This window comes from Paracoccaceae bacterium Fryx2, from assembly GCA_032334235.1.
In the GTDB taxonomy this organism is placed as follows: Bacteria; Pseudomonadota; Alphaproteobacteria; order Rhodobacterales; family Rhodobacteraceae; genus JAVSGI01.
The window spans coordinates 446,174-675,187 of sequence record JAVSGI010000003.1; the positions used below are offsets into that span (position 1 = coordinate 446,174).

197 protein-coding genes, 1 other RNA gene and 1 pseudogene (2 of these 199 only partly in view) are annotated in these 229,014 nt (G+C 68.8%); 92 read left to right on the forward strand and 107 right to left on the reverse strand.

The window, feature by feature from the left end:
• The 14 genes in view from RNZ50_03210 to RNZ50_03275 are tightly spaced (at most 47 nt apart) and all read left to right on the forward strand, a layout consistent with a single transcriptional unit that may run on beyond the window.
• On the forward strand, positions 1-979 hold the 3' portion of the coding sequence (locus tag RNZ50_03210; GenBank protein ID MDT8854055.1) for an ATP-binding protein. 878 nt of this gene lie to the left of the window's left edge; only the last 979 of its 1,857 coding nucleotides appear in the window; its start codon lies off the left edge, out of view; the stop codon is at positions 977-979.
• Entirely contained in the window at positions 979-1,224 is a 246-nt protein-coding gene (locus RNZ50_03215; GenBank protein ID MDT8854056.1) for a hypothetical protein, read from the forward strand. The genes RNZ50_03210 and RNZ50_03215 overlap by 1 nt, the downstream gene beginning before the upstream one ends.
• Positions 1,221-8,606, forward strand: a complete 7,386-nt coding sequence (locus RNZ50_03220; GenBank protein ID MDT8854057.1) for a hypothetical protein — start codon at positions 1,221-1,223, stop codon at positions 8,604-8,606. Before RNZ50_03215 ends, RNZ50_03220 begins: the two co-directional genes overlap by 4 nt.
• 19 nt (positions 8,607-8,625) lie before the next feature.
• Positions 8,626-10,041 carry a DUF4157 domain-containing protein gene (locus tag RNZ50_03225; protein MDT8854058.1) on the forward strand — a complete coding sequence of 472 codons (1,416 nt, stop codon included), beginning with the start codon at positions 8,626-8,628 and terminating at the stop codon, positions 10,039-10,041.
• Positions 10,038-10,688, forward strand: coding sequence for a hypothetical protein (locus RNZ50_03230; GenBank protein ID MDT8854059.1), 651 nt, complete (start codon positions 10,038-10,040; stop codon positions 10,686-10,688). Before RNZ50_03225 ends, RNZ50_03230 begins: the two co-directional genes overlap by 4 nt.
• On the forward strand, positions 10,688-11,020 hold the full coding sequence (locus RNZ50_03235; GenBank protein ID MDT8854060.1) for a hypothetical protein: 333 nt from the start codon (positions 10,688-10,690) through the stop codon (positions 11,018-11,020). The genes RNZ50_03230 and RNZ50_03235 overlap by 1 nt, the downstream gene beginning before the upstream one ends.
• Positions 11,017-12,165 (forward strand): hypothetical protein, encoded by a 1,149-nt coding sequence (locus RNZ50_03240; protein ID MDT8854061.1) that lies wholly within the window; start codon positions 11,017-11,019, stop codon positions 12,163-12,165. The genes RNZ50_03235 and RNZ50_03240 overlap by 4 nt, the downstream gene beginning before the upstream one ends.
• A complete protein-coding gene (locus RNZ50_03245) occupies positions 12,162-12,683 on the forward strand; it encodes a phage baseplate assembly protein V (protein ID MDT8854062.1) in 522 nt (173 codons plus the stop codon). Before RNZ50_03240 ends, RNZ50_03245 begins: the two co-directional genes overlap by 4 nt.
• 14 nt (positions 12,684-12,697) lie before the next feature.
• Entirely contained in the window at positions 12,698-13,036 is a 339-nt protein-coding gene (locus RNZ50_03250; GenBank protein MDT8854063.1) for a hypothetical protein, read from the forward strand.
• Positions 13,033-13,389, forward strand: coding sequence for a GPW/gp25 family protein (locus RNZ50_03255; GenBank protein MDT8854064.1), 357 nt, complete (start codon positions 13,033-13,035; stop codon positions 13,387-13,389). Before RNZ50_03250 ends, RNZ50_03255 begins: the two co-directional genes overlap by 4 nt.
• Complete coding sequence (locus RNZ50_03260) at positions 13,386-15,803, forward strand: putative baseplate assembly protein (GenBank protein MDT8854065.1); 2,418 nt, start codon at positions 13,386-13,388, stop codon at positions 15,801-15,803. Before RNZ50_03255 ends, RNZ50_03260 begins: the two co-directional genes overlap by 4 nt.
• Positions 15,800-18,574 carry a putative baseplate assembly protein gene (locus tag RNZ50_03265; GenBank protein ID MDT8854066.1) on the forward strand — a complete coding sequence of 925 codons (2,775 nt, stop codon included), beginning with the start codon at positions 15,800-15,802 and terminating at the stop codon, positions 18,572-18,574. Before RNZ50_03260 ends, RNZ50_03265 begins: the two co-directional genes overlap by 4 nt.
• On the forward strand, positions 18,571-20,817 hold the full coding sequence (locus RNZ50_03270; protein MDT8854067.1) for a hypothetical protein: 2,247 nt from the start codon (positions 18,571-18,573) through the stop codon (positions 20,815-20,817). The genes RNZ50_03265 and RNZ50_03270 overlap by 4 nt, the downstream gene beginning before the upstream one ends.
• Before the next feature lie 47 nt (positions 20,818-20,864).
• A complete protein-coding gene (locus RNZ50_03275; GenBank protein ID MDT8854068.1) occupies positions 20,865-23,597 on the forward strand; it encodes a DUF6519 domain-containing protein in 2,733 nt (910 codons plus the stop codon).
• A gap of 6 nt (positions 23,598-23,603) precedes the next feature.
• On the opposite strand, the gene RNZ50_03280 is transcribed toward RNZ50_03275, so the two are convergent.
• From RNZ50_03280 to RNZ50_03300, 5 genes are all read right to left on the reverse strand, one after another.
• The gene (locus RNZ50_03280; protein ID MDT8854069.1) at positions 23,604-25,238 is read right to left on the reverse strand and encodes an ABC transporter ATP-binding protein; all 1,635 of its coding nucleotides are present in this window, start codon (positions 25,236-25,238) and stop codon (positions 23,604-23,606) included.
• Positions 25,231-26,049, reverse strand: coding sequence for an ABC transporter permease (locus RNZ50_03285; protein MDT8854070.1), 819 nt, complete (start codon positions 26,047-26,049; stop codon positions 25,231-25,233). Before RNZ50_03285 ends, RNZ50_03280 begins: the two co-directional genes overlap by 8 nt.
• Positions 26,046-27,005 (reverse strand): ABC transporter permease, encoded by a 960-nt coding sequence (locus RNZ50_03290; protein ID MDT8854071.1) that lies wholly within the window; start codon positions 27,003-27,005, stop codon positions 26,046-26,048. The genes RNZ50_03285 and RNZ50_03290 overlap by 4 nt, the downstream gene beginning before the upstream one ends.
• A gap of 5 nt (positions 27,006-27,010) precedes the next feature.
• Entirely contained in the window at positions 27,011-28,597 is a 1,587-nt protein-coding gene (locus tag RNZ50_03295) for an ABC transporter substrate-binding protein (protein MDT8854072.1), read from the reverse strand.
• A 99-nt stretch (positions 28,598-28,696) separates the two neighbouring features.
• Entirely contained in the window at positions 28,697-30,691 is a 1,995-nt protein-coding gene (locus RNZ50_03300) for a CocE/NonD family hydrolase (protein ID MDT8854073.1), read from the reverse strand.
• A gap of 134 nt (positions 30,692-30,825) precedes the next feature.
• Between RNZ50_03300 and betC the strand changes: the two genes are divergently transcribed.
• Positions 30,826-32,334 (forward strand): choline-sulfatase, encoded by a 1,509-nt coding sequence (betC, locus tag RNZ50_03305; protein ID MDT8854074.1) that lies wholly within the window; start codon positions 30,826-30,828, stop codon positions 32,332-32,334.
• Positions 32,335-32,557: 223 nt separating this feature from the next.
• Here the strand turns inward: betC and RNZ50_03310 are convergent, their stop codons facing one another.
• From RNZ50_03310 to RNZ50_03335, 6 genes are all read right to left on the reverse strand, one after another.
• Positions 32,558-34,177 (reverse strand): GMC family oxidoreductase N-terminal domain-containing protein, encoded by a 1,620-nt coding sequence (locus RNZ50_03310; protein MDT8854075.1) that lies wholly within the window; start codon positions 34,175-34,177, stop codon positions 32,558-32,560.
• 85 nt (positions 34,178-34,262) lie between these two features.
• On the reverse strand, positions 34,263-35,051 hold the full coding sequence (locus tag RNZ50_03315) for a carnitinyl-CoA dehydratase (protein ID MDT8854076.1): 789 nt from the start codon (positions 35,049-35,051) through the stop codon (positions 34,263-34,265).
• Complete coding sequence (locus RNZ50_03320) at positions 35,041-37,047, reverse strand: acetate--CoA ligase family protein (protein MDT8854077.1); 2,007 nt, start codon at positions 37,045-37,047, stop codon at positions 35,041-35,043. Before RNZ50_03320 ends, RNZ50_03315 begins: the two co-directional genes overlap by 11 nt.
• Before the next feature lie 236 nt (positions 37,048-37,283).
• On the reverse strand, positions 37,284-38,444 hold the full coding sequence (locus RNZ50_03325) for an acyl-CoA dehydrogenase family protein (GenBank protein ID MDT8854078.1): 1,161 nt from the start codon (positions 38,442-38,444) through the stop codon (positions 37,284-37,286).
• Positions 38,444-39,898, reverse strand: coding sequence for a carnitine 3-dehydrogenase (locus RNZ50_03330; protein ID MDT8854079.1), 1,455 nt, complete (start codon positions 39,896-39,898; stop codon positions 38,444-38,446). Before RNZ50_03330 ends, RNZ50_03325 begins: the two co-directional genes overlap by 1 nt.
• The gene (locus RNZ50_03335) at positions 39,895-40,803 is read right to left on the reverse strand and encodes a 3-keto-5-aminohexanoate cleavage protein (protein MDT8854080.1); all 909 of its coding nucleotides are present in this window, start codon (positions 40,801-40,803) and stop codon (positions 39,895-39,897) included. The genes RNZ50_03330 and RNZ50_03335 overlap by 4 nt, the downstream gene beginning before the upstream one ends.
• Positions 40,804-40,873: 70 nt before the next feature.
• Between RNZ50_03335 and RNZ50_03340 the strand changes: the two genes are divergently transcribed.
• Complete coding sequence (locus tag RNZ50_03340) at positions 40,874-41,845, forward strand: GlxA family transcriptional regulator (protein ID MDT8854081.1); 972 nt, start codon at positions 40,874-40,876, stop codon at positions 41,843-41,845.
• A gap of 82 nt (positions 41,846-41,927) precedes the next feature.
• Here RNZ50_03340 and RNZ50_03345 read toward each other — a convergent pair whose 3' ends face one another.
• The 12 genes from RNZ50_03345 to RNZ50_03400 all read right to left on the reverse strand — a co-directional run bounded on the left by RNZ50_03345 (position 41,928) and on the right by RNZ50_03400 (position 54,399).
• Positions 41,928-43,946, reverse strand: coding sequence for a M3 family metallopeptidase (locus tag RNZ50_03345; GenBank protein MDT8854082.1), 2,019 nt, complete (start codon positions 43,944-43,946; stop codon positions 41,928-41,930).
• A gap of 240 nt (positions 43,947-44,186) precedes the next feature.
• On the reverse strand, positions 44,187-44,984 hold the full coding sequence (locus RNZ50_03350) for an amino acid ABC transporter permease (GenBank protein MDT8854083.1): 798 nt from the start codon (positions 44,982-44,984) through the stop codon (positions 44,187-44,189).
• A gap of 21 nt (positions 44,985-45,005) precedes the next feature.
• On the reverse strand, positions 45,006-45,794 hold the full coding sequence (locus RNZ50_03355; protein MDT8854084.1) for a transporter substrate-binding domain-containing protein: 789 nt from the start codon (positions 45,792-45,794) through the stop codon (positions 45,006-45,008).
• Positions 45,795-45,928: 134 nt separating this feature from the next.
• A complete protein-coding gene (locus RNZ50_03360) occupies positions 45,929-46,972 on the reverse strand; it encodes a HesA/MoeB/ThiF family protein (GenBank protein ID MDT8854085.1) in 1,044 nt (347 codons plus the stop codon).
• 189 nt (positions 46,973-47,161) lie between these two features.
• The gene (gene dut / locus RNZ50_03365) at positions 47,162-47,611 is read right to left on the reverse strand and encodes a dUTP diphosphatase (GenBank protein MDT8854086.1); all 450 of its coding nucleotides are present in this window, start codon (positions 47,609-47,611) and stop codon (positions 47,162-47,164) included.
• Between the two features lie 218 nt (positions 47,612-47,829).
• A complete protein-coding gene (locus RNZ50_03370) occupies positions 47,830-47,991 on the reverse strand; it encodes a hypothetical protein (GenBank protein MDT8854087.1) in 162 nt (53 codons plus the stop codon).
• The gene (locus RNZ50_03375; GenBank protein MDT8854088.1) at positions 47,963-49,045 is read right to left on the reverse strand and encodes a diguanylate cyclase; all 1,083 of its coding nucleotides are present in this window, start codon (positions 49,043-49,045) and stop codon (positions 47,963-47,965) included. Before RNZ50_03375 ends, RNZ50_03370 begins: the two co-directional genes overlap by 29 nt.
• Positions 49,045-49,635 carry a heme NO-binding domain-containing protein gene (locus RNZ50_03380; protein MDT8854089.1) on the reverse strand — a complete coding sequence of 197 codons (591 nt, stop codon included), beginning with the start codon at positions 49,633-49,635 and terminating at the stop codon, positions 49,045-49,047. The genes RNZ50_03375 and RNZ50_03380 overlap by 1 nt, the downstream gene beginning before the upstream one ends.
• Before the next feature lie 62 nt (positions 49,636-49,697).
• Positions 49,698-51,431, reverse strand: coding sequence for a DUF4153 domain-containing protein (locus RNZ50_03385; protein MDT8854090.1), 1,734 nt, complete (start codon positions 51,429-51,431; stop codon positions 49,698-49,700).
• Positions 51,432-51,688: 257 nt separating this feature from the next.
• Positions 51,689-53,245, reverse strand: a complete 1,557-nt coding sequence (locus tag RNZ50_03390; protein ID MDT8854091.1) for a trimethylamine methyltransferase family protein — start codon at positions 53,243-53,245, stop codon at positions 51,689-51,691.
• Positions 53,246-53,357: 112 nt separating this feature from the next.
• On the reverse strand, positions 53,358-54,059 hold the full coding sequence (locus RNZ50_03395) for an HAD family hydrolase (protein MDT8854092.1): 702 nt from the start codon (positions 54,057-54,059) through the stop codon (positions 53,358-53,360).
• A 58-nt stretch (positions 54,060-54,117) separates the two neighbouring features.
• On the reverse strand, positions 54,118-54,399 hold the full coding sequence (locus RNZ50_03400; protein MDT8854093.1) for a DUF3572 domain-containing protein: 282 nt from the start codon (positions 54,397-54,399) through the stop codon (positions 54,118-54,120).
• Positions 54,400-54,544: 145 nt separating this feature from the next.
• Between RNZ50_03400 and RNZ50_03405 the strand changes: the two genes are divergently transcribed.
• Entirely contained in the window at positions 54,545-55,939 is a 1,395-nt protein-coding gene (locus tag RNZ50_03405) for a diguanylate cyclase (GenBank protein MDT8854094.1), read from the forward strand.
• A gap of 300 nt (positions 55,940-56,239) precedes the next feature.
• On the opposite strand, the gene RNZ50_03410 is transcribed toward RNZ50_03405, so the two are convergent.
• From RNZ50_03410 to RNZ50_03425, 4 genes are all read right to left on the reverse strand, one after another.
• On the reverse strand, positions 56,240-56,767 hold the full coding sequence (locus RNZ50_03410) for a periplasmic heavy metal sensor (protein MDT8854095.1): 528 nt from the start codon (positions 56,765-56,767) through the stop codon (positions 56,240-56,242).
• Positions 56,768-56,770: 3 nt separating this feature from the next.
• Positions 56,771-57,145 carry a dihydroorotate dehydrogenase gene (locus RNZ50_03415; protein ID MDT8854096.1) on the reverse strand — a complete coding sequence of 125 codons (375 nt, stop codon included), beginning with the start codon at positions 57,143-57,145 and terminating at the stop codon, positions 56,771-56,773.
• A 1-nt stretch (position 57,146) separates the two neighbouring features.
• A complete protein-coding gene (locus tag RNZ50_03420) occupies positions 57,147-57,743 on the reverse strand; it encodes an RNA polymerase sigma factor (GenBank protein MDT8854097.1) in 597 nt (198 codons plus the stop codon).
• An 80-nt stretch (positions 57,744-57,823) separates the two neighbouring features.
• Positions 57,824-58,348: an EF-hand domain-containing protein gene (locus RNZ50_03425; protein MDT8854098.1), complete on the reverse strand. Its 525-nt coding sequence runs from the start codon at positions 58,346-58,348 to the stop codon at positions 57,824-57,826.
• A gap of 209 nt (positions 58,349-58,557) precedes the next feature.
• On the opposite strand from RNZ50_03425, the gene RNZ50_03430 reads away from it, so the two are divergent.
• A complete protein-coding gene (locus tag RNZ50_03430; GenBank protein MDT8854099.1) occupies positions 58,558-58,950 on the forward strand; it encodes a DUF983 domain-containing protein in 393 nt (130 codons plus the stop codon).
• The gene (locus RNZ50_03435; GenBank protein MDT8854100.1) at positions 58,940-59,611 is read left to right on the forward strand and encodes an NUDIX hydrolase; all 672 of its coding nucleotides are present in this window, start codon (positions 58,940-58,942) and stop codon (positions 59,609-59,611) included. The genes RNZ50_03430 and RNZ50_03435 overlap by 11 nt, the downstream gene beginning before the upstream one ends.
• Here RNZ50_03435 and RNZ50_03440 read toward each other — a convergent pair.
• Positions 59,608-60,501 (reverse strand): DMT family transporter, encoded by an 894-nt coding sequence (locus RNZ50_03440; protein MDT8854101.1) that lies wholly within the window; start codon positions 60,499-60,501, stop codon positions 59,608-59,610. The two genes, RNZ50_03435 and RNZ50_03440, sit on opposite strands and share 4 nt — an antisense overlap.
• 74 nt (positions 60,502-60,575) lie before the next feature.
• Positions 60,576-61,391 carry a fatty acid desaturase gene (locus RNZ50_03445; GenBank protein ID MDT8854102.1) on the reverse strand — a complete coding sequence of 272 codons (816 nt, stop codon included), beginning with the start codon at positions 61,389-61,391 and terminating at the stop codon, positions 60,576-60,578.
• A gap of 177 nt (positions 61,392-61,568) precedes the next feature.
• Here RNZ50_03445 and RNZ50_03450 point away from each other — a divergent pair, with 177 nt between their 5' ends.
• Complete coding sequence (locus RNZ50_03450) at positions 61,569-62,426, forward strand: helix-turn-helix transcriptional regulator (GenBank protein ID MDT8854103.1); 858 nt, start codon at positions 61,569-61,571, stop codon at positions 62,424-62,426.
• Here RNZ50_03450 and RNZ50_03455 read toward each other — a convergent pair whose 3' ends face one another.
• The 3 genes from RNZ50_03455 to RNZ50_03465 all read right to left on the reverse strand — a co-directional run bounded on the left by RNZ50_03455 (position 62,427) and on the right by RNZ50_03465 (position 64,551).
• On the reverse strand, positions 62,427-62,936 hold the full coding sequence (locus RNZ50_03455) for a lipocalin family protein (protein MDT8854104.1): 510 nt from the start codon (positions 62,934-62,936) through the stop codon (positions 62,427-62,429). It lies immediately after the preceding gene.
• Positions 62,924-63,451 (reverse strand): hypothetical protein, encoded by a 528-nt coding sequence (locus RNZ50_03460; GenBank protein MDT8854105.1) that lies wholly within the window; start codon positions 63,449-63,451, stop codon positions 62,924-62,926. The genes RNZ50_03455 and RNZ50_03460 overlap by 13 nt, the downstream gene beginning before the upstream one ends.
• Before the next feature lie 62 nt (positions 63,452-63,513).
• Complete coding sequence (locus RNZ50_03465; GenBank protein ID MDT8854106.1) at positions 63,514-64,551, reverse strand: aldo/keto reductase; 1,038 nt, start codon at positions 64,549-64,551, stop codon at positions 63,514-63,516.
• A 104-nt stretch (positions 64,552-64,655) separates the two neighbouring features.
• On the opposite strand from RNZ50_03465, the gene RNZ50_03470 reads away from it, so the two are divergent.
• From RNZ50_03470 to metG, 3 genes are all read left to right on the forward strand, one after another.
• Positions 64,656-65,264 carry a hypothetical protein gene (locus RNZ50_03470; protein ID MDT8854107.1) on the forward strand — a complete coding sequence of 203 codons (609 nt, stop codon included), beginning with the start codon at positions 64,656-64,658 and terminating at the stop codon, positions 65,262-65,264.
• Between the two features lie 338 nt (positions 65,265-65,602).
• On the forward strand, positions 65,603-66,823 hold the full coding sequence (locus tag RNZ50_03475) for an MFS transporter (protein MDT8854108.1): 1,221 nt from the start codon (positions 65,603-65,605) through the stop codon (positions 66,821-66,823).
• A gap of 162 nt (positions 66,824-66,985) precedes the next feature.
• Positions 66,986-68,704, forward strand: coding sequence for a methionine--tRNA ligase (gene metG, locus RNZ50_03480; protein ID MDT8854109.1), 1,719 nt, complete (start codon positions 66,986-66,988; stop codon positions 68,702-68,704).
• A gap of 121 nt (positions 68,705-68,825) precedes the next feature.
• Here the strand turns inward: metG and RNZ50_03485 are convergent, their stop codons facing one another.
• On the reverse strand, positions 68,826-70,055 hold the full coding sequence (locus RNZ50_03485) for an aminotransferase class V-fold PLP-dependent enzyme (protein MDT8854110.1): 1,230 nt from the start codon (positions 70,053-70,055) through the stop codon (positions 68,826-68,828).
• 228 nt (positions 70,056-70,283) lie between these two features.
• Here RNZ50_03485 and RNZ50_03490 point away from each other — a divergent pair, with 228 nt between their 5' ends.
• The 9 genes from RNZ50_03490 to RNZ50_03530 all read left to right on the forward strand — a co-directional run bounded on the left by RNZ50_03490 (position 70,284) and on the right by RNZ50_03530 (position 79,995).
• Entirely contained in the window at positions 70,284-71,330 is a 1,047-nt protein-coding gene (locus RNZ50_03490; protein MDT8854111.1) for an extracellular solute-binding protein, read from the forward strand.
• Positions 71,331-71,496: 166 nt separating this feature from the next.
• Positions 71,497-71,850, forward strand: a transfer-messenger RNA (tmRNA) gene (ssrA, locus tag RNZ50_03495).
• Positions 71,851-72,122: 272 nt separating this feature from the next.
• Positions 72,123-73,217 (forward strand): transporter substrate-binding protein, encoded by a 1,095-nt coding sequence (locus RNZ50_03500; GenBank protein MDT8854112.1) that lies wholly within the window; start codon positions 72,123-72,125, stop codon positions 73,215-73,217.
• Positions 73,214-73,822 carry an ANTAR domain-containing protein gene (locus RNZ50_03505; GenBank protein ID MDT8854113.1) on the forward strand — a complete coding sequence of 203 codons (609 nt, stop codon included), beginning with the start codon at positions 73,214-73,216 and terminating at the stop codon, positions 73,820-73,822. The genes RNZ50_03500 and RNZ50_03505 overlap by 4 nt, the downstream gene beginning before the upstream one ends.
• Positions 73,800-74,684, forward strand: coding sequence for an ABC transporter permease (locus tag RNZ50_03510; GenBank protein ID MDT8854114.1), 885 nt, complete (start codon positions 73,800-73,802; stop codon positions 74,682-74,684). The genes RNZ50_03505 and RNZ50_03510 overlap by 23 nt, the downstream gene beginning before the upstream one ends.
• A 1-nt stretch (position 74,685) precedes the next feature.
• Positions 74,686-75,606, forward strand: coding sequence for an ABC transporter permease (locus RNZ50_03515; GenBank protein MDT8854115.1), 921 nt, complete (start codon positions 74,686-74,688; stop codon positions 75,604-75,606).
• A gap of 38 nt (positions 75,607-75,644) precedes the next feature.
• Entirely contained in the window at positions 75,645-77,255 is a 1,611-nt protein-coding gene (locus tag RNZ50_03520) for an ABC transporter substrate-binding protein (protein ID MDT8854116.1), read from the forward strand.
• A 2-nt stretch (positions 77,256-77,257) separates the two neighbouring features.
• Positions 77,258-78,217 carry an acetamidase/formamidase family protein gene (locus RNZ50_03525; GenBank protein ID MDT8854117.1) on the forward strand — a complete coding sequence of 320 codons (960 nt, stop codon included), beginning with the start codon at positions 77,258-77,260 and terminating at the stop codon, positions 78,215-78,217.
• Positions 78,214-79,995: an ABC transporter ATP-binding protein gene (locus tag RNZ50_03530; GenBank protein MDT8854118.1), complete on the forward strand. Its 1,782-nt coding sequence runs from the start codon at positions 78,214-78,216 to the stop codon at positions 79,993-79,995. The genes RNZ50_03525 and RNZ50_03530 overlap by 4 nt, the downstream gene beginning before the upstream one ends.
• Before the next feature lie 180 nt (positions 79,996-80,175).
• Here RNZ50_03530 and RNZ50_03535 read toward each other — a convergent pair whose 3' ends face one another.
• From RNZ50_03535 to istA, 3 genes are all read right to left on the reverse strand, one after another.
• Positions 80,176-80,811: a hypothetical protein gene (locus RNZ50_03535; protein MDT8854119.1), complete on the reverse strand. Its 636-nt coding sequence runs from the start codon at positions 80,809-80,811 to the stop codon at positions 80,176-80,178.
• Between the two features lie 125 nt (positions 80,812-80,936).
• Entirely contained in the window at positions 80,937-81,752 is an 816-nt protein-coding gene (gene istB / locus RNZ50_03540) for an IS21-like element helper ATPase IstB (GenBank protein ID MDT8854120.1), read from the reverse strand.
• Positions 81,749-83,257: an IS21 family transposase gene (gene istA, locus RNZ50_03545; GenBank protein ID MDT8854121.1), complete on the reverse strand. Its 1,509-nt coding sequence runs from the start codon at positions 83,255-83,257 to the stop codon at positions 81,749-81,751. The genes istB and istA overlap by 4 nt, the downstream gene beginning before the upstream one ends.
• 867 nt (positions 83,258-84,124) lie before the next feature.
• Between istA and RNZ50_03550 the strand changes: the two genes are divergently transcribed.
• Positions 84,125-85,747, forward strand: a complete 1,623-nt coding sequence (locus tag RNZ50_03550) for a c-type cytochrome (protein MDT8854122.1) — start codon at positions 84,125-84,127, stop codon at positions 85,745-85,747.
• A 26-nt stretch (positions 85,748-85,773) separates the two neighbouring features.
• Positions 85,774-88,242, forward strand: coding sequence for a trimethylamine-N-oxide reductase TorA (torA, locus tag RNZ50_03555; GenBank protein MDT8854123.1), 2,469 nt, complete (start codon positions 85,774-85,776; stop codon positions 88,240-88,242).
• 89 nt (positions 88,243-88,331) lie between these two features.
• On the opposite strand, the gene RNZ50_03560 is transcribed toward torA, so the two are convergent.
• The 4 genes from RNZ50_03560 to RNZ50_03575 form a co-directional block, all read right to left on the reverse strand.
• Positions 88,332-89,216: an MBL fold metallo-hydrolase gene (locus RNZ50_03560; protein MDT8854124.1), complete on the reverse strand. Its 885-nt coding sequence runs from the start codon at positions 89,214-89,216 to the stop codon at positions 88,332-88,334.
• A gap of 155 nt (positions 89,217-89,371) precedes the next feature.
• Positions 89,372-89,725, reverse strand: coding sequence for a DUF5368 domain-containing protein (locus tag RNZ50_03565; GenBank protein MDT8854125.1), 354 nt, complete (start codon positions 89,723-89,725; stop codon positions 89,372-89,374).
• Between the two features lie 10 nt (positions 89,726-89,735).
• Positions 89,736-91,079: an FAD/NAD(P)-binding oxidoreductase gene (locus RNZ50_03570; protein ID MDT8854126.1), complete on the reverse strand. Its 1,344-nt coding sequence runs from the start codon at positions 91,077-91,079 to the stop codon at positions 89,736-89,738.
• 207 nt (positions 91,080-91,286) lie between these two features.
• Positions 91,287-91,958 (reverse strand): SH3 domain-containing protein, encoded by a 672-nt coding sequence (locus RNZ50_03575; protein MDT8854127.1) that lies wholly within the window; start codon positions 91,956-91,958, stop codon positions 91,287-91,289.
• A 323-nt stretch (positions 91,959-92,281) separates the two neighbouring features.
• On the opposite strand from RNZ50_03575, the gene RNZ50_03580 reads away from it, so the two are divergent.
• From RNZ50_03580 to RNZ50_03610, 7 genes are all read left to right on the forward strand, one after another.
• Positions 92,282-92,932, forward strand: a complete 651-nt coding sequence (locus RNZ50_03580) for a DUF1194 domain-containing protein (protein MDT8854128.1) — start codon at positions 92,282-92,284, stop codon at positions 92,930-92,932.
• Between the two features lie 59 nt (positions 92,933-92,991).
• Complete coding sequence (gene chrA / locus RNZ50_03585; GenBank protein MDT8854129.1) at positions 92,992-94,236, forward strand: chromate efflux transporter; 1,245 nt, start codon at positions 92,992-92,994, stop codon at positions 94,234-94,236.
• A 105-nt stretch (positions 94,237-94,341) separates the two neighbouring features.
• Complete coding sequence (locus RNZ50_03590; GenBank protein ID MDT8854130.1) at positions 94,342-94,794, forward strand: ClpXP protease specificity-enhancing factor SspB; 453 nt, start codon at positions 94,342-94,344, stop codon at positions 94,792-94,794.
• A 188-nt stretch (positions 94,795-94,982) separates the two neighbouring features.
• Complete coding sequence (fumC, locus tag RNZ50_03595) at positions 94,983-96,377, forward strand: class II fumarate hydratase (protein MDT8854131.1); 1,395 nt, start codon at positions 94,983-94,985, stop codon at positions 96,375-96,377.
• Positions 96,378-96,380: 3 nt separating this feature from the next.
• Positions 96,381-96,554, forward strand: a complete 174-nt coding sequence (locus tag RNZ50_03600) for a DUF4169 family protein (protein MDT8854132.1) — start codon at positions 96,381-96,383, stop codon at positions 96,552-96,554.
• Positions 96,551-96,766 carry a ribbon-helix-helix domain-containing protein gene (locus RNZ50_03605; GenBank protein ID MDT8854133.1) on the forward strand — a complete coding sequence of 72 codons (216 nt, stop codon included), beginning with the start codon at positions 96,551-96,553 and terminating at the stop codon, positions 96,764-96,766. The genes RNZ50_03600 and RNZ50_03605 overlap by 4 nt, the downstream gene beginning before the upstream one ends.
• A 55-nt stretch (positions 96,767-96,821) precedes the next feature.
• Positions 96,822-97,052 (forward strand): N-(5'-phosphoribosyl)anthranilate isomerase, encoded by a 231-nt coding sequence (locus tag RNZ50_03610; GenBank protein ID MDT8854134.1) that lies wholly within the window; start codon positions 96,822-96,824, stop codon positions 97,050-97,052.
• Positions 97,053-97,087: 35 nt separating this feature from the next.
• Here RNZ50_03610 and RNZ50_03615 read toward each other — a convergent pair whose 3' ends face one another.
• From RNZ50_03615 to RNZ50_03625, 3 genes are read right to left on the reverse strand one after another with little or no spacing between them, the layout of a single operon-like run.
• Positions 97,088-98,455 (reverse strand): cytochrome P450, encoded by a 1,368-nt coding sequence (locus RNZ50_03615; GenBank protein MDT8854135.1) that lies wholly within the window; start codon positions 98,453-98,455, stop codon positions 97,088-97,090.
• On the reverse strand, positions 98,452-99,669 hold the full coding sequence (locus tag RNZ50_03620) for a hypothetical protein (protein MDT8854136.1): 1,218 nt from the start codon (positions 99,667-99,669) through the stop codon (positions 98,452-98,454). Before RNZ50_03620 ends, RNZ50_03615 begins: the two co-directional genes overlap by 4 nt.
• A gap of 59 nt (positions 99,670-99,728) precedes the next feature.
• A complete protein-coding gene (locus tag RNZ50_03625) occupies positions 99,729-100,481 on the reverse strand; it encodes a cytochrome c biogenesis protein CcdA (protein MDT8854137.1) in 753 nt (250 codons plus the stop codon).
• 179 nt (positions 100,482-100,660) lie between these two features.
• Between RNZ50_03625 and RNZ50_03630 the strand changes: the two genes are divergently transcribed.
• Positions 100,661-100,891: a sulfurtransferase TusA family protein gene (locus RNZ50_03630; protein MDT8854138.1), complete on the forward strand. Its 231-nt coding sequence runs from the start codon at positions 100,661-100,663 to the stop codon at positions 100,889-100,891.
• Between the two features lie 243 nt (positions 100,892-101,134).
• On the opposite strand, the gene RNZ50_03635 is transcribed toward RNZ50_03630, so the two are convergent.
• The 6 genes from RNZ50_03635 to RNZ50_03660 all read right to left on the reverse strand — a co-directional run bounded on the left by RNZ50_03635 (position 101,135) and on the right by RNZ50_03660 (position 109,529).
• Entirely contained in the window at positions 101,135-103,813 is a 2,679-nt protein-coding gene (locus tag RNZ50_03635) for a ribonuclease E/G (protein ID MDT8854139.1), read from the reverse strand.
• Positions 103,814-104,311: 498 nt separating this feature from the next.
• On the reverse strand, positions 104,312-105,640 hold the full coding sequence (locus RNZ50_03640) for a sigma-54 dependent transcriptional regulator (protein MDT8854140.1): 1,329 nt from the start codon (positions 105,638-105,640) through the stop codon (positions 104,312-104,314).
• Between the two features lie 7 nt (positions 105,641-105,647).
• Positions 105,648-107,411 carry an ATP-binding protein gene (locus RNZ50_03645; protein ID MDT8854141.1) on the reverse strand — a complete coding sequence of 588 codons (1,764 nt, stop codon included), beginning with the start codon at positions 107,409-107,411 and terminating at the stop codon, positions 105,648-105,650.
• A gap of 57 nt (positions 107,412-107,468) precedes the next feature.
• A complete protein-coding gene (purQ, locus tag RNZ50_03650; protein ID MDT8854142.1) occupies positions 107,469-108,137 on the reverse strand; it encodes a phosphoribosylformylglycinamidine synthase subunit PurQ in 669 nt (222 codons plus the stop codon).
• Between the two features lie 363 nt (positions 108,138-108,500).
• Positions 108,501-108,755 (reverse strand): phosphoribosylformylglycinamidine synthase subunit PurS, encoded by a 255-nt coding sequence (gene purS, locus RNZ50_03655; GenBank protein ID MDT8854143.1) that lies wholly within the window; start codon positions 108,753-108,755, stop codon positions 108,501-108,503.
• A 12-nt stretch (positions 108,756-108,767) separates the two neighbouring features.
• Entirely contained in the window at positions 108,768-109,529 is a 762-nt protein-coding gene (locus RNZ50_03660) for a phosphoribosylaminoimidazolesuccinocarboxamide synthase (protein MDT8854144.1), read from the reverse strand.
• A gap of 218 nt (positions 109,530-109,747) precedes the next feature.
• Here RNZ50_03660 and RNZ50_03665 point away from each other — a divergent pair, with 218 nt between their 5' ends.
• Together RNZ50_03665 and bmt are read left to right on the forward strand one after the other, a co-directional pair.
• Positions 109,748-110,062 carry a DUF1476 domain-containing protein gene (locus RNZ50_03665; GenBank protein ID MDT8854145.1) on the forward strand — a complete coding sequence of 105 codons (315 nt, stop codon included), beginning with the start codon at positions 109,748-109,750 and terminating at the stop codon, positions 110,060-110,062.
• Between the two features lie 252 nt (positions 110,063-110,314).
• Positions 110,315-111,325, forward strand: a complete 1,011-nt coding sequence (bmt, locus tag RNZ50_03670) for a betaine--homocysteine S-methyltransferase (GenBank protein MDT8854146.1) — start codon at positions 110,315-110,317, stop codon at positions 111,323-111,325.
• A 77-nt stretch (positions 111,326-111,402) separates the two neighbouring features.
• Here the strand turns inward: bmt and RNZ50_03675 are convergent, their stop codons facing one another.
• Entirely contained in the window at positions 111,403-112,491 is a 1,089-nt protein-coding gene (locus RNZ50_03675; protein MDT8854147.1) for a PA0069 family radical SAM protein, read from the reverse strand.
• A 155-nt stretch (positions 112,492-112,646) separates the two neighbouring features.
• On the opposite strand from RNZ50_03675, the gene RNZ50_03680 reads away from it, so the two are divergent.
• From RNZ50_03680 to RNZ50_03700, 5 genes are all read left to right on the forward strand, one after another.
• Positions 112,647-113,345, forward strand: a complete 699-nt coding sequence (locus RNZ50_03680) for a B12-binding domain-containing protein (GenBank protein ID MDT8854148.1) — start codon at positions 112,647-112,649, stop codon at positions 113,343-113,345.
• Positions 113,346-113,450: 105 nt separating this feature from the next.
• Positions 113,451-113,633 (forward strand): hypothetical protein, encoded by a 183-nt coding sequence (locus tag RNZ50_03685; GenBank protein ID MDT8854149.1) that lies wholly within the window; start codon positions 113,451-113,453, stop codon positions 113,631-113,633.
• Positions 113,634-113,638: 5 nt separating this feature from the next.
• Complete coding sequence (locus RNZ50_03690; protein MDT8854150.1) at positions 113,639-114,277, forward strand: DUF1638 domain-containing protein; 639 nt, start codon at positions 113,639-113,641, stop codon at positions 114,275-114,277.
• 56 nt (positions 114,278-114,333) lie between these two features.
• On the forward strand, positions 114,334-115,707 hold the full coding sequence (locus RNZ50_03695) for an FAD-linked oxidase C-terminal domain-containing protein (protein ID MDT8854151.1): 1,374 nt from the start codon (positions 114,334-114,336) through the stop codon (positions 115,705-115,707).
• Complete coding sequence (locus tag RNZ50_03700; protein ID MDT8854152.1) at positions 115,704-116,093, forward strand: DUF4440 domain-containing protein; 390 nt, start codon at positions 115,704-115,706, stop codon at positions 116,091-116,093. Before RNZ50_03695 ends, RNZ50_03700 begins: the two co-directional genes overlap by 4 nt.
• Before the next feature lie 78 nt (positions 116,094-116,171).
• Here RNZ50_03700 and RNZ50_03705 read toward each other — a convergent pair whose 3' ends face one another.
• The 14 genes from RNZ50_03705 to ftsW all read right to left on the reverse strand — a co-directional run bounded on the left by RNZ50_03705 (position 116,172) and on the right by ftsW (position 130,493).
• Positions 116,172-116,324 (reverse strand): DUF3563 family protein, encoded by a 153-nt coding sequence (locus RNZ50_03705; protein MDT8854153.1) that lies wholly within the window; start codon positions 116,322-116,324, stop codon positions 116,172-116,174.
• Between the two features lie 88 nt (positions 116,325-116,412).
• Complete coding sequence (recN, locus tag RNZ50_03710) at positions 116,413-118,068, reverse strand: DNA repair protein RecN (GenBank protein ID MDT8854154.1); 1,656 nt, start codon at positions 118,066-118,068, stop codon at positions 116,413-116,415.
• A 43-nt stretch (positions 118,069-118,111) separates the two neighbouring features.
• A complete protein-coding gene (locus tag RNZ50_03715) occupies positions 118,112-118,951 on the reverse strand; it encodes an outer membrane protein assembly factor BamD (protein ID MDT8854155.1) in 840 nt (279 codons plus the stop codon).
• 124 nt (positions 118,952-119,075) lie between these two features.
• Positions 119,076-119,996: a UDP-3-O-acyl-N-acetylglucosamine deacetylase gene (gene lpxC / locus RNZ50_03720; GenBank protein ID MDT8854156.1), complete on the reverse strand. Its 921-nt coding sequence runs from the start codon at positions 119,994-119,996 to the stop codon at positions 119,076-119,078.
• Positions 119,997-120,243: 247 nt separating this feature from the next.
• The gene (gene ftsZ / locus RNZ50_03725; GenBank protein MDT8854157.1) at positions 120,244-121,869 is read right to left on the reverse strand and encodes a cell division protein FtsZ; all 1,626 of its coding nucleotides are present in this window, start codon (positions 121,867-121,869) and stop codon (positions 120,244-120,246) included.
• A gap of 207 nt (positions 121,870-122,076) precedes the next feature.
• Positions 122,077-123,411, reverse strand: a complete 1,335-nt coding sequence (gene ftsA / locus RNZ50_03730) for a cell division protein FtsA (GenBank protein MDT8854158.1) — start codon at positions 123,409-123,411, stop codon at positions 122,077-122,079.
• Positions 123,408-124,292 (reverse strand): cell division protein FtsQ/DivIB, encoded by an 885-nt coding sequence (locus RNZ50_03735; GenBank protein MDT8854159.1) that lies wholly within the window; start codon positions 124,290-124,292, stop codon positions 123,408-123,410. The genes ftsA and RNZ50_03735 overlap by 4 nt, the downstream gene beginning before the upstream one ends.
• Entirely contained in the window at positions 124,280-125,203 is a 924-nt protein-coding gene (locus tag RNZ50_03740) for a D-alanine--D-alanine ligase (GenBank protein ID MDT8854160.1), read from the reverse strand. The genes RNZ50_03735 and RNZ50_03740 overlap by 13 nt, the downstream gene beginning before the upstream one ends.
• A gap of 22 nt (positions 125,204-125,225) precedes the next feature.
• A complete protein-coding gene (gene murB, locus RNZ50_03745; protein ID MDT8854161.1) occupies positions 125,226-126,179 on the reverse strand; it encodes a UDP-N-acetylmuramate dehydrogenase in 954 nt (317 codons plus the stop codon).
• Between the two features lie 100 nt (positions 126,180-126,279).
• Positions 126,280-126,543, reverse strand: coding sequence for a DUF2484 family protein (locus RNZ50_03750; GenBank protein MDT8854162.1), 264 nt, complete (start codon positions 126,541-126,543; stop codon positions 126,280-126,282).
• Positions 126,540-126,791 (reverse strand): DUF2484 family protein, encoded by a 252-nt coding sequence (locus RNZ50_03755; GenBank protein MDT8854163.1) that lies wholly within the window; start codon positions 126,789-126,791, stop codon positions 126,540-126,542. Before RNZ50_03755 ends, RNZ50_03750 begins: the two co-directional genes overlap by 4 nt.
• On the reverse strand, positions 126,788-128,215 hold the full coding sequence (gene murC, locus RNZ50_03760; protein MDT8854164.1) for a UDP-N-acetylmuramate--L-alanine ligase: 1,428 nt from the start codon (positions 128,213-128,215) through the stop codon (positions 126,788-126,790). Before murC ends, RNZ50_03755 begins: the two co-directional genes overlap by 4 nt.
• On the reverse strand, positions 128,212-129,327 hold the full coding sequence (locus RNZ50_03765) for a UDP-N-acetylglucosamine--N-acetylmuramyl-(pentapeptide) pyrophosphoryl-undecaprenol N-acetylglucosamine transferase (GenBank protein ID MDT8854165.1): 1,116 nt from the start codon (positions 129,325-129,327) through the stop codon (positions 128,212-128,214). Before RNZ50_03765 ends, murC begins: the two co-directional genes overlap by 4 nt.
• Complete coding sequence (gene ftsW, locus RNZ50_03770; protein MDT8854166.1) at positions 129,327-130,493, reverse strand: putative lipid II flippase FtsW; 1,167 nt, start codon at positions 130,491-130,493, stop codon at positions 129,327-129,329. The genes RNZ50_03765 and ftsW overlap by 1 nt, the downstream gene beginning before the upstream one ends.
• 469 nt (positions 130,494-130,962) lie before the next feature.
• Between ftsW and RNZ50_03775 the strand changes: the two genes are divergently transcribed.
• The 4 genes and pseudogenes from RNZ50_03775 (at position 130,963) to RNZ50_03790 (ending at position 133,999) form a co-directional block, all read left to right on the forward strand.
• Positions 130,963-131,256: a ribbon-helix-helix domain-containing protein gene (locus RNZ50_03775; protein MDT8854167.1), complete on the forward strand. Its 294-nt coding sequence runs from the start codon at positions 130,963-130,965 to the stop codon at positions 131,254-131,256.
• Positions 131,257-131,367: 111 nt separating this feature from the next.
• Positions 131,368-131,763: a VOC family protein gene (locus RNZ50_03780; GenBank protein MDT8854168.1), complete on the forward strand. Its 396-nt coding sequence runs from the start codon at positions 131,368-131,370 to the stop codon at positions 131,761-131,763.
• 98 nt (positions 131,764-131,861) lie between these two features.
• Positions 131,862-132,416 (forward strand): Twin-arginine translocation pathway signal, encoded by a 555-nt coding sequence (locus tag RNZ50_03785; GenBank protein MDT8854169.1) that lies wholly within the window; start codon positions 131,862-131,864, stop codon positions 132,414-132,416.
• A gap of 13 nt (positions 132,417-132,429) precedes the next feature.
• A pseudogene (locus RNZ50_03790) lies at positions 132,430-133,999 on the forward strand (GMC family oxidoreductase).
• A 34-nt stretch (positions 134,000-134,033) separates the two neighbouring features.
• On the opposite strand, the gene RNZ50_03795 reads toward RNZ50_03790, so the two are convergent.
• Genes RNZ50_03795 through RNZ50_03855 form a run of 13 tightly spaced genes read right to left on the reverse strand, consistent with a single transcriptional unit; the run spans position 134,034 to position 148,377 of the window.
• The gene (locus RNZ50_03795; GenBank protein MDT8854170.1) at positions 134,034-135,389 is read right to left on the reverse strand and encodes a proton-conducting transporter membrane subunit; all 1,356 of its coding nucleotides are present in this window, start codon (positions 135,387-135,389) and stop codon (positions 134,034-134,036) included.
• Positions 135,389-136,858, reverse strand: coding sequence for an NADH-quinone oxidoreductase subunit M (locus RNZ50_03800; GenBank protein MDT8854171.1), 1,470 nt, complete (start codon positions 136,856-136,858; stop codon positions 135,389-135,391). The genes RNZ50_03795 and RNZ50_03800 overlap by 1 nt, the downstream gene beginning before the upstream one ends.
• On the reverse strand, positions 136,837-138,882 hold the full coding sequence (locus tag RNZ50_03805; protein ID MDT8854172.1) for an NADH-quinone oxidoreductase subunit L: 2,046 nt from the start codon (positions 138,880-138,882) through the stop codon (positions 136,837-136,839). Before RNZ50_03805 ends, RNZ50_03800 begins: the two co-directional genes overlap by 22 nt.
• A gap of 1 nt (position 138,883) precedes the next feature.
• Positions 138,884-139,192, reverse strand: a complete 309-nt coding sequence (gene nuoK, locus RNZ50_03810; protein MDT8854173.1) for an NADH-quinone oxidoreductase subunit NuoK — start codon at positions 139,190-139,192, stop codon at positions 138,884-138,886.
• Complete coding sequence (locus tag RNZ50_03815) at positions 139,189-139,701, reverse strand: NADH-quinone oxidoreductase subunit J (GenBank protein ID MDT8854174.1); 513 nt, start codon at positions 139,699-139,701, stop codon at positions 139,189-139,191. The genes nuoK and RNZ50_03815 overlap by 4 nt, the downstream gene beginning before the upstream one ends.
• Entirely contained in the window at positions 139,698-140,216 is a 519-nt protein-coding gene (gene nuoI, locus RNZ50_03820) for an NADH-quinone oxidoreductase subunit NuoI (protein MDT8854175.1), read from the reverse strand. Before nuoI ends, RNZ50_03815 begins: the two co-directional genes overlap by 4 nt.
• Positions 140,213-141,178, reverse strand: a complete 966-nt coding sequence (nuoH, locus tag RNZ50_03825; protein MDT8854176.1) for an NADH-quinone oxidoreductase subunit NuoH — start codon at positions 141,176-141,178, stop codon at positions 140,213-140,215. Before nuoH ends, nuoI begins: the two co-directional genes overlap by 4 nt.
• Entirely contained in the window at positions 141,175-143,775 is a 2,601-nt protein-coding gene (nuoG, locus tag RNZ50_03830) for an NADH-quinone oxidoreductase subunit NuoG (GenBank protein ID MDT8854177.1), read from the reverse strand. The genes nuoH and nuoG overlap by 4 nt, the downstream gene beginning before the upstream one ends.
• Complete coding sequence (locus tag RNZ50_03835; GenBank protein ID MDT8854178.1) at positions 143,772-145,100, reverse strand: NADH-ubiquinone oxidoreductase-F iron-sulfur binding region domain-containing protein; 1,329 nt, start codon at positions 145,098-145,100, stop codon at positions 143,772-143,774. The genes nuoG and RNZ50_03835 overlap by 4 nt, the downstream gene beginning before the upstream one ends.
• Positions 145,097-145,570, reverse strand: coding sequence for an NADH-quinone oxidoreductase subunit NuoE (nuoE, locus tag RNZ50_03840; GenBank protein MDT8854179.1), 474 nt, complete (start codon positions 145,568-145,570; stop codon positions 145,097-145,099). Before nuoE ends, RNZ50_03835 begins: the two co-directional genes overlap by 4 nt.
• Positions 145,567-147,324, reverse strand: a complete 1,758-nt coding sequence (gene nuoC / locus RNZ50_03845; GenBank protein ID MDT8854180.1) for an NADH-quinone oxidoreductase subunit C/D — start codon at positions 147,322-147,324, stop codon at positions 145,567-145,569. The genes nuoE and nuoC overlap by 4 nt, the downstream gene beginning before the upstream one ends.
• Positions 147,324-147,941 carry an NADH-quinone oxidoreductase subunit B family protein gene (locus tag RNZ50_03850; GenBank protein ID MDT8854181.1) on the reverse strand — a complete coding sequence of 206 codons (618 nt, stop codon included), beginning with the start codon at positions 147,939-147,941 and terminating at the stop codon, positions 147,324-147,326. Before RNZ50_03850 ends, nuoC begins: the two co-directional genes overlap by 1 nt.
• 40 nt (positions 147,942-147,981) lie before the next feature.
• Entirely contained in the window at positions 147,982-148,377 is a 396-nt protein-coding gene (locus RNZ50_03855) for an NADH-quinone oxidoreductase subunit A (protein MDT8854182.1), read from the reverse strand.
• Between the two features lie 485 nt (positions 148,378-148,862).
• Between RNZ50_03855 and RNZ50_03860 the strand changes: the two genes are divergently transcribed.
• Positions 148,863-151,106, forward strand: coding sequence for an EAL domain-containing protein (locus RNZ50_03860; protein ID MDT8854183.1), 2,244 nt, complete (start codon positions 148,863-148,865; stop codon positions 151,104-151,106).
• A gap of 42 nt (positions 151,107-151,148) precedes the next feature.
• Here the strand turns inward: RNZ50_03860 and RNZ50_03865 are convergent, their stop codons facing one another.
• Genes RNZ50_03865 through RNZ50_03875 form a run of 3 tightly spaced genes read right to left on the reverse strand, consistent with a single transcriptional unit; the run spans position 151,149 to position 153,602 of the window.
• The gene (locus RNZ50_03865; GenBank protein ID MDT8854184.1) at positions 151,149-151,826 is read right to left on the reverse strand and encodes an SDR family NAD(P)-dependent oxidoreductase; all 678 of its coding nucleotides are present in this window, start codon (positions 151,824-151,826) and stop codon (positions 151,149-151,151) included.
• Positions 151,826-152,515, reverse strand: coding sequence for a hypothetical protein (locus tag RNZ50_03870; GenBank protein ID MDT8854185.1), 690 nt, complete (start codon positions 152,513-152,515; stop codon positions 151,826-151,828). Before RNZ50_03870 ends, RNZ50_03865 begins: the two co-directional genes overlap by 1 nt.
• Positions 152,505-153,602 carry a GSCFA domain-containing protein gene (locus RNZ50_03875; GenBank protein MDT8854186.1) on the reverse strand — a complete coding sequence of 366 codons (1,098 nt, stop codon included), beginning with the start codon at positions 153,600-153,602 and terminating at the stop codon, positions 152,505-152,507. The genes RNZ50_03870 and RNZ50_03875 overlap by 11 nt, the downstream gene beginning before the upstream one ends.
• A gap of 301 nt (positions 153,603-153,903) precedes the next feature.
• Between RNZ50_03875 and RNZ50_03880 the strand changes: the two genes are divergently transcribed.
• Positions 153,904-155,520, forward strand: coding sequence for a 2-isopropylmalate synthase (locus tag RNZ50_03880; protein MDT8854187.1), 1,617 nt, complete (start codon positions 153,904-153,906; stop codon positions 155,518-155,520).
• Positions 155,521-155,629: 109 nt separating this feature from the next.
• Here RNZ50_03880 and RNZ50_03885 read toward each other — a convergent pair whose 3' ends face one another.
• Positions 155,630-156,379, reverse strand: coding sequence for an SDR family oxidoreductase (locus tag RNZ50_03885; protein MDT8854188.1), 750 nt, complete (start codon positions 156,377-156,379; stop codon positions 155,630-155,632).
• A 308-nt stretch (positions 156,380-156,687) separates the two neighbouring features.
• Here RNZ50_03885 and RNZ50_03890 point away from each other — a divergent pair, with 308 nt between their 5' ends.
• The 6 genes from RNZ50_03890 to RNZ50_03915 all read left to right on the forward strand — a co-directional run bounded on the left by RNZ50_03890 (position 156,688) and on the right by RNZ50_03915 (position 164,276).
• Positions 156,688-157,725 (forward strand): rod shape-determining protein, encoded by a 1,038-nt coding sequence (locus tag RNZ50_03890; GenBank protein MDT8854189.1) that lies wholly within the window; start codon positions 156,688-156,690, stop codon positions 157,723-157,725.
• Positions 157,726-157,766: 41 nt separating this feature from the next.
• The gene (mreC, locus tag RNZ50_03895) at positions 157,767-159,227 is read left to right on the forward strand and encodes a rod shape-determining protein MreC (GenBank protein ID MDT8854190.1); all 1,461 of its coding nucleotides are present in this window, start codon (positions 157,767-157,769) and stop codon (positions 159,225-159,227) included.
• On the forward strand, positions 159,224-161,167 hold the full coding sequence (gene mrdA, locus RNZ50_03900; GenBank protein ID MDT8854191.1) for a penicillin-binding protein 2: 1,944 nt from the start codon (positions 159,224-159,226) through the stop codon (positions 161,165-161,167). The genes mreC and mrdA overlap by 4 nt, the downstream gene beginning before the upstream one ends.
• Before the next feature lie 13 nt (positions 161,168-161,180).
• Complete coding sequence (gene rodA, locus RNZ50_03905) at positions 161,181-162,320, forward strand: rod shape-determining protein RodA (protein MDT8854192.1); 1,140 nt, start codon at positions 161,181-161,183, stop codon at positions 162,318-162,320.
• Positions 162,321-162,377: 57 nt separating this feature from the next.
• Complete coding sequence (locus RNZ50_03910) at positions 162,378-163,304, forward strand: glyoxylate/hydroxypyruvate reductase A (protein MDT8854193.1); 927 nt, start codon at positions 162,378-162,380, stop codon at positions 163,302-163,304.
• A gap of 87 nt (positions 163,305-163,391) precedes the next feature.
• The gene (locus RNZ50_03915) at positions 163,392-164,276 is read left to right on the forward strand and encodes a DMT family transporter (protein MDT8854194.1); all 885 of its coding nucleotides are present in this window, start codon (positions 163,392-163,394) and stop codon (positions 164,274-164,276) included.
• Positions 164,277-164,504: 228 nt separating this feature from the next.
• Here RNZ50_03915 and RNZ50_03920 read toward each other — a convergent pair whose 3' ends face one another.
• The gene (locus RNZ50_03920) at positions 164,505-165,344 is read right to left on the reverse strand and encodes a MurR/RpiR family transcriptional regulator (GenBank protein MDT8854195.1); all 840 of its coding nucleotides are present in this window, start codon (positions 165,342-165,344) and stop codon (positions 164,505-164,507) included.
• A gap of 198 nt (positions 165,345-165,542) precedes the next feature.
• On the opposite strand from RNZ50_03920, the gene RNZ50_03925 reads away from it, so the two are divergent.
• The 9 genes from RNZ50_03925 (at position 165,543) to RNZ50_03965 (ending at position 175,687) form a co-directional block, all read left to right on the forward strand.
• Positions 165,543-166,334, forward strand: coding sequence for an N-formylglutamate amidohydrolase (locus RNZ50_03925; protein ID MDT8854196.1), 792 nt, complete (start codon positions 165,543-165,545; stop codon positions 166,332-166,334).
• A gap of 8 nt (positions 166,335-166,342) precedes the next feature.
• Positions 166,343-166,849: a TRAP transporter small permease subunit gene (locus RNZ50_03930; protein MDT8854197.1), complete on the forward strand. Its 507-nt coding sequence runs from the start codon at positions 166,343-166,345 to the stop codon at positions 166,847-166,849.
• Positions 166,849-168,177, forward strand: coding sequence for a TRAP transporter large permease subunit (locus RNZ50_03935; protein MDT8854198.1), 1,329 nt, complete (start codon positions 166,849-166,851; stop codon positions 168,175-168,177). The genes RNZ50_03930 and RNZ50_03935 overlap by 1 nt, the downstream gene beginning before the upstream one ends.
• Before the next feature lie 52 nt (positions 168,178-168,229).
• The gene (locus RNZ50_03940) at positions 168,230-169,270 is read left to right on the forward strand and encodes a TRAP transporter substrate-binding protein (GenBank protein ID MDT8854199.1); all 1,041 of its coding nucleotides are present in this window, start codon (positions 168,230-168,232) and stop codon (positions 169,268-169,270) included.
• 95 nt (positions 169,271-169,365) lie between these two features.
• Positions 169,366-170,733 carry a glutamine synthetase family protein gene (locus tag RNZ50_03945; protein MDT8854200.1) on the forward strand — a complete coding sequence of 456 codons (1,368 nt, stop codon included), beginning with the start codon at positions 169,366-169,368 and terminating at the stop codon, positions 170,731-170,733.
• 48 nt (positions 170,734-170,781) lie between these two features.
• Positions 170,782-172,167: an aldehyde dehydrogenase family protein gene (locus RNZ50_03950; GenBank protein ID MDT8854201.1), complete on the forward strand. Its 1,386-nt coding sequence runs from the start codon at positions 170,782-170,784 to the stop codon at positions 172,165-172,167.
• Positions 172,164-173,318, forward strand: a complete 1,155-nt coding sequence (locus RNZ50_03955) for an iron-containing alcohol dehydrogenase (GenBank protein MDT8854202.1) — start codon at positions 172,164-172,166, stop codon at positions 173,316-173,318. The genes RNZ50_03950 and RNZ50_03955 overlap by 4 nt, the downstream gene beginning before the upstream one ends.
• A 46-nt stretch (positions 173,319-173,364) precedes the next feature.
• Entirely contained in the window at positions 173,365-174,609 is a 1,245-nt protein-coding gene (locus tag RNZ50_03960; GenBank protein MDT8854203.1) for an FAD-binding oxidoreductase, read from the forward strand.
• 76 nt (positions 174,610-174,685) lie between these two features.
• Positions 174,686-175,687 carry an NAD-dependent epimerase/dehydratase family protein gene (locus tag RNZ50_03965; protein ID MDT8854204.1) on the forward strand — a complete coding sequence of 334 codons (1,002 nt, stop codon included), beginning with the start codon at positions 174,686-174,688 and terminating at the stop codon, positions 175,685-175,687.
• 67 nt (positions 175,688-175,754) lie between these two features.
• Here the strand turns inward: RNZ50_03965 and RNZ50_03970 are convergent, their stop codons facing one another.
• The gene (locus RNZ50_03970; protein ID MDT8854205.1) at positions 175,755-176,741 is read right to left on the reverse strand and encodes a D-glycerate dehydrogenase; all 987 of its coding nucleotides are present in this window, start codon (positions 176,739-176,741) and stop codon (positions 175,755-175,757) included.
• 143 nt (positions 176,742-176,884) lie between these two features.
• Between RNZ50_03970 and RNZ50_03975 the strand changes: the two genes are divergently transcribed.
• Both RNZ50_03975 and RNZ50_03980 read left to right on the forward strand, forming a co-directional pair.
• Positions 176,885-177,532: an SH3 domain-containing protein gene (locus RNZ50_03975; GenBank protein MDT8854206.1), complete on the forward strand. Its 648-nt coding sequence runs from the start codon at positions 176,885-176,887 to the stop codon at positions 177,530-177,532.
• Positions 177,533-177,632: 100 nt separating this feature from the next.
• Positions 177,633-177,905 (forward strand): DUF6455 family protein, encoded by a 273-nt coding sequence (locus tag RNZ50_03980; protein ID MDT8854207.1) that lies wholly within the window; start codon positions 177,633-177,635, stop codon positions 177,903-177,905.
• 354 nt (positions 177,906-178,259) lie between these two features.
• Here RNZ50_03980 and RNZ50_03985 read toward each other — a convergent pair whose 3' ends face one another.
• The 5 genes from RNZ50_03985 to RNZ50_04005 form a co-directional block, all read right to left on the reverse strand.
• Positions 178,260-178,820, reverse strand: coding sequence for an isochorismatase family protein (locus tag RNZ50_03985; GenBank protein ID MDT8854208.1), 561 nt, complete (start codon positions 178,818-178,820; stop codon positions 178,260-178,262).
• Between the two features lie 172 nt (positions 178,821-178,992).
• On the reverse strand, positions 178,993-179,763 hold the full coding sequence (locus RNZ50_03990) for an ABC transporter permease (protein ID MDT8854209.1): 771 nt from the start codon (positions 179,761-179,763) through the stop codon (positions 178,993-178,995).
• A complete protein-coding gene (locus RNZ50_03995) occupies positions 179,760-180,512 on the reverse strand; it encodes an ABC transporter permease subunit (protein MDT8854210.1) in 753 nt (250 codons plus the stop codon). Before RNZ50_03995 ends, RNZ50_03990 begins: the two co-directional genes overlap by 4 nt.
• Positions 180,513-180,518: 6 nt before the next feature.
• Entirely contained in the window at positions 180,519-181,289 is a 771-nt protein-coding gene (locus tag RNZ50_04000; GenBank protein MDT8854211.1) for a transporter substrate-binding domain-containing protein, read from the reverse strand.
• Between the two features lie 46 nt (positions 181,290-181,335).
• Positions 181,336-182,181: an ATP-binding cassette domain-containing protein gene (locus RNZ50_04005; GenBank protein ID MDT8854212.1), complete on the reverse strand. Its 846-nt coding sequence runs from the start codon at positions 182,179-182,181 to the stop codon at positions 181,336-181,338.
• A 78-nt stretch (positions 182,182-182,259) separates the two neighbouring features.
• Between RNZ50_04005 and RNZ50_04010 the strand changes: the two genes are divergently transcribed.
• From RNZ50_04010 to RNZ50_04030, 5 genes are all read left to right on the forward strand, one after another.
• Complete coding sequence (locus RNZ50_04010) at positions 182,260-182,943, forward strand: TetR family transcriptional regulator C-terminal domain-containing protein (protein MDT8854213.1); 684 nt, start codon at positions 182,260-182,262, stop codon at positions 182,941-182,943.
• Positions 182,940-184,127, forward strand: coding sequence for a pyridoxal phosphate-dependent aminotransferase (locus RNZ50_04015; GenBank protein MDT8854214.1), 1,188 nt, complete (start codon positions 182,940-182,942; stop codon positions 184,125-184,127). The genes RNZ50_04010 and RNZ50_04015 overlap by 4 nt, the downstream gene beginning before the upstream one ends.
• The gene (locus tag RNZ50_04020) at positions 184,124-185,680 is read left to right on the forward strand and encodes a 5-guanidino-2-oxopentanoate decarboxylase (GenBank protein MDT8854215.1); all 1,557 of its coding nucleotides are present in this window, start codon (positions 184,124-184,126) and stop codon (positions 185,678-185,680) included. The genes RNZ50_04015 and RNZ50_04020 overlap by 4 nt, the downstream gene beginning before the upstream one ends.
• 173 nt (positions 185,681-185,853) lie before the next feature.
• Positions 185,854-187,227 (forward strand): aspartate aminotransferase family protein, encoded by a 1,374-nt coding sequence (locus tag RNZ50_04025; protein ID MDT8854216.1) that lies wholly within the window; start codon positions 185,854-185,856, stop codon positions 187,225-187,227.
• A 7-nt stretch (positions 187,228-187,234) separates the two neighbouring features.
• The gene (locus RNZ50_04030) at positions 187,235-188,629 is read left to right on the forward strand and encodes a glutamine synthetase family protein (GenBank protein ID MDT8854217.1); all 1,395 of its coding nucleotides are present in this window, start codon (positions 187,235-187,237) and stop codon (positions 188,627-188,629) included.
• An 87-nt stretch (positions 188,630-188,716) separates the two neighbouring features.
• Here RNZ50_04030 and RNZ50_04035 read toward each other — a convergent pair whose 3' ends face one another.
• Positions 188,717-189,358, reverse strand: a complete 642-nt coding sequence (locus tag RNZ50_04035) for a response regulator transcription factor (GenBank protein MDT8854218.1) — start codon at positions 189,356-189,358, stop codon at positions 188,717-188,719.
• A gap of 179 nt (positions 189,359-189,537) precedes the next feature.
• Here RNZ50_04035 and RNZ50_04040 point away from each other — a divergent pair, with 179 nt between their 5' ends.
• A complete protein-coding gene (locus RNZ50_04040) occupies positions 189,538-192,165 on the forward strand; it encodes an ATP-binding protein (GenBank protein MDT8854219.1) in 2,628 nt (875 codons plus the stop codon).
• Positions 192,166-192,188: 23 nt separating this feature from the next.
• Here the strand turns inward: RNZ50_04040 and RNZ50_04045 are convergent, their stop codons facing one another.
• Positions 192,189-192,866, reverse strand: a complete 678-nt coding sequence (locus RNZ50_04045) for a DUF1028 domain-containing protein (protein MDT8854220.1) — start codon at positions 192,864-192,866, stop codon at positions 192,189-192,191.
• Positions 192,867-193,279: 413 nt separating this feature from the next.
• Here RNZ50_04045 and RNZ50_04050 point away from each other — a divergent pair, with 413 nt between their 5' ends.
• The gene (locus tag RNZ50_04050) at positions 193,280-194,449 is read left to right on the forward strand and encodes an exo-alpha-sialidase (GenBank protein ID MDT8854221.1); all 1,170 of its coding nucleotides are present in this window, start codon (positions 193,280-193,282) and stop codon (positions 194,447-194,449) included.
• A gap of 16 nt (positions 194,450-194,465) precedes the next feature.
• On the opposite strand, the gene RNZ50_04055 is transcribed toward RNZ50_04050, so the two are convergent.
• Positions 194,466-195,920 carry a 4Fe-4S binding protein gene (locus tag RNZ50_04055; GenBank protein MDT8854222.1) on the reverse strand — a complete coding sequence of 485 codons (1,455 nt, stop codon included), beginning with the start codon at positions 195,918-195,920 and terminating at the stop codon, positions 194,466-194,468.
• Between the two features lie 846 nt (positions 195,921-196,766).
• Between RNZ50_04055 and RNZ50_04060 the strand changes: the two genes are divergently transcribed.
• The gene (locus RNZ50_04060) at positions 196,767-197,993 is read left to right on the forward strand and encodes an NAD(P)/FAD-dependent oxidoreductase (protein ID MDT8854223.1); all 1,227 of its coding nucleotides are present in this window, start codon (positions 196,767-196,769) and stop codon (positions 197,991-197,993) included.
• An 18-nt stretch (positions 197,994-198,011) separates the two neighbouring features.
• Here the strand turns inward: RNZ50_04060 and mnhG are convergent, their stop codons facing one another.
• From mnhG to RNZ50_04090, 6 genes are read right to left on the reverse strand one after another with little or no spacing between them, the layout of a single operon-like run.
• A complete protein-coding gene (mnhG, locus tag RNZ50_04065; GenBank protein ID MDT8854224.1) occupies positions 198,012-198,374 on the reverse strand; it encodes a monovalent cation/H(+) antiporter subunit G in 363 nt (120 codons plus the stop codon).
• Positions 198,371-198,655, reverse strand: coding sequence for a K+/H+ antiporter subunit F (locus RNZ50_04070; GenBank protein ID MDT8854225.1), 285 nt, complete (start codon positions 198,653-198,655; stop codon positions 198,371-198,373). The genes mnhG and RNZ50_04070 overlap by 4 nt, the downstream gene beginning before the upstream one ends.
• Positions 198,652-199,140: a Na+/H+ antiporter subunit E gene (locus RNZ50_04075; protein ID MDT8854226.1), complete on the reverse strand. Its 489-nt coding sequence runs from the start codon at positions 199,138-199,140 to the stop codon at positions 198,652-198,654. Before RNZ50_04075 ends, RNZ50_04070 begins: the two co-directional genes overlap by 4 nt.
• Entirely contained in the window at positions 199,137-200,768 is a 1,632-nt protein-coding gene (locus tag RNZ50_04080) for a monovalent cation/H+ antiporter subunit D (GenBank protein MDT8854227.1), read from the reverse strand. Before RNZ50_04080 ends, RNZ50_04075 begins: the two co-directional genes overlap by 4 nt.
• Before the next feature lie 2 nt (positions 200,769-200,770).
• Positions 200,771-201,115 carry a Na+/H+ antiporter subunit C gene (locus RNZ50_04085; GenBank protein ID MDT8854228.1) on the reverse strand — a complete coding sequence of 115 codons (345 nt, stop codon included), beginning with the start codon at positions 201,113-201,115 and terminating at the stop codon, positions 200,771-200,773.
• Complete coding sequence (locus RNZ50_04090; protein MDT8854229.1) at positions 201,115-204,063, reverse strand: monovalent cation/H+ antiporter subunit A; 2,949 nt, start codon at positions 204,061-204,063, stop codon at positions 201,115-201,117. Before RNZ50_04090 ends, RNZ50_04085 begins: the two co-directional genes overlap by 1 nt.
• A gap of 273 nt (positions 204,064-204,336) precedes the next feature.
• On the opposite strand from RNZ50_04090, the gene RNZ50_04095 reads away from it, so the two are divergent.
• Positions 204,337-205,008, forward strand: coding sequence for a hemolysin III family protein (locus RNZ50_04095; GenBank protein MDT8854230.1), 672 nt, complete (start codon positions 204,337-204,339; stop codon positions 205,006-205,008).
• Positions 205,005-205,439: a DUF1810 domain-containing protein gene (locus RNZ50_04100; protein MDT8854231.1), complete on the forward strand. Its 435-nt coding sequence runs from the start codon at positions 205,005-205,007 to the stop codon at positions 205,437-205,439. Before RNZ50_04095 ends, RNZ50_04100 begins: the two co-directional genes overlap by 4 nt.
• A 5-nt stretch (positions 205,440-205,444) precedes the next feature.
• Here the strand turns inward: RNZ50_04100 and RNZ50_04105 are convergent, their stop codons facing one another.
• From RNZ50_04105 to metH, 6 genes are all read right to left on the reverse strand, one after another.
• Entirely contained in the window at positions 205,445-206,206 is a 762-nt protein-coding gene (locus RNZ50_04105; GenBank protein ID MDT8854232.1) for an ABC transporter permease, read from the reverse strand.
• Positions 206,203-207,129 carry an ABC transporter ATP-binding protein gene (locus RNZ50_04110; GenBank protein ID MDT8854233.1) on the reverse strand — a complete coding sequence of 309 codons (927 nt, stop codon included), beginning with the start codon at positions 207,127-207,129 and terminating at the stop codon, positions 206,203-206,205. Before RNZ50_04110 ends, RNZ50_04105 begins: the two co-directional genes overlap by 4 nt.
• Before the next feature lie 163 nt (positions 207,130-207,292).
• Positions 207,293-209,182, reverse strand: coding sequence for a cytochrome c (locus RNZ50_04115; protein MDT8854234.1), 1,890 nt, complete (start codon positions 209,180-209,182; stop codon positions 207,293-207,295).
• 42 nt (positions 209,183-209,224) lie between these two features.
• Positions 209,225-211,051 (reverse strand): hypothetical protein, encoded by a 1,827-nt coding sequence (locus RNZ50_04120; protein ID MDT8854235.1) that lies wholly within the window; start codon positions 211,049-211,051, stop codon positions 209,225-209,227.
• Between the two features lie 31 nt (positions 211,052-211,082).
• Positions 211,083-212,165, reverse strand: coding sequence for a catalase family protein (locus RNZ50_04125; GenBank protein MDT8854236.1), 1,083 nt, complete (start codon positions 212,163-212,165; stop codon positions 211,083-211,085).
• 238 nt (positions 212,166-212,403) lie between these two features.
• The gene (gene metH / locus RNZ50_04130) at positions 212,404-216,168 is read right to left on the reverse strand and encodes a methionine synthase (protein ID MDT8854237.1); all 3,765 of its coding nucleotides are present in this window, start codon (positions 216,166-216,168) and stop codon (positions 212,404-212,406) included.
• A gap of 283 nt (positions 216,169-216,451) precedes the next feature.
• Here metH and RNZ50_04135 point away from each other — a divergent pair, with 283 nt between their 5' ends.
• A complete protein-coding gene (locus RNZ50_04135) occupies positions 216,452-217,147 on the forward strand; it encodes a Crp/Fnr family transcriptional regulator (protein ID MDT8854238.1) in 696 nt (231 codons plus the stop codon).
• Between the two features lie 7 nt (positions 217,148-217,154).
• Here RNZ50_04135 and RNZ50_04140 read toward each other — a convergent pair whose 3' ends face one another.
• From RNZ50_04140 to RNZ50_04150, 3 genes are all read right to left on the reverse strand, one after another.
• A complete protein-coding gene (locus tag RNZ50_04140; protein MDT8854239.1) occupies positions 217,155-217,421 on the reverse strand; it encodes a DUF6522 family protein in 267 nt (88 codons plus the stop codon).
• Positions 217,422-217,447: 26 nt separating this feature from the next.
• On the reverse strand, positions 217,448-218,635 hold the full coding sequence (locus RNZ50_04145) for an NnrS family protein (GenBank protein ID MDT8854240.1): 1,188 nt from the start codon (positions 218,633-218,635) through the stop codon (positions 217,448-217,450).
• Between the two features lie 81 nt (positions 218,636-218,716).
• Complete coding sequence (locus tag RNZ50_04150) at positions 218,717-218,923, reverse strand: hypothetical protein (protein ID MDT8854241.1); 207 nt, start codon at positions 218,921-218,923, stop codon at positions 218,717-218,719.
• Positions 218,924-219,062: 139 nt separating this feature from the next.
• On the opposite strand from RNZ50_04150, the gene RNZ50_04155 reads away from it, so the two are divergent.
• The 8 genes from RNZ50_04155 (at position 219,063) to RNZ50_04190 (ending at position 226,754) form a co-directional block, all read left to right on the forward strand.
• Positions 219,063-219,515, forward strand: a complete 453-nt coding sequence (locus tag RNZ50_04155; GenBank protein MDT8854242.1) for a cytochrome c — start codon at positions 219,063-219,065, stop codon at positions 219,513-219,515.
• Between the two features lie 9 nt (positions 219,516-219,524).
• Positions 219,525-220,877 (forward strand): cbb3-type cytochrome c oxidase subunit I, encoded by a 1,353-nt coding sequence (locus tag RNZ50_04160; GenBank protein ID MDT8854243.1) that lies wholly within the window; start codon positions 219,525-219,527, stop codon positions 220,875-220,877.
• Positions 220,874-221,695 carry a CbbQ/NirQ/NorQ/GpvN family protein gene (locus RNZ50_04165; protein MDT8854244.1) on the forward strand — a complete coding sequence of 274 codons (822 nt, stop codon included), beginning with the start codon at positions 220,874-220,876 and terminating at the stop codon, positions 221,693-221,695. Before RNZ50_04160 ends, RNZ50_04165 begins: the two co-directional genes overlap by 4 nt.
• Positions 221,696-221,698: 3 nt before the next feature.
• Positions 221,699-223,579, forward strand: a complete 1,881-nt coding sequence (locus tag RNZ50_04170) for a VWA domain-containing protein (protein MDT8854245.1) — start codon at positions 221,699-221,701, stop codon at positions 223,577-223,579.
• A gap of 2 nt (positions 223,580-223,581) precedes the next feature.
• Entirely contained in the window at positions 223,582-223,758 is a 177-nt protein-coding gene (locus tag RNZ50_04175) for a hypothetical protein (protein MDT8854246.1), read from the forward strand.
• On the forward strand, positions 223,755-223,973 hold the full coding sequence (locus RNZ50_04180) for an NnrT protein (protein MDT8854247.1): 219 nt from the start codon (positions 223,755-223,757) through the stop codon (positions 223,971-223,973). Before RNZ50_04175 ends, RNZ50_04180 begins: the two co-directional genes overlap by 4 nt.
• 430 nt (positions 223,974-224,403) lie before the next feature.
• Positions 224,404-225,759, forward strand: coding sequence for a DEAD/DEAH box helicase (locus RNZ50_04185; GenBank protein MDT8854248.1), 1,356 nt, complete (start codon positions 224,404-224,406; stop codon positions 225,757-225,759).
• 407 nt (positions 225,760-226,166) lie between these two features.
• Positions 226,167-226,754 carry a thymidine kinase gene (locus RNZ50_04190; protein ID MDT8854249.1) on the forward strand — a complete coding sequence of 196 codons (588 nt, stop codon included), beginning with the start codon at positions 226,167-226,169 and terminating at the stop codon, positions 226,752-226,754.
• Here the strand turns inward: RNZ50_04190 and RNZ50_04195 are convergent.
• Positions 226,718-227,659 (reverse strand): DMT family transporter, encoded by a 942-nt coding sequence (locus tag RNZ50_04195; protein ID MDT8854250.1) that lies wholly within the window; start codon positions 227,657-227,659, stop codon positions 226,718-226,720. The genes RNZ50_04190 and RNZ50_04195 overlap by 37 nt on opposite strands.
• Positions 227,660-227,739: 80 nt before the next feature.
• Here RNZ50_04195 and RNZ50_04200 point away from each other — a divergent pair, with 80 nt between their 5' ends.
• On the forward strand, positions 227,740-229,014 hold the 5' portion of the coding sequence (locus RNZ50_04200; GenBank protein ID MDT8854251.1) for an AMP-binding protein. The gene runs 360 nt beyond the window's last position; 1,275 of the gene's 1,635 nt are visible here — the first part of the coding sequence; the start codon lies at positions 227,740-227,742; its stop codon lies off the right edge, out of view.

A 229,014-nucleotide genomic window follows, 5' to 3' on the forward strand; every position in this document is an offset into this window, starting at 1 on the left:
GGCGGGCCGCGGCCTGAACGGTGCGCTCGACGCCGTGACCGGGCATTTCTCGCTGGGCTTTTCCGATGTCGAGGAGGCGGCGGCCACCGCCCGGCCGCAGCTTGGCGTCGGCATCGACCCGGCGCAGCGCACCCTATGGGCAGCGGCGCGCGGCGTCGCCCGGCCACGTCTGCGCGACCTTGCGGTGGAAATCGAGACGCGCGGCTCCTGGGCCGACATCGTGCTGCCCGAGCGGGAAAAGACCGCCCTTTCCGCCATCGCGGCCCAGGTGCGCCAGCGCCGCAAGGTCTATGCCGACTGGGGCTTCGCCCGCCCCGGCGACCGCGGGCTGGGGGTCAGCGCGCTGTTTTCCGGCCCCAGCGGTTCGGGCAAGACGCTGGCCGCCGAACTGCTGGCGGCCGAGCTTGACCTCGATCTGTTCCGCATCGACCTCAGCCGGGTGGTCAGCAAATACATCGGCGAGACCGAAAAGAACCTCGCCAGCGTGTTCGATGCCGCCGAGGACGGCGGCGCGATCCTGCTGTTCGACGAGGCCGACGCGCTGTTCGGCAAACGCTCGGAGGTGCGCGACAGCCACGACCGCTATGCCAACATGGAGGTGGCTTACCTTCTGCAACGGATGGAGGCGTATCGCGGCCTCGCGATCCTGACGACCAATTTCCGCGCCGCGCTCGACAAGGCCTTTGCCCGGCGGCTGCGCTTCGTGATCGAGTTCCCCTTCCCCGGCTATGACGAGCGGGTGACGATGTGGCGCAAGGCGTTCCCGGCACGGGCGGCGCTGAACGGGGTGGACCCGGCGCTGCTGGGCCGCCTGTCGGTGACCGGGGGTGCGATCCGCAACATCGCGCTGAACGCTGCCTTCCTTGCGGTCGAGGCCGGGCAGCCGATCGGCATGGCGCATCTGGCGCGTGCCGCCGAACTGGAATGCGACAAGCTCGACAAGAAGATCTCGTCGGCCGAGATGCGGGGGTGGCTGTGATGCGCGCGGTCAGCCTGTCGATCGGCCACCTGCACCTGCACGGCTTTTCCCCCGCCGAGGCGCGGCGGGTCGAGGACCGCTTTCGCGACGAACTGGCCCGGCTGCTGGCCGATGCGGACGGCTTCGCGCAGCTTGCCGCCCGGACAGCGCGTGCCCGGATCGACGGTTCCCCCAGCCCGGAACAGGTCGGGGAACAAGCCGCCCGCGCGCTGGTCGACAGGCTGCGCGAAGGGCCGGGGCCATGACCGCGCCGCTGCGCCAATCTGCGGCCCCCGCCGCCAAGGCAGAGGCCACGCCCGCCCGGCCCGGGCCCGAGCCTGCCGCGACGGTTGCGCTGGGCGTGGCTTTGCTGCCCGCGCCAGAGGCGCTGCGGCAGGCCGGGTTCGACGATCTGGCGCAGGCGCTGGGTCTGCCGCGCGACCGCACGCTGGTGCGGTTCGAGCGGTCGGGGTTCGGGCTTTCGGCCACCACCGGCCGGGTGGAAGGCGGCCGGATCATCCTGCACCCCGACCGTTTCCGGCCCCGCCTGCCGCAGGGGCGCGGGGTGCTGGCGCATGAACTGGCGCATCTGGCGCAGGCCCGGCTGGGCGGTGAGGCCGCCCTCCTGCCCGCCGAATACGAGGCGGTCGAGATCAGCCGCCGCGCCGCCGAAGGCCGGGTGCTGCCCCGTGCGCGCCAGCCGCTTTCCCCCGCCACCGTGCTGCGCGACGACAGTCTCGAAGAACTGGTGGCCGAACGCTACGCCACCGAACTGATCCGCATCCGCAACCTGCTGCGCGGGTGGCTGGGGTTTCTCTGGGTCACCGACGGCGCGATCCGCGAGGCGCTGACCATGGTCGAGGGCCTGCCGTTCGAGGTGGTGCGCGCGATCTTCGGCCACCTGACCCCCGGCCAGCGCGAGACCTTTCTCGACAACGTCTCGCCCGGCCATTTCCCCCGCTTCCGGCGCGAAATCCTCGCCGCCTTCAGCATGACCGAGGCCGCAGTGATCGCGGAGCAGGATGAGGATTTGTTTCGCGGCATGGACTTCCACGGGCTGGAACCGGCCGAGGTGGTGGCGCTGGGCGACATCTTCGACCGGGGCTTTCCGGCGGCGGCGCTGGCGTGGCTCCGGGCCGACCCGGCGCAGGGGCCGCATCTCGGCCGCCTGCTCGACACCGACCTGCGCGACCGGGCCGCGGCCGATTACAACCGCGCGGGGGCCGTCGAACAGGCACGCAGCGATCTGGAAACCAGCCGTGACGCGCGCGCCGCCGCCGCCACCGCCGCCCGCGCCGATGAAACCGGCGCCGCCGCCATCGCGCGCATCACCGCCCTGATGGCCGACCCCGACGACGACGCCCGCATCGCGGCACTCGACACGCTGTCGGGGTTCCTTGGCCGGCTGCAGATTTTCGAGGGCATCGTCGAAGCCTTGCAGGCGCCGACAGCGGCCGGGGGGCTGATCGACACGCTGCTTGACGGTTTCCCCGGCGAGGCGCTGGTGGCCCCGGCAGCCGAAGCCCCGGCCGATGGCGCGCCCACCCATTCGCGGATCGAAACGCTGCTGCGCCTCGCCGCCCTGCGCCCGCCATGGAAGAACGTGGCGCTGGCCGAAGACCTGCTGACCAGCGCCTGGATCTTCAACGTGGTGACCAGCGCCGAGGCGCTGCTGGCGTTCCAACTGGTCAAGGCCCTGCCCGACCAGGTCCGCGCCGGGCTGATGGAGGAAAACGGCGGCCGCTTCGGCACGCGGCTTTACGCCAGCCTGTCGCAGTCGATGCGCGAGTCGGCGGGGTTGAACTTCTACCGCGGCGGCGAGGGGCGGCTCGATCTGGCAGGCATCCAGGCGCAGCTTCTGGATGACCTTCTGTGGTCGCGCGCCGAGATCGGCCGCCTGCAGGGCCTGATCCGCATGGCCGGGGCGGCGGGCGAGCAGGAATGGGTGTTCAACCGCTCGCGCCAGGTCAGCGAGGCCGCGCCCCAGGCCTACGACGACGCGGTGTTTCGGGCGCAGATCGTCGAACCCTTCATGCTCTATGACAGCCGCATCCGCGACGGCGGGCGTCGCACCGCATGGGAACCGGCCTACGGCGACTGGGCGGTCGAGAACGCGTGGGACATGATCGGCCAGTCCTTCGCGGCCATCGGCCACGGCTTTGCCCTGCTGGGCGACAGCCGCGAACCCGGTGCGATGATCGGCAACGCGCTGTTCGGCCGGTCGCTGGGCGGCGAGGGCATCAGCGCGGTGGCCTTGCAGAACCTGATGGGCGGGTCGTTCATGGGCATCCGCTTCGTCAGCCCCGAGGACCGCATCGCCGACCCCGAGCTTGCCGCCGAAGTGGCCGAGGCCTCCGAGGCCGACCGCGGGGTGAACTACATCGACAGCGCCTTCTGGGATACCGACCGGGGCGTGATCGAGATGCGGGCCAACGCGCTGGCCATCGCCGCGATCCGCTACCCGATCGGCGACATGCTGGTATCGACCGGCGCGGGCCGGATCGAGGGCATGGAAATGGCGCTCGGCTACCCGACCCGCGAAACCGGCCCGCGACCCACCACGCTGGACCTGCGGATGGGCACGCTGGAACTGCACGACCTGCTGATCGTGCTGCGCGGCAGCATGTTGGGGGTCAACACCGTGACCCTGACCGGGCTGGAGGTCGATCTTGGCCGCGACGCCATCGCCAACCGCCTGCCCGAGGCCGGGCGCGGGGTCGAACCCTGGGCGGTCAACCCGATCACGCCGATCCTGCGGCTGGTCGGCCTGACGCTGGGCAGCGAGATCACCGACCGCGCGGGCGAGATCGTCACCGCGCTGACCGCCCCCACCCACGCCACGCCGATGATGATCACCGTCGAAGACCTGACCCTGTCGGGCGTGCTGACCAGCGGCGGGCAATACATCGAGTCGGTGGCGGTCCAGCAGGCCCGCATCGGCATTGCGGGCAACCTCGACGACTACTTCGAGATCCTGTGGCAAAGCGTGCGCGCCAACATCCAGCGCAAGGTGCGCCTGATGATCCTGATCCGCAACCTGCCGGAAGGCGAGGAACGCGACGCGATGCAGCAGCGCATCGACCGGATCGCCAGCCGCGTCAGCGCGCTTCAGGCGTTCCGGCGCGAGATTCTGGCGGCGCAAGAGGTGGTGGCGCGGCTCGGCCCCACCCGATCCACGCTCAGCGACGCCGACCGGGCCGCACTGGAAACGGCCGAGGCGTTCCTGGCCCCATTCGCCAACGGCGGCATCACGGTCGATGTCGGCAGGCTGCATGTCGCGGGGATGCGCGGCCGCATCACCACGGGCGAGCTTGCACTGACCGACGTGCACGGGCGCGGCCACGGCTCTGCCGGGCTGCTGGCCTTCCTGACCGACAGCGAGGCGCTGGGGCGGATCATCGACGGCCCGGCCCATGTGCCCGCCACCGTGCCCGAACTGGGCCGCGAGACCGCCGAATTCACCCTGGAACTGAACGACATCACGCTGGAGGAGTTTTCGCTCGGCGCGGGCATCCCGACCGTGGCAGAGGCAGCCGAAGGTTGGGCCAAGGCTGAAGCCGCGCTGGCCGAGCGGCCGTGGGATCCGGCGCTGATCGCGCTGGAGGACGAGGCGCACACCCGCCACACGGCGACCGTGAGCTATCATGCGCTGGCGGCGGCGGGGGTCAGCTACCTGTCGCCCGCTGACGCCGCCGAGCTTGCCCGCCTGCGCGACACCCTGCTGGCCGCCGAGGCGCTCTATGTCCACCATCTGGAGGCACGGCAGGCGACGCTGGGCTTTTCGGCCGGGCGCGGCGCCATCACCTTCGGCGCCGACTGGTTCGAGGCCACCGGGCAGGACGATGTCGAAGGCGCTGCGGGTGCGGCGATCCGGGCCGGGGGCCGCAGCATCCGCCGGGCCGAGGGGCGCGGCGTTTCCCTGTCGGTCGGCGTGACCGGCGGGCTCAGCAGCTGTGCCGACTTCGCCAGGCGGCTCGACAGCATCGGGATCAGCGGCACCTCGCTGCGGCTGGAAGGCATCGCAGACCCCGCCGCCGCCCTTGGCATCGACGTGGCGGAAGCGCAGGGCTTCGATCTTGACCTGTCGGTACGCGCCGGGGTGCTCGACGCCACGGCCGACCGGCTGTCGGCCGAGGGCATCCGGGGGCGGCTGACCCGGCCCTGGCTGACCAGCCAGATCGTGCTGCTGGAAGACAAGCCCCCCACCCGGCGCACGCCCGCCGACGACACCGCACTGGCGGAATTGCGCGAACAGCTCGACATCCTCGACGCGTTCGAGGCCGGTCTGGCCGAAAACGCCGCAGCCCTTGCCGCCGCCAGCACCCAGGCCGAACGGGCGCGGCTTCAGGGCGAACGCGACCTGTCGATTTCGCTTTTCCTGCACTGGGAACAGCGGCTTGGCGCGCGTTCTGCGGTGGTCGAGGGGCTGGATGCCCGCATCTCGGGCCTCGGCAATCTGGCGGAGTCGGACTTCTCGCTCGACCCCGCGCTGGCCTCCGGCATCACGGTGCAGGGCCGGGGCCAGGGCACCGACCGCCCCGACCGCATCTTCTCGCGCGCCGAAATCACCGATGCCCGCTTTGGCGAGGCCAGCGCGGGCCGGATCGAACTGGGCGAAACCGCAGGCCGGATCGTCTATTCCACCAGCGAAATCTTCCTCGACAACATCGGCATCGAAAGCCTGATACTTGACGGGCTGCTGATCACCAGCCGCTCGGCCGTGCCGACCGACGATGGCGGCGGCACCATGGTCAGCCAGATCTTTTCCGACGGCGTGACCACGGCGCAGGGCATCGTGGTCACCGCCCGGTTGGCCTTCGTGCCCACCGAACAGGACGAAGACCAGTACCGGCTGGACCGCGTCACGCTTGAGACCTTTCGCATCGCGCGGCTGGAGGCCGGAAGCCTCGGCTACGGCTCCACCCACCAGCCGCCGACCTACGGGATGCCCGACCCCGAGGGCATCTACACCGCGCAGGATTACACCATCGACGGCGGGGCGCTGCTCGGGGTGCGGGCCGACGGGCTGACGATCACCCTGCCCGCCACCGCCGCCGACGACATGGTGATCAGCGGCACGGTGGGGCTGGAAAGCGTCAGCGGCGCCCGCGCCTCGGCCTTCTTGCAAGACGCGCTGACCGGGGCCGCGACGCTGAACGGCGACCACCTCAGCATCCGGTTTCTGGAAGAAGGCGGCCAGATCATCGACATCGGCGAGCGCACCGAGGGCGACGACGGCAGCGTCAGCTACAGCGGCGGGCTGCGGCTCAGCCAGGGCGAGGTGGCACTGCCGCAGGGCACGGCGGCCTTCTCGACCGGCACCATTCAGGGCCGCATCCGCAATCAGGACGGGGTGACCCGGTTCGAAGGCATCGCGGTGCCTTCCGTCACGTTGCAACGGCTGAACTTCGCGGCGGCGGGCAAGACGCTGCGGGCCGCAAGCCCGGTCAGCCTGACCGGCATCCATGTCGATGCCAGCTATGACCGCACCGACCGCGCCAACCCCCGCCTCACCCTCGACCGGCTGCGCATCGCCAGCATCACCGGCGACGACCTGACCGTGATCTGGCCGCCCTACACGGTGCAGATCCGTCAAGACCCCGCGGTGGTGCGCGCGGCGGAGTCGCGCGGCGAGGTTGCGCCGCCGCCCTTGCAGATCGTGGGGCTGGAGGTGGACGATCTGGCATGGTCCGGGGCGAGCGGGGTCGTGCCCGCACGCGGCGACCGCGCCCATGTCGGCATCGAAAGTCTGCACGGCGCCTTCGATCTGCTGGCCGCCAACATGGATCTTGATGCGGTGGTAGATGCGCAAGATCTGCGCTTCGACTTCCTGCGCGACGGCAGCCAGCAGCTTGAGATCGACGAGGTCGATGCCAGTTTCCGCGGCAAGGCGGCGACGGGGGTCACGGTCGATGTCACCATCGACGATCTGTCCACCGGGCAGATCACCATTGCCGACGGCACACTGACGGTGCCGCACCTGACGGTGCCCACCATCACGCTTGACGCGCTGGATGTGGTGTCGCCCGACCTGCGGTTGTCGATGCCCGGCACGGGCGGGCGCATCACCCTGACCGGCACCGAGGCCAGCGCGATCATCGACCTTGCCGAACCTCCCTCGACCGCACCTTTCGAGCGGCTGACGATCCTCGATCTTGTCGTGCCCACCATCACCATGCGGGGCGTGAGGCTGGTGCTGCCCGACGCGCTGATCGACGAGGACGGCACCAGCCACGACATCACCGTGACCGTGCCCGACAGCGAAACGGCGACGATCACCAACCTTTCCCTGACGCCACAGCCGGGCGATCCGGGCTTCGTGATCGAACCCGACCCGACCGGCGCTGCCAGCCCGAAGATCGACGGCCGGCTTCATGTTGACCGGGCGCAGGGGGCGGCGCTGGGCTTTGCCATCGAAAACCGGCTGCGCGGCAGAACCGACTTCGACGCCGCCAACCTCGATCTCGACTTCATCTCGGCCGCAGGCATCGCCCTGTCGCTGGAAGAGCTGCGGCTGAGCCAGACCACGGCCGATCTTGGCCCCGACGGAGTGGCGGCGGAACACCGGCTGTCGATCACCAGCGCCGCGGGCGGGTCGCTACACTCAGTGGCGCCCGAGGCGGTGATCCGCGGCATCCGGCGCGGCACCGACGGGGCGGTTTCGGTCGATGCCGCGTCGCTGTCGGGGCTGGTTTACGAACGCCCGGGCTGGGGGGTGCGGGTCGATGTCGGCACCGCGCTGCTGCCCGCGCAGGCGGACGGCTCGCCGGGGCTGGAATACGGCGCCGATGGCAGCCTTGTCATCCCCGAACTCGGCATCAGCGATGCCGCCTTCCGGGTGAACGACATCCTGAACGTCGGCGGGGCCGGGGCCACAGGCGCCAGCACCGACCCGCTGCTGGCCGACCTCGATTTCCTCGATGCGCTGCACGGCACCGTAGGCTTCACCATCGGCCACCCCAGCCTGCCGGATTTCGTCAGCGAACGGCTGGACCTACGTCTGGAAAACGGCGTGTTCAACCTTGACCAGATCGAGAACCAGATCAGCGTCGATCACCTGATCGACTTCGATCTGGAAGGCAACCGGCTGGTGCTGAACTTCGACTATGGCAACGCCCTCGGGCCGATCCCGGCAATCATCCCGTATCTGAACAAGGAACTTGCGGCGTTCGACCTGAAGGAACAGGACGAGATAACGGATGCCGAGGCCCGCGAAATCCGCCTCTCCACCATGGTGCAGCGGTTCGAGTCCGGCGCGCCGGGCGGCGGCGAGGTGCCGATCTCGGTGCGCGACATCGAGGCCGTTCTGGAGCTGCGCGAAACCCGGGTGTCGCTGACCGATCACGGCACGATCCTGCTGGGTGGCAACGGGGATCTGGGCGCGCTGGGCATCACGGCGACGGGCGGGCTGCACCCCTCGACCGCTGGCGTGGCGTCGCAGATCAGCCTCGCGGTCGATCAGATCAACGCCTCGGTCGATCCCGACGACCCGCTGACCTTCGGGGGCGCGACGGTCGAGGAGGGCGCGCTGACCATCACCGACATCCGCGACACCACCCTGCATTTCCGCGGCGTGACCGAACCGAACCTGCTGGAAGGCGTGATCGGCGGCGCGGTGATCCGCAACCTGCGCGTGACGGGGCTGTGATGGCACGGGGGGCGGAAACATGACCGGGCGCGAGGGGATGCGGGCCGAACCCCGGCCCGACAGGGGCGGCGATGCCCGCCCGGCCCGGCAGATCCGTGCGGCGGCGGAACACGAGGCGCAGGATGCCGCCCTGCAGTCCGCCCCCCGGCTTGGCCCCGCCCCGCAGGGCCTGCGCGACGACGCCACGCTGGCGGGCTTCGGCCGCGCGCTGCCGCCCGCCCTGCGCATGGCCGAGGAACGCAGGCTCGGGCTCGACCTGTCGGCGGTTCGGCTGCACGACGATGCCGCGGCCGGGGATGCGCTGGCCGACCATGGCGCGCGCGCGCTGGCGCGGGGGCAGGAGATTGCCCTCCTCCCCGCCGATGCCCGCGCCGACACGCCCGACACCGCCCGCCTGCTGCGCCACGAGATCGGCCATGTCGCCCAGCAGTCCCGCCCCGGCGCCGCCCCGATGATCCAGCGCGAGGGGGGCGAAGGCCGCGGCATCGGCCGCAGCCCGCCCGACGCGCCCTTCGTGACCGTGGAGGGCACCGGGGTCGAGGATGACCACGCGCTTTTCGCCCGCGACAGCGCCGACCTGACACCCGCCGCCCGGTCTGCGCTGGCGGCGGCGGCCGAGGGGCGGACGGGCGAGATCGTGGTGCACATCCACGGCTATGCCAGCCTTGAAGGCGACGACACCTACAACCGCAACCTGTCGGCGCACCGGGCGGTGGCGATCCGCGATGCGCTGGCGCCGCTGCTGCCTGAGGGCACCCGGTTCACCCTTTACGCCCATGGCGAGACCGACGCCTTCGGTGAACCGGCCAGAAACCGCCGCGCCGGGGTGGATTTCATCACCCCCGAGGAAGGCGGGCTGACACTCTCGGGCCCGCTGTCGCTGTTCCCGCGTCCCCGGCCATGGGCGCGCCTGCTCGACCCCGGCGCGCTGGTCCTGAACCTCGACCTGCCGGACCTGCAATCGCCGCGCGTGCCGCTGCCCGGCGACCTGACGCCCGCCGACCTTGGCCTGACGCCGGAAGGCGACCCCGGCTACGGCCCCCGCCGCCCGCCGCAGCCGACGAACCTGTGGGTCCAGCCGCCCCCGATCTGGCCGCGCGGCTATGATTTCACCGAGACGGCGCAGGGCTTTGCCATCCGCGGCGTGCCGCTGACTCTTGGCCATGCCGACGACATCTCGACGCATTTCGAATTCTGGCGGCTGCGGTTCTTCCAGCTTGGCCTGCCCGCCGATCTGGCCGACCAGGCGGCGCAGATGGGCACCGACATCATGGTGGGCACCCACCTGTCGAACAACCACCCCTTCCGCCACGAAGAACTTGACCGGCAGTTCGGCACCGAACCGCCGCCCAGTTTCACCATCCTGAACGAAACCCGGATGATGAAGATTTTCGACACCGTAAGCGGCTGGTTCAAGAAGGAGAGTGACAAATGACCGGGTTGACCCGATCGCCCCGCATCCTCAAGGGCGGCCTCGTGCTGATGGACCGCGACAGCGGCGAGATCCTGCGCACCATCGTGCTGCAATACAACCCCGAGATGCTGACCCGCAGCCTGACGATCCGTGGCGCGGGCGACGACAGCGACCCGGTCGAGGCGCTGCGCCTGGCCGGCCCGCCGGTCGAGACCATCAGCCTTGAAGCGGTGCTCGACGCCGCCGACGGGCTTGAAACCCGGGATGCCACGGTGGCGGCGCACGGCGTTGCCGCCGATCTGGCGGCGATCGAAACCGTGCTGTCGCCCACCGTCGCGCAACTCGCGGCACAGGATGCGCTGGCGGGGCGCGGCGCCATCGAGGTGCTGCCCGCCATCAGCCCGCTGGTGCTGTTCGTCTGGGGTGCCAAGCGCATCGTGGCGGTGCGGATCACCGAATGTTCAGTGAAGGAGGAAGCCTTCGACCCCGACCTGAACCCGATCCGCGCCCGGATCACGCTGGGAATGCGGGCGCTGACGGTCAACGACCTGGCCTACGGGTCGCGCGGCGGCGGGGTCAGCCTGGTGCAGCTGCAACTGAAGGAAACCCTGTCGCGCAAGGCGACCGGCGGCGGGCTGGCCGCCCTTGGCGCAGAGGAGAGCTTTTGATGAGCCTCGGAAAATTCGGCCCCTCCAGCCGCTACCTCAACACCCCGATCGCCAGCCGCACCGGGCCGGACGGCCAACCGCTGCGCTACCTGCGCCGCCGCCTGATGCCCGACCCGAAGGCCGAGCCGCTGGGCTTCCACCCCGTCAGCGACGGCGACCGGATCGACCGGATCGCCGCGCGCACGCTGGGCGACCCGCTGCTGTGGTGGCGGCTGGCCGACACCAACCTGGCACTCGACCCGGCCGACCTGACCGCCACGGTCGGGCGCAGCCTGCGCATCGCGGTCGAGGCCGACCCGCCACCGCCGCAACCCGAGGACGGATCGCCATGATCGAGGGCGTGACCCTGCAACTGCTGATCGGCGCCGTGATGGCCGAGCCCGCGCCCCGCGCGGTGATCGAGGCGCTGACGGATGTGCAGGTCACGCTGAACGACACCGGCTCCAGCGGCTTCCAGCTTTCGTTCCAGGCCGGGCGCACCTCGCCCCTGCTGACCGAGCTTTACCCTTCTGCCTATTTCGACCCGCCGCGCCGGGTGATGCTGGTGGTGACGATGAACGGCCGCCAGACCGTGCTGATCGACGGGGTGATCACCCGGCACGAGCTTTCGGTTTCCTCCACCCCCGGGGCCAGCACGCTGACCATCACCGGGTCGGACCTGTCCGAGATGATGAACCGGATCGACTTTTCCGGCCTGCCCTGGCCGATGCCGCCCGAGGCGCGGGTGGCGATCATGGTGGCGAAATACGCCATGTACGGCATCATCCCGATGGTGGTGCCCTCGGTTCTGATCGCGCAGCCCAACCCGCTGGAACGCATCCCCAAGCAGCGCGGCACCGATCTGGCCTATATCCGCAGGCTGGCGGCGCAGGTCGGCTATGTGTTCTACGTCGCCCCCGGCCCGCAGCCGGGGATGAGCCATGCCTACTGGGGCCCGCAGATCAAGGTCGGGGAGGTGCAGCCTGCCCTCAGCGTCAACATCGACGGCGCCAGCAACATCGACGCGCTGACCCTGTCGTTCGACGGGCTGCAGAAATCGGTGTTCATCTTCTACATCCAGGAAGAAAACTCCAAGTTCCCGATCCTGATCCCGGTGCCCGACATCGGCCTGCTGAACCCGCCGCTGGGGCCGCGCCAGCCGGTGCCGCTCAGCTTCACCAACCTCGGCAACCTCGCGCCGCAGGGTGACGACCCCAGTTCGGCCAAGTTCGACATCATGACGGCGGCGATGCGCGGGCTGGCCCAGGCGGCCGAGCGGGCCGACGTGATCTCGGGCTCGGGCAGTCTCGACGTGGCGCGCTATGGCCGGATGCTGAAGCCGCGCGCGCTGGTCGGGGTGCGCGGGTCGGGGCCATCCTACGACGGGGTCTATTATGTGAAATCGGTCACCTCGACCATCCAGCCCGGCAGCTTCAAGCAAAGCTTCCGGCTGACCCGCAACGCATTCGAATCCTTCACCCAGGAGATCCCGGCATGAGCGAGGGCGAGGAACGCCGCTTCCATGGCAAGTTTCGCGGCACGGTGCTGAACAACATCGATCCGATGCAGAAGGGGCGGCTGCTGTTGCAGGTGGCCGATGTCGATGCGCTGCTGCCGACCACCTGGGCGATGCCCTGCTTCCCCTTCGCGGGTCGGCAATGCGGCATGTGGGCCCTGCCGCAGATCGGCGCCGGAGTCTGGGTGGAATTCGAGCAGGGCGACCCCGACTACCCGATCTGGGTCGGGGGCTGGTATGGCAACGCGGGCGAGGTTCCGGCGCTGGCGCTGACCGCCGCCCCCGCCCTGCCCGCCGTGGTGCTGCAAACGCAGGGCCAGACCACCCTGATGCTTTCCGACACGCCCGGCCCGACCGGGGGCATCCTGCTCAAGACGCTGACCGGGGCCTTCATCTCGATCAACGACATCGGCATCACCATCAGCAACGGCAAGGGGGCGATCATCACCATGACCGGCCCGACCGTGACGGTGAACGCCGGTGCGCTGGTCGTGACCTGAGAGGGGGGGACGCGATGCCGGGGCCCATCTTCCACGTCGGCGCGACCGCCATCTGCCCCCACGGCGGGCAGGTCACCACCATTTCCTCCAACGCGCGGGTGCTGGTGTCGGGGATGCCCGCCGCCACCATTGCCGACACCTCGATGGTGGCGGGCTGCGCCTTCCAGCTGCCCGCCGGGCCGACGCCCAGCCCCTGCCTGCGCGTGCAATGGCTGGTGCCTGCGGTGCGGGTCACGGTGATGGGCCAGCCGGTGCTGCTGCAAACCTCGCCCAGCCTGTGCCTCAGCCCGGCGCAACTGCCGCAGGGGCCGGTCAACGTGCTGGTCAATCAGCCAAGGGTGATCGCGACATGACCGACATTGCCTTTCCATTCGACATCGACAGCGGCGGCCAGACCGCCACCGCCGACCCGCGCCGCCACCTGCGCGACCTGATCGAGCAGATCCTCTGCACCACGCCGGGCGAACGGGTGATGCGCCCGACGTTCGGCGCGGGCATCGCGGCGCTGGTCTTCGCGCCTTCGGGCAATGCGCTGGCGGCGGCGCTGGAAACCTCGGTCCATGCCGCGCTGCAACAGGGGCTGGGCGGCCGGGCGCTGATCACCGGCGTCGAGGTCGGCGCCGAGGGCGGCACGCTGCGCGTCGAGGTCCGCTACCGCGGCGGCACCCAGGCCGAAGAGTCGATCACGCTGGAGGTGCAGACATGACGCTGTCTTCCGCCACCCTTGCCCGGCAGCGGGCCGACCGCATCCGCGCGGTGCGCGCGACCGACACGGTGAACGGCATCGACTTCGTCGAGGTTGCCAGCGCCGACCAGCGCACGCTCGATCTGACCTTCGTCCACCCCCTGCCCGGCCAGGCGGGCGAGGTGCCGGCCGGGATGGACCCGCTTGGCCCCGCGCAGATCCGCCTCACGGGCGGGGTGCGGGTGACCGGGATCACCGCCCTTACCGCCACCGCCAACGGGCGCGTGCTGCGGGTGGTGGTCGACCGGGCGGGCGACTTTTCGCCCTACGAACTGGCGCTGGTCGCCGCCCCCGGCAGCGACGCCCCGCCACCCGGCATCGACCCGGTGCTGGCGCGCATCACCGTGAACTTCAAGGTTTCCTGCCCGTCCGATCTCGATTGCCTGCCGGGCAGCGCCACGCCGCCCCCCGCCCCCACCATCCCGATCGACTACCTCGCCCGCGACTGGCCCAGCTTCCGCCGCGCCATGCTCGACCGGATGTCGGCCACCGCCCCCGGCTGGAAGGAACGCAGCCCCGCCGACCTGATGGTGACCCTGGTCGAGGCGCTGGCCTTCGAGGCCGACCGGCTGGCCTACATGCAGGACGCCGTCGCGGCCGAGGCTTACCCCGGCACCGCCCGCCGCCGCACCTCGCTGCGCCGCCACGCGCGGCTGCTGGATTACGAGGTGCACGAAGGCTGCAACGCCCGCACCTGGGTCGCGCTGACCGTGACGCCCGGCAGCGACGCCGACGGCGCGGTGCTGCCCGAAGGCACGATGGTGGCGGCGCTGGGGCGCGACGCCGATCCGGTGGTGACACCCGACGACGCGCCCGAGCGGCTGGGCGGCGCGGTGGTGTTCGAGACCATGGCCGCCATTGCCCTGTCGGCCCCGCGCAGCACGCTGGTGCCCTACGACTGGTCGGGGGCGGTGCCGGTTCTGCCGCAGGGCGCGACGGCCGCCACCTTCCTGCGCCCCGCCGGGCTGGTGCTGGCGCCGGGCGACGTGCTGATCCTTGAGGAAACCGCCGATCCCGAAACCGGCATCGCCGCCCGGCGCGACCTTTCGCGCCGCGCCGCCGTCCGGCTGACCGAGGTGCTGGCGGGCACCGACCCGCTTGATGCCACGCCGATCCTGACGGTGGCCTGGCACCGCGACGACGCGCTGCCCTTCGATCTGACCCTGACCGCCGAGGCGCTGGTGGGCGGGCTGCCCACGGTGGTGGCCACCGCGCAGGGCCTTGGCAACGTGGTGCTGGCCGACGAGGGGCAAAGCCTGCCCGGCACCCCCGGCGTCAGCCTAACGATGCCCGACGGTGCGCGCCCCTTCCGCCCCCGGCTCGACCGCGAGGACATCGTGTTCGCCGTGCCGCACGACCCCGCGCTTGCCCGCGCCGAACCCGCCCGCACCCAGCTTGCACAAGACCCCCGCCGCGCCCTGCCCGCCGTGCTGCTGACCGGGCCGGGCGAGGTCTGGCGGCCGCGCCGCAGCCTGCTGGGCGCCGACCGCTTCGCCCGCGAGTTCGTGGTCGAACCCGAACCGGGGCAGCCCGCCACCCTGCGCTTCGGCGACGACATCGCGGGCCGCGCCCCGTCTGTCGGCACCAGCCTCACGGCGGCGCTGCGGCGGGGCGGCGGGGTGCGCGGCAACCTCGGGGCCGACAGCCTGACCAGCCTCGTCACGCCGCTGGCCGGCATCACCGCCGTGCGCAACCCCCTGCCCGCCAGCGGCGGCACCGCCCCCGAAAGCGCCGAGGAGATCCGCCGCTACGCACCGCAGGCGTTCCGCACCCAGGCCCGCGCCGTCACCCCCGCCGACTGGGTGCAGCAGGCCGAGGCCTTCCCCGGCGTCGCCCGCGCCCGGGTCGACCTGCGCTGGACCGGCAGCTGGTATACCGTCTTCGTCACCATCGACCGCGAGGGCGGCGGGCCGGTGCGCGGCGACCCGGCCTTTGCCGCCGCCCTGCTGGACCACCTCGACCGCTTCCGGGTGGCGGGATACGACCTTGATCTGCGCGACCCGGTCTACCTGCCGCTCGACATCACCCTGCTGGTCTGCCTCGCCCCCGGCTATGTCGCGGGCGACCTGCGCGGGCGGCTGGCCGAGGTGTTCTCGTCCGGCTATCAGCCGGGCGGGCAGCGCGGCCTGTTCCACCCCGACACGCTGACCTTCGGCGACCCGCTGTATCTTTCCCGCGTCTATGCGGCCGCCCTTGGCATCGACGGGGTGGCCAGCGTCCGCGCCACCGTCTTTCACCCCCGCGGCCGCGCGGCGGCAGGCGAGATCGCGGCCGGGGTGGTCCGACCCGGCCCCACCGCCATCCTGCGCTGCGACAGCGACCCCAACCGCCCCGAAAACGGCTTCATCGCCTTCGACGTGAGGGAAACGACATGAGCCTTGACGACGCCCCCGGCTGTGCCCATGGCGGGCGGGCACCCCGCCCCCGCAACCGCCCCGGCCTGACCGAAGTGGCCTACGGCACCGGCACCCAGCCGGAACTGCTGGCGGCGATGCTGGATGCCCTGTCGCGCGACCCCAACCTTTCGCGCCTGACCACCCGCGCCCTGTCCGACCCCGCCATCTCGCTGATCGACGCCTGGGCGATGGTGCTCGACATCCTGTCGTTCTATCAGGCCCGCATCGCCAACGAGGGCTGGCTGCGCACCGCGACCGAGCGCCGGTCGGTGATGGAACTGGCCCGAATGGTCGGCTACGAGCTGAACCCCGGCGTGGCGGCCAGCACATGGCTCGCCTTCACCGTGCAGGCGCAACCGGCGGGGGGCGAGGTCTATCCGATGCCGCGCGGCATGAAGGTGCAGTCGATCCCCGGCCCGGGCGAGACGTCGCAACTGTTTGAAACCTCGGCCGAACTGGCCGCCCGCCCGACGCTGAACGCGCTGCGCCCGCGCCAGACCGCGCCGCAGGTGGTGGGGCGGCGCACCACGTCGCTGTGGCTGGCGGGCACCCAGACCAACCTCGCGCCGGGCGACCCGATCCTGCTGGTGGGGCCGACAAGGGCCGCCGATCCGGGGTCCGAACGCTGGGACATGCGCGTGGTGACCGAAGTGCTGGCCGACCCGGTCGCGGGGCGCACGCGGGTCAGCTGGCGCGACGATCTGGGCCACACCAGCCCGGTTACCGAACCGGCCGAAACGCCCGAAGCCTACGCCTTCGGCCTGCGCGCCAGCCTGTTCGGCCACAACGCCCCCGACTACCGCGTGATGCCCGAAAGCGTGCAGACGGCCTTCCCCCCCTCGCCGGCCGACGACAACGAATGGGACGGTTTCGCGATCGCCAGCCCCACCCAGCGCCGCATTGACCTTGACCGCGACCATGACGCAATCCTGCCGGAAAGCTGGCTCGTGCTGGAACAGGGCGGCCTGCGCGAGCTTTACCGGGTGGAACAGGCCGAAACCGCCGCCAGGGCCGATTTCACCCTGACCGGCCGGGTGACGCGGCTGACGCTCGACACCGACGAAAGCCTGGCCAAGTTCGGCCTGCGCGGCACCGTGGTCCATGCCGTCTCGCGCCCGCTGCCGCGCGCCGAGGCGCCGCTGGAAACCCCGCTGACGGGCGACGCCATCACGCTAGACGGCCCCGGCGACGATCTGGTGCCCGGTCAGTCGCTGATCCTGCGCGGCCGCCTGCTGACGCAGATGCAGGTGGCGCCGCGCGGCCATGTCTTCCGGCAGGGCGCGGGCGAGGTCGCGGCGCTGGACCCGCCGCTGACCTTCCTGCCCGATGGCGGGGTGTCGGAGGTGCTGGCCCCCGCCACCGCCCTGACCGTGCTCGGCCCGCCCGGGATCGACGCGGCGGGCGTCACGATCTGGCCGCTGGCCCACCCCGACGGCCGGGCAGGCACCGTGCGCGGCGCGGCGGGGCGTGACCTGCTGCCGCTGCCGCCCCAGCCGCCGGAAGACGCCTTCGCCCCGCCCGACGAGGCGCTGTATACCAGCGAACACGCCGTGATCCGGCGGATCGACCTGGCCGGGGGGCTTGCCACGCTGGTGCTGGAAACCCCGCTCGCCGGGGTTTACTGGCGCCCCTCGGTCACGCTGAACGGCAATGTCGTGGCCGCGACCCATGGCGCCACGCGGGTCGAACTGACCTCGGCGCTGACGGGCGAGACCTTCACCGAAACGCTGGGCTCGGGCGACGGGGCCCAGGGGATGCAAAGTTTCCGCCTCAGCCAGAAACCCCTGACGCACACCCAGGCCGCCACCCCGTCCGGCGGAAAGTCCAGCCTGACCGTGCGCGTGGACGGGCTGGCCTGGACCGAGGTGCCCACCCTTTACGGCCAGCCCGCCGATGCCCGGGTCTATGCCACCCGGCCGGGGGCGGACGGCCATCGGCGGGTGATGTTTGGCGATGGCCGCTTCGGCGCGCGGCTGCCCGCCGGGCAGGGCAACGTGGTGGCGACCTACCGGATCGGCATCGGCCTTGCCGGGCAGGTGCGCGCCGGGCAGCTGACCCTGCCGCTTGACCAGCCGCTGGGCTTGCGCTCGGTGGTCAACCCTCTGCCCGCCACCGGCGCGCAGGACCCCGAGGCGGTCGAGGATGCCCGCCACAACGCCCCCCTCACCGTGCTGACCCTTGACCGGATCGTCTCGGTCCGCGATTTCGAGGATTTCGCACGCGCCTTCGCGGGCATCGGCATGGCGCAGGCGACGCCGATCTGGTCGGGCGAACGGCAGGTGGTCCACATCACCGCCACCGGGGCCGATGGCGGGGTGCTCGACCCGGACGGCACCACCCTTGCCAATCTGCGCGACGCGATCGACTGCGCCCGCCACGCCGAACGCCCGGTGGTGGTGGCGGGCCATGCCGAACGGCGCTTCGGCCTGACGCTGCGTGCGGCGGTCACGCCGGGGATGCAGCCCGCCCCCGTGCTGGCGGCGCTGCGTGCCGCATTGCTGGCGCGCTACGGCAGCGACGGGCAGGCGTTGGCGCAAGGGGTAGAAGCCAGCCGGGTGATCGCCGAGGCGCAGGGTGTGGCCGGGGTGCTGGCGGTGATCCTCGCCGATCTTGACGGCCAGCCCCCCGCCACCACCACCCGGCTGCTGTCGCGTCGCGCCCGCTGGTCGGCCGCCGACGCCGCCTTCCTGCCGGCCGAACTGCTTCTGATCGACCGCGACCGCCTTGTCATCGAGGAGATCGAGCCATGACCGACCTTGACGCCGCCCGCCGCGACGCGCTTTTCGCCCTGCTGCCCGCCATCCACCGCCAGCGCGACGATGAACGGGCGGGCCTGTCGCCGCCGCCCCCGGGCACCGAGGCGACCGGCCCGCTGCGCGCCCTGCTGGGGGTGCTGGCAACCGAAGGCGGCCGGGTGGAAGATGACATCCGCGCCCTGCTCGACGACTGGTTCATCGAGACCTGCGCCGACTGGGTGGTGCCCTACATCGGCGACCTGCTGGGCGTGCGGGGGCTGCGAGACATTGCCACCCCCGGCTTTTCGCGCCGCGCGCTGGTGGCCAACACCCTGTCCTACCGGCGCGGCAAGGGTGTGGCGCGGGTGATTGAACAACTGGCGCAGGATGCAACCGGCTGGCGCGCGGTGGCGCGCGAGATGTTCCTGCAACTGGGCGGCACCCAGCATGTCAACCACCTGCGCCCCGACGCGCGCACCGCCGACCTGCACCGCAGCGCGGTGTTCGACCCGCCGCAACGCCCCTTCGGCACCATGGCGCACCGCATCGACGTGCGCTCGGTGGCGCTGGGGCGCGGCCGGTTCAACATTCCGCATGTCGCGGTGTTCCTGTGGCGGTTGCAGGCTTATGCGCTGGCGCGGGCCGAACCGGCCCCCGGCGGCCCCTCCGACGGCTTTGTGACGGGCTTGGCCGGAACCGATGCGCCGCTGTTCAACCCACCGCGTTCCGACGCCGGAACCGCCGACCGGTCCGACCTGCGCTCGGTGCCGGGGCCGCTGCGCCGCCGCGCCCTGCATGACGAGCTTGAGGCCCGCCGTCAGGCGCTGGCCGAGGGCCGCCCCCTGCCCCGCCTGTGGTTCGACGAACGGCCCGAGGCGCTGAGCCCGGCGGTCCTGACGCTGGAGCTTGACGGCGTGGCCGTGCCGCCCGAACGGCTGGAGGTCTGCGATCTGGCAAGCTGGCGCCAGCCCGCAGACAGCCGCGACTACACCGTGGCGCAACCCGACGGCAGCACCGTCACCGTGCCCCTGCCGATCGAGGCCGCGATCGACCCGCAGCTTGGCCGCCTGCGCCTTGCCCCGGCGCGGGCGGGCGCCTCGGTGCGGCTGACCCACGCCTACGGCTTTCCCGGCGACATCGGGGCCGGCCCCTACAACCGCCGCGCCGCGCTGGAACCCTTGCTGGCCGAACGCCCGGTCACCTTCGCGGCCGGGGTGGCGCGCGAGGCGCAAAGCCCCTCGGCAGGCACGCATCTGACCCTGGCCGATGCGCTGGCCGCGTGGCGCGCCGAGCCGCCCGGCAGCTTCGGCGTCATCGCGCTGATGGACAGCGGCCGCCACGGCGGCGACCTGACCGGCGCCGACGCGATCACCGTGCCGGAAGGCTCGCGCCTGCTGATCCTGGGCGCAGGCTGGCCCGCCCTGCCCGACCCGGATGGACCGCCCGGCAGCCTGATCCGCCAGCCCGGGGTCATCGAACCGGCCGCGGTCCTGCCCCGCATCCTCGGCGCGGTCGAGGTGCAGGGCACCGCTCCGGCAGGCAGCGAGACGCCGGGCGAGCTGATCCTTGACGGGCTGCTGCTGGAACAGGGGCTGAGCGTGCTTGACGGCCACCTCGGGCGGCTGAGCCTTGATCATCTGACCCTGCGCCCCGGCGGGCCGGGCGTCGGCGTGGCAGCGGGCAACCCCGACCTCGTGCTGACCGCCCACCGCTCCATCCTCGCGGCGCTGGACCTGCCGGTGCCGCTTGCCGGGCTGCGCCTGACCGACTGCATCGTCGATGCCCGCCCCGACGCCATCTCCGCGCCGCAAGCCATGCTGGAAATCTGCGACAGCACGGTGCTGGGCACCACCACCTGCCTCGGGCTGGAGGCGAGCGGGGTGATCTTCGCAGGCCCCGTCACCGTCACGCGGCTGCAGACCGGCTGCGTGCGCTATTCGTCGCTGGGGGCGGGGTCAATCACGCCGCGCCGCTTTCGTTGCCAGCCGCAACTCGCGCTGGAAGGCGCCGCCCCGGCCGAGTTGCCCGCGATCGAGGCCCGCCTGCGCCCGGCCTTCACCGCCGAAACCTTCGGCCAGCCCGGCTATGCCCAGCTTGCCGTGACCTGCGCGCCCGAGATCCTGCGCGGCGGCGAGGACGGCGACGAGATGGGCGCCTGGCGCTTCCTGCACCAGCCCCAGCGCCTGTCGAACCTGCGCAACCTGCTGCCCGACTACCTGCCCTTCGGACTGGAGGCAGGCCTGTTTTTCGAAACCTGATCCCCGCGCCGCACCGGGCCGGGCCAACCCATTGAACGGGGGCCGTGATGAAGACCGATCTTTCCCGCAACACCTTTGATCCCGCCAAGCGCTACTCCTCGGTCCGGCGCAAGCAGGGCGCAATGGACGTGGATGCCGACTGGAACGAGGAAATCGACATCCTCGCCCGGCGCGAGGCCTTGACGGTGGGCGATATCGTCGGCCCGGCCGGTGCCCCCGAAGGGGCCGACGGCTTCCGCCTCGTGGCCACGGCCGCCGGGCTTACCCCGGACGAGGCCGCCCGCCCCGGCAACGCCCCGGTGCCGGGGCCCGTCGCGGGCGACGTGCTGCTGACGGCGGGGCGGGCCTATGTTCAGGGCCTGCTGGTCGAGAACCCCGCGATCACCACGCTGGCCACCCAGCCCGACCTGCCGGGGGCCGGGGTGCTGCCCGGGCCGGGGGTGCATCTGGCCTATCTCGATGTCTGGGAACGCAGCGTGACCAGCCTGGAAGACCCCGCGATCCGCGAGGTGGCCCTTGGCGGCCCCGACACCGCCACCCGCACCCGGCGCGTCTGGCAGGTCCGCACCGTGCGGGTGGGCGACAGTGGCACCGCGCTGACCTGCGGTGACAGCCTTGCCGCCTATGATGCCGCCATCGCCCCGCCCACCGGCCGCCTGGCCGCCCGGGCAGAACCCGACGCCGCAGCCTCGGGCCCCTGCGCCGTGCCGGAGGAGGCGGGCTACCGCAGCCTGGAAAACCAGCTTTACCGGGTCGAATGCCGCCGTGCGGGCAACCGGGCCACCGCGCGCTTCGTGTGGTCGCGCGAGAACGGATCGGTGGTGACGGGCTGGATCGGCCAGAACGGGCCGGAGCTGACGGTCAGCAGCCCGGGGCCGGACCGGGCGCACGGCTTTGCCAACGGCGACTGGGTGGAACTGATCGACGCTGGCCGCGAGCTGCGCGCCGAACCCGGCACGCTGGTGCGGGTGCTGACGGTGCGCGGCGACGTGCTGGTGATCGACCCGGCCACCGCCGACGGGCCGACCGCCTTCGCCCAGTTTCCCGTGCAGCCCCGCATCCGGCGCTGGGATGGCGACGGGGCCTTCGCCGCCAATGGCGACGCCTGGGTGGGGCTGGAACAGGGGGTGCAGGTGCGGTTCGAGGCGGGCACCTTCCGGGTCGGTGACTACTGGATGTTCCCGGCCCGCACCAACACCGCAGATATCGAGTGGCCGCGCGACGGCGGCGGCCTGCCGCTGGCACAGGCCCCGATGGGCATCGCGCACGCCTACGCCCGGCTTGCCCTGCTCGACTTCAACGGGGCCACGGTCACCGCCACCGACTGCCGCGCGCTGTTTCCGCCGCTGACCGGGCTGACCCAGATCGACTATGTCGGCGGCGACGGACAAGAGGCGATGCCCGACCTGACGCAACCCGCAGCGGGCGTCAACCTGCCCGAACCCCTGCAGGTCGCGGTGTCGCGCGGGTCCACCCCGGTCGCGGGGGCGCGGGTGCGCTTTACCGTCACCTCCGGGGGGGGCCGGGTCAACGGCGCCGCCACCAGCGACGTGATCACCGATGCCGCAGGGCTGGCCACCGCGGCGTGGCGGCTGGGCACCGTGGGCCAGGCCCAACGGGCAGAGGCGCGGCTCATCTTCCCGCCGGCCAGCCCGCGCCATGTGCCGGTGCGGTTTTCGGCCGGCTTTTCCACCGCGGCGCAGGTCGCGTTCGACCCCGCCTCCGCCTGCCCCGAACTGGCCGAAGCCCGCACCGTGCAGCGCGCCATCGAGATCCTGTGCCTGAACAGCGGCGGGGCCGAACCGGGCTTCAATATCGTCAAGATGACCTGGGCGGCCAACGGTCAGCCCTACGACCATGACGGCACCATCGACCTCGACACGATGATGGGCGGGCTCATTCTCAGTTGCGACGACATCGTCGATCCGCTCAGCGTGCTGGAACGCCCGGTGGTCTTCGTCTCGGTGCTGGGCCGGTCGGGGTCGGTTGACGCCCGCGCCGCCCTGGGCCGCTACCGCCTGCAAGCCAAGCTGGAGGTCGCGCAGGAAGCGATCATCTGGCGGCCCATGCCTGAAATCGCCGAGTTCACCGGGCGGCTGCTCGAAGGGCTGGAACGCCCGCTGTTCGAACTGACCGTGCGCGGCGGCAACATCCGTGCCGCCAGCCCGGCCGAGGACGGCACGCCGCGCTGGCTCGATGCCGAGGGGCTGGAACACCCCGGCGCCCGCATCCTGCCCACCGGCGACCGGCGCCACGGCGGCACGCTGGTCAGCTGGTTCTGGCTGGGCAGGCAGCCGTCGCCGGGCATCGGCTTTCTTGACGTGGCGCGCGGGCGCGGCGGGCTGCTGACCGGCCGGGTGGTCGAACTGGCCGACGGCAAGGGCATTCCGGGGCTGACGGTGACGACCGACACGCTGACCGGGGGGCCGGGCCGCACCGCCGCCACCGATGCCGACGGGGCGTTCAGCTTCGAGTCGGTCCCCGCCACGGCGCTGGTGCTGCGCACGGTGGCAGACGGGCGGCAGGCCGCCACAACCGTGCCGCCGCAGCGCCTGATCGCCAACCCGTTCCGGCCCACCGATTTCCGCACCGCCACGGTGACAGAGATACCGGGGCTGAACCGGGCGATGCTGGCGCGGCTGGCGCGGGCCAACCTCGACGTGCCCGCCATCGTCGCCAACCTCGACGCGCCAGAGCTTGCCCTGCGGCTGGGGGTCAGCGAGGATGTGGCGGCGGGGGTGCTGACCACTATCCGCGCGGCGGCGGTGCGGCCGGGCTGAGCCCGCTCAGTTCCCCGCGCTTTCCATCCTGCGCGCCGCGATCACGTCTTCCAGCCAGCCCAGCTTCATCTCGGGCACCGAAGACAGCAAGAGGTCGGTGTAATCGTCGAACGGCGGCGCCAGCACGTCGGATTTCTGGCCGTAGCGCACCACCTCGCCGCGATACATCACCGCGATCCGGTCCGCGATGGCGCGCACCGTGGCCAGATCGTGGGTGATGAACAGATAGGCCACCCCCTCCTGCGCCTGCAAGGCCAGCAACAGCTTCAGGATGCCGTCTGCCACCAGCGGGTCAAGCGCGCTGGTCACCTCGTCGCAGATGATCAGCCGGGGCTTGGCCGCCAGCGCGCGCGCGATGCAGACCCGCTGCTTCTGCCCGCCCGAAAGCTCTGCCGGATAGCGGTCGATGTAGCCCTTGCCCATCTCGATCTGCTCCAGCAGATCCTGCACCCGCGCCCGTTTCTCGGCACCCTTCAGCCCGAAATAGAACTCCAGCGGCCGCCCGATGATGGTGCCGACCGTCTGGCGCGGGTTCATCGCCACGTCGGCCATCTGGTAGATCATCTGGACCTCGCGCAGATCGTCCTTGGTGCGCTCTGCCAGCGCGGGCGAAAGGGTGCGCCCGGCAAAGGTGATCCGCCCCTTCGCGGCAGGCAGGAGCCCGGTGATCACCCGCGCCAGCGTCGATTTCCCCGAACCGCTTTCGCCCACCACCGCCAGCGTCTGCCCGGCGGGCAGATCGACGGTCACGTTCTTCAGCACGTCGAAGTTCGTCCCGCGATAGCGCGCCGTGACGTTGGCGACCGACAGCACCGGGGGCGCCTCGGGCTTTTCCTTGTGGTCGATCGAGCGCACCGAAACCAGTGCCTGCGTATACGCCTCGCGCGGAGCCTCGATGATCTGCTGCGTCGTGCCGTATTCCACCATCCGGCCCTGCCGCAGCACCATGATGTGGTCGGACACCTGCGCCACCACCGCAAGGTCGTGCGTGATGTAAAGCGCGGCCACCCCGGTATCGACGATCGCCTCCTTGATCGCGGCCAGCACCTCGATCTGCGTCGTGACATCCAGCGCCGTGGTCGGCTCGTCGAAGATCACCAGATCGGGTTTCGGGCACAGCGCCATCGCCGTCATCACCCGCTGCAACTGCCCGCCCGACACCTGATGCGGATAGCGCCGCCCGATCCTTTCCGGCTGCGGCAGGCCAAGCTTGCCAAACAGCATCACCGCCCGCGCTTCCGCCTCGTCGCGCGACGACAGGCCGTGGGTCAGGGTGGTCTCGATCACCTGCTCCATCAACTGCCGCGCCGGGTTGAAGGCGGCGGCGGCCGATTGCGCCACATAGGTCACCTCGCGCCCGCGCAGTGCCCGCAGCCCCCCGGCCCCGCCCTGCAGGATGTCGCGCCCGTTCAGCCAGACCTGCCCGCCGCTGATCCGCGCCCCGCCGCGCCCGTAGGCCAGCGCCGACAGCCCTATGGTCGATTTTCCCGCCCCGGATTCGCCGATCAGCCCCAGCACCCGGCCCTTTTCCAGCACGAAGGACACGTCATCGACCAGCGTCACCACGCGGGGCGCCTCGCCCGGCGGGTAGGACGTGGCCTCGATCACCAGATTGCGCACGTCGAGAAGCACCTCAGCCACCACGGCCCCCTTTCAGGCTGGTGGTGCGGTTCAGCACCCAGTCAGCCACCAGATTGACCGAGATTGCCAGCGTCGCGATGGCAAAGGCCGGGATCAGCGCGGCGGGGATGCCGTAGACGATCCCCTCCTTGTTCTCCTTCACGATGCCGCCCCAGTCGGCCATTGGCGGCTGCACCCCAAGGCCAAGGAAGCTCAGCGTCGAGATGAACAGCACCATGAAGATGAAGCGCAGCCCCATTTCCGCCACCAGCGGCGACAGGGCGTTGGGCAATATCTCGCGAAAGATGATCCAGCCCTGCCGCTCGCCGCGCAGCCGGGCAGCCTCGACGAAATCCATCACCGTGATGTCCACCGCGACGGCCCGGCTCAGCCGGAACACCCGCGTCGAGTCCAGCAGCCCCATCACCAGGATCAGCACCGGCAGCGTGACCGGCATCACCGAAAGCACCACCAGCGCAAAGATCAGCGACGGGATCGACATCACCAGATCGACCGTGCGCGACAGCACCTGATCGACCCAGCCGCCCCTGACCGCCGCCAGAAACCCCAGCACCGACCCCAGCGCGAAGGACAGCAGCGTGCCCGCCGTGGCGACAAGGATCGTGGTCTGCCCGCCCCAGATCATCCGCGACAAGAGATCCCGCCCGATGCTGTCGGTGCCCAGGGGGTGCGCCCAGCTCCACGGCTCCCAGCTGTCGCCGACAATCTCGGCCATGCCGTAGGGCGCGATCACGCCCGCAAAGATCGCCGACAGGAAATAGGCGGCAGTGAAGATCAGCCCGATCAGCGCGGCCAGCGGGATTCGGCTCATTTCGGGTGCCTGAGTCGCGGATTGGCAAGGATCGACACCACGTCGGCCACGATGTTCAGCCCGATGTAGACGGCGGCGAACACAAGGCCACAGGCCTGCACGACCGGCACGTCGCGCTTGGCGACATGATCGACCAGATACTGCCCCATGCCGGGATAGACGAACACCACCTCGACCACCACGACGCCCACCACCAGATAGGCGAGGTTCAGCATCACCACGTTGACCACCGGCGCCACCGCATTGGGAAAGGCATGGCGCGCGATCACCGCGAAGGGGCGCAGGCCCTTCAGTTCGGCCGTCTCGATATAGGCCGACTGCATCACGTTCAGAATGGCGGCGCGCGTCATCCGCATCATGTGGCCCAAGACCACCAGCACCAGCACCAGAACCGGCAGCGATATGGCGTAAAGCTTCTCGCCAAGGCTCATCCCGTCATAGACGGTCGCGAGCGACGGCAGCAGCCGGAACTTCACCGACAGGAAATACACAAGGATGTAGCCCAGCAGGAACTCGGGCACCGAAACCGTTGCCAGCGTCACCGTCGAAATCACCTTGTCGGGCCAGCGGTCGCGGTAGCGCACCGCGATCAGCCCCAGCAAAATCGCCAGCGGCACCGAGATCACCGCCGCCCAGAAGGCAAGGAACAGCGTGTTGCCCAGCCGCTTGCCCATGGCCTCGGCAATGTCCTGCCCGTTGGTCAGCGCGCGCCCCAGATCGCCCTGCAACACCGCGCCCAGCCAGTTGAAATAGCGCGTCACCGGCGGGTCGTTCAGCCCCAGCTCGGCGCGCAGGTTCGCCAGCGACACCGGCGTGGCCGACTGGCCGAGGATGCTTTGCGCCACGTCGCCCGGCAGGATCTGGGTGCCGACGAAGATCAGCACCGATACCGCGAACAGCAGCACGAGGCCCAGCGCAATGCGCTGGACCACCAGGATCAGGACGGGGTGACCCATCCGGCTCACGCCATCCAGGTCTTGGACGAGGCGTAGCCGCCCATCATCTCGTAGTTGGCGTCCTCGATCCAGCCGGCGATCCCGTCGGAATGGGCGTCGATGAAGTCGTTGAACATCGGGCAGATCGTGCCGCCATCCTCGTGCACGATGGCCGCGATCTTGCCGTAAAGCGCCTTGCGGGCCTCCTCGTCGGTTTCGGACCGCGCCTCAAGGATCAGCGCATCCAGTTCTGGGTTGCTGTATTTCGTGTCGTTCCAGTCGGCGGTGGACATGTAGGCGGTGGACCACATCTGGTCCTGCACCGGCCGCCCGCCCCAGTAGCTGGCGCAGAACGGCTTGACGTTCCACACGTCCGACCAGTAGCCGTCATCGGGCACCCGCTGGATTTCCAGCGGAATCCCGGCCTTGGCCGCCGATTGCTGGAAAAGCGCCGCCGCATCGACTGCGCCCGGAAACGCCGTGTCTGCGACCAGCAGCACGATGGGGCTGTCGTCGTGGCCCGAGGCCTTGTAGTGTTCGGCCGCCTTCTCGACGCTGAACGCGCGCTGCGGCAGGGTCTCGTCGAACAGCGGATAGGCCGCGTTCACCGGGATGTCGTTGCCGATTCCGCCGAAACCGTCGAGGATCTTTTCGACCATCTCCTGCCGGTCGATGGCATGTTTGAGCGCCAGCCGCAGATCCTTGTTGTCGAACGGCGCGGTGTTGGTGTGCATGATGAAGACATAATGCCCGCGCCCCGACACGTTCTTGACCTGCACGCCGGGCGAGCGTGCCAGCAGTTTCGCCACCTTCGGGTCGATCCGGTTGATCATCTGGACCTGCCCCGACTGCAACGCCGAGGTTCGGGCCGTGGCGTCGTTGATCACGAAGATCTCGACGGCGTCATAGTGGCCGCGCGTGGTGTCCCAGTCGTCGGGGTTCTTCTCGAAGGCATAGCGCACGCCCGCCTCGGCGCTGACCAGCCTGTAGGGGCCGGTGCCGATCCCGGCATTGGGGGCATCCACGCCGCCTCCCGGCTGCACGATCAGGTGATAATCCGACAGAAGGTAGGGCAGGTCGGCATTGCCCGCCGACAGGGTGAAGACCACGTTGCCGCCATCGGCCCTGATGTCGGTGATGCCCTGCATGATGCCCAGCGCGCCCGACTTGGAATTGGCGTCGGAATGGCGCCTGAAGGTCGCCACCACGTCATCGACCGTCATCACGCTGCCGTCATGGAACCGCACGCCCTCGCGGATCTTGAAGGTCCAGACCGTGCCATCCTCGTTGGCGCTGGCCGATTCCGCCAGCCGCGGCTCGATCTCGCCATCGGGTGACACGTCGACGATTGTATCGCCCCACTGCCGCCCGACCGAGAACGGCACCGGGCTGTCCGCGAGGCCCGGGTCCATCGTGTCGGTGGTCTCGCCGCCGCCCAGGCCCATCTTCAGCGTGCCGCCCTTTTTCGGCTCTTGCGCGCGTGCGCCCGATGCCAGCAGCGATGTCCCCACCGCCGCCGCAACCCCGAAGGCCACCGTGCGGTTGAGGAAGGCGCGACGGCTGATGCGGCTGGCGTCGATCCGGCTGATCAGCCGGGCAAGATCGTCGGTCATGCAAGTCTCCCTGGTGGTTTTGTTGATTGTTGAGTCAACCATGGCCCAAGGCATGCCGTTTCGGAAACGTTTTTTCGGCTCCGCGCTGTCGTTTTTCACTCAGCAATGGTCGCGCGGAACCTGTTCCTCGAAGGTGCGGGCAAAGACCAGGTTGCCGCCTTCCCAGGCCTCAAGCTCTGCCACAAAGTGGAAGGACTCGGCGGTGGCGTGCATTTCGGCCCGCGCTTCGGTGCGCACCGACCAGTCGCCGCGCGAAAGCCTCTGCCCCCAAAGGCAGACCCCGCTGGCCGACAGCGGGTCATCGGGATGCACCGACCAGCGTTCCTCCATCCGCTCGCACGTGACCAGCCCGTGATCCAGGTTTTCCACCACGTCGCCCTGATCCTCCACCACCAGCGCCATCGCCCCCGTCAGCAGGTCGTGCTCGATCCGCCGCGCGACATGGCCCTTGCGCAGCACGGCATGGCGCCACGGCGGCGCGGTTTCGGGCAGCGGCGGCTCCCACCCCGCCGCCCCGCCTTGATGCACCGGCAATTCCAGCACGCCCGACACCAGCGTCAGCCGCGCCGCCTCGGGGCTGGGCCACAGGAACGGCCAGTAGGTCGTCGAAAGCGCCAGCCGCAGCCGGTGCCCCGGCGCCAGCCGGTAGGCCGTCTGGTCCAGCGTCAGGCTGATTGCCATCTCCTGCCCCACCGGCACCGCGCCCGGTTCCGCCATGCTGTCGCGGTGCGCGAGGTTCAGCATCCCGTGGCTGATCCGCACCGACGCCCCGTCCGGCGCCACATCACAGAGCCGCGCCACCAGCACCGCTTTCGGCCGGTCGCACCGCAGCCGCAGCCGCAGCACCGCCGCCCCCAGCAGCTCGACCGGCCCCTCCTGCACCGCGCCATCGAAACACACCGACAGCGCATCGTCCGCCGCCTGATCGCCCGGCATCTCGGCGTTCAGCCCCATCGGGAAGAACTCGCCCGCGTGCAACCCCAGATGCTGCGGCGTGGCGACCACCACCCCCAGCGCGCCCCCTTCCCCGCCCAGCACGCCCCCCGGCGACAGCGGCCAGACCTGCACCGCCCCCAGCGGGTCGGGCCAGTCCGTCGCCACCCAATGCCCCGCCCGGTGCACCGCACTGGCGTCAGGCGCCTGCGCATGAAGCATGTAAACCCGCATCGCCGGGTCATCCTCCACCCCGTTGTCGATGCCCTTCAGCCAATGGTCCCACCAGCGCAGCGCGACCTGCAGGAACCCGATCTGCGGCCCCGGAAAGGCCGAATGCGGATACTGGTGACCCCAGGGCCCGACGATCCCCTGCACCGGCGCCGCCAGATTGCGCACGAGGTGATCGACCGTGTTCATGTAGTTGTCGGCCCAGCCCCCAACCGAAAGCACCGCCGACCTGATCGCCGGATAGTCCTCGCAGACCGAGCCGTGCCGCCAATAGGCGTCGCGCGCCTGATGCGAGGCCCAGCGCGGCGCCAGAAACGGCTCCGCCTCCAGCCGCGCCAGCCAGTCGGCGCGCCAGTCCGGCCGCAACGCCGGATCGGCCGGGCGCGAGGAATAGGACAGCATCACCGCCCCCCAGCCCAGATTCTCGTTCAGCAGGCACCCGCCCTTGAAATGGATGTCGTCGGCAAAGCGGTCGGTGGTCGAACAGACCGAGATCACCGCCGTCAGCGCCGGCGGCGCCAGCCCCGCCACCTGCAGGCAGTTGAACCCGCCCCAGCTTTTGCCCATCATCCCCACCACCCCCGAACACCAGGGCTGCGCCGCGATCCAGGCGATGACCTCGACGCCGTCCGCCAGTTCCTGCGGCGTGTATTCGTCGGTCAGGATGCCCCCGCTGTCGCCGCAGCCCCGCATGTCGACGCGCAGGCAGGCATAGCCGTGCCCCGCAACATAAGGGTGCATCAGCTCGTCTCGCGGCAGCGTGCCGTCGCGCTTGCGGTAGGGAATGTATTCCAGCACCGCAGGCACCGGGCAGGTGTCTGCATCCGCAGGCATCCAGACCCGCGCCGACAGGCGGCAGCCGTCCGACAGCACGATCCCCATGTCAGGATCCTCGCGCAGGGCATGGGGAAATTCGGTGATGACGGTCATGGGGAACTCCTCGGCGCCGCAGCGCGGGTGGCGCGGTGGCGCGGATGGCTGAAAGCGGTCGCGCCCGGAACAGACGGCGGCCGTGGCCCGCGCGCAGGCTGCCCCGCACCGCCCCGGCGCAAAGGACCGCAACCATGACCCAAGGCCCCAACATCCTGATCCTGATGGTGGATCAGCTGAACGGCACCCTGTTTCCCGATGGCCCGGCCGACTGGCTGCATGCACCCAACCTCAGGGCGCTGGCGGCGCGCTCGGTCCGCTTCGCCAATGCCTATACCGCCAGCCCGCTCTGTGCGCCGGCGCGGGCCAGCTTCATGTCGGGCCAGTTGCCGCAGCGCACGCGGGTCTACGACAACGCCGCCGAGTTCGCCTCCGATATCCCGACCTATGCCCACCACCTGCGCCGCGCGGGCTGGCAGACGGCGCTTTCCGGCAAGATGCACTTCGTCGGCCCCGACCAGATGCACGGCTTTGAACAACGCCTGACCACCGACATCTACCCCGCCGATTTCGGCTGGACCCCCGATTACCGCAAACCCGGCGAGCGGATCGACTGGTGGTATCACAACCTCGGCTCGGTCACCGGCGCGGGCGTGGCCGAAATCACCTACCAGCTGGAATACGACGACGACGTGGCGCATCAGGCAACGCAAAAGCTCTACGACCTGTCGCGCGGCGCCGATGCCCGCCCGTGGTGCCTGACCGTCAGCTTCACCCACCCGCACGACCCCTTCGTGGCCCGGCGCAAATACTGGGATCTCTACGAGAACAGCCCGCACCTCGCCGCCCCCGAGCCGATCGCCTACGAGGATCAGGACCCCCATTCCCGGCGCCTGATGGACGCCTGCGACTTCCGCGCCACCGAGATCACGCCCGAGATGATCGCCCGCGCCCGCCAGGGCTACTTCGCCAACATCAGCTATGTCGATGACAGGATCGGCGAGATTCTCGCCACCCTCGCCGCGACCCGGCAAGAGGCGGTGGTGGTGTTCCTGTCGGACCATGGCGAGATGCTGGGCGAACGCGGGCTGTGGTTCAAGATGAACTTCTTCGAAGGCTCCGCCCGCGTGCCGCTGATGCTCGCCGCCCCCGGACTCAAACCCCGGCGCGAGGATACGCCGGTCTCCACCATCGACCTCTTGCCGACGCTTTGCGACGTGGCAGGAATCTCTATGGCCGAGATCCTGCCCTGGACCGACGGCCAGTCGCTGCTGCCGCTGGCGCAGGGCACCCCCCGCAGCGAACCCGTCGCGATGGAATACGCCGCCGAGGGCTCGGTGACCCCGCTGGTCTGCCTGCGCGACGGCCGCTGGAAATACACCCGCTGCCTGGCCGACCCCGACCTGCTGCACGACCTCGAGACCGACCCCCACGAACGCCAGAACCTCGCCGCCAATCCGGCCCATGCCGACACCCTCGCCCGCCTGCGCACCGCCTCGCTCGCCCGCTGGGACCTGCCGCGCTACGACGCCGCCGTGCGCGAAAGCCAGGCCCGCCGCTGGGTGGTCTACCCTGCCCTGCGCAACGGAAGCTACTACCCGTGGGACTACCAGCCGCTGCAGAAGGCGTCGGAACGCTACATGCGCAACCACATGGACCTGAACGTGCTGGAAGACTCCAAACGCTTCCCGCGCGGCGAATAGCCCCGCATCCTGCACCGCCTTACCCGGCATCACCGGCGGTCTTGGGTATTTTTTCCAAGAAGAAGCCGAAAGAACAGAACTTTCAGGTTCTTCTTGGTCCAAATACCCACTTCCGCACCCGTCGCGCGCACAGGCGCCAACCGCCCCGGAGCGGCGGGCGGCCGCCGGGCCCAAGCCATTCCGGCGGGCTCGATGCCCGGCGGAATGGCGCGCCCTTCCGGGATCAGCGGTGGTCCTCCAGCACAAGCGCCGCCCCCTTCCAGCCCATCAGGATCGCCGGGGCATTGGTGTTGCCCGCAATAAGGTTGGGAAAGGCCGAGGCGTCGATCACCCGCAGCCCCGCCACGCCATGCACCCGCAACCGCGCATCCACCACGGATGACGCGGCCTCGGGCCCCATCCGGCAGGTGCAGGAGGGGTGATACACCGTGCCCGACCGGCGGCGGAAATCGTCGGTCAGGTCCTCGTCGGTCACCACCTGCGGGCCGGGGCGCAGTTCCTCGGCGATCAGCCCCGCCAACGGGGCCTGCGCCGCCAGATGCCGCAGGAATTTCACCGCCGCGAGCATCTCTGCCACATCGGCATCGGTCGAAAATGCATTCGCCACGATTGCCGGATGCTGCAGCGGGTCGGCGCTGCGGATGCGGATGTGCCCCCGGCTGGTCGGCCGGCAGTTCGAAAGCCCCAGCGACAGGCCGGGGAACGGGTCGGGCGTCAGGATCGGCCGCTCTCCCGCTTTTGGAAGCAGGGTGGAAAACGCCTGCATGTAAAGCTGCATGTTCGGGCGCGGCAGGTCCGGGCGGGTGCGGAAGAAACCGCCCGCGTGGTTGATGCTTTTCGCCAGCGGCCCGCCCCCGGCGAAGGCATAGTGCAACCCGGCCCGCAGCTTGCCCCACCACGGGCGCAGTTCGTCGTTGTAGGTCGGCACCGTCATGCGGAACGTGTAGTTGATGCCCTGATGGTCCGAGAGATGGCTCCCGACATTGGCATTGTCGCGCACCACCCCGATCCCCAGCCCCTGCAGCAGCGCCCCCGGCCCGATGCCCGACAGTTGCAGCAGCTGCGGCGAGGTCACCGCCCCCCCGGCCAGGATCACCTCGGCCCCCGCCCGCAGCGTCCTGACCTGCCCCCCCAGCCGGTATTCCACCCCCACGGCACGCGATCCCTCCATCAGAACCCGCGTCACCTGCGCCCCGGTGATCACCCGCAGGTTGGCCCGCTTCATTGCCGGGCGCAGAAAGGCCCGCGCCGCCGAGTTGCGCCGCGCCCCCTTGATGGTCATCTGGTAAAGCCCCGCCCCCTCCTGCTCCGCCCCGTTGAAATCGGGGTTGGGCGGCAGCCCTGCCGCCTCGCAGGCCGCCAGAAAGTCCGGCACCAGCGGGTGCAGCCCGCGACGGTTGGCCGAGACGAACAGCGGCCCGCCCTGCCCGCGCCACGCGTCACCGCCCGCCTCGGTGTCCTCGATGGCGCGATAGGCCTCCAGCACCTCGTCCCAGCCCCAGCCCGGATTGCCCGCCGCCGCCCAGTCGTCGTAATCCGTCCGGTGGCCGCGTATCCACACCATCGCGTTGATCGAGGACGACCCGCCCAAGAGCCGCCCCCTCGGCCAATGGTCGCGCTGCCCCGCCAGACCGGGGTCGGGCTCGGTGCGGTACATCCAGTTCACCGAAGGGTCGTAGAACAGCTTGCCATAGCCCAGCGGCAACTGGACATAGAAGCGCCGGTCGCTGCCGCCCGCCTCCAGCACCGTCACCCGGTGCCGACCCGAGGCGCTCAGCCGGTCGGCCAGCACGCAGCCCGCCGAACCCGCCCCCACGATGATGAAATCCGTCTCTTCGCCCACACCCGACCCCTGCCCTTTCAGGCCAGCCTAACGGGCGGCACGGCGGCGGCGCGGTGAAATGCGACAGATCCTGTCGGTGACGGTGTCAGCGCCCCTTCCATTCCGGCGCGCGCTTCTCGGCGAAGGCCCGCGCGCCTTCCAGTTGATCCTCGCTGGCATAAAGCCGGTCCACCGTTGCCATCTGGCGCTTGGTCACGCGGTTCAGCGCGTCCTGAAAACGCAGGGCCTCGGCCTCGCGCACCACTTCCTTGATCGCGGCATAGACCAGCGGCGGCCCGCTTTCCAGCAGCCGCGCCAGATCCCAGGCCTTCGGCAGCAGGTCGTCCGGCGTGGTGATCTCCTTCAGCAGCCCCCAGTGCCGCGCCTCGTCGGCGTCGAACCAGCGCCCGGTCAGCAGCAGGTCCATCGCGACATGGTAGGGGATGCGCTTGGGCAGCTTGATGCTGGCGGCATCGGCCACCGTGCCCGACCGGATCTCGGGCAGCGCGAAGGTCGCATTTTCCGAAGCAAGGATCAGGTCGCACGAAAGCGCCAGTTCCAGCCCGCCGCCGCAGCAGATGCCGTTGACAGCGGCGATCACCGGCTTGTTGAGGTTCGGCAGTTCCTGCAGCCCGCCAAAGCCGCCCACGCCATAGTCGCCGTCCACCGCGTCGCCATCGGCCGCCGCCTTCAGGTCCCAGCCGGGGCAGAAGAACTTGGTGCCCTCGGCCCGCAGGATGCAGACCTGCAGGCTGTCATCGTCGCGAAAGGCGCGAAAGGTCAGGCCCATGATCCGGCTGGTGGCCAGGTCGATGGCGTTGGCCTTGGGCCGGTTTAGCGTGACCTCCAGAATGGCCCCCTCGCGCCGGGTGCGGATCGGGCCGTCAGTCAGCATCTGCATCGGGTGTCTCCATCATGATCAGGGCATCGACGGCCACGGCGCCCAGCGTGCCGACCATCAGCGGGTTGATTTCGATCTCGGCCAGATCGGGACGCGCCTGCATCAGCAGCCCGAGCCGACAGGCGGCATCGACCACCGCCGCCACATCGGCGCAGCGCCGCCCGCGATAGCCGTCAAGCAGCGGCCAGAGCCGCAGCCGCCGAAGCGCCGCCTCCACCTCCGCCGCAGTGACCGGCAGCACCAGCGTCACCGTATCGGCCAGAAGCTCCGCCGTCACCCCGCCGAAACCCAGCGTCAGCGTCACGCCATAGACCGGGTCGCGGCGCAGGCCCAGCAGCAGCTCCGCCCCCTCCGCCATCTCCTCGGCCAGATAGCCGGTGGCCCCCGGCATGTCGGCCTGCCCCGCCAGATCAGCCAGCCCCAGCCGCACCGCACCGGCCTCGGTCTTGTGGGCGAACCCCATGCCCTTCAGCGCCAGCGGTGGTGCCAGGTCGCGCGCCAGCGGCGCCAGCGCCGCCAGCGTCGGGGCGCTGACCCCGCGCGGCACCGCCACCCCCGCGCCCGCCAGCAGCGCCTTCGCGGAAGCCTCGTCCAGCATCGCCGTGGCCCGCGCCGCCCGCACCGCCAGCGGCCGCCACCCCGGCACCCCGCCCGGCGTCTGCGCCGCGCGCAACGCCCCCAGCGCCGCCTCCAGCCCCATGAGCGGTGCCACGCCGTCGGCCATCATCGCCTCGGCCATGCTCTCGTCGAAATTCTCGGACAGCGACGCCACCGGAAAGGCCGGCCTGCCCGTGGCCTTGCCGGCCGCCACGATGGCGTCAAGGGCAGGCCCGTAAGAGGAAGGGTCGCAGCGGTCGCGCCGTGGCGGGTCGATGACGAATATCCCCGCGTCGTAACCTTCAAGCATCGTGGTGAACACCTCGGTGGTGCGCGGCCCGTCGCCCCAGATGAAGGTGTGATAATCCAGCGGATTGGCAATCGCCACGATCGGCCCCAGCACCGCGCCCAGCCGCGCCCGCTGCGCCTCCGACGGCGGCGGAAACTCCAGCCCGAAGGGCGCCGCCAGATCGGCCACCAGCCCCGCCTCGCCCCCCGAGCACGACAGCGAACAAAGCCGCGTCCCGATCCGCGGCCCGTGAACGTGGAAGATCTTCAGCGTCTCCAGCAGTTCCGGCAGGGTGTCAACCTCCGCCACCCCGGCCTGTCGCAGGAACGCCCGCGACGCCACCCCGCCCCCGGCCAGCGCCGCAGTATGCGAGGCCGCCGCACTGCGCGCGGCCTCGGTCTTGCCCGCCTTGAGGCAGACGATCCCCTTGTCCGCCACCCGCGCCGCCTCGGCCAGCGCCGCCAGCCCCGGCGCATCGTCGATGCCCTCGACATACATCCCCAGCGCCGTCACCCGGTCGTCGGCCAGCAGCGCGCCCGCCAGTTCCGCCAGCCCGACCTGCGCCGCATTGCCGAGACAGGCGACATAGGCCACCGGCAGCCCGCGCGCCTGCATGGTAAGGTTGATCACGATGTTCGACGACTGCGACAGCAGCGCCACCCCCCGCGCCACCCGCCTGCCGCCATGCTGGTCCGGCCAAAGGAGCGCCCCGTCAAGGTAGTTGATCACCCCATAGCAGTTCGGCCCGAGGATCGGCATCCCGCCCGCCGCCGCCACGAGACGCGCCTGCAGGTTCGGCTCGCCCGCCTCGGTCCAGCCCGAGGCAAAACAGATCGCCCCCCCCGCGCCCAGTGCCGCAAGCTCCGCCACCACCTCGACCGTGGCATGGCGGTTGACCCCGACAAACACCGCGTCCGGCACGCCGGGCAGCGCGGCAATCGAAGCGAACGCGGGCAGCCCGCCGACTGTCGCCTTGGCGGGATGCACCGGCCAGACCGGCCCGGCAAAGCCCATCGCCGCGCATTGCTCGATGACGTTTTCGGCCCAGACCGACCCGAGTACGGCGATGGAGCGTGGGCGGAGGAGGCGGGAGAGGTCTCTCATGTCCGGGCTCCGCGCCCTGTGACCTGGCGCCGGGGGCTCTGCCCCCGGACCCCCGGGATATTTTCAAACAGAAGAAAGGCTGGGCGACGCTCTGTCCCCAGCCAAGGGGACAGAGAATCTTCTCCTGTTACGGTCATCGGCGTCCCCGCCTGTACCGTGAGATCAGTCTGGCGAATCAGGATTAACATTTCGTTTCTTCTGTTCAAAAATATCCCCGCCGGAGGCATCAAAAGTTCTCAGGCCCCCAGTGGCCGCAGGAGATCGCGCGCGATGATGTGGCGCTGGATCTCGGACGTGCCGTCCCAAATCCGTTCCACCCGCGCATCGCGCCAGAAACGTTCCAGCGGCAGGTCGTCCATCAGCCCCATGCCGCCGTGCACCTGGATCGCGCGGTCCGTCACCCGCGCCAGCATCTCGGTGGCATAGACCTTGGCAGAGGCGATCTCGCGGTTGGCGGGCAGGCCCTGGTCCAGCCGCCAGGCAGCGGCGAGGGTCAGCCAGTCGGCGGCGTCGATTTCCGTGATGGAGTCGGCCAGCTGGAACCCGACACCCTGGAACCTGCCGATCGGCTGGCCGAACTGCCGCCGCTGTGCTGCATAGTCGAGCATCAGGTCGAACACCCGGCGGGCGCGGCCGACGCTCATCGTGGCGGCGGTGATGCGGGTGGCGTAAAGCCAGTCGTTCATCACGGCAAAGCCGCCGTCGACCTCGCCCAGCACCTGGGCATCGGGCAGGCGGCAGTTGTCGAAGTCGAGGATCATGTTCCTGTAGCCGCGATGGCTGACCGAGCGGTAGCCGTCGCGGATGGTGAAGCCGGGGGTGCCGCGATCCACCAGAAAGGTGGTGATCTTCTTCTTTGGCGCCCCTGCCGTGTCCTCGACCCCGGTCGCCACGAAGACGATCACGAAATCGGCGTGCTCGGCGCCCGAGATGAAATGCTTGGTGCCGTTGATCACCCAGTCGCCGCCGTCGCGCCGCGCCGTGGTCTTCATGCCGCGCACATCTGACCCTGCATCGGGTTCGGTCATCGCCAGCGCGTCCATCCGCTCTCCGCGCACCGCGGGCTTGAGGTAGCGTTCGATCTGTTCGCCCTTGCATGCCATCAGAATGTTCTGCGGGCGCCCGAAGAAATGCGTCAGCGCCATCGAGCCGCGCCCCAACTCGCGTTCGACCAGCGCGAAATCGACATGGCCAAGCCCGGGGCCGCCGACGCTTTCGGGGAAGTTGCAGGCATAGAATCCCAGATCCAGCGTTTTCCGCCTGATCTCGGCGCCAAGCTCGGGCGGCACGAAGCCCTGCTGTTCCACCAGCCGTTCGTGCGGGTAGATCTCGGTTTCGACAAAGCCGCGCACCGTCGCGACTATCATCTCCTGTTCCGCGGTCAGGCCGAAATCCATCAGGCTCTCCCTTGACCGATGGCGCGGCCGGCCGTTTCGGGCAGCGTAAGCGCCTGGTGGGCGGCGGCAATCGGCAGCAGCCGGTCGAGGATCGCGGCCGGGGCGGCGCAGGTCTTGCCCCTGCCCATGTCGACGTGCAGCAGCATCTGTTCCAGCGTCGCCAGCAGCACGCCGCCCCGCGAGATGCGGATGAACACCCGAAGCCGCTTCTCGTCGGCCGCCAGCACCTGCACCGTGCCGGTCAGCGCGTCGCCAACCTTCGCCTCGCCCAGATGCAGGATATGGGTCTCGGCGGTGTAGTAGCTGAAGCCGGTCTTCACATAATCCACATCGGCGCCGATGAAGCGCAGGAAGGCATCGACCGTTTCCGACGAGGCGAACAGGTAGCGGCTTTCGGTCATGTGGCCGTTGTAGTCGATCCAGCCCGGCAGCACCTGCATCCGCGCCATTTCCAGCGGCGCGGCGGTGTCGGGCGCGGGGTCGGCCAGCGCCAGCCTGCGGCGCTCGTCATGCTCGCGCAGCACGCGGCCCGCCCCCCAGTTGCGCTCTTTCAGCACGCGCAGGAAGCCGATCAGGTTGCTGTCGCGGATGCGTTCCAACTCGCGGATGCTGTGATGCCCCGACTGCGCGTCCGACTGCCCTGCGATCAGGTCCACCAGCGCGTCGTTGAACTCGGGCACGTCGGTCAGCCTGGTCCAGGGCCAGGCGAGGCAGGGCCCGAACTGCGCCATGAAATGCTTCATCCCGGCCTCGCCCCCCGCCACGCGGTAGGTCTCGAACAGCCCCATCTGGCCCCAGCGCAGGCCAAAGCCCATGCGGATCGCCTCGTCGATCTCCTCGGTGGTTGCGACGCCGTCCTTCACCAGCCACAGCGCCTCGCGCCACACGGCTTCCAGAAAGCGGTCCGCGATATGGGCGTCGATCTCCTTCCTGACATGCAGGGGAAACATTCCGATCTGGCGCAGGATGTCCTTGGCGCGCTCGATCGCCGCCGGGTCGGAGGCCGCCGAGGGCACCACTTCGGCCAGCGGCAACAGGTAGACCGGGTTGAACGGATGCACGACAAAGATCGTGGCGGGGTTGGCAGCGCCCTCCTGCAACTGCGACGGCTTGAATCCGCTGGTCGATGACCCGATCAGCGTGTAGGGGCAGGATTGCTGGATCTGTGCAAACACCCGATGCTTCAGGTCAAGACGCTCCGATACGGATTCCTGAATATAGTCCGCACCTTCCACTGCTTCCCTGATGCTTTGCGCGAAGTGCAGCGCGCCTTCGGCAGGCATCGGAATGTCCGACAAGGATGGCAGCGCCGCGCGCGCATTCGCCAGCACCTCGCCGATCTTGCGCGCGGCCTCGGGGTCGGGGTCGAACACCGCCACATCCCAGCCGTTCAGCAGGAACCGCGCCGCCCAGCCGCCGCCGATCACGCCGCCGCCAATGATCGCGGCCTTCACAGCGGTGCCCGCTTGTTCAGGTTCAGCTTCGCCCGCACCTCGGCCGGGGTGATCACCCGCGCCCCGAGGCTGGAAATGATCGTCACCGCCTTTTCCACCAGTTGCGCATTGGTCGCCAGCACCCCCTTGTCAAGCCACAGGTTGTCCTCCAGCCCGACCCTCACGTTGCCGCCCGCCAGCACCGCCGCCGCAACATAGGGCATCTGGTTGCGCCCGATGCTGAAGGCCGACCAGTGCCAGTCGGCGGGCACGTTGTTGACCATGGCGAGGAAGGTGTTCAGATCGTCCGGCGCGCCCCACGGCACCCCCATGCAAAGCTGCACCAGCACCGGCGCCGGGATCACGCCCTCCCGCACCAGTTCCCTGGCAAACCACAGGTGCCCGCTGTCGAACGCCTCGACCTCGATCCGCACGCCGGCATCCCGCATCCGCGCGCCCATGTCGCGCAGCATCCCCGGCGTGTTGACCATCACATAATCGGCCTCGTTGAAGTTCATGGTGCCGCAGTCGAGCGTGCAGATCTCGGGCCGGCAGGCCACCACATGCGCCACCCGCTCGGCCGCCCCGGCCATGTCGCTGCGCGGCGACATCCGCCCCATCGCCTCGGTGCCGTCGAACAGCAGGTCGCCCCCCATCCCCGCCGTCAGGTTCAGCACCACGTCGGTCGCACTGTCGCGGATCCGCTCCGTCACCTCCCGATACAAAGCCCCGTCGCGCGACGGCTTCCCGGTCCCGGGGTCGCGCACATGGCAATGCACCACCGCCGCCCCGGCCTTTGCCGCCGCAATCGCGCTTTCGGCAATCTCGGCCGGGCTGCGCGGCACATGCGGGCTGCGGTCTTGGGTGCCCCCCGATCCGGTGATGGCACAGGTGATGAAAACCTCGCGGTTCATGGTCAGCGGCATGGGGCCTCCTTGGTCTGGCCCGAACCTTAGCGGGATTGCACGGCGACGCTTTGCGATTTACGAAGGAAGCATGTCACAAAGCGCAACAATCTTCGCCCCCGCCAGCACGCCCCTGACCATCGCCCTGCTGGTCCTGCCGCAATCCTCGATCCTCGAGGTGGCCTGCACGCTTGACCCGCTGCGCGCCGCCAACCGCCACCTCGGCACCGAGAGCTACCGCTGGTGCGTGGTCTCGCCCGACGGCGCGCCGGTGCCGCTGACCTGCGGCATCGAGCTGCCCTCCACCGGCCCGCTCGCCCGCGCCGAAGGGGCCGATGCGCTGATCGTGATCGCGGGCTATGCCCAGGCCGAGGTCGCCACCCGCCCGCTGATCCGCGACCTGCGCCGAATGGCACCGCGTTTCCGCGCCATCGGCGGCATCGACGCCGGAACATGGGTGCTGGCCCGCGCCGGGCTGCTCGACGGCCACCGCGCCACGGTTCACTGGGAAGACCTCGAAGACCTTGCCGCCGCCCACCCCCGGATCGACGTGCTGCCCGACCGTTTCGTGCTGTCGGGCACGCGCTTCACGGCGGGCGGCGCCGCCCCGGCCGCCGACCTGATGCTGCACCTGATCCGCGCCCGGCACGGCGCGGCCCTCGCCCGCCAGGTCGCGGCCTCGTTCATCACCACCGCCCGCGACGGTGCCGAACCCCAGATCAGCCCCGCCGCCCCCGACACCCGGCTCGACCCCCGCATCGCCCAGGCCGTCGCCCGGATGGAATCGCACCTCGACGCGCCCGAACCCGCCAGCGCCACCGCCCGCGCCGTCGGCCTCTCGCCGCGCCGCCTCGAAACCCTGTTCCGCGCCCAGCTCGGCCTGACCCCCGGCGCCTATGCGCTCGACCTGCGCCTCGCCGCCGCCCGCCGCATGGTCACCGACACCAGCCACCCCCTGGCCGAGGTCGCGCTGCGCTGCGGCTTCTCCTCGCCCGCCACGCTCGGCCGCGCCTTCCGCAACCGCTTCGGCACCGCCCCCGGCCAGCTCCGCCGCCAGCGCTGACCCGCCCCCCAGCTTCTTCTGTTTCCAAATATCCCGGGGGTGGGCCCGGCACGGGCGAGGGGGCAGCGCCCCCTCCCTTCCCTCAGGCCGCGTCCAGCAGCCCCCGCCCCTTCAGCAAAGCCTCCACCCCCGGCATCCGCCCGCGGAACGCGGTATACAAGGCCTCCGCCTCCTGCGACCCGCCCGCCGACAGGATGAACCGCTCCAGCCGCGCCGCCACTTCCGGGTCGAACGGGTCGCCCGCCTCCTCGAAGGCGGCAAAGGCATCCGCGTCCATCACCTCCGACCACATGTAGCTGTAATAGCCCGAGGAATAGCCGTCGCCCGAGAAGATATGCGCGAAATGCGGCGTCGCGTGCCGCATCCGTATCGCGCGCGGCATCCCCAGCCCTTCCAGCACGTCCGCCTGCGCCGCCATCGGGTCGGCCGGGGCCGCCCCTTCGTGAAAGGCCAGATCCACCAGCGCCGACGAGATGAACTCGACGGTGGCAAAGCCCTTGTCATAGGTGCCCGCCGCCAGCAGCCGCTCCCGCATGTCGGCGGGCATCGGCTCCCCGGTCTGCCAGTGCCGCGCGTGCTTCTCCAGCACTTCGGGCACCTCCAGCCAGTGCTCGTAAAGCTGGCTCGGCAGTTCGACGAAATCGCGCGCCACCGACGTGCCCGAGATGAAGCCATAGGTCACATTCGACAGCATCTGGTGCAGCGCATGGCCGAACTCGTGGAACAGCGTCCGCGCGTCGTCATAGGACAGCAGCGCAGGCGCACCCTTGGCGAAATTGCACACGTTCACCACGATGGGCCGCACCTCGCCCCCCAGCTTGCGCTGGCTGCGGATCGCCGAACACCAGGCACCCGAGCGTTTCGAGCCGCGCGCGAAATAGTCCCCGATGAACACCGCAACATGGTCGCCCTTGCGCGTCACCTCCCAGGCCCGCGCATCGGGATGGTAAAGCGGCAGGTCCAGCGCGCGGAATTCCAGCCCGAACAGCCGGTTCGCACAGTCGAACATCGCCCCCAGCATCGCCTCCAGACCCAGATAGGGCTTCAGCGCCGCCTCATCCAGATCATGCTCCGCCCGGCGGCGCTTCTCGGAATAATACCGCCAGTCCCAGGCCTCCAGCGCGCCGTTGACGCCCTCGGCGTGCATCATGTCTTCCAGCACGGCGGCATCGGCCTCGGCCCGCCCCTTGGCCGGCGCCCAGACCCGCATCAGCAGGTCGCGCACCGCCGCCGGGGTCTTGGCCATCTCGGGTTCCAGCTTGTAATCGGCAAAGCTGGCATAACCCAAGAGCGCGGCCCGCTCGGCCCGCAGCGCCAGAATCTCGGCCGCTACGGCCCGGTTGTCGGTGGCATTGCCATTGGCACCCCGCAGCCCCCAGGCCTCATAGGCGCGCTGGCGCAGCTCGCGCCGGGGCGAGAACTGCAGGAACGGCACCATCAGCGAGCGGTTCAGCGTCACCACCGGCCCCGGCTGCCCCCGTTCCGCCCCCGCCGCCCGCGCGGCTTCCACCACGAAATCCGGCAACCCCTCCAGATCGTCCTCGGCCAGCGGCATGAACCAGTCGCGCTCGTCGGCCAGCAGGTTCTGGCTGAACGCCGTCCCCAGCACCGCCAGCCGCGATTTCACCGCCGTCAGCCGCGCGGCCGCCTCCCCTTCCAGCAGCGCGCCCGACCGCACGAACATCTGCCGGTAAAGCGTCAGCACCCGCAGTTGTTCCGGCGCCAGCCCCAGCGCATCGCGCCCCTGCCATAGCGCCTCGATCCGCCCGAACAGCGCGCGGTTGTTGGTCACCTCCGACGCGAAGGCTGACATCTTCGGCGCCAGATCGCGCTGCAACGCCTCGCGCGCCTCGGTGCTGTCGGCCCCTGCAAGGTTGTAGAACACCCCCGACACCCGGTCGAGCAGCCCTTCGGCCAGTTCCAGCGCCGCAATCGTATCGTCAAACCCCGGCGCCTCCGCCGATCCGGCAATCGCCGCGATATTGGCCCGCGCCTCGGCCAGCGCCGCATCGAAGGCCGGGGCAAAATCCCCGTCCCCGATCGCGTCAAACGGCGGCATCCCGAACGGCAGGTCCCAGTCGGACAACAGCGGATTGGTCATGGCAGGTCTCCTTTGCGCCCAAGCTAGGTCCGTCCCCGCCCGGCGTCCAGCCCAACCGCACCCCCCGCGCCGCGCCGGGCGCGCCAAACCCTTGCCAACCGGTTAACAGATTTGACGCATTCGAGCATTTTCAAAGCGTTGCACGCCTTTTCACGCGTGAAACCCGCCCCTGCCCCTTCTTCTGTTCCCAAATATCCCCGGGGGTGCGGGGGCAGGCAGCCCCCGCCGCCGGCCACGCGACTACCCCCGGCCGCCCCGCCGCAGCCGCGCCTCAACCCGCCGCAAGCCCAGCGACAGTGTGACCGTCATCGTGAGATAGATCAGCGCCACCACGTTGTAGGTCTCGAAATAGCGGAAGTTCCCCGCCGCCGTCACCTTCCCAAGCTGGGTGATGTCCGTCACCCCCAGCACCGACACCAGACTGGAATCCTTCACCATCGCCACGAAATCGTTGCCATAGGGCGGCAGGATGGTGCGGAAGGCCTGCGGGAACACGATGTGGCGAAACCGCTGCCAGCGGCCCAGCCCCAGCGCCTCGGCCGCCTCGATCTGTCCCGGATCGACCGACTGCAACCCGGCGCGGAAGATCTCGGCCAGGAACGCGGCATAGGCCAGCGTCAGCGCGATCACCGCCCGCCACAGCAGCGGGAAGTCGCGCGTCGTGACCGGCGGCAGCCCGGTCCAGCCGGTCGCCCAGTTCCAGCCCGCCACCAGCCCAGGGGCCAGCACGAAGGCGACATACAGAAGCAGCACGATGATCGGAATGCCCCGCATCACCTCGACATAGAAGCGCGCCACCTGCCGCAGCACGATGAACCGCGACCCCGCCGCCAGCGCCAGCCCCAGCCCCAGCGCCGAGGCCATCGCATAGGCGACCAGCGTGACGAACACCGTGATCCAGATGCCCTTGGCCAGCGTCGCCAGCACCTGCGCATAAAGCCCGTCGGTCGCCACCCGCCAGAACAGGTAAAGGCCGATCCCGGCCAGCAGGATCAGCCAGTACGGGAAATCCCCGTCCGCGTTGCGCCGTGGCGGCACCGGGTCAGGCCGCCGCCCGCCTCAGCCGCCGATCTTGAAATCGAGGAACCATTTCTTGTCCAGCGCATCCATCGTGCCATCCGCCTTCATCGCGGCAATCGCCGCGTTGACCGGGGCCACCAGATCCGACCCCTTGGGGAAGATGAAGCCGAAATCCTCGGTCCCCAGCTTGTCGCCGACGATCTTCAGCGTGCCGTCCGAGGCCGCGACATAGCCCGCCCCCGCCGTCCCGTCGGTCAGCACCAGATCGACATCGCCCGCCCTGAGCGCCTGCACCCCGGCGCCGAAGGTCTCGAACAGCTTGATGCGCGGGTTGGCCTCGTTGCCGTCCAGCACCTCGTAGACGCCGACATAGAACGGCGTGGTGCCGGGCTGTGCAGCCATCACCAGCGCCTCGTCGGCGCCAAAGCTTTTCGCATCAGTGAAACGGGTCTCGTCGGCCCGCACCAGCATCACCATTTCCGAGCGCATGTAGGCATCCGAGAAATCGACCATCTCCTTGCGGTCGTCGCGGATCGTGATCCCGGTCATGCCAATGTCGTATTGCCCGCCCGACACCGCCGGAATCATCGCGTCCCAGCTGGAGTTTTCATACTTCGCCACGGCATTCAGGCGCTTGGCGACCTCGGCCATCGCGTCGTATTCCCAGCCCACCGCCGCACCCGAGGCATCGACGAACTGAAGCGGCGGATAGGCGTTTTCGGTCACCACGACAATCTCGCGCCCCGCCAGATCGGGCAGGGCCTGGGCAAACGTGGCGGTCGCGGCAAAGGACATGGCAAGCCCGGCAAGGGCGGCAATCGGTTTCATCGGTGAACTCCTGACTCGAGGCGATGCCGGAGTATGGCCGAGGCAGCGGGGGCAGCGCAAGCGGGGGCAAGGGGGTGCCGCGCGCGTTGAGCAGCGGATCGTGCTCCGGCTGGTCAAGCGGTCAACCGGCCCCTTCAACTTGCCCTCACCGCCCCGCACACCGGGCAGTCGTCGCGGCGCCTTGCGGTCATCACCCTTGCGTCGCCGTAAAGCGCATCGAAGATCATCAGGCGGCCGCGCAGGCCCTCGCCCGCGCCGGTGATCGCCTTGACGGCCTCCATCGCCATCATCGCGCCGATGATGCCCGGCAGGGGGGCGGCGACGCCGGCCTCGGCGCAGGTCGGCACCAGGCCGGGGGCCGGCCGTTCGGGGAACACGCACTGGAAGCACGGCCCGCCGCGCGACGGGTCGTAAAGGCCGATCTGCCCTTCCCATTGCGTGATCGCCGCTGAAATCAACGGCTTGCCCACCGCCACCGCGACGCGGTTCGCCAGATAGCGGGTGTCGAAATTGTCGGACCCGTCAAGGATCAGGTCGTAATCGGCAAAAAGGTCGGCGGCAATCGCCTCGGTCAGGCGCCGCCTGTAGGGCCGCACCGTGATGAACGGGTTCAGCGCCAGCATGGCGAATTCGGCCGAGCGGACCTTGTCGGTCCCGATCCTTGCGTCGGTGTGGATGATCTGGCGCTGCAGGTTCGACGACTCGACCACATCGTCGTCGATCACCCCGATAACCCCCACCCCCGAGGCGGCCAGATACAGCAGCGCGGGCGACCCCAGCCCCCCGGCCCCGATCACCAGAACGCGGGCATCCTTCAGCCGCCGCTGACCCGGCCCGCCGATCTCGCGCAGCAGGATGTGGCGGGCGTAGCGGGTCAGCTCGGCCGGGCGGAAGGCACCGGGGGTCAGCGCCGGTTCCGGCACCGCGCGCACCCGGCGCAGCCGCGCCAGACCCGCGCGATAGGCCGCAACCAGCCCCGCCACCCCGGCCAGCACCAGCCAGACCTCGGCCGAACTGCCGGTGGCAAGCCGCAGCGGGGCACCATCGGGCAGCGCCAGATGCAGCGTCACCACCCCGACCCAGACCGCCGCGACCATGCCCGCCCGCAGGCGAAGGGGCGCCCGCAGCAGCGCACCGATGCCCCACAGCATTGCCATCAGGCCCAGAACCAGCAGCATTCAGCCTGCCCCCGTCGCGGCGGGGCCGGGCGGGCGCAGCGGCATCCGGCCGACGCAAGCGGCGCCGGTGGCGCGGGGAAAGGGCATTTCTCGCATCGGGTGCCTTTCGGCCGTCTGGCATGCTGGCTGCAATCCTAGCCCGGCGATGGCGGCCGGTGCCACGGTAAACTGTGTCGGCCCGGCCATTGGTCAAGCGAGGCCGGTCGATCCGAAACCGCCGCTGCCGCGCCCGGTGTCGGACAGGCGGTCCACCTCGACCGCCGGGTAGCGCCGGACATCCGCGATGACGGCCTGCGCGATGCGGTCGCCGTGGCGGATGGTGAACGGCTCGGCGCCCAGATAGTAAAGACCCACCATCACGCCACCCCGGTAATCCTCGTCGATGGTGCCGGGGCTGTTCGGGATCAGGAAGCCGTGGCGCAGCGCCAGACCCGAGCGGGGACGCACCTGCATTTCGGTATCGGGCGGCAGCTCGACGCAGAACCCGGTCGGGATCAGGGTCAGCTGGCCCTGCACGAAGGTGACCGGCCCATCGGGCAGGAAGGCGCGCAGGTCCATGCCCGCCGCCCCGGCCGTGGCATAGGCGGGCAGCGGCAGGTCGGTGTTGCCCGCCACCCGCATGAATCTGATTTCGGACATCCTTGCATCTCCTGATCCGGCAACGGTCGCGCTGCCGGCTGCCTGCCAGGGCGGGACGGTTGCTGCTGCGTAACGTCAGTGAAGCCTTCCGCGCGCCAATTCAAGCCTTGCGCGCGGGGCGCCGGGCCAGACCGCCGTGCAGCCGGGGCCGCGACCCGGCCCGCAGACCCGGCGGCTCGGCCCGGCGTCAGGCAGTTCCGGCCCTGCTGCCTGGATTCCTAAAGGGCTGCGTTGGCGCGGCTGATCAGGTCTTCCAGCCGCACCGGGCCGCACCCCGGGGTGGCGGTGGCAGCGCGCAGGCTGCGGCCGTCAGGCCCGGCGGGGCCGGATCGCGCGCGGCCTGCGGCGGGGTCAGCGACCATCGGTTTCCCGTCGGTCATTGCCCTGCCCTGCGGTGCCGGAGGCGGGCCGCGGCCCTGCCGCAACCGGCTGCGGCCGACCGATCGGCGCGTGCAGTTGCGCCCGCCCGCGCCCGGCATGTTTGGCGGCATAGAGCGCCTGATCGGCATCGTTCAGCATCTGGTCGAGCGCCGGGGTGGCGTAGCTGGTCGAGATCGTCATGCCGATGCTGGCGGAAATCCGGCAGGTCTGGCGTTCAAAGGTCATCGGCGTGCTGAGCTTGGCGATGATGCGCCGCGCGATCGTCTCGATCGGGCCGGGTTCGGTCAGGCCGGGCAGGACGATGACGAATTCGTCGCCCCCCACCCGGGCAACTGTATCGCCCGAACGGGTTTCCTCGCGCAGGATGCGCGCGACGGCACTCAGCACGAAATCGCCTGCGGCGTGGCCCATCGTGTCGTTGACCGCCTTGAAGAAATCGAGGTCGATGTGCATCAGCCCGAAGGCGGTGCGCGCCCCCAGAATCCGCGCCATTGCCAGATCGAGTGCCCGGCGGTTGCGCAACCCGGTCAGCGTGTCGGTCAGCGCCTGTTCCTCGGCCGCGGTCTTGGCGCCCTGCAGGCGCAGGTTCAACTCGCCCAACTCCTCCATCACGGCCGATTTCGCCTCGACCAGATAGAGCAGTTCCACCGCAAGGTCGGTCGCCGCGAAATCGGCATCCGTCAGGGCATGGATGCGCACCGCCTCGACCACCGCGATGCCGAAGGAAAGGTTGAGCACGATGCCCAGCCCGTCGGCCAGTGGCACCGCAAGACCGCGAAACCCCGGCGAAGGCTGGCCGCGCAGCGCCAGATACAGCCGGTCGCCGCTGCGGCTGCGCAACGCGGCGATGTCGGTGATGCCGCCGGGCCGGCGGATCTCGAACAGGTCGAAGACATCGCGGCCGATCAGCCGGGTGTCGGGGCACAGCTTGCGCAGGGTCGGGCCTGCGGCAAAGACATGGCCGGTGGCCGACAGGCACAGATGCATCGGCATCAGCCGGTCGAGTGCCGTGCATTCCAGACGAACCTCGGACTCTCGCGCCCCCCCGTCCATCATGGGCCCGCCCACGCCGCCAGATCGAAACTGCGCCCGGCGGCGAAGCCGGTTTCCAGCAACTGGATCGCGATCACCTCACCCTCGGGCCCGGCCCCCTGATGCTCCAGCAGGACCAGCGCGCCGTAGTCGTCCGCCATGGCACGCAACAGGCCCAGAATGACATGCCCGGCCCCGGCGATCGGCGACCGGCACAGCAGCGAAAAGGCTTCGGGGGCGTGATCGCTGACCTCCAGCACCGGCAGGTCAAGATCGGGCAGCGCCAGCCGCGCACGGCCCGGCAGATCCTCCAGCGAGTGGAGGAAATCGACGAACCCCACCCCCCCGAACCGCAGCAGGCGGCGCAGGCGTTCGGAATTTTCGTGCGATACCAGATAGGTGCCGAGATCTTCCAGCACCGAATCGCGCGGCCGGTCCAGCACCCGGGCCGCCGCCGCGATCACCGCCTCGGTCAGCGCGGGGTCATAGGTCAGCATCGGCTCGAAGCTTTCGAATTCCAGCCCGGCCTCGCGCGTCACGGCAGCCCAGAGGGCGGCACCATAGGTGTCGCGCAGGAAACACTGGATCGACCTGTTGATGAGCCCGTGCATTGCCGCCCCCCGATTCATCGGAATAGTAGGCAGCAGCCGTTAACAAATGACTTAGCCCCGCTTCAGGGCAGCAAGACCAGCGCGCCCGCCTGCAGGCGGCGGAACGGCACCGGCTCCAGCACCGGGGGGGTGGCCTGAAGTGCTGCGATCAGCGCGGCCGTGGTCCCCGGATCGGGCAGCGCACCGGGCAATGCCCCGACCTGAAGGCGCCGCACGCCCCCCTCGTCCGTCGCGAAGCCATGATACTGCACGCTGCCCCCGAAGCTGCGCAACAGCACCATCGCCTCTTCGCCCGCGATGTCGGGCCAGAAATCGCCCACCACCATGACGCAGCCCGGCTGCCCGCCGGGCAGGGCGGTGCGGCACAGGTCCAGCCAGTCGCGCTGCTCGGCAACGGTCAGGGCCGCCAGATAGCGGTCCCGCTCCGCCGTCGCCCCGGGAGGCTGGACCGGCAGCAGGTCACGCAGCAGGTCGCGCACGTCCTGCGCGACACCCATCGGCGCCCCGGGGGCCGGGGCGGCCTCGCTTCCGGCCAGCCGCATCGCCAGCGCCGCATGTTCCGGCAGGACCGCCAGTTCCTCCAGGCGTGCCTGCGCCCGTGCCCCCGGCCGCCCCCAGTCGGCCAGCGCGGCAAGATCCAGCGCATCGGCGCCGCTGCGACCGGATTCGTAGCGCACCACCTGGTTGCGCGCCGAAATCGCCTCGGCATTCAGGATGGGTGACAGCCAGACCGCCGCCACCGCGACCAGCACCAGCGCCATGGTGATGTTGCCCTGCCGGATGCGCTCCATCCAGCCCGGGCCGCGCAGCACCGCCAGCGCATAAAGCACGCCATAGCCGACGCCCAGCCCGGCGGCGATGAAGGCGAACAGGCGGTCCGGCGTGACACCGTACTGATCGGCCCGCAGCCAGACCGCCCAGGCCGCCAGCCCGGCGGGCACCGGCAGCAGCAGCGCCAGCACCTGCGTCGCCCGCGGCATGAAGACCCCGGTCACCGCGTCCTCGTCGCTCTGGTCGATCGCGGTGGAAACCAGCGTCGCCGCCGCCCCTGTCATCGCCAGCAGGATCGTCGCCGCGGAAAGCCGGCCGAGAACGCCCGAAAGCCCCTGCATTGGCAGCGCCACGATGAACAGCACCATCACCGCCAGCACGACCGGCAGCAGCAGGCGCAGGAGGCGCAGCACGAGGAAGGGCGAGACCAGGTCGGAAAGCTCGGTCACCACCGCCAGCCCCAGCCCCAGGCACGCCCCGGTGATCAGCCAGGCCACCAGCGGTTCCCCGAGCAGATCCCCGAACAGCGACACCCCGACCATGTTCAACAGCGCCTCCGACAGCGCCAGCAGCACCCAGACCATGGCCACGAACAGCCAGGCGCTGGCATAGCGCACGACGACGGTCCAGCTCTGGAGGAACAGGACAGGATAGTTGTGCCAGCCCGGCCCCTGCGCCGCGACGATGAAGGGCAAGGGCACCAGCGCAACCACCGCCGACGCGAAAACCGGCAGACCCGAGTCGAACAGCCCGTCGACCGTGTCGAAGCGCAGGCTGGCCAGCACCAGCAGCGCCGCCACTGCCGCGGCCACGGCCAGCGCCCCGGCCGCGGCGCGGCGGATCGGCAGGGGCCCGGCCATCGCCAGCAGCCCGGTGAAGAAACTGGCGGCAAAGGCGGCCAGACCCAGGGCCAGGCGGTCGGGCAGCAGGTGCTGATCGAGCAGCTCCGACAGCAGGAACAGGCTTCCCGCCGCCAGGGCACCCAACAGCGCCATCGCCCCTCGCGCCCTCGTGCCGCTGTCCATCGCCTGCCCTCCGTCCGTTTTGCGGCAAGCTAGCGCGGACGCACGCCAGATGCCAGCCGGGGCGTGCCGCGTCGGCGCCGGCAACCCCGCCGCGCCCGGCAAGGCGCAGGTGCCCAAGAGTTTTCCAGGAAAACTCTTGCAAAATCCTTCAAAGGATTTTGGCGCTTGCCGCACCCCCGGGCGTGCGCGCCCCGCGACGGCGCATCGGGTCGCCGTCGCGGGTCATGCTGCCCGGTGCCACAGACCCCGCCCCCCCTTCAGAAGTCTGTCGGCGCGCCGCCTTCCTGCTTGCGCCTTGCCACGAAGCGGCGCAGGTCTTCGCGGTGGTCGCCGTTCATCGGCGGCTCTTCGAATTCCTCGAGGATGGCCTTGTAGATGCGGTGCGCCCGTTCCGGCGTCCACAGCGCGCCATCCTGCTGCCAGGCCTCGTAGTTGCGCCAGTCGCTGACAAAAGGCGCGTAGAAGGCGGTGGCGTAACGGTCCTGGGTGTGCTGGCAGCCGAAATAGTGCCCGCCGGCGCCAACCTCGCGGATCGCGTCCAGCGCGATGTCGTCATCGGTGGTGGCGAACGTCGCCTCCTCGAAATAGCGCTGGATCATCTGCAGCACCTCGCAGTCCATCACGAACTTCTCGGGGCTGGCGATCAGGCCGCCTTCAAGCCAGCCCGCGGCGTGATAGACCATGTTGGTCCGGCTCTGCACCGCCGCCCAGAGGCTGTTCGAGGTTTCCCACATCGCCTGACCGTCCGGGATGTTGGCGGCACAGACGCCCGACGAGCGCAGCGGCAGCTTGTAGAACCGCGCAAGTTGCCCGGTCATCTGGGTCGCGCGCATGTATTCCGGCGTGCCGAACGCCGGGGCGCCGGATTTCATGTCGACGTTCGAGGTGAAGGTGCCGATCGCCACCGGGCAGCCCGGATTGATGAATTGCAGCAGCGCGATGGCCGACAGCCCTTCGGCCAGCGACAGCGCCACGGCGCCGGCCATCGTCACCGGCGCCATCGCACCGGCCAGCGTGAAGGGCGTCACGATCACCGGCTGGCCGCGCCGCGCCAGCCGCATCGCGCCATCCAGCATCGGATAGTCGTGTTTCAGCGGCGAGACCGAGTTGATGTTGGTATACATCCGGGGCTTGGCGTCGAACTCGTCATGGCTGAGGCCCCCGGCCAGCCGGGTCATCTCCATCACGTCCTCGACCCGCTCCGCCCCCAGCGAATAGGCGTGCACCACCTTGTCGGTCAGGGTCAGCTTTTCATAGAGGCAATCGAGGTGGCGCACCGCCGGGTGGATGTCGATCGGTTCCACCGGATAGCCGCCCGCGACGTGGATGCAGTTGAAATACTGCGTCAGCTTCATGAATTCCCTGAACGTCTCGAAATCGCCCGACCGCTTGCCGCGCTCCAGATCCCAGGCGTTGGGCGGGCTGGAGACGTTGACGAACACCATGTGCCTGCCGCCGATGATGATCTCGCGATCAGGGTTGCGCGGGGTGATGGTGAAGCTTTCCGGCACGGTGGCCAACATTTCCATCACGAAAGCCTCGTCCATCCGCACGTTGGTGCCGCTCACCTTGCAGCCCGCGCGTTTCAGGATCGCCACCGCGTCGGGGTTGAGGAACTCGATTCCGATCTCGGACAGGATCCGCATCGCGCCGCGGTGGATCGCCTGCACCCCCTCCATGTCGATCGGTTCGGTCGGCCGGTCGGGGTTGACCGGGATGCGCCACGGCATCTGGTCGATCACCGCGCTGCCCGCGCGCTGCTTGTTGCCGGCACGCCCCCCGGCGCGGCGCTTGCGGGCTGGTTCCTCGGTCATCGCCTGTCCTCCGTCGCGCCGCGCGGGGTGCGGGCTTTTGACGGAAGATGACCGAAAGCCCCGCCCGATGGACACTTTGTTTCCGACGAAAAGGCGTCGTTTTTCGCGCAGGTCAGGCGTCGGCGTGCGAAAGGCTGTCGAGCCAGCCCGCCAGCCCGCCGATATCGGCCAGGATCGCATCGGCATGGGGCGCGAGTTCGGCCGGTTTCGCGATGCCGGTCAGCACCGCCACGGTGTGCATGCCCGCTGCCCGGCCCGCCATCAGGTCATGGCTGCTGTCGCCCACCATCACCACCTCGGCCGGATCGAGGCCCATCATCCGGGCAAAGGCCAGCAGCATCCCCGGTTCAGGCTTGGCGCCATACCCCGAATCCGCCCCGGCGATGAAATCGAACAGTTCGTCGATGCCGTGGCTTTCCAGATGGGTGCGGGCGGGAAGTTCGGTGTCGTTGGTGGCAAGGCCCAGCCGCAGGCCGCGCGCCCTGAGCGCGGTCAGAAGTGGCGCCAGCGGCACCGCCTGCGCCATTTCCGCCCCCGCCGCCAGCAGGTTCATCCGGCGCGCCAGCGTCAGATGCGTCATTCCCGGCAGATGCGGCAGAAGCACGTCGGCAATCTCGTCGGTGGTGGCGGCGATCACCGGGCTGTCGGGGGCAAAGGTGCCGGTGTCGAGGTCGTAGCCCAGCACCTGCCCAAGCGCGCGGGCGTGGCCCTCGTCCCGCGCCATTTCGCGCAGCACGCGCGCGGCCCAGCCGCCCCAACTGCGCCGGAAGTCGAACAGCGTGCCGTCCTTGTCGAAAATCACGCCCCGGATCATGCCCTGCCCCCCTGATTGCGGCGCAGAGTGGCCGCAAGGGCCGGGAAATGCAATCGCATCACGTCCAGTGCATCTCGCCGCCGCCGGGCAGGGCGGCGCGGGCCTCCATCGGTGCCTGATAGGGCAGGCCGCAGGCGTCGCAGAAGGCGATGATCCAGGCATCATCCATCAGCAGGAAGTCGAGCACCGCCCCCAGAAACACCGGATTGCGTGCGCCCGCCGCCAGATCGCCGACCGACGACCCGCTGGCGCCAAGGAACACCGGCAGCAGGTCTTCATTGCCAGACAGCCAGCCCAGTGCCTGCAGGGCGATCGTCTCGGCGCTTTCTTGCCGGTTCATGCTGCGTGTTCCCCGTGTTTTGCCGGTCCGGCACCTGCCGGGCCGGAAGTGCCGACAATTGGATGACAACTGGAAAGGATTTCTTAACCAAATCGCCGCAAAACTGAAGCACAGAAGTTCCCACGTAAAGCGGACATCAGCAACCATGGTCGGCAAGATCCTCATCGTCGATGACGTTGCGACAAATCGCATCGTTTTCAAGGTCAAGCTGGGAGAGGCGTGCTATCAGCCGCTGTTGGCCGGCGACGGTGCGACATGCCTGAAGATGGCGCGGGAAGAGGCGCCGGACCTGATTCTGCTCGACCTGATGCTGCCGGACATGAACGGGATCGACGTGCTGCGCCGCCTGCGCGGCGACGCGGTGACCCGCGACATTCCGGTGGTGGTCTTTTCCGCCAGCCCTGACCCCGAGGCGAAGATGCAGGCGCTGCTGGCCGGTGCCGACGATTTCCTGTGCAAGCCGATCGACGACCAGATCCTGCTTGCCCGGCTGCGCAACCTGCTGCGCGCCCGCGAGGCCGTGGCCGACATGGGGCACCGCGATGCCACGCTGGCGGCGCTGGGGCTGGCCGAAGGGGCGGTGACCTTCGACGGGCCGGGGGTGGTGGCGCTGGTGACCGCGCGGCTGGAAACCGCGCTGCACTGGCGCAAGGGGCTGTCGGGCGTGCTGCATGACCGCCTGCTGGTGATGACCCGGGAAGAGGCGCTGGCCGAAGCCTTTCCGGGGCCGGGCGCCGCGGTGCCGGATGTCTTCGTGATCGAGGCCGATCTCGGCGGCAATGGCGCGGGCCTGCGCCTGATGTCGGACTTGCGGTCGCGCTCGGCCACAAGGCACGCGGCGGTCTGCATCGTGCGCGCCGAGTCTGCCACCGACAACGCGGCGATGGCCTTCGACCTTGGCGCCAACGATCTGGTCGATGCGGGCTTCAACCCGCGCGAACTGGCTATCCGGCTGCGCAGCCTGCTGCGGCGCAAGCGGCTGAACGACCGGCTGCGGGCCTCGGTCCAGGACGGATTGCGCCTGGCGGTGATCGATCCGCTGACCGGCCTTTACAACCGTCGCTATGCCATTCCGCACCTGGCCGCGATTGCCGAGGCGGGAAAGACGGCGGGCAGCGACTTCGCGGTGATGGTGATCGACCTTGACCGCTTCAAGTCGGTGAACGACCGCTTCGGTCATGCGGCCGGCGATACGGTGCTGGTCGAGGTGGCACGACGGCTGTCGGAGAACCTGCGCGCGGGCGACCTGCTGGCACGGATCGGCGGCGAGGAGTTTCTGGTCGCCCTGCCCCGCACCGGCCTGGCCGATGCCAGCACCACGGCCGAACGGCTGTGCCGCGTGGTGCAGGAACGGCCGATCCCGCTGAGCGGGGGGCGGGCGCTGTCGGTGACGGTGTCGATCGGCCTTGCGATCAGCAATCTTGGCCAGTCGCTGCACCTTGAACCGGTGGGCGCCGTGGTCGAGCGTGCCGACCGGGCCCTGCTGGTCGCCAAGGCCGAAGGGCGCAACCAGGTCACCATCAGCCGCACGGCAGCGTGAGCGCCCGGTGCCCGTCGCCCCGCGCACCGCGCCGACTGGCGCAGTGCCGGATGCGCGGCGCAGGGTGACGGCTGCGCAACGGGCGCGGCACGCGGGCCGGGCGGCGCTCGGCGGCAGGGGGCGGCGCGGTGCGGGCGACACGGTGCGGGGTCGGCGGCGCGGCGTCGGCGTCGTGCAATGACCGGGCGGCGCGCGGCGGCAGGGGGCGGCGCGGTGCGGGCGACACGGCGCGGCGCGGTGCTGCGGACACGGCGAGAAACCGGCGGCGTGCGATGACCTGGGGCGGCGCGCGGCGGCCGGTCAGGGGCCGGGCGCCTTGCCCCGGTCATCGGGCTTGCGGTCGGGGCGGCGGTCGAGGCTGGCCTGCAACCGGTCCGCAAACTGGCGGCGGGCGTCTGGTGTCATCGCCAGCAGATGAGCGGCCAGAAGGCCCTGCCCCAGTGTCAGCCGCTGCAGGCTGCGGGCGTTCTGCCGGTCGAGCGCGGCCTGCAGGGCGGCCGGATCGAACGGTTCCCGGCGCAGGGCCGCCAGAACTGCGGCCCATTCGGTGCGCATCTCGGCCCGGGCAGCCCGGAGGCCGGGGGCACGCTCGACGTAGGCGCGCCGCAGCGCATCGCGGTCTTCGGCAGACAGCGCGGCCGTGAAGGGGCCGAAGCCCGGATCGCGCTCGGATGCCGGGCGGTGCCCGCCGGGGCCGCCTTTCAGGAACGCCCCGGCGACCACACCCGCCACGCCGAGATTGACGGCCAGCGAGACCGCCAGCGCCACGCGCAGCCAGCGGCCGGGCGGGGGGACGGGCGTTTCGGCCAGAGGGGGAATGTCTGTCATGGGTCAGCCTTCCGGCAGGATGTCGTCAAGGTCGGGGATCAGCTCGACGATGTCGGTGGTCGTCTCGGACCAGAGCGCGCCGGTCAGCAGCAACACCGGGCCCGCCACCGGCGCGGGCTGGGCGAAACCGATCCAGACCCCGGCAAGGGCCGCGCTGCCCAGACCGGCCACTGCCCCGCCGCCGCCCAGCGCGCCGAGCAGCCTTCTCCAGATGCCCGGCGGCCCGGCGGCCGGGCGCAGCCGCACGGGCAGCGGGTCGCGCTGCCGGGGCTGATGCGCCTCGGCATCCTCCAGCACCCGCGCCAGCAGGGCGGGGCCGGGCTGCACGGGGGTGTTGCGGGCCGCAGCGAAAAGATCGTCCAGATCGGTGCCCTGCATCTCAGTCGCCTTCCTCGTATCCCAGATCGGCCCGCCGCCCCGCAAGCAGCGCGGCCAGTGCCCGTTTTCCCCTTGCGGTCAAACTTTCGACCGCTTCCACTCCGATGTCCATCACCAGCGCGATCTCGGGGTTGGTCAGCCCCTCGATATGGCGCAGCACCACCGCCTGCCGCTGCCGGTCGGGCAGCGCGTCGAGGGCGGCCTGCAGCGCGGTCATCCGGTCGGCCTCGATCAGCGAGGCCACCGCACCGGGGGCCGCATCGGCCACGTCGGGCGCGTCGTCCAGCGTGGCGGTGCCGCGCCTTTGCCGCCCGCGCAGCCGGTCGGTGCACAGGTTGGTCACCACCCGGTAGAGCCAGGTGGAAACCTGCGCCTCGCCGCTGCGCCAGCCCGGCGCCATCCGCCAGAGCCGCAGCATCGCCTCCTGCGCCACGTCCTCGGCCTCGGCCCGGTCTGACAGCAGGCGCGCGGCATAGCCCAGCACCCGTGGCGTCAGCCGCAGGGTAAGGGCGCGTGCGGCCGCGCGATCCCCCCTGGCATAGAGGCCGAGCAACGCCTCGTCCGAGACTTCCGAGAGGGCATCAAGGGGCATGTCCATCGTGCCTCGGGCTTAGCCGCAATACCTGCACCACGCAATTGCCCCGCCCGGACGTGCCCGGACGGGGCGAACCTGTCCGATCAGGGGCGGGGGGCGCCGCCGCGCTTGCCCATGCGGTCCTGCATCCGGGCCTTCATGGCATCGGCCTCGGCTTGCGAGATCGCCCCGTCGCCATCGGTATCGACATGCGCGAAGATCGGCGTCCGGGAGGGGCCGGCCGCCAGTTCGGCGGCGCTCAGCAGGCCGTCGCCGTCGCTGTCCATCCGGGCAACCATGCCCTGGGCACGGGCGGTGGCCATGGCGGTCATCCGTTCAAGTTCCATCGCGGCCAGTTCCTCGACGCTCATCTTGCCATCGCCATTGGCATCGGCCTTGGCGACGCGCGCCGCACGCTCGGCGTTCAGCTCGGCGGGGGTGATCTTGCCGTCCTTGTCGGCATCCAGCATCTCGAAGTTCAGCATCGGCATCGGGCCGTCAGCCGGGCCGCCCATGGGGCCGTCGCCCGCGCCGCGACCATGACCGCGATCCGCCAGGGCGGCCGTCGACAGACCGGCCACGGCAACGGCGGTGATCACGAGCGTGGTGAAGAGGGATTTCTTTTGCATCGTCGTCTCCTATAGTCGGCGGAACGGCCTGTCGTCCTGCCTTGTGAAGGAGAAACGCCGCAGAACGGCGCTTCCGTCGCGGCGTCTGCGATATTTTGCGGCATCGCGATGCAGGACGGCCGCGCACACCCTACCTTTCCCGGGGAAGATGGCTATAATAGATGTATCTTGTGGATAAGATTAACCCTGCCGCCGGAAGCATGAAAGCAATGACCGATCAGAACCTGATACTGGACGATGACCGGCCTATGGGGTCGGCCATGATGCGTGGCTGGCGGCGGCGCTGCCCGAACTGCGGGTCAGGCCCGCTGCTGCGCAGCTATCTGAAAGTGCGCGAAAGCTGCCCGGTGTGCGGCGAGGCGCTGCACCATCAGCGCGCCGACGACGGGCCGGCCTATCTGACCATCCTGATCGTGGGGCACCTGATGGCGCCGCTGATCCTGTGGGGCTTCGTCACCTGGCGGCCCGATCCGCTGCTGCTGGCCACGATCTTTTCGGTGGGCACGGTCGGTCTGTCGCTGTATCTTCTGCCACGGCTGAAGGGGGTGCTGGTCGGCATCCAGTGGGCGCGGCGGATGCATGGCTTCGGGATTGACGACTGACATTCTGGTGCCGCGCGATGCGGCGACCATCATACTGATGCGGCAGGGGCGCGTCGGGGCCGAGGTGCTGATGGGCCAGCGCGGCGCTGCGGCCGCCTTCATGCCGTCGAAATACGTCTTTCCCGGCGGCGCGGTGGATGCGGGCGACGCGGCCGTGCCGCTGGCCGCGCCGCTGGATGCCCTGTGCGCTGCGCGGCTGACCGGGGGCGGGGCAGACGGCGCCGCACTCGCCGCCGCCGCGATCCGCGAACTGTGGGAGGAAACCGGGCTGGCGCTGGGCCGCCCGGGTCGGTGGCCGGGGGATGTGCCCGCGGGCTGGGGCGGGTTTGCCGCGCGCGGGCTGGTGCCTGCCGCATCGGGGCTGCGCTTCGTGTTCCGCGCCATCACCCCGCCGGGGCGCAGCAGGCGGTTCGACGCGCGGTTCTTTCTGGCCGATGCCGCGGGCATCGACGGCGACAGCGCCGATTTCAGCGCCGCTTGCGATGAACTTTCGCATCTGCACTGGATCGGGCTGGCCGAGGCGCGGGCGCTGGACCTGCCCTTCATAACCGAGGTGGTGCTGGCTGAAATCGGCGCCTTGCTGCGCGACGGGCCAAGCCCCGTCGGCGTGCCGTTCTTCGACAATTCCGGCCCCCGCCCGACCTTCCGGCGCATCGTCTAGGCGACGGCGACGATGCCCAGAATGCCCAGGGCCAGCAGCGCCATCCCCGCGATCTCGCGCCCGCGCAGCCGTTCGCGGAACACCAGCACCGAGACGAGGGCCGAAAACACCAGTTCCACCTGCCCCAGACTGCGCACGTAAGCCGCGTTCATCAGCGCGAAGGCCACGAACCAGCCCAGCGACCCCAGCACGCCCGTCAGCCCGACCAGCGCCGTTCGGCGCCAGGCGGCGGCGACGCGGCCGACCTCGCCGGGTTCGCGCCATACCAGCCAGGCACCCAGCAGCAGCGTCTGGAACGTGGTCACCGCCGCCAGCGCCACTGTCGCGCGGAACAGCGCCGAGGGGTCGGCAATCTCCAGCGTCGCCCCGCGGTAGCCGATGGCCGAGAGGCCGAACAGCGCCCCCGCCGTCAGCCCCAGCCCGACGCCGCGGTTGAACAGCCCCGCCCGCCCCCAGCCCTGCGGCGGCCGCGTCAGCAGCAGCACGCCGAGCGTGCCGACCAGTATCGCCCCCCAGCCGGGCAGGGACACCGGCTCGCCCAGCACCAGTGCCGAAAACACCGCCACCAGCACGATCTCGGATTTGGTGAAGGCGATGCCCACGGCGAAACTGCGCTCGGAAAACAGCGCGACGGTGCAGAGCGTGGCCAGGATCTGCGCCACGCCCCCCGCCATCACGAACCCCCAGAAGGCGGCCGTAGGTGGCGCAAGCTCATGCCCGGCCAGCAGCAGCGCGGCAAGGCCGCAGGCCGCCAGAGGTGCCGCGAACAGGAAGCGCGAGAACGTGGCGCCACCGGTGGAAAAGCCCAGCCCCTTCAGCCGCTTTTGCAGCATGAAGCGCAGGGTCTGCACCGCGGCGGCGGCGATGGTGACGGGAATCCACAGGGTCATCGCCCCTGATGCCACGCGCCGCACGGGGCGTCGAGGGCGGCAAGGGGGTATTTAAGCCAAGAAGAAACCGGGGATCAGGGTTCGGAGTAGAGCGGATGCGGCACCGGGTCCTTGGCGCGCAGCAGATACTTGCGGAACACCTCGGCATAGCTGCGGTAGACATAGCCGTCGTTGCGGCGCTGGTAGTGCGCGCGGTTGGCGGCATAGAGCGCGGGCAGCCGATACCACGGCGCATCGGGGTGCATGTGGTGCACGACATGCAGGTTGTTGTTCAGGAACAGGAAGGCCAGCGGGCCGCGGTCCTCGATGATCACGGTGCGGGCGCGCGCCAGATCATGCGCGCGATGTTCGAGGAAGGTGCGGATCTTCAGCAGGCCATGGCCGATCCACGCTGCGGCAAGGTAGGCCCAGCCGGTCATCGGCGCGAGCCAGACCCAGGCCACCACCAGCGCCACGCCGCCCAGATGCAGCAGCCAGTCGCGCCGCACCGCGCGGTCACCGCCGCGCAGCAGGCGCAGTTCGGTGTTCAGCCACAGCGCGTTGCCGATCACCGGCCCCAGCAGCACCCGCCCCGCGAGGGTGTTGTTGAGGCGCAGCAGGGCGCGGGCGGGCCGGGGCAGCCGCGCCCAGACCGCCGGATCGACGTAGTTCGATTCAGGGTCGTCGTAGGGGTCGGTCAGGACCGGGTCGTGGTGGTGCGCGAGGTGGGTGTCGCGGAAGCGGCCGTAAGGAACCGTCAGGTTCAGGCCGGGAAACACCAGCGCCTCGTTCAGCAGGCGCTGCCGGAACGGATGGCCGTGCAGCACCTCGTGTTGCAGCGAGGAGAACTGGGCGATGGCGATCCCGGTCAGCACCACCCCGACAAGGGGCGGGGCAAAGGTGCCAAGCATCCAGATCGCATAGGTCGCCAGCAGCAGGAGCAGGGTCGGAAGTTCGACAGACGGCTGGTTGCGGGGCAAGATGCGTCCTTCGCGGTGATCACGCCCCGGTGATTACCACTTGCGATGCGCCGCCGGTATCGGGAATATCGGCAGCACAAAGGCAACGCTGGTGACTTTGGTGAACACATGTCGGAAATGATCGACAAGCGGGATCGCGCCGCCCTGTTCCGCACCCGCCTGGTCGAGGCGATGGCGGTGCGCGGCCAGACCCGCAGCGGGCTGGCGCGGGCGACGGGGGTGGACCGCTCGACCATCTCGCAGCTTCTGGCTGACGGGAAGCGGTTGCCGAATGCGCAACTGGCCGCCGATTGCGCGCAGGCGCTGGGGATCAGTGCCGACTGGCTGCTGGGGCTGGCCGCCCGGCCGGAACCGCTGGCCGACCTGCTGGCGACCTCGCTTTCCATCACCGAGGCGCCGCGCGCGGTGATCGACGACACCATCTTCGGCTGGCACCGCGAGGCGGCGGGCTACAAGATCCGCCATGTGCCCGCCACCCTGCCCGACATGCTGAAGACCCGCGCCATGGTGGAATGGGAATACGAGCCGCAACTGGGGCGCACCGCCGAACAGGCGTTCGGCGCCTTCGAGGACCGGCTGGGCTGGATGCGGCAGATGCGGTCGGACTACGAGATTGCCCTGCCGCTGCATGAGCTTGCGGCCTTTGCGGGCGGCACAGGCTATTACGCGGGCCTGCCGGCCCCGGTGCGGCTGGAGCAGATCGACCGGCTGCTGATGCTGAACGAGCAGCTTTATCCGACGCTGCGGCTGTATCTGTTCGACGCCAAGCGGCTGTTTTCCGCCCCGGTCACGGTGTTCGGGCCGCTTTTGGCGGTGGTCTATCTGGGGCGCCACTACATCGCCTTCCGCGACGGGGCGCGGGTGGCCAGCATCACCCAGCATTTCGACAGTCTGGTGCGCGAGGCGAGCCACGGCGCGCGCGAGGTCGGCGACCACCTGCGCGCGCTGCGGTCGGGCATCGGCTGATCAGCCGGGCTGGCGCAGCCGTGTCAGGTCATAGCCGTTCCAGTCGAGGATCTCGCGCGCCGCCTGCAGCCGGTCGGGCGGCAGCGGCCCGCCGCGGTTCAGGATGAAGCCGAAGTCGCCCGACGGCGTGCCGATCACCAGAGTGCGGTAACCGTCATCGACCCACAGCACCCAGAGCGGCTGGCCGATCCCGGCCGGGTCGGCCCCGCGCAGCGCCAGCCGCCCCGGCCCTGTGACCACCAGCGGGCCGGAAGCCGCGACCTGCCGCCCGTTCAGGCACAGGGTCAGCGCCAGCGCGCCGGGGGTGAACTCTGCCCCGCCCGGGCGGCAGGCGGGGGCGGCGGGGGCGGCGAAGGCGGCGACCTGATCCCAGCGGCCCTGAAGGCGTTCGGGCTGGAACACCGCGTTGGAATAAAGCTGCGTCCCGGGCTTGCGGAAGCCCTGCTGCGGCGGCGCGGGGGCGGTGCAGGCGGCGATGGCCAGCAGGATCAAGAGCTTCAGTCGATGCATAGGGTGACCCTTTGTCCGTCGGCCTGCAGGATCTCGTTGCAGCCGAACAGTGGTGCGATGGGCGCGCAGGTGCGCGAGCGGGCAAGGCAGACGCCTTCGCAGTCGCCCTGTCTGCTGCAGGACTTGCCGCCGTCGCGGGTCGGGCGGATGCAGGTCTTTGCCCCGCCGCCGCCAGAGACGGCAAAGCGGCCGCCCGTGCGTTCGCAGGCAAGCTGGACGGGCGATTTCGGCGCGGCGGCTTCGGGCGGCGGGTCTGCAGCGGTCTTGTCGGGTGCCGCGGCGCCGGCGGGCGGGGACGCTGCAGGATCGGGTTGCGGGGCTGTCGCCGGTGCGGCCGGGGCCGCTGCGGGACGGGCCTTCGGCTGGGGAATCGCCTGCCCGGGGGCATCGAGCGATGTCACCTCGATCGGCTCGGCGGTTAGCGGCGGGGGCGTGCCGCCGCCCCCCGGCAGCGCAAGCTGGCAGGCGGCCAGCAGCGGCACCACGACAAGCGCGAACAGCAGGAAACGGCGCATCGGTCCCCCTCGGGTCAATCGGGGCGCAGAGGACGCCATCGCCCGCCCCGGTGCAAGCCGTTTCAGTAGGGCGCAGGGTGCAGGCGGTGGGCGGCGGCGATCTCGTCCAGCACCTCGGGCGACAGGGTCAGGTGGGCCGAGGCGAGGTTGCCCAGCAGCTGCCCGGGGTTGGTGGCCCCGATGATCGGAATCACCGGGAAGGGCCGGGTGCGGCAGAAGGCCAGCGCCATCTGGCAGGGGTCGAGCCCGTGGCGGGCGGCAATCCCCAGATACGCGGCCACCGCCGGGAAGACCTGCGGCGTGATCCGCCCACCAAGCCCCGGGGTGCGGGCGCGCCGCGTGCCGTCGGGCGTCACGTCGCCCGCGTATTTTCCCGACAGCAGGCCCGCGGCCAGCGGCGAGAAGGCCAGGAGCGGCATGTTCTCCATCGCGGCCATTTCGGCCCAGTCGCTGTCGAACTGGCGGCAGAGCAGCGAATATTCGTTCTGGATGGTGGCCATGCGCGGCAAGCCGTTCTGGTCGGCCAGCCGCTGCCATTGTGCCGCCCCCCAGACGCTTTCGTTCGACAGCCCGAAGGCGCGCACCTTGCCCTCGTCCACCAGATCCTGCGCCACGTCCAGCACCTCGGCCATGTGGGCAAGGGTGCCGCGCCGGTCGGCCGAAGGGGCATAGGCCCAGAGCTTGCGGAAATGGTAGCTGCCCCGGTTGGGCCAGTGGATCTGGTAAAGGTCGATGTGGTCGGTGCGCAGCCGCCCCAGCGACGCCTCGACCGCGGCGCGGAAGCTGGCGCCGGTGATGCCCGCACCGTCGCGCACCATGGTCTGGCCTTCGCCGGTGATCTTGGTGGCCAGCACGATGCGGTCGCGCCCGCCCTTGGCGATCCACGACCCGATGATCGCCTCGGTGTCGCCCACGGTCTCGGCGCTGACCGGGTTGGTGGGATACATCTCTGCGGTGTCGAGGAAATTCACCCCGTGATCCAGCGCCATGTCGATCTGGGCGTGTGCCTCGGCTTCGGTGTTCTGGGTGCCCCAGGTCATGGTGCCAAGGCACAGCGTCGAGACCTGAAGGCCGGTGCGGCCAAGCGGGATCAGGGTCATGGTGTCTCCTTCGGGGTTGGGGTCAGGGTAGCGGCTGGGGCGGCAATGGCAAGGGGGGCCGGAGAGGGGTTGAGAACATTGCGCGAACATGGCACAGTTTCCCGATGCAGACCCAGCTTCTTGACCGCCATGGGGCAAAGCCCCGCCCGATGCAGCCGCTCCCCGGCGGGCTGGGCCTTGCGCGCGGCCGGGTGCATGAATTCTGCGGCATGGCGCGGCGCACGCTGGCCGCGATGGTGCTGGCCGAAAGCAGCGGCCCGGTGATCTGGATCGGCCCGGGCTGGCAGGCGGAGCGGCTGTTTCCCGACGGGTTGCGCCGGTTTGCCGACCCCGGCCGACTGATCTTTGCCACCGCGCGCCGCCCCGAGGACCTGCTGTGGTCGATGGAGGAGGCGCTGCGCTCGGGTGCCGCCCCGCTGGTGCTGGCCGACCTGACCGCCCCCCCCGGCCTGACGCCGGTGCGCCGCCTGCAACTGGCCTGCGAGGCGGGGGCAGAGGCCGCGCGCCGGGCGGGCCGCCCTGCCCCGCTGGGCCTGATGCTGACGCCGGGGGGCGGCGGGGCGGCGGGGGTCGACAGCCGCTGGGCGCTGGCCCCCGCGCCCGAAGGCGCGTGGCGGCTGGACCGGCTGCGCGCCCGCACCGACCCGCCCGCCAGCTGGCATCTGGCAGAGGATGCCGGGCGGCGGCTGGCGCTGGCGCCGGTGCCTGCCTGACGGCGGGCCGGTGCGGGCCCGGGCGAGCGGGGCCTTGTTCTGGGGGGCTTGTTCCGGGTGGCCTGGTTCATGGGGGCTTGTCCTGGGGGGCCTGGTTCATGGGGGCTTGTCCGGGGGGGCCTTGTTCGCGGGGGGCTTGTTCGCGGGTGGCTTGTTCGCGGGGGGGCTTGCTTGCAAGGAGCCGATTGCAAGGAGGACCTGTCCCCCCTCGGCCCGATGCATCAGCCCGATGCGGCGGCCCTCCGGTTCGCCCGTCCTGTTCCCCGCCCGCCTGAATCGCTCTGGTCCTTGCCACGCGCGCGGGCCATGGTGACCCGGCCGGATCGGTCGGGGATTCCATGCGTCTGCTGATTTCCTTTGCTGCCCTGTTCCTGTCGGTCGTGCTGTTGCAGCTCGGGTCGGGCGGGGTGGCGCCGCTGGACGCCATATCCGGGGCGGCGCTGGATTTCTCCAATGCCGAGATCGGGATGCTGGGCTCGGCGCATTTCCTGGGGTTCTTCATCGGCTGCTGGTGGGCGCCGCGGCTGATGGGCGAGGTCGGCCATTCGCGCGCCTTCGCGGCCTTCACCGCGGCGGGCACCATCGGCATTCTGGCGCACATGCTGATCATCAACCCCTATGCCTGGGGGGTGATGCGCATGGCCTCGGGACTTTGCGTTGCCGGGTGCTACACCATCATCGAGGCCTGGATGCAGGCCAAGGTCACCAACGCCACGCGCGGGCGGGCGATGGCGGTCTACCGGATCGTCGACATCGTCGCCAGCCTTGGCGCGCAATTGATGATCGGCGTGCTGGAACCTGCGTCCTACGTTTCCTACAACCTGCTGGCCCTGCTGTGCTGCGCCGCGCTGTTCCCGCTGACCCTGACGAAGGTCGAGCCGCCCGAGACCCCCGACGCGCCACGCCTGCGGCCGCGGCTGGCGTGGGAACGGTCGCCGCTGGCCGCCGTGGGGGTGGTGGTCTCGGGCATCACCGGGGCGGCGTTCCGCATGGTGGGGCCGGTCTACGGGCTGGAGGTCGGCCTGCGCGCCGACCAGATCGCGCTGTTTCTCGCGGCCTATGTGGTGGGGGGGGCGGTGGCGCAGTTTCCCGCGGGCTGGCTTGCCGACCGTTTCGACCGCCGCTACGTGCTGATCGGCCTTGGCGGCGTGACGATCGCCACCTGCGTCGCCACGATCCTGCTGGCCGGGTCGGGGACGGGTGCGGTGTTCGTCACCGCCGCCCTGTTCGGCTTTGCCACCCTGCCGATCTATTCGGTGGCAACCGCCCATGCCCACGACTTTGCCGAAGGCCGCGAGCGGGTGGAGCTTTCGGCGGCGCTGATGTTCCTTTACGCGGTGGGGGCGATTGCCAGCCCGCTGCTGGCCTCGGTGGTGATCGACGCCTTCGGGCCTTCGGCGATGTTCCTGATGATCGCCGCGTCGAACCTGTTCCTGATGCTGTTCGGTCTCGCGCGGATGGGCGTGCGCCCGACGCGGGCAGCGCGGACGGCCTATACCTATGTGCCGCGCACCTCTTTCCTGATCGGGAGGCTGCTGGGGCGGGGGCGTGACGACTGAAGGTGGCCCCGGCCACGCCGCCGGGGGGTTTTCCACCCCCCGGACCCCCCGGAGGATATTTTGCCAAGGTGAAACCGGGGCGCCGGAGGCGATGCCCTGCATCTGGCACTCTCGGCGGACCTGCGCTAAACGGGGCGCGACAGCAGGACAAGGGGCGCGCGCATGGCACGGATTCTGATCACTTCGGCCATTCCCTACATCAACGGGATCAAGCATCTGGGCAATCTGGTCGGCAGCCAGCTGCCTGCCGATCTTTTCGCGCGCTATTGCCGGGCGCGGGGGCACGAGGTGATGTTCATCTGCGCCACCGACGAGCATGGCACGCCGGCCGAACTGGCCGCCGCCAAGGCGGGCAAGCCGGTCGAGGAGTTCTGTGCCGAAATGCACGCGGTCCAGAAAGAGATCGCCGCAGGGTTCCGCCTGTCGTTCGACCATTTCGGCCGTTCGTCCAGCCTGCGCAACCGGGCCCTGACCCAGCATTTCGCGGGTGCGCTGGCCGACAACGGGCTGATCGAGGAGGTGAGCGAGAAGCAGGTGTTCTCGATCACCGACAACCGCTTTCTGCCCGACCGCTACATCGAGGGCACCTGCCCGAACTGCGGCTATGACAAGGCGCGCGGCGACCAGTGCGAGAACTGCACCAAGCAGCTGGACCCGACCGACCTGATCAACCCGCGCTCGGCGATTTCGGGGTCAACCGACCTTGAGGTGCGCGAGACCAAGCACCTGTTCCTGAAGCAGCGCAGCTTGCGTGCGGAACTGGAGGCGTGGATCGACTCCAAGACCGACTGGCCGATCCTGACGACCTCGATCGCCAGGAAGTGGCTGAACGACGGCGACGGGTTGCAGGACCGCGGCATCACCCGCGACCTGCACTGGGGGGTGCCGGTGATGCGCGGCAGCGAGCCCTGGCCGGGGATGGAGGGCAAGGTGTTCTACGTCTGGTTCGACGCGCCGATCGAATACATCGCCGCCACCGCCGAATGGGCCGATGCGCAGGGCCTGCCCGATGCCGCCTGGCAACGCTGGTGGCGCACCGATCTGGGCGCGGACGACGTGCGCTACGTGCAGTTCATGGGCAAGGACAACGTGCCGTTCCACACCCTGTCGTTCCCCGCCACCATCATGGGGTCGCGCGAGCCGTGGAAGCTGGTCGACTACATCAAGTCGTTCAACTACCTGAACTATGACGGCGGCCAGTTCTCGACCAGCCAGGGGCGCGGCGTGTTCATGGATCAGGCGCTGTCGATCCTGCCCGCCGATTACTGGCGCTGGTGGCTGCTGAGCCACGCCCCCGAGAACAGCGATTCCGAGTTCACCTGGGAGAATTTCCAGACCTCGGTGAACAAGGATCTGGCCGATGTGCTGGGCAACCTCGTCAGCCGGGTGACCAAGTTCGCCCGGGCGAAGTTTGGCGAAACCGTGCCTGCGGGTGGCAGTTTCGGGCCGCGCGAGACGGCGCTTGTGGCCGATCTGCAAGCCCGGCTGGCCGCCTATGAAGACTGCATGACGGCGATGGAGGTGCGCAAGGCCGCGATCGAACTGCGCGCGATCTGGGTGGCGGGCAACGAATACCTGCAGGCGGCCGCCCCCTGGACGGTGGTCAAGACCGACCCCGAGGCGGCGCAGGCCATGGTGCGGCTGGCGCTGAACCTGATCCGGTTCTATGCCGTGATCTCGCGCCCCTTCATTCCCGACGCCAGCGCCACGATGATGCAGGCGATGGGCAGCGACGACTGGACCTGGCCCGCCGACATGGCCAGCGCCCTGTCGGTGCTGCCTGCGGGGCATGAATTCACCGTGCCCGAGGTGATGTTCGCCAAGATCACCGACGAGCAGCGGGTCGACTGGCAGGCGAGGTTTTCGGGCGTTCGGGCCTGATCGGGCGCGGCGAAGGCGGGACCGGCCTTCGCCGGGCGATCGATCCGTTGCCGGTCGGAATTTTCGTAGAAAATTAGCCTTGCTCCCGTGCCCCGAATTTTCGACGAAAATTCGCGCTCCACTACAGCACACGGTCAAGCGCCGCGACCGCCTTCGCCACGTCTTCGGCGCTGGTGTAATGCACGAGGCTCAGCCGCAGCACGCCGCGCGCGAGGTCCACCCCCATCGCCTCCAGCGGGCGCACGGCGTAGAAATCGCCGCCCCAGCAGTCGATGCCTTCCGCCGCCAGCGCCACCGACACAGGTTCCGCCGCGCGGTCCAGCGCCACCGCCACGGTCGGCGCGCGGTCTTCGGCCCGGCGCGGGCCGATCAGCCGCAGGTCGTTGCGCGCCGCGAGATAGTCGAGCAGCGGCTGCACCACCGCCACCTCCTGCGCCCGCATCAGGTCATGCACCCGCGCGGTGCGTTCGACCCCGGTGCCGCCCGCCCCGAAGTGGTGATCATGCAGCGCATCGAAATAATCCGCCATCCCGGCGCAGGCGGCGATCTGGGCATGGTCCGGCCCGGCGGGCGTGAAGCGCTTGTAAAGGCTGCCCGCGTTGAACCAGTGGCCCTGCGCGGGCAGCGCTTCGCCGAAGGCACGGCGGATCACCATGATCCCCTGATGCGGCCCGTAGGTCTTGTAGGCCGAGAACAGATAAACATCCGCCCCCAGCGACGCCACGTCCGGCAACCCGTGCGGGGCATAGCTGACCCCGTCCACCACCGTGCAGGCTCCGGCATCCCGCGCCATGGCGCAGATCGCGGCCACGTCGTTCACTTCGGCCACCACGTTGGAGCAATGCGGGAAACACACCAGCCGCACCTGCCCATCGACCAGCAGCGCGGACAGCGCCTCGGGGTCCAGATGGCCGGTGTCGGGGTCGAGCCGCCATTCGCGCACCTCGACCCCCTCGGCCGCCAGCCGCCGCCAGACGCCGGAATTGGCTTCGTGGTCCTGGTCGGTCACGACGATCGCGCCCTGCCCGGCCAGCCAGCCCCGCACCGCCTGCGCCAGAACGTAGGTGTTGGCACTGGTCGACGGCCCGAAGCTGACCTCGTCGCCCTCTACCCCCATCATCGCCGCGAGCCTTGCCCGCGCCTCGTCCATCTCGGCCCCGCCCGCCGTGGCCGCGGCATAGGGCGCATAGGGCTGCACCTTGCGGTCATGGTAGAAGCGGGTCAGCCGGTCCACCACCTGACGGCAGGGGAAAGACCCGCCCGCATTCTCGAAGAACGCCTGCCCCGCGAAGGCCGGGCTGGAAAAGGCGGGAAACTGGGCGCGGACGAATTCGAGATCAAGCCGGGTCATGCAAGCTCCGTTCGGGGCAGGGAAAGCCCGGTGATCCTAACGCCCCCGCGTGCCGTCGCAACCCCGCGCGGGAATGCCACAAAAAGCATCACATGCCCGCGATGCGGCCTTTCGTCCCGCAACAGGTCTTGAGTCGTTCCGCCGCCTGCCCTACGTTTTCCCGGCGGGCGGCAGACTGCGCGAACGGTCTTCTACGTCCAGAGAAACGTTACCAACACGGGGAACTCCATGACCATTCGCAGATTGCTCCTTGCCGGTGCTTCGCTGGCCCTTGCCCTGCCCGCCCTTGCCGCAGATCCCGACCTGATCGTGTTCGACTGGGCCGGTTTCGAGGATCAGGCCCTGATCGAGTCCTATGTCGCCAAGCACGGCCAGTTGCCGACCTATGCCCTGTATGGCGACGACGACGAGGCTTTCCAGAAGGTCAAGGCCGGCTTCAAGGCCGACGTGGCGCATCCCTGTTCGCAGATGGTGTCGAAATACCGTGACGAGGGGCTGATCGAACCCTGGGACATCTCGCGCATCCCCAATTTCGGTGAAATCGCGCCGCGCCTGCTGGATTCGCCGATCTTCAAGGATGATGCCGGCGTGTGGTACATCCCGACCGATTACGCCTATACCGCCATTGCCTGGAACACCAAGGAGGTGCCCGCCGAAGACGTGGCCTCGCTGCAGGTGTTCCACAACCCGAAATACGCAGGCCGCATCTCGCTGCCCGACAACACGGACGACATCTGGTCGCTGGCGCTGCTGGCCACCGGCGTGTCGGACTGGAGCGCGGTCACCGAAGAACAGTTCCAGGCCGCCGCCGCCTGGCTGCGCGTGGCGCATGAAAACGTGCGCGCCTACTGGGCCGACCCGTCGGAACTGGCTCAGCTGATGGCCACCGGCGAGGTGCAGGTGGCCTGGTCGTGGAACGATTCCATCGCGCTGATGCGCTCCGAAGGCTTCCCGGTCGGTTTCCAGCGCGAGGCTGCGGAAGGGGCCGCGACCTGGTTCTGCGGCTACATCAACTTCAAGAACTCGCCCGGCTCGGAAGACAAGGCCTATGACTTCATCAACGCCTGGCTCGACCACGGCTCGGCCAAGGGGCTGCTGGACGGTTTCGGCTACGCCCATTCCAACGACGTGGCGATGTCCGAAATCCCGGCCGAAGATCTGGTTGCCGCCGACGTGAACCCGATCACCGGCACCCTGCTGTCCCAGACCCCGATCGACAATGCGATGCGCGACCGGATGCTGGAAGAGTTCGAAAAGATCAAGGCGGGCTTCTGATCCGCGAAATGACCGCTCGGCCACCGTGCCGGGCGCCCCTTTCCATTCACCTTGGCACAAATATCCTCGGGGGGAGCCTGCGTCGCAGACGCGGGCGTGGGGGGCAGACAGCCCCCCGCCTGCCCCGCCGCAGACCGGTCGCCCCCGATCCGCCCGAAGAAACCGACCGCTTGTGATCCGCGCCCGCGCGCCCTATATTGATCTTGTCACGGGCAACCGTGACTATGGCGATAAACGCACCCGTAATACACGGATCGGACCCGGGGGCGGTACCCGGCGGCTCCACCAATCACCCCGCGTTGGGGGCGGAGGGGGCCGAAACAGGATCGACGAACGTCTAAAGGGGCCAGCTTTTGCTCGGTGAGGTACCACCGTTATCGGTCCAAAAGTACAGTTGCCAACGACAACCGTGCTCCGATGGCTCTGGCTGCGTAAGCAGTTCGAGGTATCGAAACTTAAGCCCTTGCGCTTAGCAGCGTAAGGCGGGGTTCGCAGGTACCTGGCAACAGAAACCTGCACTTACCCCCCTTTTCGCTACCCGGAAGCCACAGGCTCCGCGGCCCTGTCCTGATCGGTCATCTTCCCCGGCACGCGCGGCCGATGTCCATGCCGGGCACCGATGATCCGGGCAGAAGCCCTCGGGCCGCCCGTCATCGCGAATCTACCCCCTTGACGGGCTGCCCGGCGCGGTTAAAACCTTACCAAACCGCCGAAAGTCCGGCCCGGCAATCAAGCCCTGAACGCAGCATCCCGTTTTGCTGCGTCAGGGCTTTTTGCGTACTGGGGAACAGAGTGAAGCGACGCATCGAAATCGGACTTCTCTACTCGCGGACCGGCAGCTATGCGCTGCTTTCCGAAGCGTGCCGGACCGGGGCGCTGGCCTGCATCGCGATGGTCAACAGCAATCCCGAAAGCGACATCCGTCTGGTTCCCGTGGAGCGCGACCCCGGTGGCAACGTCGATCTCTATGGCCCCTTGTGCGAACAGATCCTGCGGGACACCGATGCGCGCCACGTCGTGGGCTGCGTGACCTCGTGGAGCCGCAAGGAAGTCATCCCGACGCTCGAACGGAACGGGGGAACCCTTTGGTATGCAGTGCCCTATGAGGGGTTCGAGGCGTCGGATCATGTCGTCTACACCCATTCCTGCCCGAACCAGCACCTGCTTCCCTTGCTGGACTGGGCGATGCCGACGCACGGGACGCGCGCATTCCTGATCGGGTCGAACTACATCTGGGGCTGGGAAATGAACCGCCTCGCGCGCGAGACGATCATGGCCGCCGGCGGCACCATACTGGGCGAACGATACCTGCCCATCGGGTTTCGCGACGTGGGACGGATGATCGACGAGGTCCGCGCGACGCGGCCCGATTTCATCCTCAATTCCCTGATCGGGCCGTCTTCCTACGAGTTTCTGGCCGCCTATCGCGAACTCGGCCGGCAAGACCCGCATTTCCGCGCCGACCGCTGCCCCGTGCTGTCGTGCAACCTGACCGAATGCGAGTTTGCGGCGCTTGGCGATGCGGCCGAGGGGCTGGTCGCGGCGGGCCCCTATTTCCAGGGGGTTGACGGCTGGCCGTGGGCCGGGCGCTTTGGCTCGTCGCACGAGGCCGCGGCGTTTGCCGCCGTGCGCGAACTGGCGCGGCTGCTGTCGTCCTGTCCGGGCGCCGAACACAGCAGCCTTGCGCAACTGCTGTCCGTTGATACCGGAACGGGCGGCATCGTCGATCCCGAAACGCATCACACCGTCTTGCCCGTGCTGATCGCCCAGGTGCGGGGCGGGGCGTTCCGGGTCATCCGGGCACTGCCCGGCGTGGCCGGAGACCCCTATCTGAGCCGAGGCCGGGCGGCGCTGCGCCCGGTGCCGCATCTGCGGGTGGTGTCATGAGATCCCCGATCCGCATCCAGAACCTGGGCGGCGCGCGTGCCATCGTGCTGCATCGCCCCCATCCGGTCGTGCAGACGCTGTCGCGGCAACTGGCCGCCATCGGGCTCCACATGATCCAGCTTTGGCCCGAACTGGGCCCCGACAGTCTGGCGGCGGATTTCGTGTTCTTCGATGCGGACATGGGCCATGACGAACAGTTCCCCTGGTCACCGGGGTCTTCGCCCATGCCGATGATCGCGCTGATCGGATCCGAGGCGCCGGGGCGGGTGGAATGGGCATTGCGGGCCGGTGCCCATGCCCAGCTGCTGAAGCCGGTCGGCGATCATGGCGTCTATTCGGCCCTGCTGATCGCGCGTGACGCCTTTGCGGCGCAGCGCGCGCGGGCGGCGGAAATCGCCGATCTGCGGCGCAGGCTCGACGAGCGCCAGACCGTCGTGCGGGCGGTCGTGCTTCTGGCCCTGCGCGGCAAGACCGAAACCGAGGCCTATGCGCAGTTGCGGCAGTTGGCCATGGCCTGGCGCATCAGTTTCGAGGATGCCGCCGCCCGCATCGTGGCGCAATTTGCAGAAGGACAGGACAGCGATGACCGACTTGGCCGCGGCTGACCCCAACCGACCGGCCGGCGCGCTGGCGCGGCTGATGCGGCGCAAGCTGGCCGTGCTGGGGATCGTGCTGATCCTCGTGGTCGTGGTCAGTGCCCTTGCGGCGCCGCTGATCGCCCCCTTTCCCCCCGAGGAACAGCGGTTCGAGGGTCTGACGCTGCAAGGCGCGCCGCTGCCGCCCGGCGGGGACTTCCTGCTGGGGACGGATCTGCTCGGGCGCGACCTTTTTTCCCGCATCCTGTATGGCGCGCGCACGTCGCTGGTGATCGGGGTGGTGGCCAATGGCCTTTCCCTGCTGATCGGGGTGCTTGTGGGCCTTGTCGCGGGGTATTTCCGCGGCTGGATCGGCGCGGTGCTGATGCGGTTCACCGATCTGATGATGGCCTTTCCGGCGCTGCTGCTGGCGATCTGTCTGGCCGCGATCTTCCAGCCGTCGCTGTGGATCGTGGCGCTGGTGATCGCACTGGTCAACTGGGTGCAGACGGCGCGGGTGATCTATACCGAAACCACGTCGCTTGCCGCGCGGGATTTCATCGCCGCCGAGCGCACGCTTGGGGCCGGCACCGCGCGCATCCTGTTCCTGCACATCCTGCCGCATCTGATGCCCACCATCATCGTCTGGGGCACGCTGGGGATTTCAACGACGGTGCTGCTGGAGGCGACGCTGTCGTTCCTCGGGGTCGGCGTGCAGCCTCCGACGCCGAGCTGGGGCAACATCATCTTCGAGAACCAGACCTATTTCCAGTCGGCCCCGTGGCTGGTGTTCATTCCCAGTGCGGCGATCATCCTGCTCGCGCTGGCCTTCAATCTGGTGGGCGACGCGCTGCGCGACGTGCTGGACCCGACCCAGAGAGGACGGTCCTGACATGGCGGCCTATCTGATCCGGCGACTGGTACAGGCGGTGTTCATCCTGCTGGGGGTCAGCTTCATCACCTTCCTGCTGCTGTATGTGCTGCCCGCCGACCCGGTGCGCCAGATCGCCGGGCGGTCCGCCACGGCGGAAACCGTCGCGAACATCCGCCAGCAGCTGGGCCTCGATCAGCCGTTCATCGTGCAATACGGGCGGTTTCTGGCCGGGCTGGTGCAGGGCGATCTGGGCCGCAGCTATCTGCAGAAGACCGAGGTGGCCGAGCTGATCTGGTCGCGCCTGCCTGCCACGCTGCTGCTGATGGCGGGCGGGATCGCGTGCGAGCTGGTGCTGGGGCTGACGATGGGCGTGGCGGCGGCGCTGTGGCGGGGCCGCGCGCCCGACCAGGCGCTGATGATGACCTCTTTCATCACGGTGTCCGCGCCGCAATTCGTGGTCAGCCTGCTGCTGCTCTATGTGTTCGCGGTCAAGCTGGGCTGGTTCCCGATCGGCGGCTATGGCACGGCGGCCCATCTGGTGCTGCCGGCCCTGACGCTGGGTATCCTCGGGTCGGGGTGGTATTCGCGCATGATGCGGTCCTCGATGATCGACGTGATGGGGGCCGATTTCATCCGGACCGCCCGCGCCAAGGGCCTGCCGCGCGCCCGGGTGATCCTGCGCCATGCCCTGCCCAACGCCATCCTGCCGATCATCGCGATGATCGGCATCGACATCGGCATCTTCATGGGCGGCATCGTCGTGGTGGAATCGGTGTTCGGCTGGCCCGGCATCGGTCAACTGGCATGGCAGGCGATCCAGCGCGTCGACATTCCGATCATCATGGGGGTCACGATGGTGTCGGCGCTGGCCATCGTGCTGGGCAACCTGTTGGCCGACATCGTGACCCCGTTCATCGATCCCCGAATCCGGCTGCGCTAGCCGGTCCTACCCAAAAAAACTCAACAGGAGAGACTGACATGACAAAATGGATGACTTCCACCGCGCTTGTGCTGACGCTGGCCCTGCCCGCCGTGGCGCAGGACTACACCCCCGATCCGGCGGCCAAGGCGGGCGGGTCGATCACCATCACCTACAAGGACGACGTGGCGACGCTCGACCCCGCGATCGGCTATGACTGGCAGAACTGGTCGATGATCAAGTCGCTGTTCGACGGGCTGATGGACTATGTGCCCGGCACCACGACCCTGCGCACCGGTCTGGCGGAAAGCTATGAAATATCGCCTGACGGCAAGGTGTTCACCTTCAAGCTGCGCCCCGGCGTCACGTTCCACAACGGCCGCGAGATGACGGCCGAGGATGTGAAATACTCGCTGGACCGGGTGACCGATCCGGCCACCCAATCGCCGGGGGCGGGGTTCTTCGGCGCGATTGCCGGGTTCGAGGCCGCAGGCGACGGCGGGCTGTCGGGGGTCGAGGTGGTGGACCCGCTGACCGTCAGGATCACCCTGTCGCGCCCGGATGCCACGTTCCTGCATGTCATGGCGCTGAACTTTGCCTCTGTCGTGCCGAAAGAGGCGGTGGATGCGGCGGGGGCCGATTTCGGCAAGAAGCCGGTCGGGACGGGTGCTTTCAAGCTGGCGGAATGGACGCTGGGCCAGCGGCTGGTGTTCGAGAAGAACGCCGACTACTGGCGTGCCGGCGTGCCCTATCTGGATCAGGTGCTGTTTGAAGTGGGGCAGGAACCTGTCGTGGCCCTGCTTCGGCTTCAGAACGGCGAGGTTGACGTTCCCGGCGACGGCATTCCGCCCGCCAAGTTCACCGAAGTGATGGGCGACCCGGCGCAGGCGGCGCAGGTGGTGGTCGGCGGGCAGCTGCACACCGGCTACATCACGCTGAACGTCAACACCGCCCCCTTCGACAAGGTCGAGGTGCGCAAGGCGGTCAACATGGCGATCAACAAGGATCGCATCGTGCAGATCATCAACGGCCGCGCGAAACCGGCGACCCAGCCGCTGCCGCCCTCGATGCCGGGCTATACCGAAGGCTACGCGGGATACGCCTATGACGTGGAAGGCGCGAAGAAACTGCTGGCCGACGCCGGCCTCGCAGACGGGTTCGAGACTCAGCTGTTCGTGATGAACACCGACCCGAACCCGCGCATCGCCCAGGCCATCCAGCAGGATCTGGCGGCCATCGGCATCAAGGCCAGCCTGCAGAACCTTGCGCAGGCCAACGTGATCGAGGCCGGCGGCGCAGGCACCGCGCCGATGATCTGGTCGGGCGGCATGGGCTGGATTGCCGACTTCCCCGATCCGTCCAACTTCTACGGCCCGATCCTGGGCTGTGCCGGGGCGGCTGATGGCGGCTGGAACTGGTCGAAGTTCTGTGACGAGGCACTGGACGCCAAGGCAACCGAGGCCGACAGCATGGCAGACCCCGCCAAGGCGGCAGACCGGCTGGCTCTGTGGTCCGAGGTTTACACCGGCGTGATGGAACAGGCCCCGTGGGTGCCGGTGTTCAACGAGGAACGCTACACGATGAAGTCGGCCCGGATGGGCGGCGAAGACGCGCTGTTCGTCGATCCGGTGTCGATCCCGGTCAACTATGACTACGTGTATGTGAAGTAACCATGTGCAAGACCTGCGACTACACCATCCACGCAGCGCAGCATCACTTCGGCTGGGACAACGCGCTTGTCCCGGCCGAACGGGTGGCGCCGGGATCGACGATCCTGTTCAGATGCCATGACTCATCGGCGGGCCAGCTTGGCCCGTCGTCCACCGTCGCAGATGTGGTGGCGCTCGACTTCGGCAGGATCAACCCGACCTCGGGGCCGATCCTTGTCGAGGGTGCGCAACCCGGCGATGCCATCAAGGTGACCATCGACAGCTTTACGCCCCAGCGCCATGACGGGCGTGGCTTTGGCTGGACGGCGAACATTCCCGGCTTCGGGCTGCTGGCCGACCAGTTTCCGGAACCCGCGCTGAAGGTCTGGTCCTATGATGCGGGCCAGATGGGGCCGGCGATGTGGGGGCATGAGGCCGCTGTGCCGCTGAAGCCCTTTGCGGGCACCATCGGCAACGCGCCCGCCGAGCGGGGCCTGCACTCGGTGGTGCCGCCCCGGCGCGTCGGCGGCAACCTCGACATCCGCGATCTGACGGCGGGCGTGGTGTTGTATCTGCCGGTCGAGGTGGACGGCGCGCTGTTCAGCGTGGGCGACACCCACGCGGCGCAGGGCGACGGCGAGGTGTGCGGCACGGCGATCGAATCCCCGATGGATGTTGTTCTGACGCTGGATCTGGTGAAGGGCGCCAACCTGAAGACCCCGCGCTTCACCACGCCCGGCCCGGTGACGCGGCATCTGGATGCCAGGGGCTACGAGGTGACGACCGGAATCGGCCCCGACCTGATGCAGGCCAGCCGCGATGCCGTCGCCAACATGATCGACCTTCTTTGTGCCACGCGCGGCATGGCGGCGGTCGATGCCTACATGCTGGTGTCCACCTGCGGCGACCTGCGCATCTCGGAAATCGTCGACATGCCGAACTGGGTTGTCAGCTTCTACTTCCCGCGCTGCGTCTTCGAATGACGGCAGTTCCGGAACCTGTCTCCGGGGCCGCAACGGCCCCGGAGGTGTTGCGCGTGCAGGGCCTGACCGTTTCCGTGCGGACCGACAGCGGCGACAAGGCGCTGGTGCAGGACCTTTCGTTCACCCTGCGCCGGGGCGAAACCCTGGCCATTGCCGGCGAAAGCGGGTCGGGCAAGTCGATCACGTCGCTGGCCATCATGGGCCTGTTGCCGCCGCCTGCGGTGCGGGTGACGGGCGGGTCGGTGCATCTGGGCGGCACCGACCTTCTGGCCCTGCCCGAGGCGCAGATGCGCGCCCTGCGCGGCGACCGGATCGCGATGATCTTTCAGGAACCGATGACCAGCCTCAACCCGGTGATGACGGTCGGCACCCAGTTGACGGAAGCCATCCGCGCCCATGCCCCCGTGTCACGGGCCGAGGCGCGGGTGCAGGCGCTGGCGGCCCTGACGGCGGTGCGCCTGTCGCAACCCGAACGCAGGCTGACTCAGTTTCCCCATGAACTGTCTGGCGGAATGCGCCAGCGGGTGATGATCGCGATGGCGCTGGCGCTGCGGCCCGAGGTGCTGATCGCGGACGAGCCGACGACCGCGCTGGACGTGACGGTGCAACGCGAGGTGCTGGATCTGCTGCGCGACCTGCAACGCGATCTGGGCACCGCGATCGTCCTGATCACCCATGACATGGGCGTGGTTGCCGAAATGGCCGACCGGGTCATCGTGATGAAGGCGGGCCGGATGGTGGAACAGGCCGCCACCGCCGATCTGTTCGCCCGGCCGCAGGCGCGCTACACTGGGGATCTGCTGGCTGCCGTTCCGCGTCTGGGCCAGGGGGCCGCGCGGCCCCCGGTCGCGGGCGAGCCGGTGGCCCGCCTGCGCGACCTTGTGGTGCGCTTTCCGTTCCGGGCCGGATTTCTGGGCGGCGTCACCCACAACGTTCATGCTGTCGAGCATGTGAGCTTCGACATCCGCCGCGGCGAGACCTTTGCGCTGGTCGGCGAATCCGGCTGCGGGAAATCGACCATCGCCCGGGCCCTTGTCGGGCTGGCCCCCCATCAGGGCCGGATCGAGGTCGCGGGGCAACCGCTGGAGTCGCTCGACCGCGCCGGGTGGAAGGGCCTGCGCCGACGGGTGCAGATCGTGTTCCAGGACCCCATGGCTGCCCTTGATCCCCGGATGCGCGTGGATGCGCTGATCGCGGAACCGCTGGTGATCCACGGGGTCGGCACGGCTGCGGAACAGCGCGCCCGGGTGGCAGACCTGATGCAGCGGGTGGGGCTGTCGGCCGACCAGATGGACCGCTATCCGCACGAGTTTTCGGGCGGCCAGCGCCAGCGCATCTGCATCGCGCGGGCGCTGGCCCTGCAACCCGACCTGATCATCGCGGATGAAAGCGTTTCGGCGCTGGATGTGTCGGTGCAGGCGCGGGTGCTGGACCTGCTGAACGCGCTGCAACGCGAATTCGGCATCGCGTTCCTGTTCATCAGCCACGACATGGCGGTGGTCGAGAACATCTCGGACCGGGTCGCGGTGATGTATCTGGGGCAGATCGTCGAAATGGGCACGCGCGACCAGATCTTCCGCAACCCGCAGCACCCCTATACCCGGCGGCTGATCGAGGCGGTCCCCGTTCCCGACCCGCTTCACCGCGCGGCCCGGTCGGTCAGGATGGCGGGGGAAATCCCCAGCCCGGTCCATCCGGTCGGCAAGAGTCCGGAACGGGTGGACCTTGTCGATATCGGCGAAGGGCATCTGGTGGCTGCGGGGCAACGCCGCGCCTGACGCGGGTGCGCGGTGGGGCAGCTCATCCGTTCATGATCTGCCCCACCGCCCGCCCGGGACAGACGCCCGACGGGTTGTGCGCGTGGAACAGCGGCAGGATCCCCCCCGCCGTGCCGACCGCCATCTGCGGAGGCCCGTCCTTCAGCGCCAGTGGCGGCGTCAGCGTGGTGCGCGGCCCGTTCAGGCCACCAGCGACAGGCGGGGGTCGTCCTGCCAGCGAAGCCACAGGCAGGGCCTCATCTCGTCCGGGCCAAGAAAGGTGCGGGCAGAGAAGGTCGGCACGCGCGCCTCCGGGTCCGCCCTGCCGCCCCATTCGGGCTCCGGCAGGGTCAGGTCGAGACTGCCCGCCCAGACACCCTCCTGCCGCGCGCGCAGGAAGCTGTCGCCGTCATGCTCGATCATCTCGCCGGCCAGACAGCGTTTCAGCAGGGCAGACGCCTCGCCGTCCACCACGCCAAGGAAATCTTGCCCCAGCGGGCAACGGCTGCGCTCGACCAGCCGTTCCAGCGCGTGCTGGCTGAAGTTTGCCCGGTTGATCCAGCTGTGCATCCGCCCCTTGGCGAACTGCACGGCGACCCGGGTGTAGATCAGCGCGTCCTCGGTGAAGATGTCGACGCCGTCAGACCGCGTCACCATCGCGCAGCTGTTGCGCAGCACGACCACCAGCCGGTCGTCGGCAAGCCCAGCCGCAACCACGCTCGGCATCCTGCGCAGCCGCAGCACCGCCCGTTCCGTCGAGCGCCGGTTCGGAGAGACCTGGCGCAGCAGGACAAAGACAGCCGCATGATCGGCCTCGGCGCCCTTTGACCGCGCCATCGCCTGCCGGGCGAAGCCACGTTTCAGGGAATGGCGTGTAGCGCGTCAACCAGCATGTCCGTGACCGTCAACCACGTTGGCCGGTTTTAGGCCGCTGGGTTGGCGTATCTGGAATTGTTTTTCGCTCAGCCTTCTCCTTTGTCCTTGTTGTCGGCGATGGTTGTCGTTGGCGGTCTGCTCAGCGCCTCTTTGTTGGAGGCGGCCGCGCGCTGGCGGAAGCTTTCGGCATTCATCTCCAGGATCGCTGCGTGATGAACCAGCCGGTCGATGGCCGCGACGGTCATCGCCTTGTCCGGGAAGATCTGGTCCCAGCCGCTGAAGGGCTGGTTGGCGGCGATGGCGATGCTGCGGTATTCGTAGCGCCGGGCGATCAGCTCGAAGAGCACGCCTGTCTCGGCCTGATCCTTGTGGGCGTAGGTGATGTCGTCGAGGATGATCAGGTCGAACTTGTCGAGCTTGGCGAGCGCGGCTTCGAGCACCAGATCGCGGCGGGCGGCCTGAAGTCGCTGCACCAGATCGCTGGTGCGGGTATAGAACACGCGGTGTCCCCGCTCGATCAGGGCATGGCCTATCGCGCAGAGAATGTGCGTTTTGCCCGTGCCGGAATTGCCGATGGCGATCAGGTTGCCGCCACCCTCCAGCCAGTCGCCGACCGCCAAGGCCTCGATCCGGGCGCGCGGCAGGGTTGGCAGCGCCTTGAAGTCGAAGGTCGCCAGCGTCTTGCCAGCCGGTAGCTGTGCCTCGTTCATGTGGCGCTGAATGCGGCGCATGTCGCGCTCGGCCAGTTCGTATTCCGCGAGGACAGCCAGAAAGCGGGCAGCGGGCCAGCCTTCGGTGTCGGCACGGGTGGCGATGTCGGCCCAAAGCTTGTGGAAGCTGGGCAGGCGCAGCGCGGTCAGCATGCCTGGCAGCGTGTGGATGTCGATCTCGCGGGAGGTCATGCGCAGGCTCCCAGAAGGGCATCGAAGCTGTCGAGCGAGGGATGGGCGACGGCAACATCTCTCGGCAGCGCCGTTTGCCGCGGGTTCAGGCAGGATGCCAGAGGTCCGGGATCGGGCACCCGGCCCGCGTCCAATTCTGCTGCCAGCAGATGTGCCAGTTCCGCCTCGCAGGCCCGGTCGTGGGCGATGAACAGCAGGTCGACCATGCGGCGGCAGGCGTCGCGGCGGGGCAGATCGCGCTGCAGCACCTTCCAGGCCTCAGCGTATTCGGTTCGCGGGAACAGGCTGTCGCGGTAGATCGAACTCCACAGGGCTTGCGGTTTGCGCCGCAGCGCATGGATGACGTGATGGTAGTTGATGACATGCACGCGATGGCCATCGCCGCGACCTCGCGCCCTTGTATGGCTGACGACCAGGGTGCTGCCGAGAAAGGCCTCAAGGCGATCGTCGTAAAGGTGGACCCGCAAGCGCTGCCCGATCAGCTGCGACGGGGCGCTGTAGAAGATGCTCTTGACCAGAAAGCCGCTGGTGCGGGTGACCGGAACCACGGTCTCTGTAAAGTCGGTGGTGCGCCGGCGCGGCAGGGGCTTCAGATGCGCCCGTTCCACCTGCGTGGCCGCCGCCCGCTGCCGGTTGCGCCGTGCCACCAGAATGTCGATGAAGCGGCGGTAGTCCTCGATGCTGGCGAAGTCGCGGCTGCCGCGCAGGATCAGCGCCTGTTCGATGGCCTTCTTCAGGTGCCGGTTCTGGGACTCCACCGCGCCGTTCTCATGAGCTTCCCCGCGGTTGTTGCGACTGGCCTCCATGCCGTAATGGCCGACGAAGGCATTGTAGCGCGTGGTGATATCCTGGCGCTGGTCAGCCGTCAGGTTGCGGAAAGCGGCCGAGAGGCTGTCGGTGCGATGCTCCTGTGGTGCCCCGCCGAGCGACCAGAGCGCCTGCTGCAGGTTCTCGGCCAGGGCCGTGAAGCTCTCCCCGCCCAGGACCACCCCGACATGCTCCCACCGGCTGTAGACCATGACGAAGTGGTAGAGCAGATGCGGGAATAGCTGGCCCGCGATCGTCACCTCCAGCTCCTCGGCATGAGTGAAGTCGGACTGGGCCATGCGGCCCGGCTCCGGCGTCTGGCGGAAGATGATGTCGCGCTCGGGTCCGTTCAGCGCCCGCCACTGCCGCACCCGCCGTTCCAGGGTGCGCCGGATCCGGTCATCGGGGAAGGCCAGCGGGTGCAGGCCCTGAAGGTGGCGCAGCAGGGTGACGGCCTGCAAGGCGCTGTCCCTCTCCAGCAAGGGAAGGATGTCGCCCTCCCAATAACCCTCGAGGGGATCGGCCACCGTGCGCCCGTGAACGATCTTGCGGTTCGAGGGCAGCGTCGGGTTGGCATCGAACCGTCGGGCCGTGCGCTCGCTGAACCCGGCGCGGGCGGCCGACGTGCGCTGACTGTGATATCGGAGGTCGGACATGTATAATCTCAATTGCTGGTCGTTGATGGGTTTGTAGGCCAACCCGGATCCTCCGTTTGACGGCAGAGGAACCCGGCTTACCAACCCGCAGCGACCAGCACCTTCCCCGAAATCAATCAGGCCGGTGGGGCTGCCCTCCAGACGGGCATGCCCGTCTTCCGTTCAGCCCCACCGGCCAAGGTGGTTGCCGGCACCGGCCAAGATGGTTGTCGCGCAACAATGGCGCAGGGGACGACTGGCGGTGGAAGATGAACCGGTCATGGTCGGGATCCTTTGCAAGGTTTCGTGAACCATCACCTTGCACCGACACCCTGTCAGATCCTGTCACACTGCCGCCGATTGCCGAAAGATGAGACAACCTGCGCGCGTCGGGGGAAAGGTGCGGCCTGCCGATACCCTCGATGTCACTCAAAAGGTTGGTACTCGAAACCGCCGAGGGAGAATCATCTCGACAGACCGCAAGGATCTCAATAGCTTGCAACGGTGTCATTTCCTGTCAGGGTCCGATCATGTCCTTTGCCGATGCCTCGCCGGGCTGCGTGAGATCGAAGAGGGGTTCCGCTTTGACCGCCGCACCGCCCGGCGCTTGACCAAGGCGCTGGAGGACGGCTTTCCGACCAGCGAAGCCGGTTCTGTAACCTGCAACGACGCGCGCAGGATGCCGACGCAGGGACCGCGGACCGGCCGCGGTGGAAATGAGCGGGCTCTGACCCGGCGCAACCGCAGCGTGTCAGAATGGATACCGTGATCTGAATCAATTGGGATCCGCATCAAGTGCGATAGGATTCCCCGCAAGTGGTGCCGTCGGCGCTGCATGGGCGCGTGGACGGCGTGCGATGTCCAGCCTCGAAAAATCGGATGGATGCGCGCCGACGTTCCATTGTTCGTGAATGCCCGGGAAGGAAGACAATGTCAGCAAAACCAGGAGGCCGGTTCAGGACGGCCCGACTGATCGGCGCAACCGTGTTGGTTGCGGGGGTGGCAGGCTTCTTCGTGCTGACCTCGCCGCTGACATGGTCGCTGACGCATCGCGCCCCGGATGTCGCGGATGCCGCAGCACCGGACCTGACGAATGGCCGCACGATGTTCCTCGCGGGGGATTGCGCCACCTGTCACACGACGCCGGGGCAGGACGACCCGCTGCTGCTGGGCGGCGGCCGGACCCTGGCGACGGCGTTCGGCACCTTCCACATGCCCAACATCTCGCCCGATCCGGTGGACGGCATCGGCAACTGGACGCTGGCCGAGTTTACCCGGGCGGTGCGCGAGGGCGTCGGCCCCGGCGGGCCGTTGCCGGACGGGCAGAACCTCTATCCGTCGTTCCCCTACACCTCGTACCAGCATCTGACCGCCAATGACGTGCGCGACATGTTTGCGTATCTGCAGTCCCTGCCGCCCGTCAGCGGCACGGTGCCGGATCACGAGCTGACCTTCCCCTATTCCCTGCGGCGCGGCATCGGGGTCTGGCGGCTGGCCTTTCTCGATGGCAAGCCGCTGCCCCAGGTTGACGACCCGCAGATCGCGCGCGGCCAATACCTTGCCGAAGGGCCGGGCCATTGCGCGGAATGCCATTCGCCGCGGACCTTCATGGGCAACATCGCGCCCGGCCAACGCTATGCCGGCGGCCCGAGTGCCGAGGGTCCGGGCCATGTGCCCAACATCACCCCGCACGATTCCGGCATCGGCTGGTGGTCGGAAAATGCGATCTACCGCTATCTGAAGTTCGGCGTCAGCCCGGTGGGCAAGGTCGCGGGCGGACACATGGCCGAGGTGGTGGAAAACACCGCGCAGATGCCCGACGCCGACCTGCACGCGATTGCCGCCTACATCAGGACGCTTGCGCCGATCGACGCCCCCGCCCCCGGCACGCCGGAGCCGAACCTCACACCGCAACTGGTGATGCTGCCCGAAGGCTTTGGCCGTGTCAGCCCCGCACCGCTGCCAATGTCGGCACCGCGCGACATCGACGCGGCAAAGGAAATCTTCGTCACCCACACCAAGGGCTTCCATCTTGATCGCTTGGCGGTCGGAACCGCAGAGGCGGACGGCAAGTTTCTCGCCGCCGCGGCACTGGCGGTCGAGGACCGGCAGGGCGACCGGATCAGGGTCAGGCTGGACGGCTGGCAGATGGAGGGTGCCGAGACGGTGTTCTACGCCGCGCAGGGCCAGCGCATCCTGCAGGCCGTGCTGGGCGATGCGGCACGGGCCGCCGTGCAGCCGGTTGAAACCGTGGTGGACCCCGACACCGGCCAGACCTGGACCCGGGGCACGCTGACGGCCTGGATCGACGGCACCGACCTGCACACCCGGCTGCCCGAACTCTGGACCTACAGCGCCGATCTGTTCAACACCTCCTGCGCCACCTGCCACGCGCTGCCCGAAGCCGAGCATTTCCTGGCAAACCAGTGGATCGGCAACCTCAACGCCATGAAACGCTTCACCTCGATGAGCGACGACCAGTACCGGCTGCTGCTCGCCTATCTGCAGAACCATTCCAAGGACGTGCGCGGGGGCGAGACTGTTGCCCGCTGATCGTGCCGCCCCATGAAGGAAACGCCATGACCCTGTCGATACCCGCCCGGATGAGCGCACTCTCGCGTCGCCGTTTCCTGCAGACCGCTGCGGCTACCGGCTGTCTGGGCCTCGCGGGTGGACCGATGTTCCCGCGCGCGGCCGCGGCGCAACCCGTGAAGGACGTGATTTCGGGCAGCCACTGGGGCGTGTTCCGGGCGCAGGTTCAGGATGGGCGCGCCGTCGGGTTCACCCCGTGGGAAGGTGACCCGAAACCGTCGCCGCAACTGCCCGGCGTGCTCGATTCGATCTATTCGCCAACCCGGATCAAGTATCCGATGGTGCGCCGCGCCTGGCTGGAACAGGGGCCGGGTGCCGACCCCGACGGGCGCGGCACCGGCGATTTCGTCCGCGTCAGCTGGGAAAAGGCGCTGGACCTGGTGGCCGCAGAACTGGTGCGGGTGCGCGAACAGCATGGTGCCACCGCGATCTTCGGCGGCTCCTACGGCTGGAAGAGCCCCGGCAAGCTGCACAACTGCCGGACCCTGCTTCGCCGGATGCTGAAGCTGAACGGCGGCTTCACCACCTCGTCGGGCGACTATTCCACCGGGGCGGCGCAGGTGATCCTGCCCCATGTCGTCGGCTCGATCGAGGTTTACGAGCAATGCACCTCGTGGCAGAACGTCGCCGCGCATACCGACCTGATGGTTTTCTGGGGGGCAAACCCGCTCAATACCTCGCAGATTTCCTGGCAGGTGGCCGACCACGGCGCTTACCCGGGCATCGACGGGCTGAAAGCCGCCGGGACCAGGGTGATCTGCATCGACCCGGTCCGCACCGAGACCTGCGACGCGCTGGATGGCGAATGGCTGGCGCCGCGGCCGCAGACCGATGTCGCGCTGATGCTGGGGATTGCCCACACGCTTCATGCCGAGGGGCTGCACGATCAGGCGTTCCTTGACAAGTACACCACCGGTTTCGACAGGTTCCTGCCCTATCTTGTCGGTGAAAGCGACGGCGTGCCGAAAACCGCCGACTGGGCCTCGGGCATCTGCGGCCTGCCTGCCGACACGATCCGCGATCTGGCGCGGCGCTTTGCGGGCAACCGGACGATGCTGGCCCTGGGATATTCCACCCAGCGCCAGCACCATGGCGAACAGGCGCCGTGGATGCTGGTCACCCTGGCCGCCATGCTGGGGCAGATCGGCCTGCCGGGCGGGGGCTACGGGCTCAGCTATCACTATGCCAGCGGTGGCGCGCCGACCCATACCTCGCCGGTGCTGCCCGCGATCACCGATACCGCCGGGCAGTCCTCGGGCGGCGGGGCGGAATGGCTTGCGGGGTCCGGCGCCGCCTCGATCCCGGTGTCGCGGCTGGTCGAGACGCTGCTGAACCCCGGCGCGGTGATGGATTTCAACGGCACGCAGATCACCCTGCCACTGATCAAGCTGGCCTACTGGGCGGGCGGCAACCCCTTCGCGCACCATCAGGACCGCAACGAGATGCTGCGCGCCTGGCGCAACCTCGAAACCTTCATCGTGCATGATTTCCAGTGGACGGCCTCGGCCCGCCACGCCGACATCGTGCTGCCGGTGACAACCTCTTACGAGCGCAACGACATCGAGCAGGTCGGTGACTATGCCATGAGCCACATCGTGGCGATGAAGAAGATCATCGAGCCGATGTTCGAGGCTCGATCGGATTTCGACATCCTGGCCGACATCGCCGATCGCTGGGGCAAACGCTACGACTACACCGAGGGCAAGACCGAGATGGAGTGGATCCGCGGCTTCTACGAGGCCGCGAAGATCGAATCCCGCGCCAAGGGCATGGAAATGCCGGTGTTCGACGCCTTCTGGGACAGCAACGAGCCGCTGGCCTTCCCGCTGTCCGACGCAGAGCGCGACTTCGTGCGCCATGCCGGCTTTCGCGCCGACCCGCTGCTGAACGCGCTGGGAACGCCCTCGGGCAAGATCGAGATCTTCTCGCGCAACGTCGAGAAGATGGGCTACGACGACTGCCCGCCGCATCCGACCTGGATGGAACCGATCGAGCGGCTGGGCGGCCCGACTACCCGCTTTCCGCTGCACGTCGCCAGCAACCACCCGATCTACCGGCTGCATTCGCAGCTTTGCGGCACCGAACTGCGCAAGCTTTACGAGGTTTCGGGGCGCGAGCCCTGCTGGATCAACCCGGCCGATGCCGCTGCGCGCGGGCTGGTGGATGGCGACGTGGTGCGGGTGTTCAACGACCGCGGCCAGATCCTTGCCGGGGTGGTGGTGACCGATGTCATCCGCCCCGGCGTGATCCGCATCGACGAGGGCGGCTGGTTCGACCCGGCCGACGCGCGGGTGGAGGGCGCGCTGTGCAAGTATGGCGATGTGAACACCCTGACCACCGGGATCAGCACGTCCCGGCTGTCGCAGGGCAACTGCGGCCATACCGCGATGGCCGAGGTCGAAAAGTTCCGCGATCCGCCCCCTCCGGTCACCGTCTTCATCGAACCCGGGGCCTGACCGCAAGGGGCGACATCAGGGCAGCACGGCGTCCGGTCGCGGACGCGCCGACGGGTCTGCATTCGGTCCGGACAACCGAAGGTGCAAGCCTACCTGGGTTCAAACCAGTCCAGCGGCAACTTCAGGTAGGACCGGCCGTCCGCTTCGGGTTCGGGGACACGGCCGCCGCGGATATTGACCTGCAACGCCGCCAGCATCAGCTCGGGCAATGGCAGCGTCGCGTCGCGGGCATCGCGCAGGGCCTGGAAAGCGGCCCGGTCCGGCGAGTCCTTCAGGTGGATGTTGTGCGCCCTGTGATCGGCCACCGTCGCCATGCACTGTGCCGGGCGTTCGGGCGCGTAGTCGTGACCGACAAAAAGCCGCGTCGTATCGGGAAGGGCCAGAATGCGCTGCAGGCTGTCAAAAAGCTCCGCCGATGATCCGCCGGGAAAATCGGCCCGGCTGGTGCCGCTGTCGGGCATCATCAGGGTGTCATGCACGAAGGCCGCATCCCCCGCGATGTAGGTCACCGAGGCCGGCGTATGGCCGTTGCACAGCATCACGCGCACCGCGATGTGTCCGACATGAAACACCTCTCCGTCGGCAAGAAGGCGGTCCCACTGGCTGCCATCGGTGGGGAAGCCGTCCGGCAGGTGGTAGATCTGCTGCCAGAGCTTCTGCACCTCGGTGACCCGGTCACCGATGGCGGTTTTCGCCCCCAGCCGCTCCGCGAGCCAGGGTGCCGCCGAAAAATGGTCGGCGTGCGGGTGGGTGTCGAGGATCCACTCGACATCGATCCCGGCGGCCGCCACATGGGCCAGCAACGCCTCGGCATTGCTCGTCCCGGTGGCACCCGACACCGGATCGAAGTCCCGGACGGGATCAATGATCGCGCCCTTCATCGTGGCCGGATCGTGGAAGACATACTGCCAGCTTCCGGTGGGTTCATCCCAGAACGCGGCAACGACCGGGTTGGGGGGGTGTGGTGTGGTCATGGCGCTCCTTGTGTGCGGCGGCGTCAACGGTCGGGCCCCGACGGCACCATCCGGCCTGTCGATCCGGTCGTGCCCGCCCAGGCCAGCCCGGGCCCCGCTCTGCCACCCGCAGGGCTGGCGTATCAGCCTGTCCCTGTCCGACGCAACCGTCAGGGTCAGGCGCCGTCCTTGCGCAGGAACAGCGATTGCGCGGTGTAGACCAGAATGGCGGCCCCGATGGCCCCCATCGCGGCCAAGCCCAGCAGCACGATGGCATCGATCGGCCCGCCGATGTCGCGCAGGTGCGAATGGGTCATCGCCTGCACGAACAGCACGGCCGCCACGGCGCCAAAGGGCATCGAAAGCTGCGCCACGAGGAACTTGCGCATCGACATCGACCGGTCGCGCACCAGCACGAAAAGATAGGCCAGCGTGACAATGGCGGCAGCCGCCACCATGGCCCAGAACAGGCCACGGCCGAAGATTTCCTCGAACACCGCAATCAGGGTTCCGAATGTCAGCTCTTTCATGGCGGTCTCCCTATGCCTTGCCGCGCAGCATTGCGTTGTAGGTGGCCTTCAGGGCCACCTCCTTCATCAGCCAACTGATCCACAGCTCCTCCAGCGGGGCGATGAGGCCGGGGAAGGACGGGACGAGGTTGTTGTGGTAGTCGAATTCGACCATCATCGCCTTGCCGACCCGGGTGATCAGCGGGCAGGAGGTATAGCCGTCGTAGACCTCGGTCCCCTCGCGGCCCCCGATGGCCGCGATCAGGTGATCCTCGACCACCGGCACCATCCACTTGACCGATGCCGCCGTCTTGCCCTTGGGCACGCCGGCCACGTCGCCCAGCGCAAATATCTCGGGGTAGCGCAGGTGGCGCAGGGTCTTCATGTCAACCTCGACCCAGCCCTGATCCGTCCATTTGTCGGCCCAGGACAGGCCGGACTGGCGGATCACCTCCGGCGCGCGCTGCGGCGGGATGACGTGCAGATAGTCGTAGGGCAGTTCAACGTCCGCCCGGGTCTCGGCCCGGGTTACGGGATCGACGGTGGTGGTGGCAAAGGTCGCGAGCTTCCGGCCCGGATCGACCGCCTTCAGCACATGGCTGTAATGCGGGATGATCCTGCGCTCCTCGAACAGCATCCGCACCTTTTCCGACACGATCGGCACCGAGAACAGCGCGGCATTGTGCGCGGCATAGTGGATTTCATACCTGCCCGCCCCCGCCCCCCGGCTGGCGATGTCGTCGATCAGGAAGGTGTGCTTCAGCGGCGCTCCGGCGCATTTCATCTCGGTGGCGGGGCGGGTGAACAGGCCGATGCCGCCCTCTTCGGTGAACTTCCGCGCCGCGGCCCAGGTTTTCGCGGCATATTCCGGGCCCGCATACAGCGCGCCGATGCCGTTGGTGCCCACGAGGTCTAGCGAGAAGCCCTCGATCGCGGCGTGATCCAGCACCAGTCCGGGGGCGACGATCAGGAAATCATAGGCGACGGTCTGGCCGCCCGAGGTGCCGACCGTCTTGGCCACCGGGTCGATGGCGGCGGCACTTTCGCTGATGAAGGTGATGCCTTGCGGCAACCAGTCGGTGGTTTTCGACACCGTGTAGGACGCGGGCCGCAACCCGGCGGCCACCAGCGACAGGCCGGGCTGATATAGGTGGGCGGCCCGCGTGTCGATCACGGTGATCACGGCGCCATCCAGCCGGTCAACCAGCCGGTTCACCATCGCGGTGCCCGCAGCCCCGGCCCCGATGATGACGATGCGCGCCCGGGTGGCCACGCGGGCGGCACGGGCGGGCTGTCCAAGGCCGGCAAGGGCCGCACCGGCGAACCCGAGCCCCAGAAACCCGCGGCGGGAAGTGGCAATATCTGTCAGGGTCATATGTTCTCCTCCGGTAAGCCGGTCATCCGGGCCAGCGGTCGAGTCGCTGCCTGTTCCTGACGAGTATACATTCAACTAACAGAATGCATACCCCCCCGAGCGTTGTCCTTCACGGGCAGGTTCTTCGCCCCCGGCATCAGCGGCACGCCTTCCGGCAGGATGGCCGCATCCGGGCCCTTGCCCTTCTGCGGCTTGTCCTGCGGTTGCTCAGCGCGGAGCGATGGAACAGCAGCCCGTGAGCATCCGAGGCTCTCCGCCTCCCTCCAGGATTACCGTCACGTCAAGACCATAGCTGCGGTCCGACATCCCGTCGGAACATGCCGCCGGCACCATGACTGCCGTCATGCGGCGAGAGTCCCCTTGCGCCGACACCGATCGGCGCGGATCGCGGAAGACCCCGGTTGCCAGCACCTGCTCGATCCGCATCACGCTTTCGGGCGCGTCCGGCGTCGAGAACACCACGTTGCCGCCCCTTGGCCGGAACGACCAGAACGGCTCGTTGCCAAGGCAATGCAGCGTTGGCGGCAGGGCTCCGGGGGGCCAGACATCGACCTGGTAGGCAAGATAGCGCAAGGCCGCCCAGCCACTGCGCTCGCCCGTGTTGATCCGCGCCCAGCGCCCGCTTGCGTCATACCCCACGACCTCGATATCGCGGGCGCGGGGCGAAAGCGTGCCGATGACCGGAGCGCCGGCGTCGGGGGCCGCACGGATGTTCAGCACATCGTTTGCCGCGACTCCCGCCACGTCGAACAAGGTGGGCAGGATGTATTCCTGCGTTGCCGCCGCAGGTGAGGCCACGACAAGGACAAGGCCGAGCGCCAGCCCCTTCGCGGCCGCGAGCCATGGAAAGAAGCTGACAGTCGCCGGATCATTTCTCATGGCTTCACCTCGCTTGCCGCTTCCGTGCTGACGTGGTCGCGGCGCGCGTGGCGGCGGCACGTCTGCACCGTGTCAGCATACCGCGAAACAGCATTCCCGCGCGAACTTTCCGGGTGATGCGTGCGCGGCCCCCCCCGAACGCCCGTCGCGGGGCGAACGACCGCGCGACAGGCACCAAGGGGAACACCGAGGGGTCTGCGCCAGCGTCCTGTGCAGCCCGAATGCGGAAAGGATCGAGGTCCGCCATGACGGGTGCCCGATCTCCGGCAATGCCCGCGAAAAATCCCATTGCCCGAACCCGCCGAAGGCCCCACCCTCGGGCCATGCTGCGCGCCCTTGTCCTGTGCCTGTGCCTGACCACGCCCGCCCCGGCCTGCGAGGTGGCGCTGGTGCTGGCGATCGACGTGTCGGGGTCGATCGACGCGGGCGAATATGCGCTGCAGACCGAAGGGCTGGCGCTGGCGCTGACCGACCCGCAGGTGGCCGACGCGCTGCTGAAGGCCGAAGCGGCGCTGGCGGTGGTGCACTGGTCGGGCGTGGGGCGGCAGGCGCTGGTGCAGCCCTGGCGCCGGATGCTTGGCCCCGCCGAGATCACCCGCCTTGCCGCCGCCGCGGCGATCCAGCCGCGCGCCTTCACAGCCTCCGACACCGCGGTGGGCGAGGCGATCGGCTTTGCCGCCGCCCAGTTCGCCGCGGTGCCCGACTGCACCCGCCGGGTGATCGACATTTCCGGCGACGGGCCGGAGAATGCGGGCTTCACCGTCGGCCGCGCCCGGCAGCAGGCGCAGGCGCAGGGCATCGAGATCAACGCCATCGCCATCGAGGATATGGGGCAATCCTCCCCGATCACCGCCTTCTATGCCCGCTGGGCGATCACCCGCAACGGCTTTGTCGTCACCGCGCGCGGCTTGCAGGACTACCGCCGGGCGCTGCGGGCCAAACTGCTGCGGGAACTGGAAAAACCGCTGGGCTAGGCCCCTTGCCCTGTTCCGCAGTCCGACTAAGGTGAACCGTCCCTGCCCCGAAGGATGCCATGCCCGAACCCACGCTGCGCGACCTGACCCGCGCCTTCGCCCGTATCGGCCTGATGTCCTTCGGCGGGCCCGCCGCCCAGATCGCGCTGATGCACCGCGATCTGGTCGACCGTCACAAATGGCTGACCGAGGCCGAGTATCTGCGCGCCCTGTCGGTCTGCATGATGCTGCCCGGCCCCGAGGCGATGCAGGTTGCCATCTGGTCGGGCTGGCGGCTGCACGGCACGGCGGGCGGGCTGATCGCGGGCGGGCTGTTCGTGGCCCCGGGGGCGGCGGTGGTGCTGGCCCTGTCGATGGTTTATGCCACCTTCGGCACCCTGCCGCTGGTGGCCGCCCTGTTCACCGGCGTTCAGGCCGCCGTGCTGGTGGTGGTGTTCGAGGCGCTGCTGCGCCTGTCGCGCCGGGCGCTGCATGGCCGGGGGCCAAAGGTCATCGCGGTGCTGGCCTTCCTTGCCCTGTTCGCGCTGAACCTGCCGTTCCCGGTGGTGATCCTTGCCGCCGGGCTTTGGGGATTCGTGACCGCAAGGGGGCAGACCTCGCCCGCGACCGCAGCGCAGGCAAGCCTTGGCGCCACCGTCCGCACCGCCACCCTCTGGACCGCGCTGTGGCTGGTGCCGCTGGCGCTGCTGCCCGGCGGCATCCTGTCCGAAATCGCGCGGTTCTTCGCAAAGCTGGCCATCCTGACCTTTGGCGGCGCCTATGCGGTGCTGGCCTGGATGGCGCAGGAGGTGGTGCAAGACAAGGGCTGGCTGACCCTGCCGCAGATGATCGACGGGCTGGGGCTGGCCGAAACCACGCCGGGGCCGCTGATTCTGGTGACGGAGTTCGTGGGCTATATGGCGGGGCACGGGGCGGGCGGCCTGTGGCTGGGCCTTGCCGCGGCGGTGGTGACCCTGTGGGCGACCTTCGTGCCGTCCTTCCTGTTCATCTTCACCGCCGCCCCGTGGATCGACCGGCTGGCCCATGCCCCGCGCCTGTCGGGCGCGCTGAATGCCATCTCCGCCGCCGTGGTGGGGGTGATCGCCAACCTGTCGCTGTGGTTCGCGGCGCATGTCCTGTTCCGCGAGGTGGGGCTGTGGCAGGCCGGGCCGCTGCACCTGATCGCCCCCGACCCGGCCAGCCTGTCGCTGCCCGCCCTGCTGCTGGCCCTGCTGGCGGGCGTTCTGATCCTGCGCCGACACTGGCCGCTGCCCGCGGTTCTGGCGCTTTGCGCCGCCCTGTCGGCCATTCCGGCCCTGATCTGACGGCTGATCATGCGGCGCGAAAGCCTGGGCGCAATTTGGACCGCCGCCCCCCTTCCCTTCATGATTGAATCCCCTATGCTGGCCGCATTGCAAAGAGGGTTCGGCATGGCGCGCACGATCGACTACGGAAACCTGATGCATCGCGCGATGCGCGGCCTGATACAGACCGTTCTGACCGACGTGTCGGAGCATGGCCTGCCGGGCGCGCACCACTTCTTCATCACCTTCGACACCACGCATCCCGATGTCGCCATCGCGGATTGGCTGCACGCCCGCTATCCGACCGAAATGACCGTGGTCATCCAGCACTGGTTCGAGAATCTGACCGTCACCGACGAAGGCTTCTCGGTGACGCTCAACTTCGGCAACCAGCCGGAACCGCTGATCATACCGTTCGATGCCGTGCGCACCTTCGTCGATCCTTCGGTGGAATTCGGCCTCAGGTTCGAGACCCACGGCGACGACGAGGATGAAGACGACGACGACGGCCCCGATGGCGGCGAGGACTCGCCGCCGCACGAGGCCGAAGTCGTCAGCCTCGACAAGTTCCGCAAATAGGCCCGGCGGCCGCAAGGCTCGGGTTGGCGTTGCAGCGCACGGCGGGCAGCGCATCCCGGGAAAACCGCCACGGCTCCCATCGGCACCGACGCATTCCAGGCGCGGCGATTGGTATGCGACGGTATGCCAATTGATTTCCCGCCCCGTCCGCCCTATGACGGCGTCGTGATCTCAAGGAGGCTTGCCCGATGACCGCGACCCGCACCGAAACCGACAGCTTCGGCCCGCTGGAGGTTCCCGCCGACAAATTCTGGGGCGCGCAGACCCAGCGTTCGATCCAGAACTTCCCGATCGGCTGGGAAAAGCAGCCCATTGCCATCGTGCGCGCGCTTGGGGTGATCAAGAAGGCCTGTGCGCTGGTCAACATCGACCAGGGCGACATCGCGCCCGACCTGGGCCAGGTGATTGCCGCAGCCGCCACCGAGGTGATCGAGGGCAAGTTCGACGACAACTTCCCGCTGGTGGTGTGGCAGACCGGGTCCGGCACCCAAAGCAACATGAATGCCAACGAGGTGATCTCGAACCGCGCGATCCAGATGCTGGGCGGGGTGATGGGGTCCAAGACCCCGGTCCACCCCAACGACCACGTCAACATGGGGCAAAGCTCGAACGACACCTTCCCCACCGCGATGCATGTCGCCATCGGCATGACGGCGCGCGACGTGCTGCTGCCGGGGCTGAAGAAGCTGCACGCGGCGCTGGTCGACAAGTCGGTCGAGTTCAAGGACATCATCAAGATCGGCCGCACCCACACCCAGGACGCGACACCCCTGACGCTGGGCCAGGAATTCTCGGGCTACGCGCATCAGGTCAGCCAGGGGATCCTGCGCATCCACAAGATCCTGCCCGAGATCTACGAACTGGCGCAGGGCGGCACCGCGGTCGGCACCGGCCTCAATACCCGCGTCGGCTGGGACGCGCGCGTCGCATCGCGCATTGCCGACATCACGGGACTGCCCTTCGTCACCGCCCCGAACAAGTTCGAGGCGCTGGCGGCGCATGACGCCATGGTGATGTTCTCCGGCGCGCTCAAGACCGTGGCGGTCAGCCTGTTCAAGATCGCCAACGACCTGCGCCTGCTCGGCTCCGGCCCGCGCTCGGGTCTGGGCGAGCTGATCCTGCCGGAAAACGAGCCGGGCAGTTCGATCATGCCGGGCAAGGTCAACCCGACCCAGGCCGAGGCGCTGACCATGGTCTGCGCGCAGGTGATGGGCAACGATGCGGCGGTGGGATTCGCCGGAAGCCAGGGGCATTTCGAGCTGAACGTCTACAACCCGATGATGTCCTACAACGTGCTGCAATCCATGCAGCTGCTGGGCGATGCGGCCGGGTCTTTCACCGACAGCATGGTGGTCGGCACCAAGGCCAACCTGCCCCGGATCGAGAAGCTGATGAAGGAAAGCCTGATGCTGGTCACGGCACTGGCCCCCACCATCGGCTACGACGCGGCGACCAAGGTCGCCAAGACCGCGCACAAGAACGGCACGACGCTGCGCGAGGAAGCCATCGCGCTGGGCTATGTCGACGGCGAAACCTTCGACCGCGTGGTGCGCCCCGAAGACATGATCGGCCCGAAGGGCTGATCCATGGCCGGGGTGGTCAACCTCAACAACGCCCGCAAGGACAAGGCCCGCAAGGACAGGCGGGCCCAGGCCGACGCCAACGCCGCGAAATTCGGCCGCAACAGGGCCGAACGCGCGCTGGAGGACGCCCGCGCCGAAAAGGCGCGGCGCGACCTTGACGGGCACCGGACCGAATGACCGCGCGGCCCGTGAAACACTCGCTGACCCTGCGCGGGCACCGCACCTCGGTCTCGCTGGAAGCCGAGTTCTGGCAGGCCTTCCGCGACATCGCGGCCCAGCGGGGAATGCCGCTGAACGCCCTGGCGATCGAGATCGACGAGGCGCGCGACAACGATATCGGGCTGGCCTCGGCGATCCGGGTTTTCGTGCTCGGACATTTTCGCGGTTAACCGGGAATTCACCAGGCGGCGGCACAGTGAGAGCATCAAAAAACCGAGGTGCCCCATGTCAGACCTGCTTGCCGTCATTTCGCCCGAACACTGGCTTCGCCACATCTTTTCCGCCCGCGCGGCCGCCGATGGCGGCATCGTGCGGCGCAGCGTGCAGGATGTCGAACGGTTGCTGGGGCGTGAAGCCTTTGCCCGCGAAGTGAAGCGCCGCGGCTTTCACGCAGTCGAGAATGCGGGCCAGTTCATCATCTTCTGCAACAATGAACCGGTGCGCGTGCTGTGCTGATCGCCAAAATCCTTTCAAGGATTTTGCAAAAGTTTTCAAAAACTTTTGCCCTGGCCCCGCCGCTCGACCCGCAGCCAGATGCCGTCCCTTGCCCGCACCGTCAGATGCGCCACCGGCACCGGGTCGCGGCCCGGCACAAGGTCGAAGCGGAAGGCCCCGGCCAGCATCGCCAGCAGCAGCGGCCCCTCGACCATCGCAAACCCCGCGCCGGTGCAGACCCGCGCCCCGGCCGAGAACGGGATCCAGGCGTCGCGGGCGCAGGCCCGTCCTTCCTCGGTCTGCCAGCGGCCGGGGTCGAAGTCGTCGGGCCGCGCCCAGATGCGTTCGTGCCGGTGCAGGTGCCAGGGGCTGAGCACGATCTGCGCGCCGGGTTCCACCTTGCGGCCCCGCATCTCCTCGGGGCAGGTGTTCTCGCGCACCATCATCGGCACCGGCGGGTAGAGCCGCAGCACCTCGCGGAACACATCGCGGGTGTATTTCAGCCGGTTGACCGCGCTGAAATCGGGGGCATCGCCCAGGGTCGCGGCCTCGGCCGCCACCCTGTCCTGGACCTCGGGGTAGAGCGCCAGCAGGTAAAGCGCCCAGGCGAGGGCCGAGGCGCTGGTTTCGTGCCCGGCCAGAAAGAAGATCGCCACCTGATCGACCATTTCCCCGGTGTCGAACCGTTCGCCGGTTTCGGGATCGGCGGTGGTCATGATCTTGGTGGCAAGGTCGTCCGGGGCGGTGCCTGCGGCAATCTCGGCCGCCCGGCCTTCGGTCAGCCGCGCGATCAGCCCGCGAATGGCCTGCGCGGTCTGGCGCGTGCGCTTGCGGTGGAAGCGCGGCATCCAGCGTGGCAGCGGCAGGAAGGCGGCCAGGTTCAGGATCGGCTGGGTGCGCTGATAGTCGCGGAATTCGCTGAAGGCGGCGCTGGCGACCTCGTTCTCGATCGGAATCGAGAACAGGGTGCGGAAGATCACATCCGCCGCGGCATGGCTCATCTCGGCCTCAAGCTCTACCACGCCTTCGGGGAGGCGCGCCACCGCCGCCTGCCCTGCCGCCAGCATCGCCGGAAAGGTGTCGCGCAGCCGCCCGCCCTCGAAGGCCGGGTCGATGATGCGGCGCTGGCGCTGCCAGACCTCGCCATTGGTCACGAACACCGAATTGCCCAGCAGCGGCTTCAACCCCTCGCGGATGCGGTCGGATTTCGGGAAGTCCCCGGGCCGCTCTTTCAGCACACGGCGAACCAGTGCGGGGTCGTTGCACAGGTAGCTGCGGAAGAACGGCGTGCGGAATTCGGCCATCCAGGCGCGGTAGAGCCGCGCAGGCTGGGCCGACAGGATATCCTGACGGAACAGCCGCAGATAGCGCAGCAGCGAAACACGGTCTGGGCGGGCTGCGGGTTTGGGCGGGATCTGGGTCATACTGCCTTGGTGGTATAGCCTGAAACCGCCCGGTCAATGCGGCTTTTCGACGGGGCGCGCCCGGCATAGCGCATGCCCAGCGTCACCGGCCCCGCCGTGATGCGGAAATAGTCGTAGTCGCCCGGTCGGTCGAAGGCGCAAAGGTATTGGAAATGCAGCCGGAAGAAGCGCCAGCGCAGCGCCTTCCAGCGTTCCGGGCTCAGCGTCTGGGTGAAGGCGGCCGAGACCACCAGCGGCCAAAGCTTGTTCGCGGGTGCCACGCCCGACACCGACACCGGGTCGCAAAGCGCGAAGGCGCAGCCGTCGCCGGGGGCGGTCACATCGACCCAGGTCAGCTCGTGCCGCGCCGAAAGGTAGTGCAGGTCAGCGCGCAGCCGGTCTGCCCGCGGCAGGAAAGACACCATCGGCACCACCTGCCCCAGCGACAGGAATGACAGCGCCGGTCGCGGTTCCGGCAAGCCGCCGCGGATCAGATCGGCCAGAACCGATACCGCGAGATGCGCCCCCGAGGAATGGCCGACCACCAGCACCTCGTCACAGTCACCCCGCATCGCCCCGGCGATGATGGTGCGAAACTCGGCCATCCGCGCCTCCAGTTCCGGTGGGTTGGCCCCGCCGGACTGAGCCGAATAGGCAAAATCATGCATCAGGTAATAGGCGAAGAAGGTGCCATCCTTCTTGCGGAACCAGCGCAGGACAGCCACCGCCAGCACCGCCCCGGCCAGCCATCCCAAAGGCGCCGGCAGCGCCAGCGCCGTCAGCACCGCCAGCCCCCAGCCCGCCACGCAGGCCAGCGCCAGTTGCACCAGCAGCGCCAAGATCGGGTAAAGCGCCGCCAGTATCGGCCCCTTGCGCAGCCGCATCAGCCGGAACAGCGCGCCCGAAACGATGTAGGCCCATGCGGTTCGCAAAAGCTGCATGTAGGTGGCGGCGATGCCCGGGTCCATGCTGTCGCGCACGATGTCGGACCAGACCAGCACCTCGACATCGGCCTCTGCCCGCCCGCCCTCGATCCGGCCCGAGACGTGCCAGCCATAGGGGCCTTTGACCGTCTTCGGGCGCAGGATGATCTCGTATCCCGACACTTCGGACTGCGCCGCCGCCTCGCGCCGGTAAAGCTCGCGGTAGCGGCGCGGGTGGATCGGGTCATAGCCCGGGATATAGAACACGCGGCGGCGGAACGCGGGATCAGGTGGGGTCGTGGGGGTCTGCACGGGGATCCTGTTGGTTGTCGACGCCAGCCTGCACCGGGAAAAGGGCGATTTCGGGGCGGTCAGCCGAGCATGGCAAGACCCGGAAACGTTTCCAGCAGCCAGTAGGAAAAATCTGCAAAGCCCCCCGTCAGCATCAGCAGGCCGATGGTCCAGAGCATCAGTCCCATCACCCGTTCGATCCGTTCCATGTGCCGCGTCATCCAGCCCATCACGCCGGTCAGGCGCGGCAGGAAGGCCGCCACCAGCAGAAACGGAATGCCCAGCCCCATGGCATAGACTGCAAGCAGGGTCGTGCCGCGTGCGATGCTGGATTCGTTGGCGGCCAACGACAGTATCGCGCCAAGTTGCGGGCCGATGCAGGGCGTCCAGCCGAAGGCGAAGGCCAGCCCCAGCACATAGGCGCCGAACGCCGATCCGCCGCGGTCGCCCGCATCGACCCGCACATCGCGCTCCATGAAGCCGATGCGGAATACGCCGACGAAATGCGCGCCGAAGATCATCACCACGATGCCCGAGAGGGTGTTGAACCAGTCGGAATTGGTCAGGAAGAACGCACCGAAGGCCGAGGCGGTGAAGCCAAGGAACAGGAAGACCGTCGACAGGCCCAGCACAAAGAACAGCGCGGGCAGCAGCACCCGGTGGCGCGCGGTGGCACCGCTGCGCATCTCGGTCATGCTGATCCCGCCCATGTAGGCGAGGTAGGGCGGCACGATGGGCAGGACGCAGGGGCTGAGAAACGACAGCACGCCGGCCACCAGGGCCACCAGCATTGCAGGCAGCAGCCCTGCGTCGAACAGATCAATTCCCAGCATCCGTGTCTCCCTGTCGGACCCTGATAGCCGAAGGCGGCGGCGGCGTCACGCGCGGCTGCGTCACAATGGCGTGGACGCGGTGACGCGGTCGCAGGTTGCCGACCCTGGCGGCGCGGGATCGCTTGCGGGGGAGCCTCCGGCGGGGATATTTGGGCAAAGATGAAAGCGCGAGGGGCGGGATGGAGCGGGAGATCGAGGTGGATTGCGAGGGGCTCTTGTGCCCCCTGCCGGTGCTAAGGGCGCGCAAGCGGCTGCTGGCGATGGTGCCGGGGGCCGTGCTGCGGCTGCGGGCGACGGACCCCATGGCTGCGATCGATCTGCCACATTTCTGCGCCGAGGCCGGGCACGCGTTTCTGGGGGCGGAGGCGGACGGGGCGGTGACTGTGTTCCGCATTCGCCGGGGTCCGTAAGGCGCCGGGAGTCCGCATTCGCCGGGGTCCGCAAGGCGCCGGGGTCCGCAAGGCGCCGGGGGTCCGCAAGGCGCCGGGGGTCCGCAAGGCGCCGGGGGTCCGCATTCGCCGGGGTCCGCAAGGCAAGGGGCCGGAAGGCAAGGGGCCGGGGGTCCGCATTCGCCGGGGTCCGCAAGGCAAGGGGCCGGAAGGCAAGGGGCCGGAAGGCAAGGGGCGCCGGGTTTCCCCGGCGCCCCTGTTCCGTCAGCGGCCGAGCGACCACCAGCCCTTGCGCTTGGGCTTGGCATCCTCGGCTTCGGCTTCGACCGGGTCCACGACCGGGCCGGGGGCGGCGGCTGCCACGATTCCCGGATCGGCGGGGAAGCTCGCGGCGGCAGGCATCGCAACCGGCGGTGCCACCTCGGGCACGGGCGCCGCAAGGGGTTCGGCCGCGGCTTCCGGCACCGGAGCCTCCACGGCCTCGGCATCCTTCGGCTTGCGCGTCCGGCTGCGGCTGGAGGTGGATTTCGGCTTGGGCTTGGCCTTTGCGGGGGCTTCTTCTTCCGCCGGGGCGGCTTCGACCGGCTTGGGCTTGGTTTTCGAGGTCGTGGTCCGCGTGCGGGTGGTCTTCTTCTTCGGAGCCTCTTCCGGGGCAGCTTCGACCATGACCGGCTCCGGCAGGGCCGGGGCGGCCACCGTCACCGCCGGTTCGATTGCGGCCTCTTCGACGACATCGTCTTCTTCGTCGTCGCTTTCGTCATCGCCATCTTCGTCGGACAGGGCATCCTGCCCCGCCTCGCCGCCCGCACCGGACCCGCTGCCCTTGCGCCGACGCCGACGCCGCCGCTTCTTCTTGGTCCCGTTGCCATTGCCGTCGCCGGTCCGGCTGCCATCGGCGGCTTCGGACACTTCTGCCTCTTCGGCGTCGGCCTCTTCGGCCTCGTCGATATCGTCCTCGACGAAATCATCATCCGATTCATCGACCGGGGCCCCCATCATCGAGGCATCGCCCGAAATCACCGCGGCCAGGTTTTCCGGCACGATGCGGATCGCGGTCTTGAACTTCTCGATCACGTAGTCGGGGCTGACCAGATGCGGGTCGGCCTCAAGCCGCACCGACATGCCGTAGCGAGCCTCGATCAGCGCGATATGTTCGCGCTTCTGGTTCATGAGGAAGTTGATGACGGCGACCGGGCCCTTCAGCAGCACTTCCTTGCTGCGCTTGCGGGTGCCCTCTTCCTCCAGCGCGCGCAGGATCTGCAGCGCCAGGCTGTCGTCGGACCGGATCAGCCCGGTGCCGTGGCAGTGCGGGCAGGGCTGGGTCGTGCTTTCGAGCATGCCCGGGCGCAGGCGCTGGCGGCTCATCTCCATCAGGCCGAAGCCCGAGATGCGGCCGACCTGGATGCGGGCGCGGTCGGTTTTCAGCTTGTCTTTCAGGCGCTTCTCGACCGCAGCGTTGTTGCGCCGCTCTTCCATGTCGATGAAGTCGATCACGATCAGGCCGGCAAGGTCACGCAGGCGCAACTGGCGGGCCACCTCTTCGGCGGCCTCGAGGTTGGTCTTGAGCGCGGTTTCCTCGATCGAGCCTTCCTTGGTGGCACGGCCCGAGTTCACGTCGATCGCCACCAGCGCCTCGGTGATGCCGATCACGATGTAGCCGCCCGATTTCAGCTGCACGGTCGGGTTGAACATCGCGGCGAGGTAGGTTTCAACCTGATAGCGCGCGAACAGCGGCATGTTCTCGTCATAGCGCATCACCGATTTGGCGTGGCTCGGCATGATCATCCGCATGAAGTCCTTCGCGGTGCGGTAGCCCGCTTCGCCTTCGACCAGCACTTCGTCGATCTCGCGGTTGTAAAGGTCGCGGATCGACCGCTTGATCAGGTTGCCTTCCTCGTAGATCGGCGCGGGGGCGATGCTTTTCAGCGTCAGTTCGCGCACCTGTTCCCACAGGCGCATCAGGTATTCATAGTCGCGCTTGATCTCGGCCTTGGTGCGCTTGGCGCCGGCCGTGCGGATGATCAGGCCGGCGCCTTCCGGCACCTCGATCTCCTGCGCGATTTCCTTCAGCTTCTTGCGGTCGGTCGCCTGGGTGATCTTGCGCGAGATGCCGCCACCACGCGCGGTGTTGGGCATCAGCACGCAATAGCGCCCGGCAAGGCTGAGGTAGGTGGTCAGCGCCGCGCCCTTGTTGCCGCGTTCTTCCTTGACCACCTGCACCAACATGATCTGGCGCACCTTCACGACTTCCTGGATCTTGTATTTCCGCAGGCGCGGCTTGCGCGGGCTGCGGATTTCCTCGGCCACGTCTTCCTCGGCGACCGATTCGATCTCGTCATCGTTCTCGGCGGCGTGATCCATGGCGCGGTAGGGTTTTTCGCCCTCGTCGGCGTCAGCCCCCTCGGGCGCATCGCCCCGGCGGTTGCGGGTGTCGAACAGCGCGTCGGCGCCGGTTTCCTCGCCCAGATCGACCAGGTCCATCCCGGTGATCGCGCCGGTCTGCACCGCGTCTTCGCCGGCCACCGCTTCGGCGCGCGCAGCTTCGGGGCGGCCGTGGTCGCGGCGGCCGTTGTCGGACCGGCTGCCGTCGGACCGCCCGGACTCCGAACGCGGCTTGCGCGAGCGGCGGTTGTCCTCGTCGTCCTCGGCGCGGTTCAGCGCGCGCTCTTCCTCCAGCAGCGCCTTCCGGTCGGCCACGGGAATCTGGTAGTAGTCGGGATGAATCTCAGCAAAGGCCAGGAAGCCGTGGCGGTTTCCGCCGTAGTCGACAAAGGCCGCCTGCAGCGACGGCTCGACCCGGGTTACCTTGGCAAGGTAGATGTTGCCTGCCAGTTGCCGCTTGTTGACGGTCTCGAAATCGAATTCCTCGACCTTGTTTCCATCCACCACCACAACCCGAGTCTCCTCGGCGTGGGTGGCATCGATAAGCATTTTCTTGACCATTGTGTTCCATGGCACCCAGGCAGCCCGACCGGGCAGGGGCGAACCCCTGCGCCGCGGACGAACGGCGTGTGGTGGCTTGTTCGGGCGAGAGGGCGCTGCGGGCAAAGCGTCCAGGTGCCCGCTGGACACCTCTCGCCTGATCCCGTCACTGTTGCGCACTGCATCGCGGTTCTATCCCAGATGCCGCTGCCGACATCCATCTGAAAAGCCCGCATTGTCAAGGACATCACGGGCAAACGTGCGGCCTTTCGGCCAATCGGTCTGCACGAGGCCGCGCTTCGGGCAGGTTGCCCGTTCCGCGCGCCCGGCAGCGAAACTGATGCGCGGGGTCTGGTCTGTCTGACAAAAGACCCGCGTGGTGCGACATTAGGCGCAGGGCGGGGCAAAAGACAATGGGCAATTTCGGCATCGCGTCCGCAACCCAGGGGCGAACCCGCCACCGGATTGGCGGGCCGTGGAATTTTCGTAGAAAATTCGTGGCACGCAGCCCCACCGCAATCAGACGTAATCGGCCCGGCTCAGGCTGTATTTCGCCATCTTCTCGTTCAATGTGCGGCGCGGCAGGCACAGCTCTTCCATCACCGCGACGATCGAGCCCTTGTGCCGCCGCATCGTGTTGTCGATCAGCATCCGCTCGAAGGCTTCGACATAATCCTTCAAGGGCTTGCCTTCGGTGGTCAGCGCAGGCCCCGAGGCCTCGTTGTCGGCCATCAGCAGCGAGGCGATCGAGCCCGAGCCGCGCCGGTTCTGCAGCACCGCCCGTTCCGAGATGTTCACCAGTTGCCGCACATTGCCGGGCCAGGGGGCCTGCAGCAGTTGCGCCGCCTCCTGCGCCGTGACCTGCGGCGCGTCGCAGCCGTATTCCTCGGCAAAGCCTTCCGACATCCGGGTGAACAGCGTCAGGATGTCCTCGCCCCGCGTGCGCAGCGGCGGAAGCAGGATCGTCATCGCCCCCAGCCGGTAGAACAGGTCGGGCCGCAGCACGTCCTCCAGCGTCTTGTCTGGGGCGTGTTCGTTGCAGATCGCGATGATCCGGGTTTCGGGCGGCGTGCCCTGACCCGAGATCAGCGTCAGCAGCCGCGATTGCAGCGGGTGGCTCAGCGCCTCGATGTCCTCAAGGCAGAGCGTGCCGCCCCGCGCCTCCTCGACCAGCGGCAGCGTGCCTTCCTCCGAGGGGCCGAACAGCTTGGCGGCCAATTGGTCTTCCGACCACGCGGCGCAGGAGATGGTGACGAACTTGCGCCCGGCCCGCGGCCCCACCGCATGGAGCGCATGGGCCACCAGCGTCTTGCCGGTGCCGGTTTCGCCGTCGATCAGCACATGGTTGTCGGCCTGACCCAGATCGAGGATATCCTCGCGCAGCCGCTCCATCACCGCCGATCCGCCGATCAGCTTGCGCATCAGCACCGTGCCGTCGGAAAGCTCGCGCCGCAGCGCGCGGTTGTCCAGCGTCAGGCGGCGGGTCTGGGTGGCGCGCTTGGCCAGTTCGGTCATCCGGTCGGGGTTGAACGGCTTTTCCAGAAAATCGTAAGCCCCGATCCGCATCGCCTCCACCGCCATCGGCACGTCGCCATGCCCGGTGATCATGATCACCGGCAGGCCCGAATCCATGCTCATCAGCCGTTTCAGGAAGGCCATGCCATCCATCCCCGGCATCCGGATGTCGCTGACCACGACCCCCGCGAAATCCGCGCCGATCCCGGCCAGCGCCTCTTCCGCCGAAGCATAGGTTTCGGTGTCGAAGCCCGAAAGGGCCAGCCACTGGCTGACCGACTGCCGCATGTCGGCCTCGTCATCGACGATCGCCACCTTCATCGCCCGCGCCATGATGTCCTCATTCCGCTGCTTCAATCTCCTTGCCCAATATGGGAAGCTGCACCTCGAATACAGCCCCCCCGGCCTCGGCATTGCGTGCCGTCAGGCGGCCACCCAGATCCTTCACGATCCCCGACGAGATGGCGAGGCCCAGTCCCACCCCCTCGCCCGGCTTCTTGGTGGTATAGAAAGGCTCGAACAGGTTATCCAGTTCCGCGATGCCGTGACCATTGTCGCGCACGCTCAGCATCGCCGTCTCGCCCTTCGACAGCATGATGTCGATCTGCGGGTTCGGGCTGGTCTTGGTGGCGTCCAGCGCGTTGCGCAGGAGGTTGATGATCACCTGTTCCAGCCGGATGCGGTCGGCCATCACCATCACCGGCTGGCGCGGCAAGGCGCGGGTGATCCGCACCACCCGCAGCTTCAGTTGCGGTTCCATCATCGACAGGGCAGACGAGACGCATGTCCGCACATCCACCGGCTCGAACGCCTCGCCGCCCTTGCGGGCATAGGATTTCAACTGCCGGGTGATCGCGCCCATGCGGTCGATCAGATCGTCGATCCGCTGGAAGGACGACAGCGCCTCCTCCGGCCGCTTGCGCTGGAGCAGCAGCCGGGCGCCGGCCAGATAGGTCTTCATCGCGGCCAGCGGCTGGTTCAGCTCGTGGCTCACCGCCGCCGACATCTCGCCCAGCGCCGCCAGTTTCGAGCTTTGCGCCAGCGTCAGCTCGGCAACCTCCAGATCCTTCTGCACCTTCTCGCGCTCGGCGATCTCGCGTTGCAGCCGGGCGTTCAGCAGCCGCAGTTCGGCGGATTCGCGCTGGAAGGACATGCTTTGCGACCAGGCCTGACGCGACAGCAGATAGAAGGTCATCGCCAGCAGGATGGCAAAGCCCATGATTTCCAGCGCCAGCACCCCGTTCACCCGCTCGCGCACCGAATCATAGGCGGTGAAGGTCACGATGCGCCAGCCGCGGAACGGCACGCGCGCCTCGGTCTTCATCACCGCCTCGCCGCGCACGTAGGCGTCGGGCGGCTCCTGCGCCCAGTCGGCGGTGGCCTGCAGCGCCCGCCGCACCGAGGACGGCGTTTCGGGAACCGCCAGCGCCTCGGCCAGCGGCAAGCCGCGCCAGCGCGGCTCAGTGGACAGGATCACCGTTCCCTCGCTGTCGGTGACCAGCACCACATCCTGCAACCCCGCCCAGGCCCGTTCGTATTTCATCAGGTCGACCGCCACGACGATGACGCCGATGGTGCGGTTCTCGGCCAGCAGGGCGCGGGAATAGGTGAAATCATACCCCCCTGCCTCGCGTCGGGTGGCGGTGAACACGGTGTCCTTCACCCGCTGGGCATCGATGAAATAGGCCGAGGAGCGGTGCCCGGTGCCCAGCAGATTGCGGTTGGTCGCCCCCACCGTGCGCCCGTCGCGGTCCAGCAGCAGGATCGACGCCGCCCCGATCTCGCCCTGAAACGAGATCAGCCGCGCCGAGGTCGACGAGAACTCTCCGGAACTTAGCGCCGAGATCAGCGCCGGGTCGCGCGCCAGCAGGAGCGGCACCACGGAGGTGCGCTGCAACTCCGAAAGCATGTTGCCGGAATAGAGCGCAAGCCGCAGTTCCGCCCGGTTGCGCGTGGTTTCGGTGAAGCGGTCGCTGAGCCAGCGGTTGGTCACCAGCACGACCCCGATGGCAATCAGGATCAGCACCGAAATGATCAGCCTGACCCGCCAGGAAATGCCCTGGGCGGCCTCCGGGCCATCGGAATGAAGGGAAGCATCCTGCATCGTTCAAGCTTACGGCGCGCGAAGGGCGGCCTCAAGCACCGCCGGCCGCCGGCCGGTTCAGGCCAGCGCCATCCCGCCGACCAGGGCGGCAAACAGCGCCGCGCCATCGGTGCCGCCCTGCGCCGGATCGACCACCCGCTCGGGGTGCGGCATCATCCCCAGCACGCGGCGGTTTTCCGACAGCACGCCCGCGATGTCGGCCATCGCCCCGTTCGGGTTCTGCGCATAGGTGAAGGCAATCCGGTCCTCGCCCTGCAGCCGCGCCAGCGTCTCGCCGTCAACGGTGTAATTGCCGTCATGATGCGCCACCGGCACCCGGATGACCTGCCCCGCGCCATAGCCGCAGGTATAGGCGCTGTCGACCGTGGCAACGCGCAGCTCCAGCATCCGGCAGACGAAGGTCAACCCGGCATTGCGCATCAGCGCGCCGGGCAGCAGCCCCATCTCGGTCAGCACCTGAAAGCCGTTGCAGATGCCAAGCACATAGCCGCCGCGCGCCGCGTGTGCCTTCACCGCCGCCCCGACCGGCGACTGTGCCGCAATCGCGCCGCAGCGCAGATAGTCGCCAAACGAAAATCCGCCCGGAATGCCCACCACATCGACGCCCGCGGGCAGCTCGCTGTCCTTGTGCCAGACCCGCACGACCTCTGCCCCCGCCCGCTCGAAGGCCACGGCCAGATCGCGGTCGCAGTTCGACCCCGGAAAGGTGATGACGGCAGCCTTCATGAACGACCCTCCAGCATGACAGGATGCTTTGCTCGTAGCGCAATCGCGCCGGGGCTTCCAGCCCCCTGCCCTTTCACATTGGCACAAATATCCTCGGGGGGGGCTGAGCGAAACGAAGACCTGCTGCGGCAGGTCTTCCGCGAAGCACGCGCGGCCAAGGGCCGCGCGGGGGGGGTCGAAAACCCCCCGTGTCGGCCGCGCCAAGGACGATTCGGGGTATCGGGGCAGCCGGCCGCCCGCATCAGGCACCAGACCGCCCCCACCGCCGCGCCAAAATTCTTCCAAGAATTTTGCAAGAGTTTTGATCAAAACTCTTGGCCCGGCCCGGCCGCCTGCGCCAATCGCCCGGCACTGGTGCCCGGTTCAAGCAATCTCGACGGTGAACTTCTCGATCACGGTGTTCGCCAGCAGCCGGGCGCACATCGCGCGCACCTCGGCCTCGGCGGCGGCGGCATCCGTTGCCGTGAGGTCGACCTCGATCAGCTTGCCCTGCCGCACGCCCTGCACCCCGGCAAAGCCCAGCGTGCCCAGCGCATGGCGCACCGCCTCGCCCTGCGGATCAAGCACCCCGTCCTTCAGCATGACATGGACGCGCGCCTTGAAAACGGAACCGGACATCGGCAGGGCCTTTCAGTTGATCAGCGTGGGCTTGGTGGTATGGGTGACGTTCGAGGGCAGCACGCCCAGACGCCGCGACAGTTCGGTATAGACATCGGCCAGCGGCCCGGGCTCGCGGCTGCCGCCCTCGCGGTCGGGGGTGTCGAGGCCGCGGGTGTCCCACAGCCGGCAACTGTCGGGGCTGATCTCGTCGGCCACGATCAGGCGCATGAAGTCGCCCTCCCATATCCGGCCGACCTCGATGCGGAAATCGGCGAGCCGGATGCCGACGCCCATCATCACGCCCGACAGGAAGTCGTTGACGCGCAGCGCGAGCGCCACCATGTCGTCCAGATCCTGCTGGCTGGCCCAGCCGAAGGCGATGATGTGCTCTTCGGCCACCATCGGATTGCCCAGCTTGTCGTCCTTGTAGTAATATTCGACGATCGGCCGCGGCAGCGCGGTGCCTTCGGGGATGCCCAGCCGGGCGGAGATGTCGCCCGCCGCGAAGTTGCGCACCACGACCTCCAGCGGCATGATCTCGGCCATCCGCACCAGTTGCTCGCGCATGTTGATGCGGCGGATGAAATGCGTGGGCACGCCGATCGAGTTCAGGCCGGACATGAAGAATTCCGACAGGCGGTTGTTCAGCACGCCCTTGCCCTCCACCGTGCCCTTCGGCGCGGTGGCGGTGACAAGACCGTCGTCCTTGAAATACTGGATGAGGGTTCCCGGCTCGGGGCCTTCGTAGAGGATCTTCGCCTTGCCCTCGTAGACCTTCTTTCGACGTGCCATGCCTTCTCCGATCAAATGGCGAAGCGGGGCGGCGCGAGCCTCCCGTTCCTGCCTTGATGGGCCTATACGGCAAGCCGCCGCCTGTCGCAAGGTTGTCGCGGGCGGGCGCTTGCGGCCGCGCGTCTTGTGCTGCCGCGGCGGCGGCAACACGCCCCCTTGCGGCAAGGGGCCGGGAAGGGCATATGGAGCATGAAACCGCCATGATACGGGGAACCGCCATGACCACATTTGACGATCGCGAACGCGCCTTCGAAAGCAAGTTCGCCCATGACGCCGACATGCAGTTCCGCGCCGATGTGCGCCGCAACAAGCTGGTCGGGCTCTGGGCGGCAGAGCTTCTGGGCAAGTCCGGGCAGGACGCCATCGACTATGCCATGACCGTGGTGCAGTCGGATTTCCACGAACCCGGCATCGAGGACGTGGTGCGCAAGGTCGCGGAAGATCTGGGGTCGAAATCCACCCCGGCCGAGATTCGCGCCAAGATGGCGGCCCTGCTGCCGGTCGCCAAGGCGCAACTGATGGACGAGGCCTGAGGCCCGCCGACTTGACCGTTGACATGGGACCGCCTTCGGGCGGTCCTTGCATTTTCGTCTGTTCCCGGCGATGCGGCTATTAGGCCGGACCCGGCAGCGCCCGCGTGGCCGTTTCCTGCGGCCTGCGCCGACAGTTCACGATCATCATGAAGATAATGGGTTTGCCTCTGCCCCGGCACCGTGGCACAGCAGAGCAATGACCGCACGGGCGCCAGCCCTTGCGTGCCCTGACCCGTGCCCGATGAGGACCGCATGACCGACCCGCTTTCCCGCCTGCTTTCCACCCGCCCCTGGCTGATGGCCGACGGCGCGACCGGGACCAACCTGTTCAACATGGGCCTGTCTTCCGGCGACGCGCCGGAATTCTGGAACGCCGACCAGCCCGACAACATCCGCAAGCTTTACAAGTCCGCCGTCGATGCCGGGTCCGACATTTTCCTTACCAACTCGTTCGGCGGCAACGCCAGCCGCCTGAAACTGCACGGCGCACAGGGCCGGGTGCATGAGCTCAACCGCCTTGCCGCCTCGCTGGGGCGCGAGATTGCCGATGCGGCGGGCCGCACCGTGATCGTGGCGGGCTCGGTCGGCCCCACGGGCGAGATCATGATGCCGATGGGCACCCTGACCCACGAAATCGCGGTCGAGATGTTCCACGAACAGGCCGAGGGGCTGAAGGCCGGGGGCGCCGACGTGCTCTGGGTCGAGACGATCTCGGCCCCCGAGGAATACCGCGCTGCGGCCGAGGCCGCCCGCCTTGCCGACATGCCGTGGTGCGGCACCATGAGCTTCGACACCGCCGGGCGGACCATGATGGGCCTGACCTCGGCCGGCATGGTGGACATGGTCGAGAAACTGCCCAACCCGCCGCTGGCCTTCGGGGCGAACTGCGGCGTCGGCGCGTCCGACCTGTTGCGCACCGTGCTGGGCTTCTTTGCCCAGGGCACCGAACGCCCGGTGATCGCCAAGGGGAACGCCGGCATCCCGAAATACAAGGATGGCGCCATCCACTATGACGGCACGCCCGAGTTGATGGCCGATTATGCGGTGCTGGCGCGCGACGCGGGCGTGCGGATCATCGGCGGCTGTTGCGGCACCATGCCCGAACACCTCAAGGCGATGCGTCACGCGCTGGAAACCCGGCCCAAAGGCCAGCGCCCGACCCTGGACACCATATCCGAGGCGATGGGCGGTTTTTCCTCTGCCACCGACGGGACCGGCGACGACGCAGGCGCGCCCAAGCGCGAACGCCGCCGCGGTCGCTGAAACTGCGGGCCGCGCGGCACGATCCGATCTGGCCGAAGGTTTTTCGGCCGGATATGTCCGTGCGCCCCCGGCAGGCTTCAGAACAGGCTCAGCTGATCCCCGGCGCGGGGCGGCGCGCGAAACAGGTCGCAGCGCAAGGGCGCCTGCGCCACCCCCAGCCCCAGCCGCGCCACCGCCTTGTCGAAGCGTTGCGCAATCAGGTCGGCCCACAGGCCCTCGCCCCGCATCCGGGTGCCGAAAGCCGGGTCATAGTCGCGCCCGCCATGCACCTCGCGCACCCGCGCCATGATCTTGGCCGCCCGCCCCGGCATCCGCGCCTCGACCCAGGCGCGGAACATCCCCGCGACCTCCAGCGGCAGGCGCAGCATGATCCAGCTTGCCGCGACCGCCCCGGCATCGCGGGCGGCGGCCAGGATGGACTCCAGCTCGGGGTCGGTCAGGCCGGGGATCACCGGGGCGACCATCACCCGCACCGGGCAGCCCGCGTCGGCCAACTGCCGGATCATTTCCAGCCGCCGGCCGGGGGTGGGGGCGCGCGGGTCGAGCGCGCGGGCAAGACCCGCATCCAGTGTGGTCAGCGACACGCCGACCCGCGCCAGACCCGCCTGCCCCATCGGCCCGAGGATATCCAGATCGCGCAGGACCAGCGCGCCCTTGGTGGTGACGGCCACCGGATGCTGCCAGTCGCGCAAGACCTCCAGCACCTCGCGCATCACGCGGTGTTCGGCCTCGACCGGCTGGTAGGGGTCGGTGTTGGTGCCGATGGCGATCGGGGCCACTTGGTAGCCCTTCGCGCGCAACTCGCCCGCCAGCACCGCGCCGATGCCGGGGCGGGCGATCAGCTTCGTCTCGAAATCCAGCCCCGGCGACAGGTTAAAATATGCGTGGCTCGGCCGGGCATAGCAATACACACAGCCATGCTCGCAGCCGCGATAGGGATTCACCGAACGGTCGAACGGCAGGTCGGGCGAGCGGTTCCAGCTCAGCGCCGAGCGTGGCCGTTCCAGCCGCACCTCGGTGCGGACCAGCCTGTCCTCCTCGACCATGCCCCAGCCGTCGTGATGCGCCTCGCGCGTGGTGGCCTCGAACCGGCCAGCCGCATTGCCCAGCGCGCCGCGTGCGCGCAGCCGCTGCCCCGGCATCACGGTGTTTTCGCTCTGTTCCATTGCCCCATTATGGAACATAAACAGAACGATTTCCAGCGGAAACCGGCCCCGCCGCAGCCGCTGTCGGCTTTCACCCCGGCCATGTCGCTTACCGAAAAGTCCCCGCCCGCCTTTCGCCCCATTCAACATGAGACACATCCCCGCAGGAGCCCGCCATGGCTGACGAAGACGACATCATCCTTGCAGACCTTTCCGATGACGAGCTTGTTCTGCAGATGCATGACGATCTCTACGACGGCCTCAAGGAAGAGATCGAGGAGGCGGTCAACATCCTCATCGCCCGCGGCTGGACGCCCTACGACGTTCTGACCAAGGCACTGGTGGCGGGCATGACCATCGTCGGGGCCGACTTCCGCGACGGCATCCTGTTCGTGCCCGAGGTGCTGCTGGCCGCCAATGCGATGAAGGGCGGCATGTTCATCCTGAAACCGCTACTGGTGGAAACCGGCGCGCCGCGCATGGGCAAGATGGTGATCGGCACCGTCAAGGGCGACATCCACGACATCGGCAAGAACCTCGTCGGCATGATGATGGAGGGGGCGGGGTTCGAGGTGCTCGACCTTGGCATCAACAACTCGGTCGACAAGTATCTCGATGCGCTGGAGCGCGAGCGCCCCGACATCCTCGGCATGTCGGCGCTGCTGACCACGACCATGCCCTACATGAAGGTCGTGATTGACACGCTGAAGGAAAAGGGGATGCGCGAGGATTACATCGTGCTGGTCGGCGGCGCGCCGCTGAACGAGGAATTCGGCCGCGCCATCGGTGCCGACGCCTATTGCCGCGATGCGGCGGTGGCCGTCGAGACCGCCAAGCAGTTCGTCGCCCGCAAGCACAACCAGCTGAGCGCCTGAGATTCAGCCACGGTTCGCACTGTCCCCGGTTTGCGCCGGGGCCATTTGTCATTCGGCCCCTTGGCAAGGTGCCATTCTGGACACATGTCGGGAACAGTTGGCCCAATGATCCGCAGAAAGGTCCGCACCATGCCCGCCAGAGTGTTCGTTTCGATGTTGCTGATCGTGATCGCCGCCGCCGGGCTGACCATCCTTGCCGCTGTCAATCTCGGGGTGCCAATGGCGGCTTTCGGGCTGGTGGCGGTGCTGGCGGCGCTGGGGCTGCGGCTTTGGCTTGACCGCAGATGACGCCCCTGCTGCCCGATGACGACACGCTGACCGAGGCGGGCCTTGACCCCGCAAAGGCAGGCCGCGTGCTGCTGATCGCCTGCGGCGCGCTGGCGCACGAGGTGCTGGCACTGACCCGGATCAACCGCTGGGCTCACCTTGACCTGCAATGCCTGCCCGCCAATCTGCACCTGTGGCCCGACCGGATTCCGGGCGCTGTCGAGGCGGCGGTGGTGAAGCACCGCGCCGCCTACGACCGGGTTTTCGTGGTCTATGCCGATTGCGGCACTGGCGGCCAATTGTTGCAAAAGTGCAAGGATTTGGGCGTCGAGATGGTCGAAGGCCCGCACTGCTATTCGTTTTTTGAAGGCAACGCTGCCTTCGCCACCAAGGCGGAGACCGAGTTCACCGCCTTCTACCTGACCGATTTCCTCGTGCGCCAGTTCGATGCCTTCGTCTGGTGCCCCATGGGCCTCGACCGCCACCCCGAGCTGCGCGACATGTATTTCGGCAACTACACCAAGCTGGTCTATCAGGCACAGACCGACGATGCCGCGCTTGACGCCCGCGCCCGCGACTGCGCGGCGCGGCTGGGGCTGACCTACGAGCGGCGATTCACCGGCTATGGCGATCTGGCGCAGGCGCTGGCCGCCGCTGCGGGCTGACCGGCCTTTCCCTGCCCGCCCCCATGCCCTAGTGTGCGCGAAAAGCGGAGGGCAGGATGCAGATCGAACCGGCACTGGCGGAACTGGAACAGGCGCTGGGCGACCGGCTCAGCCGGGCCAAAGGCATCCTGACGCAACATGGCGCCAGCGAGACCCACATCCACGCGGGCCTGCCCGATGCGGTGGCCTTTCCGACTTCGACCGCCGAGGTCGCGCTGATCGTCTCGGTCTGCGCCAAACATGGCGTGCCGGTCACCGGCTGGGGTGCCGGCACCTCGCTGGAGGGGCACGCGCTGGCGCTGCACGGCGGCGTGACGGTCGATTTCGCCCGCATGGACGCCGTGCTGCACGTCCACCCCGAGGACATGACCGCCACCATCCAGCCCGGCCTGACCCGCGAGCGCCTGAACGAGGAGTTGCGCGCCACCGGCCTGTTCTTCCCGGTCGATCCGGGGGCCAACGCCACGCTGGGCGGCATGGCGGCCACCCGCGCCTCGGGCACCACGGCCGTCAGATATGGCACTATGCGCGACAACGTGCTGGCGCTGGAGGTGGTGCTGGCCGACGGGCAGGTGATCCGCACCGGCACCGCCGCGCCGAAATCCTCGGCCGGGTATGACCTGACGGCGCTGTTCGTCGGGTCGGAGGGCACGCTGGGGCTGATCACCGAACTGACGATCCGCCTGCAGGGCCAGCCAGAGGCGGTGTCGGCCGCGGTCTGCGCCTTTCCCGACATGGGGTCGGCGGTGGACTGCGTCACCGCCACCATCCAGTCGGGGATCCCGATGGCGCGGATCGAGTTTCTCGACGCCGCAGCCGTCGCCGCCTGCAACGCCTATTCCAACACCGACATGGCGCTTGCGCCGCATCTGCTGGTCGAATTCCACGGCTCCCCCGCCGCCGTGGCCGAACAGGCCGAACGCTTTGGCGAGGTCGCGACCGAGATGGGCAGCCAGGGCTTCCAGTGGGCCCGCGCGGCGGAAGACCGCGCCCGGCTGTGGAAGATGCGCCACAGCGCCTATCGCGCCTGCGTCGCCTCGCGCCCCGGCTGCACCGCGCTGGTCACCGATGTCTGCGTGCCGATCTCGCGGCTGGCCGAGGCGGTGGAACAGACGCAGGCCGACATCGCGGCGGGCAGCATCCCCGGCCCGATCCTCGGCCATGTCGGGGACGGCAATTTCCACGCGATCCTGCTGGTGGACCCGGAAAACCCCGCCGACCTGGCCGAAGCCAAGCGGCTGGCGCACCGCATGGCGGAACGCGCGCTGGCGCTGGGCGGCACGGTCACCGGCGAACATGGCATCGGCATGGGCAAGCTCGCCTACATGCAGGCCGAACACGGCGCGGGCTGGGACGTGATGGGCCGCATCAAGGCCGCGCTGGACCCCGCGGGCATCCTGAACCCCGGCAAGCTGGTGCGCCAGCCGTGACCGAGACGCCAGAGGCTTTCAGCCGCAGCTTTGCCCAGCTTTGGGGCGCCCGCGATGCCGCCGGTCTGGCCGCGCTGGCCGCCGCCGATGCCGACATGCTGACGTTGACCGGGGCGTGGTGCGATGGCCGGGCCCGGATCGAGGCGACGCTGAAGGCCGAACTCGCGGGCACCTTCGCGCGCTCGCGGCTGGTGACAGGCAAGATGCGGCTGCGCGACCTGGCGCCGGGCATCGTGGTGGTGCAGCAGCGGTTCGTGCTGTCGGGGCTGGTCGATCCCCTGGGGCGCGACATGGGCCGCGTCGGGGCCTTGCTGACCAGTATTCTGGTGTCGGGAGACGCTGGCTGGCGCGCGGCGAGCCTGCAGTTCAGCCCGGTCGGCGGCTGATCGACACGCGCGCGGGCGCTGTGCCATGCATTTGCTGCATGGCGCCTGGCCCGGCACGAAAGGTCGGATCGGCGTGGATCAGAACGCCTTGCGGAACATTCCGGCGTCGATCTGACGCTCGCGGTATTCCAGATCATACAGGTCGCGTGACCCGTTCAGATAGCGCATCTCGCGTTCCTGAACCGTCGGAACCCGGATTGCCTCGTAAAGTCGCTTCAGTCTTTGCAGCATGGTAAACCTCTATGTTCACCTCCCTGCACCAAAGGTAATGCTGCGTCGCGGCAAGCGCCACCGACAGTGTCAGGACTCCGCCTTGCGCTCAGCGCATGGCTGGCGCGGCCAGCAAGGCCCGCGCCGCCGCCCGCGCGGCCTCGGTGACGGAATCGCCCGACAGCATCCGACCGATTTCCTCGACCCGCGCCGCGGCATCCAGCGGCGTCACGGTCGAGGTGGTCATTTCGCCCTCCACCCGCTTTTCGACCCGCCAGTGATGCGCGCCAAGGGCCGCGACCTGCGGCGAATGCGTAACCACCAGCACCTGCGCCGCGCCCGACAGCGCCTTGAGCCTGCGCCCGACGGCATCGGCGGTGGCACCACCCACGCCGCGGTCGATCTCGTCGAAGATCAGCGTCAGGCCGGGGGTGTCGCCGGTCAGGCAGACCTTCAGCGCCAGCAGGAAGCGCGACAGCTCGCCGCCCGAGGCGATGCGGTTCAGCGGCCCGGCGGGGGCGCCGGGGTTGGTGGCCACGGTAAAGGCCACGGCGTCGCGCCCTTCGGGGCCGGGCTCGGCGGCGGCAATCTCGGTGGTGAAGATCGCGCGTTCCATCTTCAGCGGCCCCAGTTCGCCCGCCATCGCGGCATCGAGCCGCCCCGCCGCCTCGGCCCGCCTTGCCGACAGCGCGGCGGACTGCGCATCGTAGGCGGCCTCTGCCTCGGACACCACGCGCCCCAGCGCCACAAGGTTCTTCGCCCCGCCATCCAGCGCCGCCAGCCGGTCGCGCAGATCCTGCGCAAAGCCGCCCAGATCGTCGGGCAGCACGCCATGCTTGCGCGCCAGCGCCCGGATGGCGAACAGCCGTTCCTCGACGCCCTCAAGCTCCAGCGGGTTGAAATCGAGCGCGGTGAGACAGGCTTCGACCCCCGCCTGCGCCTCGCCCAGTTCGACCATGGCGCGGCCAAGGGCGGCCAGCGGCGCATCCAGCCGGCCCTCGGCCCGGTCGGCCACGCCGTCAAGCCAGCGTTGCGCATCACCCAGCAGCCCCTCGGCCCCCTGATCCGACAGGGCGGCCAGCGCGCGGGCAATGTCGCTGCGGATGCGTTCGGCCCCCTGCATCGACCGGCGGCGCACATCAAGCACCGCCTCCTCGCCCGGCAGCGGATCGAGCTTGTCGAGTTCGGCAACGGCATGGCGCAGGAAATCTTCTTCGGCCTTCACGGCCGCCAGCGCCGCCTCGGCCTCGGCCAGCCGCCGCCGCGCCTGCCCCAGCGCGCTCCACGCAGCCCGGGTCGCGGCCACGTCAACCCCGGCAAAGCTGTCGAGCAGCAGCCGGTGGCCACGCGGATTCAACAGCCCCCGGTCGTCGTGCTGGCCGTGCAGTTCCACCAGCGTGTCCGACAGCGCCCGCAGCACCTCGCCGGACACGCGGCGGTCATTGACCCAGGCGGTCTTGCGGCCATCGGCAAAGTTCACGCGGCGCAGGATCAGGTCGTCCTCGGCGTCGATCCCGGCTTCCTCCAGCACGGCGCGGGCGGCGTGGCCGGGCGGCAGGTCGAACACCGCCACCACCTCGCCCTTGTCGGCACCGCTGCGCACCAGTTCGGCCCGGCCGCGCCAGCCCAGCACGAACCCCAGCGAATCGAGCAGGATCGACTTGCCCGCCCCGGTTTCGCCGGTCAGCACGTTGAGCCCCGGCTGGAAACCAAGGCTCAGCCGGTCGATGATCAGCATGTCGCGGATTTCCAGCGCCCGAAGCATGGTCAGCCCCCGCAGGCCGCGCTTTCAGCCGCCCCTGCCCGGCTCACAGCCACTCGCCGCGGATGACCTGGCGGTAGACATTGCTCAGCCAGTTGTTGCCCTTGGCTTCCATCGCCAGCCCGCGCCCGGTCAGCAGCCTGTAGCTGTCGTCGTAGAACGGGCTGCCCTGATAGTTGTGGCCCAGGATCGCGCCGGCGGTCTGCGCCTCGTCAGTCAGGCCAAGTGCCAGATACGCCTCGACCAGCCGGTGCAGCGCCTCGGCGGTGTGGGTGGTGGTCTGGAAATCCTGCACCACGGTGCGGAAACGGTTGATCGACGCCGTGTAGTTGCCGCGCTTCAGGTAGTAGCGCCCGATTTCCATCTCTTTCGCGGCCAGATGGTCAAAGGCCAGATCGAACTTCAGGATCGCCGACTTGGCATATTCGCTGTCGGGATATTCCTCGATCACCGCGCGCAGGGCCTGCAATGCCTGGAAGGTCAGGCCCTGATCGCGCCCGACCTCGTCGATCTGGTCGTAATAGGACAGGGCGAGCAGGTATTTGGCATAGGCCGCATCCTCGTCACCGGGGTAGAAATCGAGGAAGCGTTGCGCCGCACCGCGGGCCTCTTCGTATTCCTTGGCCTTGTGATAGCTGAAGGCCTGCATGATCAGCGCGCGCTTGGCCCATTCGGAATAGGGGTAAAGACGCTCGACCTCGGAAAAATAGCGGATCGCCTCGTCGGGCTTGGGCCGCGATTCAAGCTCGAACTCGCCGCGCTTGTAGATTTCCTCGGCGGTGTAGCTTTCCAGCGGGGCTTCGACCTCGCCGCCGCCGCATCCTGACAGCACCGCAATGATCAGCGCCGTGCCGAAGAACCGCGCGCCCGACTTTCCGCCTGCCATCTTCCGCCTACCCTATGTCCTGCCTCGCGCCGGGCTGCCGTTCAAGCGGCCGGGGCTCTTTTGCCCTTCGTCCTAGCACAGAAAAATCCGGGGCGCAAAACGCCTTTGCACATCCGGCACCCGATCAGGAAAGTGCCGGGATATCCGAACGGTGCACGCCGACGCCCGGCAGTTTGCAGCCCGTGGTCACGCCGCATTCCACCATGCGATAGGCATCGGGCCGGGCGAACAACGCGCGCAGCAGCCGGTTGGTCAGCGCGTGGCCGGCGCGGATGCCGGTATAGCGCCCCAGAATCGGCGCGCCCGCAAGTGCCAGGTCGCCCAGCGCGTCCAGCATCTTGTGGCGCACGGGTTCATCGGCGTAGCGCAGGCCGCCGGGGCTCAGCACCCGGTCGCCTTCGAACACCACCGCGTTTTCCAGCGTGCCGCCCAGTGCCAGCCCGTTGGCACGCATCGCATCGACATCCTGCTGGCGGCAGAAGGTGCGGCTGTCGCACAATTCGCGCACGAAGGCGCCGTTGGCGAGGCTCAGCGATTTTTCCTGCCGCCCGATTGCCGCATCGGCAAAGTCGATGCGGAAGTCGATTTCCAGCATGTCCGACGGGTCGAGCCGCGCCACCGCCTCGCCGTCGCGCACCTCGACCGGCACCAGGATGCGGATCGCGCGCACCGGCGTGTCCTGTTCCTGCACGCCGCGCGCAAGGAACCCCTGCACGAAGGGCACGGCAGAGCCGTCGAGGATCGGCACTTCCGGCCCGTCGATCTCGATCAGCGCATTGTGGATGCCGCAACCGGCCAGCGCCGCCATCAGATGCTCGATGGTGGACACCGATGCGCCCGACGGGTTGGCGACCAGGGTGCACAGCTTCGACGCCACCACCGCATTCCAGCGCGCCGGGATCATCGCATCCCCGCGCCGGATGTCGGTGCGGCGGAACCAGATCCCGTAATCGGCCGATGCCGGGCGCACCACCATCCGCACGGCCGCACCCGAGTGCAGGCCATGGCCCGTGAAGCTTGCCGCAGATTTCAACGTGCTTTGCACATCAACCCTCGATTTCCTGTCGCCCTGTCATGTTGCCGGGGCGAACGGCCGCTGCGTCACCGTGACCCCGGATCCGCGAATTTGAGTTAAGCATTTGTGGGCAATTGCACAATTCACGCTTTGTAACGGGATGTGACAGGGGACGAATCATCCGGACGAAATGCGGAAACTTACTGCAAGCCATTGAAAACACGCCATGAAAAAGGCCCGGTCACCCGGGCCTTCTGTTGCCGTCACGCGACAGGTTTCAGTTGGCCTGACGGCGCAGGAATGCCGGAATCTCGATGCGTTCCTGATCGGCGCTCAACTCCTGTTCGTCATCATAGCTGGTGACGGGCGGTTGCTGGCGCTGCGGGGCCGGTGTGCGCTCGGCCTGCGGTTCGGCATGGCCCGCCATGCGGTTGATCAGCGACCCGATCCCGAAGCGCGGCTTTTCGGCGGCGGCACGGGGGGCGGGGGCCGGTGCCGCAGCGCGGGGCTGCTGCTGGACCATCGGCTGACGCGCGGCGGGCGACTTGCTGACAGCCGCCTGCAGGCGGGCCATCGCCTCGGGCGAGGGCGCTCCGGCCGCGCGCGGGCGCGGGGCGACGAAAGCCGCCGCATCCGTGTCATGCGCCGAGGCCAGCGGCCGGGCTTGCGGCGCAGGCTGCGGGCGATAGGCGGGGGGCGGCAGATCGGTTGCCTGCTCGTCTTCGGCGTAGTGGTCGTAGCCGCCCTGATCGGCCTCGTCCTCGATCGCGTCGAACAGGCTGGCGGCCGGGGCCTGCGCCGCCGGTTGCGCCATCACCAGCGGTTCGCGGCGAACTTCGGCCTTCGGCTCGGCTTTCGGTTCGGGTGCCGAGAAGGTCGCGGGCAGCGGCGCCTTCATCGAGCGGCGCGCCACCGGGTTGTCGGCACGGCCCTGGCTGGCGTCGATGCCGGTTGCGACGACCGAGACGCGCAGCATCCCTTCCATCGAGGTGTCCAGCGTCGAGCCCACGATGATGTTGGCGTCGGGATCGACCTTCTCGCGGATGATGTTGGCGGCCTCGTCGAGTTCGAACAGCGTCAGGTCATAGCCGCCGGTGATGTTGATCAGCACGCCCTTGGCGCCATGCAGGCTGATCTCGTCGAGCAGCGGGTTGGCGATCGCCTTTTCGGCGGCCTGAACCGCGCGGTCCTCGCCGCTTGCCTCGCCGGTGCCCATCATGGCCTTGCCCATCTCGTCCATCACGGCGCGCACGTCGGCAAAGTCGAGGTTGATCAGGCCGGGGCGCACCATCAGGTCGGTGACGCCCTTGACGCCCTGATACAGCACGTCGTCGGCCATCGCGAAGGCTTCGGTGAAGGTGGTGCGCTCGTTCGCCAGCCGGAACAGGTTCTGGTTGGGGATGATGATCAGCGTATCGACGACCTTCTGCAGGGCTTCGATGCCGTCCTCGGCCTGTTTCATCCGCTTGTTGCCCTCGAACTGGAAGGGCTTGGTCACGACGCCGACCGTCAGCACGCCCAGCTCGCGCGCGGCCTGCGCGATGATCGGGGCAGCACCCGTGCCGGTGCCGCCGCCCATGCCGGCGGTGATGAAGCACATGTGCGCCCCGGCCAGATGGTCGACGATCTCCTCGATGGTTTCCTCGGCGGCGGCGGCGCCCACGGTCGGGCGGGCGCCTGCGCCCAGCCCTTCGGTGACCTTCAGCCCCATCTGGATCTTCGACAGCGCGCGGCTTTGCTGCAGCGCCTGCGCGTCGGTGTTCGCAACCACGAACTCGACGCCCTCAAGGTTCTTGTCGATCATGTTGTTGACGGCATTGCCGCCCGCGCCGCCGACACCGAAAACAGTGATCCGCGGCTTCAGCTCATCACGTTGCGAGGAGATCATCAGATTGAGTGTCATTGCCTGTCCGCCTGTTTCTTGTTGTGCCGCAGCTGCCGGTTCATTGCCGTTGAATGCGCCTGTCCCCGGACCCATTCCGCCAAATTATCCTCGATTCTATCGACACAGGGACCCGAGGTCACGAAAAAAACACGCGTTCCCCACAAAATATGGGGAAGGCCAGGCCGCAATCAGCGGCATTTCGCTTTCGACGCAGGATGTAGCGGTTCACCAGTTGTCCTTGAACCATTTCAGCGCCCTTTTCAGCGACCGCGCCGGATAGCGTTCGGTCGGAATGTCGAAATCCCACCACTCGTCCTGCGGGTGCGCGGCGAAAAGGCACAGCCCCACCGAGCTTGAGAATGCGGGCCCCGTCACGGCCTGCGGCAGGCCCTGCACCCGCAGCGGCCGCCCCAGCCGGACCCGCTGGCCCAGGATGCGCGCGGCCAGCCCGTCAAGCCCCGGAATCTGGCTGGCGCCGCCGGTCAGCACGATCTGCTGGCTGGGCAGGTGGTCGAACCCGGCCACGTCCAGCCGGGCGCGGGCTTCCTCCAGAATCTCCTCGACGCGCGGGCGCATGATGCCGATCAGTTCGGTGCGGCTGACGGTGCGGCGGTCCTTTTCCCAGTCGCCGCTGTCGGCGCCGATCTCGATCATGTCGCGGTCGTCCATGCCGGTGGCATGAACGCCGCCATGCTTGGTCTTGATGCGCTCGGCGGTGGCCAGCGGAACCGACAGGCCCTTGGAAATGTCGGAGGTGACATGGTCGCCGCCCATACGCACAGAGTCGGCAAAGATCATGTGTTTCTTGATGAAGATCGAGATCCCGGTCGAACCGCCGCCAAGGTCGATGCAGGCCGCGCCGAGTTCCTGTTCGTCTTCCACAAGGCTGGAAATGCCCGAGACATAGGCCGACGAGGCAATCCCCGCCAGTTCCAGGTCGCAGCGCTTGATGCAGAACAAGAGGTTCTGGATCACGTCGGCCTCGACCGACAGCAGGTGCATGTCGCAGGCCAGCCGGTTGCCGATCTGGCCGCGCGGATCGCCAAGGCCGGTGCGGTGGTCCAGCGCGAAGTTGACCGGCTGGGCGTGCAGCACCTCGCGCCCCTCGCCGATGTCGGGCACGTCGCAGGCCGACAGCACCCGCGCCACATCCTGTTCGGTCACGACCGAGTCCTGCAGATCCCATTCGCCCGCCAGCCCGTAGCTGCGTGGGTCCGCCCCCGAAAAGCAGGCGATGACGTGATCGACGCGCACGTTCGCCATCTTCTGCGCCGCCTGCACCGCGGTGCGGATCGCGCGTTCGGTTTCGTTCATCACCGCGATTTCGCCAAACCGCACCCCGCGTGACCGGGTGGTGGCCGCCCCGATCACCCGGAAGCTCGACTGCCCGGCCATCGGCCCCACCCCGTCGGCATCGCGCAGCCGGTCGGGGCCGTCAAACCGCAGGATCAGACAGGCGATCTTGGATGACCCCACGTCCAGAATGGCAATCACGCCGCGCTGCATGGCGGCACGGCGCATGTTGCGCATGGCGCGCTGGGATTGATAGAGATCGGTCAAAGGTCGTTCTCCACGGGAATGATGCCGCGCGCGACGCGCAGCTCCTTCAGGGCATAGGGCGACAGTCGCAGCACCGGCCGGTCCTGCAACCGCAGATCGACGGCGGAAATGTCGCGCGCCAGCAGGTCTTCGGCCTGATCCAGCGCCAGCAGGCGTTCCATCGCGCGCACCGGCGCATCGACCGGCAGCAGGATGCGCTGGTTGCGGTCCAGCACCACATCCCAGCGCCGCTCGCCCATCCGCACGAGGCCGCGCACGCGGGGCAGCAGCGGCCCGGCAGCGGCAAAGATCGCCAGGGCCTCGGGCACCGCGCGGTTGGCACCATCGCCCGCGATCAGCGGCAGGTCGCCCCGGTCGGCCCGCGTCAGCACCATCGCCACCCGGCGGCCGTCGGCATCCAGCAGCGTCACCGCCTCGGGCGTGCGCCAGACCATCGCGGGCACACGCTCGGTGATGGTGACCTGCAACACGCCGCCCGGCTTGACCCGCAGATCGGCCGCCGCCACTGCATCCAGCCGCTCGACCGTCGCCCGCGCCGCCTCCAGATCCAGATCGAAAGAGCTTTGCGGCAACGGCAGCGCCAGCGTGCTGCGCACCGCCTCGGCCAGCGGGGCCGAGGCCCCGTCGATCGCCAGCAGGCTGACCATGAACTCCGGGCGGCTTTCCACCGTTTCGCGCAGGTCGGTCACGGTCGAGGTCAGGGCGGCACGGCGGTCGGAATCCGCCAGCCACAGCCCCGCCGCCATCGTCACCACGAAGGCGGGCAGCCCCACCCGCATCAGCGCGCGGAACAGCGGGGTAAGCCACAGCCGCTGCATCCGGTAGGCGGCGCGGCTGGGTGCCGGGTCGCGGCGGGGCGGCGGGGCGCTCAGCGATTGCATGACGCATCCTCCACGATCCAGCGGCACAGGTCCGGGAATGACAGCCCGGCATGGGCTGCCTGTTCAGGCGAAAGCGAGGTCGGCGTCATGCCGGGCTGGGTGTTGATTTCCAGCAGGATCAGCCCCGCCAGCCCGCGCGTCTCGTCCCAGCGGAAATCGGTGCGGCTCAGCCCCCGGCAGCCGATGGCCCGGTGCGCGCGCAGGGCATGGTCGAGACAGGCGTCGGTGACCGCCTGCGGCAGGTCGGCCGGCACCACATGCCGCGACCCGCCCGGCTTGTATTTCGCGTCATAGTCATACCAGCCGCTGGTCACGATGTCGGTGACGCAAAGCGCGCGGTCGCCCATCACCGTCACGGTAAGCTCGCGGCCCGGGGCATAGGCCTCGACCATCACCACCTCGGGCATGTCGTCGGAAAGCTGCGGCGGCGCATTGGCCCCCTCCAGCACCAGATAGACGCCGACCGAGGAGCCTTCGCAGTTGGGCTTGACCACATAGGGGGCGGGCATCACATGCCGCGCCCGCACCTCTGCCGCACATGCCAGACGGCTTTCCACCACCGGCAGCCCGGCCGCGGCAAACGCCGCCTTGGCGCGCGCCTTGTCCATCGCCAGCGCCGAGGCCAGCACGCCCGAATGGGTATAGGGGATCGCCAGCCATTCCAGCAGGCCCTGCACGCAGCCATCCTCGCCCCAGCGGCCATGCAGAGCGTTGAACACCACATCGGGGCGGATGTCAGCCAGACGCGCGGCCAGATCGCGGCCGGCATCGACCTCGATCACGTCATACCCGGCTTCCCGAAGGGCCTTGGCGCATTCGCGCCCCGTCGACAAAGACACTTCCCGCTCTGCGGAAAGCCCACCCATCAACACTGCCACACGGGAGCCTGCCCTGAAAGACACGCCCGCCATCACTCTGCCTCGTCGCACGCCGTTAATCGGCTGCGTTATTGTTGTTCTGGTCTTCCTGGTCCCGGGCCATTTCACCGACCCGCATGATTTCCCACTGTAGCGCGATACCGCTGTGATCGAAAACCCTTTTTCTGACCTCCTCGCCCAATTCTTCCAGGTCTGCGGCTGTGGCGCCACCGGCATTGATCAGGAAGTTGGAGTGCATCTCGCTCATCTGCGCCCCGCCGCGCCGCGCGCCGCGCATTCCGGCGGCGTCGATCACCTTCCACGCCTTCAGGTCGTGGCGGTCATCGGCCTGCCCGGTGCTGGAATAGCCTGCGGGGTTGCGGAAGGTCGATCCGGCGCTGCGGTCTTTCGTCGGCTGGCTCGCGTCGCGTTTCGCGACCTGCGCGGCCATCCGTGCCGCAAGCGCCTCCGGGTCGCCGGTCGCCGCGCGGAAGGTGGCCTGCACGATCACCCAGCCCTCTGGCAGGTCGGACTGGCGGTAGCGCAGGTGCAGATCGGCCGCCGCCAGCGTGACCAGATCGCCGCCGCGCGTCACCGCCTGCACTGACACCAGATGGTCGGCGACATAAGACCCGTAGCAGCCCGCGTTCATCCGCACCGCCCCGCCGATGCTGCCCGGGATGGTGCGCAGGAAGGTCAGGTCGCGCCCGGCCTCGGCGGCTTTCTTCGCCACCTGCGCATCCAGCGCCGCCGCCCCGGCCGTCACCAGATCGCCCTCCACGACGACCGCGTTGAACCCCCGCCCCAGCCGCACCACCACCGCCCGCAACCCGCCGTCGCGCACGATCAGGTTGCTGCCGACCCCCATGGGGAAGACCAGCACCGCCGCATCAAGCCCGCGCAGGAACTCACACAGGTCCGCCACATCGGCCGGCTGGAACAGCCAGTCCGCAGGCCCCCCGACCCGCAGCCAGGTCAGCTCGGCCAGGGGCCGGTTCGGCGTCAAGATGCCTCGGGGGGTGGGGAGGATCATGGCAAGGGCCCTGCGGTTGCAATCACGGTGGTAAGGCGGGGGAACCGGGCGGGGTTCAAAAAACTGCCCGTCAACAAAGGACCGGCGAAAACCCCCGTCAGTCCTGCGGCTTTCGCGGCAGCACATGCGCCCTGATCCAGCGCCACAGGTAGATCAGCGGCCAGCGCAGGACGCTGGCGCCAAAGGCGAGGATGGCCATGCCCCAGATCGGGCCGTGGTCATAGGTGACCCAGCCGAGGATCGGGATGCCGACCACGATCAGGATGTAGGCGCTGGTCCAGTGCTGGTCGCGCGAGGGGAACATCGCGATCACGTTGGCAATGATCAGCCACAGGAAGGCCACGCCCAGCGCCGGGGTCATGCGCGACCCTCCGCCGGGGTCCGCGCGCGGCGGGCAAGGGCAATCAGCGGGCGGCGGAACATCGAGCCGACCGCGAACAGCCCGAACAGCGCCCAGCCGGGGCCCGCCTGCATCCAGATCAAGCCGATCAGCAGCGGGGCCGCGACCAGCAGCCCGGCTCCCGGCAGCATCTGGTGGCGCATCGGCAGCAGCGCCACCGCCGCCGCCGCCAGCACCCAGAGCGCGCCGGGGATCAGGGCCATGCTCATGCGGCAAGCTCCGTCAACCGGGCGGGCAGCGCGTTGGCCCAGGTCGAGATGGTGCCTGCGCCAAGGCACACCACCATGTCGCCGGGCCGCGCCTGTTCGCGCACCAGCCGCACGAGATCGTTCTCGTCGAGGATGGCGCGGGCGTGGCGGTGGCCGTGGGCGATCAGCCCCGCCACCAGATCGTCGCGGCTGGCGCCCGGAATCGGTTCCTCGCCGGCCGCATAGACCTCGGCGATCGCCACCACGTCGGCCTCGTTGAAGCAGGTGCAGAAATCGTCGAACAGGCTGGACAGGCGGGTATAGCGGTGCGGCTGGTGCACGGCGATGACGCGCGCGCCGGGGTTGCCCGCGATGGCCTGCCGCGCGGCCCGCAGCACGGCGGCGATCTCGACCGGGTGATGGCCGTAGTCGTCGATCACCGTCACGCCGCCCAGCACCTCGCCCACCTTGGTGAAGCGGCGGTTCACGCCGCCAAAGGCCGCCAGCGCCTCGCGGATTTCGGCACGCTTCATCCCCAGGTGGCGCGCCACGGCAATCGCCGACAGCGCGTTCGACACGTTGTGGTCGCCCGGCATCGGCAGGGTGCAGCCCTCGATCACCACGCCCTCGCCCTCGCCCTGCAAGGCCACGTCAAAATGCGCCACACCCTTGTCATAGGTCAGGTTGACCGCCCGCACGTCGGCCTGCGCGTTGAAGCCGAAGGTCACGATGCGCCGGTCGGTGACGCGGCCGACCAGCGCCTGCACCTCGGGGTGGTCGGTGCAGCACACCGCCAGCCCGTAGAACGGCACGTTGCTGACGAAATCCAGAAAGCCGCGGCGCAGGTTCTCGAAGGTGCCCCAATGCTCCATATGCTCGGGGTCGATGTTGGTGACGATGGCGATGGTGGCGGGCAGGCGGTTGAACGAGCCGTCGGATTCGTCGGCCTCGACCACCATCCACTCCCCTGCCCCGGCGCGGGCATTGGACCCGTAGGCATGGATCACCCCGCCGTTGATCACCGTCGGGTCAAACCCGCCTTTGTCCAGCAATGTTGCAACCATGGTGGTTGTGGTGGTCTTGCCATGCGTTCCGGCGACGGCAATGTTCGATTTCAGCCGCATCAGTTCGGCCAGCATCTCGGCCCTTCGCACCACCGGCAGCTTGCGGCGGCGGGCCTCTTCCAGTTCCGGGTTGCCCTTGCGGATCGCGCTCGACACCACGACCACGGCGGCGTCACCGATGTTGGCCGCCGCCTGCCCCTCGAACACCACGGCACCCAGCGACACCAGCCGGTCGGTGATCTTGCTGGCCTTGGCATCCGACCCCTGCACCCGGTAGCCCAGCGTCATCAGCACCTCGGCAATGCCCGACATGCCGATGCCGCCGATGCCGACAAAGTGGATGGGGCCCAGTTCGCCGGGCAGTTTGGTGGCAGCGTTCATGGCAGGTCTTTCTTCGCAAGGCTTTCGACAATCTCGACCAGCCGCTCGGTCGCGTCCGGGCGGCCCATGGCCAGCGCGTTGCGCGCCATCCGGCCGGCGGCCTTGGGCCGCGTCAGCACGGCGGTCATTTGCGCGGCCAGGGCTTCCGGGTCAAGAGCCGATTCCGGGATCAGGATCGCCGCCTCGCCCTCGACCAGACCTCGGGCATTGGCGGTCTGGTGGTCGCCGGTCGCGGCGGCATAGGGGATCAGGATCGACGGGCGGCCGATTGCGCTGATGTCGGCGACCGACGAGGCGCCGGAACGCGAGATCACCAGCTGCGCTTCTGAGAGCCTGCGCGGAATGTCGGTGAAAAAGCCCTGCACCTCGGCGTATATCCCTGCCTCGTCATAGGCTTGCGCCACCCGGGCCCCGTCTTCCTCGCGCGCCTGATGCGCCACGCGCACCAGTTCCCGCAACCCCTCGGGCAGCAGCGCCACGGCGGCGGGCACCACGTCCGACAGGATGCGCGCGCCCTGGCTGCCGCCGATCACCACCAGGCTCATCGGATAGTCGCCGGGCGGGATGTAGCCCGACCCGGCGCGGTCTAGCACCGCGGCGCGCACCGGGTTGCCGGTGTGGCTGCCCTCCACCCCCTCGGGCAGGGCGGTGGGCCAGGTGCCGCAGGCCACGGCATCGACCCGGCGGGCAAAGAAGGCGTTCACACGGCCCAGCACACCGTTCTGTTCATGGATCATCCGGGGCAGGCGCAGCAGCGTCGCGGCCGACAGCGCCGGGATCGACGGGTAGCCGCCAAAGCCCACCACCACCGCAGGCCGGTCGCGCAGCATCCCCGTCACTGCCGACAGCACGCCGCCCGCGATGCGCAGGGGCACCAGCGCCCGCGCCAGCAGGCCGCCGCGCGCAAAGGTGGCCGACGACACCTGTTCCACCTGCACCACATGCGGAAAACCCCCGGCATAGCGCGCGCCGCGGGCGTCGGTGGAAAGCTTGACCCGCCAGCCGCGCCGCACCATCGCCTCGGCCAGCGCCTGTGCGGGGAACATGTGCCCGCCGGTGCCCCCGGCGGCGATCAGCAGCAGCGGCGCCCCTGCCTGATCACGCCCGGCCATCACCGCCCCCGCTTGAAAAGGATGTCGCCGATCTGCCCCTGCGGGCGGCTCCGCGTCATGGCCAGAAGCATCCCCACCGTGATGCCCGCCGCGATCACCGACGACCCGCCATAGCTGACGAAGGGCAGCGTCATGCCCTTGGCGGGCAGCAGGCGCACCGCGACGCCCATGTTGATCATCGCCTGCACCCCGAAGATGCAGGCCAGCCCGGTGCCCGCCAGCCGGATGAACGGATCACGTTCGCGCATCAAACGGAACAGGCTGCGCACCACCACCGTGCTGTAAAGCGCAATGATCACCAGCACCAGGATCAGCCCGTATTCCTCGGCAGCGACGGCGATGATGAAGTCGGTATGGGCATCGGGCAGCGACCATTTCACCTGCCCCTCGCCCACGCCCACCCCGAAGAAGCCGCCCTCCTGAATGGCGTTGGTGGCATAGCCAAGCTGGGTGCGCGGGTCGAGATCGGGGTTCAGGAAGCCGTCGATCCGCCGGGCGAAGTGTTCCGAATGGCCATAGGCCAGCACCGACCCCGCCCCCACCAGCCCGACGATCACCACGATCAGCAGCATCGGCGCGCCGGCCACGAAATACACAACGCCCCAGCCGAACAGCACCAGCGCCGACTGCCCGAAATCGGGCTGCAACGCCAGAAAGGCCACGATGACGATCGCGATCGCGAAAGAGATCGCCTTGCCCGGCGGCCCGTTCGGATCCTGACTCGCGGCCATCAGCCAGGCGGTCAGGATGATGAACCCCGGCTTCAGGAACTCCGACGGCTGGACCGAGGCAAAGCCCAGGCTGAACCAGCGCGTGGCACCCTTGCCGAAATCGGTTCCGAAGGCGGGCAGCAGCACCAGCCCCGCCATCGCCAGCACGAACCCCACCACACCCAGCCTGCGCACCATGTCGGGCGTCATCATCGAGCAGCCGAGCATGGCAATCATCGCCAGCCCGCCGAAGAACGCCTGTCGCTGGACATAGTGGAACGGCTCCAGCCCGTTGCGGGTGGCCAGCGGCACCGAGGCGGCAAGGCCCAGCAGGATGCCGATGCCGAACAGCATCAGAATGGCGGTCATCGACCATTTGTCGATGGTGCGCCACCAACGGGGAAGAACCGGCTCGGATGCCCGTGCGGGCATTGAGCCATAGACCATCTCAGTCATGGGAAAACCGCCTGATACTGCTGCACTGCCAATCGCCCGGTTGACCGGATCTGAGCGAAACTCTAGCGAAGAACGGCGAGTCTGGCTAGGGGCGTGCAGCCCCTTTTTCCGGCCTCCCGGCGCGGGCCGGGATACCGGGCGCCCTTCGGACCGGCGCGCCGCGCCCTCTGCGACCACGATTTTTCTACGAAAAATCCGCCGGGCCCGATCGCCTGCCCTGTCGGACCGGTGATTTTTCGTAGAAAAATCGGCGTCGGCCCGGCCATGTCACGCGGCAACCTGCCACGGCTGCCGACCCGAACCCCGATTTCCCTGTTTACGACCGCCCCGATTGTGGCGACGATACCGCGACGGAGGGCGGATGCGCCGACCCGGCCCTCGCCAGGGCAGCGTCGCGCCAAGTTCCGGCGTCCAAGTCAGGCGCGTGCCGCACCGCCACGTCACCGGCACAGCCAGGGAGAAACAGATCATGTGCCAGGTCTTCGCAGGTCAGGATCCCGCGCGCTATGCGGCCGTCACCCGCAGGCTGCGGCTGAACGGCCAGAGCACGAGCATCCGTCTCGAAAGCGCCTTCTGGATGATCATCGACGACATCGCCGCCAGCGAGGGGATGACCACGCCCGCCTTCGTCTCGAAGCTGCATTCCGAGGTGCTGGAACAGCGCGGCGAGCCGGAAAACTTCACCTCGCTGCTGCGCTGCACCTGTCTGCTGCACCAGGAAATGCTGGCAGGCACGAACCCGCGCAAGGCGGCCGCGGCCTGAAAAGTTGCGGGTAGTACGCCGTTACTACCCGAGCCCCACCGCGCCATCCCACTCTTGCCGCAGGGGGGGCGGGCAGGTCCGGTCCTCCCGCCGCAATCAGGGGAGCGAGGCATGGCCAAAGCCATCCACAGCATGATCCGCGTGCTGGACGAGACGCGGTCGGTGGAATTCTACGCCACCGCGTTCGGGCTGGGCGTTGCGGACCGGCTCGATTTCGACAGCTTCACGCTGATCTACCTGAGCAACGCCGAATCCGGCTTCGAGCTTGAACTGACGGTCAACAAGGGTCGCACCGACCCCTATGCCCAGGGCGACGGCTACGGCCATCTGGCCTTCTCGGTGCCCGATGTCGCGGCCGAACATGCCCGGCTGACCGCGGGCGGCCTCGCGCCGCGCAAGATCGTCGATTTCGCCCCCGCTGGCGCGGTGATCGCCCGGTTCTTCTTCATCGCAGACCCCGACGGTTACCAAATCGAGGTGCTGGAACGCGGCGGGCGCTACCTCTGACGGGCATCCCGCGCAACAGCAGCGCGCGGGACGCCCCATCACGCACGACGGGCACCGCGAGACAACCACGGGTCCGAAAGACATCAAGGGAGGAACTCATGACCCAGACACTCGAAAGGGCCGGTCCCGTCGTCGGCGCATTGGCGCGCAGCGGGTTGACGCGGCGCGAACTTCTGGCGCGCGGCGTGCTGGCCGGGGCCGGAATGCTGGTGGGGGCGGGCTTTGTCGCCGCGCCCGATGCCGCCTGGGCGCTGGAGACCCAGGCGCTGCAACCCGACACCATGGCGACGCTGATCCGGATGGCGCGCGACATCTATCCGCACGACCGGCTGGCCGACAGCTTCTATGCCATTGCCGTCAAGGGCTATGACACACCCGACGCCGCCCCGATGGTCGAGGCGGGCATCGCCGCCCTGAACGCCGCCGCCGCCGATGCGGGGCACGCCTCTTACGGGGCGATCGGCTGGGAAAAGGACCGCGTCGCAATCCTGCGCGGCATCGAGCAGGGCAGCTTCTTCCAGACCATCCGCGGCGGCCTCGTGACCGGGCTCTACAACCAGAAGGCGGTCTGGCCGCTGTTCGGCTACGAAGGCGAAAGCTTCTCGCAGGGCGGCTACATCGAGCGCGGCTTCGACGACATCAACTGGCTTTGAACGGGAGGCGGAGATGGTTGCGACTTTCGAACTGAACGACGATCAGGTCGTCCTCGTCATCGGCACCGGGGCGGGCGGCGGCGTGCTGGCAAACGAACTGGCGCAGAAGGGCGTCAAGGTCGTGGCGCTGGAGGCGGGCGGGCGCTACCTGCCCGAGGATTACCTGAACGACGAATGGGATGCCTTCGTAGTTGAGCTGGCTCGACACCCGCACCACCAGCGGCGACTGGCGGGTGGCACGCGACTTTTCCGGCCTGCCCGCCTGGATCGTCAAGGCGGTGGGCGGCACCACGACCCACTGGGCCGGCGCCAGCCTGCGCTTTCAGGATCACGAATGGAAGGCGCTGAGCAATTACGGGCCGGTGGCGGGGGCCAACCTGCTCGACTGGCCGATCGACGGCGCCGAGATGGCGCCCTGGTATGACAAGGCCGAGGAAAAGCTGGGTGTCACCCGCACCGGCGACCGCCCCGGCCTGCCAGGCAACAACAACTACAAGGTGCTGGAAAAGGGTGCGCTGGCGCTGGGCTACACCAAGGTCCACACCGGCAACATGGCGATCAATGCGCTGGAACGCGACGGGCGTCCGGCCTGCCACCAGACCGGCTTCTGCTTTCAGGGCTGCAAGTGGGGCGCGAAATGGTCCGCCGCCTATACCGAGATCCCGCAGGGCGAGGCGACCGGCAATCTGGAAGTGCGCGACCGCTGCCACGCGCTGAAGATCGAGCATGACGAGACCGGCCGCGTGACCGGCGAGCTTTATGCCGACAAGGACGGCAACCAGATGGTGCAGAAGGCGCGCATCGTCTGCGTTGCGGGCAACACCATCGAAAGCCCGCGCCTGCTGCTGAACTCGGCATCCGACATGTTCCCCGACGGGCTGGCCAACTCCTCGGGGCAGGTCGGGCGCAACTACATGCGCCATGTCACGGGTTCGGTCTATGCGGCGTTCGACAAGCCGGTGAAGATGTGGCGCGGCACCACCATGGCGGGCATCGTGCAGGACGAGGCGCGCCACGACCCCTCGCGCGGCTTCGTCGGCGGATACGAGCTTGAAACGCTCAGCCTCGGGCTGCCGTTCATGGCGGCCTTCCTCGACCCGGGCGGCTGGGGGCGCGAGTTCACCTCGGCGCTCGACAGCTACGAGAACATGGCGGGCCTGTGGATCGTGGGCGAGGACATGCCGCAGGAAACCAACCGCATCACCCTGAACCCGGCGGTGAAGGACCAGTTCGGCATGGCGGTGCCGAACGTGCATTTCACCGACCACCCGAATGACGTGGCGATGCGCGACCATGCCTTCGCGCAGGGCATCAGGATCTATCAGGCCGTCGGGGCGACCCGCGCCTTCCCGACGCCGCCCTACCCCTCGACCCACAACCTCGGCACCAACCGCATGTCGGAAAACCCGCGCGACGGGGTGGTGAACAAATGGGGGCAAAGCCACGACATCGCGAACCTGTTCGTCTCGGACGGCTCGCAGTTCACCACCGGCGCGGCGGAAAACCCGACCCTGACGATTGTGGCGCTGGCGATCCGGCAGGCCGACCACATCGCCGCCGGCCTTGCGGCGGGCACGCTCTGAGCCCCCGGGCGGGGGGCGGCCTGCCCCCCGCCATTCAGTTCAGTGCCTGCCGGACCAGTTCGACCAAAGGCTCGGGGTAGACCCCGACCACCAGGATGATCGCGGCGCAGCCGATCAGCACCGCGCCGTCGGACCAGTGCACCTCGGCCGCGACATCGCCCGACCCGCGCCGGAAGATCACCGCGAAGAACCGCAGGTAGTAATAGAACCCCAGCGCCGCCCCCGCCGCCGTGACCGCCAGCAGCCCCCAAGCCTGCGCCTGGATCAGCGCGGCGAACAGGTAGAACTTGCCCAGGAACCCCGCCGCCACCGGCAGGCCCGCCAGCGACATCAGCCCCAGCGCCAGCCCCGCCCCGGCCAGCGGCTGCCGCCAGGCCAGCCCGCGCAGATCGTCCAGCCCCGGCGCGTCGCCCAGCAGCGCCGCGACACACAGCGCGGCCAGCAGGGCCGGCGCATAGGCGGCAAGGTAGAACAGCACCGCCTCCGGCCCCAGCGCGGCACCCGAGGCCAGCACCACCGCCATATAGCCCGAATGCGCCACCGACGAATAGCCCAGCATCCGCGTCAGCGAGGTCTGGCGCAGCGCCGCAAGGTTGCCCAGCAGGATCGAGCCGACCCCCATCGCCGCCAGCCCGCTGTGCCACACCGGGTCGGGCGGTCCGACCGCGGCCAGCCGCACCAGCACCACCGCCACCGCCATCTTCGAGGCAACACCCGCAAAGGCCGCCGCCGCCGCCGGGGCACCGCTGAACGCGTCGGGCGTCCACATGTGGAACGGCACCAGCGCGAACTTGAACGCAAGGCCCGCCAGCAACAGCGCCGCCCCCAGGGCGACCAGCATCCCGCCCCCCGCCCAGGCGTCGAGCCCCAGCCTGCCGGTGGCGGCATAGGCCAGCGCAAAGGCAAACAGCAGCGTCGCCCCCCCGGCCGCGCCAAGGATCAGGAACTTGTAGCCCGCCTCCAGTGCCGGTCGGGTCAGCGGCAGCACGAACATGGCAATCAGCGACAGCGTCACCAGCTCCAGCCCGAGGAACACCGTCGCCGCATGGGTCGCGCCGCACAGCACCGCCGCCCCCAGCGCCGCGAGCAGCGTCAGGGCCGGCGCCTCGCGCGCGGGCAGGGCCGGGCGCAGGAACACCAGCCCGGCCAGCCCCGACAGGCACACCACCAGCGTGCCGAACCGTGCCAGCCCGTCATCGACCAGCAGTTCCGTCACCGCAACCGCAGGCATCCCAAGGCGGAACAGCGTCAGCGCCGCCGCCAGCGCCAGCGTCACCGCCGCCGCGACGCGGGCATGCAGCCGGTCGCGACGCGGCCCCAGCAGCATCGCCACCACCGCGCCAAGGCCAAGGACCACCAGCGGTCCGTGCGTGGCAAGGATGCCCTGCATCACGGCTGCCCCGCCGCCGCCAGCGGCGCCAGCGCCGCATCCACCGCAATCGTCATCGGCCCCATCAGCAGTTGCGGCAACATCCCAAACAGCAGCGTGCCGATCGCCAGCACGATGATCGGCCCCAGGTCGCGCATCGTCAGATCCTGCATCGGGCCGGGGCGGTGCGGCGTGCCGAACACGATGCGCTTGAACAGCCGCGTCGCATAGACCACCGAAATCACCAGCGAGACCAGCGTGATCGAGGCAAAGACCCAGTTGACCTGGAACAGGCCGGTGATCACCAGCGCCTCGCCGAGGAAGTTCGCTGTGCCCGGCATCGCCAGCGAGGCCGAGAAGAAGATCGCAAAGGTCGCGGCAAAGCGCGGCGCGTTCTTCTGCAACCCGCCCAGTTCGCGCAGGTCGCGCGTGCCCAGCCTGTCATGCAGCGCCCCGATCAGCAGGAACAGCGCCGAGGCGGAAAAGCCGTGCGCCACCATCTGCACCGCCGCCCCCATCATCGAGAAATGCACGCCGCCGCAGATGCCCATCAGCACGATGCTCATGTGGGCAATCGAGGTGTAGGCCACCAGCCGCTTGGCATCGGTCTGCCCGCAGGCCATCAGCGCGCCATAGATCGACCCGAAGGCCCCCAGAACCAGCCCATAGGGCGCCAGCACCAGCATCCCGTCGGCAAACAGCATCGGCGGAAAGCGGAACAGCCCGTAGGCCCCGGTCTTCAAGAGCAGCCCCGCCAGCAGGATAGACCCGGCGGTGGGCGCGTTGGTATGGGCATCGGGCAGCCAGGCGTGCAGCGGCGGCACCGGCAGCTTTACCAGGAAGGCCAGCACGAAGCCGCCCAGCAGCAGCACCTGCACCCCCTGCGGCAGGTCGAGCGCCGCAAGCGCGAAGGCGTCGAACGTCACGCTTTCGCCCTGCGCGCCCAGATAGAACACCGCCGCCAGCAGCCCCAGCCCGGCAACCGCGTTGAACACCAGGAACTTCAGCGCCGCCGCCTCGCGCTCGCCATGGCCCCAGACCGCGATCAGAAGGAACGCTGGCACCAACATCAGCTCCCAGAAAAAGGCGAACACCAAGAGGTCGAAAGACAGGAAGACCCCGTTCGACGCCGCCACCGTCCAGCAGAGGCAGGCGTTCAGCAGCCCCGACCGCTCGGGGATGTTCCACGACACGATCACCGAGATGATGCCCAGCCCCAGCGACATCGCCAGCAGCACCGCCGACAGCCCGTCCATCGCCAGGATCACCTGCACCCCCAGCGCGGGGGCCCAGTCCGACCGGTGCTCGGCCAGCCAGCGCCCCTCGTCGCCGGCCTGCACCGCAAAAAGCAGCACCACCAGCGCCAGCGACAGCGCGATGAGGGCCACCCAGCGTTCGCCGTCGCGACCAAGACCACGTGCGAACAGCGAGGCCACACCGCCGAAGAACGGCAGAAGGATGAGCGCGATCAGTTCCATGTCGTATCCCATGCAAGCATCAGAAGTATGGCGGTGCCGATGGCCAGCGCCAGCGCATACTCGCGCGTCCGCCCGGTCTGCACCCGGCGCGCCACGCCCCACAACCCGACCAGACCCGCCGCAAGGCGCATCCAGCCCCCGTCAAGCCGGTCGATCGCCACCCGCTCGACCACGAAGCGGTGCGCGCGCAGCACCGCCAGCACCGGCAGCGTGCCGACCGGATCGGCGATCCCGCCGCGGTAGCCGTTCAGCCAGCTGACCCCGCGCACGAACGGCCGCACGAACACCTGTCGGTAGATGCCGTCGAACTCTGCCCCCCGGCTCAGCCACAGGATCAGTTTCACGAAGGGCAGGATCAGCGCATAGCGGTAGATGCCGTCGACCTTGACGCCGCGGCGGGTCCGGCTTCTGCCCGCCACCGCCGCCACCAGCACCGGCACGAAGGTCAGCGCCAGCGCCAGCACCGCGCCCAGCAGCGGCGCCGCCGCCGCCAGCCACATCGTCAGCCCCTCGATATGCGGCATCTCTGCGCCCTGGAACCGGATCATCGGCCCGACCGCCGCGCCGCCGAACAGCGCCCCCAGCGCGAGCAGCACCATCGGCACCGCCGCCAGCGGGCTGCTGAAGCGCGAGGCGTGGTGCGCCGCCGTCGCGGCCTCGGCCGCGGCATGGCGGCTGTGGCGGGCCTGAACCGACCTGCGCTCCGGCACCAGCCCCAGGAACACCGGCCGGAAGATGTAGGCCCCGGTCAGCACCGCGGAGCCCAGCGCCACCGACCACAGCACGACGCCCAGCGGCCCCGACCCCAGCGCCGAGGCGAGGATCGCCTCTTTCGACCACCAGCCGGCCGTGATCACCGGCAACCCCGCCAGCGACACCGCCCCCGCCACGAAGGCCAGATAGGACAGCGGCTTGCGCCGCCACGCCCCGCGCATCGATTCCATCCCGGTTTCGGCCGGGCAGCCGTGGGTGATGTCGCCCGCTGCGAGGAACAGCAGCGACTTGAACAGCGCATGGATGACGAAATGCGCAATCGCCACCTCGGGTGCGCCGACCCCGATCGCCAGCATCATGTAGCCGATCTGGCTGATCGACGAATAGGCCAGCATCCGCTTCACATCCTGCTGGAAGATCGCCGACAGCGCGCCGAAGGCCGCCGTCGCCGTGCCCAGCACCGCCGCCGCCGTCAGCACGTTCGGCGCGGCGGCGACGATGGGCGAAAAGCGCACCATCAGATAGGCCCCCGCCGCCACCATGGTGGCCGAATGCAGCAGCGCCGACACCGGCGTCGGCCCCGCCATCGCAGAGGGCAGCCAGGTGTGGAACGGCAATTGCGCCGATTTGCCCAGCGCGCCCCCCAGCAGCAGCAGCGCCACGATGGTCAGCCGGTAGGGCTCCATCACCTCGCCGGCCGGGATCAGCGTATCCATCCGCACCGAGGCCGCTTCGAGAAACAGCAGCAGCAGCGCCGCCAGCAGAAAGACATCGGCAAAGCGCGTGATGATGAAGGCCTTGCGCCCCGCCGCCACCGCCTGCGCGGAATCGGTGTGGAACGCGATCAGGAAGAAGCTGCACAGCCCCATCAGCTCCCACCCGAAGAAGAAGGTGATGGTGTCGCCCGCCAACACCATGGTCAGCATCGACGCAAGGAACAGGTTCATCAGCGCAAAGAAGCGCCGCAGGTCGGCCATGCCCGACTGGTCCATGTATTGCACGGCATAGACCATCACCGCCGCCCCCACGACCGTCACGGTCGATCCGACCAGCGCGCTCAGCGGGTCGAGCAGCAGCGCCAGCGCCACTTCGGCCTGTCCGACCACCAGCGTGAACACCGGCACCACCACATGGCATTCGCCCATGCCGCAGGCAACCGACAGCGGCACCATCACCAGCATCGGCGCCACGCCGCCCAGCAGCGCCAGCGCGTTGACCGCATCCCGGCGCAGCCGGTAGGGATCAAGGCCCAGGATCAGAAACACGCCCAGTGCCGGGGCCGGCACCAGAAGCAGCAGCAGCCAGGGGGTCAACTCGATCATCTTACTGCCTCAGATCACTGACGGAATCGCTGTCCACGACATCGGCCACCCGGCGCAGCGCCAGGAAAAGCGCCAGCCCGATCGCCACCTCCGCCGCCGCCAGCACCAGCACGAAGACGAACATCCCCTGCCCCTGCGCGTCGCCATGAAACGCGCCGGCGGCAATGAAGGCCAGCGCCGGGCCCGACAGCATCACCTCCAGCGAGATCAGCTGGAACAGGATCGCGCGCCGCGCCATCACCCCGAACAGGCCGGTGGCAAAGAGGCCGGCGGAGAGGATCAGCGTCAGGATCAGCGTGGTTTCGGTCATTGCCCGTCCTCCCCCTGCCGGGGGCGCCGCCCCAGATGCCGCGCGCCCATCAGGGCGGCCAGCAGCAGGAACGACGCGATCTCCACCGCAATCGCCCAGGGGCCGAACAGGAGCGCCCCCACCCGCTTTGCCGGCACCGAGGCGACCTCGGCCCCCTCCACCAGCCCCCAGGGCGCGCCGCCCAGCGTGAAGGGCAGCACCACCAGCACCACCACCAGCGCGGGCATCTGCCAGGCCTGCTTCAGCCTGCTGCGCTCCAGCGCCAGCGCCTCGGGCGAGGCATCGACCGTCATCACCACGAAGACGAACACCGCGAGGATCGCCCCGGCATAGATCAATATCTGCACCGCCCCGGCGAACCCCGCGCCCAGGCCGAAGAACGCCGCCGCCAGCGACAGCAATGTGGCCACCAGCCACATCAGCCCATGCACCACGCTGGGGCGCGTGACAGCCAGCAGCGCCGAGACCAGCGCCACAAACCCCGCCCAGATCACGAAAACCTCGCTCATGGCCGCAGATCCCGCAGATCGACCGGCGGGCTTTCGTTTTCCGCCTCGCCCTTGTCCTTGCCCGCAATCGCCTTGCCCGCCACATCCCAGTAGCGGTAGCCCGCGTGCTTGCCCTCGCCCGAAATAAGCAGGTCCTGCTTGTCGTAGACCAGCGAGGCGCGTTCGTAGTCGGCCAGCTCGAAATCGGGCGTCAGCTGGATCGCCGAGGTCGGGCAGGCCTCCTCGCAGTAGCCGCAGAAGATGCAGCGGGCGAAGTTGATCCGGAAGGTTTCGGGATACCAGCGGCCGTCCTCGGTCTCGGTCTTGACCACATCGATGCAGTCGACCGGGCAGACCACGGCGCAGAGGTTGCAGGCCACGCAGCGTTCGGTGCCGTCGGGGTCGCGCGTCAGCACGATCCGCGCCCGGTAGCGCGGCGGCAGCACCGGCTTTTCCTCGGGGTATTGCCGGGTCTTGGTCGGCGCGAAGAACATCCGCCCCACCCGCGCCAGCGATTCCGCGATGCCCTTGATCATGCGCCCCTCCCCACCACGATCCAGCCGGTGACCAGCAGGTTCACCAGCGCCAGCGGCAGCGCCACCTTCCAGGCAAAGCTGATAAGCTGGTCATAGCGCGGCCGGGGCAGCGCCGCCCGCAGCCAGATGAAAACAAAGGCAATCACCCCGACCTTGGCCCCGAACCACAGCGGCCCCGGCAGCCACGGCCCCAGCCAGCCGCCCAGAAACAGCGTGGTGAACAGCGACGCCACCAGCAGGATCGCCAGATACTCGCCCAGAAAGAACAGCGCGAAGCTCATGCCGGAATATTCGGTCATGAAGCCCGCCACCAGATCGTTTTCCGATTCCTGAAGGTCGAACGGCAGGCGGTGCGCCGCCGCAATCCCGGCGATGAAGAACAGCACCGCGCCGAGCGGCTGCACCACGATAAACCACAGCCCCTGCTGCGCCGCGACGATCTCGCCCAGGTTGAAGCTGCCCGCCAGCAGCACCACGCCCATCAGCGACAGGCCGAGAAAGCTTTCATAGGCCAGCAGCTGCGCCGCCGCCCGCAGGCCGCCCAGCATGGCATAGCGGTTGCGCGACGCCCAGGCGCCCAGCACCATGGCATAGACCGTCAGCGCCAGCATCCCCATCACGAAGACCAGCCCCATGTCGAGGCCCGAAATCGCCAGCCCCGGCCCGAACATCACCACGCCGAACCCCGCCAGCATCGGCAGCGCGGCAAGCGCGGGCGCCATCAGATAGGCCGCGCGGTCGGCACCGGGCGGGGCGGCGTCTTCCTTGGTCAGCAGCTTCACCGTGTCGGCCACCCATTGCATGAAGCCGAAGTATCCGACCCGGTTCGGCCCCAGCCGTTCCTGAAAGAAGCCCAGCACCCGGCGTTCCACCCAGGTGAACACCCCCGCCGCCACCAGCAGCGCCGCGATCAGCACGACCGAAAATGCGAGGGTCAGCCCGAGGCCGATTGCGGTGTTCATGGCGCGGCCTCCAGCCTCAGGCGGCCCGCCCGGCCGCGTGGTGCGGCAAGCCCCACCGAAAGTCCGACATGGCCACGCGGCATCGCGGCATCAAGCGTCAGCATTGCCGCAGTCGGCGCGCCCTCCACCAGCACGGCCGCCCCCGCCGCCAACCCCAGCGCCGCCGCATCCTCGGGGTGCAGCAACAGGCGCGGCCCGGGCGCGCGGGCGGCCAGCAGCGGGCTCGCGCGGTCGGTCTCGGTGGCCGAGAAGGCATCGTGCAGCGGCAGCCAGATCAGCCCCTCGCCGTCCGTTTCCGGCACGGGGGCCACGGGGGTCACGCCACCCTGCCCTGCCACCAGCAAGGCCGCACCGGGGTCGCCGCCCTTCAGCGGCCCGCCGATGTATTCCTGCGCATGGTATGCGGCAGACACCGAATGCATCCCCGGCACCACCGGCCCGGTCGAAAGCGCAGGCGGCACGCGCGCCCCTCGAATGCCCTCCATCGTCCAGCTTAACCCAGAGTCGCGGTCGTGCGGCGGCGTGCCCTCGGGCAGCCGTCCGGCCAGATCCGACGCGGTGCGCCCGGAAAACGGCGCAGGCGCGCGGGCGACCCGGCCGGGCACAACGCCGACCGGGGCCGCGTCAACCGCCCCGGCCAGCGCCGGACAGTCGGCCTCCATCGCCGCAAGCACGTCCTCCAGCGTTGCATCCTCGGCGAACAGCCCGCCGATCTGCGACAGCACCCGCCACGCGGCGGGCCGCCCCTCGGGCAGTCCGGCAAAGCCGCGCTGCGCCCTGCCCTCGAAATTGACCACCGTCCCCGCTGCCTCGGCAAAGCTCGCCACCGGCAGCACCAGATCGGCCGCTGCCGTCAGCCGGGTTTCCAGACAATCCAGAACAATGACCGATGTCGCCGCCGCCATCAGCCGCGCCACCGTCGCCGGGTCGGCACGCTCGAACACGTCGGCCTCCAGCACGAACAGCGGACCAGGCGCGGCCTCCAGCGCCAGCGCCGCCGCCTCCAGCCCCTCGCCGCCCAGCAGGGCCAGCCCCATGCTGTTGACCTCGGCCGGGAACAGCGCCAGCCGCGCCCGCACCCCAAGTTCCGCCACCACCGCCGCCGCCGCCTCGACCGCGCCGCCTGACCCCAGCCCCATCCCGGCCACCACCAGCGGCGCCGCAGCCTCGGCCAGCGCGGTTGCGGTGGCCAGCGCCTCGGCATCCGCCACCGGCTCGCCGCGCAGCGCCGCCGCCACGGCAAAGCCGAACTCGGCCACCTGTGCGGGGGTCCGCCGCAGCGCCGGGCGGGCAATGTCGTCCAGCGCGTCGGGCAAGGGTGTCACCAGCGTGACAGGCGACAGCCGCCCCTCACCCGCCACGCGCACCGCCGCATCCTGCCAGCCGGGCACGCCCTTTTCCGCCGCCAGCGCCCGCGACGCCCCGCGTGATGCCTGCCGCAACGCCAGGGCGGCGCGCGGGGCGGTGCCGGTCAGATCCTCGCCCAGCACAAGGGCCGCATCGGCGGTTTCAATATCCTTCATGCTGGCGATGCGTGCTGGCCCCGCCACCAGAACCGCCGCCATCCGCCGCACCAGCGCGGCTTCGGCATCCGACACGCCAGCAAAGAACCGCCCCGCCCCCACCAGCCGCCGCAGCGCGAAATTCGCCTCCAGCGACGCACGGGGCGAGCCTACGCCGCAAGCTCCCGGCACCAAAGCCCGCGCCGCTTCCAAAGCCGCCTCGGGGGCCACCGCGGCCCCACCAAGGCGCGGCACCGAAATCCGCGCGGCATCGGCAAACAGCGGCCCGAACCGACCACGGTCGCACAGGAACGACCCGTTCAGCGCGCCGTGATAGCGGTTCTGCACCTGCCGCAGCGTGCCGTGGCGTTCATAAAGCGTGATGTTGCAGCCCGCCGCGCAATGCGGGCAGATCGCGGGCGTCGCCGCCATGTCCCAGCGGCGGGCGTATTTCTGCGACCAGCCCTTGTCGTTGAACACGCCGGTCGGGCAGATCTCGGCCAGATTGCCCGCGAAGGGGCTTTCCAGCACGCCATCGGTCGCCCGGCCGAAATACACCCGGTCATGCGCGCCAAACACATCCAGATCGGTGCCGCCCGCATAGTCGCGATAGAAGCGCACGCAGCGATAGCAGGCGATGCAGCGGTTCATTTCGTGCGTCAGCAGCGGCCCCAGATCCTGATTGCGGTGGGTGCGCTTGGGCGCATCGGACCGGCGGTTGCGGTGGCCGGTCGCCACTGTCATGTCCTGCAAATGGCAGGCGCCGCCTTCCTCGCAAACCGCGCAATCATGCGGGTGGTTGAGCATCAGCCATTCGATGACATGGGCGCGGAAGCGCGCGGCGTCGGGGTCGGCAACCTCGACCCGCTGGCCGTCGCGCACCGGGGTCATGCACGACATCTCGATCCGCCCCACGGTATCCTGCGGACCATCGAAAACCCTGACCGCGCACAGACGGCAGGCGCCCACCGACCCCAGATCGCCATGCCAGCAGAAATGCGGCACCTCGACCCCCTGTTCCAGACAGGTGGACAGCAGGTCGCGCCCGGCCTCGGCCTCGACCTCGCGGCCGTTGATCGTGATCTTCACTGTCACAGCATTCCCCTCCGGATCGGGCAGCCGCCGTCAAGATGCGCCGCGACCAGATCGCCGAACCGCGCCAGCAGGCTGGCGAGCGGCCCCATCGCCCCGCCCATCAGGTCGCAGAAGCTGCGGCCGCGCGGCCCGGCCTCGGCCGCCGTCATCGCCAGCACGTCAAGGTCGGAGCGGGTCGCCGTGCCCTCCTCCAGCGCATCCAGAATCCGCGCGGCCCAGGGCAGCCCGTCGCGGCAGGGCGTGCACCAGCCGCAGCTTTCGCGGGCATAGAAGCGCATGTGCCGCGCCGTCACCCCCACCGGGCAGGCGGTCTGGTCCAGCACGATCAGCGTGCCCGTGCCGAACATCGACCCCGCCCGCGCCGTGTGGCCGAAATCGAGCGGCACATCCAGATCGCCCGGTTCCAGAAACCCCGAGGCGCCGCCGCCCGGCTGGAAGCAGCGCAGCACGCCATTGCCCGACACGCCGCCGCAGCGGTCGATCAGCTCGCGCGCCGTGGTGCCCATCGGCGCCTCGATCAGCTGCGGGCGGTTGACCCGGCCCGAGACGCCGTAGAGCTTGGTGCCCCCTTCTTCGGTGCGCGACAGGGCGCGGAACCATTGCGCGCCATGCTCCAGAATGTGCGGCACCAGCGAGATCGTCTCGACGTTGTTCACCGTGGTCGGCCGCCCCCAGAGGCCGACCTGCGCCGGGAACGGCGGGCGCTTCCTGGGCACGGCGCGCTTGCCCTCCAGCGCCTCGATCAGCGCGGTTTCCTCGCCGACGATGTAGCGCCCGGCCGAAGGGTGGACCCGCATCCGCAGGCTGAAGCCCGAGCCCAGGATGTTCTGGCCCAGCAGTCCCGCCGCCTCGGCCTCGGCAATCGCGCGCTGCATGGCGGCGATGCCGCCGCGATAGGCGTCGCGGATCAGCACGATGACCTCCGACGCATGGGTGCCGTAGGCGGCGATGGTCGCGCCCTCGATCACCTGATGCGGCAGCGCCTCCAGCAGCAGGCGGTCCTTGAAGGCGCCCGGCTCCATCTCGTCACCATTGACGATCAGGTAGCTTGGGCCGTCACCGGGCGTCGTGCCCGGCTCGGGCATGAAGCGCCATTTGTGCGCCGCCGGAAAGCCCGCGCCGCCGCGCCCGTTCAGATGCGCCTCGGCAACCATGTCCACCACCTCGCGCGGCGTCATTCGCAGCGCGCGGGCCACCGCACCATAGCCGCCCAGCGCCTGCCATTCGGCCAGCGTGTGCGGCACCCGGTCGGGGCGCGCCCGCCCGGTGAGGGGGGCAAGGCCGTTCGGGGGGGCAAGGCCGTTCGGGGGGGTGAGGCCGGTCATAGCCCGCCCTCCAGCAGCGCGGCCAGCCCGTCCGGCGACAGCGGCCCGACCAGACGGCGGTCGCGGCCCACCACGGCGGCAGGCGCACGGTCGCAGCCCCCGACGCAGGCCATGTTGATCACGGTATACCTGCCGTCGGCCGTGGTCTGGCCGAAGCCGATGCCCAGCCGCGCGAACAAGGCATCGCGCACCGCGTCGCCGCCGTTCAGCCAGCACGGCGCGCCGTCGCACAGAAGGATCACCGTTTCCCCCACCGGGCGGCGGAAGATCAGGCTGTAGAAGGTGGCAAGGTTTTCCAGCTCCGCCACGCCCACGCCCAGCACCTCGGCCGCCTCGGCCAGACGTTCGTCCGACACCCAGCCTTCGGCGTGCTGGATCAGCCGCAGCGCCTCCAGCATGGCGGCCTGCGGGCTGCCGTCATGGTCCACGGCGGCGCGGATACGGGTGGCAAGGTCTGCGGGAAGGGTCATCTGTCTACATCCGACATCACGAAATCAAGGCTGGCGACATGGGCCACCAGATCGGCCACCGTCATGCCGGGCAGGATAAGCGGCAGCATCTGAAGATGCGCGAAGGACGGCGTGCGGATGCGGGTGCGGTAGCTCATCCCGCCACCATCCGAGATCACCGAATACTGCGCCAGCCCGCGGTGCGACTCGATCTGTCCGGTCGCCTCGCCCACCGGCACGTTGGTGCCCCAGCTGACGGCGAGGAAATGCTGGATCAGGGTTTCGATGTCGTGCTGCATCCGGTCACGCGATGGCGGCGTGGTCAGCGGATGGTCGGCCTTGATCGGACCTTCCGGCATGTTGTCAAGGCATTGGCGGATGATCTTCAACGACTCCCGCATCTCGTCCACCCGCACCCGCGTGCGGTCGTAGCAATCGCCGCGCGTGCCGGTCGGCACCTCGAAGTCGAAGTTCTCATACCCCGAGTAGGGCCGCATCTTGCGCCAGTCCCAGTCGCAGCCCGTGGCCCGCAGCCCCGGCCCGGTGGTGCCCCAGCGCAGCGCGGTGTCGGTGTCATAGGCGCCCACCCCCTTGGTGCGGATCTGGAACAGTTCCGAGCGCATCACCATGCCCTCGTATTCGTCCAGCCGCGCGGGCATCCAGTCAAGGAACCCACGCACCAGCGCATCCCAGCCGGTCGGCAGGTCCATCGCCACGCCGCCGATGCGGAAGAAGGCCGGGTGCATCCGCGCGCCGGTGATGGTCTGCATCACCTCATGCGCACGCTCGCGGTCGGTGAACATGTAGAACACCGGCGACATCGCCCCCACGTCCTGCGCCATGGTGCCGTAGAACAAGAGATGGTTGGTGATCCGGAAGAATTCGCACAGCATCACCCGGATCACCTGTGCCCGGTCGGGCACCGTGATGCCGCACAGCCGTTCGACCGCCATCAGATACGGCAGTTCCGACATGACGCCGCCGAGGTAGTCCACCCGGTCGCAATAGGGGATGAAACCGTGCCAGGTCTGACGCTCGGCCATCTTTTCGACGCCGCGGTGGTGATAGCCGATATCGGGCCAGGCCCAGACCACCTCTTCGCCGTCCAGCCCCAGCAGAATCCGGAAAACGCCATGCGTGGAAGGGTGATGCGGGCCGAAGTTCAGAACCATCAGCTCTGCCCCGTCGCGCGAGGCGGGCAGGCCAAGCTCTGCCGGGTCGGATACCTGCGCACGCTCCTCGCGCTCGAAATAGGCGTCCGTCATGCGGAACGGCGGCTGCTCGGTGGCGCGGGCATAGTGGCTCTTGCGCAGCGGATGCCCTTCCCAGGTCGGCGGCATCAGGATGCGGCGGTGGCTGTCGCGCCCGTCGAAATGCACCCCGAACATGTCGAACGCCTCGCGCTCATACCAGTCGGCATTGGCATAGACGCCCGCCAGCGACGGCGCGCGCGGGTCGGCCCCGTCGCAGGCCATCTTCAGCCTGATGTCGGCATTGCGCCCGAACGAGGTCAGGTGCGTCGCCAGCGTGACACCCGAGGCGGGCTGGCCCTCGCGATGCACCCGCGCGGTTTCGTCAATCGCCCAGAGGTCGGTCAGCAAGCCGAACGGCTGCGCAATCTCCTCGCGCAGGAAGCGGTGAATGGCGGTCGCAGCTTCCGGCGCGATCCACAGCACCGGAAACGCCTCGCCGGTCGGCTGCGCGTGCAGCACGGCCGACCCGAAGCGCGCGCGCAGGTCGTCAATAACATCAAGGGCAGAGGACTCCGGACTCATCACGCCTCCGGGTCGGCAAGGCGGGTGACGGCGCTACGTTCGGCGCGCAGGGCGTCGCGGCGGGGTTCGGGCGCAAAGGGGCGCGGCCCGGTGGGGCGGGCGGCCAGCGCCTGCTCCATGTGCAGCCCGGCGGGCATCGGCACCGAAGGCGGCAGCGTAATCGCCAGCGGGCGGCGTTCCGCCCCGATCTTGCCTTGCAACAGCACCAGCGCATCCATCAGCGCCTCGGGGCGCGGCGGGCAGCCGGGAATGTAGACATCGACGGGCAGGAAACTGTCGACCCCCTGCACCACGGAATAGATGTCATACATCCCCCCCGAATTGGCGCAGGCCCCCATCGAGATCACCCAGCGCGGCTCTCGCATCTGCTCGTAAAGCCGTTGGAGCGGCACCGCCATCTTGCGGAATACCGTACCCGACACGATCAGCAGGTCGGCCTGACGCGGCGTCGCCCGGATCACCTCGGCGCCAAAGCGGGCCTGGTCGAACACCGGTGTCAGCGCGGTCGCCATTTCCACATAGCAGCACGACAGGCCGAAGTTGAACGGCCAGAGGCTGTTCTTGCGCGACCAGGCTACCAGATCGTCCAGCCTCGTGAACAGTTGCGACATGGCCATACGCTCGCCGGGCGGGGTTTCCGCGCCGGGGCGGGTCAGATCATAGGTCATCGGCACCCCCCTTGCGCGGGCCGGTTTCTAGCGCGCCATCCATCCAGAGCCAGGCCAGCGCCGCCAGCAGCACCGCGATGAACACCGTCGCCGCAATCAGCCCGTCGCGCCCGACCTCGGTCGCGGCCACAGCCCAGGCGAACAGCAGCGCCGCCTCGACATCGAAGATCATGAAAAACACCGCAATCATGAAGAACGGCGCGTCAAGCTGGCCCTGCATCGGCTTGCCGGGGGCGGCGCCGCTTTCATAGACGCCAAAGCCGTCGCGCGAGCGTTCGCGCAGGAATCCGGCCACCACGAGAATCGCCACGACCACGCCCACCACAATCGTGACGTGCAGCAGCAATGCCGCGCGCGGGTCGACGAATGACAGGAAATTGAACATGGACGGCTTCCTTCCGATTGCGTGTTCCGGCCTGCCGCCCCCTTCGGCGGCATCGCGACATCCCGTGTCCTGACCGTGCTTAGCGGGTTGTTCCGACGGGTGACTTTGATCTTGATCAGATATTCCCTGTCATTGCCCTAACGTAAGTCGGCCGCAGAATACAGGTTTCTGACGGCGCCGCCCGCAGGAAATCGCCGCTGCGGCCCCCCTGCCGCGCCCGCCCGCACCATCGGCCAAAGCCGACGGCACACCCGTTCAACGCGAACCTGCACACTAGCCCGCCGTTCGGCAAGTTCCAGCCCATGCGACACGATGTTGCTGCGGCCACAAGACCGGCCCGCGCGGGCAGCACCGGCTCCGGCCCGATTCGGGCCTTCCCTTCCCGCGGCAAACCGCCTAGATCACAGCGTCCGGAAACCGGATGCGGGGCGTCATGCGATGGTCCGGAATACCGCCGCGCATGCGCTCTTTGCAGGAGTCCCGCCATGCAGAAACCGGATGGCGCCGCAGAGCCCGCCCTTGCAGACCGTGCCCGCCTTGCCGCGCTGGCGGATCTGCAGGTGATGCACAGCCCCCGGACCGCCGCCCTCGATGCCATCGTGGCCAGCGTGGCCGCGATCTTCGGCTGCCCGGTCGCGCTGGTGTCGCTGATCGGTCACGACGAGCAATGGTTCAAGGCCAGACATGGCACCGACCTTGAGGGCACGTCGCGCGACGTGGCCTTCTGCAACCACACCATCCGGATGCGCGACCCACTGGTGGTGCCGGACTCGCGGGCCGACACGCGCTTTGCCGACAACCCGCTGGTCACCGGCGCGCCGCACATCCGCTTCTATGCCGGGGTGCCGGTATCGGTCGACGGCACGACCAACCTCGGCGCGCTTTGCGTGATGGACACCCGGCCCCGCAGCCCGACCCCGGCCCAGATGGCGCACCTGCAGAACCTCGCCCGCGCCGTCGAGGGCCTGCTGCAGGCCGAAAGCGCCGCCCGCGCCGCCCGGATCGCGCTGCGCGATGCCGAAGCCCAGCGCCAGATGGCCGAACGGCGCGAGCTTCTGCTCCGCCAGGTAGAGCGCATGGCAGAGGTCAGCGCCTGGCGCGTGAGCTTCGACGGCAGCCCGGTCGAATGGTCCGACGGCCTTTACCGGCTGCACGACCTGGCACCCGACACGCCGCTGACGCTGGACCTCGTGCTGTCCTACTACCCCGAACCCGACCGCAGCCGGGTGCGCGCCGCGATCGACCCGGCCAACCCCGACCCCAGGCCGTTCGATCTCGAAGCCGATTTCCGCACCCCGTCCGGCCCGCCCCGCCGCATCCGCACCATGGGCGAGGTCGAATACGTGAACGGCCGGCCCGGCGGCTATTTCGGCATCTTCCAGGACATCACCGAACGCGTGCTGGCCGAACGGAAGCTGTGGCATACCGCCCATGTCGACGATCTGTGCGACATCCCGAACCGGCGCTGGTTCCACGAACATCTGGCAGCGGCCATTGCCACCCGTCGCGAAGGGCCGGACCGCCTTGCGCTGATGCTGATCGACCTCGACCACTTCAAGGAGGTCAACGACTCGCTCGGCCACCGCGCGGGCGACGTGGTGATCCGCAGCCTCGCGCAGCGGCTGCTGGCCCGGGCCGGCCCCGACACCTTCGTGGCACGCCTCGCGGGCGACGAATTCGCCCTGCTGCTGCACACCCCCCTGACCGACGCCGACCTGCAGACCCGTGCCGACGCGGTGCTGGCCGACCTGCGCGCGCCGGTCGCCTTCGGCGGCCGGCAGATCTTCCCGTCGGCCTCGCTCGGCATCGCCTGCTTCCCGACCGATGCGGAGACGGCCGACGACCTGCTCGGCCATGCCGACATGGCGCTTTACCGCGTCAAGCGCACCGGCCGCAGCAGCGCCGGCTTCTACAGCGCCGACCTTGGCGACATCTTCGACACCCGCCGCCTTGCAGTCGAAAACGTGCGCCGCGCCAGCATCGAAGGCCGCATCGTGCCGCACTACCAGCCCAAGGTCCGCCTGTCGGATGGCCGCCTGACCGGCTTCGAGGCGCTGGCCCGCATCGTCACCCCCGCAGGCGAGGTCTGCGAAAGCGATGCGTTCCACCCGGCCCTGTCCGATCCCGCCAGCGCGCAGCTGATTCACCGGCACATGATCGAGGCGCTGACCACCGACATCCGCCGCTGGCTCGACCGCGGCCTGATCCCCGGCACCATCAGCTTCAACGCCTTCGAGTTCTGCTTCCACACGCCGCGCTTCGTCGATCACCTGATCGCGCGGCTCGATGCCCTGCGCATTCCGCGCGCGATGATCGAGGTCGAGGTGACCGAAACCGTGTTCTGGGGCGACGACCCGGCGCTGTCGGGGCGCATCCTGCACCAGTTGCGCGACAGCGGCCTGCGGATCTCGCTGGACGATTTCGGCTGCGGCACCGCCTCGCTGCTGCACCTGCGCGAGTTTCCCATCGACTGCATCAAGATCGACAAGTCCTTCATCGCGGGGATGCAGAGCAACGACCGCAACCTGAAGATCGTGAAATCCGTTCTGGCGCTGGGGCATGACCTGCAGATGGAAATCGTGGCCGAAGGCATCGAGACCAAGGCGCAAAGCGACCTGATGCGCGACATGGGCTGCGATACCGGCCAGGGCTACCTGTTCGGCACCGCCCTGCCCGCCGCCGAGGCCGAACTGCGCATGGACCGAAAGCCGGGGCCTGATTTTTCGTAGAAAAATCGCACCCCATCCGATTTTTCTACGAAAAATCCCGTCTCACCACACGATGCGCCGCCCTGTGCCATCGAAAAAGCCGCCGCTTTCCGCGGGGGTCAGCCCGTCCATCACCGCCAGCAGGGCCGCCGCAGCCTCGTCGGGGGCAATCGCCGGATGGCTGGCCTGATACTTCGCGGTGAAGCCCGTCGCCACCGTGCCCGGATGCAGGCAGACCACGACGGCCCGCGGGTGGCTGCGCGCCACCTCGATCGCCGCGGTATGGATCAGCTGGTTCAGCGCCGCCTTCGCCGCGCGGTAGCCGTACCAGCCGCCCAGCGCATTGTCGCCGATCGAGCCCACCCGCGCCGAAAGCGCGGCAAAGCGCAGCACCCGGTCCTTCGGCATCAGCCGCAGCGCGTGTTTCAGCACCAGCGCGGGCCCGATGGCATTCAGGGCGAACTGCGCCGCCAGCGCGCCCGCATTAAGCGCGCGCAGCGTCTTTTCCGGTCCAGCCCCGCCGATTTCCAGCGCGCCGGTCGCCACGATGATCCGGTCGAACCCCGGCTCCAGCGCGCCCAGCAGCCGCGCCACCGACGCCTCGTCGGTCACGTCCAGCCCGTCGGCCGACCGCGACAGCCCCTGCACCTCTGCCCCGCGCGCCGTCAGCACCCGCACCAGCGCCGCCCCGATCCCGCCCGAGGCCCCGACCACCAGCGCCCGTTCGCTCCGCTCTGCCATCACGCGGCGCAGCCCGGCGCCCGGATCAGCCCGCGCTGCAGCAACAGGCCGATCACCGCCGCGCCATAGCGGGCATTGCCATGCACCCCGTCTGGCAGAAGATAATCGGCGTCCAGCGGTGCGCCCGGCGGGCAAAGCTCCGGCGCGGGGTCGAACACCCTGACCCCCGCCGCCCGCATCCGCCCGGTCAGCGCCTCGGCGAAGGCCGGGAAGTTGCGCCGCGCAAAGGCGTGCGGCGGCGCCACCAGCGTCATGTTGCCATGGCGCGACATCCGCCGCGCCAGCCGCACATGGTTGGCGCGGAAGGCATCGACATAGGCCCCGACCATGGCCCGCGAGACATAGGCGCTGCCCGCGTCCGCCGCGAAATCGGCCGCGTCGGTGACGTGGCCGTTGGCACTGAACGGCGGCACGATCCGCCCCATGTGATAGCCCATCGCCGCCAGCACCGGCACGTCGGCACTGATCACGCTGCGCCCGCCCAGCCGTTCGCGCAGGGCCAGCACCTGCTTCTGCATTCCCGGCAGGCCGCGCACCCAGATGCCATGCTGGGCGTGAAACACCACCTGCCCCGAATGCCATATGTTGCCCGAAAACCGCAGCATCTCGACCCGCAACCCGTGGGCGGCACAGCCGTCGGCCAGCGCGTCGGAATGGCTGTCGCCGATCACCAGCAGGTCAGGCAGCATTGAAACCCTCCAGCGTCATCTCCTCGCAGACCAGTTCCTCTGCCGCCATTTCGGCGCGCAGCGCCTTCATCCGGTCGGCCGCCGCGGGGTCGGCGCCATGCACCGGCGGGGCCGACACGTCCAGCCCGGCAAAGAAATGCGACATCACGAAATCCACTCCCTGATGCGCCACCGACCGCAAGTTCGGCTCGTAGAACGCCGACCGGGTCGGCGCGCCGGAAATGATCTCGTAAGACGGGAAATAGTCGATCCGCGCATCATCCGCCGCAAGGTCGCCCGCCACCGCGCGCAGCACCGACTTGGAATACATCGTTGCCGCCAGCACATGCCCGCCCGCCGCTGTCGCGGTCAGCGGAACCGGCGAGACGGTCAGCAGCACCCGCAGCCCCGGATTGATCGCCCACATCAGCGCGAAGGCCGCCTGCAGGTCGGCCAGGATCGCCGGATAGCGGTGGTTGCGGAACACATGCGCCGCCGGATCGAACTGCCCCGCCAGCGTGCCGGGGCAAAGCGGATACACCTGCCCGGTCGCCGCATTCTCCCACCCCTCGGTCAGCCCGAGCGTGAACACGAACACCTCCGCATCGGTGATGGAGCGCCGGAAGGCCCGCACCATCGACGCCCGGCTCAGCCCCAGGTCGGCGGCATCGGCAAAGGCCACCGGCTCGATCGCCGGGCGGATGCTGTCGCGCAGCCCCGGCCCGTCAGCCCAGACCTCCAGTGCCGCCGGGTCGGCCTCGCCCGCCGCCATCCGCACATGGGTCAGCAGTTGTGCTGCGGTGTAGATGTTGCCGGTCCGCGCCGAAAAGACGCCGTAGTTGTAGGCCTCGGCCAGTTTCGGCGGGGTGCGCATCGGCGCGGGTTCGGCGTTCAGCCAGTTCATGCCACGCGCAACCAGCGCCCGGCTGATGTGCTGGGCGAAACACGAGCCAAAGGTGGAAAACCGCGCGTCCGATGGCAGTTGCCACTTCGACGCCCACAGATCCTTCAGCCCGAACAGCCCCGGCTCCGCCACCCCGGTGCGCCAGAAGGCGCGGGGCGGCAACCCGGCATAGGGGTTGGCAGGCGGGCTGACGGGGGAACTCATTGTCGGATCACCGGAAATTGCCTTGTCTCAGGCGCCAGTTGGAAACGAGGCCCAGCACCGCGTCAAGCCTGCACCCCGGTTTTTTGCATCTTTCCTTTTGCGGAATCCCTCGTATAGTCCGCCCCATGACACGGGACCGCCACATCGCCTGCACGACCGGGACTCTTCATCCCCGGCAGACGCATGCCTGCCCTCCCACGCTTCTGCTTCTTAGCCGCCTCTGAGCGTGCCCTTGGGCGCGACCGCTCAGAGGTGACCAGCGCCCGGGAAGCAAGAGCCAGGAACCAGGAAAGATACCCCCATGACCCAGATCACCCCCCGCATTCCGCAGGACAAACAAGACCGCGTCCTGATCTTCGACACCACGCTGCGCGACGGCGAACAGTCGCCCGGCGCCACCATGTCGCACAGCGAAAAGCTGGAAATCGCCATCCTGCTGGATGAGATGGGCGTCGACATCATCGAGGCGGGCTTTCCCATCGCCTCGGAAGGCGATTTCGAGGCGGTGGCGGCGATTGCCCGGGCCGCGCAGAACGCCACGATCTGCGGTCTGGCCCGCGCCAGCTTCGGCGACATCGACCGCTGCTGGGAGGCGGTGAAGCACGCGCGCCGACCGCGCATCCACACCTTCATCGGCACCTCGCCGCTGCACCGCGCCATTCCCAATCTCGACATGGACCAGATGGCGGCCCGGATTCACGACACCGTGACCCACGCCCGCAACCTGTGCGACAACGTGCAATGGTCGCCGATGGACGCGACGCGCACCGAGCACGACTACCTGTGCCGCACGGTCGAAATCGCCATCAAGGCCGGCGCCACCACGATCAACATCCCCGACACCGTGGGCTACACCGCCCCGCGCGAAAGCGCCGCGCTGATCCGGATGCTGCTGGAACGGGTGCCGGGGGCGGATACGATCATCTTCGCCACCCATTGCCACAACGACCTCGGCATGGCGACCGCCAATGCGCTGGCTGCCGTCGAAGCGGGCGCACGGCAGATCGAATGCACCATCAACGGTCTGGGCGAGCGTGCGGGCAACACCGCGCTGGAAGAGGTGGTCATGGCCCTGAAGGTGCGCAACGACATCCTGCCCTACCGCACCGGCGTCGACACCACCCGCATCATGAACATCAGCCGCAAGGTCGCGACGGTTTCCGGCTTTCCGGTGCAGTTCAACAAGGCCATCGTCGGCAAGAACGCCTTCGCGCATGAATCCGGCATCCATCAGGACGGGATGCTGAAGAACGCCGAAACCTTCGAGATCATGCGCCCGACCGACATCGGGCTGGCCGACACCAGCCTCGTGATGGGCAAGCACTCGGGCCGCGCCGCGCTGCGCGCCAAGCTGCGGGCGCTCGGCTACGAGATGGCCGACAACCAGCTGGCCGACGTGTTCGTGCGCTTCAAGGCGCTGGCCGACCGCAAGAAGGAAGTCTACGACGACGACCTGATCGCCCTGATGCAGGATCAGACCACCCACGCCGAACATGACACCCTGCAACTGAAGCGCCTGCGGGTGATCTGCGGCACCGAAGGCCCGCAGGAGGCCGAACTGACGCTGAGCATCGAGGGCACCGACCACAGCATCGACGCCACCGGCGACGGCCCGATCGATGCCGCCTTCAACGCGGTGAAGATGCTGTATCCGCACAAGGCGCGGCTGCAGCTCTATCAGGTCCATGCGGTGACCGAGGGCACCGACGCGCAGGCCACGGTTTCAGTCCGGCTGGAGGATGAGGGCCGCATCGGCACCGGCCAGTCCGCCGACACCGACACCGTGGTGGCCAGCGTCAAGGCCTACATCAACGCGCTGAACCGGCTGATCGTGCGGCGGCAGAAATCGGCCCCCGATGCCGACGTGCGCTCGGTCAGCTACCGCGACGTGACGACCGGCGCAGCCGCAGGGGCGTAACGCAGGCGCCGCCGCAGGGGCGTGACACGGGCGGGGCGGCCCTTCCGGGGGCCGCTCGCAGCCCCCCGTGACCCTTGCCGACCGGCCCTCGCCGCCCATCCCCCCGCCGCTACCCTTCGCCGTGCAGCCCCCCGCCTCGCAGCGCGTCGCCGCCCAACCCGTGGCCGCCATCGACCACCAGCGTCGCGCCGTTGATGAACCCCGCCGCCCGCCCCGCCAGAAACAGGCAGGCGGCGGCCACGTCCTGCGGCAGGCCGGGGCGCCCCGGCCCGTCCTCGGGCAGCGGCGGCTCGACGATCCACCCCGGCAGCACCGCGTTGCAGGTGATGCCCAGAGCGGCGTTTTCCTGCGCGATGCGGCGCGTCAGGCCGGTCAGCGCCGCCCGCGCCGCCCCCAGCCCCGCCGACCCGGCCAGCGCCCCGGTGACGGGCGCGACATGCACGATCCGCCCGAAGCCGCGCACCTGCATTCCCGGCAGCACCGCCCGCGTCACGTTGAACGCCGCCGTCAGCGTCTGCCCCGTCTCTGCCTGCCAGTCGGCGTCGGCCATGTCCTCGATCCGCAGCGCCTCGGCCTCGGTGGCCGGGGCCTCGGCGGTGGTCACCACGATGTCCAGCCCGCCGAACCGCGTCCGCACCGCCGCCACCATGCCGCGCACCTGTTCGGCGTCGCAAAGGTCCGCGACAAAGCCCCGGTGCCCCTCGCCAAGGGCGGCCTGCCGGTCGAAGATGCGCCCGCCCCCGGCCGTGATGGCGACCCGCGCGCCCGCCGCAGCCAGCGCCTGCGCCGTGGCAAAGCCGATCCCCCCGGCGCTGCCGCATCCCGTCACCAGCGCCACGCACCCCGCAACACCCGTCATTCCCGCCCCCGCAACCGGCCCCTGCAACACCTTCTCGTGTCGATTTCGACCGTTCTCACGATTGCCATTCTGCCACATTCACACCCGGCAACTTGCCTCCCGGGCGCTAGAGTCTTGCCTTTATCCAACATTCCTGCATCATCGACCCCAGTTGAAAACCATCCGCGGGGCTGCCTGCGGGCGGCTTGGCGCCCATGGGGCAGACCAAGCCCCTTTCCCTTGTCGGCCCCTGCACCTATAAGAAGGCGCCTGCCCAGATCAGAGTCGCGGGCATGTTTCTTATCTCGCAAGTGCAGGATCCCCCACGGATGTCGATACTCTCGGGCCTCTTCTCGTCAGACATGGCGATCGACCTCGGCACGGCCAACACGCTTATCTATGTGCGGGGCAAGGGGATCGTGCTCAACGAACCCTCGGTCGTGGCGTATCACGTCAAGGACGGCAAGAAGCAGGTGCTCGCGGTGGGCGAGGATGCCAAACTCATGCTGGGCCGCACCCCCGGCAGCATCGAGGCGATCCGCCCGATGCGTGATGGCGTGATTGCCGACTTCGACGTGGCCGAGGAGATGATCAAGCATTTCATCCGCAAGGTCCACAAAAGAACCACTTTTTCCAAGCCGAAGATCATCGTCTGTGTCCCCTATGGCGCAACCCCGGTCGAAAAGCGGGCGATCCGCCAGTCGGTGCTGTCGGCCGGCGCCCGCCGCGCGGGCCTGATTGCAGAGCCGATCGCCGCCGCCATCGGGGCCGGAATGCCGATCACCGACCCCACCGGCAACATGGTGGTGGACATCGGCGGCGGCACCACCGAGGTCGCGGTGCTGAGCCTGGGCGACATCGTCTATGCCCGCTCGGTCCGCGTCGGCGGCGACCGGATGGACGAGGCGATCATCAGCTACCTGCGCCGCCACCAGAACCTGCTGATCGGCGAATCGACCGCCGAGCGCATCAAGACCAGCATCGGCACCGCCCGGATGCCGGATGACGGGCGCGGCACCTCGATCACCATCCGCGGCCGCGACCTGCTGAACGGCGTGCCGAAGGAAACCGAGATCAACCAGGCCCAGGTCGCCGAAGCCCTTGCCGAACCCGTTCAGGTGATCTGCGACGCGGTGATGCAGGCGCTTGAAACCACGCCGCCCGACCTTGCCGCCGACATCGTCGACCGCGGCGTGATGCTGACCGGCGGCGGCGCGCTGCTGGGTGACCTCGACCTTGCGCTGCGCGAACAGACCGGGCTGTCGATCTCGGTCGCCAACGAGTCACTCAATTGTGTGGCGCTCGGCACCGGCAAGGCGCTGGAATATGAAAAACAGCTCCGTCATGTGATTGACTACGACAGCTGATCGCAGGGGGCCCCGCGCCCCGCACGAAAGACGAGGCACCCGTGGCGAAGAACCGGACCGGACCGGACGAATTTGCCCGCCCCATCCGCCGCATTCTGGTGGGGGGGCTGGTGCTGCTGCTGCTTGCGATCTTCCTGCTGTGGCGGATCGACAGCCCGCGCGTCGAGCGCTTCCGCGCCGCACTGGTAGACCGCATCGTGCCCAACCTCGACTGGGCGATGGCCCCGGTGACCCGCGCGGCCGCGATGATCGAGGATTTCCAGTCCTACACCCGGATCTACGAACAGAACCAGGAACTGCGCCGCGAGCTGCAGCAGATGAAGGCGTGGAAAGAGGCCGCGCTGCAGCTGGAACAGAAGAATGCCCGGCTGCTCGACCTGAACCAGGTGCGGCTCGACCCCAATCTGACCCATGTGACCGGCGTGGTGCTGGCCGACAGCGGCAGCCCGTTCCGCCAGTCGGTGCTGCTGAACGTCGGCGCCCGCGACGGCATCCGCGACGGCTGGGCCGCGATGGATGGCATCGGGCTGGTGGGGCGGATCTCGGGCGTGGGGCGGGCAACCGCGCGGGTGATCCTGCTGACCGATTCCAACAGCCGCATCCCGGTGACGGTGCAGCCCTCGGGCCAGCGCGCGCTGCTGTCGGGCGACAATTCGCCCGCCCCGCCGCTGGAGTTTCTGGAAAAGCCCGACCTCGTGCGCCCCGGCGACCGGGTGGTGACCTCGGGCGACGGCGGGGTGTTCCCGGCCGGGCTGATGGTGGGCGAGGTGGCGCTGGGCCCGGACCGCCGCCTGCGGGTGCGCCTGTCGGCCGATTATCAACGGCTGGAATTCCTGCGCGTGCTGCGCAGCCACGAGCTTGAACCGATCACCGACCCCGGCGCGCTGGTCGCTCCCCCCATCGCCCCCCCGTGCCGACCCCCGCCGAACCCGCACCCGTCGCCGCAGCGCCCGAGGCCGGAAATGGTTGATCCGGTCCGCGCCGACTTGTGGCTGCACCGCGGCATCTTCGTCGCGGTCGCGCTGGTGCTCTTGTTCCTGCGGCTCCTGCCGCTGGGCGGCCTCGCGGGCGAATGGCCGGGGCCGGACCTGCTGATGTGCCTCGTGCTGGCCTGGGTGCTGCGCCGCCCCGACTACCTGCCTGCCCTGCTGATCGCGCTGGTGGTGCTGGTCGAGGATTTCGTGCTGATGCGCCCGCCCGGCCTCTGGGCCGCCATCGTGCTGCTGGCCTCGGAATTCCTGCGCTCGCGCGCCGCCCTGACCCGCGAGCTGAGCTTTGTCGCGGAATGGCTGATGGTGGCGGGGCTGATGCTGGCGATGCTGCTGGGCTATCGGCTGGTGTTCGCGGTGGCCTTCCTGCCGCAGCCCGATTTCGGTTACGCGATGGTGCAAAGCGTGGTGACGATGCTGTGCTACCCTGCGGTGGTCGGCCTGTCGTGGCTGGCGCTTGACGTGCGCAAGCCCGCGATGGGCGAGGTGGATGCCATGGGGAGACGGCTGTGAGACGCTCGCCGCGCGATACCGAGGAAAGCGCCCGCCGCATCAACCGCCGCGCCCTGTTCCTTGGCGGGGCGATGGCGGCGACGGTGGCGGTGCTGGGCGCGCGGATGCGCTACATGCAGGTCGATCAGGCCGACCAGTTCCGCCTGCTGGCCGAGGAAAACCGCATCAACATCCGCCTGATCCCGCCCGCCCGCGGCCAGATCTTCGACCGCAACGGCAAGCTGATCGCGGGCAACGAGCAGAATTACCGCGTGGTGATCACCCGCGAGGATGCGGGCGATGTCGAGGCGGTTCTGCACCGGCTGGCCAGCCTGATCCCGCTATCGCCCGAAGACATCGACAAGACGCTGAAGGAAGCCAGACGCCGCAGCCCCTTCGTGCCGATCATCGTCGCCGACCGGCTGGCCTGGGACGACCTGTCGAAGATCGCGATCAACTCGCCCGGCCTGCCCGGCGTCAACCCCGAGGTCGGACTCAGCCGCATCTACCCGCTGGATACCGATTTCGCGCATGTGGTGGGCTATGTCGGCCCGGTGTCCGAGGCCGATCTTGCCAAGCTGGAAGACCCCGACCCCCTGCTGCAGATCCCGAAGTTCCAGATCGGCAAGATCGGCGTCGAGACCTGGATGGAAAGCACGCTGCGCGGCCACGCCGGCGCCAAGCGGATCGAGGTCAACGCCCTTGGCCGCGTGATGCGCGAACTGGAACGGCGCGACGGCAGCCCCGGCGCCGACCTGCGCCTGACCATCGACGCCGACGTGCAGAACTTCGTGCAGGCGCGGCTGGGCGAGGAAAGCGCCGCCGCCGTGGCGATGGATGTCAACACCGGCGACATCCTGGCCATCGTCTCGTCGCCCTCGTTCGACCCCAACCTGTTCGTGCGCGGCATCAGCCAGACCGACTATTCCGGCCTGACCGGCAACGACCACCGCCCGCTGGCGAACAAGGCGGTGCAGGGGGCCTATCCGCCGGGCTCGACCTTCAAGATGGTGACGGCGCTCGCGGCGCTCGAGGACGGGGCGATCACCGCCGACACCGCGGTGCGCTGCCCGGGCCATTACGAGATGGGCGGGCGCCGCTTCCACTGCTGGAAACGCGGCGGCCATGGCACGGTGTCGCTGCAGCGCGGCCTTGCCGAAAGCTGCGATGTCTATTTCTACGACATCGCCCAGCGCGTCGGCATCGACAAGATCGCCGAGATGGGCCGCAAGCTGGGCCTCGGCCAGCGCCACGACCTGCCGATGTCGGCGATCACCGAAGGTATCATGCCCGACAAGGCGTGGAAACAGCAACGCTACAAGCAGGAATGGCGGATCGGCGACACCATCAACGCCTCGATCGGTCAGGGCTATGTGCTGACATCGCCGCTGCAACTGGCGGTGATGACGGCCCGGCTGGCGACCGGGCGCGCGGTGATCCCGCGCCTCGTCCACAGCATCGACGGGGTGGACCAGCCGATTCCGCCCTCGGCCGGCCTCGGCCTCACCGCCTCGATGCTCGCGGGCGTGCAGCGCGGCATGTTCGAGGTGATGAACAACCAGCGCGGCACCGCCTATTCGTCGCGCATTGCCGACGACGCGCTGGCCTGGGCCGGCAAGACCGGCACGGCGCAGGTGCGCAACATCTCGGCCGCCGAACGGGCGCGCGGGGTGATCTCGAACGCCGATCTGCCGTGGGACCGGCGCGACCATGCGCTGTTCGTGGGCTACGCCCCGTTCCACGCCCCGCGCATCGCGGTGTCGGTGGTGGTCGAACATGGCGGCGGCGGCTCGGCCGTGGCTGCCCCCATCGCGCGCGACGTGCTGCTGCGCGCGCTCTCGCCCGGCCTGCCGCCGCTGACCGCCTACCCGTCGAGCCAGCGCAACCGGATCGAGACGCAGTTGCAGGCGCTCAAGCTGCGCCAGCCCGAAACCGACGCCTCCACCAAGTCGCGGGCCTGAGGGACAGACCACCATGAGCTTTCTCGAATACCGCATCAAGACCGCCCCGACCGGCTTCCAGAAGGTGCTGCACCTGAACTGGGCGCTGGTGCTCTTGCTGACCGCGGTGGCGGCGGTCGGCTGGCTGATGCTCTATTCCGTGGCGGGCGGGCGGCTGGAAACCTGGGCCGAGCCGCAGATGCAGCGGTTCGGCATGGGCCTTGCGGTGATGATGGTGATCGCCTTCGTGCCGATCTGGTTCTGGCGCAACCTGTCGGCGCTGGCCTATCTGGTCGCGCTGACGCTGCTTATGGTGGTGGAATTCTTCGGCCATGTCGGCATGGGGGCGCAGCGCTGGATCAACCTCGGCTTCATGATGCTGCAACCGTCGGAGCTGATGAAGGTCGGGCTGATCATGCTGCTGGCCGCCTATTACGACTGGCTCGACGTGAAGAAGACCTCGCGCCCGCTGTGGGTGCTGATCCCGCTGGCGCTGATCTTCATCCCGACCGCACTGGTGCTGACGCAGCCCGACCTCGGCACCGCCATGCTGCTGATGATGGGCGGTGCGGTGGTGATGTTCTGCGCCGGGGTCAGCTGGGTCTATTTCGCCGTGGTCCTCGCCGCCGGCATCGGGCTGGTGGTGGCGGTGCTTGCCTCGCGCGGCACGGACTGGCAGCTGCTGCACGACTATCAGTTCCGCCGAATCGACACCTTCCTCGACCCCGGCTCCGACCCGCTGGGGGCGGGCTATCACATCAGCCAGGCCAAGATCGCGCTGGGCTCCGGTGGCTGGGGCGGCAAGGGCTTCATGCAGGGCACGCAAAGCCGGCTGAACTTCCTGCCCGAAAAGCACACCGATTTCATCTTCACCACGCTCGCCGAGGAATTCGGCTTCATCGGGGCATTTTCGCTGCTGACGCTTTACGCGCTGATCGTCGCGTTCTGCGTGGTGTCGGCGCTGCAGAACAAGGACCGCTTTTCCAGCCTGCTGATCCTTGGCCTCGCCGCGAACTTCTTCTTCTATTTCGCGGTCAACATGCTGATGGTGATGGGGTTGGCCCCGGTGGTCGGCGTGCCGCTTCCGATGGTTTCTTACGGCGGGTCGGCGATGCTGGTGCTGATGGCAGGCTTCGGTCTGGTGCAGAGCGCGCATGTCCACCGCCTGCGCTGACCCCGGGCGGCGGAGCCTCCGGCGGGGATATTTTAGCCAAGATGAACGGGGTGGGGCGTGAAGATATATTTTGCGGCAGGGGCGGCGCTGTGGCCGGAGTATGAGGCGCCGCTGCGGCGGGCGCTGGACGAAGCCGGGCTGGAGGCGGAGCTGTCCTGCGACGCGCACGATCCGGCAGCGGTGGATTACATCATCTTCGCGCCGGGCGGGGTGATCGAGGATTTCTCGCCCTATCGGTGCTGCAAGGCGGTGCTGAACCTCTGGGCCGGGGTGGAAATGATAGTGGGCAACCCGACGCTGGTGCAGCCGCTGTGCCGCATGGTCGACCCCGCCCTGACCGAGGGCATGGTGGAATGGGTGACGGGCCACGCGCTGCGCCACCATCTGGGGATGGACCGGCATATCCTGAAGCAGGGCGGCTGGCAGCAGATCATCCCGCCGCTGGCGCGCGAACGCCCCGTTGCCGTGCTGGGTCTGGGCGAGTTGGGGCTGGCCTGTGCGGCGGCGCTGGCGGCGCTCAACTTTCCGGTCACCGGCTGGAGCCGCACGGCGAAGACCGTGCCCGGCCTGTGCTGCCTGCATGGCGAGGCGGGGCTGGAGGCCGCCTTGCGCGGCGCGCAGATCGTGGTGACACTGCTGCCGAAGACGCCAGAGACCGAGAACCTGCTCGACGCCCGGCGGCTGGGCTGGTTGCCAAAAGGCGCGGTGATCCTGAACCCCGGGCGCGGCGCGCTGATCGACGATGAGGCATTGCTGGCGGCGCTGGACGAAGGGCGGCTCGGTCATGCCACGCTTGATGTGTTCCGGGTGGAACCGCTGCCGCCGGAGCACCCCTTCTGGGCGCACCCCAGCGTCACCGTCACCCCCCACATCGCCGCCGACACCCGCCCCGACAGCGCGGCGCGCGTGGTGGCCGAGAACATCCGGCGAGGCGAGGCGGGCGAGCCCTTCCTGCATCTGGTGGACCGCGCGCGGGGCTATTGACCCCCGATTGCACCGCGCCGGCGTAAGAAACGGAACAGACGCCTCCCTGCCCCCGCCGTGACACTGCCGGAAAACCAAGGGGCGGGCATGCGATACGGAACAGGGGTGGTGCTGGTGGTTCTGGCCGGCGTGCTGTGGTCGGCCATGGGGCTGGCGATCCGGCAGATCACCGTGGCAGGCACCTGGGAGGTGCTGTTCTGGCGCTCGGTCGGGATGGTGCCTGTGCTGTTTGCCTACATCGCCTGGGCCTCGGGCGGGCACCCCCTGAGGCGGCTGCGCAAGGTGGGGGTCGCGGGGGTGGTCGGCGGGCTGGGGCTGGTGTTCGCCTTCGCCGGGGCGATCTATGCGATCCAGGCGACCACGGTTGCCAATGCGGTGTTCCTGTTCGCCGCCTCGCCGTTCCTGACCGCGATCCTCGGCTGGTTCCTGCTGCGCGAGCGGGTGCGGGGCGCCACCTGGGCGGCCATCGCCGTCGCCGGGGTCGGCATGTTCATCATGGTGCGCGAGGGGCTGGCGGCGGGTGCCATGGCGGGCAACGTCGCGGCGCTGCTGTCGGCACTGGGCTTCGCCGCCTTCACCATCACGCTGCGCTGGGGACGGCTGGAAGACATGATGCCCGCCGTGGTTCTGGGCGGGCTGTTCTCGATGGCGGTAGCAGCGGTGGTGCTGCAGGTGCAGGGCGGCACGCTCTGGGTGCCGCTGCCCGACATCGGGGTGGCGATGGCCATGGGCGCCGTGCAGCTGGCGACCGGCATGGCGCTTTACACCCTTGGCAGCCGGGTGATCCCGGCAGCGGACCTGACGCTGCTGAGCATGGTCGAGGTGCTCCTGGCGCCGATCTGGGTCTGGCTCCTGCTGGGCGAGACGGCAACGGCCGCGACCTTCGTCGGCGGCGCGATCCTGATGGCGGCGGTGGCGGGCAATGCCCTGTCGGGGATGCGGCGCAAGCCGGTTGCACCGCCGATGGTATGACCCGGGCCAGGCGGCGGAGCCTCCGGCGGGGATATTTGGGAACAGAAGAAGGTGCAGGGCGCGACAGCGCCGGCCGAGGGGGCTCGATGCCCCCGAGGGCGGCCCCTGCGCCCTGGCGGCAGGAAAAGAAAGAGCCTCCGGCGGGGATATTTGAGAAACAGAAGAAAGGGCAGGGCGCGACAGCGCCGGCCGAGGGGGCTCGATGCCCCCGAGGGCGGCGGCCCGGGTTCAGCGGTGGCGGCGGAAGAAGCGCGAGCGGGTGTAGAGGTCTTCCAGCCGTTTCAGGCGGCTTTCGGTCTGCTCGCGCGTCAGCGACTGCACCGAGGCCAGCAGCGTTTCCACCAGCACCAGAATCGACACCGTGCTGTCCCAGGCCGAGGGCGCCTCGACGTGGCAAGACAAAGTGTGGCGGGCGTGGGCGGCGGCGGGCGACACCCAGCGGTCGGTGACCAGGATCACCTCGGCCCCCTGCTCGACCGCCATTTCCACCACCTGCAGCACCGAGTTTTCATAGCGGCGGATGTCGAACACCAGCAGCACGTCGCCCCGCGCCATGTCGAGCAGCGCCGGCGGCCAGGTGTTCGACATGTCCGACATGAGCGTGACATCGGGGCGGACCACCTTCATCAGCGTCACGAAGTAATCGGCCATCGCATGGGTGATGCGCCCGCCCATCGCGAAGACGCCGCGCGCCGGGTCGGCCAGCAGGGCGGCGGCGGCGTCGAACTCGGCATGGTCGATCTGCCCCAGCGTGGCCGAGAGGTTCGCCACCACCGCATCTGCAAAGCGGTTCAGGATATGGGTGTCGGGCACCCCCCCCGCCCAGCGCGCGTGCTTGGCAAGCGGCGAGACCAGCATCGCCTCGACCTCGCCGCGCAGCGCGTGCTGGTAATCGGGGTAGCCCTTGAACCCCAGCTTCTGCGTCAGGCGCACCACCGTCGGCGCCGACACCTCGGCCGCCCTCGCAAGGGCCGTGATCGACCCCAGCGCCGCCACCGGGTAGTGCCGCAGGATATGGGTCGCCAGTTGCCGTTCGGCGCGCGTCAGGTCCGGCAGGGCGGTCAGCATCTGGACCTCGATGGTGGGGGTGCCGCTCAACCATTCCTCCTGCCGCCTTGCCGTGCTGCCCGCAGTCTGCACCGCTTTGGTAAACATTGTAACAGAAATTGTGCGAAAGAATAATTCTTGACAGAACGCGGCGCGGCGGAGGACGCTTCCTGCCAAACAGGGGGATGACTCGCAGCAATGACTGCACCGGATGCACCCATGACCGCGCGCTTTGCGCCGGTGCCAACGCCCGCACCCTTTGCGCCGGCGATCGAGAATGTCGGTGCCGCGTCGCGGATCGTGCTGGTGTGCGAACATGCCTCGAACGCCTTGCCTGCGCCCTGGGGCGACCTGGGACTTACTCCGGCGCAGCGGCAGGCGCATGTCGCCTGGGACCCCGGCGCGCTCGGGCTGGCGCGGGGGCTGGCGGCGCGTCTGGGCGCGGCGCTGGTCCATGCCCCGGTCAGCCGCCTGATCTATGACTGCAACCGCGCGCCCGACAAGGCGGCCGCGATGCCCGCCCGGTCGGAAGTGCATGACATTCCGGGCAACGCCGCAATTTCCCCCGCAGAGCGCGCCGCGCGCACCGCTGCCGTCTACCTGCCGTTCCACGACGCCCTGCACGGCCTGATCGCGCGGCGCATCGCGCTGGGGCTGGCGCCGGTGATCGTGACCATCCACAGCTTCACGCCCGTCTGGCACGGCCAGCCGCGCGCCGTCCAGTTCGGGGTGATCCACGATGCCGACGAGCGTCTGGCCCGCGCCATCCTTGCCGCCGCCCGCGCCCGCACCCCGCTGAACGCCGAGCTCAACGCCCCCTACTCCGCCGCCGATGACGTGACGCACACCCTGCGCCTGCACGCCACGCCCTACGGCCTGCCCAACGCCATGCTGGAGGTGCGCAACGACCTGATCGCCACGCCGGAGGCCGAGCAGGCGATGGCCGACACCCTGGCCCCGGTGCTGGGCGACGCACTCGCCGCCCTGCGCCCGGTGGAGATGGCGCAATGACAGACACGATGCCGCGCCCGCTGGTGATCTTCGTGCGGCTGGTGGACCGGCTGAACTACGGCGTCGGCCGGTTCGCGATGTATCTGCTGTTCGTGCTGATGGCGATATTGCTGTGGTCGTCGGTGTCGAAACTGGCGTTCAACCCCTCGCTCTGGACGCTGGAGATGGCGCAGTTCACCATGGTGGCCTATTACATCCTCGGCGGCCCCTATTCGATGCAGATGGGCAGCCATGTCCGGATGGACCTGTTCTACGCCCGTTTTTCCGACCGCAAGCGGGCGTGGTGGGATGCCGTCACGGTGCTGGCGCTGATCTTCTACCTTGGCGTGATGCTGTGGGGCGCGGTGGACAGCACGGCCTACGCCTTCGCCTACAACGAGCGCAGCCCGACCGCCTGGCGGCCCTACATGTGGCCGATCAAGGTGATCATGTGCGTGGGCTTCGTGCTGATGATCCTGCAGGCGCTGGCCGCGCTGATCCGCGACGTGGCAACCCTGCGCGGGAAGGTGATCTGATGGGTTACGAGTTGATCGCCGTCCTGATGTTTTCCACCATGCTCTTGATGATGGCCACCGGGCAGCGGGTGTTCGGGGTTATCGGCTTTGTCGCCGTGGTGGCGTCGCTGGCGCTCTGGGGCACCGGCGGGCAGAGCATGGGCTTCTCGGCGGCGATGAAGCTGATGAAGTGGTATCCGCTGCTAACGCTGCCGATGTTCGTCTTCATGGGCTACGTGATGAGCGAAAGCCGTCTGGCCGACGACCTTTACCGGATGTTCCACGTCTGGTTCGGGCCGGTGCCGGGGGGGCTCGCGATCGGGACGATCCTGCTGATGGTGCTGATTTCCGCGATGAACGGGCTGTCGGTGGCGGGCATGGCGATCGGGGCCACCATCGCGCTGCCCGAACTGCTGCGCCGCCGGTACGACAAGCTGATGGTGACCGGGGTGATTCAGGCGGGGTCGAGCCTCGGCATCCTGATCCCGCCTTCGGTGGTGCTGGTGCTTTACGCGATGATCGCGCGCCAGCCGGTCGGGCAGCTGTGGCTGGCGGGGCTGTTCCCCGGGCTGGTGATGGCCACCCTGTTCATCTTCTACATCTGGCTGCGCTGTCGGCTGAACCCGGCCCTCGGCCCGGCCCTCGATCCCGAGGAACGCGCCACCATCACCCGCGAGGAACGCTTCCGCCTGCTGCGCGCCGGGGTGCTGCCCTTCGGCATCTTTGCCGCGATGATGATCCCCTTCATCTACGGCGTCACGAGCCTCGTGGAAAGCTCGGTTGTGGGGGTGCTGGCCACGGTAGCGGCGGCGGTCTGGAAGGGCCGCTTCACCCGCCATGTGTTCGAGGTTTCGACCCGCTCCACCCTCGCCGTGTCCTGCATGTTCATGTGGATCATCCTCGCCGCGCTGTCCTTCGGCGCGGTGTTCGACGGGCTCGGCGCGGTGAAGGCGATCGAGGGGCTGTTCGTGGGGCAGATGGGCCTGTCGCCCTGGACGATCCTGATCCTGATGCAGTTGTCCTTCCTGATCATGGGGATGTTTCTCGACGACACCGCGATGCTGGTGATCGTGGCGCCGCTTTATGTGCCGCTGGTGGGGATGCTGGGCTTCGATCTGATCTGGTATGGCGTGCTTTACACCATCACCTGCCAGATCGCCTACCTGACGCCGCCCTTCGGCTACAACCTGTTCCTGATGCGCGCCTTTTCCCCGCCCGAGATCACCATGGGCGACATCTACCGCTCGGTCGTGCCCTTCGTGATCGTGATGGTGGCGACGCTGGCGCTGATCATGGTGTTCCCGCAGATTGCCCTCTGGCTGCCCCATGCGGTTTACGGCATCAATTGACCCAACCCGAAAGGCGGACCAACCGCCCCCAATCAAACCAACGGAGGCTGAAATGACCACAAGACGCACGTTCCTGACCACCGGCGCCCTGGCTGCCGGGGCCGCGACCCTTGCCGCCCCCGCCATGGTCCGCGCTCAGGCGCCGATCAAATGGCGGATGCAGACCTATGCCGGTGCCGCCCTTGGCGAACAGGTGGTGAAACCCGCCGTCGAGCAGTTCAACAAGATCGCCGCCGGGCAGATGGAGATCGAGCTCTACTACGCCGACCAGCTTGTTCCGACCGGAGAGTTGTTCCGGGCCATGCAGGCCGGCACCATCGACTGCGTGCAGTCGGATGACGATTCGATGGCCTCGCCCACCGAGGTTACCGTGTTCGGCGGCTATTTCCCGCTGGGCCTGCGCTATTCGCTCGACGTGCCCGCGCTGTTCACCAAATACGGCCTGGGCGAGATCTGGGCCGAGGAATATGCCAAGGTCGGCGTCAAGCACATCTCGGCCGGCGCGTGGGATCCGTGTCATTTCTCGACCAAGGATCCGATCAACAGCCTGGCCGACCTCAAGGGCAAGCGCGTCTTCACCTTCCCGACCGCCGGGCGCTTCCTCACGAAGTTCGGCGTCGTGCCGGTCACCCTGCCGTGGGAAGACATCGAGGTGGCGATGCAGACCGGCGAGCTTGACGGCATCGCCTGGTCGGGCATCACCGAGGTCTATACGGTCGGGTGGTCGAACGTGACCAACTACTTCCTGACCAACAACATCTCGGGCGCCTGGATCGGCCATTTCTTCGCCAACATGGATCGCTGGAACGAGGTGCCGCCGCACCTGCAGGAACTGATCAAGGTCTGTTTCGAGCAGTCGCACTACTATCGCCAGCACTGGTACTGGGCGGGCGAGGCCGACCTGCGCGTCAACGGGCCCAAGCTGAAGCTGACCACGATCCCCGATGCCGAATGGGCCACCGTCGAAACCGCCGCCCAGGAGTTCTGGGAGGAAATCGCGGCGGAATCGGAAACCAAGGCCAAGGTCGTGGCGATCATCAAGGCCTACAACGATGTTCAGGTGAAGGCTGGCCGCCCCTACCGCTACACCTGACCGCACCCTGACTGTTGCAGGCCGCGCCCCCCCCGCGCGGCCTGCCGCCCCGAACCCGAACAGCCCCCCGCAAAACCGATGAAAAGAGGCCGGACATGCCCGGAAACATGAAGTTCGACGCGCTGAAAGACGCCGTGGCGCGCGGCGAGATCGACACCGTGCTGGTCGCGGCGGTGGACATGCAGGGCCGGATGATGGGCAAGCGCTTTCACGCGCAGTTCTTCCTCGACGGCGGGTTCGAGGAAACCCATTGCTGCAACTACCTGCTGGCCACCGACATGGAAATGACCACGGTGCAGGGCTACCGCGCAACCTCGTGGCAGGCGGGCTATGGCGACTATGTGATGAAACCCGACCTGTCCACCCTGCGCCCGCTGCCGTGGCTGCCGGGCACGGCGCTGGTGCTGTGCGACCTGCTCGACCACCATCACCGCAAGGAGATTCCGCATTCGCCGCGCGCCATCCTGAAGGCCCAGGTCGAACGCGCCCGCGAGATGGGGTTTCAGCCCTTCATGGCGTCCGAGCTTGAATTCTACATCTTCGAGAACTCCTACGAGGCGCTGCGCGACGGCGGTTTCGGCGGGCTGAAGCCGATCGGCGGCTACAATGAAGATTACCACCTGTTCCAGACCACCAAGGAAGAAGAGGTGATGCGCGCCGTGCGCAACGGCCTTTACGCGGCCGGCATCCCGGTCGAATGTTCAAAGGGCGAGGCCGACGCCGGGCAGGAAGAGATCAACGTGCGCTATTCCGATGCGCTCGACGCCGCAGATACCCACAGCATCGTCAAGACCGCCATCAAGGAAATCGCCTGGTCCAAGGGCCGCTCGGTCACCTTCATGGCCAAGTATGACCACCGCAAGGCCGGCTCGTCGAGCCATGTCCACCAGTCGCTCTGGACGCTGGACGGCCAGCCCGCCTTCCACGACCCCGAAGACCCCCACGGCATGTCGGTGGTGATGAAGCAGTTCATGGCCGGGCAACTGGCCCACGCCGGGGCGATCACGGCCTTCCTCGCGCCCTACGTCAACAGCTACAAGCGGTTCTGCGTCGGCATGTTCGCCCCCACCAAGGCGGTGTGGAGCCGCGACAACCGCACCGCGGGCTTCCGCGTCTGCGGCGAGGGCACCAGGGGCGTCCGCGTCGAATGCCGCATCGGCGGCGCCGACCTCAACCCCTATCTCGCCATGGCCGCCCTGCTTGCGGCGGGGCTTGACGGCATCGAGCAGAAGATGGAACTGGAGCCCGAGATGGTGGGCGACATGTATCAGAAACCCGACATCCGCGAGATTCCGAAGACCCTCCGCGATGCCGCGGCGCTGATGGAAGGCTCGCACATGCTGCGCACCGCATTCGGGATCGAGGTCATCGAGCACTACCACCACGCCGCGCAATGGGAGATTTCCGAACACGACCGCGTCGTGACCGATTTCGAGGTCAGCCGCCTGCTGGAACGGGCCTGACCTCCACGGGGTGCGCCGCACCCCGCTGAACACACGAAGGACGAAACCATGAAACCCATCCAGCTGATCTCCCCGGTGGACGGTTCGGTCTATGCCGAACGCACGCCGTTCACCCCCGAGGCGGCGCAGGCCGCCGTCGCCCGCGCCCGTGCCGCGCAGAAACCCTGGGCCGCCCGCCCGCTGGCCGAGCGCATCGCGCTGGTCAAGGCAGGCGTCGCGAAACTGAACGAGATGAAGGACACTCTGGTCACCGAACTGGCCTGGCAGATGGGCCGCCCGACCCGCTTCGGCGGCGAATTCGGCGGCGTCAACGACCGCACGAACTACATGTCCGACATCGCAGAATGCGCGCTGGCACCGATGGTGGCCGAAGCCTCCGATACCTTCGAACGCCGCATCCAGCGCGAACCCGTCGGCGTGGTGTTCATCGTCGCCCCGTGGAACTACCCCTACCTGACCACGATCAACACCCTCGCCCCCGCCCTGATCGCGGGCAACACCGTGGTGCTGAAACACGCCAGCCAGACCCTCTTGGTCGGTGAACGGCTGGCCGAGGCGTTCCACGCGGCGGGCATCCCCGAAGACGTGTTCCAGAACCTCGTGCTCGACCACGCCACCACCGAAACCCTGATCGCCACCCGCGCCTTCAACTTCGTCAACTTCACCGGCTCGGTCGCCGGGGGGGCCGCGATGGAACGCGCGGCGGCGGGCACCTTCACCGGGCTGGGGCTGGAGCTTGGCGGCAAGGATCCGGGCTATGTCCGCGCCGATGCCGACCTCGATGCGGCGGTGGACAGCCTGATGGACGGCGCGATGTACAACGCGGGCCAGTGCTGCTGCGGCATCGAGCGGATCTATGTCCATGAAAGCCTCTACGACGCCTTCGTCGAAAAGGCCGTGGCCTGGGTCAAGACCCTGAAGCTCGGCAACCCGTTCGACGCGGCCAGCACCCTCGGCCCGATGGCCAACAAGCGCTTCGCCGCCGTGGTCCGCGCCCAGATCGCCGAGGCAATTGCCGCAGGCGCCGTGCCGCTGATCGACCCCGCCCTGTTCCCCGCCGACGACGGCGGCGCCTACCTCGCGCCGCAGATTCTGGTGAACGTCAACCACTCCATGCGGGTGATGATGGAAGAGTCTTTCGGCCCCGTTGTCGGAATAATGAAAGTCTCGGGCGATGACGAGGCAATTTCCCTGATGAACGACAGCCCCTATGGCCTCACATGTTCGATATGGACAAGCGATGCCGCCAAGGCCGCCGAGATCGGCGCGCAGATCGAGACCGGAACCGTGTTCATGAACCGCTGCGACTACCTCGACCCTGCCCTGTGCTGGACCGGCTGCAAGGACACCGGGCGCGGCGGCTCGCTCTCGGTGCTCGGCTACTATTCGGTCACAAGGCCGAAATCCTACCATCTCAAGAAGGTGACGAAATGAGCCACAACGTTCCCAACCGGAACTGGTCCTACCCCACGGCCATCAAGTTCGGCGTCGGCCGCATTGCCGAACTGGCCGACCACGCCAGATCCATCGGCCTGAAGAAGCCGCTGCTCGTCACCGACAAGGCGCTGGCATCGCTGCCGATCACCGCGCAGGCGCTCGACATCCTCGACGCCGCGGGCCTTGGCCGGGCGGTGTTTTCCGAGGTCGATCCCAACCCGAACGAGATCAACATGGCCGCAGGCATCGCGGTCTATCTCGCGGGTGGGCATGACGGGGTGATCTGCTTTGGCGGCGGCTCGGCGCTCGATCTGGGCAAGATGATCGCGCTGATGGCGCACCAGACCGTCAGCGTCTGGGATCTGGAGGATATCGACGACTGGTATACCCGCGCCGATACCGCGAAAATCGCGCCGATCATCGCGGTCCCGACCACGGCCGGCACCGGGTCGGAAGTGGGACGCGCGGGTGTTCTGACCAATTCGCTGACCCACAAGAAGAAGATCATCTTCCACCCCAAACTGATGCCGCAGGTCACGATCTGCGACCCGGCGCTGACGGTGGGGATGCCGCGCTTCATCACCGCTGGCACTGGCATGGACGCGCTGGCCCATTGCCTCGAGGCCTATTGCAGCCCCTTCTACCACCCGATGAGCCAGGGCATCGCACTGGAAGGGATGCGGCTGGTGTTCGAGAACCTGCCGAAGGTCTATGCCGACCCCGAGAACCTCGACGCGCGGGCCGAGATGATGTCGGCCGCCGCGATGGGGGCGGTGGCGTTCCAGAAGGGGCTGGGGGCGATCCACAGCCTCAGCCACCCGGTCGGCGCGGTTTACGGCACGCATCACGGCACCACCAACGCCGTGGTGATGCCGATGGTGCTGGAATTCAACCGACGCTTGATCGAGGACCGCATCATCCGCGCCGCCGCCTACCTTGGCTTTGACGGCGGCTTTGCGGGCTTCCACGATCAGGTGATGGAACTGCGCAGCCTGCTGGCGATCCCCGCGACGCTGTCGGAAATGGGCGTGCAATTCGCCGATCTCGACAGGCTGACCGACATGGCGCTGGAAGACCCGAGCTGCGGCGGCAACCCGGTGGTGATGACGCGCGAGAATACCCGTGCGCTGTTCGACGCCTGCATGTAAGCCTTGCCCCGGGTGACAAGATCACCCGGGGCATTTCGGACGGGGCATGAACCAGCACATCACCACCGACATTGCCGTGATCGGCGCAGGAGTCATCGGCCTGACCATCGCGCTGCGGCTGGCGCATGACGGCCACGATGTCAGCCTGATCGACCCGAACGACCCCGGCTCGGGTGCCTCTTTCGGCAATGCGGGCACCATCGCGGATTACGCGGTGATGCCGGTCGGATCGCCCGAGGTGTTGCGCAATCTGCCCGCGCTGCTGTTCGACCGCAACTCGCCACTGTCGATCCACCGCGCGGCGCTGCCGACGCTGGCGCCGTGGCTGATGCGCTTTGCCCGCCAGCCGCTGCCCGGCGCCGCCCGGCGCAATGCGGCCGCCCTGGCCGCGCTGCTGGCAGATGCCGCCCCCGCCTGGACCGAGCTTGCCACCGAGATCGGCGGCGCCGCCATCCTGCAACGCCGCGGCTGCCTTTACGCCTACGACTCCGAACGTGCCGGACGCGCCGCCCGCACCGACATGGCCTTCCGCCGCAGCCTTGGCGTGACGGTCGACCTGGTCGATGCCGCGGCGCTGGCCGCGATGGAACCGGGCCTGCCCGCGATGCCGGGGGGCGGCGCGTTCTTCCCCAAGGCGGTGTTCCTCTCCGACCCCGGGGCGATGATGGCCCTGCTGGCCGCCGCCGCCGCCCGCGCCGGGGCGCAGACGTGGCGCTTCCGGGTCGACCGGCTGGAACGCGCGGTAGATGGCGTCATCCTGCACGGCACCGGCTACCGGCTGCACGCCCGCCGCGTGGTGATCGCCGCCGGCGCCCATTCGCGCGACCTCGCCCGCCAGGCCGGCGACCGGGTGCCGCTCGACACCGAGCGCGGCTACCACGTCGAATGGGACATGCCCGCCCCGCTGCTGACCCGCCCGACCTGCCTCACCGCGCGCGGCTTCTACCTGTGCCCGATGACCGGCCGCCTGCGCGCGGCGGGCACGGTAGAGCTTGGCGGCCTGACCGCCCCCGCCTCGGAACACCGCCTGCGGCGCCTGACCGACGGCGCGCGCGCGATCTTCCCCGACCTCGGCCCCCCGTCGCGCAGCTGGATGGGCTTTCGCCCCTCGATCCCCGACAGCCTGCCGGTGATCGGCCCCTCGCCCGGCGGGCCGGAGGTGATCCACGCCTACGGCCACGGCCATATCGGGCTGACGCTGGCCCCCGTGACGGCACGGATCGTGGCCGACCTGATCGCCCGGCGCCGGGCGGACCTGCCGCTGGCATCCTATTCGGTGACGCGGTTCTGACGGACGGGGCAGACCGGGGGTTTCACACCCCCGGACCCCCGTGGGATATTTTGGAACAGAAGAAGGGTGGAAGGGCATGGCAAGGACGGCATTGGTCACCGGGTCGGCGGGGTTCATTGGCTATCACCTGTGCCGGCGGCTGCTGGCCGAGGGCTGGCAGGTGGTCGGGCTGGACGGGATGACGGATTACTACGACGTGACGCTGAAGCAGCGCCGCCATGCCATGCTGTGCCAGTTTCCCGGCTTTGCGCGGCACGAGGGGCTGCTGGAGACGCCTGGGCTGGTGCGCGGGCTGATGGAACAGGCGCGGCCCGATGTGGTGGTGCATCTCGCGGCGCAGGCGGGGGTGCGCTATTCGATCGACGCGCCGCGGTCTTATGTCGAAGCCAACCTGATCGGCAGTTTCGAGGTGCTGGAGGCGGCGCGCGCCCTGCCGCCCGCCCATCTCTTGATGGCCTCGACCTCGTCGGTGTTCGGCGCCAACACCGCGATGCCCTACGCCGAGACCGACCGCGCCGACCACCAGATGTCGTTCTATGCCGCGACCAAGAAGGCGACCGAGGCGATGGCACATTCCTACGCCCACCTCTACGCGATCCCCACCACGATGTTCCGCTTCTTCACCGTCTATGGCCCCTGGGGGCGGCCCGACATGGCGCTGTTCAAGTTCGTCAAGGCGATCCTCGCGGGCGCGCCGATCGAGATCTACAACCACGGCGACATGCGGCGCGACTTCACCTATGTCGACGATCTGGTGGAGGGCATCGTCCGGCTGATCGACGCGGTGCCCGGCGCCAGCGCGGGCGACGCGGACAGCCTGTCGCCGGTCGCCCCCTGGCGGGTGGTGAACATCGGCAACGGCGCGCCGGTGCAGCTGATGGATTTCGTCACCGCGATCGAGGCGGCGCTGGGGATGGAGGCCAAGAAGACCTACCTGCCGATGCAGCCCGGCGACGTGCCCGCCACCTGGGCCGATGCCCGGCTGATCGAGGCGCTGGTCGGCCCCCTGCCCCGCACCGACATCCGCGACGGCGTGGCAAAGTTCGTCGCGTGGTATCGCGACTACTACCGGGCGTGACCTGACCCCGTGGTTTCTTCTTGGCCCAAATACCCACTCCGCCCTTGCCCCCGGGCGCAGGCGGAAGTCACAGCATCCCCGGCACCACCTGATCGGGCGGCCGGTGCCCGTCGGCGAAGGTCTTGATGTTGATGATGACCTTCTCGCCCATCTCGATCCGCCCCTCGACCGTGGCCGACCCCATGTGCGGCAACAGCACCACGTTGGGCAGGTCGCGCAGGCGGGTGTCGATTTCCGGGCCGCGCTCGAACACGTCGAGCCCCGCCCCGGCAATCTCGCGCGCCACGAGGCCGCGGGTCAGGGCGTTCTGGTCGATCACCTCGCCGCGCGAGGTGTTCACGATCAGCGCCGTGGGCTTCATCAGCTTCAGCCGCCGCGCGTTCATCAGGTGGAAGGTCGAGGGCGTGTGCGGGCAGTTGACCGAGATCACGTCCATCCGGCTGACCATCTGGTCAAGGCTTTCCCACCAGGTCGCCTCAAGGTCGGCTTCGGTTTCCGGGCGCAGGCGGCGGCGGTTGTGGTAGTGGATCTGCATCCCGAAGGCCCGCGCCCGCCGCGCCACCGCCTGGCCGATCCGCCCCATCCCCAGGATGCCCAGCCGCCGCCCGCCGATCCGCCCGCCAAGGTGTGCCATCGGCGACCAGCCCTCCCAATGCCCGGCCTGCATTTCCGCCAGCCCCTCGGGGATGCGCCGCGTCACGCCCAGAATCAGCGCCATCGTCATGTCGGCGGTATCCTCGGTCGCCACCCCCGGCGTGTTCGACACCAGAACGCCGCGGCTGCGCGCCGTCGCCACGTCGATATGGTCGACCCCCGCGCCGTAGTTGGCGATCAGCCGCAACCGCTCGCCTGCCTGCCCCAGCAGCCCCGCGTCGATCTGGTCGGTGACGCAGGGCACCAGCACATCGGCGCTGCGCATCGCCTGCGCCAGCTCGTCACGGGTCATCTTGGTGTCCGGGTCACGCAGTTCGACATCGAACAGCTCCTTCATCCGGGTCTCGACGACCTCGGGCAAACGTCGCGTGACGACAACACTCAGGCGTTCTGCGGGCATGAGCTTTCTCCCTGCACTTCCAAATCTGGCTCTTCGGTGGCAAGGTGACGCCAAGCGGGGTCATGCACAAGCCCCGGACGAAGATGACAACGGCAGGAACGGCGGTTTCCCGAGGGTTCGGGGACAGGAACGGGCGGGACAGAATGACACGGGCAGGTCACTGCAAGGCGCTGGCGGTGCTGGCGATGGCGGCATGGCTGGCGGGAACGCCTTTCGCTGCGGCGCAGCAAGGGCCGGAAGGGCCCGAGCCCGGCCCCGTCGGCATGAACGCCGTCGATGCCGCCGTGCTCGATGCGCTGGCCGCCCCGCCCGACGCCCCCTCCCCCGGCGTCACCCCCGCCGCGGTGACGCCGCGCAACCCCAACCAGGGCGCGGTGACCGGGCTGCCGCTGCCGCGCTATGTCTCGCTCAAGACAGGGGCGGGCAATGCCCGGCGCGGGCCGGGGCTGACCCATCGCATCGACTGGGTCTTCACCCGGGCCGGGATGCCGCTGCGCATCACCGCCGAATACGAACACTGGCGCCGGGTCGAGGATTCCGAGGGCGCCGGCGGCTGGGTGCATTATTCGCTGCTCTCGGGGGTGCGCTCGGTTCTGGTGGCGCGCGACATGGCCGAGTTCCTTGCACAGCCCGACGATGCCGCCGCCGTGGTGCTGAAGGCCGAGGCGGGCGTGATCGCGCATGTCATCGAATGCGGTGGCGACTGGTGCCGCCTGAATGTCGATGGCGAGAAGGGCTGGGTGCGCAAGAGCGCGCTCTGGGGCATCGGCCCCGACGAGGAGGTCGAGTGATCGCGCGCGACCCGCCGGGGCCGCGTCGCTTCACCGGCTGTTAACCCGTGTGGCACAAGATCGGCCCGGGGGGGATTCGACGGGCGAAAGGGCTTTCCCGATGGTGGAACACCGCAAACCGGCAGAGTTCGATCCGCTGCTCCTGGTTTCAGGCATGACCCGCGCGCTGGCGCTCGATCTGCCCGCCGCACTCGACAAGGGCCATCTTGCCCCCGCGAATGTCAGCCACATCCACAGGCGCTGCGCAGATTGCAGCGACCCCGATGCCTGCAAGACCCTGCTGGCGCTGGAACAGGGGCTCGAGGCGCCGCCGCACTACTGTTCGAACCGGCGCTTCCTGACCTTCCTGCGCTTTCACCTGCCGAAAGGCTGAAGCGGTCTACCCGGGGGCCGCGGGCTTCCGCATCGCGCACCCCGGCCACGGACGAGCCCGGAACCGGAATCGCGGGGGCACGGAACCGCGCGGCCACGGAAAACCCCGGCAGGATAACCCACGGTCCGGCAGCCGCGCCGCCACGGCCCCACCCGGCACGAAAAACAAGCGGTCCAGCGAATCGCGCCGCCCACGGCCCCACCCGTCCACGACTTCACACGCCCACGCCCACGGCCTCACCCGGCCACGGCTTCACACGCCCACGCTTGCGGCCTCACCCTGCCGCCGTTTCACACGCAGCACTGGGCAGCCATGCGGTCGGCCGACGAATGCTGCCGCGGCACCGGCCCCGGATCAGCCGCCCGGCACCGCGTCGCAGGGCCGCAGGGTGATCTGGCACCCACCCGACGACAGGCCGTCCAGATCGGCGTTGAATTCAGCGATGATCTCCTCGAACGGCTGGCCCGCGGAATCGCCCGTCATGTGGCCATCGGCCAGCAGCGTCACCTCGAACCCGATCTCCACCGCGCGACGACACGACGCGTCGATGCAGAAATCGGTGGCAAAGCCGCCGACGATCAGGTGATCGACCGAAGACGATCCCAGAATGTGCACCAGCGTGGTGTTGTGAAAGCTGTCCCAGGTGTCCTTCTGCACCACCGCCTCGCCGGGCTGCGGTGCCAGATCGCTGCGCAGCTGCCAGCCCGCGCTGCCGGTCGCCAGCGGTTCGCCCGGGCCCTCGTTGTGCTGCACGAAGACCACCGGGATGCCCTGCGCGCGGGCGCGCGCCAGCACCCCCTGAAGGCGCCCGATCAGCGCCGTCTGCGCCCGGTCCACCAGCGGCTGGCGCGCGGGTGTGGCGGAACCGTCAAGCACCCCGGTCTGGACATCGATCAGCAACAGCGCGGTCGTCATGGCAAAGCTCCCGTTCCTGCCGGAAGGTCGCGGTCCGGCGGGCGGGATCATGGCAGGTGCGGGGTTGCGGCGTCAAGTCGGCGGCCCCGCGACAAAAGGTTGACAAACCCTTGCCGTTTCTGGTTTTTTAAATGCAGAACAAAGGCTTGCGCTGCATTTCACGCGTGAAACCTCAGGCCACCCGCGCCGGAACCCGTCGTTCCAGCCAGCGGAACGCCAGCACCAGCACCCCGGCGATCGCCATGTAGACCACCGCCAGCAGCAACAGCGGCTCGTAGACGATGAAGGTATCCTGCCGGACCCGGCTTGCCACCGAATAGATGTCCACCACCGTGATCGTCGCGACCAGCGGCGTCGCCTTCAGCTGCAACACCGTCTCGCCCCCCAGCGTCGGCAGGGCGCGGTGAATGGCCTGCGGCAGCCAGATCCGCCGCAGGATGGTGAACCGCGGCATCCCCATCGCCCGCGCGGCCTCAAGCTGCCCCTTCGGCACCGACTTGAAGGCCCCCCGCATCACCTCGCCCTCATACCCCGCGAAAGACAGCGTCAGCGCCAGCACCGCATAGGGCCAGGCCTGCCGCAGGATCGGCCAGAACTCGCTCTCCCGGATCCAGGGAAACTGCGGAAACAGCGACCCCAGCCCGAAATACAGCAGCCAAAGCTGCAACAGCAGCGGCGTGCCCCGGATCACCGAACAGAACACCCGCGCCGGGGCGGCCAGAAACCACGGCCCCACCGCCTGCGCGAGGCCCAGCGGAATCGCCAGCAGCATCCCCAGCGTGGTCGTCACCGCCAGAATCCAGATCGTGCGCCAGATGCCCTGCCCGATCAGCGGCAGGTATTTCGGCAGCCAGTCCCAGCGCAGCGACAGCGCGCACCAGATCACCACCCCCGCCGCCACGGCCAGCATGACAATCCGGTGCGGCTGCCAGAACCCGGTCATCGCCCGCCCTGCCCCAGATCGGGCTGGCCGCGCCGCGACCAGCGTTCCAGCCGCCCGAAGATCAGGCCCGACCCCAGCGACAGCGTCAGATACAGCGCCCCGGCCGCCATGAAGAAGGTGAAATACGCCTTGGTCGCCCCCGCCGCCTGCCGGGTTTCCTGGGTCAGCTCGCCAAATCCGACCACGGCCAGCAGCGCGGTATCCTTGGTGGCGACCAGCCACAGGTTGGCAAGGCCGGGCAGCGCGAAGGACAGCATCGCAGGCAGCGTGATCCGCCGCGCCAGCAGGAAGGGCGGCATCCCCATCGCGCGCGCGGCCTCCACCTGCCCCGCGGGCACCGCCAATATCGCGCCGCGCAGCACCTCGGTCGCATAGGCGCCCTGCACCACGCCCAGCACCGCGATGCCCGCCACAAGCCCGGAAAGCTGCACCCGTGGATAGCCGAGCGCGAGAAGGATCTGGTTCACCGCATCGGTGCCCGCGTAATACAGGATCAATATCAGCACCAGTTCCGGCACGGCGCGGACCACGGTGGTATAGATCGCCAGCAGATCACGCAGCACCGGCCCGCCGTAAAGCTTGCCATAGGCGCCGAAGGTCCCGATCAGCAGGCCGAGGCCGAAGGCGCCAGAGGCGATCAGGACCGAGTTCCACAACCCGCGCAGCAGGTTCGCCCCCCAGCCGGGGGGCGAATAGGCCAGCAGGTCCAGCGTTGAGGCCGCAGCAACGGCCCCGAGCGCCGCCAGCATGACGGATCAGCCGCCGTAGATCGACGAGGCGAAATAGGGCTTCGAGATCGTCTCGTAGGTGCCATCGGCGATCACCTTGGCAATGCCCTCGTTGAACTTGGCCTTCAGCGCGTCGTCGCCCTTGCGCAGGCCGACGCCGACCCCGAGGCCGAGGATGTCGGTATCGCCCGCCACCGCGCCCTTGCTTTCGCAGCAGGCCATGCCGGTTTCGGTGGCAAGGAAGGCATCGAGCGCGATGCTGTCGGCCTGCGTCGCGTCGATCCGGCCCGCGACCAGATCCTGGTTGGCCTCGTCCTGGGTCTGGTAGATCTTGACCTCGGCGGCGGTGCCCGCGAAATGCTTCTGGACGTAAGCCTCGTGCACGGTCGAAACCTGCACGCCGATGATCTTGCCCGCCAGACCTTCGGGCGTGGGGGCGATGTCGCCGCCCCTGGCGGCCACGATCACGGTCGGCGTGTCGTAATACTTGTCGGAAAAGTCGATGGTCTGCATCCGCTCGGCGGTGATCGACATCGAGGCCATGATGGCGTCGATCTGCCCGCCGGTCAGCGACGGGATGATGCCGTCCCAGGAAACCGGCGTGACCACGCATTCCATGGCGGCGGCGGCGCAGACGGCGTTGATCATGTCCACCTCCCAGCCGACCCAGTTGCCGGACGCATCGGGGCTGGCAAAGGGCGGATAGGGTTCGGCCGCGATGCCGACCTTGACGGGTTCGGCAAGGGCGGCGGTGCCGAGCGCCAGCGTCGCGGCAATGGTCAGAAGCGTGTTTTTCATGGGGAAGCCTTTCTGTTGGTGCTTTTTCCGGGTTGGGTCCCGGATTTCAGGAAACCGATTTCAGGAACTGCCGCAGCCGGTCGGATTTCGGCGCGCCGAACAGCGCCTCGGGCGGGCCTTCCTCCTCGATGACGCCGTTGTGCAGGTAGATGACATGGCTTGCCACCTCGCGCGCGAACTTCATCTCGTGGGTCACGAGGATCATGGTGCGCCCCTCGGCGGCCAGATCGCGGATCACCCCCAGCACCTCGCCCACCAGTTCGGGGTCGAGTGCCGAGGTCGGCTCGTCGAACAGCATGGCGCGGGGCTCGATGGCCAGCGCGCGGGCGATGGCGGCGCGCTGCTGCTGGCCGCCCGACAGGAACGCGGGATAGACATGCGCCTTTTCCGCCAGCCCGACCCGCGCCAGCAGCTTTTCGGCACGCGCCACGGCCTCGGCGCGCGGGGTGCCCAGCACATGCACCGGAACCTCGATCAGGTTTTCCAGGATGGTCTTGTGGGTCCACAGGTTGAACTGCTGGAACACCATGCCCAGGCGGCGGCGGGCGTGTTCGATCTGGCGGCGGTTGGCGGGGCTGCCGTCGGCGCGCAGCGCGATTTCCTCGCCCGCGATCACGATCCGACCCGAGGTCGGGGTTTCCAGAAAGTTGATGCAGCGCAGCATGGTCGACTTGCCCGACCCCGAGCCGCCGATGATCGCCACCACGTCGCCTTCGTTCGCGCAGAGCGACACGCCCTTGAGAACCTCCAGCCGCCCGAAGGACTTGCGCAGGTTTTCAATCCGGATCGCCTCGGGGGCGGCGGGGTGCGGGCTCCGGGCGGGAAGGCGGGGGGCGGGAAGGCGGGGGGCGGGAAGGCGGGGGGCGGGAAGGCGGGGGGCGGGTTCTGGCATCAAGTCTCCGGTGCAAGGGCCCTTGCAGTAAGGCGCGACGGTGCTAGTTATGCAAGCGTATAATTGTGGATCGGGGCGGTGACTGGCGAGGCGATGACTGGCGAGCGGCGGAAATTCAGGCGCGAGGGCGAGGAACGGCGGCGCGATGCGCTGATTGCCGCCGCCCTTGATCTGGTCGCAGAGGGCGGGCCGGGGGCCGCGACGGTGCGCGCGATTGCCGACCGGGCGGGCGTGACGCCGGGGCTGATCCGGCACTATTTCCAGACCAAGGAAGACCTCACCCGCGCCGCCTACCGCGCCGTGATGGACCGCATGACCGGAGCCAACCTGCAGGTGCTGGAGGTGGCCCCCCCCGGCCCCGAGGCGCGGCTGGCGGCCTTCGTCGCCGCCTCGCTGCGCGCCCCGGTGATGGATCCTGCCGCGATGGGGCTGTGGGCCGGGTTCATCCACCTGGTGCGGCGCGACCCGGCGATGGCCGAGATTCACCGCACCACCTATCTGCACTACCGCGACCAGTTGCAGGCCCTGATCGCCGCCCTGCCCCGCCCCGCCGATGCCGCAACCCTGCGGGCGCAGGCAATTGCCTGCAACGGGGTGATCGACGGGCTGTGGCTGGAAGGCTCGGCCCTGCCCGACGCCTTCGGCCCGGACGAGCTGGCGCAGATCGGGGTTGGTGCGGTCGGGGCGATTCTGGGGCTTGATCTGGGGGCGCATCTGCCGCAAAGCCCCGCGCCTGAAACCGACCTTGAGGACCGCGCATGAAATACGCCGCCATCACCGAACGCCTTGCCGGACTGGGCGGCACCAAATGGGAAATCCATGCGCTGGCGCGGGCGCTGAAATCCGAGGGCCGCCCGCTGATCGAGCTGACCATCGGCGAGCCCGACGTGCCGACCCCGCCCGAGCTCATGGAGATTGCCACCCGCGCGATGGAGGACGGGCGCACCGGCTATTCCAACGGGCGCGGCGAGCCGGGGCTGCTGCGGGCGCTGGCGGCACGCTATTCCGTGCGGCGCGGGCGGCGGATCGGGGCCGACCAGGTGATGTGCTTCCCGGGCACCCAGACCACGCTGTTCGCGGTGCTGAACGCCCTGGCGCAGGCTGGCGACGAGGTGCTGCTGGGCGACCCGATGTATGCCACCTACGAAGGGCTGGTGGCCGCCAGCGGCGCGCAGCTGGTGCGCGTGCCGCTGCGCCCCGAGCACGGCTTCCGGATGCAGGCCGAGGATCTGGCGGCGCGCATCACCCCCCGCAGCCGCGTGATCTTCCTCAACTCGCCGCACAACCCGACCGGGGCGGTGCTGCGCCCGGCGGATCTGGAGGCGATCGGGCGGCTGGCGCTGGCGCATGACCTGTGGATCGTCTGCGACGAGGTCTACGAGGATCTCGTGTTCGAGGGCACGCAGTTCACCTCGCCGCTGGAACTGCCCGCCTTGGCGGACCGGGTGATCGTGGCCTCGTCGATCTCGAAATCGCACGCGGCACCCGGCTTCCGCTCGGGCTGGTGCGTCGGCCCGGCCGAGTTCTGCACCCGGCTGCTGCCCCTGTCGGAAACCATGCTGTTCGGCAACCAGCCCTTCATCGCCGACATGACGGCGGCGGCGGTCTCGGCGCCCTCGCCGGTGGCGGCCGGGATGGTGGCGCGGTTCAAGGCCCGCGCTTCGCTGATCGCGGCGCGGCTGGACGGGGTGGCGGGCCTGCGGGTGCACCAGCCCGAGGCCGGGATGTTCGCGCTGATCGACGTGCGCGCCACCGGGCTGTCGGGCGAGGCCTTCGCGCTGGGCCTCTTGGAACAGGGCGGGGTGGCGGTGATGCCGGGCGAAAGCTTCGGCACGGAACTTGGCGGCTGGCTGCGCGTGGCGCTGACCCAGCCCGACGGGCAGACCGCCGAGGCCTGCCGGCGGATCGCGGCCCATGCCCGGCAGGTGCAGGGACTCGCGGCATGACCTCGGTCGGCGAGGCGCTCGTGGCGGGACTTAGGGCGCGCGGCGTCGAGGTGGTGTTCGGCATCCCCGGCGTCCACACGGTCGAGCTTTACCGGAGCCTGCCGGGGTCCGGCATCCGCCATGTCACCGGGCGGCACGAACAGGGCGCGGCCTTCATGGCCGACGGCTATGCGCGGGTGTCGGGCAAGCCCGGCGTGGCCTTCGTGATCACCGGGCCGGGCCTGACCAACGCGCTGACCGCGATGGCGCAGGCGCGGGCGGATTCGATCCCGATGCTGGTGGTCTCGGGCGTGAACCGGCGCGACAGCCTCGGGCGCGGGCTGGGGCTCTTGCACGAACTGCCCGATCAGGCGGCGATGGTGGCGGCCCTGTGCCCGACTTTCCGGGTAGATGCACCCGAGGCGCTGGCGGGCGCGCTCGACGCTGCTTTTGCCGCGCTGACAAGCGGCCGCCCCGGCCCGGTGCATCTGGAGGTGCCGACTGACGTGATGCCGCTGCCCTGCGCGCCCCTGCCGCCGCCCGCCGTTCCCGCCCCGCCGCCCCTGCCCGACATGGCCGAGGCGGCCCGCCGCCTGAACGCCGCCCGCCGCGTGGTCATTCTGGCCGGTGGCGGTGCCCGGGCGGCAGGCCCCGCCTTGCAGGCATTGGCCGAGCGGCTCGACGCGCCGGTGGTGCAGACCGCGAACGCGCGCGGCCTGATGCACTGCCACCCGCTCGGCGTGCCCGCCAGCCCCAGCCTTCACGCGGTGCGGACGCTGATTGCCGGGGCGGACCAGCTGCTGGCAATCGGCACCGAAATCGGCTCGACCGACTACGACATGTATGTGCGGGGCGGCCTGCCCGACCTGTCCGGCATGATCCGGATCGACCTCTGCGCCGCGCAACTCGCCCGCCACCCCGCCGCCCTGACGCTGCTGGCCGAGGCGGGCGCGGCCCTTGCCGCCTTGCTGCCACTGACAGCCGCGCAGTCGGGCGACGGCCGGGCCCGCGCCGCCACCGCCCGAACCGCCGCCCGTGCCGAACTGCCCCCCCCGATGCAGGCGCAACTGGCGATGCTGGAGGCGATGCGCGACACGGTTCCCGGCGCGATCATCGTCGGCGACAGCACGCAGCCGGTCTATGCCGGGAACCTTTTCCACGACCACGACCGCCCCGGCGGTTGGTTCAACGCGGCGACCGGCTACGGCGCTCTGGGCTTTGCCCCCGGCGCAGCCGTCGGCGCCGCAATGGCCGCCCCCGGCACGCCGGTGATCTGTCTGATCGGCGATGGTGGCCTGCAGTTCAGCCCCGGCGAGCTGCGCACCGCGGTCGACGAGGCCCTGCCGATAACCTTCGTCGTCTGGAACAACGCCGGTTTCCGCGAAATCGCCGAAGCCATGGCCGACGCGGGCGCACAGGTCCTGGGCTGCACCCCCAGCCCGCTGAAGCTCGCCCCCTTCGCCGCCGCCTGCGACCTGCCCTTCGCCTCGATCCCCCCCGACCCCGCCGCCCTGCGCGCCGCCCTTGCCCCCGCTTCGGCAGGGCCACGTATGATCGAAGTCCGCGTGCCCTGACCTTCCCCTTTCTTCTGTTCTCAAATATCCCCGCCGGAGGCTCCCGCCCCCACCGCCGGAGCCTCCGGCGGGGATATTTGAGCAAGGTGAATGCGCAAGGCGGGGCCAGAGACCGCCACTTCCGTTTTCCCCCCATCCGCGCCATAAGCGGGGCTTGTTGGCGGGGGTGATCCATGACGACCCAGATGGAAGCGATAGCCGGTGTGCAACGCGAGCGCCTTGACGCGCTGGCGGCGCGCGAGGCGCGGCGCTATGCGGGCACGCGGCCGCAGACCAGGGTGGCGCTGGCGGCCGGGGCCGGGGCCTGGCTTGGCGGCGTGCCGATGCACTGGATGAAGGACTGGCCGATGCCCTTCCCGATGCTGGTGGCGCAAGCGAAAGGCGCGCGGCTGACCGACATCGACGGTTACGGGGTGGACGATTTCTGTCTGGGCGACACCGGCGCCATGTTCGGCCATTCGCCGCCCGCCGTGGCGCGCGCCATCCGGGCCCAGGCACGGCGCGGCCTGACCACCATGCTGCCCGACGAGAATGCGCTGGAGGCCGGGCGGCTGCTGGGCAAGCGGTTCGGGCCGTTCCAGTGGCAGATCGCCACCACCGCCACCGATGCCAACCGCTTTGCGCTGCGCGTGGCGCGGGCGGTGACCGGGCGGCCGAAGGTGCTGGTGTTCAACGGCTGCTATCACGGCACGGTGGACGAGACGATGGTGATGCTGCAAGGCGGGCGCACCGTAGGCCGCCCCGGTCTGATCGGGCAGGTGGCCGATCTTGGCCTGACCGCCATCGCGGTCGAGTTCAACGATCTTGCGGGCGTCGAGGCCGCGCTGGCGACCGGCGAGGTGGCCGCGATCCTGACCGAGCCGGTCATGACCAATTCCTGCATGGTGCTGCCCGAGGCCGGGTTTCACGACGGGCTGCGCACGCTCAGCCGCCACCATGGCGCACTGCTGGTCCTTGACGAGACACATACCATTTCCAGCGGCCTTGGCGGCTATGCAAAGGTCCACAGCCTGACGCCCGACATGCTGGTGGTCGGCAAATGCGTGGCGGGGGGCGTGCCTGCCGCCGTCTGGGGGGTGAACCCGGATGTGGCGGCGCGGCTGGCGGCCTATGACGCGGGACGGCCTTCCGGCCATTCCGGCATGGGCACCACGCTGTCGGGCAACCCGATGCAGTTCGCCTGCCTGCGCGCGACGCTGGCCGAGGTGATGACCGAAGACGCCTATGCCCACATGGAAAAGGGTGCGTTGCGGCTGTCGGCGGGCCTTGCGCGCACCATCGACGCCCACCGCGCGCCCTGGCATGTGGTGCGGGTCGGCGCGCGGGTCGAGTTCATCTGCGCCCCCGGCCCCCTGCGCAACGGCGCCGAAGCCGCACTCGCGCACCAGCCCGAACTGGAGGCCGCGATTCATGTCGCCCTGCTGAACCGGGGCTGCCTGATCGCGCCGTTCCACAACATGATGCTGGTGTCGCCCGTCACGAAAAAGCGGCAGATCGACCGCCTGATTGCCGCCTTTGACGAAATCCTGACAGACTTGTTCGATTGAGACAGACATGACCGACATGCAAAGCCCCTCGGGGTCGACGATTGCCGAGGCCGAAGCCTTTCTGGCCACCCATCCCGAAATCGAGGCGTTCGACATCGTGCTGCACGATGCCAATGGCATCGGGCGCGGCAAGATCATCCGGCGGCACGAGCTGCTCGGCTTCTACAAGGGCGGGCGGCACCTGCCGATCTCGATCCTGGGGCTCGACATCTGCGGCGAGGATGTCCACGAGACCGGGCTGATCTGGGATCAGGGCGATGGCGACCTGCGGGCCTGGCCGATCCCGGGCACGCTGGTGCCGCTGCATGGCACCGCTCCGCCGCGCGGCGAGGTGTTCATGAGCATGTATGATCTCGACGGCGCGCCGATGCCGTCCGACCCGCGGCACGCGTTGCAGGCGCAGGTCGATGCCATGGCGGCAGAGGGCCTGCACCCGGCCGGGGCGTTCGAGCTGGAGTTCTTCCTGCTGGCCAACGACCGGGGACCGGACGGGAAGGTGCAGCCCGCGCGCGACGTGCTGGACGGCCGTGCCAGCCACCGGACCGAGGTCTATTCGGTCGATCACCTGCACGGGATGCTGCCGCTGTTTTCCGACATCTACGCCGGGGCGGCCAAGGCCGGGATCAGGGCCGAGACGATGATCTCGGAATATGCCCCCGGCCAATATGAACTGACGCTGCACTACCGCGCCGACGTGATGCAGGCCGCCGACGACCTGATGCGGCTGAAGCGCATCGTGCGGGCGCAGGCGCGCAGCCACGGCGTGACGGCGTGTTTCATGGCCAAGCCGGTGGAAGCCTATGCCGGGTCGGGGATGCACTTCCACGTCTCGCTGCTGGACGGGGACGGGCGCAACGTGTTTGTCGAGGCGGTCGAGGGGCAATGGTCGCCCACCATCCTGCACGCGCTGGGCGGCTTGCGCGCCACGATGGGGGAATCGATGCTGGTCTTCGCGCCGCACGCCAATTCCTGGCGGCGCTTTGCCGCGCAATCCTATGCGCCGGTCAGCCCGACCTGGGGGGTCAACAACCGCTCGGTCGCGCTGCGCATCCCCGCGGGCGACATCGTCGCGCGGCGGATCGAGCATCGCCCGGCGGGGGTGGATGCCAACCCCTATCTGGTGGCGGCAACCGTGCTGGCGGGCATCCGGCACGGGCTGGCGGGGCGCATCGACCCCGGCCCGGAAACCACCGGCAACGGGTATGCCGACGCACAGGACGCGCCGCCGATTCCGGTGGACTGGCGCGGCGCCATCGTCGCGGCGCAGGGGTCGGCGTTCCTGAAAAGCGCGCTGGGGCCGGAAATGCACCGCACCTTCACCGCAATCAAGGCGGCGGAATATGCACGGGTGGCGCGCACGGTGTCGGAGGTCGATTTCGACCTTTACCTGCACACGGTCTGAAACCGCAGGGCGCCGGGCCGGTCTCGCGTCGCGGGCGTTCGCAGCCCGCCGGGGGCCGGTCTCGCGTCGCGGGCTATCCTGACCCGCTCAAGCCAGTTTCGTGTCGCGGGCGATCATGGCGGCATGGGTGCGGTTGCGGGCGTTGAGCTTGCGCGACAGGGTCTTGACGTGCAGCTTCACCGTGACCTCCTGCAGGTCGAGGTCGCGCGCGATTTCCTTGTTCGACTTGCCTTCGCAGATGCCGCGCAGCACGTCGGTCTCGCGCCGGGTCAGCTGGTTCGGGCCATCGCCGGGCACCGGGGCCGCCTGCAACAGGCCGAACGGCGCGAAGATGTCGCCCACAACCATACGGCGAATCGCCTGCACCATGGCGCGCGAGGCCATGGCCTTGGGCACGAACCCCGAGGCCCCGGCGCGGATCGCCGCTTCACCGAGTTCAAGCGAGTTGCTGCCCGAGATCACCGCAACCGGGCGGCCGTAGGACAGGGCGCGGGCACGGGCGATGCCCTCGAGGCCGTTCATCCCGGGCATGTCGTAATCAAGCAAGACAAGGTCGAAACGCTGGCGGCGCATCGCGTCAAGCGCCTCGATCAGCGAGGCGGCCATGATGACGGTGTCGAAGCCCTCTGCCATCAGGAAGGCGCCGATCGTCTCGCGCACCAGATCGTGATCGTCGGCGATCAGGATGTTCATGCCGCCTCCGCCCGTGATGTCCTCAGCACTGGTCACGATCACCTTTCCTCGGATGTGGGCAAGGTATCACGCCCGCGGGGTCGCGGCAGTCCGAGACCGACAAGGGGCAACCCCCGGGCGTCACCCAAGCGGGCCGGGGCACCCGGACGTGTGGCACTGGATCGGCGGGGAAACCTGCGCTAGCCTCGCGCCATGACAAAAGAGGCCGGCCGACGATGACCATCCCCCTCCGGGTCCGGGCGGATAAGCCCGAAGGCACGATGCGGATCACCACGGTGTCGGCGCTGCTGACTATGTCCGTGCTGCTGATCGTGCTGGTGATGGTGATGCTGGCGCTGGACGTGCGGCGGCGGCTGGATGCGCTGGACACCACCGCCGCCGACAACGTGCAGTGGGCGCTGATCCAGACCGAAGTGGAACTGCTGCGGCTGCAGACGGAACTGCTTGCGGCACGGGTGTCGCCGGATGCGCCGCTGGACATGCTGCGCCTGCGGTTCGACGTGCTGTTCGGCCGGGCCGAGATGCTGCGGGAAAGCCGGCTTTACGGCCCGTTGCTGGGCGGCCGCGACTATGCGGCCCAGGTGGACAGCCTGCACGCCTTCATCGGCGCGACGGTGCCGCTGATCGACGGGCCGGATGCGGAACTGCGCGCTGCCCTGCCCGGCCTGACGCTGGCGGTTCCGCCGATCTACGCTGCGGTGCGCGACATGACGCTGCGCGCGACGGTCGAGATTTCCGCCGCCGCCGATTCTCTGCGCGCGGCGATTTCCGACACGCTGCACCGGCTGGCCGCGCTGACGCTGCTGCTGGTGGCGGCGCTGAGCGTGCTGGCGGTGGCATTGTTCAGCCTTTACCGGCGGGCCGGGGCGCAAGCCGAGGAAAACCGCCGCACCGGCGAGCGGCTGCAGACGATCATCTCCACATCGGCCGATGCGATCATCGTCACCGACAGCCACGCGCGGATCACCGAGTTCAACCCCGCCGCCGAGAGCATCTTCGGCCATGCGCGCGCGGCCGTGGTCGGCAGGGACGCGATGGCGGTGCTGTTTCCCGATGACGTGGCGACCACCCAGCGCGCCCGAGTCGCCGCCGTCCTGCCGCGGATGGCCGGGCGGACCGGCGGGCCGCTGCGGCTGGAACTGGACGCCCGGCGCGCCGACGGCACGCGTTTTCCGATGGAGGTTTCACTGGCCATCGCCCCCGAGTCGGCCGAGGCGGGAAAGAGCGGCATCATCGTGGCCTTTCTGCGCGACATCCTCGACCGCCGCCGCGCCGAGGCGGCCCTGACCGAGGCGCTGGGGCGCGCCCAGGCGGGCGAAAAGGCGCGGGCGGATTTCATGGCGGTGATGAGCCACGAGATGCGAACCCCGCTGAACGGCCTGATCGGTTCGGTGGTGCTGCTGGCCGACACCGGGCTCGACTCGCGGCAGCGCAAGCTGCTCGGGGTGCTGGAAACCACCGGGCAGATCCTGCTTGACCATGTGAACTCGGTGCTGGACGTGGCGCGCGCCGAGGCGGGCGACAACTCGCCGGCGCGGCAGAGCACCGATCTTGACCGCCTGATAGAGGATTGCGTGGCCAATCAGGCCGGTGTCGCCGCCGTGGCGGGCAACCGGGTACAGATCAGGGCCCTGTCCGGCCCGATCGGCTGGGTCCGTTGCGACCCGTCGCGGCTGCGCCAGATCGTGCTGAACCTGCTGGGCAATGCGGTGAAATTCACCCGGGACGGCGAGATCACGGTGGAAACCGAAGTTCTGCCGGGCGCCGACAAGGCCGGGCAGGTCGTCGAGTTCCGGTTCATCGACACCGGCATCGGCATCCCCGAACACCAGATCGCCCGCATCTTCGAGGATTTCGTCATGCTGAGCACCGGCTACGACCGGGCCACCGGCGGCACCGGTCTGGGCCTTGGCATCGCGCGGCGGCTGGCGATCTCGATGGGGGGCGAAATCGGGGCGGAAAGCGAACCGGGGGCGGGCAGCCTGTTCTGGCTGCGCCTGCCGCTGCCCGCCGCACCCGCCCCCACCCTGCCCGCGCCGCCCCTTCCCCAACCCGTCGCCCGCCCGGCCCGGCTTCTGTCGGTGCTGGTGATCGAGGACAACGACATCAACCGCTTCGTGCTGCGCGGCTATCTGGAAAGCGCGGGGCACCATGTCGATGAAGCCGCCGACGGGCTGACCGGCCTTGCCCGGGCTGCCGCGCAGTGCTTCGACGTGATCGTGACCGACATCGGGATGCCGGGGCTGGACGGGTTCGAGGTCTGCCGCCGCATCCGCAGCGGCGGCGGCCGGTCGGCCCGTGCCCGCATCCTGGCCCTGACCGCCCATGTCCTGCCCGAGGCGCAGGCGCATTTCGATGCCGCAGGCATGAATGCCCGCCTGACCAAGCCGGTGTCGCGCCCCGTCCTGCTGGCCGCCCTGCAGGGCGAGGCCTGGCCCGGCCCTCCCCCGCCAGACGCGCCGCACCACGCCACGGCAGGCCACGGGCTGCTGCCGGGGCATATCGACCGGCTGGCAGAACAGGTCGGGGCCGCCACGCTGGCCCGGCTGATCGGGCGGATGCTGGACGAGGGCGAGACGGTGCTGGCCCGGCTGGCGGAACTGGCCGCCGACGAGTCGGCCCCCGGCGCCCCCGAAACCGCCGCCGCCCTTTGCCACAAGCTTGCCGGATCAGCAGGAACCTTCGGTGCCGCGACGCTGAATGCCCATCTGAACGCCTGTGAAACCGCGATTCACCGCGGCGAGGACTGGGGCGAGGCCGTGTCTGGCATCGCCCCGCTGTGGCGCAGGACGGCCGAGGCCCTGGCCCGGGATGTCGAACGGCTGACGCCGGGGGCCGACTGACGGCGGATGACCGGCCACGGGGCCTATGCGTCGCCCGGCACGCCGTAGGACGGCGCCCCGGTCGGGTCCAGCGCCCGCTGGACATAGGCCGCCATCTGCGGCTGATACACCTGCCACGCCAGCGCCACCGCCTCGATCGGGCAGGCATCGGGCGACCAGTCGCAGCGCAGGTCGGCCACCGGCCAGGGCAGGCGGTCGACGATCTGCATCCCGGCCGAATGCACCGGCCCGGCCTCGCCCCCGGCATCGCGCCCCGCCCGCAGGGCGGTGATCAGCCGGTCGCCGAAGCTGCCCGCAGCGGCAAGATATGCCGCGACCATCGCCTGCGGCACCAGATCGCTGCCCAGCAGGTTGCCGCCCGATACCACCCCCGGCGCCCGCGCCTCGCTCCACAGCCCCAGCACCCGTGCGCCGGAATGCACCGCCACGCCGCCCGTGGCATCGACCACCAGCACCTGTCGCCACCCGGAATGCAACCGCCCGTCAAGCACCCGCGCCAGTGCGCCCGCCGCCCCGTCCCCCGCCTGCAGCGCATCCAGCACCAGCGCCCCCAGCGCCGGATCGGTGACATTCTGGCTGGCCACCCCCCCGACCCCCGCCCGCAAATGCACGCAGCGCGCCGCCACCGCGGGCGAGGAGGATGCGATCACCATGCCGAACCGGCCGGATTGCGGACAACGGGCAACGAGCGAGAAGGTCATGGGGCAGTCCTTTGCGGAAAGCTGTGCGTGGTCACAGGGTCTGAGTATCACTTCCGGACGGTTTGAAAACGCAGGAGAGGGCTTGGCGGTGCAAGCCCCTCGGATGCGGATCTGCGCGGGACCGCGGGCAACGGGTGCCCGGCGATTTCGGGCGGGGGCGACCTGCGGTCTGCGGATGCCGGCAGGGGCGGTGCGGCTGGCGCCGGTCGTCGCCGCCATGGTCGGCGCGGGCCTGTGTGCCCGGGCGGCCCTGGCGGGCGGGCTGCGCCGGCCTGCGACGCCGCGCCACAGCGGGCGGAACGCCGCCGGCCGGGCCCCGCGCCAGAAACCCCGACTCCGCCATATGCCTATAATGTCTTGCGCCACCTTGGCCCCGTGCTATCCTTTTCGGGTTTCCGCGAAGGGGTGCGTTCATGTCTTCAGGCAGCATCACGATTCTTGTCGGCACGACGAAAGGCGCCTTCCTGATTTGCGGCGACGATGACCGCGGCGGCTGGGCGGTGAAGGGCCCCTTCTGCGACGGCTGGCCGATCAACCATGTCATCGGCGACCCGGTCAGCGGGGTGCTCTGGGCCGGTGGCGGCGGCGACTGGCACGGCGCGGGCGTCTGGCGGTCGGAGGACGGCGGCGAAAGCTGGCAGGTCACGCGGCTGACCGGGGGCCAGATCGACCAATGGGCGGCCAACGATCCCGATTTCGCCGCCATGGTGGGCTGGACCGACAGCGCCCTGCCCTTCGCAACCGATTTTTCGCAGATCTGGTCGCTGCACCACGCCCGGGGCAAGCTCTACGCCGGGACGAAACCGGCGACCCTGCTGCAAAGCGAGGATGGCGGGCAGAGCTGGGTCCGGCTCGACAGCCTGACCGATCACCCCTCGGCCTCCAGCTGGAACCCCGGGGGTGCGGGGCTGGTGCTGCACACCATCGTCAGCGATCCGGCCGATCCGCGCAAGCTGTGGCTTGCCATTTCGGCGGCGGGCGTGTTCGCCTCGGAAGATGGCGGCGCGACATGGGAACGGCGCAACCGGCTTTCCAATACCGGGGCCTGCGCCCACGGCGACCATCCGGCCGGCGCCCGTGACGGCGAAACCGGGCATTGCGTGCACAACATGGTGCGGGCACCCGGGGCGGAGGATCTGCTTTACCAGCAGAACCACCACGGCGTCTGGCGGTCTTCGGATGGCGGGCGCAGCTGGGAAAACATCACCGGGGGCCTGCCCTCGACCTTCGGCTTTCCGATCCTGGTGCATCCGCGCGACCCCGGCACGGTCTGGACGCTGCCGCTGAACGGCGACACGGCGGGGCGGTTTCCGCCCGATGCCGCGGCGGCAGTCTGGCGGTCGCGCGATGGCGGGCAAAGCTGGCAGGCGCTGCGCGAGGGCCTGCCGCAGGAGGCGTGCTTCTTCACCGTGCTGCGTCAGGCCATGGCGGGGGATGCGCGCGCCCCGGCGGGGGTGTATTTCGGCACCAACAGCGGGTCGGTGTTCGCCAGCAGCGACGAGGGCGACACCTGGCAGGACGTGGCCCGCCACCTGCCGACGATCCTTTCGGTCGAGGTGCTGGATCGCGGCGCCCTCGCCTGACGGGCCGCGCGCGGCCTTACCACCAGCCGAACAGCAGGCCCCAGCAGCCCAGCGGGGGCAGCAGGGCCGCCGCGACCGCGCCGGTCGCGGCGACCCGGCGCCATGGCGGGGCGACGCTCTGGCGGGCGATCTGCCAGGCCAGCACCAGCGACCCGGCAACCGCCAGCCCCGCCACGGCAAGGCGGAGGCCCGTGACAGCCGCCAGCCCCTCGGCGCGCAGCAGCGTCACCGTCAGGTCCGACAGGCCAAGGATCAGGCCGCAGGCGGCAACCGGGATCAGGCTTTGCGCCAGATGGTGAAAGCGCGGCCAGCTCCACCGCCCCAGTATCCGTGTCGCCAGCGCCAGCGGCAGGGCCACCAGCAGCGACAGCAGCGCCGCGCCGCCTGCAAGCCAGGCCGACAGCGCCAGACCATCGGCCACCGTTGCCCCCCCGGGCCACCCCGGGCGGCTGGCCAGCACCCACCACGGCAGGGCGGTTTCGCGCAGGTCGCGCAGCCCGACCTCTGCCAGACCCTGCGGCACGGCCTGCCTCAGCGCCGCGAACCAAGGGCTTGTGCCCCACAGGAAGGCCGCCGTCGCAAGGCCGATCATGCCCGCGATGATCAGCAGGCTGTCCCATCCGGTCGCGGTGCGCGCCCCGGCGGTCACGATCTCGGACCCCGGCAGGCGCGGGGCAAGGGTGACCGCGTCGCGGAACCCGGCGCAGCGGCCGCACATGTGGCAGGGCGCGGCGCTTTCCATGGTGCGGACCGGCACCATCGGCTCGCAGTTGAAGCGCATCAGGCGGGCGCGGTCGGGGGCGCAGGCATCCCACGCCCGGGCGTCCACCGCGAAATGCACCGGCGCCAGCCTGGCCAGCAGCCCGAACACCCCGTTCACCGGGCACAGGTAGCGGCACCAGACCCGCTTCTCCCGCCCGTAAAGATACCCTGTCAGCACGGCGGCAAGGGTCGATGCGCCAAGAATCAGCAAGGTTGCCTGCGGAACGTGGTAGACCGAGATCATCTGGCCATAGACCGTCGTCAGCGCGAAGGCCGCGAAGGGCCAGCCCGGCCAGCGCAGCCAGTGCGGAATAGCCCGCCCCCGGCCGTGGCGCGAGGCAAAGGCGGTCAGCGCGCCCTCGGGGCAGAAGATGCCGCACCACAGCCGGCCGAACAGCAGCACCGACAGCAGCACGCCGGGCCACCACAGGCCCCAGAAAACGAACTGCGCGAACAGGGTCAGGTTCGACCAGACCCGTGCCGTCGCACCCGGCAGGGGCAGCAGGGCGGGCACGACCAGCAGCACGGCATAGACCGCGACGACAGCCCATTGCGCCCACCAGAGCGGGCGCTGGTGGGCGCGCAGCCAGAGGCCCAGCGTTTGCAGGCGCAGGCTGCGGGTCGGCGCCATGTGGGGCACGTCCGGCGGCAGGCGCCGCTGTGGCAGGCGGCGCACCGGCGCGGCCTGCGATGGCAGATCGGGCGCCATCACCGCCCCCCCGCCCCGCCGTTGGTCGCGAAAGACCGGCGCGGGGCGGCGGCGGTGGCAAGGTGGCGAGGCATGGCGCGTCCTGTGCAGGGTGGCTCCGGCGTCCTGCGGACAGGTTCCGGGTGGCGGCTCGGACCCTCATACCCAAGCGATTCAATCAGATAACCGTGGCAAGGGGCCGCAAGCAGATGCTGCGGGGTCTTGCGCGACGCGGCGGGCAGGGTAGGGCCGCCGCCACGGCGTGCGCTGACCGGCACCGGATGGCCCGTTCACCGGCCCCGGGCGGGGCGAGATGCCGGGCATCAAGCGCATCTCGGGCCCCGTCTCAGGCTCCCGTCTCTGGCCCCGTCTCAGGCCCCGTCTCAGGCCCCCGTCTCGGGCCCCCGTCTCAGGCCCCCGTCTCAGGCCCCCGTCTCAGGCCCCCGTCTCAGGCCCCCGTCTCGGGCCCCCGTCTCAGGCCCCCGTCTCAGGCCCCCGTCTCGGGCCCCGTGTCGGAAACCTCGGCGGCCTCGCGCGAACGCTCGACCAAGGCGCGCAGGCGATCCCGCAGCCTGACGCGGTGACGCGGCAGACCGGCCCGGCCGCGCAGGGCCTTTCCGGCAGTGCCCGGGCACTGTCTGGCCAGACGCGGCAATTGCAGGAAACCGCCGCCTCCGTCCGGATGGCAGACGCCCCCGCGCCGCAGGTCATGGCCCCGCAGCGCAGGCTTGCGGTGGTGCGGCAGGGCACGGCCCGGGCGACGACCGCACCGGATAAATGTTTCTCTGGCCCCGCGTCTCGGGTAAACCGGCGGACAGGCCCTGCCCCCCGGCCGAAGCCGCAGGTCAACCCGGAAAGGACACCGCCATGCCCGTCGAGAAGGTCGAGACGCTGATCATCGGGGGCGGACAGGCCGGGCTGGCGATGAGCGGGCATCTGGGCCGGCAGGGCGTGCCGCACCTGATCGTCGAACGGCACCGCATTGCCGAACGCTGGCGCACCGAACGCTGGGATTCGCTGGTCGCCAACGGCCCGGCCTGGCACGACCGCTTTCCCGCGATGGCCTTTCCCGGCATCGACCCCGACAGTTTCGCCGGCAAGCAGGACATCGTCGATTACCTCACCGCCTATGCCGCCTTGATCGCGGCCCCGGTGCGCGAGGGGGTCGAGGTCCGGTCGCTGCGGGGCAGGCCCGGCGGGCCGGGCTTTCTGGCCGAAACCCCGCAGGGGTCGATCGAGGCCGACACCGTGGTGGTGGCCACCGGGCCGTTCCAGCGCCCGGTGATTCCGGCCGTGGTGCCAGAGTCGGCGGGGCTGATGCAGGTCCATTCCTCGGGCTATCGCAATCCGGGCCAGTTGCCCGAGGGCGCGGTGCTGGTCGTCGGCGCCGGATCTTCCGGGGCGCAGATTGCCGACGAACTGTTGCGGGCGGGCAGGCGCGTCTATCTGTCTGTCGGGCCGCACGACCGGCCGCCCCGGCGCTATCGCGGCAGGGATTTCGTCTGGTGGCTGGGGGCGCTGGGCCATTGGGATGCCAGAACCCGCGAGCCGGGCATGGAGCATGTGACGATCTCGGTCAGCGGCGCGCATGGCGGCCATACCGTCGATTTCCGCAGGCTGGCCGCACGGGGCATCACGCTGGTCGGCCGGGCGGCAAGCGTCAGCGAGGGCGTGATGCAGTTCGCGCCCGATCTGGCACAGACCATCGCGCGGGGGGATGCGAACTACCTTTCGGTGCTGGACGAGGCCGACGCCCATGTGGCGCGGCACGGGCTTGACCTGCCGGAAGACCCCGATGCCCGCCGGATCGAGCCCGACCCCGACTGCCTGCGCCATCCGCTGCTGGAACTGGATCTGGCGGCGGCCGGTGTGACCGCCATCGTCTGGGCCACGGGCTTTGCGCTGGATTTCGGCTGGTTGCAGGTCGATGCCTTCGACGCGATGGGCAGGCCCGCCCATCAGCGCGGCGTGTCGGATGTGCCGGGGCTTTACTTCCTCGGGCTGCCCTGGCTGTCGCGGCGGGCGTCGCCCTTCATCTGGGGCGTGTGGCACGATGCCGAATATCTGGCGGACCATATCGCGGCGCGGCGCTGAGCATCGCCGCCGCGCCGGTCAGGCATCGGTCTTGCTGTGGATCGGCGGCGGCACGTCGGCACTGCCTTCGGCACGGTCGCGGTGCAGCGCGGCCCGGCCCAGCAGCATCAGCGTGACCGGCGTGGTGATCATCACGAAAGAGCCGATGACGAGTTCGTGCAGGATCGTGCGGTCCTGCATCCACGAATACACCAGCATCGAGGCAAGCAGGATGCCCGCCGTGCCCCAGCTGGTGCCAAGGGTCGGGGCATGAAGCCGGTCATAGAAGCTTTTCAGCCGCAGGAGGCCCAGCGCGCCCAGAAAGGTCAGCGTGCTGCCGATAACCAGAAAGGCCGCCACCAGCAGCGCCAGCCAGAGCGGAAGCCCGTCAAGTGCCGTCATTCTATCACCTCGCCGCGAATCAGGAATTTTGCAAGCGCCACCGTGGCGACAAAGCCCAGCACGCCGATGATCATCGCCGCCTCGAAGAAGAACGGCGTGCCAAGCCGCATCCCGGTCACGACGAACAGCAGCATCGTCGTGATGTAGATCGTGTCGAGCCCGAGCACCCGGTCCTGGGCGTGGGGGCCGCGGATCGCGCACAGCGTGGCAAGACAGGCGGCCAGCGCCAGCATCAGCTGCGCATAGGACAGCGCGACCCAGAGGATGATTCCTGCGGTCATGCGAATGCCTCCAGCAGACGGGCCTCGTAGCGGTCGCGGATCAGGCGGCGCCAGTGGTTTTCGTCGGTCATGTCGAAGACGTGCAGCAGCAGGATGCCGCTTTCCGCGTCATGTTCCAGCCAGGCAGTGCCGGGTGTCGCGGTGACGACGATCGCCAGCAGCGCCAGTGCAGCCGGGTTCCGCAGCCGCAGCGGAATCTCGACGAAGGCCGAGGTCCGCGCCCCGTGGCGACCGTTGGTGAGGACCAGCCACGCCACCGCGAGGTTTGACCGGATGATGTCGACGCTGACGACCCCGACCAGCCGCATCAGCGGCCAGATGGCGCGAAGCTTCGGCCCCTCCGGCTCCAGCCGGCGGAAGGCCCAGCCCGCCAGCAGGCTGATCGCCAGCCCGAGCAGCAGGTTGCCGACCGAAAAGCGCGTCAGCAGCAGCCACATCAGCGTCAGCGCCGCCAGCAGCAGCGGATGGGGCATGTGGCGCCTCATTCCACCGGCCCCGGCACCGCGTCCGCGACCCGCGGCGCGCGCAGCACGCCCTCGGAATAGACGGTCGGGCGCAGCAGCGCCTCTGCCGTCAGCGTGGTGTATTTCAGAACGTCCTCGGCCCTGACCGTCAGCAGCAGCAGCATCCCCGTCAGCACCAGCACCGGCGCCACCTCCAGCGCCAGCACGCGCGGCGGTGTGCCGTCAGAGGCCCAGAAGGTCTGGATGCCGACCCGGATCAGCCCGATCAGCGTTGCCAGACCCGACACCAGCAGCAGCGCCACGAAAGACCAGCCAAGCACCGGGTGCAGCCCGCCGGGCATCATCAAACCCTGCAGGATCGCCACCTTGCCGATGAACCCCGACAGCGGCGGCAACCCCGCCAGCACGATCAGGCAGGCCCCGAAAGACAGGCCCAGCACCGTCAGCGTGCCGGGAATGGCAAGGCCGACCTCGGGCTGGCTGACCTCTTCCTTGGCGTCAAGGCCGTAGGCGTCGGCGGTCAGGGCCAGCATGGCGGCGATGCCGCCCTCTTCGCGGCTCATCGGTTCCAGCAGCAGGAACAGGGCGCTGATCGCCAGGGTGGACCCGAAAAGGTAATACAGCCCCCCCGCCAGAATGGCCGTGCCGCCACCCGCCAGGGCAAACCCCGTCACCGCCAGCAGCGTGCCCGAGGATACCAGCACCAGATGCGCCGCCATCCGGCCAAGCCCCTGCGAGGCCAGCACGCCCAGCATCCCGAAGGCCACCGTCGCCATCCCCCCCGCGATCAGCACCCCGGCGCCGAACCCGGCCGAGGCCCCGGCCGTGGCGCCGAACAGCAGCATCGACAGGCGCAGGATCACATAGACCCCGACCTTGGTCATGATGGCGAACATCGCGCCCACCGGCGCGGCCCCGGCCATGTAGGCGGTCGGCAGCCAGAACGACAGCGGCCAGATCCCGGCCTTGATCAGGAAGGCCAGCCCCAGGATCGCGGCCCCGGCATGGAACAGCGGGCGTTCGCTTTCGGGCAGCACCGGCACGAGGTTCGACAGGTGCGCCATGTTCAGCGTGCCGGTGACGCCGTAGATCAGGCTGACCCCGATCAGGAACAGCAGCGACGCCGTCAGGTTCACCGCGATGTAATGCAGCCCCGCCCGCACCCGCAACTGCCCGGTGCCATGCAGCAGCAGCCCGTAAGAGGCCGCCAGCAGCACCTCGAAGAACACGAACAGGTTGAACAGGTCGCCGGTCAGGAAGGCGCCGTTCAGCCCCATCAGCAGGAACTGGAACATCGAATAGAAATGCTGCCCCTGCCGGTGCCAGCCCGCCGCCGAATAGACCAGCGCCGGAATGGCCAGCAGCGCGGTCAGCACCAGCATCATTGCCGACAGCCGGTCGATCACCAGCACGATGCCGAAGGGCATCGCCCAGTCGCCCAGCAGGTAGAACCCGATGTCGTTGCGGCCGGTCTGCGCCGTGCCCATCGACCGGTCCAGCAGCTCGATCGCGGTCACCAGCAGCGCCAGCGCCGACGCGACGCTGAGCAGCGGCTTGGCCCAGCGCCGCCGGTCGTCGTAAAGCAGCATCACCGCCCCGGCAAGGAACGGGATCAGGACCGGCGCGATGATCAGGTGTTCGGGTGCGATGGTCACGGGTCGGTCTCCTTGCCATCGACATGGTCGGTGCCGGTGATGCCGCGCGAGGCGATCATCACCACCAGAAACAGCGCCGTGGTGGCAAAGCTGATCACGATGGCCGTCAGCACCAGCGCCTGCGGCAGCGGGTCGGCATACTTCGTCGGGTCGACGAACCCGCCCTTGGGCATGATCGGCGGCGCGCCAAGCGTCAGCCGCCCCATCGAGAAGATGAACAGGTTCACCGCATAGGACAGCAGACAAAGCCCGATGATCACCTGAAAGGTGCGCGGCCGCAGCACCAGCCACAACCCCGAGGCGACAAGGACGCCGATGGCGGCAGAAAGCACGATTTCCATCAGGCGGGCTCCTGTTCGGGGGTCGCGGGTGCGGCAAACCCGGGGTCGGCGGGCGCCTGGTCGGCGGGCGCGGGGCCTGCGGGTTCGGCGGCGTCCTGGTCGCGCTGGCGGGCGGAGCGCAGCGACTGGTGGGCAATCGCGATCAGCATCAGCACGGTCGCCCCGACCACCAGCGCATAGACCCCGGCATCGAAGATCAGCGCGGTGGCGGCCGGCACCCGGCCGAGCCCCGGCAGCATCACATACTGCGCATGGGCGGTCAGGAACGGATAGCCGAAGGCAAAGGCCCCGACCCCGGTCATGCCCGCGACCAGCAGCCCGAACCCCATCCAGCGGATCGGCAGCACCGTCAGCCGCGCCTCGATCCAGCGCACGTCATGGCCGATGTATTGCAAAAGGAACGCGATGGCGAGCGTGACCCCGGCCGAAAAGCCGCCCCCCGGCAGGTCGTGCCCGCGCAGGAACAGATAGGCCGACAGCACGATCATCGCGGGGAACATCCAGCGCATGATGACCGACGGCACCAGCAGGTACTCGCCCAGCTGCGCCAGTGCCCCGCCCTTCTGCTGGTCGGGGATGTCAGTGCTTTCGGGGGCCGGGCGGAACCGGCGCAGCAGCGCGAACACCGTCAGGCCCACGGTCGCCAGCACCGTGATCTCGCCGAACGTGTCGAAGGCGCGGAAATCCACCAGGATGACGTTGACGACATTGGTGCCGCCGCCCTCGTAATAGGCGTTGCGCAGGAACCAGTCGCCGATATTGGGGATCAGCGGCCGGGTCATCACGACATAGGCGATGGCAGCGATGCCCGCCCCGGCAACCACGGAAATCACCAGATCGCGGATGCGCCGCAGGCGGGCGGGCATCAGCTTGTCCGCGGCAATCTCTTCCCGGCGCTTGGGAAGCCAGCGCAGGCCGAGGAGCAGGAGCGCGGTCGTCACGATCTCGACCAGCAGTTGCGTCACGGCAAGGTCGGGGGCCGAGAACCACGCGAAGGTCAGGCAGGTCACCAGCCCCGCGCCACCCAGCAGCACCAGCGCGGCAAAGCGGTGATACTTGGCCTGCCAAGCCGCCCCCACGGCGCAGGCCGCCCCGACCAGCCACATCAGCGCGAAGGACGGATTCAGCCCGGTTGCCAGCGGCCGGGGTGCCTGCCGCAGCGCGCCCCACAGCGTCACGACGCCAAGGGCGATGGCCAGCAGCGCCACCAGCCGCAGTTGCGGTTGCAGCCCTTCGGTGCCCAGATGCCGGTGCAGATAGCCCGGCACCTTCCAGGTCAGCGCCAGCAGGCCCTTCTCGAACATCCGCTGTGCCCGCAGCCGGTGCAGCAGCGGCGGCCCTTCCGGCCCTGCGGCGATGTGGCGTGCCAGAACGGCGTAGAGCGCGATTCCCGCCGCCAGTGCCACCAGGCTCATGATCAGCGGCAGGTTCAGGCCGTGCCAGATCGCGATGTCGTAATAGGGCAGGTCCGCCCCGAGGACCGAGCGCGCCGCCATGTTCAGCACCGGCCCCAGCGTCATGGCCGGCAGGATGCCGACCACAAGGCAGATCAGCACCAGCGCCTCGACCGGACGGCGCATCCAGACCGACGGCTCGTGCGGCTGCCGCGGCAGCCCTTCCGGCGGCGGGCCGAAGAACACTGTGGCGATGAAGCGCAGCGAATAGGCCACGGCAAAGGCGCCGGCCAGCGTTGCAAGGTATGGCAGCGCATTGTCGAGCCATGATCCGTTGTGCCAGTCCACCGCCTCGGCGAAGAACATCTCTTTCGACAGGAAGCCGTTCAGCAGCGGCACCCCCGCCATCGCGGCAGAGGCCACGATGGCGAGCGTGCCCGTCACCGGCATGAACCGTATCAGCCCGCTGAGCCTGCGCATGTCGCGCGTGCCGGTCTCGTGGTCGATGATCCCGGCCGCCATGAACAGCGACGCCTTGAAGACGGCATGGTTCACGATGTGGAAGATCGCGGCCAGAATCGCCCCTGTGCTGCCGATGCCGCAGAGCGCGGTGATCAGCCCAAGGTGGCTGATGGTGGAATAGGCCAGCAACCCCTTGAGGTCATGGCGGAACAGCGCGACGACCGCCCCCAGCAGCATGGTCGCCATGCCGGTGCCGGTGACGGCCAGAAACCACATCTCGGTTCCCCCCAGCGCGGGCGAAAAGCGCACCAGCAGGAAGACCCCGGCCTTGACCATGGTTGCCGAATGCAGGAAGGCCGAAACCGGCGTCGGCGCGGCCATCGCCCCCGGCAGCCAGAAATGGAACGGGAACTGGGCCGATTTGGTGAAGGCCCCCAGCAGGAACAGCACCAGCACCACCGGATACAGCGGATGGGCCCGGATCAGGTCGCCCGACACCAGCACCCGGTCAAGGTCGTAGCTGCCCGCAATCTGGCCCAGCATCAGCATCGCCAGCAACAGGCACAGCCCCCCGGTCGCGGTGACGATCAGCGCCATCCGCGCCCCGTCGCGCGCGGCCTGCCCCTGATGCCAGTAGCCGATCAGCAGGAAAGAGATGATCGAGGTCAGTTCCCAGAACACGGCCAGCATCAGGATGTTGCCCGACAGCACCATCCCGATCATCGCCCCGGTGAAGGCCATCAGAAAGGCATAGAACCGCGGCACCGGGTCGGTTCTGGCCAGATAGTAGCGCGCATAGATCACCACCAGAACGGCAATGGCCAGAACCAGCGTGACGAACAGCCAGGCAAGGCCGTCCATCCGGAACTTCAGGTTCAGGCCAAGCGACGGCACCCAGCGCACCGTCGCCTCGACCACCGTCCCGCCCGCAACCGTGCCGTAAAGCCCCCCCATGACCGCAAGCCCGCCCAGCAGGAACAGCCCCGAGAACCAGGCCGCGGCACCATGCGCGTTGACATGCAGCGTGGCAGAAACAAGGGCCGCAAGAAACGGCAGGACGACCAGGATCAGGATCAGGTTCTGTTCGATCATCCGGTGCCGGAGGCTCCTCTTGCCGGGGCGAAAACCGCGTTGCCCCACAAGCCAATGGATCGATGCCGCATGTTCCGCCAGACAGCGGAAATGCGTAGCCCGATACGACAGGGGAAGCTTCCCTCCTTATGAAGGCGTTGAATGTCGGGATTCAATAGGCATTGTGCCCCACAGGCGGCATTTGACTGCTGATGGTGGTGCCTGCGCCGTGATGCGATCACGACTTGGGCACCTGCGGTGGTCACCGCGTGCGGCACGGTGTAGATTGGGCAGATGGTCACACGTCTTTCCCCCCGCAGCGGATACAGCCGCGCCGAACGGCTCAGCGATGCGGCGGTGCATCTGTCGGGGCTGTCGGCCGCCGTGCTGGCGGTGCCGGTGCTGATCACGCTGGCCGTGGTCTGGCGCGGCGACGGGCAGGCGATTGCCGGCGTTTCGGTCTATGGCGTGACGCTGATCGCGATGATCCTGTGTTCGGCGCTGTACAACATGACCGTGCATCCCTACTGGAATGCGGTTTTCCGCCGGATGGACCATTCGGCCATCTATTGCAAGATCGCGGGCACCTTCACCGCCTTCGTGATGCTGTCGGGCCAGGGTGCCGTGCTGCTGGCGGGAATCTGGGTCGCGGCGCTGTGCGGCACGGCGCTGCGTCTGCTGGCGCCCGACCGGTTCCGCTGGCTGGCGCTGGCAATCTATCTCGGGATGGGCTGGATCGGCACCGCGGTCGGCTGGCCGATGTTCGCCGCCTTTTCGGGCAGCGTGTTCGCGCTGATCGCCGTCGGCGGCGTGCTTTACACCATCGGCACCGGGTTTTTCCTGTTCGAGCGGCTTCCGTTTCACAACACGATCTGGCATGTATTCGTGCTGACCGCGTCGGTTGTGTTCTATGCGGCGGTCATGATCCATCTGGCCGAAACCTCGATGAGCGAAAGCGTGACATGACCGAAAGCGACCCCTTCGACCTGCAACGCTTTGTCAAGGCGCAGATGACCGCGTTCGAGCCTGCCATGGCGGAACTTCAGGCCGGGCGGAAGCAGACGCACTGGATGTGGTTTGTCTTTCCGCAGCTGCGCGGGCTGGGGCAATCGCCGCGGTCGGTGGAATACGGCATCGCCTCGCTCGACGAGGCGCGGGCCTATCTCGACCACAAGGTGCTGGGGCGGCGGCTGGAACTGGCCACCGAAATCGTGCTGTCCCGCGACCCGAAGTCCCTGACCACCATGTTCGGCCCGCCCGACGACGCCAAGTTCCTGTCCTCCATGAGCCTGTTTTCTGTGGCCGACCCCGGCCCCTACACCCCGTTCCGCATGGCGCTGAAACGCTGGGGCGGCGGCGTGCCCGATCAGGGCACCGCCCGGCTGCTGGGGCTCTGACGCCACTACTGCCGCAGGCGCCAGCCGGTGCGGAAGATCCACCACACCGCCGCAAGGCAGAGGCCCGTAAAGACCGCGATGGCCAGCAGGCTGATGGCAATCGGCACGTCGGCCGTGTCGAAGAACGACCAGCGGAACACCGACATCAGATAGACCACCGGATTGAACAGCGCGACCGTGCGCCAGACATCCGGCAGCATGTCGATGCTGTAGAAGCTGCCGCCCAGAAAGATCAGCGGCGTCAGCACCAGCAGCGGAATAAGCTGCAACTGCTGGAAATCCTTGGCCCAGATTCCGATGATGAAGCCGAACAGCGAAAAGCTGATGCTGGTCAGGGCCAGCAGGCCGAACATGGCGAACGGGTGCGCTATCGGCAGATCGACGAACAGATACGCGGTCAACAGGATCACCACCCCGATCAGCATGGATTTCACCGCCGCCGCCCCGACATAGCCGACCACGATTTCAAGGTGGCTGACCGGGGCCGACAAAAGCTCGTAGATCGTGCCGATGAACTTGGGAAAGTGGATCGCGAAGGATGCGTTCGACACCGACTGCGTGACCACCGTCAGCATGATCAGCCCCGGCACGATGAACGCGCCATAGCTGACCCCGTCGATGGTCTCGATCTTGCCGCCGATCGCCGCGCCGAACACCACGAAGTAGAGCGAGGTCGAGATCACCGGCGAGATCAGCGATTCGATGATGGTGCGGAAGAACCGCGCCATTTCCTTGTGAAAGATCGCCCGGATGGCGTAGAGGTTCATGGCGTTTCCCTCACCAGCCCGACGAAGATGTCTTCAAGGCTGCTTTGCGTGGTGGCAAGGTCGGTCATGTGCAGCCCGGCGGCGCGCAGGTCGCCCAGCAGCGTGATGATCCCGGTCCGCTCGCCCCTGGTGTCATAGGTGTAGATCAGGCTGCGCCCGTCGGGCCCGAGGTCGAGCGCATAGTGCGCCAGCGCGTCGGGCACCGCCGCCAACGGTTCGGCAAGATCGACGCGCAACTGTTTCTTGCCCATCTGCGCCATCAGGTCGGCCTTGTCCTGCACCAGCAATATCTCGCCCCGGTTGATCACGCCCACCCGGTCGGCAATCGCTTCGGCCTCTTCGATGTAGTGCGTTGTCAGGATGATGGTGACGCCCTGCGCCGCCAGATCACCGATCACAACCCACATGTCCTTGCGCAACTCCACGTCCACGCCTGCCGAGGGCTCGTCCAGAAACAGCACGCGCGGTTCGTGCGCCAGCGCCTTGGCGATCAGCACCCGGCGCTTCATGCCGCCCGACAGGGTCTTGATCAGACTGTCTTTCTTGTCCCACAGCGACAGTTGCCGCAGCACCCGCTCGATATGTGCCGGGTCGGCCGCCGTGCCGAACAGCCCGCGCGAGAAGGTGACGGCGTTGATCACCTTCTCGAACGGTTCCAGCGTGATTTCCTGCGGCACCAGACCGATCAGGCTGCGCGTCGCGCGAAACTCCCGCGTCACGTCGTGGCCGCCCACGGTGATGCTGCCCGAGGTGGGCTGCACGATGCCGCAGATGGTGGAGATCAGCGTGGTCTTGCCCGCGCCGTTGGGGCCGAGCAAGGCGAGAATCTCGCCCTCCTCGATTTCAAGCGACACCGACTTCAGCGCCTGAAAGCCCGAGCCGAAGGTCTTGGTCAGGTTGCGGACAGAAACGATCGACGACATGTGACCCCCGGGTGCAGCAGTCGACCAATCTATCCCCGCCCGGCGGCAATGGCAAAGGCCGGGTCGGTGCAGAGGCGCAGGGGCCGGCCTGCGGAAATCGGGCGGTCGGGTCGCGCCACTGCACCAAAGGCCGTGACCCTTCGGGCCGGAACGGACCCCTGCCCTACAGGCTCTTGAGGTATTCCAGCAGCGCGTCCCGGTCTGCGGCAGGCCGGGCCGTGCCATAGTCGTGCCCCATGTTGCCGTTGCCGGGAAGCGAGGTGTCAAGGCGGATGGCATCCGGCCCGGCGGCATCCTCGAACCCGACGTTCACCGGGTCGAACCCCGACGCCCCGATGCTGAAGCTTCCGGGGCGTTCGGCGGCGGGTTGCAGCAGGGCGCGCAGGGTCGGCACCGATCCGTTGTGCAGGAAGGGCCCCGTTGCCCAGACACCGTTCAGCGGCCGGGCGCGGTATTGCGCGGTCTCGCCGACCTCAAGGCAGGCGACATCCTCGGCCGGGCGGTCGAGCGCGTCGGCCACCAGCAGCGCATAGAGCACCGACTTGTCTTCGTTGCGGTCGGTCAGCACCGCAGTGATTTCCGCCTCGGTCCTGCCCGCGGCCGCCAGTCTGGCGATGACCTGCGCGTCGGATTCCTGGTTCTTGCGGTCGGAATGCGTGGTCAGGCCCAGCTTTTCGCCCACCGCCTGCAAGGCTGTGCGGACATGGCTCAGCACCGAGGTTTCCAGTTCGGTGCCGACTTCATCGACGATCGTGCCGCCGGTCGCGCCGAGGTCGTTCATCATCACCGCGACGGTCACATGCGCCAGGATCGCGTTGCCATGGGTGCGCGCGCACAGCCGGTCGCCGCTGACAAAGGCGGCCTTGCGGCCTTGCAGCGGGCCGGTCGCAACCTCGCGGTTGGAGAAATCGAACGCCGCGGCGGGGTCGGTGCCGACGGCAGACAGGGGCACCAGCTTCACCGGGATGCCAGCAAGCGCGCCCCGGTCGGTGCGGTTGATCACGGCGTGGCAGCTTGCACAATCCGCCGCATAGATTTCCTGCCCGCGCGCGACCAGCGCCGCATCCAGCGGTGGCAGCAGGCCCAGCTCGGCCAGCCCGCTCCACTGCGGCGAGGTCAGCGATTCCAGCGTGCGTTCCAGATCCATCAGGTGCCCGACCCGGACGGACGAGGCATAGCCGATCGGCAGCAGGGTCTCGACGATCGAGACCTCGCCGAACACGCCCAGCACCTGCCCCACGTTGCGCCCGATGGCACCTGCGCCCGCATTCGGCACGACGCCGTTGTATTGCACGAAATCAAGGTAGGGCGCATCCCACAGGAAGGGGTAGCTGACCGGCGCATCGGTGGGGCGGGCGTTGTCGGGGCGGTGCAGCATCTCTGCCGTGACCTGATTGAGGATCACGTTCAGCGCATCGACCCGGCCCGGCCCCGGCACGATGGTGCCCGCATTGCGCAGGGCCCAGTTCTCGCGCGTCTGGGTCATCAGGCGGAAGCGCGCGTGCAGGCGGGCGGTATCGTCCGGCGACACGTCGGCCCCCAGCACCCGGGCGGCGAAACGGGCAAACTTGGCCGGGTCGTCGCGCGTCGCCTGCAGGGCGGCCACCAGATCGGCCATGAAGGCGCCGAAGTTGAAATGCGACACGCCGCCGTCGATCAGCACCTGCTTGTCGTCGATCATCACCTCGGTGACATGGCAGGCGGCGCAGTTCATGCCCAGCTGCGGTTCCGGCCCCAGCATTCCCTTGTCGATGGTCAGCCCGATCGGCAGCGCGTCGGGGTTGAGGGCGGATGTCCCCCAGGCAATCATGCCGAAGCTTTCCAGATGGCTGTCATCGCGGAACAGCGCCTCGGAGCCGGTCTGTTCCAGCGCCAGAAACCACGCATAGGGCATGATCGGCGAGCCCTGCGGTTCGTGGTAGAACAGGTTGCGCGTCGCCTCGTCCCAGCCCTGATCCAGCGTGACGGCCTGCTGGCCGAAGGCGGTGCCCGCCATGGCCAGCAGCAGCGCCGCCGAAGGAAGGGCGGTGCGGCCGATTTTCGTCCGGGTCATGAAGGTCTTCATCGGTGCAAACGCCTTTCGGTGCGAGGTCGGTCAGAGGGTCTTGAGGTATTCGATCAGCGCCATGGCACCGGGTATGTCGCCCGACCAGTCAAGCCGGTAGGTGCGGCCGTCCTCGACCACATCCACGTCATGGCCGCGGGTGGTCAGTGCCGGGAACGCGGTCGTGTCGAAAAGGTAGCCGCCCGGCGCGCCTTCCTGCCACTGGAAGCCCATCAGTTCGGTGTCGTAGCCAAGGCGGCTTTTCACGAAGCGGTCGGGCCGCTGGTCGGGCACCAGCAGGTGGAACATGGTCGGCACCACGCCGGTGTGCAGATAGGGCGCCAGCGCCCAGGCCCCGTGCAGGGCGGTGGCGTTGTAGCCCGCCTGCTGGTCAAGCGGGCGCATGATCGCGGCCCCCTTGCCCTCCAGCGATTGCCCGTCGAAGCTGGCGCAGGGGGTGACCGGGGCGCCGTATAGCGTGATCGTGGTCTGCGGGTTGCAGATGCCCAGATACTCGGCGCGCGCGCCCTTCATCAGCATGTTGTTGATCACGCCGGCCCGCGACGGGTCGGTGCCCAGCGTGTCATAGACCCGGCCGTTGTTGGGCTGATGGCAGGCGGCGCAGTTCTCGGCAAAGAGCCCCGCCCCGGTTGCCGCCAGCGCGGTATCGACGGCAAAGGGATAGGGCGTCGCGGGCAACCCGTCGAGCAGATCGGCCGAAAACGCCGCCACCCGCAGGTCGGTGCTGTTCAGACCCATGGTCATCGAGGCGGCAAGGTTGCGATAGATCGGGATCGCGATGTTGCCGTTGTATTGGCCGCCGCCGTTGATCAGCCCGGTTCCGGTCGCGTCCCATTCGGCGGTGCGGTCGTTCTGCGCCCAGACTGCCATGAAGTCGGTCAGGCCCGGTTCGGAAGGCAAAAGCCGGCCGCGAAACAGCCGGCCCACCAAGCCCGTGCCCATCTGTTCATAGCCATGCGCCGCGCTGACCCCCGTGGCATCGGCCATGCCGGGCAGCCCGTGCAGCATCTGCGGCTGGAACCCGGGGTAGGTCTTGTCCAGATAGGTGCCGAAGGCGCCGATGAAGCCGTCGACATAATCGACGAAAGCCCCTGCCAGCGCCGGCGCATCGGCGCGGAACAGCGCGATCTGGCGTGCCTCGTAGGCGGCATCGAAGGCGGTCTTGTCATAGCGGCTGTCGCCATAGAAGAACGTGGGCGACTGCGCCGCGGCCGTGTCGAGGCCGGTCAGCACGGCCTCCAGCACGGCGGCCTTGCGCTGGTCGGGTTCGGTCGCGCCTTCGGCAAGCGCGTCGATGGTGGCGCCGAGCCGGACGAAATAGGCGTTGATGTTGAACTGGCTGTTGATGCCGCCGCGGATCAGGCCCAGCCCGCCATCCGCACCCTGCACCCGGCCGATGTGGCAGGCGGCGCAGGTGAACGAGGTGTAGTCCACCCCCGTCGGAGTAGCCTCGCCCGACAGGCCGGAAAAGCCGATGCCAACCGGAAGCGGGCCGGGCGTGTCGGGGTCGGGAAACAGGCCGATCTCGGCCATGAAGGCGTCGCCGCCCGCCCATTGGTCGGGGGCGACCACGGGCAGCAGTTTCAGCAGGATCATCGGCGTGCCGTCGGTCTGCGAGAACGGGAAGCGGGTGAACCAGTCATAGGCCACGCGGTGCTGGGCGACATGGGCATCCAGCACCGCCGTCCGGCGCGCCTGCTCGGCGGGCCAGTCGGCGGGCACCGGGCGCAGGGCCGGGGTTCCCTCGGGCGCTGCCAGCGCGACCGGGGCGGGTTCGGGCGTGGCCATCTGCCAGGCCAGCGCCGCTGCACCAGCGGCAACCACCGCCGCAAACGACACGAGGAGTGTCTTCTTCATCGGGCCGCTCCGGCGTTCCGCGGCAAAGCCGTCATTGGTTCATCTCGTGGCGCAGGTCGCTGATCGCCTGATAGACCACGCGGCGCATCCGGTTCACCGTGCCAAGCGGCCGGTGTTCCGCCAGCGCGTGCCACGGGTTGAAGCTGCGCGCCTCGCAGGCGGCGTTCAGGGCGGCGGTGTCGAACTGCTGCTGGTGAATCGTGATTTCCGCGACCCGCACGAAGGGAGCAACCGCCTCGTCCCAGGGCGTGATCACGTCTTCGACCGCAAGCCCGGTGGTGCCGCGCGACTGGATCAGGAATTCCATGCAGGCAGGCCCCGCGGCCAGGCTGTCGCGCAGCGCGGCGCGCAGGAAGTTCTTGCCCGCGGCCTCGGGCACCGCCTGATCCTGCGCGACGCAGGGCCGGGCGGAATACTTGACGACTCCGCGGCCACCGCCCAGCCCGAACTGGTAGGGCGTCACCGAATAATACTGCGTCAGCAGCGGGTTGGCGATCTTCTGCTTCAGCATCGTGTAGGCGTTGACCGACCCCTGCCAGCCCAGGATGAACGGGATCTTCAGCATAGGCAGGGTGCGGCCCGCATCGACGATCTGAAAGAACTGGGTATAGCCGTGCGAGTCGTTGACGAAGAACACCGGGCTGGAAATCAGGACGATATCCTGCGCATCCGGGCTTGCCGGGTCGGCAAACAGCTTGTCGCCGGCCACACCGCGCAGTTTCAGCGCCATGCCGCGGGTGTCGCCGTTGCGATCGTCGCCGTAAGCATCGGGCGAGCCGTTGGAGAACCGGACCACCGTGTCGTAGCTGGCCCCCGGCTGGAAGATTCCGACCCGAAGCGCCGCCGGAATGTCGGCGTCCACCGTGAAGGTCGCGCTGACGCAGCCATGCGCCTTGGGATGTGCATCGCGGCGCGCGCCCCCGGCGGTGTATTCGGCCCGTATCGTGGCGGACAGCGTTTCGATCAGCGCCCGCGCATCCGCAGCCTCGGTCGCGCCGATGCGTTCGCCCAGCAGGCTGTCGGCTTCGGGATAGGGGGCGTTCTGGGTGAAACCGGGGTCGGTGGCTGCGGTCAGTGCCGCGACACAAAGGCAGAGCGTGGGAAGCCTGGACATGAGCTCACGGTTCTTCCGTCAGCCGTGTCGCGGGGACAAGGCTGACGGATCTGGGGGTGGAACGGATCTGCGGTCGGAAAAGCCGCCCGGCAGACTTGTCAACCCGGCCACCGAGTTATGACGCACATCCAAAAGTTGTCCACCTTTAAACGTCGCAACCGCCGCTGCCACGGGAACATTCTGCCGACGGGCCTGCCGCGCCGCGTGCGGCCTGCCGCACCCCCGCCGCAGCACGCCCCTACGCCGCCGCATCCGCCGCAGTTGCCTTGGGCACATAGTTCAGGATCGGGCCGAGCCAGCGTTCGACCTCGGCCACCGGCATCCGCTTGCGCGCGGCATAGTCCAGCACCTGATCCCGCTCCACCTTGGCCACGCCGAAATAATAGGCGTCGGGATGGCCGATATAGAGGCCGGACACCGAAGACCCCGGCCACATCGCCATGCTTTCGGTCAGCCGCACCCCGGTTGCCGCCTCGGCGTCCAGCAGGCGGAACAGGGTGGCCTTTTCGGTGTGGTCGGGCTGTGCCGGGTAGCCGGGGGCCGGGCGGATGCCGCGGTAGGGCTCGCCGATCAGGTCGGCCGGGGCAAGGCTTTCGTCGGGTGCATAACCCCACATCTCGCGGCGCACGCTTTCGTGCATCCGTTCGGCAAAAGCCTCGGCAAGGCGGTCGGCCAGCGCCTTAACCAGAATGGCGCTGAAATCGTCGTTCGCCCGCTCGAACCGCTGCGCGATCGCCGCCTCCTCGACGCCCGCCGTGACGACGAACCCGCCGACATAGTCGGGCGTGCCCGGGGGCGCCACGAAATCGGCCAGGGCCAGGTTGGGGCGGCCGTCGCGCTTGGCTATCTGCTGGCGCAGGGTGTGGAGCATCGCCAGTTCCGTCTGCCGCGTCTCGTCGGCGAACAGCCGGATGTCGTCGCCCACCGCATTGGCGGGCCAGAACCCCACCACGGCGCGCGGTCGGAACCATCCTTCGTCGATGATCCGTGCCAGCATCCCCTGCGCATCGGCAAACAAGGCGCGGGCGGCGGCTCCCTGCGCCTCGTCGTCGAGAATCCGCGGATAGACGCCCTTCAGCTCCCATGTCTGGAAGAACGGCGTCCAGTCGATATAGCGCGCAAGGTCCGCCAGATCCCAGTCGTCGAACACCCTTGTGCCAAGGAACGAGGGCGCGGGCACGCCGTAGCCCCGCCAGTCGATCCGCATCGCGTTGGCGCGGGCGGCGGCCAGCGGCAGGCGCTTCTTCGCCAGCTCGGCGCGGGCGTGGCTTTCGGCAACCTGCCGGTATTCGGCGCGGGTGGTTTCGACATACCCCGCCTTCTGGTCGGGCGACAGCAGCGCCGACACCACCCCCACCGCGCGGCTGGCGTCGGTCACATAGACCGTCTGGCCGCGCGCATATTTCGGGTGGATCTTCACGGCCGTGTGGATGCGCGAGGTCGTCGCCCCGCCGATCAGCAGCGGAATCGAAAAGCCCTCGCGCTCCATCTCGGCCGCCATGTGAACCATCTCGTCAAGCGACGGCGTGATCAGGCCGGAAAGGCCGATGATGTCCACGCCCTGTTCCCGCGCCACCGAAAGGATCTTCGCGGCGGGCACCATCACGCCAAGGTCGATGATCTCGTAGTTGTTGCAGGCCAGCACGACGCCGACGATGTTCTTGCCGATGTCATGCACATCGCCCTTCACCGTGGCCATCAGCACCTTGCCCGCCGACTCGCGCCCGGTGCCGCCCGACAGGCGCTTTTCCTCCTCCATGAAGGGCAGCAGCACGGCGACGGCCTGCTTCATCACGCGGGCCGACTTCACCACCTGCGGCAGGAACATCCTGCCCGCCCCGAACAGGTCGCCCACCACGTTCATTCCGGCCATCAGCGGGCCTTCGATCACATGCAGCGGGCGGTCGGCTGCCAGCCGCGCCTCTTCGGTATCGGCGTCGATGAATTCGGTGATGCCGTTGACCAGCGCATGTTCCAGCCGCTTTGCCACCGGCCAGTCGCGCCACGCCAGATCGCGCTCCTTCGCCTCGCGCGCGCCGGTGGACCTGAACCGTTCGGCAATCTCCAGCATCCGCTCGGTCGCTTGCGCCGTGCGGTTCTGCACCACATCCTCGCAGGCCTCGCGCAGGTCGGGGTCGATGCTGTCATAGACCGCCAGCTGGCCTGCGTTGACGATGCCCATGTCCATCCCCGCCTGAATGGCGTGGTAAAGGAACACGGCGTGCATCGCCTCGCGCACCGGCTCGTTGCCGCGGAAGCTGAACGACAGGTTCGACACCCCGCCCGAAACATGCACATGCGGCAGGGTCTGCACGATCCGCCGGGTGGCGTTGATGAAATCGAGACCGTAGCTGTCGTGCTGCTCGATGCCGGTGGCGATGGCGAACACGTTGGGGTCGAAGATGATGTCCTCGGGCGGGAAGCCTGCCTGTTCGGTCAGCAGCCTGTAGGCCCGGGTGCAGATTTCGACCTTGCGATCCTCGGTGTCGGCCTGCCCGGCCTCGTCGAAGGCCATCACCACCACGGCGGCACCGTAGGCCCGGCAAAGCCTTGCCTGATGCAGGAAGGCCGCCTCGCCCTCCTTCATGCTGATCGAGTTGACGATCGCCTTGCCCTGCACGCATTTCAGCCCCGCCTCGATCACCTCCCATTTCGAGGAATCGATCATCACCGGCACGCGGGCGATGTCGGGTTCGGACGCAATCAGGTTGAGGAAATCGACCATCGCCTGCCGACTGTCGATCAGCCCCTCGTCCATGTTCACGTCGATGATCTGCGCGCCCGCCTCCACCTGCTCGCGCGCCACGTCCAGCGCGGCCGCATAGTCGCGATTGGTGATCAGCTTGCGGAACCGGGCCGATCCGGTGACATTGGTGCGCTCGCCCACGTTGACGAACGGGATGGCCTTGGTCAGCGTGAAGGGCTCCAGCCCCGACAGGCGCATCAGCGGCGGCTGTTCGGGCACGGCGCGCGGCGGGTATTCCGCCACGGCGGCGGCAATCGCGCGGATATGCTCGGGCGTGGACCCGCAGCAGCCGCCGACGATGTTCACCAGACCGTCGCGCGCGAAATCCGCGATCTGCGCCGCCATGAAGTCCGGGCTCTCGTCATACTGGCCGAAGGCGTTGGGCAGGCCCGCATTGGGATAGGCGCAGACCAGCGTGTCGGCCACGCCCGCAAGCTCGGCCAGATGGGCGCGCATCCCGGCCGCACCCAGCGCGCAGTTCAGCCCGATGGTCAGCGGATCGGCATGGCGCACCGAATGCCAGAAGGCGGTCGGCGTCTGCCCCGACAGCGTGCGCCCCGACAGGTCGGTGATGGTGCCCGAGATCATCACCGGCAGGCGGATACCCCGCGCCGCGAACGCCTCTTCGCAGGCAAAGATGGCGGCCTTGGCGTTCAGCGTGTCGAAGATCGTCTCGATCAGGATCAGGTCGGCCCCGCCGTCGATCAGCCCGCGCAGCTGCTCGGCATAGGCGTCGCGCAGCTGGTCGAAGGTCACGGCGCGGAAGCCGGGGTTGTTCACGTCCGGGCTCATCGAGGCGGTGCGGTTGGTCGGCCCCAGCGCCCCGGCCACGAAGCGTTCCCGCCCGTCCTCGGCCGTCGCCCGGTCGAGGGCCCGGCGCACCAGACGCGCGCCGTGAAAGTTCAGATCATGAACCAGATGTTCCAGCCCGTAATCCGCCTGCGCGATGGCGGTTGACGAGAACGTATTTGTTTCCACGATATCCGCGCCGGCCCTGGCATAGGCGTAGTGGATATCCTCGATCGCCTGCGGTTGCGTCAGGATCAGCAGGTCGTTGTTGCCCTGCTGCGGGTGCGGCTTGTCGCCGAACAGCGGCGGGTGGCAGACGCAGCCCGCACCATGCGCGGTAAACTCGGCCTCCCCGAAGCCCAGGGCTTGTATCTGCGTGCCCATCGCGCCGTCGAGAATCAGGATGCGCTCGCGCGCCAGCGCGGCGATGCGGTCGAATACCGGGGATCTTCTGGGGGCGGGGGACATGGCGGCTCCGTTCAAACGACAATAGGCACCGCAAGGTGCCCGGCGGCAGGATAGGGCAAGAGCCCGACCGGATCGAACTCATAATTCTCACCGATAACATGAATCCCGCGCATGTTTCAGCGCGCCCACCATGGACGGCAGGCCCGCCCGGCCCGCCTGTCGCCGGGGTGCGAGACGGGATGCGAGACGGGGCGCGAGATTGGGCGGTTCGGATTGGTCTTGCCCCGGTTCGATGCTACGGTCGCGCCGGTTGGGTGTGCTGCCACAAACCCGGAGGCTGCGTTTGAACAAGCTTGACGAAAGCCTGCTGGTCTCCCTTCCGCCTTTCCGCAGGCTGGCGCGGTCGCAGGTCCGCGAGATTCTGGATGCGGCGCAGGCGCTGCGTTTCGATCCGGGCATCGCGGTATTCAGCGAGGGGATGCCGGTGGACCGCTTCTTCCTGCTGCTCGACGGGCATATCCGGGTGATCCGCACCACCCCGGGCGGCGACCAGATCATCGCGCTGCACATCGCGCCGGGGCAGTTGTTCGGCATCGGCGCGGCGCTGGGCCGCACCACCTACCCGGCGACGGCGATGACGGCAGATGAATGTCTGGCGCTGGCCTGGCCGAACCGGCTCTGGTCCGACTTCGCGGCGCGCCATGACGGTTTTGCGACCGAAACCTACAAGGTCGTGGGCGAACGGGTGGGCGAGATGAACAACCGCATCATGGAACTTGCCACCCAGCAGGTGGAACAGCGCGTCGCCTGCGCCATCCTGCGCCTGATCACCCAGATGGGCCGCAAGGTGGCGGGCGGCATCGAGATCGGCATTCCGATCACCCGCCAGAACATTTCCGACATGACAGGCACCACCCTTCACACCGTCAGCCGGTTGCTGAGCGGCTGGGAAAGGGAAGGGATCGTGCTGTCCGAACGGCGCAAGATCACCGTGACCGCGCCGCACAAGCTGGTGGTGCTGAGCGGGGCCGAGCCCTAGCGCAGTTTCATCCTTCGGCCGGTTTGCGGCGGAAATCGGCGGTCGAGCTTTGCAGCACGGCCCCGCCCGCATCCACCACCAGCCGCAGCCGCCGGGTCGGGGAATAGAACGTCAGACGGAAGCGCCCGGCATCCTCGTCCTCGCCCTTTTCGCACAGGCTGGTGACAAGGCCGGCGTGCAAGGCATCCCGCAGCGCCTCGGGGGTCAGATGCAGGCCCCTTGCCACCAGGGCCGGGTCGATGTGGATCGTGCCGTTCTCGAACGTGATGCTCATGGTGACCCTCGGTGTTGCATTCCCGGTCAGTGGTTGGCGGGCGCGCGCCGCGCCGCGTTGGGCTGCGTCAGCACCGGGGCGAAATGCCAGACAAACAGGGCAAAGCCCAGCGTCCAGAACCCCGCCGCGATCCACAGGCCCGGGGCCACCGGCGCCGCCACCCGCACCAGCGCCGCCATCGCCACGCAGGCAAAGGCTGCGGCCAGCGGCGGCCCCGCCTCCAGCGGCCGCGCGGTATGGCCCAGCGAGGCCCGCATCATCACCGCCAGCGTCATCCCCCCGAAGCCGCCGATCCCCAGAAGGTGCAGCCCGGTCGCCACCGGCAGCAGGCCAAGCGCCGCCAGCCCCACCGCCACCAGCCCCGCCGGAAGGAAGGCAAAGGCCAGATGCAGCATCAGCAAGAGCGGCGAGGACCAGACCCGCCAGCCGCGCCAGCGCAGCAGGCGCGCCATCTGCACCACCCCGGCCAAAAGCAAGGCAAGACCGGCCAGCATCGAGTCCGGCAGGGCCACCCAGCACAGCAGCCCCACCAGCGCCACCCCCAGGCTGACCGCATCCAGCCGCCCGAACGGCACCGGCAGCGGCCCCGGTTCCGGCCCGCGTTTCACCAGCCAGTTGCGGGTGAAGCTGGGGATGATCCGCCCGCCGATCAGCAGGATCAGCAGCGCCACCATGGCAAAGCCCAGCCTGCGCCCGACGCTGGCACTGCCCAGCGTCATCGCCTCGACGTGAAAGGTGACGTTGGCCACCAGATACAGCAGCACCGGCACGACAACCTTCAGGTTGCCCCAGTTCCGCCCCGCGACGATTTCCGAAACCACCATCGCGCCGATCGCCAGCATGAAGGCGCAATCCACCACCATCACCGCAAACGGCCCCAGCCCGAACGCCCCCGCCACGGCCAACCGCCCGGCGAGCCACAGCGCGGCCAGCGCCATCAGCGGCCAGCCCCGGGTTGGCATCCGCCCGGTCCAGTTGGGAATCGCAGTGAACAGGAACCCCGCGATCACCGCCGAGGTATAGCCGAACAGCATCTCGTGGATGTGCCAGTCGACCGGCGAGAACGGGCCTGCAAGCTGTGCGGTGCCCGACCAGACCGCCATCCACAGCGGCACGACCAGCACCGCGAACAGGCTGGCCGAAAGGAAGAACGGCCGGAAGCCGTAGCTGAACAGGGCGGGGCCGTCATAGGGCGGGCGGGTGGTTTTCTGCATGTCAGGGTGCCTTTGTGTCCGTGCCCCATCCTGCCCGGTTGCGGCGGGTCGGACGTTGTGCCGCCGCAACCCCGGGGCAAATCATCCGGTTGCCGCGGCAAGGTCGGCGCGAAACGCCGCCTCGTCCAGCCGGTATTCGGCGCAGGCGTCGCTTACAGTGTGAAACGGGGCGATCGGGCAGCCGAAACACACCATCCGCCGCGCGAGAAACACCGCAGCCGTTTCCGGCCACAGGTCGAACAGGCCGCACAGCGGCAGATCGGGGTCATCCTTCCTCGGGCCGCGCATTGTGCCTCCGTTCCGGCCAGGGTGCCGGTGGCGCGACCCTGCGCCCCGCAATGGCCCGCGTCGTTGTGCCGGCACAACGTCGCCTGCCCCGCGCCTTGCTAGACGACCCTGATCCGCAACAATCGCCAGGACCGACCCCATGTCAGAGATCCTCACGAAATCACGGGCCAGGAACATCTTCTACGGTGGATCGCTGTTCTTCGTCGTGGTGTTCGTCGCAATGACCATCCATTCGCACCACTATGTGGTCAAGGTGTCCACCGCGGGGATGCCGCTGTCGCCCGGGGTGATCCTTGGCAAGCACGTCTGGGAACGCCACAGCTGCATCAACTGCCACACCCTGCACGGCGAGGGCGCCTACTTCGCGCCCGAGCTTGGCAACGTGATGACCCGCTGGGGCGTGCAGGACGATGCCGAGGGTGCCTATCAGATGCTGGACGGCTGGATGTCCGCCCAGCCCAGCGGCATCGAGGGCCGCCGCCAGATGCCCCATTTCGCCATCACCCCCGAGGAAATGCGCGCCCTGGCCGATTTCCTGCGTTGGGCCGATCAGACAGACACCCAAGGCTGGCCGCCAACGGACGCGGGCTAGGAGAAAGCCATGAAATATCAATCACAAAAGGTCGCCTACGCCTACTTTCTGGTGGCGATGGGGCTGTTCGGCATCCAGGTCATGGGCGGGCTGCTGGCGGGCTGGATCTATGTCTCGCCCAACACCCTGTCCGAGCTTCTGCCCTTCAACATCATCCGGATGATCCACACCAACGCGCTGATCGTCTGGCTGCTCCTGGGGTTCTTCGGCGCGGCCTATTTCCTTGTGCCGGAAGAATCCGAGCGGGAAATCTGGTCGGTCAAGCTCGCCTACCTGCAACTGATCATCCTCGTCGTCGGCACGCTGGGGGCCGTCGGCAGCTACCTCGTCGGCATCCATGGCGGGCGCGAGTTTCTGGAGCAGCCGCTCTGGGTCAAGTTCGGCATCCTCGTCGCGGCGCTGATCTTCCTGCTGAACATCTCGATGACCGTGCTGGCCGGGCGCAAGACCGCGATCACCGGCGTGCTGCTGACCGGCCTGTGGCTGTTGTCGCTGCTCTGGATCTTCGCCTTCATCAACCCCGACAACCTCAGCCTTGACAAGATGTACTGGTGGTTCGTCGTCCACCTCTGGGTCGAGGGCACCTGGGAGCTGGTGATGGCCGCGATCCTGGCCTTCCTGATGCTGAAGCTGACCGGGGTTGACCGCGAGGTGGTGGAGAAATGGCTTTACGTCATCGTCGCCACCGCGCTGTTTTCCGGCATCCTCGGCACCGGGCACCATTTCTACTGGATCGGCCTGCCGGAATACTGGCAGTGGACGGGCTCGATCTTCTCGGCCTTCGAGGTGGTGCCGTTCTTCGCGATGATGTCCTTTGCCTTCATCATGGTGTGGAAGGGTCGCCGCAACCATCCCAACAAGGCGGCGCTCCTGTGGGCACTGGGGTCGGCCACCGTCGCGTTCTTCGGCGCGGGGGTCTGGGGCTTCCTGCACACCTTCCACGGCGTGAACTTCTACACCCACGGCACGCAGATCACCGCCGCCCACGGCCACCTTGCCTTCTACGGCGCCTATGTCGCGATGAACCTCGCGATCATCACCTATGCCATGCCGCTGCTGCGCGGCCGCGCGCCCTACAATCAGGTGCTGATCATGGTGTCGTTCTGGCTGATGACCGGGGGCATGGCGTTCATGACCTTCGTGCTGACCTTCGCAGGCACGATCCAGACCCACATGCAGCGCATCGTAGGCGACTATTACATGGACGTGCAGGATCAGTTGAGCCTGTTCTACATGATGCGCTTCGGGGCGGGCATCGCGGTGGTGCTGGGGGCCATCCTGTTCATCTACGCCCAGGTCGTGGTGCGGCGCGAGGTCATCGCTCCCGACACCATGCCGCTTGCCGAGGGCCGGACACAATGAACGCGCTGGTCCCCGAACTGATGGCCGAACGGATGCCCGAACGCACGGTGCCCTTCTACCGCCCGGTGGCGCAGGAATGCGCGCTGTTCGAGGCGGCCCATGCCAAAGGTCTGCCCCTTCTTCTGAAGGGGCCGACCGGCTGCGGCAAGACGCGGTTCGTCGAGCACATGGCGGCCCGTCTTGGCCGCCCGCTCTACACCGTTGCCTGTCACGATGACCTGTCGGCCGCCGACCTGATCGGGCGTTACCTCTTGCGCGGCGGGGCGACGGAATGGGTGGATGGCCCGCTGACCCGCGCGGTGCGGGAAGGGGCGATCTGCTACCTTGATGAGGTGATCGAGGCGCGCAAGGATGTGACGGTCGTCCTCCACCCGCTGACCGACAACCGCCGCACCCTGATGATCGACCGCACCGGCGAGGAACTGGTGGCCCCACCGGGCTTCATGCTGGTGGCAAGCTACAACCCCGGCTACCAGAACATCCTCAAGCGGCTGAAGCCTTCCACCCGGCAGCGGTTCCTGTCGATCACCTTCGGCTTTCCCGACCCCGCGACCGAAACCGCCGTGGTGGCGCGCGAAAGCGGGCTGGATGCGGCGCGGGTCGCCCCGCTGGTGCGGCTGGCCGGGCATATCCGCGCCCTGTCGGGGATGGATCTGGAGGAGGGCGTTTCCACCCGCCTCCTGATCTACGCCGCCAGCCTGATCGCCGGGGGGATGCCGCTGGAGCGCGCCTTGCAGGCCGCCGTGGTCGAACCGCTGACCGACGAGGCGGACGTGGCGCAGGCCCTGCGCGACGTGATCGCATCGGTTTACGGCTGAGCCATGGCCCTGCACCCCATGGACCTGATGGAGCCGGAAGAGACGATGGGCAACCTCTGGCACGGGGTTGCGCTGCGCCTTGCCCCGGTGACGGGCCATCCCGCCAGTGCCGTGGCGCTGGAGGCGGTGCGCCCCAGCCTGGCACTGCTGTTCCGCGCGCTGGGTGGCAAGGCCGGGATGGAAATCGCGGCCAGCCCCGCCACCGCCTCGCGTCACCGCCGGGGGCTGGGGGCGCAACTGGCCGAGGCGCGGGTGTTGGAGCATGTCGCGCGCTTCGACGGCGACAGCCTGCGCCTGCCCCCGGTGATGGCGGCCTTTCCGACGGTCGGGATGAACCGCGCGGCCTACCTGTGGCTGGCCGCCCTTGCCGCCTGCGCCGAACCGGCCCCCCCGCCCGACGACCCGCTGGCCGCCGACCTCGCCCACCTTGCCGCGATGCAGGCCGCGACCGTGCGGGCGCTGGCGTTGTGCCCCGGTCTGCGCGCGCCCCATGCCGCGCTTTGCGCGCATCTGCTGGAAACGCAGCCCGATCATGCCGCCTCGCAGGCCGAACGCGACGTGGCGGGGCTTGCCCGCACGCTGCTGTCTGGCGGGCAGCTTCCTGATCCAGCCACCCGGCCCGCCCCGCGCGGCTACGCCCCGCTGGCCCCGCTGCCGGTCTGGCTGCGGCTGGACCGGGCTGCCAAAGGTGCGGCCCCCGCCCCCGCCGATGACACGATCAGCGCGCCGCCCGGGCTGGCCTCTGCCACCCGCAAGCAGGCCAGACGCGAGGACAACGAACAGGCCAACCGCAAGGACAGCTTCATCATGCACCGGTTTGAGTCGATCCTGTCCTGGGTCGAAAGCATGGGCCTGAACCGCGCCACCGACGATGACGACCTGGAGAACGCCCAGAAGGCGGCCGAGGATCAGGACCACATCGCCCTGTCCCGTCACCACAAGCGCGCCGCAACCCGGCTGCGCCTGCACCTTGATCTTGCCCCGCAGGATGCCGAGCACGAACGCCTGTCGTCCCGCTTCACCTACCCCGAATGGAACCACCGCGCCCGCACCTTCATGCCCGACCACTGCATCGTGCTGGAGGCCGACGCGATCCCCGGCGACAGCTTCACTCCCGACCCGCGCCTGATGGCCCGGGTGCGCCGCCAGTTCGAGGCGCTGCACCCGCGCCGAATCCTGCTGCCCCGGCAGGTGGACGGCAGCGAGCTTGACCTTGACGCGCTGGTTGCCGCACAGGTCGCCATCCGCGCCACCGGGCAGGGCAGCGACCGCATCTTCCGCGACCTGCGCAGCGTGGAGCGCGACCTCTCGGTGGCGGTCCTGATGGACTGCTCGCGCTCGACCGAATCCGTCGTGGGCAGCCGCAGCATCATCGACACCACGCGCGAGGCGCTGGCGGCGCTGGCGGGCGGTATCGACGCGGCGGGCGACCGGCTGGCGATCTGGGGGTTCTCGTCGCTGCGCCGCGACCGGGTGTTCCTGACCCGCTGCAAGGGCTTTGCCGAACCCATGTCGCCCGACATCACCGCCCGCATCGGCGGCCTGCACCCCGGCCACTACACACGGCTGGGGGCGGCGATCCGCCATGCCTCGGCCCAGCTTGCCGCCGAGCCTGCGGCGCGCAAGCTGCTGCTGGTGCTGACCGACGGCAAGCCCAACGATCTTGACCATTACGAGGGCACACACGGCATCGAAGACAGCCACATGGCGGTGCGCGGGGCCCGCCGCGCGGGGCAGGCGGTGCATGGCGTGATCGTCGATGCCGACGGGCAGGACTGGTTCGCCCGCATCTTCGGCCGCGCCGGCTTCACCCTTCTGCCCGACCCGGCCCGCCTTGGCCGCGCCCTGCCCGACATCTACCGTTCCCTGACACAGGAGTCCTGATCATGCGCCTTCCCCTGATCCTATGCGCCCTGCTGACACCCGCTGCCGCCGTGGCCGAGGCGTTCCAGCGCCCGATCCCGCAGCCCGAGACGGCACAAGCCGAAATCGCCTATTTCGCCGCCTCCGTCGTCATGGTGCTGGCTCTGGTTGCGGTGCAATGGCTGGTCAGCCGCAGATGAGCCTCTGGCGGCTGACCCTGATCCTTTATCCCTTCGGGGCCGGGGCGATGGCGGTGAACCTGTTCTTCGCCGCGCTGATCGGATCGTGGCTGGGCCTGCCGGTGCTGACGCCGGTGCAGGCGGTGTTGGGCGGCGCGGTGCTGGGCATCCCCGCGACATGGGCCTTTGCCCGCCACATCCGGCGGCTGATGGCAAAGGCCGACGCCTGCCCCTGACAGCTTGGGCCGAAGCGCCGCCCAGGCGTGCCGCCCGCCCCGGGCTCAGCCGGTATCGGCGCCGCTGCCCGCACCGCCGCACCCCGGCCGTTCACCGGGCCGGCGTGGCAAAAGATGCCCGCAATTTCCCCGCACCGGCCGATGCGTCCCCATGGCGGCGAAATCATATGCTTGACTTATGGCTTCAAAACCCTCATCTCCCCCTCAACCGACGCCCGCTGCCGCGTGAGCAGCCGTCCGATTCCTTCCCGGAGTTCGGATCAGGGCAGGTGATCCAGGTTCCCACCTTCACGCAGGGGCACCGCGACCAGATCGGCGCGCGTGGCATCCGGCTATGGGCGCGAGGCTCTGGCCGCTCCTCCGTCCTGCCCCGCCTGTCGGGGTCCGAACCTCCATTGCGGCGGCCGTGTCCGCCATTTGAAAGAACAAGATGACAACGTTCGACAGCCTCGGCCTCAGCCCGAAACTGACCAAGGGCCTTGAAAAGGCCGGCTACACCACCCCGACGCCGATCCAGATGCAGGCGATCCCGCTGATCATGCAGGGCCGTGACCTGATGGGCCTGGCCCAGACCGGCACCGGCAAGACGGCGGCCTTCGGCCTGCCGCTCTTGCACCGACTGCTCGACATCGGCCACCCCCCGGCGCCCCGCACCGTCCGCGCCCTGATCATGGCCCCGACCCGCGAGTTGGTCAGCCAGATTTCCGAGGCGCTGGAAGTGTTTACCAAGGGCACGGCCGTCAAGGTCGCCACAGTGACCGGCGGTGCGTCGATCTTCCGGCAGACCGAACGGCTGGCGCGCGGCGCCGATGTGCTGGTGGCAACCCCCGGCCGCCTGATCGACCTTCTCGACCGCAACGCCGTCAGCCTTGAACATTGCGGCTATCTGGTGCTGGACGAGGCCGACCAGATGCTCGACATGGGCTTCATCCATGCCCTGAAGAAGATCGCGCGGCATATCCCCCTGAAACGCCAGACGCTTCTGTTCTCGGCCACCATGCCGAAGCTGATCGAGGATCTGGCGCAGACCTACCTGCGCGACCCGGTCAAGGTGCAGGTCGCCCCTCCGGGCAAGCCGATCGAGAAGATCGTGCAGGGCGTGCACTTCACCCCGCAGGGCGACAAGGCCCGCCTGCTGGAAGGCTACCTGAAAACCCATCCGGGCGAGATGGCGCTGGTGTTCGGGCGCACCAAGCATGGTTCTGAAAAGCTGATGAAACTGCTGGTCAGCTGGGGCTTCAAGGCCGGCTCGATCCACGGCAACAAGAGCCAGAACCAGCGCGAGCGCACGCTGAGCGAGTTCCGTGACGGCAGCCTCGACGTGCTGGTGGCGACCGATGTCGCGGCGCGCGGCATCGACATTTCGGGCGTGCGGCACGTCTACAACTACGACATGCCGAACGTGCCGGAAAACTACGTCCACCGGATCGGCCGCACGGCGCGCGCCGGGGCGGATGGCAAGGCCGTGGCCTTCTGTGCCCCGGCCGAGATGGAAGAGTTCCGCGCCGTCGAAAAGCTGCTGAAGACCGGGATTCCGGTGCTGGGCGGCGCTGCCTGGGCGATGGACGTGTCGGCCGCGGCTCCCAAGCCGAACCAGGGCCGGGGCCGTCCGCAGGGCGGCGGCCAGGGCAAGCCCGCACCGCGCAGCGGGACGGCCAAACCGGGCGCCAAACCCGCCTCGGCCGGTCGGCCCGCCAGCGGCGGCGGCTATGGCGCGCCCAGCAAGCCGGGGCAGAACCGCCGTCCGGGCGGCGCGGCGCGCACCGGCAGCCGCACCTCGGCCTGACGCTGGCGGCGGGCGTCGGCCCGCCGTTCGCCTGCCTGCCTGTTCGCCCGCTCCACCTTGCGCCCGGCACTGCACCCCTGCTGCCATTAATCGGATGGCAGGGGTTTGTGTTGCACTGTCCAGGCCCGGGAAACCGGAACTGTAACGAGTGGCCGATGCCTAGGCATCGGCAAGGTGGGGGGCCGCCGCAGGAAGATCGAGCAAGTCGCGACCGCCGGACAGTCAGTCGGCGGCGCGCCGGGCCTGTCATGTTCAGCGGTTTTGGCGATCCCGGTCTTACGGAGGACCGCGGTCGCGGTGATGGTTCCGACGGCCGCTGCGGCTCCCCGCCAGTTGTGTGCCCCGCCCGGTGCGGCAAGGCCCCGCCTGCCCTTGCCTGCAGGCCGGGGCATTTGCTAAGGGCAGGCATGGCAAAACTCCACTTCCACTATTCCACGATGAACGCGGGCAAATCGACCGCGCTGCTGCAGGCCTCGCACAATTACCGCGAGGGCGGCATGGCGACCTACCTTGTCACGGCGCAATTCGACACAAGGGCGGGCGAGGGCCGCATCGCCAGCCGGATCGGCATCGGCGAACCCGCCGATACTTTCGCGCCCGATGACGACATGTTCGAAAAGATCAAGCTTCGGCAGGCTTCAGGCCCGCTCGCTTGCGTTTTCATTGACGAAGCGCAATTCCTGACGCGGCCACAGGTCTGGCAACTCGCCCGGGCGGTCGATGATCTGGGCGTGCCGGTGATGTGCTACGGGCTGCGCGTCGATTTCCGCGGCGCGCTTTTCCCCGGATCGGCCGCGCTGCTGGCCTGGGCCGACGAGATGCGCGAGGTCCGCACCATCTGCGCCTGCGGGCGCAAGGCGACCATGGTGGTGCGCAAGGGGCCCGACGGGCGGGCGTTGCAAGACGGCGAACAGGTGCAGATCGGCGGCAACGAAACCTATGTTTCGATGTGCCGCCGTCACTGGCGCGCGGCGGTGGGCGATGCGGCGGGCTGAGCCGCGCGCAGCACGATCAGCACCCCCGCCCCGGCAATCAGCGCCATGCCCAGCACCGCCTGAAGCCCCTGCACCTCGGACCAGATCAGCCAGCCCCACAGGGCCGAGGCGGGCAGGATGACATATTCGAACACCGACACCCGGCTGGCCTCGGCTATCTGATAGGCCTTGATCATCATGCCGACCCCGAACAGCGACCCCGCCGCCTGCACGAAGGTCCAGAACCAGAACGACTGCGACGGCCAGACCCAGCCGCGCTGCACGAAGCCCGCAGCCCCCGCCGGCACCTCCAGCGGGTAAAGCGCCAGCAGCCCGACCCCTATCGCCCCGAACAGCCCCAGCACGGCAAAGAACCCCGCCAGCAGGGTTTCCGCCGATTCCCCCGCGCACCATTCGCGGGTCGCGATGTTTCCCATGGCATAGAGCGCCCCCGCCAGCACCGGCAGCACGGCGGCGACCGAGGCCCCGCCCATCGCACTCGGCCCCAGCACCAGCAGCACGCCCAGAAACCCCGCCGCCACCGCGACGATCCGCACCGGCCCGATGCGCTGGCCATAGGCAAAGCGCGCGATCAGCAGCACGAAGATCGGCGCGGTGAACAGCCCCGCCGCCACCTGCGCCACCGGCAGGAAGGCAAGGCAGCCGAAATAGATCAGCATGGCAAAGCCGTGAATGGCCGACCGCGCCAGCACCGCCCCGAACCGCACCGGCCGCAGGCGAAACCCCAAGGGCCAGGCCAGCAGCGCCACCAGCCCCAGTGCCATCGCAGACCGGGTGGCGTGGAACTGCCACAGCCCGGCCTCGGCGGCGATCACCCGCACGTAATTGTCGGTGAAGCCGATCACCATGGCATAGATCAGGATGGCACCGGCAGCGGCCAGCGTTCGGTCGGGGGTCGGGTTCATGTGCGCCTCTGGCTTTGTCCCTTTCCAACTGGCGCGCGGGCGGTCAAGATGCGCGCCGGAATGCGACATGGGAGGACGCTATGGGCTGGTTGGCCGATGAAACCGGGCTGGGGAAATGCGCGGCAAACCACACAGCCCTAACGCCGCTGTCGCATCTGAAACGGGCGGCCGATGTCCATGCCGACCGCACGGCGATCGTCTATGGCCGGACGCGGCTGACCTATGCCGATTACGCCGCCCGGGTCAGCCAGCTTGCCTCGGCCCTGACGGCACGCGGCATCGCCCCCGGCGACGTGGTGGCGACCCTTCTGCCCAACATCCCGGCGCAAGCCGAGGCGCATTTCGGCGTGCCCGCCTGCGGCGCCGTGCTCAACACCATCAACATCCGGCTGGATGTGGAAACCGTGGCCTACATCCTGGGCCACGGCGAGGCGAAGCTGGTGCTGTGCGACACGGCCTTTCTGGCGCTGGCCGAGGCCGCCATCGCCCTGCTGCCCGGCCCCGCCCCGCTGATCGTCGAGGTGGCCGACCGCGAGGCGGGCTTTGCGCCCTCGGGGCGGCACACCGAATACGAGGCGCTGCTGGCCGAAGGCGACCCCGCCGCCGACTGGCTGATGCCGCAGGATGAATGGGAAAGCCTGGCGCTCAACTACACCTCGGGCACGACGGGCCGGCCGAAGGGCGTGGTCTACCACCACCGCGGCGCCTACCTTGCCACCATGGGCAATGCGATTGCCTGGCGGATGGTGCTTTACCCGGTCTATCTGACGATCGTGCCGCTGTTCCACTGCAACGGCTGGTGTCACACCTGGATGATCCCGATGCTGGGCGGCACCGTGGTCTGCTGCCGCGACATCACCGCCAGGGCGATCTACGACGCCATAGCGGATGAAGGCGTGACCCATTTCGGCGGCGCGCCGATCGTGCTGAACACCCTGATCAACGCCCGCCCCGAAGACCGCCGCGACTTTTCGCATGTGGTCGAGGTCTTCACCGTCGGCGCCCCGCCCCCCGCCGCCACGCTGGCCGCGATCGAGCCGCTGGGGTTCAACGTGACGCAGGTCTACGGGCTGACCGAGGTTTACGGCCCCGCCACCGAATGCATCTGGAAACCGGACTGGGATGGCATCGCAGGCGACGACCGCGCCGCGCTGAAAGCCCGCACCGGCGTCGCCATGCCGACGCTCGAAGGCGCCGAGGTGCATGACAGCGCAGGCGCACCCGTCGCGCGCGACGCGGCCCACCTGGGCGAGATCGCGCTGCGCGGCAACATGGTGATGAAGGGCTACTTCCGCGACCCCGCCGCCACGGCGCAGGCGTTCAAGGGCGGCTGGTTCCGCACCGGCGACATCGCC

Excerpts from the sequence above, each read along its gene's own strand:
- RNZ50_03975 (MDT8854206.1), top strand. The coding sequence starts at position 176,885 with ATGACACGGGCAGGTCACTGCAAGGCGCTGGCGGTGCTGGCGATGGCG.
- RNZ50_04125 (MDT8854236.1), bottom strand. The coding sequence starts at position 212,165 with ATGTCCAGGCTTCCCACGCTCTGCCTTTGTGTCGCGGCACTGACCGCA.
- dut (MDT8854086.1), bottom strand. The coding sequence starts at position 47,611 with ATGTCCGAAATCAGATTCATGCGGGTGGCGGGCAACACCGACCTGCCG.
- RNZ50_03960 (MDT8854203.1), top strand. The coding sequence starts at position 173,365 with ATGAACCAGCACATCACCACCGACATTGCCGTGATCGGCGCAGGAGTC.
- RNZ50_03610 (MDT8854134.1), top strand. The coding sequence starts at position 96,822 with ATGTCAGACCTGCTTGCCGTCATTTCGCCCGAACACTGGCTTCGCCAC.
- RNZ50_03980 (MDT8854207.1), top strand. The coding sequence starts at position 177,633 with ATGGTGGAACACCGCAAACCGGCAGAGTTCGATCCGCTGCTCCTGGTT.
- RNZ50_03255 (MDT8854064.1), top strand. The coding sequence starts at position 13,033 with ATGACCGACATTGCCTTTCCATTCGACATCGACAGCGGCGGCCAGACC.
- RNZ50_03575 (MDT8854127.1), bottom strand. The coding sequence starts at position 91,958 with ATGAGAAATGATCCGGCGACTGTCAGCTTCTTTCCATGGCTCGCGGCC.
- RNZ50_04190 (MDT8854249.1), top strand. The coding sequence starts at position 226,167 with ATGGCAAAACTCCACTTCCACTATTCCACGATGAACGCGGGCAAATCG.
- RNZ50_03805 (MDT8854172.1), bottom strand. The coding sequence starts at position 138,882 with ATGATCGAGTTGACCCCCTGGCTGCTGCTGCTTCTGGTGCCGGCCCCG.
- RNZ50_03410 (MDT8854095.1), bottom strand. The coding sequence starts at position 56,767 with ATGACAGACATTCCCCCTCTGGCCGAAACGCCCGTCCCCCCGCCCGGC.
- RNZ50_03520 (MDT8854116.1), top strand. The coding sequence starts at position 75,645 with ATGACAAAATGGATGACTTCCACCGCGCTTGTGCTGACGCTGGCCCTG.
- RNZ50_03625 (MDT8854137.1), bottom strand. The coding sequence starts at position 100,481 with ATGCTGGGAATTGATCTGTTCGACGCAGGGCTGCTGCCTGCAATGCTG.
- RNZ50_03335 (MDT8854080.1), bottom strand. The coding sequence starts at position 40,803 with ATGCCGCTGACCATGAACCGCGAGGTTTTCATCACCTGTGCCATCACC.
- RNZ50_03605 (MDT8854133.1), top strand. The coding sequence starts at position 96,551 with ATGACCGCGCGGCCCGTGAAACACTCGCTGACCCTGCGCGGGCACCGC.
- RNZ50_04100 (MDT8854231.1), top strand. The coding sequence starts at position 205,005 with ATGACCGAAAGCGACCCCTTCGACCTGCAACGCTTTGTCAAGGCGCAG.
- mnhG (MDT8854224.1), bottom strand. The coding sequence starts at position 198,374 with ATGACGGCACTTGACGGGCTTCCGCTCTGGCTGGCGCTGCTGGTGGCG.
- RNZ50_04005 (MDT8854212.1), bottom strand. The coding sequence starts at position 182,181 with ATGCCAGAACCCGCCCCCCGCCTTCCCGCCCCCCGCCTTCCCGCCCCC.
- bmt (MDT8854146.1), top strand. The coding sequence starts at position 110,315 with ATGACCGACCCGCTTTCCCGCCTGCTTTCCACCCGCCCCTGGCTGATG.
- RNZ50_03475 (MDT8854108.1), top strand. The coding sequence starts at position 65,603 with ATGCGTCTGCTGATTTCCTTTGCTGCCCTGTTCCTGTCGGTCGTGCTG.
- RNZ50_04075 (MDT8854226.1), bottom strand. The coding sequence starts at position 199,140 with ATGAGGCGCCACATGCCCCATCCGCTGCTGCTGGCGGCGCTGACGCTG.
- RNZ50_04195 (MDT8854250.1), bottom strand. The coding sequence starts at position 227,659 with ATGAACCCGACCCCCGACCGAACGCTGGCCGCTGCCGGTGCCATCCTG.
- RNZ50_03815 (MDT8854174.1), bottom strand. The coding sequence starts at position 139,701 with ATGAGCGAGGTTTTCGTGATCTGGGCGGGGTTTGTGGCGCTGGTCTCG.
- betC (MDT8854074.1), top strand. The coding sequence starts at position 30,826 with ATGACCCAAGGCCCCAACATCCTGATCCTGATGGTGGATCAGCTGAAC.
- RNZ50_04165 (MDT8854244.1), top strand. The coding sequence starts at position 220,874 with ATGAACGCGCTGGTCCCCGAACTGATGGCCGAACGGATGCCCGAACGC.
- RNZ50_04170 (MDT8854245.1), top strand. The coding sequence starts at position 221,699 with ATGGCCCTGCACCCCATGGACCTGATGGAGCCGGAAGAGACGATGGGC.
- RNZ50_03590 (MDT8854130.1), top strand. The coding sequence starts at position 94,342 with ATGGCGCGCACGATCGACTACGGAAACCTGATGCATCGCGCGATGCGC.
- RNZ50_03935 (MDT8854198.1), top strand. The coding sequence starts at position 166,849 with ATGGGTTACGAGTTGATCGCCGTCCTGATGTTTTCCACCATGCTCTTG.
- RNZ50_03485 (MDT8854110.1), bottom strand. The coding sequence starts at position 70,055 with ATGACCCGGCTTGATCTCGAATTCGTCCGCGCCCAGTTTCCCGCCTTT.
- RNZ50_04145 (MDT8854240.1), bottom strand. The coding sequence starts at position 218,635 with ATGCAGAAAACCACCCGCCCGCCCTATGACGGCCCCGCCCTGTTCAGC.
- RNZ50_03800 (MDT8854171.1), bottom strand. The coding sequence starts at position 136,858 with ATGGGATACGACATGGAACTGATCGCGCTCATCCTTCTGCCGTTCTTC.
- ftsW (MDT8854166.1), bottom strand. The coding sequence starts at position 130,493 with ATGACTGAGATGGTCTATGGCTCAATGCCCGCACGGGCATCCGAGCCG.
- RNZ50_03715 (MDT8854155.1), bottom strand. The coding sequence starts at position 118,951 with ATGGCAGGCGGAAAGTCGGGCGCGCGGTTCTTCGGCACGGCGCTGATC.
- RNZ50_03965 (MDT8854204.1), top strand. The coding sequence starts at position 174,686 with ATGGCAAGGACGGCATTGGTCACCGGGTCGGCGGGGTTCATTGGCTAT.
- RNZ50_03450 (MDT8854103.1), top strand. The coding sequence starts at position 61,569 with ATGTCGGAAATGATCGACAAGCGGGATCGCGCCGCCCTGTTCCGCACC.
- RNZ50_04140 (MDT8854239.1), bottom strand. The coding sequence starts at position 217,421 with ATGAGCATCACGTTCGAGAACGGCACGATCCACATCGACCCGGCCCTG.
- RNZ50_03630 (MDT8854138.1), top strand. The coding sequence starts at position 100,661 with ATGGAGCGGGAGATCGAGGTGGATTGCGAGGGGCTCTTGTGCCCCCTG.
- torA (MDT8854123.1), top strand. The coding sequence starts at position 85,774 with ATGACCCTGTCGATACCCGCCCGGATGAGCGCACTCTCGCGTCGCCGT.
- RNZ50_03215 (MDT8854056.1), top strand. The coding sequence starts at position 979 with ATGCGCGCGGTCAGCCTGTCGATCGGCCACCTGCACCTGCACGGCTTT.
- RNZ50_03865 (MDT8854184.1), bottom strand. The coding sequence starts at position 151,826 with ATGGCAGAGCGGAGCGAACGGGCGCTGGTGGTCGGGGCCTCGGGCGGG.
- RNZ50_03405 (MDT8854094.1), top strand. The coding sequence starts at position 54,545 with ATGGTCGGCAAGATCCTCATCGTCGATGACGTTGCGACAAATCGCATC.
- RNZ50_03795 (MDT8854170.1), bottom strand. The coding sequence starts at position 135,389 with ATGCAGGGCATCCTTGCCACGCACGGACCGCTGGTGGTCCTTGGCCTT.
- RNZ50_03535 (MDT8854119.1), bottom strand. The coding sequence starts at position 80,811 with ATGGCGCGGTCAAAGGGCGCCGAGGCCGATCATGCGGCTGTCTTTGTC.
- RNZ50_03680 (MDT8854148.1), top strand. The coding sequence starts at position 112,647 with ATGGCTGACGAAGACGACATCATCCTTGCAGACCTTTCCGATGACGAG.
- RNZ50_03415 (MDT8854096.1), bottom strand. The coding sequence starts at position 57,145 with ATGCAGGGCACCGATCTGGACGATCTTTTCGCTGCGGCCCGCAACACC.
- fumC (MDT8854131.1), top strand. The coding sequence starts at position 94,983 with ATGACCGCGACCCGCACCGAAACCGACAGCTTCGGCCCGCTGGAGGTT.
- RNZ50_03675 (MDT8854147.1), bottom strand. The coding sequence starts at position 112,491 with ATGGAACAGAGCGAAAACACCGTGATGCCGGGGCAGCGGCTGCGCGCA.
- RNZ50_03750 (MDT8854162.1), bottom strand. The coding sequence starts at position 126,543 with ATGACCCCGGCGCTGGGCGTGGCCTTCCTGTGGCTGATCATTGCCAAC.
- RNZ50_03360 (MDT8854085.1), bottom strand. The coding sequence starts at position 46,972 with ATGCTGCTGGTTCTGGGCCTGATGGCAATGCTGTGGGGCATCGGTGCG.
- RNZ50_03230 (MDT8854059.1), top strand. The coding sequence starts at position 10,038 with ATGACCGGGTTGACCCGATCGCCCCGCATCCTCAAGGGCGGCCTCGTG.
- RNZ50_04180 (MDT8854247.1), top strand. The coding sequence starts at position 223,755 with ATGAGCCTCTGGCGGCTGACCCTGATCCTTTATCCCTTCGGGGCCGGG.
- RNZ50_03345 (MDT8854082.1), bottom strand. The coding sequence starts at position 43,946 with ATGACCAATCCGCTGTTGTCCGACTGGGACCTGCCGTTCGGGATGCCG.
- RNZ50_03950 (MDT8854201.1), top strand. The coding sequence starts at position 170,782 with ATGAAACCCATCCAGCTGATCTCCCCGGTGGACGGTTCGGTCTATGCC.
- RNZ50_03835 (MDT8854178.1), bottom strand. The coding sequence starts at position 145,100 with ATGACCGGCCTCACCCCCCCGAACGGCCTTGCCCCCCCGAACGGCCTT.
- RNZ50_03385 (MDT8854090.1), bottom strand. The coding sequence starts at position 51,431 with ATGGACAGCGGCACGAGGGCGCGAGGGGCGATGGCGCTGTTGGGTGCC.
- RNZ50_04150 (MDT8854241.1), bottom strand. The coding sequence starts at position 218,923 with ATGCGCGGCCCGAGGAAGGATGACCCCGATCTGCCGCTGTGCGGCCTG.
- RNZ50_03600 (MDT8854132.1), top strand. The coding sequence starts at position 96,381 with ATGGCCGGGGTGGTCAACCTCAACAACGCCCGCAAGGACAAGGCCCGC.
- RNZ50_03470 (MDT8854107.1), top strand. The coding sequence starts at position 64,656 with ATGCAGACCCAGCTTCTTGACCGCCATGGGGCAAAGCCCCGCCCGATG.
- RNZ50_03990 (MDT8854209.1), bottom strand. The coding sequence starts at position 179,763 with ATGACCGGGTTCTGGCAGCCGCACCGGATTGTCATGCTGGCCGTGGCG.
- RNZ50_03660 (MDT8854144.1), bottom strand. The coding sequence starts at position 109,529 with ATGGCACGTCGAAAGAAGGTCTACGAGGGCAAGGCGAAGATCCTCTAC.
- RNZ50_04015 (MDT8854214.1), top strand. The coding sequence starts at position 182,940 with ATGAAATACGCCGCCATCACCGAACGCCTTGCCGGACTGGGCGGCACC.
- RNZ50_03510 (MDT8854114.1), top strand. The coding sequence starts at position 73,800 with ATGACCGACTTGGCCGCGGCTGACCCCAACCGACCGGCCGGCGCGCTG.
- RNZ50_03315 (MDT8854076.1), bottom strand. The coding sequence starts at position 35,051 with ATGCTGACTGACGGCCCGATCCGCACCCGGCGCGAGGGGGCCATTCTG.
- RNZ50_03400 (MDT8854093.1), bottom strand. The coding sequence starts at position 54,399 with ATGAACCGGCAAGAAAGCGCCGAGACGATCGCCCTGCAGGCACTGGGC.
- RNZ50_04120 (MDT8854235.1), bottom strand. The coding sequence starts at position 211,051 with ATGAAGAAGACACTCCTCGTGTCGTTTGCGGCGGTGGTTGCCGCTGGT.
- RNZ50_03850 (MDT8854181.1), bottom strand. The coding sequence starts at position 147,941 with ATGGCCATGTCGCAACTGTTCACGAGGCTGGACGATCTGGTAGCCTGG.
- metH (MDT8854237.1), bottom strand. The coding sequence starts at position 216,168 with ATGTCCCCCGCCCCCAGAAGATCCCCGGTATTCGACCGCATCGCCGCG.
- RNZ50_03375 (MDT8854088.1), bottom strand. The coding sequence starts at position 49,045 with ATGGACGGGGGGGCGCGAGAGTCCGAGGTTCGTCTGGAATGCACGGCA.
- RNZ50_04040 (MDT8854219.1), top strand. The coding sequence starts at position 189,538 with ATGACCATCCCCCTCCGGGTCCGGGCGGATAAGCCCGAAGGCACGATG.
- RNZ50_03515 (MDT8854115.1), top strand. The coding sequence starts at position 74,686 with ATGGCGGCCTATCTGATCCGGCGACTGGTACAGGCGGTGTTCATCCTG.
- recN (MDT8854154.1), bottom strand. The coding sequence starts at position 118,068 with ATGCTTCGGGCGCTGGAAATCCGCGACATGCTGATCATCGACCGGCTG.
- purS (MDT8854143.1), bottom strand. The coding sequence starts at position 108,755 with ATGTCCGGTTCCGTTTTCAAGGCGCGCGTCCATGTCATGCTGAAGGAC.
- RNZ50_03225 (MDT8854058.1), top strand. The coding sequence starts at position 8,626 with ATGACCGGGCGCGAGGGGATGCGGGCCGAACCCCGGCCCGACAGGGGC.
- RNZ50_03915 (MDT8854194.1), top strand. The coding sequence starts at position 163,392 with ATGCGATACGGAACAGGGGTGGTGCTGGTGGTTCTGGCCGGCGTGCTG.
- RNZ50_03870 (MDT8854185.1), bottom strand. The coding sequence starts at position 152,515 with ATGCTGCCTGACCTGCTGGTGATCGGCGACAGCCATTCCGACGCGCTG.
- RNZ50_03890 (MDT8854189.1), top strand. The coding sequence starts at position 156,688 with ATGTCGATACTCTCGGGCCTCTTCTCGTCAGACATGGCGATCGACCTC.
- RNZ50_04050 (MDT8854221.1), top strand. The coding sequence starts at position 193,280 with ATGTCTTCAGGCAGCATCACGATTCTTGTCGGCACGACGAAAGGCGCC.
- RNZ50_03420 (MDT8854097.1), bottom strand. The coding sequence starts at position 57,743 with ATGGACATGCCCCTTGATGCCCTCTCGGAAGTCTCGGACGAGGCGTTG.
- RNZ50_03945 (MDT8854200.1), top strand. The coding sequence starts at position 169,366 with ATGCCCGGAAACATGAAGTTCGACGCGCTGAAAGACGCCGTGGCGCGC.
- RNZ50_03550 (MDT8854122.1), top strand. The coding sequence starts at position 84,125 with ATGTCAGCAAAACCAGGAGGCCGGTTCAGGACGGCCCGACTGATCGGC.
- RNZ50_03665 (MDT8854145.1), top strand. The coding sequence starts at position 109,748 with ATGACCACATTTGACGATCGCGAACGCGCCTTCGAAAGCAAGTTCGCC.
- RNZ50_03395 (MDT8854092.1), bottom strand. The coding sequence starts at position 54,059 with ATGATCCGGGGCGTGATTTTCGACAAGGACGGCACGCTGTTCGACTTC.
- RNZ50_03860 (MDT8854183.1), top strand. The coding sequence starts at position 148,863 with ATGCAGAAACCGGATGGCGCCGCAGAGCCCGCCCTTGCAGACCGTGCC.
- RNZ50_04055 (MDT8854222.1), bottom strand. The coding sequence starts at position 195,920 with ATGGCGCCCGATCTGCCATCGCAGGCCGCGCCGGTGCGCCGCCTGCCA.
- RNZ50_04045 (MDT8854220.1), bottom strand. The coding sequence starts at position 192,866 with ATGACCTTCTCGCTCGTTGCCCGTTGTCCGCAATCCGGCCGGTTCGGC.
- nuoE (MDT8854179.1), bottom strand. The coding sequence starts at position 145,570 with ATGACCCTTCCCGCAGACCTTGCCACCCGTATCCGCGCCGCCGTGGAC.
- RNZ50_03240 (MDT8854061.1), top strand. The coding sequence starts at position 11,017 with ATGATCGAGGGCGTGACCCTGCAACTGCTGATCGGCGCCGTGATGGCC.
- rodA (MDT8854192.1), top strand. The coding sequence starts at position 161,181 with ATGAGCTTTCTCGAATACCGCATCAAGACCGCCCCGACCGGCTTCCAG.
- RNZ50_03440 (MDT8854101.1), bottom strand. The coding sequence starts at position 60,501 with ATGACCCTGTGGATTCCCGTCACCATCGCCGCCGCCGCGGTGCAGACC.
- RNZ50_04110 (MDT8854233.1), bottom strand. The coding sequence starts at position 207,129 with ATGTCGTCGATCGTTTCTGTCCGCAACCTGACCAAGACCTTCGGCTCG.
- RNZ50_03265 (MDT8854066.1), top strand. The coding sequence starts at position 15,800 with ATGAGCCTTGACGACGCCCCCGGCTGTGCCCATGGCGGGCGGGCACCC.
- RNZ50_03780 (MDT8854168.1), top strand. The coding sequence starts at position 131,368 with ATGGCCAAAGCCATCCACAGCATGATCCGCGTGCTGGACGAGACGCGG.
- RNZ50_03285 (MDT8854070.1), bottom strand. The coding sequence starts at position 26,049 with ATGAGCCGAATCCCGCTGGCCGCGCTGATCGGGCTGATCTTCACTGCC.
- RNZ50_03355 (MDT8854084.1), bottom strand. The coding sequence starts at position 45,794 with ATGAAACCGATTGCCGCCCTTGCCGGGCTTGCCATGTCCTTTGCCGCG.
- RNZ50_03465 (MDT8854106.1), bottom strand. The coding sequence starts at position 64,551 with ATGACCCTGATCCCGCTTGGCCGCACCGGCCTTCAGGTCTCGACGCTG.
- RNZ50_03260 (MDT8854065.1), top strand. The coding sequence starts at position 13,386 with ATGACGCTGTCTTCCGCCACCCTTGCCCGGCAGCGGGCCGACCGCATC.
- RNZ50_03995 (MDT8854210.1), bottom strand. The coding sequence starts at position 180,512 with ATGCTGGCGGCGCTCGGGGCCGTTGCTGCGGCCTCAACGCTGGACCTG.
- RNZ50_04105 (MDT8854232.1), bottom strand. The coding sequence starts at position 206,206 with ATGAACCTCTACGCCATCCGGGCGATCTTTCACAAGGAAATGGCGCGG.
- RNZ50_03775 (MDT8854167.1), top strand. The coding sequence starts at position 130,963 with ATGTGCCAGGTCTTCGCAGGTCAGGATCCCGCGCGCTATGCGGCCGTC.
- RNZ50_03925 (MDT8854196.1), top strand. The coding sequence starts at position 165,543 with ATGACCGCGCGCTTTGCGCCGGTGCCAACGCCCGCACCCTTTGCGCCG.
- RNZ50_03275 (MDT8854068.1), top strand. The coding sequence starts at position 20,865 with ATGAAGACCGATCTTTCCCGCAACACCTTTGATCCCGCCAAGCGCTAC.
- RNZ50_03785 (MDT8854169.1), top strand. The coding sequence starts at position 131,862 with ATGACCCAGACACTCGAAAGGGCCGGTCCCGTCGTCGGCGCATTGGCG.
- RNZ50_03390 (MDT8854091.1), bottom strand. The coding sequence starts at position 53,245 with ATGACCGAGGAACCAGCCCGCAAGCGCCGCGCCGGGGGGCGTGCCGGC.
- RNZ50_03455 (MDT8854104.1), bottom strand. The coding sequence starts at position 62,936 with ATGCATCGACTGAAGCTCTTGATCCTGCTGGCCATCGCCGCCTGCACC.
- RNZ50_03320 (MDT8854077.1), bottom strand. The coding sequence starts at position 37,047 with ATGAGAGACCTCTCCCGCCTCCTCCGCCCACGCTCCATCGCCGTACTC.
- RNZ50_03250 (MDT8854063.1), top strand. The coding sequence starts at position 12,698 with ATGCCGGGGCCCATCTTCCACGTCGGCGCGACCGCCATCTGCCCCCAC.
- nuoC (MDT8854180.1), bottom strand. The coding sequence starts at position 147,324 with ATGAGTCCGGAGTCCTCTGCCCTTGATGTTATTGACGACCTGCGCGCG.
- RNZ50_04025 (MDT8854216.1), top strand. The coding sequence starts at position 185,854 with ATGACGACCCAGATGGAAGCGATAGCCGGTGTGCAACGCGAGCGCCTT.
- RNZ50_03985 (MDT8854208.1), bottom strand. The coding sequence starts at position 178,820 with ATGACGACCGCGCTGTTGCTGATCGATGTCCAGACCGGGGTGCTTGAC.
- RNZ50_03685 (MDT8854149.1), top strand. The coding sequence starts at position 113,451 with ATGATCCGCAGAAAGGTCCGCACCATGCCCGCCAGAGTGTTCGTTTCG.
- RNZ50_04095 (MDT8854230.1), top strand. The coding sequence starts at position 204,337 with ATGGTCACACGTCTTTCCCCCCGCAGCGGATACAGCCGCGCCGAACGG.
- RNZ50_03220 (MDT8854057.1), top strand. The coding sequence starts at position 1,221 with ATGACCGCGCCGCTGCGCCAATCTGCGGCCCCCGCCGCCAAGGCAGAG.
- RNZ50_03325 (MDT8854078.1), bottom strand. The coding sequence starts at position 38,444 with ATGGATTTCGGCCTGACCGCGGAACAGGAGATGATAGTCGCGACGGTG.
- RNZ50_03570 (MDT8854126.1), bottom strand. The coding sequence starts at position 91,079 with ATGACCCTGACAGATATTGCCACTTCCCGCCGCGGGTTTCTGGGGCTC.
- RNZ50_03885 (MDT8854188.1), bottom strand. The coding sequence starts at position 156,379 with ATGACGGGTGTTGCGGGGTGCGTGGCGCTGGTGACGGGATGCGGCAGC.
- RNZ50_03615 (MDT8854135.1), bottom strand. The coding sequence starts at position 98,455 with ATGACCCAGATCCCGCCCAAACCCGCAGCCCGCCCAGACCGTGTTTCG.
- RNZ50_03445 (MDT8854102.1), bottom strand. The coding sequence starts at position 61,391 with ATGCTTGGCACCTTTGCCCCGCCCCTTGTCGGGGTGGTGCTGACCGGG.
- RNZ50_03235 (MDT8854060.1), top strand. The coding sequence starts at position 10,688 with ATGAGCCTCGGAAAATTCGGCCCCTCCAGCCGCTACCTCAACACCCCG.
- RNZ50_03300 (MDT8854073.1), bottom strand. The coding sequence starts at position 30,691 with ATGACCGTCATCACCGAATTTCCCCATGCCCTGCGCGAGGATCCTGAC.
- RNZ50_04000 (MDT8854211.1), bottom strand. The coding sequence starts at position 181,289 with ATGAAAAACACGCTTCTGACCATTGCCGCGACGCTGGCGCTCGGCACC.
- RNZ50_03955 (MDT8854202.1), top strand. The coding sequence starts at position 172,164 with ATGAGCCACAACGTTCCCAACCGGAACTGGTCCTACCCCACGGCCATC.
- RNZ50_03640 (MDT8854140.1), bottom strand. The coding sequence starts at position 105,640 with ATGGCGCGGGCGATGAAGGTGGCGATCGTCGATGACGAGGCCGACATG.
- RNZ50_03940 (MDT8854199.1), top strand. The coding sequence starts at position 168,230 with ATGACCACAAGACGCACGTTCCTGACCACCGGCGCCCTGGCTGCCGGG.
- RNZ50_03505 (MDT8854113.1), top strand. The coding sequence starts at position 73,214 with ATGAGATCCCCGATCCGCATCCAGAACCTGGGCGGCGCGCGTGCCATC.
- RNZ50_03645 (MDT8854141.1), bottom strand. The coding sequence starts at position 107,411 with ATGCAGGATGCTTCCCTTCATTCCGATGGCCCGGAGGCCGCCCAGGGC.
- RNZ50_03460 (MDT8854105.1), bottom strand. The coding sequence starts at position 63,451 with ATGCGCCGTTTCCTGCTGTTCGCGCTTGTCGTGGTGCCGCTGCTGGCC.
- nuoI (MDT8854175.1), bottom strand. The coding sequence starts at position 140,216 with ATGATCAAGGGCATCGCGGAATCGCTGGCGCGGGTGGGGCGGATGTTC.
- RNZ50_04175 (MDT8854246.1), top strand. The coding sequence starts at position 223,582 with ATGCGCCTTCCCCTGATCCTATGCGCCCTGCTGACACCCGCTGCCGCC.
- RNZ50_03930 (MDT8854197.1), top strand. The coding sequence starts at position 166,343 with ATGCCGCGCCCGCTGGTGATCTTCGTGCGGCTGGTGGACCGGCTGAAC.
- purQ (MDT8854142.1), bottom strand. The coding sequence starts at position 108,137 with ATGAAGGCTGCCGTCATCACCTTTCCGGGGTCGAACTGCGACCGCGAT.
- RNZ50_03380 (MDT8854089.1), bottom strand. The coding sequence starts at position 49,635 with ATGCACGGGCTCATCAACAGGTCGATCCAGTGTTTCCTGCGCGACACC.
- chrA (MDT8854129.1), top strand. The coding sequence starts at position 92,992 with ATGCCCGAACCCACGCTGCGCGACCTGACCCGCGCCTTCGCCCGTATC.
- RNZ50_03530 (MDT8854118.1), top strand. The coding sequence starts at position 78,214 with ATGACGGCAGTTCCGGAACCTGTCTCCGGGGCCGCAACGGCCCCGGAG.
- murC (MDT8854164.1), bottom strand. The coding sequence starts at position 128,215 with ATGAACGCTGCCACCAAACTGCCCGGCGAACTGGGCCCCATCCACTTT.
- RNZ50_04090 (MDT8854229.1), bottom strand. The coding sequence starts at position 204,063 with ATGATCGAACAGAACCTGATCCTGATCCTGGTCGTCCTGCCGTTTCTT.
- RNZ50_04020 (MDT8854215.1), top strand. The coding sequence starts at position 184,124 with ATGACCTCGGTCGGCGAGGCGCTCGTGGCGGGACTTAGGGCGCGCGGC.
- istB (MDT8854120.1), bottom strand. The coding sequence starts at position 81,752 with ATGACCTCCCGCGAGATCGACATCCACACGCTGCCAGGCATGCTGACC.
- RNZ50_04185 (MDT8854248.1), top strand. The coding sequence starts at position 224,404 with ATGACAACGTTCGACAGCCTCGGCCTCAGCCCGAAACTGACCAAGGGC.
- RNZ50_03370 (MDT8854087.1), bottom strand. The coding sequence starts at position 47,991 with ATGACCGACGGGAAACCGATGGTCGCTGACCCCGCCGCAGGCCGCGCG.
- RNZ50_03425 (MDT8854098.1), bottom strand. The coding sequence starts at position 58,348 with ATGCAAAAGAAATCCCTCTTCACCACGCTCGTGATCACCGCCGTTGCC.
- RNZ50_03970 (MDT8854205.1), bottom strand. The coding sequence starts at position 176,741 with ATGCCCGCAGAACGCCTGAGTGTTGTCGTCACGCGACGTTTGCCCGAG.
- ftsZ (MDT8854157.1), bottom strand. The coding sequence starts at position 121,869 with ATGACACTCAATCTGATGATCTCCTCGCAACGTGATGAGCTGAAGCCG.
- RNZ50_04085 (MDT8854228.1), bottom strand. The coding sequence starts at position 201,115 with ATGGAAATCGTGCTTTCTGCCGCCATCGGCGTCCTTGTCGCCTCGGGG.
- RNZ50_03880 (MDT8854187.1), top strand. The coding sequence starts at position 153,904 with ATGACCCAGATCACCCCCCGCATTCCGCAGGACAAACAAGACCGCGTC.
- RNZ50_03855 (MDT8854182.1), bottom strand. The coding sequence starts at position 148,377 with ATGTTCAATTTCCTGTCATTCGTCGACCCGCGCGCGGCATTGCTGCTG.
- RNZ50_03490 (MDT8854111.1), top strand. The coding sequence starts at position 70,284 with ATGACCATTCGCAGATTGCTCCTTGCCGGTGCTTCGCTGGCCCTTGCC.
- RNZ50_03525 (MDT8854117.1), top strand. The coding sequence starts at position 77,258 with ATGTGCAAGACCTGCGACTACACCATCCACGCAGCGCAGCATCACTTC.
- RNZ50_03270 (MDT8854067.1), top strand. The coding sequence starts at position 18,571 with ATGACCGACCTTGACGCCGCCCGCCGCGACGCGCTTTTCGCCCTGCTG.
- RNZ50_03765 (MDT8854165.1), bottom strand. The coding sequence starts at position 129,327 with ATGGCCGGGCGTGATCAGGCAGGGGCGCCGCTGCTGCTGATCGCCGCC.
- RNZ50_03560 (MDT8854124.1), bottom strand. The coding sequence starts at position 89,216 with ATGACCACACCACACCCCCCCAACCCGGTCGTTGCCGCGTTCTGGGAT.
- RNZ50_03340 (MDT8854081.1), top strand. The coding sequence starts at position 40,874 with ATGTCACAAAGCGCAACAATCTTCGCCCCCGCCAGCACGCCCCTGACC.
- RNZ50_03920 (MDT8854195.1), bottom strand. The coding sequence starts at position 165,344 with ATGCTGACCGCCCTGCCGGACCTGACGCGCGCCGAACGGCAACTGGCG.
- RNZ50_03735 (MDT8854159.1), bottom strand. The coding sequence starts at position 124,292 with ATGCAATCGCTGAGCGCCCCGCCGCCCCGCCGCGACCCGGCACCCAGC.
- RNZ50_04115 (MDT8854234.1), bottom strand. The coding sequence starts at position 209,182 with ATGACCCGGACGAAAATCGGCCGCACCGCCCTTCCTTCGGCGGCGCTG.
- nuoH (MDT8854176.1), bottom strand. The coding sequence starts at position 141,178 with ATGAACACCGCAATCGGCCTCGGGCTGACCCTCGCATTTTCGGTCGTG.
- nuoK (MDT8854173.1), bottom strand. The coding sequence starts at position 139,192 with ATGACCGAAACCACGCTGATCCTGACGCTGATCCTCTCCGCCGGCCTC.
- RNZ50_03635 (MDT8854139.1), bottom strand. The coding sequence starts at position 103,813 with ATGGTCAAGAAAATGCTTATCGATGCCACCCACGCCGAGGAGACTCGG.
- RNZ50_03580 (MDT8854128.1), top strand. The coding sequence starts at position 92,282 with ATGCTGCGCGCCCTTGTCCTGTGCCTGTGCCTGACCACGCCCGCCCCG.
- RNZ50_03430 (MDT8854099.1), top strand. The coding sequence starts at position 58,558 with ATGACCGATCAGAACCTGATACTGGACGATGACCGGCCTATGGGGTCG.
- RNZ50_03290 (MDT8854071.1), bottom strand. The coding sequence starts at position 27,005 with ATGGGTCACCCCGTCCTGATCCTGGTGGTCCAGCGCATTGCGCTGGGC.
- RNZ50_04155 (MDT8854242.1), top strand. The coding sequence starts at position 219,063 with ATGTCAGAGATCCTCACGAAATCACGGGCCAGGAACATCTTCTACGGT.
- RNZ50_04060 (MDT8854223.1), top strand. The coding sequence starts at position 196,767 with ATGCCCGTCGAGAAGGTCGAGACGCTGATCATCGGGGGCGGACAGGCC.
- RNZ50_03245 (MDT8854062.1), top strand. The coding sequence starts at position 12,162 with ATGAGCGAGGGCGAGGAACGCCGCTTCCATGGCAAGTTTCGCGGCACG.
- RNZ50_04070 (MDT8854225.1), bottom strand. The coding sequence starts at position 198,655 with ATGACCGCAGGAATCATCCTCTGGGTCGCGCTGTCCTATGCGCAGCTG.
- RNZ50_03295 (MDT8854072.1), bottom strand. The coding sequence starts at position 28,597 with ATGACCGACGATCTTGCCCGGCTGATCAGCCGGATCGACGCCAGCCGC.
- metG (MDT8854109.1), top strand. The coding sequence starts at position 66,986 with ATGGCACGGATTCTGATCACTTCGGCCATTCCCTACATCAACGGGATC.
- RNZ50_03705 (MDT8854153.1), bottom strand. The coding sequence starts at position 116,324 with ATGCTGCAAAGACTGAAGCGACTTTACGAGGCAATCCGGGTTCCGACG.
- RNZ50_03740 (MDT8854160.1), bottom strand. The coding sequence starts at position 125,203 with ATGGCGGGCGTGTCTTTCAGGGCAGGCTCCCGTGTGGCAGTGTTGATG.
- RNZ50_04160 (MDT8854243.1), top strand. The coding sequence starts at position 219,525 with ATGAAATATCAATCACAAAAGGTCGCCTACGCCTACTTTCTGGTGGCG.
- RNZ50_03875 (MDT8854186.1), bottom strand. The coding sequence starts at position 153,602 with ATGAGTTCCCCCGTCAGCCCGCCTGCCAACCCCTATGCCGGGTTGCCG.
- RNZ50_04030 (MDT8854217.1), top strand. The coding sequence starts at position 187,235 with ATGACCGACATGCAAAGCCCCTCGGGGTCGACGATTGCCGAGGCCGAA.
- RNZ50_03565 (MDT8854125.1), bottom strand. The coding sequence starts at position 89,725 with ATGAAAGAGCTGACATTCGGAACCCTGATTGCGGTGTTCGAGGAAATC.
- RNZ50_03755 (MDT8854163.1), bottom strand. The coding sequence starts at position 126,791 with ATGAGCATGGCCCTGATCCCCGGCGCGCTCTGGGTGCTGGCGGCGGCG.
- RNZ50_03695 (MDT8854151.1), top strand. The coding sequence starts at position 114,334 with ATGCAGATCGAACCGGCACTGGCGGAACTGGAACAGGCGCTGGGCGAC.